General features: G+C 41.5%; 192 protein-coding genes, 3 tRNA genes and 1 riboswitch. Of the genes, 93 read left to right on the top strand and 102 right to left on the bottom strand.

Features of this window, described 5'->3' with window-relative positions; genetic code table 11:
* The 4 genes from I5349_RS13355 to I5349_RS13340 form a co-directional block, all read left to right on the top strand.
* Window positions 1-4,362: FG-GAP-like repeat-containing protein (locus I5349_RS13355; protein ID WP_226391283.1), on the top strand; the 4,362-nt coding region annotated here is incomplete at its 5' end.
* Between the two features lie 186 nt (window positions 4,363-4,548).
* Entirely contained in the window at window positions 4,549-10,350 is a 5,802-nt protein-coding gene (locus I5349_RS13350; RefSeq protein WP_226391282.1) for an MBG domain-containing protein, read from the top strand.
* Between the two features lie 20 nt (window positions 10,351-10,370).
* Window positions 10,371-11,381 carry a PorP/SprF family type IX secretion system membrane protein gene (locus I5349_RS13345; RefSeq protein WP_226391281.1) on the top strand — a complete coding sequence of 337 codons (1,011 nt, stop codon included), beginning with the start codon at window positions 10,371-10,373 and terminating at the stop codon, window positions 11,379-11,381.
* 20 nt (window positions 11,382-11,401) lie between these two features.
* A complete protein-coding gene (locus I5349_RS13340; protein ID WP_226391280.1) occupies window positions 11,402-12,658 on the top strand; it encodes an OmpA family protein in 1,257 nt (418 codons plus the stop codon).
* 29 nt (window positions 12,659-12,687) lie between these two features.
* Here the strand turns inward: I5349_RS13340 and I5349_RS13335 are convergent, their stop codons facing one another.
* Window positions 12,688-13,149: a CHY zinc finger protein gene (locus tag I5349_RS13335; RefSeq protein ID WP_226391279.1), complete on the bottom strand. Its 462-nt coding sequence runs from the start codon at window positions 13,147-13,149 to the stop codon at window positions 12,688-12,690.
* 268 nt (window positions 13,150-13,417) lie between these two features.
* Here I5349_RS13335 and I5349_RS13330 point away from each other — a divergent pair, with 268 nt between their 5' ends.
* The 5 genes from I5349_RS13330 (at window position 13,418) to I5349_RS13310 (ending at window position 21,275) form a co-directional block, all read left to right on the top strand.
* Window positions 13,418-14,209: an alpha/beta fold hydrolase gene (locus I5349_RS13330; protein WP_226391278.1), complete on the top strand. Its 792-nt coding sequence runs from the start codon at window positions 13,418-13,420 to the stop codon at window positions 14,207-14,209.
* 30 nt (window positions 14,210-14,239) lie between these two features.
* Entirely contained in the window at window positions 14,240-15,328 is a 1,089-nt protein-coding gene (locus I5349_RS13325; RefSeq protein ID WP_226391277.1) for an efflux RND transporter periplasmic adaptor subunit, read from the top strand.
* A 15-nt stretch (window positions 15,329-15,343) separates the two neighbouring features.
* Window positions 15,344-18,406, top strand: a complete 3,063-nt coding sequence (locus tag I5349_RS13320; protein ID WP_226391276.1) for an efflux RND transporter permease subunit — start codon at window positions 15,344-15,346, stop codon at window positions 18,404-18,406.
* On the top strand, window positions 18,406-19,725 hold the full coding sequence (locus I5349_RS13315; RefSeq protein ID WP_226391275.1) for a TolC family protein: 1,320 nt from the start codon (window positions 18,406-18,408) through the stop codon (window positions 19,723-19,725). Before I5349_RS13320 ends, I5349_RS13315 begins: the two co-directional genes overlap by 1 nt.
* 137 nt (window positions 19,726-19,862) lie before the next feature.
* Complete coding sequence (locus I5349_RS13310; RefSeq protein WP_226391274.1) at window positions 19,863-21,275, top strand: MltF family protein; 1,413 nt, start codon at window positions 19,863-19,865, stop codon at window positions 21,273-21,275.
* Here I5349_RS13310 and crtD read toward each other — a convergent pair.
* The 7 genes from crtD to I5349_RS13275 all read right to left on the bottom strand — a co-directional run bounded on the left by crtD (window position 21,264) and on the right by I5349_RS13275 (window position 30,276).
* A complete protein-coding gene (crtD, locus tag I5349_RS13305; protein WP_226391273.1) occupies window positions 21,264-22,739 on the bottom strand; it encodes a 1-hydroxycarotenoid 3,4-desaturase CrtD in 1,476 nt (491 codons plus the stop codon). The genes I5349_RS13310 and crtD overlap by 12 nt on opposite strands.
* Window positions 22,740-22,809: 70 nt before the next feature.
* The gene (locus I5349_RS13300; protein ID WP_226391272.1) at window positions 22,810-24,141 is read right to left on the bottom strand and encodes a neutral/alkaline non-lysosomal ceramidase N-terminal domain-containing protein; all 1,332 of its coding nucleotides are present in this window, start codon (window positions 24,139-24,141) and stop codon (window positions 22,810-22,812) included.
* A 6-nt stretch (window positions 24,142-24,147) separates the two neighbouring features.
* Window positions 24,148-25,311, bottom strand: a complete 1,164-nt coding sequence (locus I5349_RS13295) for an AIR synthase related protein (RefSeq protein WP_226391271.1) — start codon at window positions 25,309-25,311, stop codon at window positions 24,148-24,150.
* A 134-nt stretch (window positions 25,312-25,445) separates the two neighbouring features.
* Complete coding sequence (locus I5349_RS13290; RefSeq protein WP_226391270.1) at window positions 25,446-27,449, bottom strand: CHU_0125 family OmpA-like outer membrane integrity protein; 2,004 nt, start codon at window positions 27,447-27,449, stop codon at window positions 25,446-25,448.
* Between the two features lie 39 nt (window positions 27,450-27,488).
* Window positions 27,489-27,983, bottom strand: a complete 495-nt coding sequence (locus tag I5349_RS13285; RefSeq protein ID WP_226391269.1) for a hypothetical protein — start codon at window positions 27,981-27,983, stop codon at window positions 27,489-27,491.
* Window positions 27,984-28,125: 142 nt separating this feature from the next.
* On the bottom strand, window positions 28,126-28,920 hold the full coding sequence (locus I5349_RS13280; protein ID WP_226391268.1) for a (Fe-S)-binding protein: 795 nt from the start codon (window positions 28,918-28,920) through the stop codon (window positions 28,126-28,128).
* A 21-nt stretch (window positions 28,921-28,941) separates the two neighbouring features.
* Window positions 28,942-30,276, bottom strand: coding sequence for a 4Fe-4S dicluster domain-containing protein (locus I5349_RS13275; protein WP_226391267.1), 1,335 nt, complete (start codon window positions 30,274-30,276; stop codon window positions 28,942-28,944).
* 111 nt (window positions 30,277-30,387) lie between these two features.
* Here I5349_RS13275 and I5349_RS13270 point away from each other — a divergent pair.
* From I5349_RS13270 to I5349_RS13245, 6 genes are all read left to right on the top strand, one after another.
* Window positions 30,388-30,460: transfer RNA gene (locus tag I5349_RS13270), tRNA-Phe, on the top strand.
* Window positions 30,461-30,696: 236 nt separating this feature from the next.
* Window positions 30,697-31,200 (top strand): GFO_1088 family ECF-type sigma factor, encoded by a 504-nt coding sequence (locus I5349_RS13265; protein ID WP_226391266.1) that lies wholly within the window; start codon window positions 30,697-30,699, stop codon window positions 31,198-31,200.
* On the top strand, window positions 31,193-31,645 hold the full coding sequence (locus tag I5349_RS13260; RefSeq protein ID WP_226391265.1) for a PG0215 family putative anti-sigma factor: 453 nt from the start codon (window positions 31,193-31,195) through the stop codon (window positions 31,643-31,645). Before I5349_RS13265 ends, I5349_RS13260 begins: the two co-directional genes overlap by 8 nt.
* Window positions 31,642-32,139: a DUF4252 domain-containing protein gene (locus I5349_RS13255; protein WP_226391264.1), complete on the top strand. Its 498-nt coding sequence runs from the start codon at window positions 31,642-31,644 to the stop codon at window positions 32,137-32,139. The genes I5349_RS13260 and I5349_RS13255 overlap by 4 nt, the downstream gene beginning before the upstream one ends.
* Window positions 32,140-32,173: 34 nt before the next feature.
* Window positions 32,174-32,674: a DUF4252 domain-containing protein gene (locus I5349_RS13250; protein WP_226391263.1), complete on the top strand. Its 501-nt coding sequence runs from the start codon at window positions 32,174-32,176 to the stop codon at window positions 32,672-32,674.
* Window positions 32,675-32,782: 108 nt separating this feature from the next.
* On the top strand, window positions 32,783-33,913 hold the full coding sequence (locus tag I5349_RS13245; protein ID WP_226391262.1) for a hypothetical protein: 1,131 nt from the start codon (window positions 32,783-32,785) through the stop codon (window positions 33,911-33,913).
* A gap of 39 nt (window positions 33,914-33,952) precedes the next feature.
* On the opposite strand, the gene I5349_RS13240 is transcribed toward I5349_RS13245, so the two are convergent.
* The 4 genes from I5349_RS13240 to I5349_RS13225 form a co-directional block, all read right to left on the bottom strand.
* Entirely contained in the window at window positions 33,953-35,470 is a 1,518-nt protein-coding gene (locus I5349_RS13240) for a pseudouridine synthase (protein WP_226391261.1), read from the bottom strand.
* Window positions 35,471-35,607: 137 nt separating this feature from the next.
* Window positions 35,608-36,168 (bottom strand): SMC-Scp complex subunit ScpB, encoded by a 561-nt coding sequence (gene scpB / locus I5349_RS13235; RefSeq protein ID WP_226391260.1) that lies wholly within the window; start codon window positions 36,166-36,168, stop codon window positions 35,608-35,610.
* Between the two features lies 1 nt (window position 36,169).
* The gene (locus I5349_RS13230; protein WP_226391259.1) at window positions 36,170-36,556 is read right to left on the bottom strand and encodes a TraR/DksA family transcriptional regulator; all 387 of its coding nucleotides are present in this window, start codon (window positions 36,554-36,556) and stop codon (window positions 36,170-36,172) included.
* 288 nt (window positions 36,557-36,844) lie between these two features.
* Window positions 36,845-42,643, bottom strand: coding sequence for a lamin tail domain-containing protein (locus I5349_RS13225; protein WP_226391258.1), 5,799 nt, complete (start codon window positions 42,641-42,643; stop codon window positions 36,845-36,847).
* A 96-nt stretch (window positions 42,644-42,739) separates the two neighbouring features.
* Here I5349_RS13225 and I5349_RS13220 point away from each other — a divergent pair, with 96 nt between their 5' ends.
* Together I5349_RS13220 and I5349_RS13215 are read left to right on the top strand one after the other, a co-directional pair.
* Window positions 42,740-43,729, top strand: coding sequence for an aspartate-semialdehyde dehydrogenase (locus tag I5349_RS13220; RefSeq protein WP_226391257.1), 990 nt, complete (start codon window positions 42,740-42,742; stop codon window positions 43,727-43,729).
* Between the two features lie 67 nt (window positions 43,730-43,796).
* Window positions 43,797-44,978 carry a class I SAM-dependent methyltransferase gene (locus I5349_RS13215; protein ID WP_226391256.1) on the top strand — a complete coding sequence of 394 codons (1,182 nt, stop codon included), beginning with the start codon at window positions 43,797-43,799 and terminating at the stop codon, window positions 44,976-44,978.
* Between the two features lie 216 nt (window positions 44,979-45,194).
* On the opposite strand, the gene infB is transcribed toward I5349_RS13215, so the two are convergent.
* Genes infB through rimP form a run of 3 tightly spaced genes read right to left on the bottom strand, consistent with a single transcriptional unit; the run spans window position 45,195 to window position 49,884 of the window.
* Entirely contained in the window at window positions 45,195-48,113 is a 2,919-nt protein-coding gene (infB, locus tag I5349_RS13210; RefSeq protein WP_226391255.1) for a translation initiation factor IF-2, read from the bottom strand.
* A gap of 50 nt (window positions 48,114-48,163) precedes the next feature.
* On the bottom strand, window positions 48,164-49,405 hold the full coding sequence (gene nusA / locus I5349_RS13205; RefSeq protein WP_226391254.1) for a transcription termination factor NusA: 1,242 nt from the start codon (window positions 49,403-49,405) through the stop codon (window positions 48,164-48,166).
* 5 nt (window positions 49,406-49,410) lie between these two features.
* The gene (gene rimP, locus I5349_RS13200) at window positions 49,411-49,884 is read right to left on the bottom strand and encodes a ribosome maturation factor RimP (RefSeq protein ID WP_226391253.1); all 474 of its coding nucleotides are present in this window, start codon (window positions 49,882-49,884) and stop codon (window positions 49,411-49,413) included.
* A 197-nt stretch (window positions 49,885-50,081) separates the two neighbouring features.
* Between rimP and cysS the strand changes: the two genes are divergently transcribed.
* The 4 genes from cysS (at window position 50,082) to I5349_RS13180 (ending at window position 55,775) form a co-directional block, all read left to right on the top strand.
* Window positions 50,082-51,572 (top strand): cysteine--tRNA ligase, encoded by a 1,491-nt coding sequence (cysS, locus tag I5349_RS13195; protein ID WP_226391252.1) that lies wholly within the window; start codon window positions 50,082-50,084, stop codon window positions 51,570-51,572.
* A gap of 28 nt (window positions 51,573-51,600) precedes the next feature.
* Window positions 51,601-52,557 carry a M28 family peptidase gene (locus I5349_RS13190; RefSeq protein WP_226391251.1) on the top strand — a complete coding sequence of 319 codons (957 nt, stop codon included), beginning with the start codon at window positions 51,601-51,603 and terminating at the stop codon, window positions 52,555-52,557.
* Between the two features lie 92 nt (window positions 52,558-52,649).
* Window positions 52,650-52,746: riboswitch (TPP riboswitch) on the top strand.
* A gap of 59 nt (window positions 52,747-52,805) precedes the next feature.
* Window positions 52,806-55,181 carry a TonB-dependent receptor gene (locus I5349_RS13185; protein WP_226391250.1) on the top strand — a complete coding sequence of 792 codons (2,376 nt, stop codon included), beginning with the start codon at window positions 52,806-52,808 and terminating at the stop codon, window positions 55,179-55,181.
* Between the two features lie 126 nt (window positions 55,182-55,307).
* Window positions 55,308-55,775: a YdeI/OmpD-associated family protein gene (locus I5349_RS13180; protein WP_226391249.1), complete on the top strand. Its 468-nt coding sequence runs from the start codon at window positions 55,308-55,310 to the stop codon at window positions 55,773-55,775.
* Here the strand turns inward: I5349_RS13180 and I5349_RS13175 are convergent.
* Complete coding sequence (locus tag I5349_RS13175) at window positions 55,772-56,830, bottom strand: lysylphosphatidylglycerol synthase transmembrane domain-containing protein (RefSeq protein ID WP_226391248.1); 1,059 nt, start codon at window positions 56,828-56,830, stop codon at window positions 55,772-55,774. The genes I5349_RS13180 and I5349_RS13175 overlap by 4 nt on opposite strands.
* On the bottom strand, window positions 56,827-57,582 hold the full coding sequence (locus tag I5349_RS13170; protein ID WP_226391247.1) for a segregation and condensation protein A: 756 nt from the start codon (window positions 57,580-57,582) through the stop codon (window positions 56,827-56,829). Before I5349_RS13170 ends, I5349_RS13175 begins: the two co-directional genes overlap by 4 nt.
* A gap of 175 nt (window positions 57,583-57,757) precedes the next feature.
* Here I5349_RS13170 and dxs point away from each other — a divergent pair, with 175 nt between their 5' ends.
* Window positions 57,758-59,677, top strand: coding sequence for a 1-deoxy-D-xylulose-5-phosphate synthase (gene dxs, locus I5349_RS13165; protein WP_226391246.1), 1,920 nt, complete (start codon window positions 57,758-57,760; stop codon window positions 59,675-59,677).
* Window positions 59,678-59,685: 8 nt separating this feature from the next.
* Window positions 59,686-60,456 carry an alpha/beta fold hydrolase gene (locus I5349_RS13160; protein ID WP_226391245.1) on the top strand — a complete coding sequence of 257 codons (771 nt, stop codon included), beginning with the start codon at window positions 59,686-59,688 and terminating at the stop codon, window positions 60,454-60,456.
* Here the strand turns inward: I5349_RS13160 and trxA are convergent.
* Window positions 60,446-60,754, bottom strand: a complete 309-nt coding sequence (trxA, locus tag I5349_RS13155) for a thioredoxin (RefSeq protein WP_226391244.1) — start codon at window positions 60,752-60,754, stop codon at window positions 60,446-60,448. The genes I5349_RS13160 and trxA overlap by 11 nt on opposite strands.
* Before the next feature lie 93 nt (window positions 60,755-60,847).
* Here trxA and I5349_RS13150 point away from each other — a divergent pair, with 93 nt between their 5' ends.
* Complete coding sequence (locus I5349_RS13150) at window positions 60,848-63,034, top strand: S9 family peptidase (protein ID WP_226391243.1); 2,187 nt, start codon at window positions 60,848-60,850, stop codon at window positions 63,032-63,034.
* 37 nt (window positions 63,035-63,071) lie between these two features.
* Here the strand turns inward: I5349_RS13150 and galE are convergent, their stop codons facing one another.
* Window positions 63,072-64,091 (bottom strand): UDP-glucose 4-epimerase GalE, encoded by a 1,020-nt coding sequence (gene galE / locus I5349_RS13145; protein WP_226391242.1) that lies wholly within the window; start codon window positions 64,089-64,091, stop codon window positions 63,072-63,074.
* 286 nt (window positions 64,092-64,377) lie between these two features.
* Between galE and I5349_RS13140 the strand changes: the two genes are divergently transcribed.
* The 4 genes from I5349_RS13140 (at window position 64,378) to hpf (ending at window position 67,098) form a co-directional block, all read left to right on the top strand.
* Window positions 64,378-65,517, top strand: a complete 1,140-nt coding sequence (locus tag I5349_RS13140; RefSeq protein ID WP_226391241.1) for an acyl-CoA dehydrogenase family protein — start codon at window positions 64,378-64,380, stop codon at window positions 65,515-65,517.
* A gap of 112 nt (window positions 65,518-65,629) precedes the next feature.
* Window positions 65,630-65,824 (top strand): 30S ribosomal protein S21, encoded by a 195-nt coding sequence (gene rpsU / locus I5349_RS13135; protein WP_226391240.1) that lies wholly within the window; start codon window positions 65,630-65,632, stop codon window positions 65,822-65,824.
* Between the two features lie 56 nt (window positions 65,825-65,880).
* Complete coding sequence (locus I5349_RS13130; protein ID WP_226391239.1) at window positions 65,881-66,765, top strand: tyrosine-type recombinase/integrase; 885 nt, start codon at window positions 65,881-65,883, stop codon at window positions 66,763-66,765.
* Between the two features lie 30 nt (window positions 66,766-66,795).
* Window positions 66,796-67,098, top strand: a complete 303-nt coding sequence (gene hpf, locus I5349_RS13125) for a ribosome hibernation-promoting factor, HPF/YfiA family (protein ID WP_226391238.1) — start codon at window positions 66,796-66,798, stop codon at window positions 67,096-67,098.
* 100 nt (window positions 67,099-67,198) lie between these two features.
* Here hpf and metK read toward each other — a convergent pair whose 3' ends face one another.
* The 4 genes from metK to I5349_RS13105 all read right to left on the bottom strand — a co-directional run bounded on the left by metK (window position 67,199) and on the right by I5349_RS13105 (window position 70,736).
* Window positions 67,199-68,452, bottom strand: coding sequence for a methionine adenosyltransferase (gene metK, locus I5349_RS13120; RefSeq protein ID WP_226391237.1), 1,254 nt, complete (start codon window positions 68,450-68,452; stop codon window positions 67,199-67,201).
* A gap of 98 nt (window positions 68,453-68,550) precedes the next feature.
* Entirely contained in the window at window positions 68,551-69,255 is a 705-nt protein-coding gene (locus tag I5349_RS13115; protein ID WP_226391236.1) for an SAM-dependent methyltransferase, read from the bottom strand.
* A gap of 1 nt (window position 69,256) precedes the next feature.
* Window positions 69,257-70,021, bottom strand: a complete 765-nt coding sequence (locus I5349_RS13110; protein WP_226391235.1) for an alpha/beta fold hydrolase — start codon at window positions 70,019-70,021, stop codon at window positions 69,257-69,259.
* Entirely contained in the window at window positions 70,011-70,736 is a 726-nt protein-coding gene (locus I5349_RS13105) for a pyridoxine 5'-phosphate synthase (protein ID WP_226391234.1), read from the bottom strand. The genes I5349_RS13110 and I5349_RS13105 overlap by 11 nt, the downstream gene beginning before the upstream one ends.
* Window positions 70,737-70,850: 114 nt before the next feature.
* Here I5349_RS13105 and I5349_RS13100 point away from each other — a divergent pair, with 114 nt between their 5' ends.
* The 12 genes from I5349_RS13100 (at window position 70,851) to I5349_RS13045 (ending at window position 81,110) form a co-directional block, all read left to right on the top strand.
* A complete protein-coding gene (locus tag I5349_RS13100; protein ID WP_226391233.1) occupies window positions 70,851-71,300 on the top strand; it encodes a GatB/YqeY domain-containing protein in 450 nt (149 codons plus the stop codon).
* Between the two features lie 7 nt (window positions 71,301-71,307).
* Window positions 71,308-71,835 (top strand): CvpA family protein, encoded by a 528-nt coding sequence (locus tag I5349_RS13095; protein ID WP_226391232.1) that lies wholly within the window; start codon window positions 71,308-71,310, stop codon window positions 71,833-71,835.
* Window position 71,836: 1 nt separating this feature from the next.
* Window positions 71,837-72,427 carry an anthranilate synthase component II gene (locus I5349_RS13090; protein ID WP_226391231.1) on the top strand — a complete coding sequence of 197 codons (591 nt, stop codon included), beginning with the start codon at window positions 71,837-71,839 and terminating at the stop codon, window positions 72,425-72,427.
* A 12-nt stretch (window positions 72,428-72,439) separates the two neighbouring features.
* Window positions 72,440-73,204 (top strand): alpha/beta fold hydrolase, encoded by a 765-nt coding sequence (locus I5349_RS13085; RefSeq protein ID WP_226391230.1) that lies wholly within the window; start codon window positions 72,440-72,442, stop codon window positions 73,202-73,204.
* A gap of 1 nt (window position 73,205) precedes the next feature.
* A complete protein-coding gene (locus tag I5349_RS13080) occupies window positions 73,206-73,871 on the top strand; it encodes a CBS domain-containing protein (RefSeq protein WP_226391229.1) in 666 nt (221 codons plus the stop codon).
* A gap of 23 nt (window positions 73,872-73,894) precedes the next feature.
* Window positions 73,895-74,773, top strand: coding sequence for an NAD kinase (locus I5349_RS13075; RefSeq protein ID WP_226391228.1), 879 nt, complete (start codon window positions 73,895-73,897; stop codon window positions 74,771-74,773).
* 85 nt (window positions 74,774-74,858) lie between these two features.
* The gene (porG, locus tag I5349_RS13070) at window positions 74,859-75,560 is read left to right on the top strand and encodes a type IX secretion system protein PorG (protein WP_226391227.1); all 702 of its coding nucleotides are present in this window, start codon (window positions 74,859-74,861) and stop codon (window positions 75,558-75,560) included.
* A 69-nt stretch (window positions 75,561-75,629) separates the two neighbouring features.
* Window positions 75,630-76,367: an undecaprenyl pyrophosphate synthase gene (uppS, locus tag I5349_RS13065; RefSeq protein WP_226391226.1), complete on the top strand. Its 738-nt coding sequence runs from the start codon at window positions 75,630-75,632 to the stop codon at window positions 76,365-76,367.
* Between the two features lie 8 nt (window positions 76,368-76,375).
* Complete coding sequence (locus tag I5349_RS13060) at window positions 76,376-79,027, top strand: BamA/OMP85 family outer membrane protein (RefSeq protein ID WP_226391225.1); 2,652 nt, start codon at window positions 76,376-76,378, stop codon at window positions 79,025-79,027.
* On the top strand, window positions 79,027-79,551 hold the full coding sequence (locus I5349_RS13055) for an OmpH/Skp family outer membrane protein (protein WP_226391224.1): 525 nt from the start codon (window positions 79,027-79,029) through the stop codon (window positions 79,549-79,551). The genes I5349_RS13060 and I5349_RS13055 overlap by 1 nt, the downstream gene beginning before the upstream one ends.
* Before the next feature lie 25 nt (window positions 79,552-79,576).
* The gene (locus I5349_RS13050) at window positions 79,577-80,137 is read left to right on the top strand and encodes an OmpH/Skp family outer membrane protein (RefSeq protein WP_226391223.1); all 561 of its coding nucleotides are present in this window, start codon (window positions 79,577-79,579) and stop codon (window positions 80,135-80,137) included.
* Window positions 80,138-80,213: 76 nt separating this feature from the next.
* A complete protein-coding gene (locus I5349_RS13045; RefSeq protein ID WP_226391222.1) occupies window positions 80,214-81,110 on the top strand; it encodes a S66 peptidase family protein in 897 nt (298 codons plus the stop codon).
* Here the strand turns inward: I5349_RS13045 and chrA are convergent.
* A complete protein-coding gene (gene chrA, locus I5349_RS13040) occupies window positions 81,094-82,281 on the bottom strand; it encodes a chromate efflux transporter (RefSeq protein WP_226391288.1) in 1,188 nt (395 codons plus the stop codon). The two genes, I5349_RS13045 and chrA, sit on opposite strands and share 17 nt — an antisense overlap.
* A gap of 6 nt (window positions 82,282-82,287) precedes the next feature.
* A complete protein-coding gene (locus I5349_RS13035) occupies window positions 82,288-83,268 on the bottom strand; it encodes an isopenicillin N synthase family dioxygenase (protein ID WP_226391221.1) in 981 nt (326 codons plus the stop codon).
* A gap of 92 nt (window positions 83,269-83,360) precedes the next feature.
* Between I5349_RS13035 and I5349_RS13030 the strand changes: the two genes are divergently transcribed.
* The 4 genes from I5349_RS13030 to I5349_RS13015 all read left to right on the top strand — a co-directional run bounded on the left by I5349_RS13030 (window position 83,361) and on the right by I5349_RS13015 (window position 87,548).
* Window positions 83,361-84,110 (top strand): hypothetical protein, encoded by a 750-nt coding sequence (locus I5349_RS13030; RefSeq protein WP_226391220.1) that lies wholly within the window; start codon window positions 83,361-83,363, stop codon window positions 84,108-84,110.
* A 112-nt stretch (window positions 84,111-84,222) separates the two neighbouring features.
* Window positions 84,223-85,383, top strand: coding sequence for a DUF4221 family protein (locus tag I5349_RS13025; protein WP_226391219.1), 1,161 nt, complete (start codon window positions 84,223-84,225; stop codon window positions 85,381-85,383).
* Window positions 85,384-85,405: 22 nt separating this feature from the next.
* Window positions 85,406-86,488 carry a BF3164 family lipoprotein gene (locus I5349_RS13020; protein ID WP_226391218.1) on the top strand — a complete coding sequence of 361 codons (1,083 nt, stop codon included), beginning with the start codon at window positions 85,406-85,408 and terminating at the stop codon, window positions 86,486-86,488.
* Window positions 86,475-87,548 carry a BF3164 family lipoprotein gene (locus tag I5349_RS13015; RefSeq protein ID WP_226391217.1) on the top strand — a complete coding sequence of 358 codons (1,074 nt, stop codon included), beginning with the start codon at window positions 86,475-86,477 and terminating at the stop codon, window positions 87,546-87,548. Before I5349_RS13020 ends, I5349_RS13015 begins: the two co-directional genes overlap by 14 nt.
* Window positions 87,549-87,583: 35 nt before the next feature.
* On the opposite strand, the gene I5349_RS13010 is transcribed toward I5349_RS13015, so the two are convergent.
* The 5 genes from I5349_RS13010 to I5349_RS12990 form a co-directional block, all read right to left on the bottom strand.
* Window positions 87,584-88,735 carry a DUF4221 family protein gene (locus I5349_RS13010; RefSeq protein ID WP_226391216.1) on the bottom strand — a complete coding sequence of 384 codons (1,152 nt, stop codon included), beginning with the start codon at window positions 88,733-88,735 and terminating at the stop codon, window positions 87,584-87,586.
* Between the two features lie 74 nt (window positions 88,736-88,809).
* A complete protein-coding gene (gene recO / locus I5349_RS13005; protein WP_226391215.1) occupies window positions 88,810-89,493 on the bottom strand; it encodes a DNA repair protein RecO in 684 nt (227 codons plus the stop codon).
* Between the two features lies 1 nt (window position 89,494).
* Window positions 89,495-91,633: a type IX secretion system anionic LPS delivery protein PorZ gene (porZ, locus tag I5349_RS13000; protein ID WP_226391214.1), complete on the bottom strand. Its 2,139-nt coding sequence runs from the start codon at window positions 91,631-91,633 to the stop codon at window positions 89,495-89,497.
* Complete coding sequence (locus I5349_RS12995; protein ID WP_226391213.1) at window positions 91,617-92,204, bottom strand: thymidine kinase; 588 nt, start codon at window positions 92,202-92,204, stop codon at window positions 91,617-91,619. Before I5349_RS12995 ends, porZ begins: the two co-directional genes overlap by 17 nt.
* 3 nt (window positions 92,205-92,207) lie before the next feature.
* Entirely contained in the window at window positions 92,208-92,534 is a 327-nt protein-coding gene (locus tag I5349_RS12990) for a 2Fe-2S iron-sulfur cluster-binding protein (protein ID WP_226391212.1), read from the bottom strand.
* Window positions 92,535-92,568: 34 nt separating this feature from the next.
* Here I5349_RS12990 and I5349_RS12985 point away from each other — a divergent pair, with 34 nt between their 5' ends.
* Complete coding sequence (locus I5349_RS12985) at window positions 92,569-93,669, top strand: DUF8457 domain-containing protein (RefSeq protein WP_226391211.1); 1,101 nt, start codon at window positions 92,569-92,571, stop codon at window positions 93,667-93,669.
* Here I5349_RS12985 and rodA read toward each other — a convergent pair.
* From rodA to I5349_RS12915, 14 genes are all read right to left on the bottom strand, one after another.
* On the bottom strand, window positions 93,666-94,943 hold the full coding sequence (gene rodA, locus I5349_RS12980) for a rod shape-determining protein RodA (protein ID WP_226391210.1): 1,278 nt from the start codon (window positions 94,941-94,943) through the stop codon (window positions 93,666-93,668). The genes I5349_RS12985 and rodA overlap by 4 nt on opposite strands.
* Window positions 94,944-96,740, bottom strand: coding sequence for a penicillin-binding transpeptidase domain-containing protein (locus tag I5349_RS12975; protein ID WP_226391209.1), 1,797 nt, complete (start codon window positions 96,738-96,740; stop codon window positions 94,944-94,946).
* Complete coding sequence (locus I5349_RS12970; RefSeq protein WP_226391208.1) at window positions 96,737-97,258, bottom strand: rod shape-determining protein MreD; 522 nt, start codon at window positions 97,256-97,258, stop codon at window positions 96,737-96,739. Before I5349_RS12970 ends, I5349_RS12975 begins: the two co-directional genes overlap by 4 nt.
* Window positions 97,248-98,102: a rod shape-determining protein MreC gene (gene mreC / locus I5349_RS12965; protein WP_226391207.1), complete on the bottom strand. Its 855-nt coding sequence runs from the start codon at window positions 98,100-98,102 to the stop codon at window positions 97,248-97,250. Before mreC ends, I5349_RS12970 begins: the two co-directional genes overlap by 11 nt.
* Before the next feature lie 5 nt (window positions 98,103-98,107).
* On the bottom strand, window positions 98,108-99,136 hold the full coding sequence (locus I5349_RS12960) for a rod shape-determining protein (RefSeq protein WP_226391206.1): 1,029 nt from the start codon (window positions 99,134-99,136) through the stop codon (window positions 98,108-98,110).
* 94 nt (window positions 99,137-99,230) lie between these two features.
* Window positions 99,231-100,757: a bifunctional phosphoribosylaminoimidazolecarboxamide formyltransferase/IMP cyclohydrolase gene (gene purH / locus I5349_RS12955; protein WP_226391205.1), complete on the bottom strand. Its 1,527-nt coding sequence runs from the start codon at window positions 100,755-100,757 to the stop codon at window positions 99,231-99,233.
* Between the two features lie 44 nt (window positions 100,758-100,801).
* Window positions 100,802-101,362, bottom strand: a complete 561-nt coding sequence (purN, locus tag I5349_RS12950; RefSeq protein ID WP_226391204.1) for a phosphoribosylglycinamide formyltransferase — start codon at window positions 101,360-101,362, stop codon at window positions 100,802-100,804.
* A 9-nt stretch (window positions 101,363-101,371) separates the two neighbouring features.
* The gene (locus tag I5349_RS12945; protein ID WP_226391203.1) at window positions 101,372-102,244 is read right to left on the bottom strand and encodes a geranylgeranylglycerol-phosphate geranylgeranyltransferase; all 873 of its coding nucleotides are present in this window, start codon (window positions 102,242-102,244) and stop codon (window positions 101,372-101,374) included.
* Window positions 102,245-102,299: 55 nt separating this feature from the next.
* Window positions 102,300-103,076, bottom strand: a complete 777-nt coding sequence (locus I5349_RS12940; protein WP_226391202.1) for a Rossmann-like and DUF2520 domain-containing protein — start codon at window positions 103,074-103,076, stop codon at window positions 102,300-102,302.
* A 95-nt stretch (window positions 103,077-103,171) separates the two neighbouring features.
* Window positions 103,172-105,709, bottom strand: a complete 2,538-nt coding sequence (gene ccsA, locus I5349_RS12935; protein ID WP_226391201.1) for a cytochrome c biogenesis protein CcsA — start codon at window positions 105,707-105,709, stop codon at window positions 103,172-103,174.
* A gap of 47 nt (window positions 105,710-105,756) precedes the next feature.
* Window positions 105,757-106,161 (bottom strand): cytochrome c maturation protein CcmE domain-containing protein, encoded by a 405-nt coding sequence (locus I5349_RS12930; protein ID WP_226391200.1) that lies wholly within the window; start codon window positions 106,159-106,161, stop codon window positions 105,757-105,759.
* 6 nt (window positions 106,162-106,167) lie between these two features.
* Window positions 106,168-106,407: a CcmD family protein gene (locus tag I5349_RS12925; protein ID WP_226391199.1), complete on the bottom strand. Its 240-nt coding sequence runs from the start codon at window positions 106,405-106,407 to the stop codon at window positions 106,168-106,170.
* A 16-nt stretch (window positions 106,408-106,423) separates the two neighbouring features.
* On the bottom strand, window positions 106,424-107,095 hold the full coding sequence (gene ccsA, locus I5349_RS12920) for a cytochrome c biogenesis protein CcsA (RefSeq protein ID WP_226391198.1): 672 nt from the start codon (window positions 107,093-107,095) through the stop codon (window positions 106,424-106,426).
* Between the two features lie 46 nt (window positions 107,096-107,141).
* Window positions 107,142-107,798, bottom strand: coding sequence for a heme exporter protein CcmB (locus I5349_RS12915; RefSeq protein WP_438865900.1), 657 nt, complete (start codon window positions 107,796-107,798; stop codon window positions 107,142-107,144).
* Between the two features lie 100 nt (window positions 107,799-107,898).
* On the opposite strand from I5349_RS12915, the gene I5349_RS12910 reads away from it, so the two are divergent.
* Entirely contained in the window at window positions 107,899-108,921 is a 1,023-nt protein-coding gene (locus I5349_RS12910) for an NAD-dependent epimerase (protein ID WP_226391197.1), read from the top strand.
* A gap of 20 nt (window positions 108,922-108,941) precedes the next feature.
* Here the strand turns inward: I5349_RS12910 and I5349_RS12905 are convergent, their stop codons facing one another.
* Window positions 108,942-111,818: a triple tyrosine motif-containing protein gene (locus I5349_RS12905; RefSeq protein ID WP_226391196.1), complete on the bottom strand. Its 2,877-nt coding sequence runs from the start codon at window positions 111,816-111,818 to the stop codon at window positions 108,942-108,944.
* 255 nt (window positions 111,819-112,073) lie between these two features.
* On the opposite strand from I5349_RS12905, the gene I5349_RS12900 reads away from it, so the two are divergent.
* From I5349_RS12900 to I5349_RS12875, 6 genes are all read left to right on the top strand, one after another.
* Window positions 112,074-115,163 (top strand): SusC/RagA family TonB-linked outer membrane protein, encoded by a 3,090-nt coding sequence (locus tag I5349_RS12900; RefSeq protein WP_226391195.1) that lies wholly within the window; start codon window positions 112,074-112,076, stop codon window positions 115,161-115,163.
* Between the two features lie 11 nt (window positions 115,164-115,174).
* Window positions 115,175-116,758 carry a RagB/SusD family nutrient uptake outer membrane protein gene (locus tag I5349_RS12895; RefSeq protein WP_226391194.1) on the top strand — a complete coding sequence of 528 codons (1,584 nt, stop codon included), beginning with the start codon at window positions 115,175-115,177 and terminating at the stop codon, window positions 116,756-116,758.
* Between the two features lie 22 nt (window positions 116,759-116,780).
* The gene (locus I5349_RS12890) at window positions 116,781-118,193 is read left to right on the top strand and encodes a PKD domain-containing protein (protein ID WP_226391193.1); all 1,413 of its coding nucleotides are present in this window, start codon (window positions 116,781-116,783) and stop codon (window positions 118,191-118,193) included.
* 73 nt (window positions 118,194-118,266) lie between these two features.
* Window positions 118,267-120,357, top strand: coding sequence for a family 16 glycosylhydrolase (locus I5349_RS12885; protein WP_226391192.1), 2,091 nt, complete (start codon window positions 118,267-118,269; stop codon window positions 120,355-120,357).
* Window positions 120,358-120,370: 13 nt separating this feature from the next.
* Window positions 120,371-122,635 (top strand): beta-glucosidase BglX, encoded by a 2,265-nt coding sequence (gene bglX, locus I5349_RS12880; protein ID WP_226391191.1) that lies wholly within the window; start codon window positions 120,371-120,373, stop codon window positions 122,633-122,635.
* Window positions 122,636-122,639: 4 nt separating this feature from the next.
* Window positions 122,640-123,476, top strand: coding sequence for a glycoside hydrolase family 16 protein (locus I5349_RS12875; RefSeq protein ID WP_226391190.1), 837 nt, complete (start codon window positions 122,640-122,642; stop codon window positions 123,474-123,476).
* Window positions 123,477-123,544: 68 nt separating this feature from the next.
* On the opposite strand, the gene I5349_RS12870 is transcribed toward I5349_RS12875, so the two are convergent.
* Both I5349_RS12870 and serS read right to left on the bottom strand, forming a co-directional pair.
* Complete coding sequence (locus tag I5349_RS12870; protein ID WP_226391189.1) at window positions 123,545-123,982, bottom strand: nuclear transport factor 2 family protein; 438 nt, start codon at window positions 123,980-123,982, stop codon at window positions 123,545-123,547.
* A gap of 272 nt (window positions 123,983-124,254) precedes the next feature.
* Complete coding sequence (gene serS, locus I5349_RS12865) at window positions 124,255-125,529, bottom strand: serine--tRNA ligase (protein WP_226391188.1); 1,275 nt, start codon at window positions 125,527-125,529, stop codon at window positions 124,255-124,257.
* Window positions 125,530-125,793: 264 nt separating this feature from the next.
* Here serS and rho point away from each other — a divergent pair, with 264 nt between their 5' ends.
* On the top strand, window positions 125,794-127,515 hold the full coding sequence (gene rho / locus I5349_RS12860; protein ID WP_226391187.1) for a transcription termination factor Rho: 1,722 nt from the start codon (window positions 125,794-125,796) through the stop codon (window positions 127,513-127,515).
* A 67-nt stretch (window positions 127,516-127,582) separates the two neighbouring features.
* On the opposite strand, the gene I5349_RS12855 is transcribed toward rho, so the two are convergent.
* Window positions 127,583-127,795, bottom strand: coding sequence for a hypothetical protein (locus I5349_RS12855; RefSeq protein ID WP_226391186.1), 213 nt, complete (start codon window positions 127,793-127,795; stop codon window positions 127,583-127,585).
* A gap of 351 nt (window positions 127,796-128,146) precedes the next feature.
* Here I5349_RS12855 and I5349_RS12850 point away from each other — a divergent pair, with 351 nt between their 5' ends.
* Window positions 128,147-132,475 (top strand): T9SS type A sorting domain-containing protein, encoded by a 4,329-nt coding sequence (locus I5349_RS12850; RefSeq protein WP_226391185.1) that lies wholly within the window; start codon window positions 128,147-128,149, stop codon window positions 132,473-132,475.
* 533 nt (window positions 132,476-133,008) lie between these two features.
* Here the strand turns inward: I5349_RS12850 and I5349_RS12845 are convergent.
* The 3 genes from I5349_RS12845 to I5349_RS12835 form a co-directional block, all read right to left on the bottom strand.
* Window positions 133,009-133,401, bottom strand: coding sequence for a helix-turn-helix domain-containing protein (locus I5349_RS12845; RefSeq protein WP_226391184.1), 393 nt, complete (start codon window positions 133,399-133,401; stop codon window positions 133,009-133,011).
* A 22-nt stretch (window positions 133,402-133,423) separates the two neighbouring features.
* Window positions 133,424-133,729, bottom strand: a complete 306-nt coding sequence (locus I5349_RS12840; RefSeq protein ID WP_226391183.1) for a type II toxin-antitoxin system HigB family toxin — start codon at window positions 133,727-133,729, stop codon at window positions 133,424-133,426.
* A gap of 231 nt (window positions 133,730-133,960) precedes the next feature.
* A tRNA-Met gene (locus tag I5349_RS12835) sits at window positions 133,961-134,033 on the bottom strand.
* A 120-nt stretch (window positions 134,034-134,153) separates the two neighbouring features.
* Between I5349_RS12835 and era the strand changes: the two genes are divergently transcribed.
* The 4 genes from era (at window position 134,154) to I5349_RS12815 (ending at window position 137,341) form a co-directional block, all read left to right on the top strand.
* Window positions 134,154-135,047, top strand: coding sequence for a GTPase Era (gene era, locus I5349_RS12830; protein ID WP_226391182.1), 894 nt, complete (start codon window positions 134,154-134,156; stop codon window positions 135,045-135,047).
* 11 nt (window positions 135,048-135,058) lie between these two features.
* Window positions 135,059-136,366, top strand: a complete 1,308-nt coding sequence (der, locus tag I5349_RS12825) for a ribosome biogenesis GTPase Der (protein WP_226391181.1) — start codon at window positions 135,059-135,061, stop codon at window positions 136,364-136,366.
* A gap of 70 nt (window positions 136,367-136,436) precedes the next feature.
* Window positions 136,437-136,637: a hypothetical protein gene (locus I5349_RS12820; protein WP_226391180.1), complete on the top strand. Its 201-nt coding sequence runs from the start codon at window positions 136,437-136,439 to the stop codon at window positions 136,635-136,637.
* Between the two features lie 83 nt (window positions 136,638-136,720).
* Entirely contained in the window at window positions 136,721-137,341 is a 621-nt protein-coding gene (locus tag I5349_RS12815) for a SprT-like domain-containing protein (RefSeq protein ID WP_226391179.1), read from the top strand.
* Here the strand turns inward: I5349_RS12815 and murQ are convergent.
* From murQ to I5349_RS12750, 13 genes are all read right to left on the bottom strand, one after another.
* Window positions 137,328-138,137: an N-acetylmuramic acid 6-phosphate etherase gene (gene murQ / locus I5349_RS12810; protein WP_226391178.1), complete on the bottom strand. Its 810-nt coding sequence runs from the start codon at window positions 138,135-138,137 to the stop codon at window positions 137,328-137,330. The two genes, I5349_RS12815 and murQ, sit on opposite strands and share 14 nt — an antisense overlap.
* Window positions 138,134-138,982 carry an N-acetylglucosamine kinase gene (locus tag I5349_RS12805; protein ID WP_226391177.1) on the bottom strand — a complete coding sequence of 283 codons (849 nt, stop codon included), beginning with the start codon at window positions 138,980-138,982 and terminating at the stop codon, window positions 138,134-138,136. The genes murQ and I5349_RS12805 overlap by 4 nt, the downstream gene beginning before the upstream one ends.
* Entirely contained in the window at window positions 138,979-139,215 is a 237-nt protein-coding gene (locus tag I5349_RS12800; RefSeq protein WP_226391176.1) for a cytochrome b5 domain-containing protein, read from the bottom strand. The genes I5349_RS12805 and I5349_RS12800 overlap by 4 nt, the downstream gene beginning before the upstream one ends.
* Complete coding sequence (locus I5349_RS12795) at window positions 139,215-140,369, bottom strand: formimidoylglutamase (RefSeq protein WP_226391175.1); 1,155 nt, start codon at window positions 140,367-140,369, stop codon at window positions 139,215-139,217. The genes I5349_RS12800 and I5349_RS12795 overlap by 1 nt, the downstream gene beginning before the upstream one ends.
* A gap of 105 nt (window positions 140,370-140,474) precedes the next feature.
* Window positions 140,475-141,776, bottom strand: a complete 1,302-nt coding sequence (gene nqrF / locus I5349_RS12790) for an NADH:ubiquinone reductase (Na(+)-transporting) subunit F (RefSeq protein WP_226391174.1) — start codon at window positions 141,774-141,776, stop codon at window positions 140,475-140,477.
* 182 nt (window positions 141,777-141,958) lie between these two features.
* Window positions 141,959-142,801, bottom strand: a complete 843-nt coding sequence (accD, locus tag I5349_RS12785) for an acetyl-CoA carboxylase, carboxyltransferase subunit beta (RefSeq protein ID WP_226391173.1) — start codon at window positions 142,799-142,801, stop codon at window positions 141,959-141,961.
* 179 nt (window positions 142,802-142,980) lie between these two features.
* Window positions 142,981-143,226, bottom strand: a complete 246-nt coding sequence (locus tag I5349_RS12780) for a DUF4834 family protein (RefSeq protein WP_226391172.1) — start codon at window positions 143,224-143,226, stop codon at window positions 142,981-142,983.
* A 15-nt stretch (window positions 143,227-143,241) separates the two neighbouring features.
* Window positions 143,242-146,061 carry a carbamoyl-phosphate synthase large subunit gene (carB, locus tag I5349_RS12775; RefSeq protein WP_226391171.1) on the bottom strand — a complete coding sequence of 940 codons (2,820 nt, stop codon included), beginning with the start codon at window positions 146,059-146,061 and terminating at the stop codon, window positions 143,242-143,244.
* A gap of 156 nt (window positions 146,062-146,217) precedes the next feature.
* On the bottom strand, window positions 146,218-146,685 hold the full coding sequence (locus I5349_RS12770; RefSeq protein WP_226391170.1) for a hypothetical protein: 468 nt from the start codon (window positions 146,683-146,685) through the stop codon (window positions 146,218-146,220).
* 78 nt (window positions 146,686-146,763) lie between these two features.
* The gene (locus I5349_RS12765) at window positions 146,764-147,114 is read right to left on the bottom strand and encodes a hypothetical protein (RefSeq protein WP_226391169.1); all 351 of its coding nucleotides are present in this window, start codon (window positions 147,112-147,114) and stop codon (window positions 146,764-146,766) included.
* A gap of 62 nt (window positions 147,115-147,176) precedes the next feature.
* On the bottom strand, window positions 147,177-147,518 hold the full coding sequence (ytxJ, locus tag I5349_RS12760; RefSeq protein WP_226391168.1) for a bacillithiol system redox-active protein YtxJ: 342 nt from the start codon (window positions 147,516-147,518) through the stop codon (window positions 147,177-147,179).
* A gap of 45 nt (window positions 147,519-147,563) precedes the next feature.
* The gene (locus I5349_RS12755) at window positions 147,564-148,241 is read right to left on the bottom strand and encodes a hypothetical protein (RefSeq protein WP_226391167.1); all 678 of its coding nucleotides are present in this window, start codon (window positions 148,239-148,241) and stop codon (window positions 147,564-147,566) included.
* 77 nt (window positions 148,242-148,318) lie between these two features.
* The gene (locus I5349_RS12750; protein ID WP_226391166.1) at window positions 148,319-149,416 is read right to left on the bottom strand and encodes a hypothetical protein; all 1,098 of its coding nucleotides are present in this window, start codon (window positions 149,414-149,416) and stop codon (window positions 148,319-148,321) included.
* 190 nt (window positions 149,417-149,606) lie between these two features.
* On the opposite strand from I5349_RS12750, the gene I5349_RS12745 reads away from it, so the two are divergent.
* Window positions 149,607-150,710: a hypothetical protein gene (locus I5349_RS12745; RefSeq protein ID WP_226391165.1), complete on the top strand. Its 1,104-nt coding sequence runs from the start codon at window positions 149,607-149,609 to the stop codon at window positions 150,708-150,710.
* Between the two features lie 9 nt (window positions 150,711-150,719).
* Here the strand turns inward: I5349_RS12745 and I5349_RS12740 are convergent, their stop codons facing one another.
* The 6 genes from I5349_RS12740 to I5349_RS12715 all read right to left on the bottom strand — a co-directional run bounded on the left by I5349_RS12740 (window position 150,720) and on the right by I5349_RS12715 (window position 153,934).
* Window positions 150,720-151,901: a hypothetical protein gene (locus tag I5349_RS12740; protein WP_226391164.1), complete on the bottom strand. Its 1,182-nt coding sequence runs from the start codon at window positions 151,899-151,901 to the stop codon at window positions 150,720-150,722.
* Between the two features lie 56 nt (window positions 151,902-151,957).
* The gene (gene ftsY / locus I5349_RS12735) at window positions 151,958-152,917 is read right to left on the bottom strand and encodes a signal recognition particle-docking protein FtsY (protein WP_226391163.1); all 960 of its coding nucleotides are present in this window, start codon (window positions 152,915-152,917) and stop codon (window positions 151,958-151,960) included.
* 87 nt (window positions 152,918-153,004) lie between these two features.
* Window positions 153,005-153,160, bottom strand: coding sequence for a DUF4295 domain-containing protein (locus tag I5349_RS12730; protein ID WP_226391162.1), 156 nt, complete (start codon window positions 153,158-153,160; stop codon window positions 153,005-153,007).
* A 42-nt stretch (window positions 153,161-153,202) separates the two neighbouring features.
* A complete protein-coding gene (rpmG, locus tag I5349_RS12725) occupies window positions 153,203-153,385 on the bottom strand; it encodes a 50S ribosomal protein L33 (RefSeq protein ID WP_226391161.1) in 183 nt (60 codons plus the stop codon).
* A 30-nt stretch (window positions 153,386-153,415) separates the two neighbouring features.
* The gene (rpmB, locus tag I5349_RS12720) at window positions 153,416-153,655 is read right to left on the bottom strand and encodes a 50S ribosomal protein L28 (RefSeq protein ID WP_226391160.1); all 240 of its coding nucleotides are present in this window, start codon (window positions 153,653-153,655) and stop codon (window positions 153,416-153,418) included.
* Between the two features lie 93 nt (window positions 153,656-153,748).
* On the bottom strand, window positions 153,749-153,934 hold the full coding sequence (locus tag I5349_RS12715) for a C1orf53 family protein (protein WP_226391159.1): 186 nt from the start codon (window positions 153,932-153,934) through the stop codon (window positions 153,749-153,751).
* Between the two features lie 100 nt (window positions 153,935-154,034).
* Here I5349_RS12715 and rocD point away from each other — a divergent pair, with 100 nt between their 5' ends.
* The 6 genes from rocD to hemB all read left to right on the top strand — a co-directional run bounded on the left by rocD (window position 154,035) and on the right by hemB (window position 160,397).
* The gene (gene rocD / locus I5349_RS12710; protein WP_317194252.1) at window positions 154,035-155,309 is read left to right on the top strand and encodes an ornithine--oxo-acid transaminase; all 1,275 of its coding nucleotides are present in this window, start codon (window positions 154,035-154,037) and stop codon (window positions 155,307-155,309) included.
* Between the two features lie 302 nt (window positions 155,310-155,611).
* A complete protein-coding gene (locus tag I5349_RS12705) occupies window positions 155,612-156,802 on the top strand; it encodes a porin (RefSeq protein ID WP_226391158.1) in 1,191 nt (396 codons plus the stop codon).
* A 534-nt stretch (window positions 156,803-157,336) separates the two neighbouring features.
* Window positions 157,337-158,029, top strand: coding sequence for an ABC transporter ATP-binding protein (locus tag I5349_RS12700; RefSeq protein ID WP_226391157.1), 693 nt, complete (start codon window positions 157,337-157,339; stop codon window positions 158,027-158,029).
* A gap of 5 nt (window positions 158,030-158,034) precedes the next feature.
* The gene (locus I5349_RS12695) at window positions 158,035-158,787 is read left to right on the top strand and encodes a hypothetical protein (protein ID WP_226391156.1); all 753 of its coding nucleotides are present in this window, start codon (window positions 158,035-158,037) and stop codon (window positions 158,785-158,787) included.
* 1 nt (window position 158,788) lies between these two features.
* Window positions 158,789-159,328, top strand: a complete 540-nt coding sequence (locus I5349_RS12690) for a TlpA family protein disulfide reductase (RefSeq protein WP_226391155.1) — start codon at window positions 158,789-158,791, stop codon at window positions 159,326-159,328.
* A gap of 91 nt (window positions 159,329-159,419) precedes the next feature.
* Window positions 159,420-160,397, top strand: a complete 978-nt coding sequence (gene hemB, locus I5349_RS12685) for a porphobilinogen synthase (RefSeq protein WP_226391154.1) — start codon at window positions 159,420-159,422, stop codon at window positions 160,395-160,397.
* 58 nt (window positions 160,398-160,455) lie between these two features.
* On the opposite strand, the gene I5349_RS12680 is transcribed toward hemB, so the two are convergent.
* Together I5349_RS12680 and dnaK are read right to left on the bottom strand one after the other, a co-directional pair.
* Window positions 160,456-160,830 (bottom strand): co-chaperone GroES, encoded by a 375-nt coding sequence (locus I5349_RS12680; RefSeq protein WP_226391285.1) that lies wholly within the window; start codon window positions 160,828-160,830, stop codon window positions 160,456-160,458.
* A gap of 66 nt (window positions 160,831-160,896) precedes the next feature.
* On the bottom strand, window positions 160,897-162,819 hold the full coding sequence (gene dnaK, locus I5349_RS12675; RefSeq protein ID WP_226391153.1) for a molecular chaperone DnaK: 1,923 nt from the start codon (window positions 162,817-162,819) through the stop codon (window positions 160,897-160,899).
* A 214-nt stretch (window positions 162,820-163,033) separates the two neighbouring features.
* Between dnaK and I5349_RS12670 the strand changes: the two genes are divergently transcribed.
* The 3 genes from I5349_RS12670 to I5349_RS12660 are packed head-to-tail and all read left to right on the top strand — an operon-like array spanning window position 163,034 to window position 165,216.
* Window positions 163,034-163,834: an MOSC domain-containing protein gene (locus I5349_RS12670; RefSeq protein WP_226391152.1), complete on the top strand. Its 801-nt coding sequence runs from the start codon at window positions 163,034-163,036 to the stop codon at window positions 163,832-163,834.
* Entirely contained in the window at window positions 163,827-164,765 is a 939-nt protein-coding gene (locus I5349_RS12665) for a hypothetical protein (protein ID WP_226391151.1), read from the top strand. The genes I5349_RS12670 and I5349_RS12665 overlap by 8 nt, the downstream gene beginning before the upstream one ends.
* Window positions 164,755-165,216, top strand: coding sequence for a nucleoside-triphosphatase (locus I5349_RS12660; RefSeq protein ID WP_226391150.1), 462 nt, complete (start codon window positions 164,755-164,757; stop codon window positions 165,214-165,216). The genes I5349_RS12665 and I5349_RS12660 overlap by 11 nt, the downstream gene beginning before the upstream one ends.
* A gap of 35 nt (window positions 165,217-165,251) precedes the next feature.
* Here the strand turns inward: I5349_RS12660 and hemE are convergent, their stop codons facing one another.
* The gene (gene hemE / locus I5349_RS12655) at window positions 165,252-166,292 is read right to left on the bottom strand and encodes a uroporphyrinogen decarboxylase (protein ID WP_226391149.1); all 1,041 of its coding nucleotides are present in this window, start codon (window positions 166,290-166,292) and stop codon (window positions 165,252-165,254) included.
* A gap of 134 nt (window positions 166,293-166,426) precedes the next feature.
* On the opposite strand from hemE, the gene sdaAA reads away from it, so the two are divergent.
* Window positions 166,427-167,335 carry an L-serine ammonia-lyase, iron-sulfur-dependent, subunit alpha gene (gene sdaAA, locus I5349_RS12650; RefSeq protein WP_226391148.1) on the top strand — a complete coding sequence of 303 codons (909 nt, stop codon included), beginning with the start codon at window positions 166,427-166,429 and terminating at the stop codon, window positions 167,333-167,335.
* Here sdaAA and I5349_RS12645 read toward each other — a convergent pair.
* The 3 genes from I5349_RS12645 to upp are packed head-to-tail and all read right to left on the bottom strand — an operon-like array spanning window position 167,332 to window position 169,402.
* Window positions 167,332-167,802, bottom strand: coding sequence for a hypothetical protein (locus I5349_RS12645; protein ID WP_226391147.1), 471 nt, complete (start codon window positions 167,800-167,802; stop codon window positions 167,332-167,334). The genes sdaAA and I5349_RS12645 overlap by 4 nt on opposite strands.
* Before the next feature lie 4 nt (window positions 167,803-167,806).
* A complete protein-coding gene (locus I5349_RS12640; RefSeq protein WP_226391146.1) occupies window positions 167,807-168,748 on the bottom strand; it encodes a calcium/sodium antiporter in 942 nt (313 codons plus the stop codon).
* 6 nt (window positions 168,749-168,754) lie between these two features.
* On the bottom strand, window positions 168,755-169,402 hold the full coding sequence (gene upp, locus I5349_RS12635; RefSeq protein ID WP_226391145.1) for a uracil phosphoribosyltransferase: 648 nt from the start codon (window positions 169,400-169,402) through the stop codon (window positions 168,755-168,757).
* Window positions 169,403-169,560: 158 nt separating this feature from the next.
* Here upp and I5349_RS12630 point away from each other — a divergent pair, with 158 nt between their 5' ends.
* The 10 genes from I5349_RS12630 (at window position 169,561) to I5349_RS12585 (ending at window position 178,409) form a co-directional block, all read left to right on the top strand.
* Window positions 169,561-169,851 carry a hypothetical protein gene (locus tag I5349_RS12630; RefSeq protein WP_226391144.1) on the top strand — a complete coding sequence of 97 codons (291 nt, stop codon included), beginning with the start codon at window positions 169,561-169,563 and terminating at the stop codon, window positions 169,849-169,851.
* Between the two features lie 166 nt (window positions 169,852-170,017).
* Window positions 170,018-170,953 (top strand): M20/M25/M40 family metallo-hydrolase, encoded by a 936-nt coding sequence (locus tag I5349_RS12625; protein WP_226391143.1) that lies wholly within the window; start codon window positions 170,018-170,020, stop codon window positions 170,951-170,953.
* Window positions 170,954-171,034: 81 nt separating this feature from the next.
* Complete coding sequence (gene hpt, locus I5349_RS12620) at window positions 171,035-171,562, top strand: hypoxanthine phosphoribosyltransferase (protein ID WP_226391142.1); 528 nt, start codon at window positions 171,035-171,037, stop codon at window positions 171,560-171,562.
* A gap of 63 nt (window positions 171,563-171,625) precedes the next feature.
* On the top strand, window positions 171,626-172,198 hold the full coding sequence (locus I5349_RS12615; protein WP_226391141.1) for an adenylate kinase: 573 nt from the start codon (window positions 171,626-171,628) through the stop codon (window positions 172,196-172,198).
* 98 nt (window positions 172,199-172,296) lie between these two features.
* Window positions 172,297-173,289, top strand: a complete 993-nt coding sequence (gene obgE / locus I5349_RS12610) for a GTPase ObgE (protein WP_226391140.1) — start codon at window positions 172,297-172,299, stop codon at window positions 173,287-173,289.
* Between the two features lie 78 nt (window positions 173,290-173,367).
* Entirely contained in the window at window positions 173,368-173,940 is a 573-nt protein-coding gene (locus I5349_RS12605; RefSeq protein ID WP_226391139.1) for a nucleotide exchange factor GrpE, read from the top strand.
* Between the two features lie 2 nt (window positions 173,941-173,942).
* Window positions 173,943-175,067, top strand: a complete 1,125-nt coding sequence (gene dnaJ / locus I5349_RS12600) for a molecular chaperone DnaJ (protein WP_226391138.1) — start codon at window positions 173,943-173,945, stop codon at window positions 175,065-175,067.
* Between the two features lie 163 nt (window positions 175,068-175,230).
* Complete coding sequence (locus I5349_RS12595) at window positions 175,231-176,121, top strand: toast rack family protein (RefSeq protein ID WP_226391137.1); 891 nt, start codon at window positions 175,231-175,233, stop codon at window positions 176,119-176,121.
* A 60-nt stretch (window positions 176,122-176,181) separates the two neighbouring features.
* A complete protein-coding gene (locus I5349_RS12590; RefSeq protein WP_226391136.1) occupies window positions 176,182-177,096 on the top strand; it encodes an ABC transporter ATP-binding protein in 915 nt (304 codons plus the stop codon).
* Window positions 177,093-178,409, top strand: coding sequence for an ABC transporter permease (locus I5349_RS12585; RefSeq protein WP_226391135.1), 1,317 nt, complete (start codon window positions 177,093-177,095; stop codon window positions 178,407-178,409). The genes I5349_RS12590 and I5349_RS12585 overlap by 4 nt, the downstream gene beginning before the upstream one ends.
* A gap of 58 nt (window positions 178,410-178,467) precedes the next feature.
* On the opposite strand, the gene I5349_RS12580 is transcribed toward I5349_RS12585, so the two are convergent.
* From I5349_RS12580 to I5349_RS12535, 10 genes are all read right to left on the bottom strand, one after another.
* On the bottom strand, window positions 178,468-178,860 hold the full coding sequence (locus I5349_RS12580; protein ID WP_226391134.1) for a group III truncated hemoglobin: 393 nt from the start codon (window positions 178,858-178,860) through the stop codon (window positions 178,468-178,470).
* Window positions 178,860-179,282, bottom strand: coding sequence for a cytochrome C (locus I5349_RS12575; RefSeq protein WP_226391133.1), 423 nt, complete (start codon window positions 179,280-179,282; stop codon window positions 178,860-178,862). The genes I5349_RS12580 and I5349_RS12575 overlap by 1 nt, the downstream gene beginning before the upstream one ends.
* 6 nt (window positions 179,283-179,288) lie before the next feature.
* Complete coding sequence (locus I5349_RS12570) at window positions 179,289-179,576, bottom strand: hypothetical protein (RefSeq protein WP_226391132.1); 288 nt, start codon at window positions 179,574-179,576, stop codon at window positions 179,289-179,291.
* 4 nt (window positions 179,577-179,580) lie between these two features.
* Window positions 179,581-180,588, bottom strand: coding sequence for a cbb3-type cytochrome c oxidase subunit II (locus tag I5349_RS12565; RefSeq protein WP_226391131.1), 1,008 nt, complete (start codon window positions 180,586-180,588; stop codon window positions 179,581-179,583).
* Between the two features lie 11 nt (window positions 180,589-180,599).
* Window positions 180,600-182,441, bottom strand: a complete 1,842-nt coding sequence (locus I5349_RS12560; protein ID WP_226391130.1) for a cbb3-type cytochrome c oxidase subunit I — start codon at window positions 182,439-182,441, stop codon at window positions 180,600-180,602.
* A complete protein-coding gene (locus I5349_RS12555; RefSeq protein ID WP_226391129.1) occupies window positions 182,438-182,872 on the bottom strand; it encodes an RrF2 family transcriptional regulator in 435 nt (144 codons plus the stop codon). Before I5349_RS12555 ends, I5349_RS12560 begins: the two co-directional genes overlap by 4 nt.
* A gap of 127 nt (window positions 182,873-182,999) precedes the next feature.
* On the bottom strand, window positions 183,000-183,401 hold the full coding sequence (gene uraH, locus I5349_RS12550) for a hydroxyisourate hydrolase (RefSeq protein ID WP_226391128.1): 402 nt from the start codon (window positions 183,399-183,401) through the stop codon (window positions 183,000-183,002).
* A gap of 124 nt (window positions 183,402-183,525) precedes the next feature.
* Window positions 183,526-184,149, bottom strand: coding sequence for a hypothetical protein (locus I5349_RS12545; protein ID WP_226391127.1), 624 nt, complete (start codon window positions 184,147-184,149; stop codon window positions 183,526-183,528).
* A gap of 49 nt (window positions 184,150-184,198) precedes the next feature.
* The gene (locus I5349_RS12540; RefSeq protein WP_226391126.1) at window positions 184,199-184,660 is read right to left on the bottom strand and encodes a copper resistance protein NlpE; all 462 of its coding nucleotides are present in this window, start codon (window positions 184,658-184,660) and stop codon (window positions 184,199-184,201) included.
* A gap of 181 nt (window positions 184,661-184,841) precedes the next feature.
* Window positions 184,842-185,318, bottom strand: coding sequence for a Dps family protein (locus I5349_RS12535; RefSeq protein ID WP_226391125.1), 477 nt, complete (start codon window positions 185,316-185,318; stop codon window positions 184,842-184,844).
* A gap of 201 nt (window positions 185,319-185,519) precedes the next feature.
* On the opposite strand from I5349_RS12535, the gene I5349_RS12530 reads away from it, so the two are divergent.
* The 3 genes from I5349_RS12530 to atpC all read left to right on the top strand — a co-directional run bounded on the left by I5349_RS12530 (window position 185,520) and on the right by atpC (window position 188,651).
* On the top strand, window positions 185,520-186,734 hold the full coding sequence (locus tag I5349_RS12530; protein ID WP_226391124.1) for a sensor histidine kinase: 1,215 nt from the start codon (window positions 185,520-185,522) through the stop codon (window positions 186,732-186,734).
* Window positions 186,735-186,849: 115 nt separating this feature from the next.
* Window positions 186,850-188,355: a F0F1 ATP synthase subunit beta gene (atpD, locus tag I5349_RS12525; RefSeq protein ID WP_226391123.1), complete on the top strand. Its 1,506-nt coding sequence runs from the start codon at window positions 186,850-186,852 to the stop codon at window positions 188,353-188,355.
* A gap of 50 nt (window positions 188,356-188,405) precedes the next feature.
* Window positions 188,406-188,651, top strand: coding sequence for an ATP synthase F1 subunit epsilon (atpC, locus tag I5349_RS12520; RefSeq protein WP_226391122.1), 246 nt, complete (start codon window positions 188,406-188,408; stop codon window positions 188,649-188,651).
* Between the two features lie 76 nt (window positions 188,652-188,727).
* Here the strand turns inward: atpC and I5349_RS12515 are convergent, their stop codons facing one another.
* The 4 genes from I5349_RS12515 to I5349_RS12500 all read right to left on the bottom strand — a co-directional run bounded on the left by I5349_RS12515 (window position 188,728) and on the right by I5349_RS12500 (window position 192,605).
* Window positions 188,728-189,225, bottom strand: coding sequence for a SixA phosphatase family protein (locus I5349_RS12515; protein WP_226391121.1), 498 nt, complete (start codon window positions 189,223-189,225; stop codon window positions 188,728-188,730).
* A 28-nt stretch (window positions 189,226-189,253) separates the two neighbouring features.
* Window positions 189,254-190,132 carry a TraB/GumN family protein gene (locus I5349_RS12510; protein WP_226391120.1) on the bottom strand — a complete coding sequence of 293 codons (879 nt, stop codon included), beginning with the start codon at window positions 190,130-190,132 and terminating at the stop codon, window positions 189,254-189,256.
* Between the two features lie 4 nt (window positions 190,133-190,136).
* Complete coding sequence (locus I5349_RS12505; RefSeq protein ID WP_226391119.1) at window positions 190,137-190,862, bottom strand: RluA family pseudouridine synthase; 726 nt, start codon at window positions 190,860-190,862, stop codon at window positions 190,137-190,139.
* A gap of 162 nt (window positions 190,863-191,024) precedes the next feature.
* The gene (locus tag I5349_RS12500) at window positions 191,025-192,605 is read right to left on the bottom strand and encodes a peptide chain release factor 3 (protein WP_226391118.1); all 1,581 of its coding nucleotides are present in this window, start codon (window positions 192,603-192,605) and stop codon (window positions 191,025-191,027) included.
* A 232-nt stretch (window positions 192,606-192,837) separates the two neighbouring features.
* Between I5349_RS12500 and I5349_RS12495 the strand changes: the two genes are divergently transcribed.
* Window positions 192,838-193,914, top strand: coding sequence for a hypothetical protein (locus I5349_RS12495; RefSeq protein WP_226391117.1), 1,077 nt, complete (start codon window positions 192,838-192,840; stop codon window positions 193,912-193,914).
* A gap of 17 nt (window positions 193,915-193,931) precedes the next feature.
* Here I5349_RS12495 and I5349_RS12490 read toward each other — a convergent pair whose 3' ends face one another.
* On the bottom strand, window positions 193,932-195,638 hold the full coding sequence (locus I5349_RS12490) for a GAF domain-containing hybrid sensor histidine kinase/response regulator (protein WP_226391116.1): 1,707 nt from the start codon (window positions 195,636-195,638) through the stop codon (window positions 193,932-193,934).
* Window positions 195,639-195,713: 75 nt separating this feature from the next.
* Window positions 195,714-196,208, bottom strand: coding sequence for a C40 family peptidase (locus I5349_RS12485; protein ID WP_226391115.1), 495 nt, complete (start codon window positions 196,206-196,208; stop codon window positions 195,714-195,716).
* A 156-nt stretch (window positions 196,209-196,364) separates the two neighbouring features.
* Between I5349_RS12485 and I5349_RS12480 the strand changes: the two genes are divergently transcribed.
* Genes I5349_RS12480 through I5349_RS12470 form a run of 3 tightly spaced genes read left to right on the top strand, consistent with a single transcriptional unit; the run spans window position 196,365 to window position 199,892 of the window.
* Window positions 196,365-197,345, top strand: a complete 981-nt coding sequence (locus I5349_RS12480) for an ROK family protein (RefSeq protein WP_226391114.1) — start codon at window positions 196,365-196,367, stop codon at window positions 197,343-197,345.
* Between the two features lie 4 nt (window positions 197,346-197,349).
* Window positions 197,350-198,771: an FAD-binding oxidoreductase gene (locus I5349_RS12475; protein ID WP_226391113.1), complete on the top strand. Its 1,422-nt coding sequence runs from the start codon at window positions 197,350-197,352 to the stop codon at window positions 198,769-198,771.
* Window positions 198,772-198,788: 17 nt separating this feature from the next.
* Window positions 198,789-199,892, top strand: coding sequence for a trans-sulfuration enzyme family protein (locus tag I5349_RS12470; RefSeq protein WP_226391284.1), 1,104 nt, complete (start codon window positions 198,789-198,791; stop codon window positions 199,890-199,892).
* 4 nt (window positions 199,893-199,896) lie between these two features.
* Here I5349_RS12470 and pbpC read toward each other — a convergent pair whose 3' ends face one another.
* From pbpC to I5349_RS12445, 5 genes are all read right to left on the bottom strand, one after another.
* Window positions 199,897-202,221, bottom strand: coding sequence for a penicillin-binding protein 1C (gene pbpC, locus I5349_RS12465; RefSeq protein ID WP_226391112.1), 2,325 nt, complete (start codon window positions 202,219-202,221; stop codon window positions 199,897-199,899).
* Window positions 202,202-207,649 carry an alpha-2-macroglobulin family protein gene (locus I5349_RS12460; protein WP_226391111.1) on the bottom strand — a complete coding sequence of 1,816 codons (5,448 nt, stop codon included), beginning with the start codon at window positions 207,647-207,649 and terminating at the stop codon, window positions 202,202-202,204. Before I5349_RS12460 ends, pbpC begins: the two co-directional genes overlap by 20 nt.
* 103 nt (window positions 207,650-207,752) lie before the next feature.
* Window positions 207,753-208,853: a PAS domain-containing sensor histidine kinase gene (locus I5349_RS12455; protein WP_226391110.1), complete on the bottom strand. Its 1,101-nt coding sequence runs from the start codon at window positions 208,851-208,853 to the stop codon at window positions 207,753-207,755.
* A 78-nt stretch (window positions 208,854-208,931) separates the two neighbouring features.
* A complete protein-coding gene (locus I5349_RS12450; RefSeq protein ID WP_226391109.1) occupies window positions 208,932-211,958 on the bottom strand; it encodes an AAA family ATPase in 3,027 nt (1,008 codons plus the stop codon).
* Window positions 211,955-213,178 carry a metallophosphoesterase family protein gene (locus I5349_RS12445; RefSeq protein ID WP_226391108.1) on the bottom strand — a complete coding sequence of 408 codons (1,224 nt, stop codon included), beginning with the start codon at window positions 213,176-213,178 and terminating at the stop codon, window positions 211,955-211,957. Before I5349_RS12445 ends, I5349_RS12450 begins: the two co-directional genes overlap by 4 nt.
* A gap of 99 nt (window positions 213,179-213,277) precedes the next feature.
* Here I5349_RS12445 and I5349_RS12440 point away from each other — a divergent pair, with 99 nt between their 5' ends.
* The gene (locus I5349_RS12440; RefSeq protein ID WP_226391107.1) at window positions 213,278-213,742 is read left to right on the top strand and encodes a septal ring lytic transglycosylase RlpA family protein; all 465 of its coding nucleotides are present in this window, start codon (window positions 213,278-213,280) and stop codon (window positions 213,740-213,742) included.
* 57 nt (window positions 213,743-213,799) lie between these two features.
* On the opposite strand, the gene I5349_RS12435 is transcribed toward I5349_RS12440, so the two are convergent.
* Window positions 213,800-214,960 (bottom strand): homogentisate 1,2-dioxygenase, encoded by a 1,161-nt coding sequence (locus tag I5349_RS12435; protein WP_226391106.1) that lies wholly within the window; start codon window positions 214,958-214,960, stop codon window positions 213,800-213,802.
* Between the two features lie 116 nt (window positions 214,961-215,076).
* Window positions 215,077-216,702 carry a S41 family peptidase gene (locus tag I5349_RS12430; RefSeq protein ID WP_226391105.1) on the bottom strand — a complete coding sequence of 542 codons (1,626 nt, stop codon included), beginning with the start codon at window positions 216,700-216,702 and terminating at the stop codon, window positions 215,077-215,079.
* A gap of 167 nt (window positions 216,703-216,869) precedes the next feature.
* Between I5349_RS12430 and I5349_RS12425 the strand changes: the two genes are divergently transcribed.
* From I5349_RS12425 to I5349_RS12410, 4 genes are read left to right on the top strand one after another with little or no spacing between them, the layout of a single operon-like run.
* Entirely contained in the window at window positions 216,870-217,628 is a 759-nt protein-coding gene (locus I5349_RS12425) for an iron-sulfur cluster repair di-iron protein (protein WP_226391104.1), read from the top strand.
* Complete coding sequence (ruvX, locus tag I5349_RS12420) at window positions 217,628-218,044, top strand: Holliday junction resolvase RuvX (protein ID WP_226391103.1); 417 nt, start codon at window positions 217,628-217,630, stop codon at window positions 218,042-218,044. Before I5349_RS12425 ends, ruvX begins: the two co-directional genes overlap by 1 nt.
* Window positions 218,041-218,592, top strand: a complete 552-nt coding sequence (gene def / locus I5349_RS12415; RefSeq protein WP_226391102.1) for a peptide deformylase — start codon at window positions 218,041-218,043, stop codon at window positions 218,590-218,592. The genes ruvX and def overlap by 4 nt, the downstream gene beginning before the upstream one ends.
* The gene (locus I5349_RS12410) at window positions 218,589-219,386 is read left to right on the top strand and encodes an amidohydrolase (protein ID WP_226391101.1); all 798 of its coding nucleotides are present in this window, start codon (window positions 218,589-218,591) and stop codon (window positions 219,384-219,386) included. The genes def and I5349_RS12410 overlap by 4 nt, the downstream gene beginning before the upstream one ends.
* Before the next feature lie 102 nt (window positions 219,387-219,488).
* Here the strand turns inward: I5349_RS12410 and I5349_RS12405 are convergent, their stop codons facing one another.
* Complete coding sequence (locus I5349_RS12405; protein WP_226391100.1) at window positions 219,489-221,660, bottom strand: FG-GAP-like repeat-containing protein; 2,172 nt, start codon at window positions 221,658-221,660, stop codon at window positions 219,489-219,491.
* A gap of 75 nt (window positions 221,661-221,735) precedes the next feature.
* Here I5349_RS12405 and I5349_RS12400 point away from each other — a divergent pair, with 75 nt between their 5' ends.
* A complete protein-coding gene (locus I5349_RS12400; protein WP_226391099.1) occupies window positions 221,736-223,019 on the top strand; it encodes a UDP-N-acetylmuramoyl-tripeptide--D-alanyl-D-alanine ligase in 1,284 nt (427 codons plus the stop codon).
* Window positions 223,020-223,057: 38 nt separating this feature from the next.
* Window positions 223,058-223,750, top strand: coding sequence for a DUF2461 domain-containing protein (locus I5349_RS12395; RefSeq protein WP_226391098.1), 693 nt, complete (start codon window positions 223,058-223,060; stop codon window positions 223,748-223,750).
* Here I5349_RS12395 and I5349_RS12390 read toward each other — a convergent pair.
* Complete coding sequence (locus I5349_RS12390; RefSeq protein ID WP_226391097.1) at window positions 223,736-224,569, bottom strand: Cof-type HAD-IIB family hydrolase; 834 nt, start codon at window positions 224,567-224,569, stop codon at window positions 223,736-223,738. The genes I5349_RS12395 and I5349_RS12390 overlap by 15 nt on opposite strands.
* 89 nt (window positions 224,570-224,658) lie before the next feature.
* Window positions 224,659-224,733: transfer RNA gene (locus I5349_RS12385), tRNA-Val, on the bottom strand.
* Window positions 224,734-224,848 lie beyond the last annotated feature (115 nt).

Below are 224,848 nucleotides of genomic sequence, written 5' to 3'. Positions count from 1 at the left end.
GCTGCAAGTGGACGAATCAGTCGGGTTTATCGCAATAATGGAGACAATACCTTTGAAGACATTAACGCAGGTTTAGAGGGGGTATATTATGGTTCTGCAGCTTGGGGCGATTATGATGGTGATGGTGATTTGGATATTTTATTAACAGGTTTTAATGCAAGTCTTCAGTTAATCAGTCGGGTTTATCGCAATAATGGAGACGACACTTTTACAGCTATCAATGCAGGTTTAGAAGGTGTAGGGTATAGTTCTGTAGCCTGGGGAGATTATGATGGGGATGGTGATTTAGATATTTTATTGACGGGTTCTAGTGCAAGTGATCAAATCAGTAGGATTTATCGTAATAATGGGGATGATACCTTTACAGCTATCAATGCAGGTTTAGAAGAGGTAGGTTTTAGTTCAGTAGCTTGGGGAGATTATGATGGAGATGGTGATTTGGATATTTTATTAACAGGTCGAAATGCAAGTGGTCAAAGAGTAAGTAGGATTTATCGAAATAATTTGTCAGAGAATGGGACTACTTATGAAGTACCTATTGCTCCAACTAATCTAAGCAGTAGTATAGATACCGTAAATAGACAAGTGACCTTGACTTGGGATGCGGCTACGGATAATAGTACCCCTAGCGCATCACTGAGCTATAATGTGTATATCAGAGAACAAGGAGCCACTGACTACATCACTAGTCCACAAGCTCTAGAGGCAGATGGATGGAGACTCTTGCCGGCCTTAGGCAATGCCCAGTTAGGGACTAGCTATACTTGGAACTTTGCAGACAGTCTAGCTGGAAAGACTTTTGAATGGAAGGTACAGGCGATAGATCATGGCTATTTAGGCGGGGCTTTTTCTGCCACAGAAAGTTTTATTCCTTCACTTCCAAGTTTTGAAGAAATCCCTACAGTTTTAGAGGGGGTAGATTATAGCTCAGTGTCATGGGGAGATTATGATGGAGATGGTGATTTGGACATTTTATTAACAGGTTCTAGTTCAAGCGGACTAATCAGTCGGGTTTATCGCAATAATGGGGACGACACTTTTACAGCTATCAATGCAGGTTTAGAAGGGGTAATTGTTAGTTCTGCAGCCTGGGGAGATTATGATGGAGATGGTGATTTGGACATTTTAATAACAGGTCGAAATGCAAGTGGTCAACCAATCAGTAAGGTTTATCGCAATAATGGGGACGATACTTTTACAGCTATCAACGCAGGCTTAGAAGGGTTATGGTATGCCTCAGTAGCTTGGGGGGATTATGATGGGGATGGCGATTTGGATATTTTATTAACAGGTCGAAATGCAAGTAATCAGAGAATAAGTCGGGTTTATCGCAATAATGGGGATGAAACTTTTACAGCTATTGACGCAGGTTTAGAGGGGGTAGATTTTGGTTCAGTAGCTTGGGGAGATTATGATGGAGATGGTGATTTGGACATTTTAATAACAGGTCGAAATGCAAGTGGTCAACCAATCAGTAAGGTTTATCGCAATAATGGGGACGACACTTTTACAGCTATCAATGCAGGTTTAGAAGGGGTATATGTTAGTTCTGCAGCCTGGGGAGATTATGATGGGGATGGCGATTTGGATATTTTATTAACTGGTCAAGATGCGAGTAATCAGCCAATCAGTAGGGTTTATCGCAATAATGGGGACGATACTTTTACAGCTATCAACGCAGGCTTAGAAGGGGTATGGTATGCCTCAGTAGCTTGGGGGGATTATGATGGGGATGGCGATTTGGATATTTTATTAACAGGTCTAACTGCAAGTAATCTGCGAATCAGCAGGGTTTACCGAAATAATGGGAATGAAACTTTTACAGCTATTGACGCAGGTTTAGAGGGGGTAGATTTTGGCTCAGTAGCCTGGGGCGATTATGATGGGGATGGGGATTTGGACATTTTATTGACAGGTCGAAAAGCAGGTGGTCAAGGAATCAGTAAGATTTATCGTAATAATTCTGTAGAAAACGGGACTACTTATGCAGCACCAAGTGCCCCAACAAATCTAGCAACTACAATAGATGCCATAAATAAACAAGTGACCTTGAGCTGGGATGCGGCTACGGATAATAGTACCCCTAGTACTTCTCTCAGCTACAATGTATATGTTAGAGAGCAAGGAGCTACGGACTATAGGACTAGTCCACAAGCTCTAGAGGCAGATGGTTGGAGACTCTTGCCAGCTATGGGTAATGCCCAGTTAGGAACCAGCTATACTTGGAACTTTGCAGACAGTCTAGCTGGAAAAACTTTCGAGTGGAGGGTACAAGCGATAGACAATGGCTATTTAGGTGGAGCTTTCAGTACTGAAACTAGTTTCGAGATATTACCTCCAAAGCTTACGCTATCAGGAACATTTGAAATAGCGGATAAAGTCTATGATGGAGATGCTACAGCAGTTGTTTCAAGCAATGCTTTGACATTGGATGGTATCTTATTAGGAGCCGAAGATGTGACCATTGAAAGTATTGAATTTAGTTTTGCTGATAAGCAAGCAGGCGCAGACAAGGAAGTTAGCATCACGAATATCACGCTAGGAGGTACAGATGCTGGCATCTATATGCTAGACCTATCTGGAGCACCTACGGCTACAGCGGATATCACGCCAGCTGAACTTGTACTTACAGGCCTAGCTGCTGAGGACAAGGTATATGATGGTACAACGGTGGCTACCTTGACAGGCACGCCTTCTATCACACCATTAGGATCAGATGTAGTGACTGTTTCAGGCACAGCAGAAGGGAATTTTGCCCAAGCCAATGTAGGAACAGCTATCCCAGTATCAGTATCAGGCTTAAGTTTATCAGGGGCAGACCAAGGAAACTACACCTTAGTATTGTCTAATCTGTCAGCAGATATCACGCCAGCCACGCTAACAATCACAGTAGATGCTGGACAAGAAAAAGTCTTTGGGACAACAGATCCTATATTCACTTATGTGGCTACAGGTTTTGCTACGGGAGATGATGTCAGCTTACTGTCAGGTACATTAGCAAGAGCAGCAGGAGAAGATGTCGGAACCTATGCAATTACTCAAGGAAGTCTAGCAGCTAATGCCAATTACAGCATTGACTTTACAGGTGCTGATTTTACGATCACGCCAGCTACGATCACAGGAATCTCCTTTGCCGATGCAAGCTTCACCTACGATGGCACGGAGAAAAGCTTAGCGATCACAGGTGCGCTACCAACAGGTACAACAGTTAGCTATGCTAATAATGGTAGAACGGATGCAGGTACGCAGGAAGTGACGGCTACGATCACGGGGGCTAATTATACGACTCTGGTCTTGACAGCGGATCTGACGATTACGCCAGCTACGATCACAGGCATCACTTTCGAAGACGCGAGCTTCACTTACGATGGTACGGAGAAAAGCTTAGCGATCACAGGTGCGCTACCAACAGGCACTTCGGTCAGCTATGCTAATAATGGTAGAACGGATGTGGGTACTCAGGAAGTGACTGCCACGATCACTGGGTCTAATTATACTACTTTGGTACTAACAGCTGACCTAATGATCACGCCAGCGACTCCTACTCTAACATGGGAAGATATTACCGCCACCTTTGGAGCAGCAGACTTTAGTTTGACCCCACCTAGCTCAACGAGTACGGGAGCCTTTACTTACAGCATTGCCGATACACAAGTAGCGATAGTAACTGGAAATACTATAAGCTTAAGAGGATTGGGTACTACGACTATCACAGCAAGTCAAGCCGCTACGACAAACTATACAGCAGGTACGGTAAGCATCACACTGACAGTGATCAATGCTGGCCCAACGGCTATCAGTATCAGCAGAACAGTCTTTGCGGCCAATCAAGATCCGAATACGCCTGTAGCTACCTTGAGTACGACTGATGCAGATGATACGCAGCACACCTACTTCCTAGTGATGGGAGCCGGTGATACAGACAATGAGTTCTTCAATATCATTGATAATGGGCTTTACTTAAACACGGCTCAACTACAAGCACTGGCAGGAAAGAGCTCAGTAAACATCAGGATAAGATCCGTTGACCCAGCGGGTAACTTCTTCGAGCAGACATTTACCCTGACTAGAGAAGCACCATCAGTTGAGGAGGTCTTTGTGCCGAATACGATCACCCCAGATGGAGATGGTAAAAACGATGCTTGGATCATCCCAGACTTGATACACTTACCTGATGTGCGCATCATAGTAGTGGACAGAGATGGTCGTACCATCTTTGAGACCAGAGACCCAAGCAAAGCATGGGATGGTCTGAAAGACATGCAAGGAGCAAGCGTCAACAAGGGCGTGTACTACTACATCATTGAGATCATGGAGAATGGTCGCAAGCGCGTACTGAATGGGAATGTATTAGTCTTATGAGAATTACAATAGGCAATAGATAAGATTTAACCACTTAAATACTAGAAAAATTATGTGTCATATATTTTGTAATTTAATTTAACTAAAATGTAACTTGCTGAAAATAGGGAATTTTGAGGGAAATTGTATTTGGTGATGAGCCAAATAATACCAACAAGGTATACTTATATCACCAAATCATCTTTTATGAACAAATTTTTACTACGTTGCCTAGCTGTGCTGGGCTTACTAACCTTTGGTTTCACAATTCAAGGGAATGCACAGGTTACTGTGATTGATTTTGAAAATCCACCAGCTATTGGTGCAATAAAGTCCATCTCTTATGAAGGTTTTACTTTTGCTTCAAATTTGAATCCAGCTAGTCCATATAATATAGGCTTTACTAGTGGTGCTGGGTCAGGAGGTTCAGTGGCTCTGATCGATGGTAATTTGGATCTAGGAGCACTTACAAGGTGGACTATTACTAGAGATGGAGGATCAGAGTTTCAGTTTAGAGAGATATGGATATTTAATAGAGATCCAGGGGGACTAAATACCTCTACATCAGGTACAATCAGAGGATACAAAAATGGAAATCCTATTGGGGATCCAAAAACAATTGTTTTCAATGGAGTGCAATCATTTGCGAGTGATCCCGATTTTTATGATGTGGATGAAATTAGAATAGAGGCTGCTGATTTTTATGTAGCCATAGATGATTTCACCTATGGTACTGCGATTACAGGGCCGATGAATAGTGCACCTACAGTAGCCAATCCCATTCCAAATCAAAACGGTACAGAGGACATAGCATTCAATTTCCAATTTGCGCTTAATACCTTTGCGGATGTGGATGCAGGTACGACTTTAACCTATACGGCTCAATTGTCAGGAGGTACGCCACTGCCTGCATGGTTGTCATTCAATGCTGCTACGAGGACTTTTAGTGGCACACCTTTAAATGCTAATGTAGGGACATATAGTATCACCGTTATAGCAAATGATGGCAATGGAGGTACAGTAACAGATAATTTTTCCCTGACAGTAGCTAACGTAAATGATGCTCCAACAGTAGCCAATCCAATTCCAAATCAAAATGCAACAGAGGACATAGCATTCTTTTTCCAATTTGCACTTAACACTTTTGCGGATGCTGATGCAGGTACGGCCTTAACTTATACTGCTCAATTGTCAGGTGGTACGCCACTTCCTACTTGGTTGTCATTTAATGGCGCAACTAGGACGTTTAGTGGCACACCTTTGAATGCGAATGTTGGAACATTAAGCATTGATGTAATAGCCAACGATGGAAGTGGCGGGACAGTTACGGATACATTTACACTCACTGTTGCAGGATTCAATGATCCTCCAAGTATTAGCGGACCCTCATCTATAAGTGTCTTTGAAGATGAACCTGGGGGATTAACAGGGATTTCTTTTAGTGATGTAGATGCTGGATCAAATGCCGTGACCGTAACTTTTAATGTATCTAGTGGTACACTGTCTGCCACCAGTGGAGGTGGTGTGACAGTAGGAGGTACCTCAAGTTCAAGAATACTAACAGGTGCTATCAACGATATCAATACATTCATTTCAGCAGGTAACTTGACTTTTACCACAGCATTGAACTCAACCTCCGATGTGACCTTGGCTATCAACATCAATGATAATGGGAATACAGGAGGTGGGGGAGCATTGGCTGATGCAGCAAGTGTAAATATCAATGTCACTGCAGTCAATGATGCGCCAGTTAATACGGTTCCTGGTGCTCAAGAAATTGATCAAAATACATCCCTTATTTTTTCAAGTGCCAATAGTAACTTGATCAGCGTAAGCGATGTGGATGCCGGTGGAGCAGTCATAGAAGTATCCTTGTCAGCTACTAATGGTTTGTTAGAGCTTTCAGGTATCGCAGGTCTCACATTCACCACTGGAACAGGAGTAAATAATTCATCCATGGTTTTCCAAGGTACAATCGCAGCTATTAATAGCGCATTGAATGGATTGATCTTCACTCCAAACACTGGCTACAATGGTGCGGCAAGCATTTCAATAACCACAAATGATCGAGGATTCTCTGGTTCAGGGGGAGCTCTTACGGATTCGGATACATTTACGATTACTGTGAACGAAGTCCTTAGTATTTTGACCATTACCCCAACAGCTAATCAACAAAAAGTATTTGGTGCTGTAGATCCAGCCTCATTCACCTATACAGTAAGTGGTTTTAATCTTGGGGATGATGATTCTATCTTGACCGGAGCCCTTTCTAGAGCCCCTGGAGAGAATGTAGGGACTTATGCCTTTAATTTGGGTAATTTAAGTGCTGGACCAGATTATAATTTTGTTCTAAATCCAGCAGTCTTTACGATTACTCCTGCGACCATCACTGGGATTACTTTCGAAGATGCCAGCTTTGACTTTGATGGAACAGCTAAATCCTTGACTATCACAGGTACGCTTCCAGCAGGTGTATCAGCTAGCTATTCAAATAACACACGAAGTAGTGCGGGTACTCAGGAAGCGACTGCTGTAGTATCAGGAGCTAATTACACGACCTTGATTTTGACTGCGGAGCTGACTATTTTACCAGTAGCATGTACTACAGTAGCTAATTTCACCATAAGCCCTTCTAGTGCTTGCTCCAGCCCGGCTACAGTATTCTTTACCGACAGTTCTACAGATGCGGACACTTGGCTCTGGGAATTTGGAAATGGAGCAACAAGTACTGCTGAAAACCCTATCTATTCCTACACTTCTTTTGGGGAGTTCACAGTTCGCCTGACCGCAAGTAATTCAGTTACTGGATGTTCTTCAGTCATAGAAAAAGTATTCTCAAATCAACTTATTTCTGCTGACTTTGATTCAAACGGGTCATTTGGGTGTGGGCCACTAACGGTGGAATTTGAGGATATGTCTGACGGGGCTACTAGTTGGACTTGGGATTTTGGAGATGGCACCACATCTACTGAACAGAACCCTACGCATACCTATCAGTCTCCTGGAACGTTTACTGTTTCACTCAGCATAAATTCTGGAACTAGTTGTACGGATACAAAGACTTCTTCGAATTTAATTCAGGTGATCGGTCCAGATGTAGATTTCACTCAGGATGTTACCGAAGGATGTGGGCCTCTTTCAGTATCATTTACAAATAGTTCTAGCTCAGGGTCTCCGATAATTAGTTACTTATGGAATTTTGGAGATGGGACAAGTTCAACCCAACTTAATCCAACACATGAGTATACAAGTGCTGGACTTTATACGGTTTCGCTTACTGTGCGGGATTTGGATGGCTGTAGTAGAACCTTGACCAGAACCAATCTCATTGAGGTTAATATACTGGAAGTTGATCTTGTTTCTACTAATGTAACTTGCAACGGTGGGTCTGATGGCTCAATTGATGTAACTCCAAGTGAAGGTCTAGCTCCTTTTACTTATGAATGGGATCATGGGCCATCTTCTGCTATGGTGAATGGGCTTTCTGCTGGGAACTATTCAGTGAAAATTACAGATGCAGATGGCTGTTCCATTACCAAGTCAATTGATATAACTGAACCATTACCAATACAGCTTACTACTTCCACTCCATCTTCTATCAGTTTTTCAAATGCTGTGTTGGGAGGGGAATTACTGAATGCCTTGGATTGTGCACAAGAATCAGGAATTGTTTATTCCACTACTGCTAACCCAGATATTTCAGATGCTAAGGTAGTAATGACTTTAGCGGGTAACTCATTTTCCGAGCTAGTCACAGGATTGGATTTAAATACAACTTATTATGTAAAAGCATACAGTACCAATCAAAATGGTATTACTACATACGGAGATGAAGTGATTTTTACTACGGCTAAAAAGACCTTAACCATCACTGCCGATGCAGACCAAAATAAAGTGTATGGTGATGCCGATCCTATCTTCACTTATACGGCTACTGGTTTTGAAGGAGGAGATGATGAAAGCATCCTTACAGGAGCCTTAACTAGAGTGGCAGGAGAAGATGTCGGAACCTATACAATCAATTTGGGGACTTTGGATGCTGGGCCAAATTACATGATAGACTTTATAAGTGCTGATTTTACGATCACCCCAGCCACGCTAACAGTCACCGTAGATCCTAACCAAGAAAAAGTCTTTGGTACAACGGACCCTGTGTTCACTTATACTGCTACTGGTTTTGCTACGGGAGATGATGTTAGCTTACTGTCAGGTACATTAGCTAGAGTAGCAGGAGAAGATGTAGGTACTTATGTGATCAATCAAGGTAGTTTAGTAGCTAATGCCAATTACAGCATTGACTTTACAGGTGCTGACTTTACGATCACGCCAGCTACGATCACAGGAATCACCTTTGAGGCTGCCAGCTTTACTTATGATGGCTCAGAAAAATCCCTAGCGATCACAGGTACATTGCCAACAGGTACAACAGTTAGCTATACCAATAATGGTAGAACAGATGTAGGGACACAAGAGGTGACGGCTACGATCACGGGGGCTAATTATACGACTCTGGTCTTGACAGCTGATCTGACGATCACGCCAGCTACGATCACAGGGGTAACCTTCGAAGACGCCAGCTTTACTTATGATGGCTCAGAAAAATCCCTAGCGATCACGGGTACATTGCCAACAGGTACAACAGTGAGCTATACCAATAATGGTAGAACGGATATCGGTACGCAAGAGGTAACCGCTACGATCACAGGGGCTAACTACACGACCCTAGTCTTGACAGCGGATCTGACGATTACGCCAGCTACGATCACAGGGATCACTTTCGAAGATGGCATCTTCACTTATGATGGCACGGAAAAATCCCTAGAGATCACAGGTACATTGCCAACAGGTACAACAGTTAGCTATGCTAATAATGGTAGAACGGATATCGGTACGCAAGAGGTAACTGCTACTATCACGGGGTCTAACTATACAACGCTAGTCTTGACAGCAGACCTAGAGATCACGCCAGCTACGATCACAGGAATCACCTTTGATGATGTGAGCTTCACTTATGATGGTACGGAGAAAAGCTTAGCGATCACAGGTGCGCTACCAACAGGCACTTCGGTCAGCTATACTAACAATAGCAGAACAGATGTCGGTACACAAGAGGTAACTGCTACTATCACTGGGTCTAACTATACAACGCTAGTCTTAACAGCAGATCTAGAGATCACCCAAGCGACTCCTACCTTATCTTGGGAAGATATTACCGCCACCTTTGGAGCAGCAGACTTAAGTTTGACTGCACCTAGCTCAACGAGTACGGGAGCCTTTACTTACAACATTGCCGATACACAAGTAGCGGTACTTACGGGAGATGTCTTAAGCTTAAGAGGATTGGGTACTACGACTATCACAGCAAGTCAAGCCGCTACGACTAACTATACAGCAGGTACGGTAAGCATCACGCTGACAGTGATCAATGCTGGTCCAACGGCTATCAGTATCAGCAGAACAGTCTTTGCGGCCAATCAAGATCCGAATACGCCTGTAGCTACTTTGAGTACGACTGATGCAGATGATACGCAACATACCTATTTCTTAGTGATGGGAGCCGGTGATACAGACAATGAGTTCTTCAATATCATAGATAATGGGCTTTACTTAAACACTGCCCAACTACAAGCACTGGCAGGAAAGAGCTCAGTAAACATCAGGATAAGATCAGTTGACCCAGCGGGTAATTTCTTGGAGCAGGCATTTACCCTGACTAGAGAAGAACCATCAGTCGAAGAGATCTTTGTGCCGAATACGATCACCCCAGATGGAGATGGTAAAAACGATGCTTGGATCATCCCAGACTTGATACACTTACCTGATGTGCGCATCATAGTAGTGGACAGAGATGGTCGTACCATCTTTGAGACCAGAGACCCAAGCAAAGCATGGGATGGTCTGAAAGACATGCAAGGAGCAAGCGTCAACAGGGGTGTGTACTACTACATCATTGAGATCATGGAGAATGGTCGCAAGCGTGTGCTGAATGGGAATGTATTGATACTATAACCACTGACTAAATAATTACAATGAAAACATATAAAAACATCATCAAAGGAGGGCTCTTGGTAGCCTTCCTAACCATGAGCTGGCTAGGCGCAGAAGCCCAGACGCTCAAGCAGACAGGGAATTTTAGCTTGTTCCAGCAGTACTTCAACCCTGGCCTGACGGGCTATGAGGGAAGTATGGGCAAACTCTTCTATCGCAACCAATGGGGAGGCTTCGATGGGGCACCTGAAACCCTGTTTGCCAGTATAGAGCTAGACTTGGCTGACTTTAGTCGATGGAAGACGGAAGAAACAGTGGTTTCTACTCAAGAGATCAACTATGTCGCTCCAGGGGCTAAGAATGCCTTTGGCTTCCTAATCTACCATGATACCAATGGGCCTTTTACAGAAACACAACTTCACTTGAGCTATGGCAGCAGGGTACAGTTGACCGCTAAGACTCAACTCAGACTAGGGGCAGCTGTCACCTATAACCAACACCGCCTAGACGGAAGTCAAATTCGCTTTTTGAATGACCAAGACCAAGTGATCGATAGTTACTTTGGTCGCTTTGCTAATCAGAACAGACTAGACTTCAATGCAGGCTTGATGCTGACCAGTGACAACTACTACTTAGGCTATGCATTACAGGACTTGGCGCAAGGTAAGATCAATGGAGGAGACAACTTCTTGAATGAAGACTTTGCTATGCAGCACATTCTCCAAGGAGGCTATAGGAGAGCGCTTACAGATCAGTTTGGTTTGGTATTTAATGGGATTTATCGCTATGATGAGCGCTTGGGACAGAATGCAGAAGGACAGATCAAGGGCGTATTCATGAATACAGCATGGCTTGGAGCAGGCTACAGATGGGACTTGGCATACACGATGACAGTAGGCTTTAGACTAGGTCAGATGCGCTTGGGCTATAGCTATGAGATCCCTACAGGAGATGCTCAGCAGTTTGGTAGCAATACCAGTGAGTTCATCATGACCATGAACCTGCACAAGGTGAAGTATCCAAAATACCTCAAGCAAGTATTGATGTGGTAATAGCCCAAAAAGAGACGAAGATGAAACAACTATACAAGTACAAGCGACATACGACAGGTTACCTATTGACAGCATTGTTCCTGCTGTTACAATACACCGCCCAAGGGCAATCAAGTGTCAAAGTCCTACAGATTTTTGAAGACCAAGAGGAGATGTTGAGCCCAGAGCTGTTGGGAGACAACTACCTACTGTATGCCCACAAGCAAGATAGTAGGCCCTTCCAAGTGATAGGAGTAAAATACATCGAGAAGCAAAATACGCCACTAGATCTAACAACAATTAACGATGGCTATATCAATGATGTGATAGGTGTATCTGAGGATAGGAAAACCCTTTACACTTATCATAAAACAAGTAAGAGAAGTCATGAGATCCGAATCTATGAATTGACAGCAGAAGGGCAACAACTCAAGTTAGTAGAGACAAGGAAGCTACCAAAGCTTAATGTTCGCTCCACGAGTGGCGAGTACTATTTATCCCCAGATAGAGAGACCCTCTTGCTAGCAGCAGAGTTAAGACCAACGGTAGGCAGAGATGATATCTACAGCATGCAGTATAACAAGGAAGAGAAAACTTGGTCAAAGCCCATTAACTTAGGGGAGCAGATCAATAGCAAGTATAGAGAGTTTGGGATGTATGTGAAAGGAGATACGCTCTTCTACACGAGTGATAGGACAGGCAATCTAAAGATTTACTACAGTACGAGATCAGGAGACAGCGAATGGTCAGCTAGTCAGCTTTATGATTTGAGTGATATGACTGCTAAGAAAGAAACGGTTTATTATTACAGACCATTTGGAGAGGTTTGGGCAGTGAGTGCTCCAGCCAATGAGGATCAACTATCGGTCATGACAGTTTATGCAAAAGCTACTCCACAGACCTTGGCCAAGCAAGAAGAAACACCAGCACCTCCTAAACCACAACAAGCATCAACAGAAAAAGCTACTCCTGTAGAGACTGTTCAAATGCCAACAAGGGAGATGATTTTCACGACTTATTATGACAGAGATCAGTACTTCAAGGCTAAGGAAGAAGTCACCGAACTCATAGAAATGCTCAGAAGCAAGCCAAGTAGCCAATTAGAGATCATCGGCTATGCAGATGCTGTTGGTACAGACGAAGTCAATGAAAGAGTCAAAAGATTAAGAGCGGAACACATAGCCAACTTGATCAAACTAGCGGGTTTAGAAGGGATCACTTTTGAGATCAAGCTAGCCCCAGCGACAACAAGTACTAGTCAAGCCTACCGTAAAGTGGAAGTCTTTGTGGTGAAGTGATTGAGGCAAAAAAGAGTGATGAATATTCATCACTCTTTTTTCTTCTCATCCGTCTCAAAATACAGATGATAATGCTTGCTACAGCCAGGGTTGAAGGCTGATTGGCAGTTCGGGCAGGTATTATTAGAAGCCATATAGTCTTTGATGCTGAGTTCTGTACCACAAACACCGCATAGGATGGCCTTTTGATCAAATTCCTTTTTCGGCCATACTTGGTGCTTGTGATCAGCTTCCTCTTCATGACAGGAGAAGCATGGGTAATACTTCTCACAGCACTTAAACTTGATCGCAATAATGTCTAGATCAGAGTGCCAATGTACACAGCGGGTCTGATTGTCCACTGACTGCCCAAATACGGATACCCCTTTGATTTCTACGATTTTGAAAGGCCCAGCTTTTTGTTGTGCCATAGCATGTCCTGAATAGATGTAAAGGGTACTGATGAGTAGTAGGGTAAATAATCTATTATAGTATGATTTGATAGATGACATAGGTTGATTGTGCTAATTCTGATGTCAAATTAAGCCATTATTTTTTGAAATGTTTTACAGCTACCTTTGCAAACTAGATTTTTAATGAATTATCAAGGGATGCAGAACTTATCAGAGGGCTTACTTGTTGCCGTTTTCATTCAAACCACTCATCTCTATACCCTACCATTGATAAAATCTAGATTTTCTCCCCTATCCCAATGTATTAATTTTCGAATTGGCAACATTAAAACTCCTTGGGAGTTAAGTCTATCGGGAGTTTAAATTTATGCTGTACTACAACCAATATGTCATTAGCCCATCACATGAATGGGTCATCTTTGTCCACGGAGCGGGAGGTAGTTCTGCTATTTGGTTTAAGCAGATCAGGGCTTTTAAGCCGCATTTTAATATCCTTCTCCTAGACTTAAGAGGGCACGGCAAATCAAAAGGAATTGTCAAGGACTTCATGAATAAGGACTACACTTTCGAAGCAGTTTCGAGAGATATCCTAGAGGTGATGGATCACTTGCAGATCAAAAGTGCACACTTCATGGGTGTTTCCCTAGGGACGATCATCATCAGAAATCTAGGAGAGCTAGCCCCTGATCGCGTAGATTCCTTGATCATGGCGGGTGCGATCACAAGACTCAATATCCGCTCTAGGTTCTTTGTAGGAGTAGGCAACATGTTTAAGCGGGTGATGCCTTATATGTGGTTGTACAAACTGTTTGCTTGGATCATCATGCCGAGAAAAAGGCATGCAGAGTCCAGAAACTTATTTGTCAGAGAGGCGAAGAGGTTGTATCAAAAAGAGTTTTTGAAGTGGTTTAAACTCACCGCAGAGGTCAATCCACTTTTGAGATATTTTAATGAGAAGGAAATCAAAATACCGATCTTATATGTGATGGGAGAGGAAGATCATATGTTTTTAGGACCAGTCAGACAGATGGCATCAAAGCATAAAAATGCAATACTGAAAGTGATCGACAAATGCGGGCATGTCTGCAATGTGGAACAGCCTGAAGTATTTAATCAGTTGGCACTATCTTTTTTACAAGAGCAAAGAAAAGCATCATAAGCAAATTAATATATTTTATCAGATCAATCGATGAATAAGCAAACGAAGGGATTATTAATCGGGGCCATAGTATTGGTCATTTTAGCCATTATCATACTTCCCAAGTTGGGGATTTTTGAAGAAAAGGCAGATGGTCCAAAGCCTCAAGCGGGCAATGCTGTCACAGGACCAGAAGTTATCCCTGTACAAACAGTGGTTTTGAAGAAAAAGGAATTGGCCAATACTATCAATGTGACGGGTAATATCCTCGCCAATGAGGTGGTTAATTTACAGCCAGAGATAGCAGGCAAGATTACTAGGATTACTTTCAAAGAAGGAGAGAAGGTCAAGAAAGGTCAACCACTAGTTTATCTCAATGATGAAGAGCAGCGTGCACAGTTGGAGCGATTGACTTACAGCCAAAAACTTTTTGAAATTAGCGAAGAGAGACAGCGCAAACTCTTAGAAAGAGAAGCGATCAGCCAAGCTGAGTATGATCAAGCGCTGACAGAGCTCAATACCAACCTCTCGGATATCAAAGTGGTAGAGGCGCAGATCAATAAATCTATTATCAAAGCACCGTTTGATGGGGTCATCGGTTTGAGACAAGTCAGTGAGGGTAGCTTCATCTCTACGGCAGATAACATTGCTACGATCGTGAGCATAGATCCTGTTAAGATTGAGTTTTCTATACCAGAGCGCTATGCAGGCATCGTCAGAGTAGGCAATAAAATAGCTTTTACCAATGATGCGATCGATGGAGAAGCGACAGGAGAGGTATATGCGATAGAGCCTAATATCAATGTCTCTACTAGAACCTTGACCATGAGAGCGCTCAGCCCAAATAGAAATGGGGCACTACTTCCAGGGATGTTTGTCAACATCAAGTTGATCTTAGATGTAGAGCAAAACACGATCACGATTCCTACTCAGTCGCTTATCCCAGAGTTGGGAGGATTTAAAGTTTTTGTCGTGAAAGATGGTAAGGCTAAAGAACAACAGGTGAAAATTGGTTTGAGAACTGCACAAGAAATCCAAATCACTGAAGGATTGAGTGCAGGAGACACCGTATTGACTACGGGTATATTAGCAGTGAAGACAGGCAGTCCAGTGAAGATCGTGGACGTGCAAGAACAATAATCTAGCAAATACCAAATGGCAAGTTTATCAGAAATAAGTATCAGCAGACCAGTACTCGCGATGGTGATGTCCATCACGATTATCATCTTTGGTGTGCTAGGGATCAGCTTCTTAGGTGTCAGAGAATATCCAAGTGTAGACCCCCCTGTGATCAATGTCAGCACTTCTTATGCAGGTGCTAATGCAGATGTCATAGAATCTCAAATCACTGAAGTACTCGAAGAGTCTATCAATGGTATCGCTGGTATCAAGACCCTAACATCTACCAGTTCTGATGGTAGAAGTAGCATTACAGTAGAGTTTGAGTTGGGAGCAGACCTCGAGACCGCGGCCAATGACGTGCGGGATAAAGTGTCCAGAGCGGTTAGAAGTTTGCCAGACGATGCTGAGCCTCCAACAGTGTCCAAGCAAGATGCCGATTCTCAGCCGATCGTTTTTCTTAGTGTGCAAAGTAATGAACGCTCACTGCTAGAAATGTCTGAGATAGCAGAAAACGTTTTCAAAGAAAGATTGCAGACCATTCCAGGTGTCAGTGAGATTAGGATTTGGGGTGACAAAGAATACGCCATGCGTATGCGCATGGATCCTTACAAAATGGCATCCTTCGGGGTGACTCCGATCGATGTATTTGATAGGGTAAATAACAATAACGTAGAGCTGCCATCTGGTAAGCTACAAGGAAACACTATTGAAATGTCTGTGCGTACAAGAGGCTTGCTCAACACGCCAGATGACTTTAACCAATTGATCATCAAAGAAGATGGTGATAATATCGTTCGCTTCCAAGATATCGGTTATGCTGAGCTAGCGGCACTCAATGAGCGCTCAGTACTCAAGAGAGATGGTATTCCGATGGTTGGGGTGGTTGTAACCCCACTGCCAGGATCTAATAATATTGAGATTGCTGATGAGTTTTATAAGCGAGTAGAACAAATCAAAAAAGACCTTCCAGATGACATCAAAATAGGCGTGGGTTTTGACAATACGGAATATATCAGAAGATCCATCGCAGAGGTACAAGAGACCATCATCACGGCTTTTATACTCGTGGTGTTGATTATCTTCCTTTTCTTAAGAGACTGGAGAACGACTTTCATTCCTGTATTGACTATTCCGATTTCCTTGATTGGGGTATTCTTCATCATGTATGTGATGGACTTCTCGATTAACGTGTTGACACTTCTTGGTATCGTACTGTCTATTGGATTGGTGGTAGATGATGCCATCGTGGTCCTAGAAAACATCTACACGAGGATAGAAAAGGGCGAGAAACCGATGGAAGCTGCCATTGCAGGTTCTAGAGAGATTTTCTTTGCGGTAATTGCCACTACAGTAGCCTTGGCTGCGGTATTTATGCCAGTGATATTCTTACAAGGTCTCACAGGTAGACTCTTTAGAGAGTTTGGTATCGTAGTAGCAGGTGCGGTGATCATCTCTTCTTTTGTAGCCTTGACGATGACACCTATGCTCAGCTCACGTTTGCTCAAAAGACGTGAGAAGCCCAACTGGATTTATCAAAAGACAGAACCTTTCTTTGTGTGGCTCAATGACCTTTATGCAAAGTCATTAGCGGGTTTCATGAAAGTGAGGTGGCTATCATTTGTTTTCTTGCTTGCAATGGCTGGAGCTGTTTATGTGCTTTTCCAAAACATCCCATCTGAACTTGCTCCTACTGAAGATAGAGGAGAGATTCGTATCAACATGGTAGGCCCTGAAGGAGCGACATTTGACTACATGGAGAAGTACATCACTAATGTAGAAAATGACATCAAATCAGAAATAGATACAGCTTATATAGAGGGTACGATTGCAGTAGTGTCTCCAGGTTTTGGCTCTAACAGTACCAATTCTGGTTTTGTGCGACTGATCTTAGTGGATGCGGTCAATCGTGATAAGTCACAAGACGAAATTTATCAGCAACTATCAGGTATCCTAAAAAGAAATACTGGTGCGAGGGCTTTTGCTTCTCAGCCGCAGTCTATTGGTGATAGAAGAGGTGGTTTGCCGGTGCAGTTTGTGATTCAAGCCAATACCATCGAACAACTAAAAGGAAAACTGCCAGAGTTCTTAGAAAAAGTAGGGGAAAGCAATGTATTCAACTTCTCGGATATCAACTTGAAGTTTACCAAGCCTGAAGTAGCCATAGACATCGATCGAGAGAAAGCTAGAAAACTAGGCGTATCGATCCAACAAATAGCTAGAACGCTTCAGTTGTCATATGCCGAACAGCGCTTTGATTATTTCTATAGAAATGGCAAGCAATATCAGGTAATTGGTGAGGTGAAGTTGGAGAACAGAAATCAGCCACTAGACTTGCGTGCCTTGTACGTAAGGTCTGATAGTGGAGAGTTGATCCAACTTGATAACTTGATCAGAATCACAGAGCAAAGCACACCACCGCAGCTCTATAGATATAATAGATACATCAGTGCTACGGTATCTGCTGGTCTCAATCCTGGCTTTACCATTGGTGACGGAATTGAGGAGATGGACAGGATAGCGGATGAAGTGTTGGATGAGACTTTCTCGACAGACTTGACGGGAGCTTCATTAGAATTTGCAGACTCTTCCTCTAGCTTGATTTTCGCATTTATCTTTGCATTGGTCTTGATTTACTTAGTCTTAGCAGCTCAATTTGAGAGCTTTATAGACCCGCTGATCATTATGCTCACTGTACCTTTGGCATTAGCTGGGGCTTTAGGAACCTTGTATTTCTTTGGACAAACGCTCAATATTTTCAGCCAGATTGGTATCATCATGTTGATCGGATTGGTGACTAAAAACGGTATCCTTATAGTCGAGTTTGCCAACCAAAGAAAAGCGCAGGGCTTGAATATCTATGACTCCATAGTAGGAGCTTCAGAGGCACGTTTTAGACCGATTTTGATGACGAGTTTATCAACGGTGCTAGGGATTCTTCCTATCGCACTCGCACTAGGCGCGGGATCAGAGTCTAGGGTGCCTATGGGAATCGTAGTGGTAGGGGGTATGATCTTCGCTACTATCTTGACGCTTTTCGTGATACCGGCCATTTATTCATATTTAACTTCTAAAAAAGGAAGATTAGCCAGAGTCTAATGAGAAAATATATCCTAGCAATTGGGCTACTTGTCAGTCCATTTTTCGGTCAAGCACAAGAATCTACACCACTTACTTTTCAAGAGGTTATAGCGCTTGGTTTGGAAAATAATTACCAAATCAAGATTGCTCAAAATAATGAGCGTATAGCAGAAAACTCCTATAAGATAGGTTGGTCGGCAGTGATGCCCATACTTGATGCGACAGCTGCTAAAAGCTACTCTCAGGAGGATGTAGAGCAGGTCTTCCGTGATGGTGGAACAAACGTCAGAGATGATGCACGCTCTGATAATGGAAGTGTAGCTTTACAGGCGAATTATGTCTTGAGTCCTTCTTCTATTTTCACTATCCAAAGGTTAGGAAAACTTGCAGAAGTAAGTCAGTATGATGCAGAAGTGATTTTAGAAAATACCATCGCAGCGATCTCTACAGCTTATTATAGACTTGTACTAGAGCAGCAGCGGTATGCCACTTTTGAAAATACGCTAGACCTATCTCAACAGCGCTTAGACATTTCCAAAGATCAATTTGAGCTTGGAAGGGCAAGTAAGGCAGAGTATCTGGCAGCTCAGGTAGATTACAGTGCGGACTATACGGCTTTGGTCAATCAAGAGCGCGTCATAGAGGAAGCAAGGATTGCACTCAATCAGCTATTAGCTCAGCCTATCACTACCAAAATCGAGATCAATGATACCATCTTGGTTGATAAGTCTTTGGATATTGAAACTATCTTAAATGCGTCCAATGCAAGTAATCCACAGCTACTATCTGCACAGCGATTGGTCAATGTGTCTCATCTTCAGATGAGAGAACTACAAGCGCAGAGATTACCTCAGATCACGTTGAACGGATCTTATACACGTACAAGATTTAATTCCCAAGCAGGTTTCCTTTTGAATAACCAATCAAGGGGTTTTGACTATGGTGCGACTGTCAGACTCAATCTCTTCAGCGGATTTGCGCTGAATAGGCAAATTCAAAATGCCAATATCCAGCAAATCAATGAGGAGACAAGATTTAGCGAATTGAAACTCCAACTAGAGTCTGATATCAATAGAGCCTATGTCGCTTATCAAAATAGTATTAGAATTCTCGATATAGAAGAACGTAACTATGAGGTCGCTATGGAGAATGCAGATATTGCTTTTGAGCGCTTCAAGCAGGGCTATACCAGTGCGCTAGAATTTAGAGAAGCTCAGCAAAATGCCTTATTAGCAGAGTCTAGACTGATCGATGCGGCCTTTTCTATCAAAGAAGCGGAGATAGAGCTCACACGACTTGGTGGCTTGGTACTTGAGTCTATGGAGGCAGCACAATAAATTTTTGATACCTATTAAAACAGCTCCTTGATACTTCAGGGAGCTGTTTTTGCTTTTTTGAAGCCAAGCCTTCTCTAAGCTATAGTTTGAATTCTTAGACAAATTATTTAATTTGAGTCAGGCTATAATCTGCAAACATGGGTCGATATCTCAGGATATTTTTTACGAGTGCCATCATAAGTGTCCTGCTGATAGCATGTACGAGGGAGGAGCTTAGAGAAGCTACTAGCCAACCTTTTTGGCATAATCCAGTGGAGTATGATTGGGATAGGATCAAGCAACGCGGTACGCTCAATGTCATTGTAGACAATTCATCCACGAGTTATTTCATCTATAGAGGTAGATTGATGGGCTTCGAATATGAGCTCCTCAGAGACTTTGCTACGGCTAGAGGGGTGCGTTTAAATATGATAGTGAATGCTGATATCAACGAGGCTTTTGAAATGTTAAATAAAGGAGATGCAGACCTTTTGGCACTCAACTTAGAAGTCACCGAAAAGCGCAAGAAATATGCGGAATTCACTATTCCACACAATCAGTTAGGAACGGTTTTGGTTCAAAGAAAATCAAATCAACCGATCAGAAAACTTGAGCAGCTGAGTGGTAAGACAGTCCATGTGAGAAAGTCTTCTACTTTTAAGACTAAGATGGAGTTGGTGTCATTTCAGCTGGCTGGGAAACTTCAAATAGTCGAAGATGAGAGCTATGTCGATGGAGAAAAACTCATAGAGGCAGTCTCCAAAGGTGATATCAACTATACGATCGTAGATGAAGACATGGGGATGGTCAATTCCACTTATTTTGAAAATATAGATGTGGACTTTAAGGTATCCGATCCTGTAGACATCGCTTGGGCAGTTCGTAGAAATGCGCCTGATTTCTTAGCCGAATTAAATACTTGGCTAGAGAAAGTGAAAAAATCAGCTAAATATCGTATCCTTTTCGAAAAGTACTTTAAAAACCCTAGAGCCTCTTATTTCAGAGGGACTAGTCCTTATTCTTCTGTTTCTGGCAATAGGATTTCGGCTTATGATGAGATCATCAAGTACCATGCAGATGAGTTGGGCTGGGACTGGCGTATGCTGGCAGCACTCATCTACAAGGAGTCACACTTCGATGTAGAAGCAGAGTCATGGGCAGGAGCTCGTGGACTCATGCAACTGATGCCAGCTACCATGGAGCACTATGGGGTGTCAGACCCTATCAACCCACGAGAAAGTATAGCGGGAGGTGTTCGCTATCTTAAATACCTAGATCGCTACTGGACGAGTAGAGTTCCTGCAGCTTCAGAGCGTGTGAAGTTTATCCTAGCATCATATAATGTAGGCCAAGGACACGTAGATGATGCAGTGAGACTGGCGATCAAGTATCGCAAAGATCCGAGTGACTGGAATGATGTAGCCTATTATCTAGAACGCAAGTCACAGCCGCTTTACTACCGAGATGAGGTCGTGCGTTTTGGTTATTGTAGGGGTTCAGAACCAGTCAACTACGTGAGAGATATCCTCCGCTTTTACAATGGCTATAAGCTACTTATTCTAGCTTATTGATGGGATATAGTCAGCCATGATCTTGGCTGAAAGTAGCGAAAGTGGTATGCCTCCTCCTGGATGTACACTTCCTCCACAGAAATACAGGTTTTCGAAGGATTTAGGCGCATTAGCATGTCTGAGAAATGCCGCAAAGCGATTGTTCGAGCTATTGCCATACAGTGCACCCTGCGCGCTAGAAGTCTTCAGTTCGATGGTTCGAGGCTCTAAGATTTCTTCAACTACGATCAGTTTTTCAATGTCTTCCCCTAATATTCGAGAGAGTTTTGAGAGAATATTCTTTTTAGCCTCACTGATGAGTCGGTCCCAATCCTGACCGGAGTTATTGGGTACATTGATCATTGTAAACCAATTCATACAGCCTTCAGGTGCATCATCAGGCTTTTCTACTGAGGTGATATTCACATAGACTGTAGGATCATGATAAATGGTCTTTTTGTCAAAAATGTGCGAAAACTCCGCCTCATAGTTGTCTGAAAAGAAGATATTATGGAGTTCCAATTGATCAAATACTTTTTGAATCCCCCAGTAAAAGATCAAAGCAGAGCTGGACTTAGGTTGATTGAGCAGTTTTTTAGGAGCTACATCTGCTGGGAGTAAGTATTTATAAGTATTGACCATGTCCATATTAGTCACGACCAGGTCTGCATAGATTTCTTCCTCAGCTACTTTGATTCCTTTGGCTACTTTTCCTTCCAATAGTATTTGATCGACCTTTTGTCCAAAGTGAAAAGACGCTCCTTGTCTCTTCGCTAATTGGTAGAGACTCATGGTGATATCATACATCCCTTTTTTGGGGAAAAAGGCCCCGATATTAAATTCCAAATGAGGAATGATATTGAGTGTGGCAGGCGTCTCATAAGGATTGGACCCATTGTAGGTAGCATATCTATTGAATAGCTGAACGAGTTTTGGATGGTTAAATAAGCGCTCATTAGCCTTGTTCATCGTAGTGGTCAAACCTAACCCTGGAAGTTTGAGATAGGCTTTTCTAGCATCTTTCCCTATCCATGTTTGTAACTCATGGAGCGATTTGTGCATAAAGAGTGGTGCTAAAGTATCATACAGTTTCGCAGATTGTGCGAGTGCTCTTTGGACGTTTGCTTTAGGCTCTTTCAGTTGTTCCGCCACTTGAGTAGCAAAGGTCTCTTGGTCAGAAGAAGCAGAGATCACTGTGCCATCTTCCCAGAAATATTTGCAAGCAATGTCGAGCTGTTTGTAGGCAAAATGATCTTGGATATTTTCCCCACATAGCGCAAAGAGTTCTGCGACTTGCTCTGGTAAAGTAAAAAGTGAAGGGCCAGCATCAAATCTAAAACCCTCTTTGGTGATTTCGGAAAGCTTTCCGCCAGGGTATGTATTGGCCTCATAGACTGAGACCTGATAGCCTTTGTGAGAAAGTCTAATAGCTGCTGCTATACCTGCAATGCCACTGCCGATGATGATTGCTTTTGATGAGGACATGTATGCGCTAAGGTATGAATGAATCAGTTTTTATAAGTCTAAAAAGGGCTAAAATGTTACTCGCTATATCTTATTTCTTGATCAATGCTTCAAGCATTTCCTGAAAGTAAGCACCGTTGTATGGGCCAAACCAATTCATGTCTCTCACCTCTGCTTTGGTGAGCGAGTCATAATACTTGTCTGGGGTAATATAGCCGATATAGCCTCCATTAAAAGTAGTGATCACAAGTTGCTTATCAACCTGATCGGCTAGGCTATCTAGAGAGGCATAGAAGACACCCGAGAGTTCTCCCGAAGAGCCGATTAACTGTAGGCTACCGATCTGAAGGATGTCAAAATGAGCATTCGTTGCTCCAAACAGGTTGTCAAACAACCAAGGTCTCAGTCTCCAGTTTTCTGCAATGCGATAATGAGCTTCTCTCAAATCAATAGGGAGTCTTTGATAAGCCAAGCCTTTAGTTTCGATTTTTTGAAATGAGCTTGTGTCAGATAGGAGGGTATTTGCTAGATCTTCTGCATAAGTTAGGACATCACTGGCTTGATCGCCAGGAGGTAGCGGTTTATGACTACCGACAGTTCCTGCTGCATAGAATACTCGATCTGCTAGTCCTTCCTTTTCTAGTTTCCTACTCATCAAACCTGTATAGTCAGCGGATAAGCCCATGAATTTACTCGATAGACATGTCGCATGAGCAGTATAGGTCATGAAGACTAATTGCTCATTGCGCGTATTTTCAAACTTGATCTGTCTGATATAGGGATCTATAGGGTCTGTCGGGACTAGTCTATTAGCGACATACTGTGGGGCTGCAGTCTTTCGGAAAGATACATTGACAGTGTTTAAGTGCTCATATGCTTTTTGGATGCCCTGAATGCTTTGAGAGGTGATCAAGTTGACAATCGCTTCATCATAACCACCAAAGGCTATTTTACCCATCAAACCAGGCATATATCCTCCTAAACCACTGTGTGTATGACTCGCATTGAAGTAGACCCCATCAATCTCTGGAAACCTTTCATAAATGGCTTTTTCGACTGTTTCGGCTAAATAGGGATGCACGATCAACAGGTCATATCCTAGAATGACCACTTGCTCTCGGGCGCTAGATAGTAAAAGTGTTCGGATAAAGCTGCTATCTGCAACAAACTCATAGTCTCCTCTCGGGCTGTAGCCTACTAAGGGAGCAGGTTCATCAGGTGTCATATTGGTCAGAGACCAACCAGCTTGTAGAACACTATCTGCTGGATCTAGTGATAAGGACAGCGCATCTATGCGCGCCATGGTATTTTGATAATAGGCAGTTTCTTGATAGGGCTGTCTATCTACTCGTGTGATCAAGACCACCGCGAGTATCAAGAGTATCGCTAAAAAATAAGCGAGTATTTTACCTATTTTTTTCAAATTGATTTAGTAGATAAATGTACCATTCATCGTTTCCAAGGTAACTTTTTTCCCCTCAAACTGCTCTACTCGACCGATGATCTGAGCAGGGATACCAAAGCTCTCAGAGATGGCAATGACTTCTTGTGCATGCTCTGGAGATAAATAGATTTCAAGCCTATGACCCATGTTGAAGACTTTGTACATTTCCTTCCAGTCCGTTTGGCTCACTTCCTGTATAGTTCTGAAAAGTGGAGGAATTTCAAACATATTATCTTTGATGATGTGCAGGTCATCGATGAAGTGAAGTACTTTCGTCTGAGCACCACCGCTACAATGTACCATGCCGTGGATGTGTGCTCGCATTTGTTTGAAGACTTCTACCATCACAGGAGCATAAGTTCTGGTGGGAGAAAGTACCAACTTACCCATATCCACTGGGACATCTGCTAGCTGGTCTGTTAGTTGATATTTTCCACTATAGATCAACTCTCTAGGGACGGAAGGATCAAAGCTCTCAGGATATTTTTCAGCTAAGCTATGGTGAAAGACATCGTGTCTGGCAGAAGTTAGCCCATTACTTCCCATGCCACCATTGTAGCTATCTTCATACTTGGCTTGACCATAAGAGACTAAGCCTACAATCACATCACCAGGCTGGATGCGATCGTTAGAAATAACCTCATTTCGCTTCATCCGAGCAGTTACTGTACTATCCACGACTACTGTACGCACGAGATCACCTAGATCTGCAGTCTCTCCACCTGTGAGGGTAACATTCACTCCATGGTCTCTGAGCATTTGCAGCACTTCTTCTGTGCCATTGATGAGTGCTGAGATCACCTCTCCAGGGATCAAATTCTTATTACGCCCGATAGTTGAAGAAACTAAAATATTATCAATCGCACCTACACAGAGGAGATCATCTGTATTCATGATGATGGCATCCTGTGCGATGCCTTTCCATACTGATAGGTCACCTGTTTCTTTCCAATACATGTATGCAAGAGAAGATTTAGTACCTGCACCATCCGCATGCATGATATTGCAGTAGGTGTCATCTCCACCGAGGTAGTCAGGGACGATTTTACAAAAAGCCTGAGGAAAAAGTCCTTTATCTAAGTTGCTAATGGCTCGATGAACGTCTTCTTTGGAAGCGGAAACTCCGCGCTGCATGTATCTATCAGTCATGTAATGCTATGCTTGTGATCTAAGATGCAGTAAAGTTAAGGATTTGTGTTTGGGAAAGAGAGAAAAAATGAAATATGCTGTCATACTTAGGTTATGATGTTATTAAAAAAGGCCAGCATTCGCTGGCCTTTTTATCATTGTTCGGAAGTATTTTCTTCTACTTCTGTTTCCTCTTCAGGGTTTTCTTGGATTTCCGTGACTTTAAACTCTGTTCTTCTGTTTTCTTGATGCTGTTCTTCAGTACAGTTTACTCCATTGCCACAGTCATTGACTAATCGTGTTTCTCCATAGCCTCGGGCAGTCAATCTATCAGCAGAGATACCTTTGGAAATGATGTAGTCTACGGCTGACTGTGCTCTTCTTTGAGAAAGGGCTAAGTTGTAAGCGTCATTTCCTCTAGAGTCTGTATGCGAGCTAAGCTCAATGCGAATGTCAGGATTATCCACAAGCACTTGTACAAGTTTGTCAAGCTCTAGTGCTGCATCAGGTCTGATGTCTGACTTATCCAGATCATAGTAGATGTTTTCTAGGACGATCGCTTTTTCCAACACTATTTTATCCAAGACTAATTTGGTGTCAAAAGTGACAGTTGTGACTTCTTGTACAAGCGTATCTTTATTCACTGTCTTACCCACTGTGCTATAGCTTGACCGGGCAGTGAAGTAGTTAGATTTTTCACCAATTAGGATATAGTTTTTCTCTGTACTCACATCAAATCTAAATCTACCAGAAGAGGTGGTATTGACTTCTGCTAGGGTATTTTCACCATCGATGAGTCTTACTTTTGTATTCGGCAAAAGCTCCTCTGAGCCATCATCCAATATATCTACAGCTGTACCAGTTAGTATGTAGTTTACTTTTTTGAGGGATGGGCTATTATCTACAAATGCATAGATATCATCATCTCCTTTGCCACCTTCTCTATTGGAAGCAAAGTAGGCTTCAAATGGATACCTAGTGTAACTGATGCCGAAATCATCTGCAGGAGAGTTGATTCCTTTACCCATGTTAGAGATGGTCGTGACGCCATCCTTACGCTCTGCCACGAAGATATCAAGCTGACCAAATCCAGGATGGCCATCTGAAGCAAAGTAGAGCTTGTTGTCATCAGAGATGTAAGGGAACATTTCATTTCCAGGAGTATTGATGTCTCCGCCCATGTTGCGGACATTGCCCCAGCGACCTCTCTCATCCAGTGTAGCAGAGTATAAATCGAGTCCACCATAGCCCCCAGGTCTATTGGATGAAAAGTAAATTGTTGTCCCAGCGCGATTAAAGGATGGATTGCTATCCCAAGAGAGTGGGTCATTGATTGGGAGAAATTCTGGCTCTGACCAAACACCTCCTTGGTTTCTACTTTGATATAGATTGACTTCCTTAGTATCTTCAGGATCACCAGAGTTGCCTCTAGCGAATATCATGAAGTTGCCATCACTAGAGATAGCGATGCTGCCAACATTTACATTCTCCTTATTGATAAAATCAGGGAGTGCGACTATATTCTGACCATCTGGGAAGAGTCCGTTGGCCCTTGTTTTATAGAGTTGGGTAAAAGGCTCACCAATGGCTTGATAAATGCCAGTATTACCTCTAGAGGAGGTGAAATAAAGCTCTCCTTTGAAAAAAAATGGGGCATAATCTATAGTCTCAGTATTGAGTACGTCTAGATTTCTGATTTCGATATATTGACCGATATCTGGAAGGCTATCCATCGCTTCGATGTTGGCCACTTCTAATCTGGCTCTATTGGCTAAAGGATCTCCTTCTTCAGCGAAGTCTGCATAGTCTTTAAACTCCTTAGCGGCTTCCTCATACTCACCTTGGGCTTTGAGAGCTAGCGCATAGTAGTAACCTACAGCAGGATCTGCGTAGTTTTGCTCAAAGGCCGTGCGATAGTAGTCGGCACTTTTTGCAGCTCGATTAGTTAGTCTATAAGCTTCGCCTATTTTGAAGTTTGCTTCAGCATTGTAAGGATCTTTTTCAAGGATCGTTTCATAATATGCGATGGCCAACTGATAGTCACCATTGTCAAAAGCCTCTGGGCTTGGCTTAGTGGCTGCTTTTTTGCTCGAAGAGGCACATCCTAAGACGAAGCAAAGGGTGAGCAACAGCATGATGTTAGAAACGAATGGTCTCATAGGGGACTTGTTGATCTATCAATTTATCTAAAAATACACTTATATAACGTGTTTCGTCTCAAAATGTCTACTCAACCAGCTTTCTTTTGCTTTGATCAATCCTTTTTCAGCTAATTCAGCCTTCGTTTTCACCATAGGATTGAGTAGCAAAGTATCAGGTTGAACGTCTTGTACTTGGATGAGATGCTTAAATGATAGTAGGGGGTAGCGGTGAACTTGACCAGCTATATAGACACCAGCTTGTGATCGATCTAATAAGCTAAGGCCAAACTTGTTTTCTAGCTCCCTGATTTGTGCTACCGAGCTATCTATGGAACAGCCGCTTGGTAAATGGGCTTCATCTGCTGCCAATACAATGAGTTGGTCATGTAAGATGGTAAAAGAAGTCTGTAGGGGAGCGCCATGTGAGTTCCACTTTTCACAAAAGGCACGTAAGATATTTGTTATCTCTTCTTGATGCTCGCTTACAGGACGATCTGCTAGATATGTCCAGACGGTGGCTTGATCACTCAGTTGTTCGTAAGGAATATACATATTCAAAAGTAAGATTTTAAACCGAAAGATGCTTTGCTCGAAAGACTAATTATCTAACGGTTTCTAAGGGTCAAATGGTTTGCTGATATCAAAAAGTCTTCAAAAAAGAACGGGTAATCAATATGACTACCCGTTTTGATGATTATAAGCCTTCTGATTTGGCGATCAGTTCTGCTAGATCCATGACCTTGACATCATGTTCTCTATTTTTATTTTTGACCCCATCAGACATCATGGTCATACAGAAGGGGCATGCCACTGCGATGGTATCGGCACCTGTGGCTAGTGCTTCCTCAGCACGCTCTATGTTGATATCTTTCTTGCCATTTTCAGGTTCTTTGAACATCTGTGCACCTCCTGCACCACAGCAGAGACCCTTGGTTTTGCAGCGCTTCATCTCGACTAGCTCAGCATCGAGTGCTTGGAGTACTTCTCTTGGGGCTTCATAGATATTATTAGCTCTGCCTAGGTAGCAGCTATCATGATAAGTGATTTTCTTGCCTTTAAACTCTCCTCCACCTTTGAGCACTACCTTGCCTTCATTGATGAGCTGTTGTAAGAAGGTAGAATGGTGGATCACCTCATAGTTTCCACCCAAAGCTGGATATTCATTTTTGATGGTATTGAAGCAGTGTGGACAGGCAGTGACGATCTTTTTGATTTCGTAGCCATTGAGTACTTGGATATTGGATACGGCTTGCATTTGAAAAAGGAACTCATTGCCAGCTCTACGGGCAGGATCTCCAGTACAAGCTTCTTCTGTACCCAACACAGCGAAGCTCACACCTACCTTGTTGAGGATTTTGACAAATGCTTCAGTAACTGCCTTATAACGATCATCAAATGACCCAGCACAACCTACCCAAAAGAGTACTTCTGGTGATTGGCCGTTGGCGGCCATTTCGGCCATAGTAGGTACTTTATATGTATTTGACATGATGCTAAATTTTGAAAATGACTATTTGATTTCTTCTTGCTTGATTTTCTCTGCCCAGTTGAATCGATCAGAAGGGGCAAATTTCCAAGGGGAAAAACTCGTTTCCATGTTTTGGAACATAGAATTCCACTGTGCTGGAGCAGCAGACTCTTCCATAGAGACATAGCGTCTCATCTGTAGGATGATGGCAAGTGGATCTATATTGACTGGACAGGCTTCTACGCAAGCATTGCAGCTAGTACAAGCGTTGATCTCTTCTTTGGTGATATAATCTCCAAGTAGTGATTTGCCATCTTCTAAGCCTGGGCCACCACTGGCGATGCTTTTCGCTACTTCTTCTGCGCGATCTCTAGTATCCATCATAATTTTACGAGGAGAGAGTTTCTTACCTGTGATATTAGCAGGACATTCTGCGGTACATCTCCCACACTCGGTGCAGGAAAATGCATTCATGATGTTGATCCAGCTGAGGTCGTTGACATCTTTAGCCCCAAATCTACCGATCTCTGCAGGGGGATTGGCTGCAGCATCCGTTTGTATGCCCAGCATCATATTTACCTCATTCGTTACTTCAGGCATGTTTTGTATTTCTCCCTTAGGCTTAAGGTTTGAATACCAAGTGTTAGGGAAAGCCAAAAAGATGTGGAGGTGCTTAGAGTAAGTCACATAAACGGCAAAAGCTAAAATTCCGACTATGTGGAACCACCAAGCAAAACGTTCGATGAATACTAGTGTGCCATTTGACATGCCCTCAAAAAGTGGCATCAGCATGCTGCTAAAAAAGAGTGATCCTAATTGTATGTAGTGCTCATCTCCTCTGGCCGCTAGGATTTGATCTGTAGCATTCATGGTCAGGATAGCAAACATCAAGATGATTTCTATCACTAGGATTAAGTTAGCGTCAAGTGCTGGCCAGCCTTTCATCTCTGGCTTAGTAAATCGCTCTACTTTCATGACATTTCTTCTGATCAAGAAAGCCACACAAGAAAAGAGTACTGCAAAGGCTAAGAATTCGAAGATATTCATGGCTACTGTGTAGAAGTCACCGAGCAGCGGAGCAAATATTCTATGCGTGCCAAAGACACCATCTATGACAAACTCTAGCACTTCAAGATTGATCACCAAGAAGCCTACATATATCAAAAGGTGGAGAAATGCGGGAATGAGTCTTTTGAACATCTTCTGTTGTCCGAAAGCCACTAGCAGCATGGTCTTCCATCTTTCAGAAGGTTGATCATTTCTTTCTACGGACTTGCCGAGCATGATACTTCTTCTCAGGTGGCCTATCCTTTTGCTGAGTAGAAAGCCTGCCACTGCAAAAACCGCTAAAAAAGCTATTTGTGGTAATAAGCTCATAGTTAAATATTTAAGTTAAAGAGGGTATACTGTTCTGTATTTGTTGTCGAAAATTTAGTCAAAAGTTTTGGATGAAAGACATTATTCCCTACTTTTGTGCCACTCAATCGCGGTGATGTAGCTCAGTTGGTAGAGCATCGGACTGAAAATCCGTGAGTCGGTGGTTCGAATCCACTCATCACCACAAGCCTCGGGAAATACTCTCGGGGCTTTTTTTATTTTTAGTGATTGTGACCATTCTGCTCATTTGCTTTCTCTCTTTTTCCTTTGATGCAAAATAATAAACAGTCGGCATGCATACTATTTTTTAAAGCAATTTAAAACCGTTCTACATAGTCAGGATGGCGTTTTTGTGGCTGTTTCAAAAATTTATTTTTTTAACTGTAACTTTCTAGTACATCTGCTGTCTTCCACACGAATATGAGTCAATTTTTTGAAACGTCCATTTTGCCCTTGAGGAATAAGCTCTATCGCTTTGCTAGTCATTGGCTTCGAGACGGAGAGCAGGCCAAAGACTTGGTGCAAGATGCCCTACTCAAAGCCTGGAATAAGCGCGCGCAATTGGATCAAATAGATAATCATGATGCATGGATGATGCGCATGGTCAAAAATATGGCGATTGACTCTTTGAGAAAAGATCAAAAGCGTCCCCAAGTGTCTGTGGATGTTATAGAGCATTTGACTGCTGCTGAGGTTGACAGAGATGAGGACGTATTTCAAGCACAGTTACAGTTAGCCAAACAGATACTAGGTGATCTTCCAGACAAGCAGCGAGCCATCATGCAGCTCAGAGAAGTGGAAGGCTATAGTTATCAGCAAATCGCTGAAGTACTCGAGATTAGTCTAGAGCAAGTGAAAGTAAATGTCTTTAGGGCAAGACAAAAGATGAGAGAACAAGTGCAAAAAAAGTATAAAGATGTCTAAGGAGAGAATTGAAGAACTGATAGATAAATACTGGGCAGCCGAGAGTAGCTTAGAAGAAGAGCAGGAGCTGAGATTTTGGCTGGCACAAGACACTTCTTCTAATTACAGGGAGCTGAAAGATCTTTTGGGAGGGTTTGAAGCACTAGCTCAAGAGCAGATGCCAGCTACTTCACTACTCTTTGCAACTCGCCAAAAGCCTCAGCGAAGTCCTAAATACTGGATGAGTGTAGCAGCTTCATTTTTAATTTTGATCGCCTCAGGCGTAGGTGCATGGCAGTATCAGCGATACATGCAAGTCAAGCAGGCAGAAGCAGATCAAGCTTATAATGATATGATCAAAGTCCTCTCTATCATGGGAGAGAAGCTGAATAAAGGAAAAAAGGAAATGGCTGAACTGGCTAAGTTTAGTCAAACACAAAAAATACTAAACGAGAAAGAGCAATGAAAAAGCTATCAATTATACTACTATTCATCATGAGCAGTCTGGCGGTTCAGGCGCAGGATGATTTTATCTCCAAGCACTTCCCGACTTTGATGGAGAATGAGAAGTTTACCAAAGTGTACTTCAGCGCCAAGATGTTTAGCATGATGGCCAACTTCACCAGCGCACAGGAGGCGGAGGATTTTACAGCCATACTGCCTAGACTGACTGGTTTGCGACTGGTCTCTTCGGAAAATATCGATGGCAAACCATACTATGACAAAGCACTCTCAGTCCTCAAGCGTGAAAAGTATGAAGTGCTCATGGAAGTATCTGAGGAAGGAGCCATGACGAAGTTCATGATGAAAGAAGGTTCAGGTGGCAGGATATCGGAATTTGTGATGTTAAGTATCGATGCACAAAACATCACGCTGATCTCTCTCACGGGAAATATGACCATGAAAGACATCAATATGATTTCTGAGAGTAGTGTGATGGAGGGTTTGTACAAAAAGTAATTGAATGTATTTTTAAACTATAATAATGAAGCAAATGAAAAAATTAGGAGTATTAATGGGGATCATGCTTATGACATATGGTGCGATAGCGCAGTCAAAGAGCGTAGCGGGTTTATTTGAAAAATATAGATCTGATGAGAATGCCTTTCATTTAGAGCTAGGGGGATCATTTTTGAATATGCTCAATGGTATGAATGCCAATGTAGATGAAGACTTAGCTATCTTGGCCAAGACAGTAGAGAAGATTAGCTTTATCAAATTGCCAGAAGGAAGCTTCAATAAGGCAAACTTCGAGACGTTGCGTAAGGGCATCAAGCGAGAGTCTATGGAGCTCATGATGGAAGTGAATGATGAGGGGACTAACGTAGAAATCTTCACCAAAGGAACAGACAAAATCATCAAAGAAATGATCTTCCTTTTGAATGACGGTGAGAGCTACTCAGTCCTAAGTATCAGAGGAGAAATCGATGTAGACAAAGCTGGTAAATTGCAGTCAAACCTCAGCGGATTAAATCTCGGCAAAGGAAAGAAGTAAGATTAATTTGTCATTTTTTGTTAGGAGAAGGAAGCTATTTAGCTTCCTTTTTTTATATTTAAAATAAAAACTATTTAAAATATCCTCTTTCAATAAAACCACCACATGATGAAAAAACTCATTTTTGCATGTCTCATTTCAATGTTGGCATTTGCCTGTCAGAACTCAAGTGATGAAAAAAGTAATACTGATGGCGCATTTGACCCTCAGCTAGTACTTACAGATTCTGTACAAATAGACTATTTAGGTTCATTAAGAATCATGGATATACATCCAGAGTCGGGAAATATTTTACTTTATGATACTGAGAGAAGAAGTTTTGTTTTGGTCAATCAGTCAGGGGATATTTTGAAAGAGCGCACTTTTCAAAATGATGAAAGAGATAGCTTTGGTACTTATTTGTATGCTGCTAATTTTTATAAAAATGATATAATGGTTACTTCTTATCTAGGGCTGATACTTTATGACCAAGAGCTGAATCTTAAAGAAAAGAAGGTGTTTGACAGGTCTATTGTGGGCACGCAACTTGGTGGAGCTGGCTCCCCTTCAGTTTATGGTTCTTACTTTTTCAATACCAGTGTGGAGAGCGAAAGGAGGAGCGAAGTTTATAGTAAGGAGAACTTTTTGGTTGAAGAAAAAATCCTTCATTTGCTAGATTTAGATAAAATGGAAACTATAGCAAATACCACTATTCCTCAGAACACATACATGGCGCAGCTTAAGGGTAAATTTGAATACATGTCGCCTTCACATTTATTTGATGGAGATCAATTGTACGTTTTATTTCCTCATAGTCCTGAGATCTACACCTATGATTTATCTAGGGGGATGACACTGATAGACACAGTATCTTTTCCCCCTTTGGAAAAATACGTGCCAATACAAAAGCCAAAACCAGATAATTTTGGAACTTACTATGCTGATTTAGCAGCCTCTAAGTTTACAGGTTTGGCTAGAAGTAATGATCATTGGGTGGCGATCTACATAGGGGCTATACCACAAGCAGATGTTGATGGACTACCTCGAAACATCATCGATGATCGTTTTTGGGCATTATACTTAGAGTATAAGAAAACTTACGCAGCTATCATAAGTGATGCAGGTGCTGTCAAGGAAATCACCGCGCCATTTGAAGTTGTCAGGAACAAGCTTTACTTAAACACTAAACTTGAGGATGTTGATAAAGAAGAAGTCGAAAGCGACTTTGTGACTTTTTACTTCTATGAGGTAGCTGGATAAAAGAAAAATCCCATCTCGAGTTTTGAGATGAGATTTATTTTACTTGAAATATTTTAGTCTGATGACTTCTTTTTCAGTGAGGTATCTCCAGTGTCCTCTAGTGAGGTCTTTTTTGGTCAGTCCCGCAAACATAACTCTGTCCAGCGCGACTACATCGTAGCCGAAGTGCTCAAATATCCTACGGACGATTCTATTTCTACCAATATGGATTTCTATGCCTAGGATTTTTTTGTCTAGTGACAAAATCTCCAGTGCATCTACCCTAGCTTCTCCATCTTCTAGCGTGATGCCTTCTAGGATAGCCTCATAGTCTGCTTTTGTGATCGGCTTATCTAGCGTGACTTGATAGATTTTATTTGATTCGTTAGATGGATGCGCCAGCTTTTCAGCAAGCTCTCCATCATTGGTAAATAGGAGCAGTCCTGTTGTATTTCTATCTAATCTGCCTACTGGGTAGATACGCTCTTCACATGCATTAGCTACTAGCTGCATCACCGTTTTACGGTTTTGTGGATCATCCGTTGTAGTGATGAAGTCTTTTGGCTTATTGAGCAGCACATAGATAAACTTCTCTGGTTTGATGACCTTACCGTTGAACTTTATCATATCCGTTTTCAGCACTTTCATACCTAGTTCCGTGACTACTTTGCCATTGACAGTGATTTCCCCATTGAGGATTAGCTTATCCGCTTCTCTTCTAGAGCAAATGCCCGAATTGGAAATAAATCTATTCAATCTAAGCTCTTCACTTTCATCTACTGCTTTCGCTTTGGCGGGCTTTCTGATCTTGCTATAGTCAGGCATTTCTTGCTCTGGCTTAGCTGCTACGAAGCTTCTCCCTTTCTTTTTACCAAACCTATTATCCTCTTCATAAGGTTTATAGGCTGTTTTGGCAAATTTAGATGGACGCTCCTCTTTGGCATCAAATCTTCTTTTCTGTCCTGGAGCTGCTGCATTGTTTTCTTTCAGCTGCTTTTGCCAAGCTTTCTTGTCCTCTTTGTCTACTCCTGAGCGGGCAGAACTGTTGTCAAATCGCTTGTTATATGGCTTATCAGACCTAAATTCATCTCTATTATCGAAGTCTCTTTTTGGCCCTGATTTTCTGAAGGAATCATTAGCCTGATTGCCAAATCTTCCTTTATCCGAAAAGTCTCTTCCAGCAGGTTTGCCAAAAGGCTTTCTCTCTCCATCCCTGTTGTAAGGGGTAGATTGGCTTCTATTATCGTCAAATTTTTTGAATCTGTTTTCACCAGCACCTCTGCTTGGCTGAGAAGATGACTTACCAAATCTCTCTGATTTGTCAAAGCTCCTTTTGTTGTCTCTACTGAAACGAGGTGTATCTCCGCTATTGGTTTTTTCACCTCTTGGAGCGAATGAGTCTTTACTGTTTTTGTTTGAAAATTTCCCGTTGTTAAACGGTCGATTGCTTGAAGGTCTTTCTGGATTGTTGCTTGCGCTAGGTCTTCCGCTTGGGCTAAATCTCTTGTTGTTACTGTCTTTGCCCTTGTAGTTGCTTTCGCTTTCGGGCTTCTTTTTTCCGTATCTACTATTTTTCATAAGTATCCAGCATCACTGCTGTAATTAAGTGTATGTGCTTTCAACACGTGCTATGGTACACGCGTTCAAAAGGCCTGCAAAATTAATGAATAAAAATCGAAATCTAGTGCTTTGCTAAATAATTAAAAATGAGGGAATTACTCCTTTTCTTCACCTATCTGATTGATCTCTTCGGTAAAGTCCTTTGGAACAGGCAAATCTCTAAGACTATTGATGCCAAAGTACTCCATGAATTTAGGGCTAGTACCGTAAAGTAAAGGTCTTCCCACACTTTCGGCTTTCCCTTGGATGGTTAGCAGTTCCTTTTCCAGTAGCTTTTGGATAGAGTAGTCACAGCTGACTCCTCTGATCTGTTCCACTTCTGATTTGGTGATGGGCTGTTTGTAGGCGATGATAGAAAGCGTCTCAAGAGCTGCGGTTGACAATCTTTTTTTTGATTGCTGCTTGAGTAGGATGCTTATGGACGCTTGATAGGCGGGTTTGGTCAAAAACTGATAGCCACCACCGAGATGCTCTAGCGCGAAGGCAAATTCTTCACTTGCATATCTCTTTTGGAGTGCTTGGATAGCTTCTTCTATATCGCTAGAGGGCACTTCTGCTTCAAACATCTCACTCAAACAGCCCTGAATCTCTGTAATAGAGATCGGAGCTGTAGAGCAAAATATCAAGGCTTCAATATGGTTACTAAGAAAATTCAAACTATTGGTTTTTAGCAAGTTTCGCTTCTATAGAATGCATGGTGTGAGGTACTGCTCTTAGTCTCTCTTTTGGGATCAACTTACCAGTATCTACGCATACGCCATAAGTACCATTTTTAATTCTGATCAAGGCGTTTTCTAGGTTAGTGAGGAATTTCTGCTGTCTAGCGGCTAGTTGGCTGAGGTTCTCTTTTTCGCTGGTATCAGCACCATCTTCTAGCAGTTTGCTAGTACTTGCTGTGTTGTCTGTTCCAGTATCATTCTTTCTACTGAGTGATTCCTTGAGTTGTGATAGCTCGTCTTTAGCCACTTTGATTTTTTCGAGGATAAGCTGCTCAAACTCTTGCAACTCTTCTGCGGAATACCGGGTTCTTTCTTCTTGACTCATACAATTAATACATTTTAAAATATGCTTAAAAGCATATACGGAAAACGAAACTGGAAAATTTCCCCTAAAATAGGAGTAGTCTATCAAAAACAAAAATCAGTTTGCTCTTTCTTAAACGATTTATTGGAGAGGAATAGTTTAGGTAAAATTTTTACAAAGGCTTTTTATTTTTTGAAAGCACTTAATGTGGTCATTATTATGTTTAACCCACTATTTATATGGCAAGATTTGTCAAGAGGATTTGTGTGAATAAATCATTAAGAGATCGTGAATATCTCTTATCTATGATTATCGCAATCGAGAAGCGACTACTACTGTCTTTTTGATTTGTCGTGTACTGCCATCACTTGGATTGAATACTTCCACATAGACGATGTAGTACCCTGCTTTTGCTTTGCGGCCACTGTCATCTGTGCCATCCCAAGTGAAAAACCCTCTCAGGCTCATCAATTCATTTCGTGCGATGGTTTTGACAAGTGCGCCAGAAGGGCTGTAAACAGAGACTGAACCAATATTTCCTGTGTTCGTGAAGTTATAGTTGATAGAAGTGAAGTTTTGTGTGCCAGGATCATCTGGTGCAAATACTTTAGGCTCTATGCTGAGTAGTGCCTCTAGACTATTTTCAGGCCTTGCTTGCGAGTTAGCATAACCTGGAGTAGCAAAATTCTCCGAGCTACCAGCTGACTTCCAGATTTGAGGGTCGTTTTCATCACTAGTAAAACTTATACGCTCTAGCGATACACCTCTCACATCTTGTAGCAGTGGAGAATGCATATCAGCAGCATAGTCCAATCTTTGTTGCTGCTCACCTTGAGGATCCAAAAGTATCACTGAGCCACCACCGATTGGGTAGCTTGGCAAACTAGGAATGGTAATGAAATTCTCCTCTTCGCCTTTTGGATAGCGTGATTTGAGAATAGTGGCATCAGTCGTAATTGCCAAATACTGGCCTGGAGCAATGATAAGCGAGTTTTGGCTAATGTTTCTCAAATTCCCAATCTCTTCACCTGCTAGATTTGCTAGTTGCCAGTTTTGAAGGTTGATAAATTTATCGGAGGTATTGTAAAGCTCAACGAATTTGACACCACCAGGACCAGCATTGAAGAGTACTTCGCTGAGTAGGATGTCACCGAGCTCAGCTTGATCTGGGAGTATGAAGGATTGTTGTCTGAAGCTATCTTGAATCAAATTACCACTACAGTCTGCTAGGGCATTTACTGTCAGCGTATAGTTTTCATTAACTAGTAATGGTTCAGACAGAAAAATCACAAATTCTTGAGCTCGTTGGTCTGTAGCTTGAATGCTTTGAACGGATATGCTTGGACTGAATTGATAATTGGCGAATGAACTGGCGCTTTGAGACATTTTTTCATTATAGATCACCAATAGTTGAGTAGGGGAGATGACTTCTACCGCTTCCAGTCTTGGGCCTGTGAGATCAGGCGTATCATCAAAGACGCTATTGATTTTGCCAGGAGTTCCACCATTGCTATCAGTAGAGGCGATCCAGTTGCTTTGATCACCACATCGAGTAAAAGGATTGATGAGTTCTAAACTATAGCCTGAGCCAGCTTTGGGAGTACTTTGATAGGTGCTTTGATTATAGTAGACGCTATCGATCAAGTCATTTTGCAAATTATATAAATACACTTCATCCTCATTATTTCTGAGTGTAGGCCATGAGCTCAAGCCCAACACATCACCATAGTTACGTAAGGCATTTGCACCACTATTGGGAGCGAGGATCACATAGGCATCTGGCGCTAGATCAAAGGCAGGCAAAAGTGTAGAAGTGGAGGCATTGGCTAGTCTATAGCCTCCAAGCTTGATCGTTTGGCTACTAGTATTATAAAGCTCCACATATTCAGTATTGGGGAGATTTCGCTCAGGCCTTGGAGCAGCCATGAGTTCATTGATCACGATATCCTTATACTTGGCGATATAGGGTGCCTCAAAGTTAAATGTAAACACTTGAGAGACTATTCTATTGCCCACTAAGTCTGCCACCCGAGTGACAGTTAGCGTATGTGTATTGCCATCAGTCAGTGCTTCAGCGAAAGTTAGCAGTACTTCATTTTCTGCTGATAGTATGACTTGTTGTGGATTTAGCAGATCATCGAGTAAATAATGGTTAGTAGCTAGCGCAGCATTTCTATCCAGGGCTTCATTGAAGTGTAGAAGGAGTTGATTATCCGCTGGAAAGGTGATGGCATCTAATATCGGAGGGCTGAGGTCATAGGTAAAGAAAGCGAACCCTCTAGGAAGTAATGCTCCGTTTTGTGTCCTCAAAGTATCACTTCGCAACGTATAGGTCAGCCCCTCTGTGAAGGCTTGATCAAAAGAGATTTGTACAATATTTTGCTGATTGGTAGGATAGACGATACTAATTGGCTCAGGAAATTCTTCCACCTGTAGTCGACCAGTCAAAGTTGTACGAGCATCTGCTAGCGCCTCTCTAAAGGTGATATTTAAAGTCCGCCCATTTTCTACTGTCACAGATTGAATAGCTGATTGGTAAATAAAAGGCTGTGTAAATGAATAAAGCTCCTCAGAACCTGCGGCTCTTATTTCTTGTATCTGTAGGGTGTTTGAAATTGAATCAAATGCTTCGCTAAAAGTTAAGAGAATTGTATGCGGATTGACTAGATCAGCACTTTCAGCGGTAGCTTCATTATTGTTGAATTTAGATAGGATCGTAGCATCTATGGGATTGATATTTTTTGAATAACCTACTAGGAGTTCTCTGTCAGATAGTGGAGTGATACTTCCTATCCTCAATTGTTGCGTATCCAGTGAAACAATAATGGTGTCTGAATTGACATTTCCTTTAAGGTCGCTGAGATAAAAAATCTCTAGCTTAATTGCTTCTCCCTCTGGTATCATTTCCTCATAAGTGAGTGTCAGGACATCTTGTGTTGTAGCGTGTAAGGTGGACTTTGGAAAGATGGATTCCATCAATCTGAAATTGCTCTCTAAAGATGATAGACTGTCTATAGGCTCTGAAAATATTAATTCAAGACTGAAAGGACTGAGATAGCGTAAGTCTTGCAAAAATGGCGCTTGTTGATCATAGACAAAGTCGGTGTTGATTGTACGCTCCATGATATTCCCCGAAAGGTCAGAGACATTGATCACTCCTAATCTGTATGTGACTTCAGGAGTTAGCGGAGTACTGAGTTGCAGGTTTACAACACTTTTGTCGGCTTTTTGAATGGCTTGGATAGGGTTACCTATACCATTATTGATTGTGTAGTTGTTGACTGCTTCGGCTCTCTCCGCATTGACAGGTTCACTAAAGATGACTTCTATAGTTTCTGCATCTATGGCAGTCACAGCATTGATCGATGGTGCTCTGGTATCATAGCTAAAAGGATATGCAGGCGTTTGTAACAGTATTTGCGATTGGCTAAAGGTCGAATCTACTCGAAGAAGTAAATTGCTGTTTTGGGAGAAGCTTTGCTCAAAGGTCAGTAAATATTGGTCATAGTTCGAACCCACATTGCTGACAGCTATTGGTGATTGAGATCCTAGACTGTACTGGCTATTTTGCTCAGATCGAGCACTAGTTGCTTCTTTAAATCTTACGGTCAGCTGATTTGAGGTAGTCACCCACACACTGTCTATGGCAGACTCGTAAAGAAATTCCCTTCTCAGTGTATCAAAAATCACGTTGTTTTGAAGGTCGGAAAGCCCATTGATCGAAAGTGTATATGCACTATCGAGCACAAGAAGATTTGCTAGTTGTAGAGATATAGTTTGTGGTGAACTGATCTCGGCTTCGGCAGCAGCTTCGGCATTGACCCGATAGTTAAGTCGGTTAGTAGCAGAGCTACTCAAAAGCACTTCATCAAAGGAGAGAAGTAGGCGATTGTTTTCTAAATACCTAATATCAATCAGCTGTGGAGGACTGGTATCATATAGAAAATCAAAAGTTTCTGTCAGGACATTTCCTTGACAGTCAGTAGCGCCCGTGATTTCTATCAGATAGTGCTCTCCATCTAGCATGTTTTGGGTGAGTTGGAGTATTATGATGGTTTGACTTACACTATCCAGCTGAGCCGCTTGACTAGCTACTTGGTAGCTGGCAGCTTGTAGCGAGTTGAGATCCATGGGTTCAGAAAAAGTAATCTTCAAGCCCTGATCAGTATCAGCAAGTACAGAAGAGATGGTAGGGGCAGTGAGATTTGGCGAATCATCAAACACACTGTTGATTTGTCCAGGTGTTGCGCCCTCGGCTGCTTCAGAAGCGCGCCAATTGGTCACAGTGCTACAGATTAGTGTTGGATTGATACGCTCTATGGACCAACCGCCATTACTTTTTTCAGCATCTTGATACCATGAAGTATCATAAGTGATAGACTCCAATCTTTCGCCTACATCTGTATCGAGTGTGATAGTACCAGCAGTATTGGTCAGTGCAGCAAATGTAGGAACGACAGCCACAGCGCCAAACACTTCAAATACCTCTCTTTTACTTTCTGCTACTATGATGACATAGCTTTTAGCTGGCATGAGAAAGTCTTCGATCTCACGACCATTGAGTAAAAATCCACCGATATTGATATTTTGCTCACTGTGATTGTACAATTCTACGAACTCATCATTGGCTGCAGTTGGAAGCACAGGATTTGGCGGGATCAGCCCTTTTGGATTTGGATCTGGTAAAAATTCACTGATCATCAAATCCTGTGAGGAAACATTCTGTACAAAGCTGAAGTCGATAGATGTATCTGTTGGTATGGGATTTTCATATACTCCCGAAACGGCATTGATGGTCAGTTGATAGTCGTTATTTCTTAATGGTTTGGCTAGTTGGAGAATTACTCTATTTGGAGTGTCAGTTGACCAGCTTATTGCGGATGGATTTCCAATTGTTTGATTGATGAAAAAATGAGTCAAATTGGTGGCTGTGCTTTCCTCCAGTGCTTGATCGAAAGTCACACTGACTTCAGTATGACTAAGTGTTTGTGCGCTGACGACAGCAAGAGGATCTACATAAAATAGCTCAAAGTTATTGACAGAGGTAAGTTGGGTGTAACCTCCAAAATTTTCGATATTACTAACTATCAGTGTATAGTTGACATAAGAGTCAAATTCCTGCAAAAAGGTCAAAGTAGCTTGATTTCCACTAACCGTAACACTGTTTGGATTTCCAACTTCATCTACTTGATAGTTTGTGTTGTCGCTACCTGAGATGGGATCGATCTCTTGGTTGAAAGTAATTTCAATGGTTGTTTTGTCAACTTGCTCTACATTTTCTATGAGGAGTTCTTGCAGTTCAAAAGATCCATTCAGCATTGATGTAAGGATTTCTCCATCTTGCGCTTCTATGTCACTAATGCTCAGGTCGTATGTTTGAAATGCAAATCCTGAGGTCTGTAGGATTACTGAGTCTGGTCGATCGACAAACCAAGTGGCAAGGTCACAAGATACTCCGTCAGTAAAGGTATAGTTAGCTGGATTACTAGCACTGGTTTCTGTTATTGCTTTATTGAAAACTACAGCTAGAGAGTTTTCAGATAGTACCTGAATCTTAGTGATCGCGAGTGGCTCAAAGGCATCATCTATCGTGAAGTCATCCATGAAGAATCTCGCTGCTGAACCCGTTCCATCACCATATTCTATCAGGAGAGAAATCATCACATCAGGAGATCCCATGGCTTCTGGAGGCAGGTTGATTTCATATTGGGAATAGGGGGTGTTAGCATTTGGAAAAACAGTAGCATCTCCTATCAACTGATTAGATACTTCAACTCCATCTACCCAAATAGAAGCAGTGACGATGACTCCTCGGGTAGAGGTTGCTGTTCCGTTTTGATTGGTTTTGGCCCAAAAAGTAACTCTAGGAATCACTAAGCTGCTGAGATCAGTAGAGATTTGGATGTTTGCATTAAATGTTCCAATGGTTTGAGCAGCTAGGGCGGCACTTCCTTCTCGACCTTCATTAGCCGCTCGGAAGATTCTATTGCTTGTACCTACAGTATTTCCCCACCAGCTCGGGAGGAAGTTGATGCTATCACCAGTGATGAAAGTATCTTCAAAAGTTTGGGTATAAGGGTAGCTATTTATTTGAGCGAAGGAAGTCAAATAATTAAAAAATAAAAGAAAGTAAATGAACGATTTACAAGCTTTCATCATTTTAAAAATGCTGAAAAAGTACGTATTTAGCAAAAAAATTTAAAAATGAAATTAGCAGTAGTAGGGGCTACCGGACTAGTAGGTGGCGAGATTTTAAAAGTTTTGGCAGAGCGAAACTTCAAATTTGACGAGTTGCTATTGGTGGCATCTGAGCGTTCTGCTGGTAAAAAGATGACTTTCAATGGCCAAGAATATACCGTGATTAGCATGGCAGATGCAGTGAATCAAAAGCCTGATATCGCTATTTTTTCAGCTGGTGGTGGTACTTCACTGGAGTGGGCTCCTAAGTTTGCTGAAGTAGGTACTATCGTAGTGGATAACTCATCTGCATGGCGAATGGATCCTAGTAAGAAACTAGTAGTGCCGGAGATCAATGCTAAGTCTCTTCGTATAGACGACCGTATCATTGCTAACCCAAACTGCTCTACCATACAAATGGTGCTTGTATTAGCTCCACTACATGCCAAGTATCAAATCAAGCGTGTGGTTGTATCTACCTACCAGTCGGTGACAGGTACGGGTAAGGCAGCAGTAGACCAGATGATGGATGAGCGCGCTGGTATCGATGGCCCAAAGGTTTATCCACACAAAATCGACCTCAATGTACTGCCTCACATTGATGTTTTCATGGACAACGGCTACACCAAAGAAGAGATGAAAATGGTCAATGAGACTAAAAAAATACTTGGTGATGATAGTGTAAAGGTGACGGCTACTACGGTGAGAATCCCTACGATGGGTGGACACTCTGAGTCGGTAAATATAGAGTTTGCAAAGGAGTTTGATCTAGAGGAGGTAAAGCAAATTCTAGCAAATACACCTGGAGTAGTGCTTCAGGATGATCCTAAAAACAATGTCTATCCAATGCCTCTGACAGCGCATGGTAAAGATGAAGTTTTCGTTGGACGTATCAGAAGAGATGAAACTCAAGAGAGGTCTATCAATATGTGGATCGTAGCGGATAACTTGAGAAAAGGAGCAGCTACTAATGCTGTCCAGATCGCAGAATACTTAGTAGAGCATAGTCTCGTATAAAATATATTTATCAATACGTATCCCACTTGGTCGGAAGGCTGAGTGGGATTTTTTATATCTTGCCCGTATGAAATCAAGCTGGATAGCAGAATTTTTCGACTTTGTGCAAGCGCATTTGAAAGAGGATCCTCATAAGCTCATTTTGCAGGGAAAGAAGTATCCCAATATAGACCTCAAAGAAGCTGTAGTACAGATCACAGGTCGCAAAAAGGGTGGTGTGAAACTTCCAGAATGGACTGCTAATCCGATGGTGATATTTCCTCCAGCGATCTCCTTAGAGCAGTGCTCTTCGCAGCAGACTGCGGAATATAAAGCGGCTATTTGTTCTTATGAGAGTGTTTTAGACTTGACAGGAGGCTTTGGTATTGATACTTTCTATTTTTCGAAAAAGGCATCTAAAGCAACTTATGTAGAGCGGCAAGAAGTCTTGGTGGAGATCGCTAAGCATAATTTCGAAGCATTAGGAGCGAGCCATATAGAGGTGATCCATGGAGAGAGTGAGGCGATATTGGCTAATCTGCCTGTGTATGATTTGCTCTATATCGATCCAGCGCGTAGAGATGATATCAATAGGAAGCTGTATAAATTGGAAGATTGTAGTCCTAATGTGGTAGCGCTTTTGCCTAGGATGAAAGAAAAGGCCAAACAGATCTTGATCAAGGCTTCCCCCATGACTGATTTGCAGCAAGCTTTGGTAGAGTTAGGACAAGTGACCAAGGTCTTTGTATTGGCGGTGCAAAATGACTGCAAAGAACTGCTCTTTTTGATTGATCAAAAAACTAATAACAACCCTAGCATCACTACTATAAATTTTACTAAGGAGGAAGCTCAAGAGTTTACTTTTTCTCTTGCGGATGAGAGTGAAGCTGAAGTGGGGTATTCATTTCCAAAAAAATACCTATATGAACCCAATGTAGCGGTGCTCAAGGCGGGAGCTTTTAGAATGTTATGTCAAAAATTTGGCTTGGCAAAGCTCCACCAAAACAGTCATCTTTATACGTCAGATGAACTAAATAAGAATTTTCCTGGAAGGCTTTTTAAGGTAAAAGAGATTTTAAAGGCTAATAAAAAGATATTTAAACAGTATTACCCTGATGGGAAAGTAAATGTAATCATGCGTAACTATCCAGTAAAAGCCAATCAGTTTAAAACGCAGTACAGATTACAAGATGGAGGAGAAACTTATTTGATAGGAACTACTTTACAAGATGGACGGGCTACTTTATTAGCTTGTGAGCGCTTGAAGTAGCCAGTATAGCCCCACGAAAATAATCAGTAGTATACTGTAGAGCTTGATGACCAAAAGTCGGTTGGCTCGCTGCCAAAACCACAAGACTCGCCATGGATGTATCAAACCAACAAGTAGACTGATCAAGCAAAAAGCACAAAGGCCAAGTAAGATATAAGAAATAGCCGCCAACATATTGGGTATAAAAAAAGAGGAGCACTAGGCTCCTCTTTTTGATTATTTAAGTTTTCTTTTCACCTCTTTGAGTTCGAAGCCTTCTATGATATCGCCTACGTTGATGTCGTTGTAGCCTTTGATACTTAGACCACACTCATAGCCGTATTTCACTTCAGATACATCATCTTTGAATCGCTTCAACTGATCAATATCACCTTCAAACTTCACGATACCATCTCTGACAAGTCTGATCTTGTTGTTACGCTTCACATAACCTTCCGTCACATAACATCCAGCCACAGTACCGACTTTAGAGATTTTGAATACTTCTCTTACTTCGATATTACCAGTGATCACTTCTTCGATCTCAGGCTCTAGCATACCCTCTATGGCATCTTTGATTTGGTTAATCGCATCGTAGATGATAGAGTAATGTCTGATCTCAATTTCTTCTTGTTCAGCAAGTTTCTTAGCAGAGCCAGAAGGTCTTACTTGGAATCCAAGGATGATCGCATCAGAAGCAGAAGCCAAGAGTACATCAGATTCAGAAATCTGACCCACTCCTTTATGGATGATTTGGACTTGTACTTCTTCGGTAGAAAGCTTCAGCAATGAGTCAGAAAGTGCTTCCACTGATCCATCCACGTCACCCTTGATGATGATATTGAGTTCCTTGAATGTACCGATAGCTAATCTTCTACCGATCTCATCCAGTGTGATATGCTTCTTAGTTCTTAAGCTTTGCTCTCTGAGGATCTGCTCACGTTTGTTGGCTATTTCTCTAGCCTCTCTTTCGTTATCATAAATCTTAAAGGTATCACCTGCTTGAGGTGCGCCATCAAGACCTAACATCAATACTGGTGTCGATGGGCCTGCTACTTTGAGCTTATGTCCAAGGTGGTTAAACATCGCCTTGACACGTCCATAGTGTGAACCTGCGAGTACGACATCACCGACTTGCATCTTACCTGACTGTACCATCACTGTAGTGACATATCCTCTACCTTTGTCAAGAGAGGCTTCTATCACAGTACCGATAGCATTTTTGTTAGGGTTTGCTTTCAGTTCTAAAAGCTCAGCTTCTAGGAGTACTTTCTCTAGTAGCTCATCGATACCCTTACCTGTTTTAGCAGAGATCTCCTGACACTGATATTTACCACCCCAGTCTTCCACTAGCATGTTCATATTAGCGAGTTCCTCTCTGATCTTATCAGGATTGGCATTTGGTCTATCCACTTTATTGAGTGCAAACACAATTGGTACACCAGCCACTTGTGCGTGATTGATGGCCTCTTTCGTTTGCGGCATGACACTGTCATCGGCAGCAATCACAATGATTACTACGTCTGTGATCTTAGCACCCCTTGCTCTCATGGCAGTGAAGGCCTCGTGACCAGGTGTATCGAGGAAGGCAATCTTGTGACCATCATTAGTAGTCACATCATAGGCACCGATGTGCTGTGTGATACCTCCAGCCTCACCCGCTGTTACTTTTGATTTTCTGATGTAGTCAAGAAGGGAAGTTTTACCATGATCTACGTGACCCATGATCGTGACGATAGGGGCTCTATCTTCTAGATCTTCAGCTGCTTCTTCTTCTACTAGTGCAGTATCTTCGTCCTCATCTACTTTAGTGAAGTCCACTTCAAAGCCAAATTCATCAGCAATGATCGTGATGGCTTCTGCATCTAGGCGTTGGTTGATAGAAACGAACATTCCTAAGCTAAGACAAGTAGAGATCACCTCATTGACAGACACATCCATCAAAGAAGCCAAATCACTTGCGGAGATAAATTCCGTAACTTTTAAGATTTTGCTTTCTGCTGCTTCATTATCAAGTAATTCTTGTCTTCTGTCAGCGCGCTTCTCCTTCTTATATTTTGCACGTCCTTTAGTAGATCCGCTTGGCTTGTTACCACTGAGTCTAGCTAAAGTCGCTTTGATTTGATCTTGGATTTCTTTATCAGTAGGCTCGGCTTTTTCTATTCTTCCTTTACCTTTTTGATTAGCGTTATTTCCAGGACCTTTTTTGAATCGATCGTTTCCTCCTCCAGCAGGTCTATTTGGACCTCCAGCATTTGGTGCTCCAGGAGCTCCTGGATTTACCTTTTGACCTCTACGATCATTATTTTCAATACGTTTTCTAGGTCTTTTCTTTTTATCTCTGCCTGATTTGTCATCAGATGAAGCCACAGGGCTACCTTTTTTCTTTGAGCGATCAGCAGGGAGTTCGATTTTACCCAAAACCGTTAGACCTTTGAGCGCATCAGCTTTCGCTTCGATCACATTATTTTGATCCTCAGCGGGCTCTGCTTTTTTGATGGGAGCTTTTTCTTGTGGCTTTTTAGGGCTTTCTGGAGCTTTCGTCTGAGGAGTAGCAGGCTTAGGGGTCTCTGCTTTAGGTGTTTCTTTAGGCTTCTCGACTGGTGCTTTCGCTGGCTCTTCCTCTTTTTTAGCAATAGGAGTAGTAGGTTGAGCTGGCTTTTCAGGAGCTTTTGGTGCCTCAGGGGCTGGTTTTTCAGCCTCTTTTTCTTTGGATACCGTTGATTTAGGCTGATCGAGATCGATTTTACCTACGACTTTGATACCTTGTAGCTTAGGTGCTTCAGAAGTGATAGCATTATCCTCAGCGGCTTTAGCAGTAGGAGCAGGAGCTGGACTAGGCTTCTCTTCTTTAGGGGCTTCTACTTTTGGAGGCTCAGGTTTTTTCTCTTCCTCTTGCTCCATAGCAGTTTCCGCCTTGATGCTAAGGTTTTCATTGTGCTTCTTGCCGATAGACAGACTATTAGCCTCTTCTTTTTCCATAGCAGACGCCTTAAACTCCTTGGCCAATAAATTGAACTGGTCATTATCGATTTTGGAGTTTGGATTGCTGTCTACCTGAAAGCCTTTTTTAGCCAAAAAGTCTGTGATGGTCGTCATCCCCACATTGAGTTTTCGTGCCGCTTGGCTTAATCTTATCATTTTATCTTCTGACATACTCAAATTTAATCCTATTGCTTCTTTTTTAGGGTTGAATGCGATGCTTCTTATTCAAATTCCTGTTTTAATATGCTGAAGAGATCGTCAATTGTAGCCTCTTCAAGTTCTGTTCTTCTCAGTAGGTCTTCTTTAGAGAGGGCCAATACGCTCTTGGCAGTATCTAGACCTATTCTCTTCAACTCGGAGATTACCCACTCATCAATTTCGTCTGTAAATTCGTTTAGATCCACATCATCCTCTTCGATATCGGTGATTTCTCTAAATACATCTATCTCATATCCGACTAGTCTACTAGCCAATTTGATATTGTATCCACCTTTACCGATAGCCAATGATACCTGATCAGGCTTCAAATATACAGAAACTCTGCCACCTTCTTCATTTAGCGCAATGCTTGATATTTTAGCAGGGCTCAGGGCTCTTTGGATATAAAGCTCTAGGTTTTCTGTAAAATTTATGACATCGATGTTTTCGTTTTGTAGCTCTCTGACGATACTGTGGATACGAGATCCCTTCATACCGACACAAGCACCTACTGGATCGATACGATCATCATAAGATTCTACAGCTACTTTGGCTCTTTCTCCTGGCTCTCTGACGATCTTCTTGATAGTAATCAAACCATCATAGATCTCAGGTACTTCATTTTCAAATAGTCTTTCCAAGAATATAGGAGATGTTCTAGACAAGATGATCTTAGGATTGCCATTCACGATTTCAGCCTTGTGAATGATCGCACGGCAAGAATCACCTTTTCTAAACCTATCCTTAGGAATTTGCTCTCCTTTAGGAAGGATGAGCTCATTGCCATCTGCATCCAGTAGCAACACCTCTCTACCCAATATCTGATACACCTCAGCGGAGATGATCTCTCCTACGAGTTCACTGTATTTTTGGAAAAGTAGTTCTTTTTCTAAATCCTTGATCTTTTGGATCAAGGTCTGTCTAGCCATCTGTACCGCTCTACGGCCAAAGTCTTCAAGGAAGATTTGTTCAGAGACTTCTTCACCGATCTCAAAGTCAGGCTCGATCTGCTTAGCTTCTGTCAAGCTGATCTTGTCATAGTCCCAGATATCTTCTGAGTCGTCATCTACTACCTCTCTGTATCTCCAGATTTCTAGGTCACCGTTGTCGGCATTGATGATCACATCGAAGTTTTCATCAGTCTCATATTTCTTGCGAATCATCGCTTTGAATACGTCCTCTAAGATGCGGATCATCGTTGGGCGATCTACATTCTTTGTTCTTGCAAAATCTGCAAATGATTCAATTAAAACTTTAGCATCCATCTTTATTACTTAAAAGAAACTAATACATTGGTTTTTTTAATATTTTCATAAGTGACCGCAGTCTCCAATATCTCGGGCTTTTTGTGGCCTTTGATCTTTTTGACTTCTTTGATCACTACTTGTGTGTCATCTACCGTCAACAGATGACCTTTTACTTCCTTGCCATCTTGTAAGAGGATCTTGACCTCTCTGCCGATGTTTTTTCGATACTGGCGTACTGACTGTAAAGGAAAGTCAATTCCAGGTGAAGAAACTTCTAAAATGTAGGCTTCTGGCATCAAATCTTGCTCTTCGATAAGCTGACCTAGTTGGCGGCTCACTTCTCCACAGACATCGATGTCTATGCCTTCATCTCCGTCTAGTAGCACGACTAGCTTGCCCCTGCTTCCTGCACTTGTAGCTTGTATGTCCACCAGAAAGTACTTTTCCTGATCGATCATGTTGTTGACCAGCTCTTTAATTTTTGCTTTGAGCTCCATCTTCAATTTTTTTTGTATAAACAAAGAGGGGACAAGTAGTCCCCTCCGGTGTTTGCTTCGTTTACGTCACAAAGATATATAAAATAATTTGAACTAAAAAAGTGTCCTCACGTTGTAAAAAAGTTTTTAATCAGAATCTAAAAGCGATCTTCCTTTGAGAGCTCACGGATTGCCAAAGCTTTTCTTAAATTTGTAGCATGCAAACTGAACTACGACTTTATAATACCCTTAGCAGAACTAAAGAGAAATTTGAACCCATAGCTGCTCCCCATGTCGGGATGTATGTCTGCGGACCTACTGTCTATGGAGATGCTCACTTAGGGCATGCACGTCCAGCGGTAGCTTTTGATGTGATTGTTCGCTATTTAAGTCACTTAGGTTATAAAGTACGTTATGTGCGCAATATCACTGATGTAGGACACCTCGTGGGTGATGCAGATGAAGGTGAAGACAAGATCGCTAAAAAGGCCAAACTTGAGCAGCTAGAGCCAATGGAGATCGCTCAGCACTACACGGACTCTTACCATAGAGACATGGACTTGCTCAATATCAAAAAGCCAAGTATAGAACCACGAGCTACAGGTCATATCCCAGAACAGATTGCGATGATCCAAGAGATATTTGATGCGGGATATGCGTATGAAGTAAATGGCTCTGTTTATTTTGATGTGCTCAAATACAATACAGATAAACCTTATGGCATCCTATCTGGTCGAAAAGTCGAAGATTTGATGTCTGGTACAAGAGACCTAGATGGCCAAGGAGAAAAGAGAAATTCGCTTGACTTTGCCCTTTGGAAAAAGGCAGCTCCTGAGCACCTCATGAAGTGGGATTCCCCTTGGAGTATAGGCTTTCCAGGATGGCATTTGGAGTGCTCTGCTATGAGTGCCAAATACCTCGGTAAGCGATTTGATATCCATGGTGGTGGGATGGATTTGCTATTTCCACACCATGAGTGTGAGATCGCGCAGTCCAATGCTTGCAATCATGCTGACCCAGCTAAATATTGGCTACACAATAACCTGATCACGATCAATGGCCAAAAAATGGGTAAATCGCTAGGTAATTTCATTACCCTACAGGAGCTTTTTCAAGGGAAGCATGAGCTACTAGAGCAGCCTTACAGCCCGATGACGATTCGTTATTTTATGTTGACTGCTCACTACAGAAGTACACTAGACTTTTCTAATGAAGCACTTAAAGCTGCACAAAAGGGCTACAAAAAGGTAATCAATGGACTCAAAGTGGCTAAGAAACTCAAATATGTGGCAGATGAAAGTATCACGCCTGATGAGCAAGCACAGCAGCAGGTCAAGCAGCTCTGCGACAATGCTTATCGTGCGATGAATGATGATTTCAATTCAGCACTAGCAATAGGACATCTTTTTAATATCCTGAAAAAAATCAATTCTATTCATACTGGCCAGCTGTCAATGGCACAGTTAGGAAAAGAAGTTTTTCAACAGATGATTGATACTTATGTAACTTTTGTAGAGGATATATTTGGCCTCAAGGAAGAACAATCTGTACTCGCTGGAGATGTGATCGATATACTGCTTCAGTTATACACTCAGGCCAAAGAAGCTAAAAACTATGATCAAGTAGATATGATCCGTGCCCAATTAAAAGCACAAGGCGTAGTGGTCAAAGATATGAAACATACCATCGAATGGGCTTATGAAGAATAGTCAAATAATCATTGCCGCATGCTTATCAATGTTGATTTTTTCATGTGGAGAAAATAAAGAAAAGACACAAGCACCACCAGTGGCGGAAGTGGTAGTCAACACACCTAAGTTTGAGGCGGATTCTGCCTATGCCTTTATTGCTAAGCAAGTGGCCTTTGGACCAAGAGTGCCTAATACTGCACCTCATCGAGCTACTGGGGAGTGGTTGGTAGATAAGCTAGAAAGCTACGGGGCTACCGTCATAGAGCAGAAGTTCGCGGCTGATGCATACACTGGAGAGACACTTCAACTGACCAATATCATTGGAAGCTTTTTTCCACAAGCAAAAAAACGAATCATACTAGCTGCCCACTGGGATACGAGACATATCGCAGACAAGGAAGAGGACCCTACTAAGAAAAAACAACCTATAGATGGTGCTAATGATGGAGCGAGCGGAGTGGCTGTGATCTTAGAGATTGTCAGACTGATGGCGGCAGATCCTAATAGACCAGATATCGGAATAGATGTGATCTTTTTTGACGGGGAAGACTATGGTGCACCTGAAGATGAGATAGTGACTGGTGACGCGAGTCAGATTTGGTGGTGCTTAGGCTCTCAGTATTGGAGTAAAAACTTGCATCAAGCTGGCTATAGTGCCTATTATGGTATCTTGCTAGATATGGTCGGAGGAAAAGATGCTAGATTCTATCAAGACGAAATTTCCGTATACTTTGCGAGAAATATCGTAAATAAAGTCTGGAAAAATGCTGCAAGCCTTGGTTACGGCTACACTTTCCCCATGGAGCGAAGTGCGGAGATCATCGATGACCATGTATTTGTCAACAGAGATGCAGGTATCCCAATGATTGATATCATAGATTTTAGCTTGCAGGACGGTTTCCCTGATCACCATCATAAGCTGAGCGATAACTTAGAAGCAATTGACAAAACAGTCTTGAGACAAGTGGGTGAGACAGTGCTTAGAACACTTTATCAAGAATAGGTATTTTAAAATTCAATAGAGAGACTTCTTCAAATCGAGGAAGTCTTTTTTGTTTTCGTTTTTTATTCTGCACATTCCTACTACTTTTGCGCTATCATAATTAGGGGTGCCTGAATACTACGGGCTGAGATCATACCCATTGGACCTGATCCAGGTAATGCTGGCGAAGGGAAATGAGTGGTAAAACAAGGAAAGAGGGGCTAACCCCTGTAGTCCCTCGATGTTAGACCAATTAAATTTATTTACCAATGAAACATTCATTGTTGACGCTGGCTTTATGGCTAGTGACAGTTTGTGCCATGGCACAAATCAAAGTATCGGGTCGTGTCATAGATGCGCAGACCCTGGAACCTCTCTATGGTGCTAATGTCATCTTAGAGCAAACTAACAAAGGTGCTACCACAAGTTTGGAGGGTGCTTTTGAATTGAACAATCTGAGATCAGGTACTTACCAGCTCAGAATTACCTATGTAGGATATGAGACCTACCGCCAATCACTGACGCTTACAGAAAGTACTGAGCTCAGTATCTCGCTAGAGCGTTCTAGCTTGCTCACAGAGGAGTTTATCGTGACAGCTACTCGCGCCAATGAAAACACGCCTACGACTTACACCAATGTCAAGCGTGAAGACATCCAAAAGATCAATCTAGGACAAGATTTACCTATTTTGCTCAATCAAACACCCTCTGTCGTGACCAATTCAGATGCGGGTGCAGGAGTAGGCTACACTGGTATTCGTATCAGGGGTAGCGATCAGACGCGTATCAATGTCACCATCAATGGTATTCCTGTCAATGACGCAGAGTCACATGGAGTCTTTTGGGTCAATATGCCTGATTTTGCCTCCTCAGTAGACAATATCCAAATCCAGCGTGGTGTAGGGACTTCTACCAATGGTGCGGCAGCTTTTGGTGCGAGTATCAATGTGCAGACCAATACGCTAAGAGAGGAACCATATGCAGAGTTTAACAACTCCTTCGGATCATTCAATACTTGGAAGCATACGGTCAGTGCAGGTACTGGTCTCCTCAATGATCGTTTTGTAGTAGATGCTCGATTGTCTCAGATTACTTCTGATGGATTCATTGACAGAGCATTTTCAGACTTATCTTCTTACTTTCTGTCTGGAGCCTACTATGGCGACAAGCACATCATCAAGCTGAATATCTTCTCTGGAAGAGAGCAAACCTACCAAGCTTGGAATGGTGTGCCAGAAAGCCTGCTACGTACCAATAGGACATTCAATGCTTACACGTATGAAAATGAAACGGATAACTATCAGCAAGATAATTACCAGTTGATCTACACAGGAACGCTCAGCCCAACCATCAAGGCTAACTTAGCACTGCATTATACTTATGGTAGAGGCTATTACGAACAGTTTAGAACAGATGACGACTTCGCTGATTATAACCTACCCAATGTAGTGATCGGTGGGGAGACTATTACTAGCACTGACTTGATCCGTAGAAGATGGCTAGACAATGACTTCTATGGCGCAGTGTACTCTCTCAACTACCTATCAACAGATGAAAAAGTTGACATTACGCTAGGTGGTGGAGCTAATCGCTATGATGGAGATCACTTTGGAGAAGTGATCTGGGCGAGGTTTGCTAGCACAAGTGATATCCGCTACCGCTACTATGACAACAATGCAGTGAAGGATGATGTCAACTTCTTTTTGAAAGCTAATTATCAATTGACTCCGAAGCTCAATGTCTTTGGGGATATGCAGGTTAGGATGATCGACTATCGATTCCTTGGTTTTGATAATAACCTGAGCAATGTAACCCAAGACGCCAATTATACCTTTTACAATCCAAAATTTGGTGCAACCTATGCGCTAGGTGCACAGCAGTCTATCTATGCTTCATATGCTATATCTAATAGAGAGCCAGTGCGAGATGACTTCACAGAGTCTAGTCCAGACAGCCGACCGCTGCCTGAGCGTCTTCGCAATTTGGAAGTAGGCTATAGACAAAATGGAGAGCGCTATAATCTAGAGGTAGCATATTATCTGATGGACTACCAAAATCAGCTGATCCTCACAGGTCAGATCAATGATGTAGGAGCCTACACACGTCAAAATGTCGACAATAGTTATCGTACAGGGATAGAGTTAGTGGGAGGATACCGCTTTAGTGATCGCCTTCAGTGGACAGGTAATGTCACCTATTCTCAAAACATGATCCGCAATTTTGTGGCATTTTATGATGACTTCGATACTGGAGAACAATTCACTGAAGCTTTTGATGGAGAGACGCCTATCGCTTTTTCTCCTGACTGGGTGGCAGGAAGTACTTTCAGCTTTAAACCGTACACTGGTTTCACAGCAGACTTATTGACCAAGTATGTGAGTGAACAGTACTTGGATAATACAGGTAATAGCAATCGTCAGCTGGATGCTTTTTTGACAAATGACTTACGTTTGAATTACCAGTTCAAAGCCAAGTTTGCTAAAGAAATCAGTTTGACACTGTTGGTTAATAATATGTTTGATGTAAAGTATGAACCCAATGGTTATACGTTTAGCTATGTAGCTGGTGGAGAGTTTATCACTGAAAATTTCTACTATCCAATGGCGGGTAGAAACTTCCTCTTAGGACTAAATGTGAGGTTTTAAAATAGCCAATTTGTGGAAAAACTAAAAGCCGAGGTATATCATATCTCGGCTTTTCATATGTAAACAATTCTAGTCTTATTGTGGTCTTTAGTCAAGGTTTTTGAAATAAGCTTTGACCTAATTTGTATGGAGGCATACCATGGTAAACAAGTGATTTCTCAGAAGGGAGGTTACTATATTTTAAAGGTAGCAGCAGAAGCTGTGGCGCGTTTTGCTAAAGGTGCTAAAACCCGTTTCATTTGTTCTATCGATGATGTGTTGACACTAAGTTGTGGTCTCAATCATTTTGGAGATGGTGATTTTTACATCATGATCTCTGCTAAATATCTTTCTAGGCTTGGTAAAAATGTAGGGGATGAAGTCATGTATACGCTAGCAGAACATCCTAATCCCCTTGGTGTGGATATGCCAGAAGTCCTAGAAGCAGTACTTGCTCAAGACGAAGTACTTCACGCACGATTTGAGTCAATGACTGATGGTCGAAAGCGCAGTATCATCTTTGCTGTCAGCAAGCTCAAAGATATAGATAAACAAATCTCAAGAGCCAGAGAACTTATCCTATACTATGAGAGGCATAGGGGAAAACGTGATTAGTTTCCTAGTCGCTTTTTGAAATATACATGACGAATCCATCTAGGAAGAAATATCGCTCCAAGGATCAAGTATGGATAATAAGTCAACATGCGCCATAGGATACTAGTGACGAAAGTGTAGTCTCCCAAAAATTCCCTAAAGAACTGTGCATAAAAGAACTCAGCCGTACCTGAACTGCCTGGAGTCGGAGAGAGCATCATCACTATCCACATGATGATCTGTCTAGAGAAAATCAGTAGATGCTCTTGCACATCTAGTAATGTAAATGATCCGATCAAGAAATTGAGCATCAGGTAGCGTGCGCTCCAAATGAAAATCGTAGCAAGAATCACTTTCATCCACCATCCGAAGGGTTTTACCTTGAGTGTCTTGGATGAGGCGATGATTTCATCTCCATATTCTACCATGTTGTGGCGCCACTTGAGGAGGAATTTGATCGAAAAAAGCTTGATCAAGAACCACTTGAACACTCTCGGTCTGTAGAAAAGTGCTAAGGACATCACTAATGAGTAGGCTGTGAAGAGTGAATAGCTCACCCAAAAGAAGTACTGCAAACTATTCCCTAATTCTAGTCTGAGGCTATTGCTGTCTGGGAAGATATCCCCTAATGTGAAAAGCATCACCAACGGTGCAAAAACTACAAAGAATAAGTTATCAAGGATAGCAGTCACCATGACAAACGCAAGTGACTTGCCGACACTGATCCCTTCTTTATTTAGTATAAAGATCGCTACAGCAGACCCACCAACAACTGATGGCGTGACGGCTGAGGCAAACTCCCACATGATGATCACATAGATGGAGCGTGTCCAAGTGAGTTGTTGATCAGTGACAGTTCGTATTCGGTAAACATATCCAGCGTCCCTTGCCAATATCACTAAAATAGCTAATCCAAAGATGAGGATATTGCCATCAAATACCATTTTGAGGTTTTCCACTGTGATATTGGGATCGCTATAAAACATGTAGAAGACGATCCCCAAGCCAATCAAGACAGGGATCCAAACCTTGTTAGGATTGAGGGTTTTGAAAACTTTCTTGTTGTCGATTTTCATAGCGCAGGGGCAGGTACTTCAGCGATTTTTTCTATCCAAAAATTATTGAAACCTTCGCCAAGATGAAGAGTCACTAGGGATAGTTGCAGGAGTTCCAGAATGGCCAAAAATGAATAGATCACAAAGATTTTCTCTGTTTTATAAGAAATCAAATCGGTAAAAGGAATTTTTTCTTTTTGAGATAAAAGATCCATGACGAGCGTTTTTTGCTGCTCGATAGTGTAGGGATATTGCACGACTGTGTGTGTAGTGTCATCTTGTCTAGCCGCAAACTTCTGCATCATCTTTTGGTACACTTTGAGCAATTTATAGAGGTCTAAGTCTTGTAACTCATCTTCTACATCATGAGTTGCCGCTAGATACTTAAGTTCTTTAGAAATATTCCCTCTGACTTCCTTCGTCAAGCGCTCCTCTTCGAGTTTAGCTAGTTCGCTGAGGACCGATTTGTATTTTTTATATTCGAGCAAATGCCTGATGAGCTCATCTCTTGGGTCTATCTCCTCACCGTCTTCATTTAGTTTGGGTCTAGGAAGCAGCATTTTGGCTTTGATACGCATCAGTGTGGCTGCCACCAAGATAAATTCAGAAGCTACTTCGATTTCTAATTTTTCGAGATGATGCAAATAGTCCAAGAAGTCATTGGTAATCTGAGAGATAGGAATATCATATATATCCAGTTCATCCCTTTCGATAAAGAAAAGTAGCAGGTCAAAGGGACCCTCAAACAGTGGTATTTTTACCTCAAAACTCAAATCTTTCTATTGCTTATGCTTAACTTTGCTGGCTCAGTTCAAAGATATTACTTTCTCGCTAATTATTGAGGGAGCTGTCAAAAAAGGACTATATTTAACAGCTAATACAAGACGTTTCTTAAGGTCATAAACAATTAATCTGAAGAGAGGTTTAATATTTTCAAACGAATAAAGGATGCAGATTAAACCCGGAGAATTACTCGCCAACATCAATAGTCCAGAAGATCTCAAAAAACTGGATAGAAGTCAACTAGTACAAGTTTGTGATGAATTGAGGCAATACATCATCGATGTCGTATCGGTTTATGGTGGCCATTTTGGGGCGAGTTTGGGAGTGGTAGAACTTACTGTAGCACTTCACTATATTTTCAATACCCCAGAGGATCAGCTCGTTTGGGACGTAGGTCATCAAGCGTACGGTCATAAGATTTTGACTGGCAGGCGTGATGTTTTTCATACCAATAGGATGTACAAAGGGATCTCAGGATTTCCAAAGAGGAAAGAGAGTATTTATGATACTTTTGGTGTAGGACACTCATCTACTTCTATCTCAGCTGCGCTGGGTATGGCTGTAGCTTCTAAGTACAAGGGTGAAAAGCAAAAACAACACATCGCGGTGATCGGTGATGGTGCCATGACTGGTGGGATGGCTTTCGAAGCGATGAACCATGCAGGCGTATCAGACTCTAACCTGATCATCATCTTGAACGATAACTGTATGTCTATAGATCCCAATGTAGGCGCACTCAAAGAATATCTTACAGACATCACTACTTCGCATACTTACAATAAAGCAAAGGACGAGGTTTGGAACATCTTGGGTAAACTCTCCAAATTTGGAACAAGTGCTCAAGAGATTATCTCTAAAGTAGAAGGAGCGATCAAATCTGCGATGCTGAAAAACAGCAACTTATTCGAATCTCTCAACCTTCGTTACTTTGGGCCAGTGGATGGGCATGATGTCAATCATTTAGCCCATGTGTTAGAAGACCTTAAAGATATCCCAGGACCTAAGATCCTTCACTGTGTGACGGTAAAAGGAAAAGGATATGCTTTGGCCGAAAAAGACCAAACTAAATGGCATGCGCCAGGGCTTTTTGATAAAGTCACAGGAGAGATATACAAGAAAACATATAATACGCCACAGCCACCTAAATACCAAGATGTCTTTGGTCACACTCTAGTAGAGTTGGCTGCAGAGAATGACCGTATCATGGGTGTGACACCTGCCATGCCTTCAGGCTCTTCACTCAATATCATGATGAAAGAAATGCCTGACAGAGCATTTGACGTGGGCATAGCGGAGCAGCATGCAGTGACTTTCTCTGCCGGTTTGGCTACTCAAGGGTTATTACCATTTTGTAATATCTACAGCACATTCATGCAGCGAGCTTTTGACCAAGTAGTACATGACGTGGCTATTCAAAACTTACCAGTTGTGCTTTGTTTGGATAGAGCGGGATTTGCTGGAGCTGATGGCCCTACACACCATGGAGCATACGATATAGCTTATTTCAGATGTATCCCTAATATGACCATCTCTGCTCCTATGAATGAGGAGGAGCTCAGAAACTTGATGTATACTTCCCAGCTGGATGATAATGCCAATGGTGGTTTTGTGATCAGGTACCCTAGAGGAAATGGAGTCATGCCAGAGTGGAAAACTCCTATGAGAGCAATTCCTGTAGGCCAAGGACGTATCATCAAAGAGGGAGAAGATGTGGCTATCTTGACGATTGGTCATATAGGAAACTATGCAGTAGAGGCTTGTACTTCTTTAGTCAAGGAAGGATTGAACCCGGCTCATTATGATATGCGATTTGTCAAGCCACTAGATAGTGCTCTGCTTCATGAAGTATTCAAGAAATTCAAGAAGGTAGTGACTGTGGAGGATGGCTGTCTCATGGGTGGATTTGGTAGTGCTGTCATCGAATGGATGGCTGATCATGGCTACTCTGCTGAAGTAAAGCGACTAGGTATCCCAGATGAGGTCATTGAACATGGTGAGCAGATCGAGCTGCATAGAGAGTGCGGATTTGATCCAGAGAGTATTGCAGCTACTGTGAAGCAAATGGCTGAAGCCGTCAAAGCATAAAAAAATACATGATTGCATATAATGACAATGGCTATGGACAAGCAGTAATTTTGCTTCATGGCTTTTGTGAAACGAAAGAAATGTGGAGAGCTTTTGAAAAGGAGCTCTCTACTCATTATAGGGTATTGAGTCCTGATCTGCCAGGTTTTGGGGAGTCGCGATGGTTGGAAGATGACTTGAGTTTGCCTGAGGTAGCTCGCTTGCTGACTGATTGGATGGAAGAACTATCTCTAAAGACGCCTATCATCATTGGACACTCACTTGGAGGCTATGTGGCGCTGGAGATAGCTAGATTGAGCCCTGATCTTGGAGGCATTGGCTTATTTCACTCTACGGCATATCCCGATGATGAAGAAAAACGTGGTGTCAGAGATCGTACCATAGTATTTGTTCAAAAACATGGTGTAACCAAGTTTGTAGATAGTTTTGTGCCACAACTTTTCCCAGAAGAAAGAAGAGAAGAACTTTCTGAAAAGATCTCAGCCCTACTAGAAATAGCTAGAACTACACCTCAAGAGACCCTGCTCGCATATACCAAGGCGATGAAAAAAAGGGAATCCAGCATAGAGGTACTCAAAGCGCTCACTTGTCCTAAATTGATGATCGCTGGTACGCTAGATACTTCAGTCAAAATCGATGATGCTAGAAAACAAGCTGAAGTTTGTAAAATAGATCACTTCCACGAACTGTCAGATACAGGCCACATGGGGATGTTTGAGCGAGATGCAGAGACTTTAGCGATCGTGTCGGACTTTTTAGCAGCAGTGACTAAAAGTTAAAACCTTTGAGTTGATTTAGGATACTATCCTTAGTCAAAGTGCCAGTTTTTCTCCAGAGTTGTTTTCCTTTTTTGAAAAGAATAAAAGTAGGTACAGAAGTGATGCTATACGCTTGCACGGCATGTGGCGTTTTGTCTACATTGACCTTGATCAACTTTACTTGACCTCCTAGCTCTTGTACTACCTGTTGGATGATAGGAGACATGCTTTTACATGGCTTACACCAGTCAGCATAGAAATCTACTAATACAGGCATGGGTTCTGCCGCTATCTGATCTTTAAAACTCTTTTTTGCCATCTCAATTGTCTTATGTTACCGCTGTCTAAAAATAAGGACTAGTACTATACATTTTCATTATATTTAAAGTTCGAACAAAAACAGCAAAACTATATGATAAATTCTAAAAAGCTTTGGTTCATCGTGGGCCTCATGCTCTTTACGCAGCTTCTTCCTGCACAACAAAAGAAGGCAGTCACTCTGGAGGATGTCTTCAAAAAGGGCTCTTTCAATCAGCGTTCTGTCTATGGGATCAACTGGATGAAAGACGGCCAGTTTTATAGCTCACAAGTCACAGATCCTGTAAGTAGAAGACCTCAAGTGGTCAAGATCAACATCGCTACTGGTGAGACAGTAGAGACTTTGATCGATGGTGCTAAGATTGGCCTGTCCTTTAGAGGATATACTTTTAATGCAGATGAAAGCAAAGCACTGCTCACTGCTGAGACTGAAAGTATCTATCGCAGATCATCTAAGAGTGTATACTATGTCTATGACCTTAAGACACAGTCACTCAAGCAACTCATGGATGGCGAAAAGATCTCTTATGCGACTTTTTCTCCAGACAATTCTAAGTTAGCATTTACGAAAGATAACGATCTATACTATATAGACCTCAATACTGATAAAGTTACGCAAGTAACCACAGATGGTGAGTGGAACAACATCATCAATGGCTCTGCTGACTGGGTTTATGAGGAGGAATTTAGCATGGCTCAAGCATTTGCTTGGTCACCAGATGGTCAGAAATTGGCCTTCATGAGATTTGATGAATCTGAGGTGAAGGAGTACAATATGCAGCTCTGGGGTGAACTCTATCCTGAAGATTACAAATTCAAATATCCTAAAGCAGGTGAGAAAAATGCTGATATAGAGATCAGAGTACATCACCTCAATGATGGTAAGACTGTGACGCTAGATGCTGGAGCAGAAAAAGATATCTACCTGCCTAGAATGTACTGGACTGGAGATAGTAATACACTTTCTTTTATCAGACTAAACAGATTCCAGAACCAGCTGGATATCCTACATGCAGATGTTCGCACAGGTCAAAGCAAAGTGATCCTATCGGAGAAAAGTAAAACGTATGTTGACCTTAACTATAATGATGAGCTGGTTTACCTAAGCGACAATAAAACCTTCATTCGTACTTCTGAGCAAGATGGCTTCAAGCATATCTATCACCACAATATGGACGGCTCGTTGATCAGACAGATCACTAAGGGTGACTGGGAAGTCAATAATATCGTCAGTATAGATGAACAAAAGAAACAGATATACTTTATTTCAACAGAAGGTTCTCCACTAGAGCGTAATCTTTATGTGATAGACTTTGCCGGAAAGAAAAAGACAGTGCTCACACCTGCCAAAGGGACGCACCGAGCTAATATGAGTCCTGATCATAAGTTTTTCATAGACTACTACTCTACGGCCAACACGCCTCAGGTCATCACATTATATGATGCAAAAGGCAAAGTGAGAAAGGTTTTAGAGGACAATCAAGCCTTGGTAGAAAACTTAAAGGGTTTTGCCCTATCTCAAAAGGAATTCTTTGACTTTAAAACGGTAGACGGTACTTCGCTCAATGGCTATCTGATCAAGCCTGCTGATTTTGATCCCAATAAAAAATACCCAGTGCTAATGTACGTGTATGGAGGTCCTGGATCTCAAAATGTCACCAATGCATGGGGTGGCACGAGGGACTTTTGGCATCATCATTTAGCTTCTCTAGGCTATATCGTAGCCTGTGTAGACAATAGAGGTACAGGAGCTAGAGGTAGAGATTTCAAGCATGTGACCTATGGTACATTGGGCAAGTATGAAGTAGAAGATCAGATTGCTGGTGCAAAGTTTTTAGCAGGCCAGTCTTATGTTGATGCTGCTAGAATTGGTATCTGGGGCTGGAGCTATGGAGGCTATATGTCCTCACTTTCTCTCTTCATCGGCAATGACGTATTCAAATCAGCTATAGCAGTGGCACCAGTGACTTCGTGGAGGTACTATGACTCTATCTACACAGAGCGCTATCTCATGACTCCTCAGGCCAATGCTTCTGGTTATGATGCATACAATCCTATCACACACGCAGCTAAGATGAAGGGCAATCTCTTGCTGATTCACGGTACGGGTGATGACAATGTACACTTCCAAAATGCCGTAGAACTGGTAGACGCACTGATCGATGCAGATAAGCAATTTGAGAGCTTCTACTATCCAAATAGAAACCACGGAATATCTGGAGGCAATACTTCATGGCATCTTTATCAAATGATGACAGACTTTATCAAGCGTAAGCTTTAAAAAGCAAATCCCCTTGGAATGTTCCAAGGGGATTTTTTTATTGACTTAATTTCTGCTGCCAATTCCAAGCATCTCTTAAAGATTCAAACAAAGAACGCGTAGCTTTCCACCCTAGCAGTTTGGTAGACTTAGTCACATCTGCATAGGTCTGTTCGACATCTCCAGGTCTACGGGGTCCTAGTTCATAGTTAAGTTTCACACCACTAGCTTCTTCAAAAGTTTGGATCACTTCCAGTACAGAGTTAGGTTTGCCAGTGCCGACATTGAAGTATTCTATGAGACTAGATTGGTTTTGCTTTTCTAAAAACTCAAAAGCCTTCACATGTGCATCAGCTAAGTCCATCACATGGATATAGTCCCTTAGACAAGTTCCATCTGGTGTATCATAGTCGTTGCCGAAGACAGTGATTTTTTCTCTGATACCTGCAGCAGCTTGCGTCACAAATGGCACTAGGTTATTAGGTACTCCTATAGGTAGCTCTCCGATATGGGCAGAAGGGTGTGCACCGATAGGGTTGAAGTACCTCAGTGCGATAGCTTTGATTGGGTATTTGGCAGTTACTGCATCTTCTAGGATTTCTTCACAGACGGCTTTGGTATTGCCGTAGGGAGAGGTAGCTTGCTTTTTAGGTGTAGCCTCCGTCACTGGCAGTTCATCGGGCTGCCCATATACGGTGCAGCTTGATGAAAATACCAAGTGAGGGCACTGGTGTTTCTCCATGGTTTGTAGTAAGACCAATAAGGAGTTGATATTATTCGCATAGTACTGGATAGGCTTTTGGACAGATTCACCCACGGCTTTAGAAGCTGCAAAGTGTATCACACCTGCTATTTTGCCTTCTTTAGCAAATACTTGATCCATGAAGGCAGCATCATTACAGTCTCCTTGGTAAAGCGTAGGAGATTTCTGTAGGATGGCTTTGATACCATCTATAGCGGACTTATCAGCATTAGAGAAGTTATCCACTATCACTGGTTCAAAGCCTGCTTCGTGCAGAGCTACGACTGTATGAGATCCGATATATCCTGCGCCTCCTGTGACTAATATTTTTTGCATGTGATTTAGGTAAAGGTTTAAAATTAAATTCTGTCTAACATCTCATTGACTACCAAGTATTTGTTGGATAAGAGCGTCTTCCAAATACTAGAAAGCTATCTTTTCTTAGTAACCGTATTTTGTGGTAGACTTGGAGAAAAAAAATTCTGTTATCTTGCATCCACACATCCAAATTTAAGGTTTTTTATAAAGCTCAGCCGCTTTTTTTATTTTTTTGCCTTAAACCTATCTTGAGGATGTCTGTTTAGTAATTGAGAATAAAGTAAACCCAAATAATAGTCGATTTATGAATTTTGAATTGAACGAAAACCAAAGGATGATCCAGCAGATGGTGAGAGACTTTGGTGCTAAAGAGATTACTCCTTTTCGCAAAGAATGGGATGACAATCAAGAATTTCCTATCCAACTTTTTAAGAAACTTGGTGAGCTAGGACTCATGGGTGTTTTGGTGCCAACTGAGTATGGTGGTTCTGGTTTTGGATATTTTGAGTACGTCACAGCTATAGCTGAGTTGGCTAAGCTAGATCCAGCGATTAGCTTGAGTATGGCTGCCCACAACTCACTTTGCACAGGTCATATCATGATGTTTGGCAGTGAAGAGCAAAAACAACAATACCTTCCTAAATTAGCTACTGCTGACTGGATCGGTGCATGGGGTCTGACCGAGCCTAACACTGGCTCTGACGCAGGAAATATGCGTACTGTAGCTGTCAAAGATGGTGATTACTATGTCATCAATGGTGCTAAAAACTTCATTACGCATGGTAAATCAGGTAATGTCGCGGTAGTCATTGTCAGAACAGGTGAAGTAGGAGATTCACATGGCATGACCGCCTTCATCATTGAAAAAGGCACTCCAGGATTTAGTGCTGGTCGCAAAGAAGATAAGCTTGGTATGAGAGCTTCTGAGACTACGGAGTTGATCTTTGAAGACTGCCGTGTACACAAAAGCCAAATGTTAGGAGCCGAAGGAGAAGGTTTCATACAAGCGATGAAGATCCTAGACGGTGGTCGTATTTCTATTGCTGCACTTAGCTTGGGTATTGCAGAGGGCGCACTTGAGGCATCTATCGCATATTCTAAGGAGAGACATCAGTTCAACCAACCGATTTCTAAGTTTCAAGCGATCTCTTTCAAACTAGCAGAGATGGCTACTAAAGTGGAAGCTGCTAAGCTACTTACTTTCCAAGCTGCAGACCTTAAAAACAGAGGGCAGAAAATGACTTCTGAAGGCGCTATGGCTAAGTATTTTGCATCAGAAGTTTCTGTAGAAGTATCTACAGAGGCTATCCAAATATTTGGAGGCTATGGCTACACCAAAGATTATCCAGTAGAGAAATTCTACAGAGACTCTAAGCTCTGCACTATCGGTGAGGGTACTTCTGAGATTCAAAAGCTTGTAATCTCTAGAGGTTTGCTCAAGTAATCACCAAGCATTAAATTCACGAATGCCTTTCTTTTGGAGAGGCATTTGTATTTTAATATAGAGTATTCTATATTTGCAGTCTGAAAAAACGAAAGGGGGTGGTAATTAGATTATGATCGTAGTAAACGTAAAAGAGAACGAATCAATCGAGAAAGCGCTGAAGCGTTTCAAGAAGAAGTTTGACAGAACAGGTGTTATCAGAAAGCTTCGCAGCAGACAGCACTTTACTAAGCCTTCCGTACTAAAGAGAGAAGAGAAAATCAAAGCTGCATACAAGCAGAGAATGTTCGCTAGCGAAAACTATTAATTAGTTTTTTCTAAGCTATAAAATGAGCATATTGTCAGAGGATATCCCGAGACAATATGCTTTTTCGTTTTATACGATACTTGACTTATGAGAAGCGTGCTTCACGCCATACCATACTGGCTTATCAGCAGGACTTAGAGAGCTTTCAGACTTTTTGCGAAAAGTCATTTGAGTTGACAGCGCTAGAGCAAGCGAGTCATGCAGAGATCAGAGCTTGGATCATTCAGCTAGTGGAGGAGAAGAACTCTGCCAGTACAGTCAATCGTAAAATATCTTCCTTACGCGCCTTTTATAAATTTTTAGTCAAAAACGAGCTGATCGAACTAGACCCAATGGTCAAGATCAGACTCCTCAAGACACCCAAAAGACTTCCTGAATTTGTCCAAGAACAAGAGATGGACCATGTGCTTGAGGAAAGCCTTTTTCCACAGACATTTGAGGGGCAGCGAGACCTGCTTATCCTCAAAATGCTCTACTATACAGGCATGCGTCTATCCGAACTTGTAGGGCTCAAAACTTCCGACATCGATCTGTATAAGTCAGAGGTGAAAGTTTTGGGAAAAAGGAATAAACAGAGGATTATTCCGATTTTGACAGATCTAAAAAACAATATACAAGTGTATCAAAAAGAAAAGGAGAAATCCTTTTCAAATCTAGACGAAATTCCCTACTTTTTCGTTACTAATAAGGGAGAGCAAGTCTATCCAATGCTGGTGTACCGGACAGTCAAAATGTACCTTGATCTTTATGCGCAAACACACAAAAGAAGCCCGCACGTACTAAGGCATACTTTTGCTACTCACCTGCTCAACAAGGGAGCAGATCTAAATGCCGTCAAAGATCTACTGGGACATGCTAACTTGGCCGCGACACAAGTTTATACACACAATACGCTAGATAAACTTAAGGCAGTATTTGATCAAGCTCACCCGAAAGCGTAAATTAATTATTAACCCTAAATTTTTACCGTTATGAAATTACAGATGCATTCCATCCACTTTGATGCAGACGCCAAGCTCATCAATTTCATTCAGAAAAAAACTGATAAACTGGAAACGTTCTACGACCGCATCATAGACGGGGAAGTATTCATGCGATTGGATAAAGATGAATCAAATGAGAATAAAGTCATAGAAATCAAACTCAATGTGCCCGGGAAACAACTCTTTGCAAAAGAGCAAGCTGGATCCTTTGAAGCTGCTGCGGATATGACAGTAGAGGCACTCAGAAGACAGCTGAAAAAGCACAAAGAAAAAGTCACTGCAAAGCAATGAACCCAAGATAATAAAGGCCCTTTTCGGAGGGCTTTTTCTTTGAAGGACATAAAAAAACCACATCAGCTGATGTGGTTTTATCTTTATATCTATTGGATAATTATAGTCCAAAGCTCGATTTTACTCGATCTACATAGTCTAGTTTTTCCCAAGTGAATAGCTCAACATCAAGTTTAAGCTCTATTCCTTCAGGTGATCTGAAGACTTTAGTGATGACTTCATTTTTGCGACCCATGTGTCCATAGGCAGCAGTTTCTTGATAGATTGGATTTCTGAGTTTTAGACGCTGCTCGATCGCATAAGGTCTCATATCAAAGATCTCTTCTACCTTTTTAGCGATTTCGCCATCTGTCATATTTACCTTGGCCGTGCCATAAGTGTTGACATAGATACCCATAGGCTTCGCTACACCGATCGCATACGAAACTTGAACTAAGATCTCATCTGCTACACCAGCAGCGACTAGGTTTTTAGCAATGTGTCTAGTAGCATAGGCTGCAGAGCGGTCTACTTTAGATGGGTCTTTGCCTGAAAAAGCACCTCCACCGTGAGCGCCTTTTCCACCATAAGTGTCTACGATGATCTTACGACCAGTAAGTCCAGTATCACCATGTGGTCCACCGATGACAAACTTTCCAGTAGGGTTGATATGATAAGTGATCTTATCTGTGAAGAGTTTTTGGATCTCTGGTTTGAGCTTAGCTTTAAGCCTAGGGATCAAGATATTGATGATGTCAGACTTGATTTTGGCGAGCATGTTAGCTTCTGTATCAAAGTCATCGTGCTGTGTAGATACTACGATAGCATCGATTCGCTGAGGGACATTGTCATCAGAGTATTCTATCGTCACTTGTGACTTAGCATCTGGGCGCAGATAAGTGATATCTTTATTTTCTCTTCTGAGGGCAGCGAGCTCAATGAGGATTTTGTGAGAAAGATCAAGTGCCAGTGGCATATAGTCTTCTGTCTCTTTGGTAGCATAGCCAAACATCATACCTTGGTCGCCAGCACCTTGTTCCTCAGGGCTAGATCTATCTACTCCTTGGTTGATATCTGGAGACTGCTCATGGATCGCAGAAAGTACACCACATGAGTTACCATCAAACATATACTCACTCTTGGTATATCCGATTTTATTGATAACCTCTCTAGCGATTTTTTGTACGTCTAGGTAGGTGTCAGACTTCACTTCTCCAGCTAGAAACACTTGACCTGTAGTCACAAGTGTCTCACATGCAACCTTAGATTTAGGGTCAAAGGCTAAGAAATTATCAATCAAAGCATCTGAGATTTGATCCGAAATTTTATCAGGATGTCCTTCAGACACTGATTCTGATGTAAACAAATATGGCATTGCTCTTTATTTATGTTCGAATTTGAAAAGCCAAAGTTAAGGCTTGTGCGTGATTTACAAAAATCTTACAGATAATCCCTTGATTTTTTACTGAGAGGTCAATACAGTAAAAATACGGTGGGGACTTTATGCAAGTCTGGCTTAGCTTTTCGCCAGTCTTTGATAGATTTAGTTTGGATCATTTCATCTGCTCCTGTGATGTTTTTGGCGATACAAAGTAGTGTATCTGGCTGACAATGCTGGAGAATATCTTCTAACAAATGATTGTTTCTAAATGGTGTCTCCATGAAAAGTTGCGTCTGCTTTTTCTGTGCATGTCGCTCCATCTGCTTGATGAAGTCGATGCGCTCCTTTTTTTGAATAGGGATATAGCCGTGAAAAGTGAAAGATTGTCCATTGAAACCCGAAGCCATCAGTGCTAAAAGAAAAGAAGATGGCCCAACCAACGGACACACTTTAATGCCTTTTTGATGCGCAAAAGCTACTGCTAAAGCCCCAGGATCGGCTACTCCTGGACAGCCAGCTTCGGAGATCACTCCTATTGGTTGACCTTGAAGTGCTGGACCCATAAGTTTAGCAACCTCTGCGGGAGTCGTTTTTTTATCAAGTATTTCAAAGTGGAGTTCATCGATCACTACACCTGTCTTGAGTGAACCTATGTAGCGTCTGGCAGTTCGAAGGTTTTCTACTAAGTAGTATTTTGTTTCTTTGATGACTGCGCGAACTTGTTCATTGATGACTTGGTCAGCTGTGTCTTCGGCTAGATTGCTGGGGATAAGGTATAAAATTCCCGTTTGACTCATACTATGATTTTAAGAATTCTTTAAAAATGCTCGTGAAGACTTCTGGCTGCTCAGCGTGAAGCCAATGCCCAGCATCTTTGATAGTGACTAGGGTGCTATTGGTGAAGATCTCTTTGATCTCAGCGCTATCATCTTCATTGATGTAATCTGAGTTGGCTCCTCTGACAAATAGTGTTGATTTATCAAACTGAGCACCTTCTGGTAGGGCTTCCCCGACATTTTCTATTTGCTTAGTGATCACAGGCAAGTTGATCTTCCACTCAAATCCTCCTCCACTGGCTCTTCCAAGACTCTTTAGGAGAAATTGTCGCGTACCCATGTCTTTCACATATTCACCTAAAATGTCTTCAGCTTCTTTGCGACTTTTCAGAGAGTCAATTGGAATTGCATTGAGACCTTTTAAAATGGTGTGATGATGGATAGGATAGTAGCGAGGTGCTATGTCTGCTACCATGAGCTTAGAAACTAACTCTGGGTATTGTGTAGCAAAAAACATAGCAACTTTGCCACCCATGGAGTGACCAAGTATCACTGGGTTTTTTAGCTGATGTTCTTCGATGAAATCTTTGAGATCTTTGGCCATGACTTCATAGTTCCATTCCTCACTCTTGGGAGAATCTCCATGATTGCGCAAGTCTAGTAAATAAAGCTCATAGTCAGCTTCTAATTCACGAGCGATGGTTAGCCAGTTGTCAGCCGAGCCGAAAAGTCCATGCATGATGATCACTGGTTCGCCACTCCCTATTTTTCTATAATTAAGCTTCATGGTCTATGAGTTGTCTTTTGTAGAGTTGTACAGTATTTTCTAAGCCAAGATAGAGTGCATCACAGATGAGGGCATGCCCTATCGATACTTCATCCAGTTGGGGGATGGACTGCTTTAGGTATTTGAGGTTGTGTAGGTCTAGATCATGTCCGGCATTGATGCCAAGACCTAATTCATGTGCTAGTTTAGCAGCAGTCACAAAAGGTGCTACAGCTTTGGCTTTATCAGTATGATATTGGCTAGCATAAGGCTCTGTATAGAGTTCAATGCGGTCAGTGCCGATTTTTTTAGCAGCTTCTATAAGCTTTAGATCAGTTCCTATAAAAATAGAAGTCCGCACACCATAACTCTTGAGTTCTGCGATGATATCTATCAGTTCTGCTTGATGCTTGATCGTATCCCAGCCAGCATTAGAAGTCAGTACGTGTGGGGGGTCTGGGACGAGTGTGGCTTGTGCAGGCTTGGCAAGACGAACCATTTCCATATAGCGTGCATCTGGATAGCCTTCTATGTTGAAGTCCGTTTGCACGACATCTTTTAGCGCCATCACATCACTATATCTGATGTGTCGTTCATCTGGTCTAGGATGTACTGTGATGCCTTCTCCTCCAAATTTTTCTATATCTAGCGCCACTTTGACTACATCAGGATTATTGTGTCCGCGGGCATTTCTGATGGTGGCGATTTTATTGATGTTTACACTAAGCTTTGTCATATAGTTATAATGGATTGCAAGTCGTGTAAGTTTACCCCTCTCGCAATAATTTTATCTTTCTGTAGATTATCCTAATTTTGTGCTAAGTTAGTAATTAAAGTAAAGAATAGAGAAATGGCTTTAAAGCAAGAAATAGAAAGCGGTATCAAACAAGCGATGCTCGCTAAAGATAAAACAAGGCTGACAGCACTTAGGGCTATCAAATCATTGATCCTTCTAGAGGAGACAAAGACGAGCGCAGGGTCATCACTCACAGCAGATGAAGAGATGAAGCTACTGGTGAAGGCTGCCAAGCAAAGAAAAGATTCTGCGGATATCTATAACCAACAAGGTAGAAAAGATCTCGCTGAAGTAGAGGAGGCAGAGCTTGCGATTATCGAGGAGTTTTTACCAAAGCAGTTGACAGAGGATGAATTGAAAGCAGCCATCAGTCAAATCATCTCTAATACTGGAGCTACCTCAGCCAAAGATATGGGTAAAGTCATGGGTGTAGCGACCAAGGAACTCGCTGGTAAAGCGGACGGTAAAGCCATCTCTGCTATGGTCAAGTCTTTACTTAACTAAATCAAATTTGAAGCTGGTAGATTTTTTTGTTTTAGTAGTCTTAGCGATCGGTGCTTACAGCGGTTTTCGTAAAGGACTTTTGATAGAGATCATTTCTATACTGGCTTTGCTTTTAGCGATCATAGGAGCTTTTAAACTGATGGATTGGCTCGTAGCGCTGATCATGCCTCATGCAGCATCTATCAGTTATCTAGTTCCAGTGATCGCTTTCTTATTACTATTCATTGGGATCATTCTGATAGTTAGAGGAGTGGGAGTACTTTTGAAAAAGCTCTTAGACTTAACGTTTTTTGGCTTGTTTGATAATATATTCGGAGCGCTGCTTGGTATCATCAAATGGACTTTTGGAGTGAGCTTACTGCTATGGGTAGCGAGTGCCATGAACTTTGAGATTCCTAAAGAGCACACAGAGGAGGCTGTCATATATCCTTACCTAGAAAGCTTAGCACCAAATACGGTGAATCTGATTAATGAATATCTACCGGTCATTCAAGATACTTTTGACTCTCTAAAAGCACTTCAAGACTTGCTCTAAGATGATCCTTCTGATAGACAATTATGATTCTTTCACTTACAACTTGGTGGATTACTTCCAGCAGTTGGGTGTACAGATGGTCGTCAAGAGAAATGACTTGCCCATAGAAGCTTACACAGATCAGTCTTATGAAGGCCTAGTTTTGTCACCAGGTCCAGAGACTCCTCAGAAGGCAGGCAGGCTTATGGAAATATTGGGACACTATGTGGGGCAAGTTCCAATCTTAGGTATTTGTCTGGGTCACCAAGCGATAGGAGAATACTTCGGAGCTTCACTAGTCAAAGCCCTCAAGCCCATGCATGGCAAAATATCTACTATCAAAGTAAGTGACCCTAGCATTTTTGGAAGTGTCGTGTCATTGCAAGTGGTAAGATATCACTCTTTAGTTTTGCAAAATCTACCAGAGATACTAGAGGTGACAGGATTGACCAAAGAAAATGAGATCATGTCTATCAAACATAAGTATCTGCCTATTTGGGGGTTACAGTATCACCCAGAGGCACATTTGACAGAATATGGTTTGAAAATATTAGATAATTGGCTTAGATTTAATAATATTGCTAGTCAGGAAAAACTCGGCATACCTAATTAATCAATCAAACAGATGTCTTTACAGATAAAAGAAGCAAACGGATTTAAATACATAGACGAGGGTCAAGGAGATATACTCATGCTATTGCATGGGCTTTTTGGCGCTTTGAGTAACTGGGAGGGAGTGGTTAATCATTTTTCCCAAAATTACCGTGTGATGATTCCCATGTTGCCTATCTATGAAATGCCTATCAGAGAAGCTGGATTGGATGGATTAGTAGATCACTTGAGAAGCTTCATCGAATATAAGCAAATAGACCAAGACCTCACTTTGATTGGAAATTCATTAGGAGGACATGTCGGGTTGATTTATACTTTGAAATACCCTGAAAATATCAAAAGACTCGTGCTGACAGGAAGTTCTGGCCTCTTTGAAAATGGGATGGGTGGATCTTTTCCTAAAAGAGGAAACTATCAGTATATCAAAGAACGTGTGGAATATACCTTCTATGATCCGAAAGTGGCGACTAAAGAACTGGTAGATGAGGTGTTTGAGACAACTAACTCTATTCCAAAGTGTATGCGTATAGTTGCGATCGCTAAGTCTGCTCAGAGACACAATATGGCTTCTGAGATTCCTGCTATCAAGATTCCTGTTCTACTCGTATGGGGGCTCAATGATACGATCACTCCTCCGATGGTAGGCCATGAGTTTAATAGACTACTCAGTAACTCGACTTTGAAATTTATAGATAAGTGCTCTCACGCACCGATGATGGAACATCCTGATCAATTTAATGTTATATTAGAAAATTGGTTAAAAGAAACACCGCTCTAGCATGATCGCCATAGACTTGATCAATAAGATGATTCCCCCACTGAAGTTTTCAGACAAAGCGTCTATGGCACTTTCGTGGATGGAAGAGTTGCGGGTCAGTCATTTGCCAGTCGTTCATGATTTGCACCTACAAGGTTTCATTTCAGAAGAGATGATCTTTGATGCTAATATGGCGGATAAAGAGATCGGTACTTTTCAGCTTATCGGTAAGGAATGTTTTGTCAGCCCTGACAAGCATATCTATGATGTCATCAGGGCTGGCTATCAGCACAAGATCAGTATGGTGGCTGTGGAGGATCAGTTTCATAAGTTCCTCGGGGTGATCACTATGGAAGATACAGTGACGGCCTTTGCGCAGTCTATCTCTATACAGTCTCAGGGGGGCATTATGGTCTTGTCCATGTATCTGTCTGATTATTCCCTTCATGAGATATCGCGCCTCATTGAGTTAGAAAATGCTAAAATTCTCAGTAGTTTTATCTCTAGTGATCCACTAGATGCCGAGAAGATCAAGTTGACACTCAAGATCAATAAATTAGAACTAAAGCATATCAAAGCCACTTTGGAGCGTTTTGGCTACAAAGTCATCAGTCAATTTGAGGAAGAAAGCCCCATCACTAATGAGCAAGATCGCCTCAATCTGCTCATGAAGTACCTCAACATGTAGGATAAGATCCTTATATTTAGCGCATGAAAATCGCCATTCACGGTAAAAATCTCACTCCAGATGTAGTTGATTGCATAGATACGCTCTTTGCTACCCTACATCAGTATGGTACTGAGATTTATATTTCAAGGACTTACTATAAAAACATCACCGAGCATCATCATGTCAATACTGGTAAAGTAGAGCTTTTCAAAAGAGGGGATGATTTGCGTGAAATTGATTTCTTCTTTTCACTAGGAGGTGATGGTACTTTGCTGGAGTCTGTTACGTATGTGGGTCGGAGTGAGGTGCCTATCGTAGGGATCAATACAGGGAGATTGGGTTTTCTAGCTACTTCCTCTAAGGAAAATATCAAAAAAGTCATTGAGGGGATATACAATGACTACTTCACGATAGAGAATAGATCACTGGTCACCTTAGATACAGACAAGCCTCTCTTCGAAGGACTTAATTTTGCGCTAAACGAGTTTACCATCCTCAAAAAGGATAGCTCTTCGATGATTGTGGTGCATACTTTTATCAACGGGGAATATCTAAATAGCTACTGGTCTGATGGCCTCATCATCGCTACACCTACAGGATCTACTGGGTATTCTCTCAGCTGTGGAGGGCCTCTCATTTTGCCTCAAGCAAATAACTTTGTGATCACTCCTGTCTCTCCACACAATCTCAATGTCCGTCCGATGGTCGTGCCTGACTCTAGTGTGATAAGTTTCGAAATAGAGGGTAGGAGCAAAAGTTTTTTGGTCTCACTCGATAGCCGCTCCAACTCGGTAGATGCGAGCATCCAGATGGCCGTCCGCAAAAGTAACTTCCATGCAAAGCTGGTAAAATTTCATGGGTATAACTTCCTAGATACACTGAGACAAAAGCTCAACTGGGGGCTAGATATGCGAAATTGAGGGTATTTAACATTATTTAACTTTTTCGATACTGACATAGATTTTTTATACGTTTTCTTATGTATAACTTGCAAACAAGGTTGAATTGGGCTATAAATTAATAACGCTATTTCTACTTATAATCAGTGGCTTAGGCCAAAGACTCGCTGCTCAGCAGACAGAGGTTGGTTTTGGTCTTGGAGCTGCTGCTTACAGTGGAGATATGCATCGATTTTATGATCCTCGTAAATCTTCTATAGCGGCTACTTTGCTCGGACGATACAACTTCAATAATACTTGGAGTGTCCGTGGACAAGCAGTTTTTGGAAGGTTTGGAGCTGATGATGCAGATGATCCACTGGATCCTCAGGCAGCAGCTCGGGGTAATTCATTTAGCGCCAATTTCTTAGAGGGATCTGTAGTTTTTGAGTATCATTTCTTGGATTATCGAGAGTGGAAAGCTAGGAAGCCATATTCCCCTTATTTATTTGGAGGCCTTGGAGGGGCATTTATCATTGGGAGCTATGAGGCTTCAGCTACTCCTCCTTCATTTTTCAACCCCGTCATTCCTTTTGGAGTGGGGATTAAATTCAAGCTTAATACAGCTTGGCAACTCGCAGTCGAAGTAGGGCCGCGCAAGACGTTCTCTGATTTACTGGATGGTATTTCTGAATCTACAGCTCCGAACAATAAGTTGGCTTTTGATTTTGGAAATGTATATGACAAAGATTGGTATTACTTCACTGGCATCACACTAAGCTATAGCTTCTATAAATCAGCTTGTCCAGTAGAGAAATTAACATGGTAAAGGGTGCAATTATTTAAAAAGAAGTAGCATTTTTGTAGCTTGCAGATTAGAAGCAGTTATACGCTGAGCATGAAAGAGTCAATTAACCTAGATACCCTACCACAACATATAGCAGTAATCATGGATGGCAATGGTCGATGGGCGGAGCAAAAGGGCGCTATGCGTGTTTTTGGCCACCGAAATGCGATCAAAGCTGTACGAGAAATCGCTGAAGGATGTGCTGAGCTAGGAGTGAAGTATTTGACTTTATATGCATTCTCTACTGAAAACTGGTCAAGACCAGCAGATGAGGTCAATGCACTCATGGAACTATTGGTCAATACCATAGCAGATGAGATCCCTACGCTACATAAAAACAACACGAGATTAGCAGCGATAGGAGATATAGATAGTTTACCCACTAAGTGTGCGCAGAAGTTGAGAGATGCCATCACAGAGACTGCCACCAATACTGGCTTGACCCTTTGTTTGGCACTTAGCTACAGTGGGAGATGGGAGCTTAAAGAAGCTATGAAAGCGATCGCAGACAAGGTCGCTCAGGGTGCGGTGAAAACCGAAGAAATATCATTAGAGTTAATTAGTGCGCATTTGCATACCAAAGATATGCCTGATCCAGAGTTACTGATCAGAACTAGTGGCGAGATGAGAATTAGTAATTTTCTCCTATGGCAGATGGCCTACACCGAACTGTTTTTTACAGAGGTGCTTTGGCCAGACTTCAGAAAGGAGCATTTATATGAAGCAATTGTTGATTTCCAAAAGCGAGAAAGAAGATTTGGAAAGACAAGTGCACAGTTAAAATCTTAGTTTATCAAATGAGAAGATATTTATTTATTGCGCTCCTATTGTTGACTTCTGTGCTGGCGGAGGCGCAAATCAGGTTTGGCTCTAGCCGTAACAATACGCAGACCAACAAAGAGTTGATCAAAATGGATCTCAATGATCCAAAGGAGTATGAAATCGTAGAGCTCACCACTACAGGTCTAGCTACTCTACAGGAAGATCCTATCTTATCCATCAGTGGACTCAAAGTAGGGGATAAAATCCGCCTCCCAGGTGGACAAGAGCCAGTACTCAAAAAACTCTGGAAGCAGGGCATCATTGGAGATGTACAGTTTGAAATCACTAAAGTAGAAGGCAATCAAATCTCCATCAACTTAGCCATCAAAGAGCGCCCTCGAATGAGTAAATTTGAGTTTAAAGGGGTGAATAGAACACAGCAAAGTGAGCTTACTGACAAAATCAATATTCGTGGTAAAGTACTCAGAGATGACGTGCTCAGTGCCTCAGAGCGAACAATCAAGACATATTTTGTAGACAAGGGATTTCTCAATACTGAAGTGAGAACCATCCAACAGCCAGATACCACATTGCCTAATAGTGTGAAGCTAATTTTTGAAGTAAATACTTTCTCTAAGGTAAAAATTGATGAAATCGTCATTGATGGCAATGAAGAGTTTAGCGATACTAAGCTCAAAAAGAAGCTCAAAAAGACCAACGAACATCCTAGAATAGCCATCGTCCGAGATGTGATCAATCGCATAGCAGATAAAAATGCGATGAATGTCAAAACTTATCTGGACTCTAGATATCCTGTGACAGATGATGATGTCAAGGAGTATGTCAATAAAAACTTCAAACTTAACTTTCTCAATGGCTCTAAATTTATCGCCAAAGAATACGAGGAAGATAAGAAATCCATGATCAGCTTTTACAACTCAAAGGGATTTAGAGATGCAGAGATTCTTTCTGACACGATCTATAAAGTTGGCAAAAGTGAAATAGGGATCAATATCAAACTCGAAGAGGGAAGAAAGTATTACTACAGAGATATCACATGGTCTGGTAACTATGTGTATACCAGTGAGCAACTCTCTAGAATGCTGGGTATTCAAAAAGGTGACCTCTACAATAGAGAAGAGCTAGACAAGCGACTCAATGCCTCTCCAAGAGAGGATGATTTGAGCTCACTCTATATGAATGACGGCTACTTGTACTTCCAAAATGAGCCAGTAGAAGTGAGAGTAGAGGGTGACTCTATCGATATGGAGATCAGAATCCAAGAAGGACCTCAGTTTACGATCAACCGCATCATCCTCAAAGGAAATGAGCGTACAAGTGATCACGTAGTCTTGAGAGAGTTGAAGATCTTGCCAGGTCAGAAGTTTGATAGAAGCTTGCTTATCAGAACTATTAGAGAGCTTTCCGCACTGGGCTACTTTGATCCAGAGCAGATAGAACCAAGACCAATACCTAAAAATGACGGAACGGTAGATATAGAATTTAACTTAGTAGAAAGGCCAAGTGATTCGATCGAGCTCTCAGGAGGTTGGGGTGGATTCTTCGGCTTCGTGGGGACTGTTGGATTGGTTTTCAACAACTTCAGTATTAAAAACATCAAAGATTTCTCTAAGTGGAAGCCGCTTCCAGTGGGTGATGGTCAAAAATTATCTCTCAGAGTACAAGCTAATGGTAGAAGATTCCAAAACTATTCGATCTCTTTCCAAGAGCCTTGGTTGGGGGGTACTAAGCCGATTTCTTTCTCGGTAGCTTTCAATCACTCAGTACAAAGAGGTATAGACTTTTTCTCTAATCAAGAGTTTGGTTACTTCAAAATCACTGGTGGTGAGATAGGCTTAGGTAAGCGATTGAAGTGGCCTGATGATTTCTTTATGATCAGAAGCAGTATCGGTTTCAATAACTATGATTTTGAAAACTACGGTACTTCTCTAGGTCTTGGATATCCTACAGGTAACTCTAAGGCTTTCACACTCAATACTACACTTTCTAGAATATCAATCAGTGATCAGATGTACCCTAGATATGGTTCTCAGATCACTTTGAGTGCTACGGCTACCCCACCATTTAATCAGTGGAGAGATGTCGATCTTGAGACAGATACTGATCAAGAGATCTTCAAATGGCTAGAATATCATAAGTGGATGTTTGACGCATCATTCTTTTTACCTCTTGATAACAAAGGAAAACTAGTCATGAATACAAGAGCACACATGGGATTCCTAGGGTCTTATGGTGGTGCAGATATCATTCCTCTTGAGCGATTTGTGCTAGGTGGTGATGGTATGATGATGAACAACTTTGTGCTAGGTCAAGAGATCATTGGTTTGAGAGGATATGAAAATCAATCAATCACTCCTCAGACAGCAAATAGAAGAGGTGGTGTAGTGTACAATAAATATGTCATGGAAATGAGATACCTCGTATCACCAAATCCATCTGCTACTATTTACGTACACACTTTCTTAGAAGCAGGTAATAACTTTGGTTCTTACAGAGAGTTCAATCCATTTAACCTTAAGCGCTCAGCGGGTATTGGAGCGAGGATCTTCATGCCAGCCTTTGGATTACTAGGTGTTGACTGGGGTTATGGATTTGACACTGCTCCAGGTACTAATCAGCGTAGTGGTGCACAGTTCCACTTTACGATCGGTCAACAGTTGAGATAATGAAAAAGCTGCTTATCATATCGGTTTTATTGATGGGCATCATCAGTCAGCAGGCTAAAGCACAGAAAATAGGCTATGCTGACTCAGAATATATATTAAGTAAAATGCCCGAATACAAGGGTTTTCAGGAGGAATTAGCGAAGCTAACAGCCAATTGGAAAAAAGAGGTACAAAGTTTGTTTACTGATGTCGAACGCATGTATGATGCGCTCAAAGCAGAAGAAGCGCTGCTGACAAGGGAAATGTACGATGAGCGTTCTGCTGCCATCAAGAAGAAAGAAGCGGAAGCAGTAGCCTATCAGGATAAGATCTTCGGGACAGACGGTCTCTATTTTCTTAAACAGAAAGAGCTCATGCAGCCAATTCTTGCCAAGCTTGGTGAGGCGATCGACAGGGTAAGCAAAAAACAGCGATTAGGGATGTTAGTTGATAAAGCTGGATTACCTTTGCTTTGGACAGATCCTCGACACGACTATTCGGACTTTGTACTCGAGGAACTAGGTATAGAAACAATTGAAAATTAAAAACTGAACTAAATATTGATTTAAGATGAAAACCAGAACGATTCTTTTTGCACTAGCTTTACTTTTCAGCGGATTTGTTGCTCAAGCACAGTCTCCTGTTAAAATTGGATATGCAGATATTGATTATTTGATGTCTTTGTTGCCAGAAATGAAACAAGTAGAGTCTGAATTGCAAGATTATCAAACGATGTTAGGCAATCAGCTAAACGCTAAGGGTCAGGACTTCGAAAGAAAAGTGCAGACTTTCCAGCAAAATGCTCAGTCAATGACGGAAGAGGCTAGAAACCAGCAGCAAGCTGATCTTCAAAGACAACAGCAAGAGCTTGAGAAGTTTCAAAGTGACTCTCAAATTTCATACAGAAGAAAGGTAGAGGAAGTGCTTTCTCCACTACAAGAGAAAGTATTCAATGCGATCAATGCTGTAGCTGAAGAGAACGGATACTCTCATATCTTCGCTGCTACTGCTAACCAAGCGCCTATCTTGCTTTATACTAAAGACGAAGATCCATTCATGGATTTAGTGATGAAAAAGCTTGGCGTAACTGCTCCAGCTGGACAGATGCCAACTCCTGGTCAAGGAAACTAATATGTAAAGCTTATAAATTTTAAAAACCGATCTGAGAGGGTCGGTTTTTTTATGGCATTTATTTTAACTTGTGTCAATGATCAGACCTCAAAAATTAGCTTTAGGAGATAATGTAGCCATCGTAGCTACAGGAAAGCGTGTAGATAAGGATAAAATACAGGCTGCGAAACTGATGCTCGAATCATGGGGACTCAAAGTGTCGCTTGGAGAACATCTCTTCATGTCAGAGGCTTATCTAGCAGCTAGCGATGCACAGCGCTTGTCTGATCTACAGCAAGCACTAGATGATCCTTCGATCAAAGCTATCTTTTTAGCGAGAGGAGGCTATGGTACTACGAGGATCCTCGATCTAGTTGACTTCACGACTTTTTGTAGATCACCTAAGTGGCTGATAGGTTTTAGTGACATCACCGCACTCCTGACGCACATAGCTCATCTTGGCATTCAAAGTATTCATGGACCTATGCCACAGCTTTTTGATGGACATACAGACCATATCGATTTGGAGCGGCTTAGAGATTTGCTATTTGCCTTTTCTAGCAAAGCGATCTATGGCACACAAAATCCACATCAAGTAGCTGGCGAAGTATCAGCTCCTATCATAGGAGGTAATTTATCCATGTTAGTTCACCTCATTGGGACTTCTTCTATCACTCGTTTTGATGACAAGATACTGGTCTTAGAAGAGTGTAATGAAGCTTATTATCAAATAGATCGTATGCTAGTGCAGCTCAAGAGAGCAGGTTATTTAGCTAAAATCAAAGGGGTTGCTATTGGTGACTTTAGTGGGCTGACAGGTGATGATTTTGATTATACATTAGAAGAGATTTTTAAGATGCACCTAGGCGAACATGTCCCTATGGGGTTCGGCTTTGGTTTTGGTCATTTGTCTTCCAATGCACCACTAGTGATAGGGGCAAACTATCGGCTTTGCATCTCAGAGAATGAGGTAAGTCTTAGCTTGGAAGGATAAAACCAGCTGCTAGACCTACTATGATTACTAGTGGCGCTGGAATTTTAGTGAATGCTAATAAAAAATAGGTGATTAGAATGATCAAAAGATTGATCAGGTTGGCTTCTATCGGGTCAAACATGATGATAGCAGCTGCCACTACCATCCCACAGCTGACAGCATTGATTCCTTCGAGAGAGGCACGTACTACTCGGTACCTTTTAAGTCCATCCCAAAATCTAATCACAAAAAATATCAGAAATGTGCCTGGTAAAAATATGCCTGCTGCAGCCACAAGTGAGCCAGTAATCTGACCCATCAGTCCATATTCTCTCAAGGATAAAGCTCCTATATAAGAACTGAAACTGAAAGTAGGACCCGGTAAGCTCTGCATCAGGGCATATCCTGAAAGGAACTCTTCTGAGCTCAAGTAGCTTTTGAACTCTACAAATTCTGTATAGAGATAGGGAATCAACACTTGCCCACCCCCAAAGATCAAGCTGCCGTTTCGGTAGAAATTTTCAAAGAGTAAAATAGGTCTATACTGCGTATAAGCACCGATGATAGCAGCTCCAGCAAGTACTCCTCCCCAGAGTAAGAAATTAGCCCATTTGATTTGTATTGGCTTAGGCGTTTCATCTTTAGGGTGCTTTTTATATTTCAGAGCGGTAGCGAGTCCTCCTGCAATCAATAGGATGGGAAAAATATAGGGAGTATTGTAGTTGACAGTAATGATCGTGGCTAGCGCCATGAGTACTACTCCTTCTACATTTTCTATCACTGTGATAATAATACGGTGTGCTGCAAAAATCACAAAGCCTACAGCCATCGGCTGGATGAAGCGTGTAAAGGCCAAAGAAGCTTCCTTGTCTTGTAGGCTGGAAATGAAGATAGCTGCTAGTGTGATGAGTATAGTGGCAGGCAGTATCCATACAATTAAAGCTAAATAGGCGAGGTAAGCCCCGCCTATTTTAAAGCCAATTGCTGAGATAATCTGAGTAGAGGTAGGACCTGGTAAGATCTGACAAAGTGCATTGAGCTCGAGTAGATCTTTTTCATTCAGGTAATTTCTCTTTTTGACCATGCGCTCCATTGTCATGGCAAAAAAAGCCTGTGGTCCACCAAATGCAGTCAGGGAAAGAAGTAGAACGTCTCTTAGAAAAAGGTAATATCTAATCTTCTTTACCAAAATATGCTTTTATTTTCTTAGACCCAATTCTCTCAATCTTTCTTCTAGGAATTCACCAGCCGTAGCATCTGTATATTTCTTTGGATTTTCAGCATCGATACATGAAGGCAAGCATGTCAAGTCCATATCAGACCTAGGATGCATGAAGAATGGAATCGAATATCGAGAAGTATGCATCAACTCTCTTGGAGGGTTGACCACGCGGTGAATAGTCGATTTTAACTTATCATTGGTCAATCTAGCGAGCATGTCACCGACATTGACTACGAGTTGCTCGGGTAGAGCTGTGATTGGAATCCACTTACCGTCTCTTCTGAGTACTTGAAGTCCATCAGCACTTGCTCCCATGAGTAGTGTGATCAAGTTGATGTCACCATGCTCTGCTGCACGTACGGCATCAGCAGGGATGCTATCTGGATCCTCGATCGGGAAGTAGTGAATAGATCTTAGGATTGAGTTACCATGCTCTACTTTCTTTTCAAAGTAGTCTTCTGGAAGCTCGAGATAGAGTGCTATCGCACGAAGCATATTTTTACCAGCTTTCTCGATAGTTTGATAAGCCTCTTTAGAGATCTCTTCAAACTCCGCTGGATAAGCTGGCCATACGTTTTCTGGATATTCTGCTTTGATCGGATCGCTGTCAGGGATAGTCTCTAGGAGTTGTCCTACGTGATAAAATTCCTTCAAGTCACCGGTATTTCTACCTTTTGCATGTTCTTTGCCTTTGCCAGTATAGCCTCTTTGGAAGCCGATCTCAGGTTTTTCATGCTTGGCTTTTTCTTCTTCAGGTTGTGAGAAATACTTCTTGATAGCCGCATATAGCCTGTCTTGTAGCTCAGCTGATAGGCCATGGTTTTTGATGGCCACAAAGCCAATATTATTGTAAGCTGCCCCTAAGTCTGCTACAAACTTTTTCTTCTTTGCGGGGTCTCCGCTCATGAAATCCGCCAAATCTAATGACGGCACTTCATCGTATAATATATCACTCATTGCGCTTGATTTTTAGTTTGATAAAGCCTGCAAATTTAAGCTGAATTTACAATATACTAAATATCTTTGGAGCAAATAAAGCATCTCCTCAAATGAAGAAAGTATTCATCCTCGTTTTGCTCATTTTTGTGGCTTTGATCGTCTATCAATATAGGACTCAAAGCGTAGACACGATGGGCGTGAAGGAGTCCAAGGCAGATACTCTTGAGGAACTATCGCTGACCTTGTCCCCTGTAGAGCAAGTCATGGACTATCCAGATGCGATGCTAGAGCTCTATCAGCCAAGCGATGGACAGTCACTCAATAAGGGTAAGGTTGATTTTACCTTTAATGTCAAAAACTTCATCTTTGGTGCGCAGCAAGCGAATGGTCTGAAAATCTCTCTTAACGGTCAAGCACCTAAACTATATCGCAATACTGAAGTACAGTTATCCTTATCAGAGGGTCAGTATACGCTCTTTGCCTATCTCACTGATCAAAATGGCATAGGGCTCAAGGAGTATGGCAATTACCTCGCTAGAGACTTTGCTGTAGGAGTCCCTGCTCAGCCTTTATCCACTCCCATATTGATCATCAACTTGCCAGAGGATGGTGCGGTGATCTCTCCTAATCAGTCTTTTATCATAGATGCCTATACAGCTAGGGATGAACTCGCTAGTGGTGATGCGCTACTAGAAGTGCAGATAGGTTCTCAACGTCTAGTAATGAATGGTCACGCACCCTATCAATTGGACGGCTTGCCAGTAGGAGAGTATGAGATTAGCTTTCGCTTACTCAATACGCGTCAGGAACCGATAGCGGGCGATTATACTGCTACTAAGAGAAGAATCTCTATTCGATAGTACTGTTTCCCTCCTTATTTTTTATCGAAAAATCACCATTTTAGGGTATTTTATTTTAAAATTATTTCCTTTAGCTTAGCCTTTATTAAGGGTTTTATATAAATAAAATACGATGATTTTTTCACAAAAAGGACTTAAATGTTCCATTAATTGGTCTTATAGAGGCTTTTTACTGTTTAGTCTTGTGATCTTTATCTCTTGTAATAGCGAGCCGAAAGTGGTCACACTTGCCCCAATCAATGAGATCTATCAAGGTACTTTTGACCTGCATCTGGATGAGCGGACTTCTCAGGAATCATTTTTCCTGCAAGCTGTAGGTGAGGATACGGTGATCTTACTTAATCGTGCAGAAGGAAATTTGGTGCTATTTGATGCGCAAGGACAGGTGATATCCAAGTACTACTATGCTTCGGATGGTCCAAATCGTGTCAATGTCAATGGTTTTCAATATTGCCATCCTGATACTATCGTGACTACAGATTTTTATCAAAATATCTCTCTTGTAGATACTGCGGGTAAGCTAAAAGGTAAGTGGAAATCATTTGATCTAGATAAATTTGAACTAGAAGTTGACCCGTCACCAACATCTACAAATAGTTCCCCTTTTTTTAAAAGAGGTGACAAGGTGTATTTTAACAATGCAATCTTTAGCGATAAGATTTATTCACTTTTTGCAGAGCTAGATCTCCGAGATGGGACGATCAACTATCTAGACATCAAATTTCCTGAAATTTATCAATCTGGTTTTTGGGTTTCAAACTCCTTTCAATTTGTATCTTCTACATATCTGCCAAAGGAGGATGAGCTTATTGTTAATTTTCCAAACCTATCTAGTCTCTATCGGTATCGCTTTGCTGATGGAAGCTTGACTGAAATTCCTCTGGCTCATAGTCAACTGATAAATGAAATCACTGCGCTATTTCCTGATAAGGAATCTGCTAGAAATGCGAGCCCAGAAGCACTTGCTAAAAGAGAGCTGTCCAAAGACTTTTATCATAGTCTCTATTTAGACCGTGAAAATGAGGTTTACTATAGGCTAGTGGGCATAGGCAAGCCGGAGAGTGTCTATGATGCACAAAGCCCAGAAGAGCAACCGCTAAGGGAGTATGCGCTGATGGTGTATGATCAGGAATTCCAACTACAAGGAGAGTACACAATCGATGCAGGCGTCTATAATATGCTAAAAGTATTTATCAGCCCTAAAGGGCTTCATCTGATGCGCCTAGATAGCGAGGAGGATAAAATGAGTTTTGATGTATTTAGCTTCAAATAACCGACACCTAACCACCTAGATAATGAGACATCATTTATTAATAATTGGCCTATTGGCATTGTTTGTTTTTTCTTGTAATCAACCAGAAGTTGCTTTAGAAAAGCAAATAGAAACAATTAAGGTTTCTCTCAAGGGGAATCAATTCTTAACTGATGAACTATTTTCCACAAATTTTGACCGCGTAGATAGTTTACTTTTTGTGAGTTTAGACGATCAGAAAGCAGCTTTTCATATCTATAATATCAATGATGATTTTTCCTTTGTCAAGGCTTTTGCTTATAAGGGTGAAGGACCTGGAGAGTTTAGAACTGCGGCTATCAGTGACATAGAACAAGTAAACGATGATTATCACGTCAGTATTTTTGATAGAGCAAAATACAGACTAACAGTATATTCTTTGAAAGATATCTTGAATGAGGAAAAGAGCTTGCCAATCTATTCCTTTAGAATGCATCCAAAGCATGGGTTGAGTGCGGCTTTGGTGAAGACAGGCAATACTACTTATGTAGGGACACCGGGCTTGGATGTGATGAATCGAGGGAGGCTTCACTTTTATGATACGCTGACACAGGAGTCTACTAAAAACGAGTTGATTCCCAAGGATCAGCGTTTTGATCAGCTTTCTGATTATCCAAAGTATAATCTATATTTTTCAAGAATCGCCAAACATCCCACTAAAGAGTTGATTGCTTCGGTAATGAGGGGTTTTGATCGTTTAGATATTTATGATTTTGAAGGCAATCTAGTTCATGAGGTCAAATCTCCAAACTATGAGCGGGAGTATGAACTGTCACTCATTGGGGATAAGGCTACTGAGAAGAAGTTTTATATGGGTGTCAGAGGTTCTGAGAAATATATATACGCTATTTATTATGATCAGCTGGATAAAGACTACTCCAGAGATCTCATCCCTACTCAGATCAAAATCTTTTCTTGGGAGGGACAAGAACTAGCCAATATCGAAGTTCCAGAATACCTTATGTCCTTTGAAGTAGATGAGGAGCGTGGGAGGCTGTATGGGGTAGCTTACTTTGAAGAAAAGACAATGACTTATGACATCTCTAATATCTTAAACCAACTCAATCAAACTTATGAAAGTAATTAATTCTATTGCCTGTATTTTATTTGTTCTATTTATCTCATCGTGTACTTCCGAGAATTCGGTCAAAGAGGAAAAGGAAGTGCTCAAAGTATCTTTAGAGGGAAAAGTGATTTTACCAGAAGAGATCAAGGGTCGTGTCATGACTCGAGTCGATAATCTACTTTTCTTTTATCAAACTGGAGGAGAAGGCGATGTTTTCAAAATTTACGATCTAGACAACAACTACAAACTAGTTGGAGCTTATGGAACGTTTGGCGATGGACCAGAGGAGTATTTAGCACCTAGAATAACAGATAAAGAAAAGGTGGGCAATGATTATATTTTGACTATTTATGATAGATTCAAAAACAAGGTTTCTGCTGTGTCTCTCAATGCCATCATTAATAACTCCGAAGATAAAGCAGTTGATAGATTCTCGATTGATCCTAAGCACAGCATGAATCAAGATTTTCTTAAAATAGACGAGCAAACTTATGTAGCCACTCCTGGAATGGAAGCAACTAATAGAGGCAGGATACATATTTATGATGAATCAACTCAAGAGTTTAGTCACAACGACATGATTCCCAAGGTAGCAGTTTATGATAATATGGAAAGCTATGAGAAATATGCGCTTTACATGACTAAGCTGGCCAAACACCCTAGCAAGGATAAAATCGTATCCATCATGTTTAGTTTTGATCGCCTAGATTTTTATAATTCAAAAGGAGAGCATTTGCAAGAAGTATTGGGACCAGAATATGAAAGTGAATTTGCAAGAGTAAATATGGACGGAAACTCAGATAATGCTAAGTTTTTCTATCAGGACGTAAGTGTTAGTGAAAATCTAATTTATACACTTTATTTGAACGAGACACTAGAGACTTATATCACTCAGGATATTTCAGATGTTGGTATTAAAATCTATGATTGGGATGGAGATCAGTTGGCTGAAATTAGTATTCCAAACTTTTTAACATCTATAGAAATCGATGAGGTGAGAGGGAAGCTTTATGGAATAGCTCCTAGTGAGGAGAAGATACTTGAATACGACATCTCTGAAGTTTTAAAGCAAATCAAATAAGTTGGAAAAGCCGCTGAATCACAGCGGCTTTTATTTTACAATTCCTCCAAAGCTATTTTTTCAAACTGCATGGTATCTTCCTCATTGACAGGATTGTCCATGTGATTGATAGAGAGGTAGAGGCCTTCTTTGGTGATGAAAAGATTACTCGTTAGGTATTTTCCTGCTTCAAAGCGTTTTTCACTTATCAGTTTTAATGTTTTGTCAAAAACTTGAATGACAAAGGGTCCTGGTGCTTCTCTTAATGCCCTAAGATCTTGTTCACTGGTCACTTGAGCTTCAGGATAGCCGATTCTGTAATAAACTTGTCTGTAGGTATCATAGAGTAAGCTTTCATACCTAGCGCCTCCCAACATGTAAGTTATGATTTCATTTCGCTCAGGAGCAGTAGAGAGTGAGGGCATGGTCTCATCCATAAGGTTGCTTTTGACGGATATTTCTCTCATGTTGCCAGCGTCATCAGCTTGATAGAGGTTGTGACTACCCGTGATCGAATAAGTGATTTGCTCTTTTGCAAAGACGATGCTTGTTTCAAAGAATTTGAGTCCACTCTCCAGATAGCCTGCTGGATATTTGACATTTAGTGGATTGACCTTAGCAGTTTTCAGATCTATCTCTAATCCTATGGCTGCTTGGGACAGCTTTTCTTCTGTCATGTTTAGGTAGTTGCCTGGTAGGTGTGTCTTGACACGCAGCTTTCCATCTATTAAAAGTGGAGGGCTCAGATAGTAGCTGTTGTGTACAAATGCAGTGGCATATCCATCGGGCTGTGTGTATTTGATCACTTGTTTCACTTTTCCAGAAGTATCTGTCAAGACTATCTGAGGTAGGACTTGAGAGAATAAAAAGATACTATCCAAGTTGTGAAAATATACTCCTAGAATATCTCCCACTCCATCTGGTCCTTCCATCTCAAACTTTATCTTTTTGATGAGTTGACTTTCTTCTAGGTCATAGAGCTGGAGTGAGTTATTTCTCATATTGACATTGAGCAAGTAATGCTCATAAGTGGTAAGCCCCATGCTGACATTTGGAGTAGTCTCATCTACAGGTAGCTTGATGAATTCTCCACTGGCTACTAACTCGTAATTTTTTCTTTCCTCTTTAGATTCTTGACAAGAGGCTATCAGGGACGTCACTGCTAGGAGGTAAATAGCTCGTTGGTACATGGCGTGTAGATTTATCATAAGAGAAAGTTTGGTTAACTAAAAATAAAGTTATTTGATAAATATAAAAAATAAATGGTAAATGACCTTTTTCCTCAACTAATTTCTCTCAATATAGCCAAGGACTTGATGTCTGTGAGGTAATCAAGGTGCAGCTTATAAAAGGCAAGTAAGTGATCCAATAGGTCTCTTTTGGTTTGGATAGGGACTTTTTCATACTGTCCATCAGATTTTAGTAATTGATTGAGCAGGGCTTTTTCTGCTTTGGCAAAGTCACCATAGTTGATTTGTGGGAAGAGCTGCTCGTAGACCTCTTCGGCATCTTCTGGTGCAAAGCCTAAGTATCCGCTAAAGAGTAGTAGAAACTTGATCGGAAAGCTACCTAGTGGACTGTTGGACTCATCTAGCCATCGGATGATATTTTCGAGAAAGTCAAAAAGGGCTTCATTTTCATAGCCATCTTGGAGGCATTTGTCTATGATCTCTGCCAAAAACATGGCTACTCCGGACTTTTGAAAATCAAAAGGAATCTGTTTGAATGGAAAGCTACACTTGATCTCAGAGATGCGGTTGAGGCCTTGACTATCTTTGTTGTATACCACCAAGTCTGTGAGGGTGAGTGGCTGAAAAAGTGCCATTTTCGGTTTGGACTTGGCACTTCGGACACCATTGATGATATAGCTGCGGTAGCCCAGCTCACGGGTAAAGATCCTACAAATGATCGAAGTTTCTCGGTATTTAAGATAGTTGAGTACGATACCGGTGGTCTTGACTAGCATCTTAGCGGATGATTATTTTACCTACATTTTTCTCTACTCCGAGCACATCGCTCAAGAAGACCAAGTACACACCAGTACTGACGCGCTGCCCTCTATAGTCCAGTTGATCCCAGAGAATGCTTCCACCTAGACTGTTGAGTTCTCTGACTAGTCTGCCAGAGGCCGTAGTGATTTTGATAAGGGCGTTTTCAGTAGTTTGTGTGATATTGATTGGCTGTCCAGGGGTAGCAGGATTAGGAAAAATTTTGATATCGGTTTGACTGTCCGAAGGCTCTGTAGCTTGCCCTCTGTACGAAACTAGCCCTTGAGGCGTCAGTATGAACAGCTCGCCTGTTGTTGGCTGCAGGCTGAGGTCTAGGATCTCATTACTAGGCAGTGGGCTGTTGCTTGTTGTAAATTGCGAGATCAGTTCACTGCCATTATTTGCAAATAACCAAAGGCCATTTTGGGCTGTTCCTACCCATATCTGGTCGGCAGGATCTATTAGTAAAGAGGTAATGTTTTCCTCTTGAAATAATATTCTGCCATCGAAAATTGGACGAATGATTTCTAAGCTTCGGTTGGTCTGAATGTCCACAGCAAAAGGTAAAATATACAAACCCCTATCGGTACCGATCCATAAGTTTTGTTGTGAATCTTGATCAAGTGCTTGTATGCGGTTGCTAGTAAGGATGGTATTTTGTGTACTAAGTCTTCTAAAGACCGATGGACTTTCTCTCCATATATAGAGACCACTTTCAGTACCTAGCCAGTAGTCATTAGCTATGCTGGCAGTCATGTCTAATGGACGAAGTGCTGTACCACCTAAGGGTGCTCGCCAGCCAGTTTCGGCATTTAGAATATGTAGCCCAAGCGGTGTGTTGTTTTGGTATAAGACCAGTTCGCCATTGGCATTGGTGAGGATTTGAGAAAAAAGCAAGCCGTCCGCAGTAGCAGAAAAGCTTACTTCAGGGGTATTTTGGTCAATGAGCAGGGTGCTAGCTCCTGAAGAGGCGATGATGCCTTGACTTGGCGTGATGAAATAGGTGGTCTGACCATTAGCTATATAGGCTACATCATTTAAAATAAACTCACTGACATCATTAGTCCATCTTCCTTCGGAGAATCGACTTATGCGATCACTGCCCAAAGCATAGGTTGTTCCATTAGCAAAGCGAACGCGATTAGGTATTCGCTCAGGACCATTAGGTCGTTTAGCAATTTTTTGATCGTTTTGGAGGACTGTTAACCCTAGGATAGCATCTGCTTGATAGATAGTACTATTAGTAGTCAAAAAGTCTCGAAGATCAGCATCGTCACTGATCAATGAAAACTCTCCTGATTGTGTGACGTTAAACTGACCCCAGTCTGTAAAGACGAGACCATTCTCATCCAGTTTTTTGATTTGATAAATCACATCAGTAGGTAGACTAATTGCCTCAAAGCTCATCTCCGACCATAGGTAAAGCGTTCCTTGAACATCGCTAATGAGTACGTGCTCCTCATCTATCACTTGGATGTCGGCTGCAGCTAGACCAGACGGAAGTTCGTTCCTTTGCCATATAGCAAAATCACGCAGGTTGTCATTTAGATCACCTATCAGTAATCCTTCTGGACTTGCCAGATAGAGTTTTGTGCCATGAAGTGAAAGTCCTGATATGGGGAGATTTTCACCTGTGTTGCTGAGTTGTCGATAGCTATCTGAGATGATTTTTTCTTGTAGGTCGAGTAAGATCACGCCTAGGTCTGTTGCAACATAGGCTATTTGCCCAGAGACTTCTATGTCTCGGATGAATTTACTTTCAGCAGTATTGAGTTGGGCTAGTGTACTGATCCTTGTGACGCGATCATTGACTAGATCGATCGTCCCACTTGGGTAGCCTACGATCAGTTGTGTGTCATTGGCAGCGATTGCAGAGGCATTGTTGGCACTAAGGTCATTGAGTTTGGAGAGTGATTTGACTTGCTGCTCTGCTAGTGAGTAGCTGATGATGCCCTGTCTCGTGAGACAATAGATATGAGTAGCTGTTTGGGCTAAAGAGAGTCCCTCAGTCTGTACCAAATGATAGCGCCAACTGCCAGTAGGGATCTCTGTCTGCGCCTGCGATGATACCGCAATCACACAGAGCAATAGGCCAATCAAGCTAAGCTTTATCTTCATAAAAACATTTGCGGCAGCGAGCTTCATAGGCGTTTTTTTCTCCCAAGACTACTTTTTGTTTAGAATCACTCAGCCTAAAAGAATAAGAGGCCAAATCACCACACTTCATGCAGATAGCATGCACCTTGGTCACGTATTCAGCTACAGCCATCAGTTGTGGCATCGGCTCAAAAGGCTTCCCAGCAAAATCCATATCCAAACCTGCTAGGATGACACGTTTGCCAGCATTAGCTAGTTTGACAACCACTTCTACTATTTGTGTATCAAAAAACTGGGCTTCATCTATACCGACCACATCACAGTTACCAGCTCTCAGGAGGATATCCTCTGCAAATTGAACAGGAGTAGAGCGGATGGCATTTTCATTATGAGAGACTACATCAAACTCATGATAGCGTGTGTCGAGAGCAGGTTTGAAGATTTCTACTTTCTGTTTGGCGAGGATAGCGCGATTCAGTCTGCGGATGAGCTCTTCTGTTTTTCCTGAAAACATGGACCCACAGATGATCTCTATACAGCCGGCTTTACCTGATCCTGGTTTATTTTTCCCCAAATATGACTCTATAAACATGCGCTATTCACTATAATCCATGTGTGGAAACTTATTTTTTTCAGCTACTCGAATGACTAATTCACCTTTTAGTAGCGTGCTTTGGCAGCTAAGGCGCTCATTGTCTGCTAACCGATGTAGGTCTCTATAGTTTTGCTCGCGATCAGTGAGAGGATTTAAATTTTCCATGCCCTCTATTACGATCATTTTGCAAGAAGTGCAGCGGCCTTTTTTGCCACAGGCATGCATCCAGTCAATTTGATTTTCATGGATGATGTCCAAAACTTTTTTATCATGACGCTTTGTGGCAACACGTTTGTTATACAGGTTTTGTATGACTATTTTAGGCATCGATCTCGCTTTTGCAAATTAATCAAATATAGAAATGGGCAGCAAATTAAATCTAACCTACCTCAAACAATATAGTGACACATATACGCACCAAGTTGTTGGGCGATTTTTTCAAAATAAAGCGCAAGCTACAGGGCAAGAGCTACTTCAATTGACACCACATCGGCAAGTTAACCTTTTTGTGCTCAAGGACATTTTTGAGCGATGGAAAAAAGAAATAGAAAAGCTAAAAAGTCCCTATTTTGACTACCAAGCACTAGAAGTGAAGCAGGCTATTCAAGAGACAATGAATGTGCTTTCTCGACATATCTCGGTCAAAGCCGATTATTTAGAGCCATTGATGATAGAAGCGGTACAAGATATGGTATCGCTTTATATGGAGCCACGGGTATATTTTGAGCGCTATTTTAATACTGTTGAGCATACCAAAGTATCACTGAAGACGCTCAAAGAGATTAAGAAGTATTTTGTTTATCACTCGAATTTGGTGGATCAGTTAATCTCTCAAATGGAAGATTCTGGCAAATCTGAGCTTTCTAGCGATCAGGTATTGAAGCAGATTGCTCAATTTGATTTTGATCAACTGGATTATCATAAACTAGCGGATGAACTAGCGAAAGTGATCCCGATAGATCTAGGTGCTTTAGGAGTAAAGGAATCTGAGGAGGGTGAACAGGCTTCAGCTTCTGAAAGTACTTCTTTCTTTGATACTGTAGAAGATTCACAGCAAGAAACTATCGAAAGAGCTGAAGTGAAAACTGAAGCCAAACAGACAGAAGAGGTCGTGTCAAATGCTCCTGAAAAGGAAGTGCCATCACAAAGTCAAAAGAAAGCTGGAGTACTTGATGCTAAATATTTTCAACAGTTTTTTGCAAGTGATGCTACACGATTTGGACAAACCAAACTGGATAAAATCACTGGAAATATCAATCTCAATCAAAGGTTCATGTTCATCAATGCACTTTTCAAAAATAATGAAGAAGCCTTCAAATCTGCCATCAAGGGTTTGGATGAAGCAAATTCTTTTGATCAAGCGATCTCTATACTCAATGCAGAATATGCAAATACATGGGATCCAGATTCAGAGGAGGTAGAAGAGTTATTGGCTTTGGTCTATCGCAGGTTTAGGGCTTAGCCACTCATCCTTCCGAGCACTTGGATGCGGTGTGCATCTAGCTTGAGAAAGATGAATAGCATGATCGTAAATGACCATAAGGAAGAACCTCCGTAACTAAAGAAAGGCAATGGAATTCCTATCGTAGGGAATAAGCCAATGGTCATAGCTATATTGATCGCGAAGTGGAAAAATAGGATAGACACTACGCCATATCCATAGACACGAGCGAATCTGGAGCGTTGCCTTTCTGCTAGATAGAGTAATCTGCCAAGCAAAAGGACAAAAAGGCTAATGACTACAAAGCTCCCAAACCAGCCAAACTCTTCGCCCAGTGTACAAAAGATGAAGTCTGTCACCTGCTCAGGTACAAAGTCATATTTCGTTTGCGTACCTTCTAAATAGCCTTTGCCAGTCAGCCCGCCTGAGCCTATGGCGATTTTGGATTGCGTGACATTCCAGCCCACACCGAGCGGATCGATGTTAGGATTGAATAGCACCTTGATTCTATTCTGCTGATGTGGTGGAAGCTTCTCGACTACTTGATCTACGGAGTAACTGATCCCCATGGTAAATACTGTCAGAAAGCTGATAAAAAGGATACGTTTAGTTTTCTTTTTACCCAAAAGAATAATCAATAAGCCTACAGCAGCGATACTGATCAAGACGGCTAGGCTGTTTTCAACTGCAATGGTTAAGATGAAAACAAAAACTGCTGCGATACCAATGATGTAATAGTTCTGAGGCAAACCCTCTCTGTAAAGCATAATGAAAAATGAACTGTACACCATGGCTGTACCTGTATCAGGTTGCAGTAAGATCAATAGCACTGGCAACATAATCAGCCCGACTGTTTGTACTTGATATTTGAATTCTGAGAGTTTGACATTAGGTCTCTCCATGAACTTAGCGAGTGCTAGGGCTGTGGCAAATTTGGCAAATTCTGCGGGTTGTAGCCTAAAGGCACCGATTTCAAACCAAGCTCTTTGTCCATTGATTTCTTTTCCTAAGAATGGTGTCAAGACTAAGAGGATGATGAAAATTCCATAAAAAATCAAACTAAAACTTTCGAAAAATCGAAAGTCTACAATCATAATCAGGAGAATGAGTACGACAGCTGTAGCAATCCAGACCAGTTGAATCCCAGAGTTGATCGATAGGTCAAAGATGCTTTTGGGTACTTGCTCATCATAGACAGCAGCGTAGATGTTGAGCCAGCCCAAAAATACAAGCACAGCATAAAGCAGTACACTGGCCCAGTCTAGTTTCCCGATATGGATGTCTTGCTGTCTCACTTAGTAGATAAATTCTCCTTTTAATACATATTCCTCCAAGGCAGGTCTTGTGATCTGCCCTTTGAGGTATTTCTCAATCATCAAACTTGCAGTAGAAGCCGCTGCACGACCACCCCAGCCCGCATTTTCAACATACACTGCTATGGCGATTTTAGGATCTTCTGCTGGCGCAAAGGCTATGAAAACAGAGTGGTCCACCCCTGGATTTTCTGCTGTTCCAGTCTTACCCGCCATCACGATATCTTTCATGACGGCTCTAGCAGCGGTACCAGATACCGCTTTGATCATCGCCTCATGCACGATATCAAAGTGTTTGGCATCTATACCGCTTTCGTTTCGCACTTTGAAGCGCTGATCTATATCATCATCGCCAGTGATGCTTTTGACTAGGTGAGGAGTGTAATAATAGCCTTTATTAGCTACCAATGCCGCTAAATTAGCCATCTGAAGTGGTGTGACGAGCATCTCACCCTGTCCAATACTGAGGGAATAGATGGTACGATAACGCCAGCGACCCGCACCATAGATTTTGTCATAGTAGTTGCTGCCGGGGATTTGGCCACCTCTTTCATTGAATAAATCAACTCCTAATGGCTGACCCAATCCAAATTTGAGAACTTGTTCTTTCCACTTATCCAGTCCAAGTTTTGAGTCAGTGAAGTCGTTTGGAGAAAGTTCCTGATTGATGATGCGCTTATAGGCTTGATGAAAATAAGGATTACAGCTGTAGCGAATCGCTCCTTCTAGATTGACTGGATTGGGATGTACGTGGCAGTTGACTAGTGATTTGTTACATGGGAAAATGGTATTTTCATTGAAAACGCCTTCCTGCATTCCTATGAGTGACTGCACGATCTTAAAGATAGACCCTGGAGGATACATAGCCATGATTGGCCTTACGAAAAGTGGCTTTGTAGTATCTGCATTGAGTTTGGCGTACTGCTCACTAAACTGTGCGCCTGTGAGCAGATTAGGATCATATGATGGGGCAGAGATCATGGCTAGAATTTCTCCGCTGCTAGGCTCTATGGCTACTACACTGCCCACCTTGCCATTCATGAGAAACTCACCATACTTCTGCAAGTCTCGATCTATCGTAGAGATGATGTTATTGCCAGGGATAGATAGCGTATCAAACTCACCATTTTTATAGCTTCCTTTTTCTACCCCGCGGACATTGACGAGCCGATATTTGGCACCTCTAGTTCCTCTCAGAGTCTGCTCATAATAGGCTTCCATACCACCGATACCAATATAATCACCCGACTTATAATATTTGGTAGTATCGATTTCTAAGCGCCTCTTACTGATCTCACCGATATAGCCGAGTGCATTGGCCATGATGGGCTCAGGATAAGCGCGGACAGACCTAGACACGATAAAAAAACCTCTAAAATCAATTAGATAATCTTGAATTTTAGCAAAATCAGCATTAGAAATTTGCTTAATAAATACCGAGGGTTTTACCTGAGAGTATTTGCGAGCAACCTCATATTTCTCTATAAGCTCCTCTTTGGTCAGCTTAAATAAGTTGCAGAAAAGAGTGGTGTCTTTGATCTGAACATTGCGAGGAATGACCATCAAATCAAAGACTGGGTCATTGTATACTAGCAATTTATCATGACGATCATAGATCAAGCCTCTATACGGATAGTCCACTAGTCGCTGCACAGCATTGTTGTCAGCGGCTCGCTTAAACTCTTCATTGACTACTTGGATGAAAAAAAGTCTTACTAATAAGACCAAGCCAACCAATACGATGAAGATGAGGATGATATTTTTTCGATTGTCATTCATAGCGTTCTTCGCTTGCTATAGAAAAGCCCTTGCATGATTATTAGTGCGATCAATGTTAAGATAGCAGAGCTGAAAGCTTTGAGCAAAATAAAACCGAAAATATTTAGCGATATGGACTCTATGTAGAAGAAAGCCAAGTGATGTATAAATAATAATGGAAAGGCATAAGAGGCAAACCAGCTTACACTTAAGTTTTGAGTACTAGGGGTGATATCAGCATCATAACCACCTGTAGGAGTCACCACTCTGAGCCATTGGAAACGAAGATAAGCCATCAATACAAACGCAGCTGTATGAATGCCGATGCTATCATAAAAGATATCCAGTATTAGTCCTAAGAGAAATGCCATAACCAATGCAAACACAGGCTTCACTTGAATAGGAAGTAACAAAATAATCCCTGTATATAAAAAGCAGAATGCTACTCCGAACAAGGCGAGATTCTTAAAGAAAATCACCTGTACGATCATCATTAGGATGATACTCACGCTGCTTTTGATGAGTTGATTACTGTTCATTGATTACTCCTGATACTTGTTGCAGAGAATCGATCTCTGGCAGATTTTTATTTTTTACTAAGTAGACATAAGATAGACTACTGAAATTAGTCAATAGATTGATCTTGATGTCATAAAAGGTGGCTTCTGTGCCTCTCTCTACTGATTTGACCACTCCGATCTTGAGACCTTCGGGATAGACAGAGTTGTATCCAGATGTGACTACAGTATCACCTACTGTGACAGTGACGTGTCTAGGCACATAGAGTAGGCTCGCCTCGTCAGGATTGACGCCATCCCAGCGTGTCGTGCCAAATACATTACTAGATTGCAAAACGGATGATACCAGTGACTCAGTGTGTAGGATAGAGATGACTGTAGAAAATTTATCAGAGACATCCTTGACCCTGCCTACAATACCCTGCTCATTGAATACTCCCATGCCTGTTTCTATGCCAGCATTTTTTCCCTTATTGAGCGTGAGGATATTTTGAGCTCTTCGTACGGAATTATTGATGACTTTAGCCGAGAGAAACTCATAATTGGCAAGTGTCATACTATCTATCAGCATCAATTCTGGTCTAAGACTATCTGTATTGACAAATAGTCGCTCGTAATCTTCCAGTTTATTGAGGAGCGCTGCATTTTGATTGGCCAGATCACTATTTACTTGATTGAGTGAAAAGTACTCTCGAATAGAGGATCTTGTTTCAAAGATATTGCCCGCTATGCGGTTAGATGAATTGAAAAAGAGCGCACCTTGTGTTCCATTATTGGAGACTATGAGCCATACAGCGATGGCCTCCAATAGTAAAAACAAGAAGAACGCTCTAAATCTAAAGAGGAATTCAAATATCCTTTGCATTCAAATCAGGTCATCAATACAGTTCTGAAAGCGTCTAAGTTTTTAAGAGCCGTACCCGTACCTCGCACTACAGCTCTCAATGGATCTTCTGCAATGTGGATAGGGAGTTTGGTCTTCTGGTGTAGTCTTTTGTCTAATCCTTTGAGCAATGCACCACCACCTGTGAGGTGAATACCATTGTCATAGATGTCAGCAGAAAGCTCAGGTGGCGCAATCTCTAGTGCCTTGAGTACTGCTTCTTCTATTTTAGATACAGACTTGTCTAGTGCAAAAGCGATCTCTGAGTAAGAAACTTTGATGACTTTAGGAATACCTGTCATCAAGTCACGGCCTCTGATCTCATAGTCTTCTGGAGCATCATCCAGTTCTGTTAGTGCAGATCCTATGGCGATTTTAACTTTTTCAGCAGAGCGCTCTCCGATAAGCAGGTTGTGCTGACGTCTCATGTAGTCGAGGATATCCTTGGTAAATGTATCACCGGCCACTCTGATAGATTGATCACAGACGATACCAGATAGGGCAATTACTGCGATCTCAGTAGTGCCACCTCCGATATCTACGATCATAGACCCCATAGGCTTTTCTATATCTATACCGATACCGATCGCTGCTGCAATAGGCTCATGAATCATGTAGACTTCTTTAGCACCTGCGTGCTCAGCAGAGTCACGTACCGCTCTTTTTTCTACTTCAGTGATACCAGAAGGAATACAGATTACCATCCTGTGAGAGCTAGGGAAAAAGCTTCTTTTATTGACAGTGATCATTTTGATCATGCCTCTGATCATCATCTCTGCGGCATGAAAATCTGCGATCACCCCATCTTTCAAAGGTCTGATCGTACGGATATTTTCGTGAGTTTTTTCGTGCATGTTCATAGCCTCACGGCCTACGGCTAGCACTTTGTTAGTAGTCTTATCTATCGCTATAATGGATGGCTCGTCTACCACTATTTTGTCCTTGTGGATGATGAGTGTATTGGCCGTACCAAGGTCTATGGCAATATCACTTGAGAAAAAGTCAAAGAATCCCATGCTTTATGTTGCTTGATTAAAATTCAAAATGTGTCTTGAGAATCACCTTAAATATATAACAAGTTCTGTTAAATATTCTGGTTTTCAGTTCATATTAATGTTTAAAATGTCTAACTCCTGTAAATACCATAGCTAAGCCATTTTGGTCACAGTAGTCGATAGAATCTTGATCTTTGATAGAGCCTCCAGGCTGTACGACCGCGGAGATTCCTGCTTGATGAGCGATCTCTACACAGTCAGGAAATGGGAAGAAAGCATCCGAAGCCATTACGGTACCTTTGAGATCAAAACCAAAAGACTGTGCTTTTTCAATAGCCTGCCTCAAGGCATCTACCCTAGATGTTTGTCCTACTCCACTAGCAAATAGTTGCTGGTTATTTGATAGGACTATGGTGTTTGACTTAGTGTGTTTGCAAACTTTAAGTGCAAAGGCCAAAGCATCTTTCTCTGATTCAGATGGAGCTTTTTTAGTGACTGTTTTGAAGTCAGATACACCTTCTGTAGCGAGGTCTCTATCTTGGATGATGACTCCATTGAGTAGCGTTTTATGCTGCACTTTTGTCTCCAAGTCCTTTTTCTGAACGAGTAATACCCTGTTTTTCTTGCTTTGAAGAAGCGATAAGGCGTCCGCATCATAAGAAGGGGCAATCAATACTTCAAAGAATAACTTATTTAATTCCTCAGCAGCAGCAAGGTCTATGGCTTGATTGCTAATCAGCACACCTCCAAAAGCAGAAACAGTATCCGCAGCAAAAGCTGCTAAATAAGCTTCTTTCACAGAATTTGCCACCGCTACACCACAGGCATTTGTGTGTTTGAGGATAGCAAAGGCTGTTTGTCCTTTAAACTCTTCTATCAAAGCAACAGCCGCATCGATATCTACTAGGTTATTGTAAGATAGTTCCTTACCGTTCAGTTGCTCAAACATAGCGTCCAAATCTCCAAAAAACTGACCTTTTTGGTGAGGGTTTTCTCCATATCTGAGGCTTCTTGATTTACGCTCACTTTGTTTGAAAACAGGGATTTCTTCTGTTTGATTGAAGTAATTGAATATCTGTGTATCGTAGTGAGAGCTGACATCAAATGCCTTTGCAGCAAAATGTCTTCTATCAGCTAAAGTGCTTCCGCCATTGTTTTCGATGAGCACTTTTTCTAAAGTCTCATACTGCTCTCTGCTCGCTACGATTAGTACATCTTGGAAGTTTTTAGCGGCAGCTCTTATCAATGAGATACCTCCGATGTCGATTTTCTCAATGATATCTTGCTCAGCTGCACCAGAAGCCACCGTTTCTTCAAAAGGATATAAATCTACGATCACTAAGTCTATAGCTGGTATTTCAAATTCTGCTGCTTGCTTGACATCTGCCTCTAGGCCACGTCTATGCAAAATACCTCCAAAAACTTTAGGATGAAGTGTTTTTACTCTGCCACCGAAGATAGATGGATAGCTTGTCAAGTCTTCCACAGCGATCACTTCAGCACCCTGCTCTTCTATAAAAGTCTGAGTGCCACCCGTTGAGTAGATTTTTACTCCATGCTGTTTGAGCAATTGAATGATAGGTTCTAGGCGATCTTTGTAATAGACTGATATTAAGGCTGATTGTATTTTTTTAACTGACATGAGGCTTGTGAAATTTATGAAGGTGCAAAGGTATATATTTTGGACTATTTAAGCAGGTCTTCAATGATTTTTGGGAAATATTTATGCTCTAGTTCAAGTACTTTTTGTGCGATCATCTCAGGGCTATCTGTAGGCTCTAGTTGTACTGCTGCTTGAAAAAGTATCTTCCCTTCATCAAAGTGCTCATTGACAAGGTGTATGGTGATACCAGACTCAGATTCACTTGCAGCTTTGACAGCTTCATGGACATGATGACCGTACATGCCTTTCCCCCCATATTTGGGCAAAAGTGCTGGATGAATGTTGACGATTTGCTGTGGGTAGGCATGGATAAGATCTTCTGGGATTTTCAAGAGAAACCCTGCTAATACGATCAGATCTATGTCATGCTTTTTGGCAAGTTGAGTGAGTTGTCCATCGGCCATTTCAGACTTGCTAAAAACAATGACAGGGACATCAAATCTAGCAGCTCTTTGGATGACACCAGCCTTAGGATTATTGGTGCCGATCAAGGCTATTTTACCAACTTTAGATTGTTGGAAATGCTTCATGATTTGTTCGGCATTGCTACCACTTCCAGAAGCTAGGATCATTATTTTTTTCATAGATATCATTTATAAAAATACCATGCTGATAATGCCTACAAGCATGAGCCATTTGCAGTATCTGCTAAGGTGTGTAAAATCTCTTTTTTTGTCCGATCTACTGAGTTTGTAAAGGAACCAGACAAAGGGCACTCCTAATAGACCAAAGTAACTCATCAGGTAGACATTGCTAGTGCTGATCGTGACGATGATCAGTGTCAATACAAAGCCGAAACTCAGCCAATAGATAATATTTTTGGTTTTGCGGATTCCATATTTGATTGGAAGCGTCAAGCAGCCATGTCGCATATCGCCTCTCATGTCTTCGATGTCTTTGATGATTTCTCTGATGAGGGTAATAAACAAAGCGAAGATGGCATAGGTAAGCACTAGTCGCTCACCGCTTTCATAATACAAATCTACTAGTAGGATGGCTAAGCTAGTCAATAATCCTACTGCTAAATTTCCTACAAAGGGAAGTCTTTTAAGCTGATTGGAGTAAAGCCATAGCAGGAAGGAGGCACCTAAGCAGATGAGGCCTATCTGATAGCTAACGAGTAGACCAAGGAGCACACCGATGATATTGAGTATGGTGTGGATCACCATCACGACTCTGCGCTTAAGTAGCTTGCCTACGACTACTTTATCAGGTTTATTGATATAGTCTATCTTGATATCGTAGTAGTCATTGATGATGTAGCCTGAGGCCGTGAGGACGATGGTCGCTAGGCAAAGCAAAAATAGCTTGACATCAAGCAAGTAATCCCAATAGTCGGCACTGCCAATAAGAAAGATCGCTGTCATGTACTGAGCCAATGCTACGATTAGCAAGTTGCTGACTCTGGCCATGCGGATCAATCCAGTCAAGGAAAAGTTAGAAGGTACTTGCTTAGCCGATGTCATGGAGAGTATTTTGCTTGCTTAAAATTACACCGACTAGATGGAAATAACAATCTTCTCAGTAAGCGTCTAAGATGTCTTGAGAGATTTGTCTATAAATATTTGCGAGCGACTCATTGTATTGCAAAAACTGATAGTGTTTGTCCATCGTCTCTAGGTCGTTTCGTCTAGCAGGCCCAGTTTGTGCATTAGCTGCGCCCATTTCTAGACTTTTACTGATACTCTCGATAATCAGGGGCTTTAACATCTCGAAGTCGAGCCCTTGTCTTCGCATGATATCCTCCGCGATACGGATCATGTGATTGGTGAAGTTGCTAGCAAAAACTGCTGCTACGTGAAGCCCCTTTCTATCCTTTGTATTCACAAAGTAAACCTGCTGAGAAATTGACTTTGCGAGATCTTTGAGTTGTTTTTTGACTTGATCATCATCGGCTTCTAGTAGGATAGGGACATGGTCAAAACTCATCTCTCTAGCCTTACTAAAAGTCTGTAGAGGATAAAAAATGCCAGTGTAGCTAGCAGATGAATAGTCTAAAGCACTAAGTTCGGTACTACCTGAAGTATGGACTAGGATAGCTCCTTCTGGCAGGATGATACTATCAGCTATGGCTGAGATAGCACTATCAGAAACGGCTATGATAAATATCTCAGAATCACTTTCTGAAAAGTCTAGGTCACTTTTAACTTCCGCTTCATACAGTCGACCTACTAGTTGTTCAGCGTGCTTTGGGTTTTTGCTGTAGATTTCTCTTACAGTATGACCTGCCGCTTCTAGTGCGGGAGCCAAGTGCCAAGCAACATTGCCTGATCCGATGAGGGCTATTTGATAGTACAAGGGACGTGTTGATTTGTAAATTCTTTAGCTAAATCTAAGTAAATATGTCACCTAAACAAAAAGAGACTAGCGATTAAACTAGTCTCTTTTCAATTTTATTCCACTCCTTTATCTCGCATCTTGATGAACTCCGTGTACCTTCTATAAATAGCTAGTCCAAAGCCAAACATCAATACTAGCGTTCCAATCCAAAGGATATTGATATGTGGCTTCACGATGGCTTTCATGATCACGTAGTCTTTTTGCGTGGACTGTGTGTTAAATTCAAAACTATCCGATTCAGGGTTGATACCTGCCAAGGTGATTTTCAAGCCCAATTCATTGTCTGTATCAGTTACTCTGCCAACCATGCCATTTTTGATTGCATAGATAGGCTTGAGGTATTGCGTACTTTCTTTGCCTTCTATTTTGACATAAGCCATGAGCGCTACTTCTCCGTCTGCCAATGCTTCACCTTCTAAGGTGTCCATAGTCTCGACTTTTTCGAAAGTAGCCACATAGTCATTGAGGATGAATTGTTCGCCTATTTTGACTGTTTGTTTTTCTACGTCACTCCACTTACGCTGAGTGTCATCCACGATAGAGAATACATAGGTGTAGAGGTCATGATCCCAGTATTTTTCGATATCTGGCGAGGCTAATATCCCATCTCCCATTTGCTCGTTGATCTGGCCTCTAGGATAGAGGGTAAAAGCATCCTTGCCTCCTTTTTTGTAAGTCACTTCGTAAAAAGTATTCTCAGGCTGATAGATGTCTAATCGAGCACCTTTAGCCGCATATACTTTACCGTCTACAGTGATATCGGTCTCAGCGATTGCTACATAAGGGTCATCAGTGAAGATCATTTGTTGATAAGGAACATAGCCTGGGATGCCTTTGACTTCTTTGAGTCGTCCTTTATAGACCACCTCATAGTCATCCATTTTGATAGGGTCATCATAGAAAAGGAGCACGTGTTCTACATTGACCTCGTCTGGGAACTCTCTGTTGAAGATAAAACCAGATCTATTGATAGAAATGGTCTCTGAGTAGCCTGAAGAAAACATAGTACCGATGAGCATCAGACCCACACCGATGTGCGTAAAGGATCCAGCAGCTAGTTTGAAAGAGCTCTTTTTGAGGAGTCCTATTAGTATTTTCACATTGGCTGTGATCGTAAATAGTCCTGCTGCTAATGCTATGATATACTTGATGTCAAATACTTGGGCGAAAGTAACTACCAACGCTGTCAGCACCAGACTGACAATGTATGGCGTAAGTAGTTCACTTTTGAGCTTGGTTTCATCCATTTTTTGCCAAAAGAAAAACTGACCAACACCCGATAGAATGGCTACTGCTACAGCAAACCACAGTTGGAACTTAGAGTAAAAGGCTACTTGATCTGCTGGGGGAGCGATATTAGAGATGCCACCAAATGCCTCGATGATCGCACTGTAAACAGGGATAGAAGTAGGGATGATCACTTGAAATGCCATCAAAGTAAGTACTGTAGCGCCCAAGAAAATCCAAAACTCTCGCGAATACATCGAAACTTCACGCTCTGATGAAGGAATGTCCTTCCAAGCGCGAGCAGCTAAGATGATGGCTCCTAGTGTAAAGAATAATAAATAGACCAGAAGCTGACCAGAAAGGCCTAGGTCAGTAAATGAGTGAACGGAGGCATTGCCAAGGATACCGCTTCTAGTGAGGAAGGTGCTGTAAAGAATCAAGACATAAGCTGCTATGATCAAAACAAATGAGCTTTTGAGAGCAGTGTTACTCTTTTTGAAGGTAATCATCGTGTGAATACCTGCGACCAAGATCAGCCAAGGCACATACACGGCATTTTCTACTGGGTCCCAGTTCCAATATCCTCCAAAGTTCAGTGTCTCATAAGCCCAATATGCCCCCATGATGATCCCAGCACCCAATACTAGTGCTGCAAAGTGTGACCAAGGAAGTGCTGGTCTGATCCACTCCGTATATTTTTTGAGCCAGAGACCTGCTATCAAATAGGCAAATGGCACAAGTGTAGCTGCGAACCCTAAGAATAGAGTAGGAGGGTGGATGACCATCCAGTAGTTTTGAAGCAGTGGGTTGAGGCCTGTACCATCTTCAGGGACAAAATTGGGGTCTATCTGGAAGATCGGTGCGGAGATCACTTCTCTTGTCAGCATAAATGGTGAACTACCGATCTTGAAGTCACCAATGACAACACCTAGGATCATAGAAGCCAAGAATGCCTGAACCAAGGCAAAGACAGTCATCACAGGGCCTTCCCAAAACTTATTGGTATTGATGATGACTATACCTAGTAAAGCATGCCAAAGTATCCAGATAAGAAAGCTTCCTTCCTGACCTTCCCAAAAACAGGCTATGATATACTCTAGTGGAAGCACCTTGCTAGAGTGTGCCCAAGCGTAGTGGTACTCATAGTATTGATTGAGGATGATGTGGAAAAGCGCATAGACTACAGCTACCACAGAGAGTGCATGTGCATAGAAAGAGGCACGGGCAAACTTTCTCCAAGACTCTTTTTGATCTAATTGCTGCTCATTGGCCACTTTGAAGTATGCATAAGCTGCCAACAAAGAGGTGACGAATGAGACGATCACCATGAGGTGACCAAAATTGCCAATGAATGTATGAATCATAGCGATATAGTAAAAGAGCCTACTGAAAGGCTCTTTGAGGATAAGGATTATTTAATTTCTGTTTCTTGGTATTTTGAAGGACACTTCATCAAGATCTTGTCTGCGATGAAAGTCTCTTGATTGCGATATCCACCGATGACTACGACTTGCTCTGCCATCGTGAAGTCTGCTGGCACGGGCTCATTGTAGTAGACTCGCTGCTCTTTTTGATTTTCATCTACTAGGATAAATGAAAAAGAAAGATTGTCTTCACTTCTTTCTATCCCTCTTACTTGTCCTGCAGCATCTTTTGGGAGTTCTCCTACTACGTGTATTTTGGTAGTTTTCCCATTGTCAAACATCTCTTTAGCTTCACTGAAGTTGACATAAGAGCTAGCGTCACCCGCAGTAGAGATGATCACCATAATGGCTACAGCGATAACTACGATTCCAAATAGGTGTACTTTTTTCATGGTAGATTACTTAACTTCTTTTTCCAATTTACTCACTTTGCGATCTATGCTGATCGTATAGCCTATCAAGCCAAACATCACAGCTCCAATGATCGCAACCAATACGTAGATCTTTCCATCAGCACGCATCTTATCTGCCATCTCTACTTGTGTGTTTTGGTAGTCGGCATCAGTGACCTCGTATTTTTCTTGCGCAAAGGTAGTCATGGAAAGGCACAAGAACATGATAATTAATAACTTCTTCATTGTTTTTGGTTTAGCATTAAGCAAATTTTCTATCCTCCACTTTTCTCTGGACGACTCTAAGACGAATCTTCAATGTGCTCATCCACACTCCGAGAAGCGTCCACCCGATGATCGCAGGGTAGAAGACTAGCCTGAGCTTACTATCAAGGTCATAGGCATTGAAACCCGGATTTCCGCCATTGCCTGGGTGGAGGCTATCAGTTAGTCTAGGAAGGACAAAAAGCAAAGGGATCAATGCAGCAAAAGCAAATATGTTGTACACCGCACCAATACGAGCACGCTGCTGTCTGTCTTCCAGCGAATTTCTCAAGATGATGTACGCAAAGTACATTAGGATGCCTATAGCAGAAGCATTTTGCTTAGGATCTCCATTCCAGTAGTCACCCCAAGTGAATTTGGCCCAGATCATACCAGTAAAAATCCCTAGCATACCCATGACCAAGGCAGTATTGGTAAATTCTACCGCTATATCATCATGTTTGATATTGCCGCTTTTTAGATATTTGATAGAGTAGATAGCAGCGACTAACAGCAGCAAAATCATCGCAAACCACATAGTCACATGAAAATGCAGTGCTCTGATGGTTTCGTTGAGGATAGCGAGACGGGGTACGTCAAATAGCAAACCACCTATCAATGTGAAGATAAGCAGGGCTATTGTGAGTATTTTCCACCAGTGTTTGAGCATGCGTTTTTTATTTTATCAATAACTTATTTTTAAACTTCTAGGTTCGCTAACTTCTCCATAGATAAGGGAAAAGCATGAAGGAAACGACCGATACGATTGCGTTGATTGCAATGAGTGTAAGAAGCTTATCCATACTTAGATCCCTGTCGATACCGTCCATGGCATTTTTGGATACGCGAATCACCATCAAAAGGATGGGAATTATCACTGGAAAACTTAAAATAGCCATCAAAGTAGCATTATTGCCTGCTTTAGAAGCAATAGCAGAGACCATAGTGAGACAAGCCGAAAATCCTACAGCACCCAATAACATATTCACAATGAATAATCCTTGATCACCTACAGGATTTCCCAACACTAGACTGTATACAGTATAGCCTAAAGTGGCTAGGACTAGCATGAGTAGTGTATTATACAGCATCTTGGATAGGATGATCGCTTCAGGACTCGCCAAAGTGTAATAATAAAGTTGGCGACCACTACTCTCTTGAATGAAGCTCTTCGCTACGGCATTTACCGCTGAGAAGAGCATGATGATCCAGTAGAGTGCGTTCCAAGTGATCTCATCGATTGATTTGAAACTGAGATAGCTGATAAATACCGTACTGACTACATAAAGTAATATGCCATTGAGGGCATACTTTTGTCGCCATTCGAGTATGAGTTCTTTTTTGAAAAGTGCCGTGACTTCTTTGATCAGCATGGCGCAAATATACACATGAAAGCCATTGAGCAGACGGAAAATCATGAAATCCTGACGTAGATTTCTAAAAGCTTTTATCTTTGGCCAAAATCTTTGAAGTATGCAATCAAATAAAGTATTAGTCACAGGAGCGGCTGGGTTTGTAGGTTATTTTTTGAGTAAAAGACTTTGTGCAGAAGGCTTTGAAGTGACTGGGCTAGACAATCTCAATGACTACTATGAGGTTAGTCTCAAAGAAGCTAGGCTTAAAGAACTGCTTCCTTTGGCTAATTTCTCCTTTCATCAAGGAGATTTGACCGATGCTGTTTTTATCAATGAGCTATTTGAAAAGGGTAAGTTTGACTACATCATTCACCTAGCAGCGCAGGCAGGCGTACGTTATTCGATCGAAAATCCCAAAGCCTACATCGAAAGTAATATCAGCGGTTTTTTGAACGTGCTAGAGGCATGCCGAAAATATACTTGCAAACACCTGATTTATGCTTCTTCCAGCTCTGTCTATGGTGCCAATGTGAAGATGCCATTTGCAGTGCAAGATGCCGTAGATCATCCTGTCTCACTCTATGCAGCGACTAAAAAGTCAAACGAGTTGATGGCACATACTTACTCGCATCTCTATGGGATACCGACTACAGGCTTACGCTTCTTTACTGTTTACGGGCCTTATGGTAGGCCAGATATGGCTTATTTTTCCTTTACCAGAGATATTCTCAGTGGAAAGCCTATCAAAGTCTTCAACTTTGGTAAGATGAAGCGTGACTTTACTTATATAGATGATATCGTGGAGGGGATTTATCGCTTGATTCCTCACATACCTGCGGTTAATAGTACCCTATGGGATGCTAATACTCCTGATCCTTCGGCTAGTTTTGCTCCTTACAGAGTTTTTAATATAGGGAACAATGAGCCTGTTGAACTCAATCGCTTCATCGAAGTACTAGAAGAGCACTTAGGTAAAAAAGCTAAAAGGGAATTGCTCCCTATGCAAGATGGAGATGTCGTAGCTACTTATGCAGACATATCGCCACTGCAGCGAGAAGTAGGCTTTAAGCCAAGTACTAGTATAGAAAAGGGCCTAGCCGAATTTGTCAAATGGTACAGGTCTTATTATAAGGTGAAGTAAACACTTACTTTTTCTACAAATTAAAATCTGAGCATAAAGTCTGTCAGGTTATCATTTCTATCTAAGTCAAGCTTTTTGCGCAGCCTGTATCGGCTGATCTCTACACCACGCACAGAGATATTGAGCAAATGAGCGATCTCTTTGGTATTCAGATTGAGTCTGAGGTAGGCGCTTAGCTTGATCTCTTGAGGCGTGAGTTGCGGATATTTTTCCAGCAGTCTATGGGTGAAATCTCCGTGAACAGTATTGAAGTGTGTCTCGAATTGATTCCAATCTTTATCACTAGAGATATTTTGCTCCATTTCTTTGATCAGTCGCTTGAGTTCATCTTTTCCACTATAATTTCGTTTGACCATATCTTCAAGCCTTGATTTCACAGAGCTGAGGAGTTCATTTTTATTGATCAAGTGAATAGTGGAGGAGGTAAGCTCTTTGTTTTTATGCTCGATCTCTGACTGCAGTTTCTCATTACTTAGACGCATGATGGCTTCCTCACTTTTATTGGTGATTTGCTTGATCTCCGTATCTTTTTGATTCAATACACGCTCTTGTTTGAGCATGATCATTTTCTTCTCTTTATTGAATCGCTTGTCTAAATAAAAGTAGGCCATACCAAATAGGATAAGCCCTCCAACAGTGTAAAACAAATAAGCAAATTTGCTCCTGTAAAATGGTGGGCGTACTATGAATTCAAAGGAAGCAACATTGCTCAAAGTGCCATAGATGTTTTTAGACCGAACTTTGAATGTGTAGCTACCTTCTGGTAAGTTAGTGTATTCTTTTTCTGTTGTAGCAGTCCATTCTGACCAGTCTTTATCAAAGTTTTCTAAGATCCACTGGTACTGTGTAGCTTTTGGGTCCTCATAGAAAGTAGCTGAAAAACCAAATCTCAAAGAGTTTTCAGCATAGTGAAAATCAGCTGGTATCGGATCGACTTTACCATAGTACAGTATCGAGTCACCATTACTCGTATTGGTGATTCTCCTGATATGTGTTTGGAAGCTTTTCAGCTCCTTTTTCTTATCAGGGTCATAGTGAATAAAACCTTCTTTAGCACCAAAAAGGATGTTTTTAGGATCGATAATGGAGATATTAGCTAAGTCATCATTCAGGTACTTCTGTATCTTATTGAATATATCTGTAGTGAGCGTGGCTTGGCCAAAGTTGTCAAATCTCAAGACACCTATACGCTGATTACTCATGAAGTAAATATTCCCTAATACGTCTTCTTTGATCTTGATGATATTTTCTGAAGGTGAAAAAATCTTTGCATATCGCTCATCAAGTACAAATCGATCGGTTTTTGTATCATAGGTGTAGATGCCTGTTTCAGCTGGGAATAACAGCTCATTTCTGATTTTTTCCATACCGATGAGTAAGTCGCTAGGAAAGCCTTTTTCAGAGTTGTAAAAGTCTACTTTCTCTATTTGCTGGTAGTTGGGATCAAATTGTATTTTGTAGATACCTTTATATCCATGAGCCATCCATAGTTGGCCATTTTCATCAAACTCCAACACGCGCGAAGACTCATCAAATCCCTCAAAGTGATATCGATACTGCCACCTGCCATTGATTTTTTCCATCAGGCTGAGTCCTTGATAGGTGCCAAGGATAAGCTTTTCAGGATGTCCTGGCACTTGTGCAAATGTCCAAGCGCCTTGCACATCAGAGATGAGTTGTGCTTCTTTATTTTTGAGTATCATAGGCCCATTATGATGTCCTATGAGAAGGTCATTTTCGATCACCCCGAAGCTGTAGACTTGACCTAGTGTATTTTCGATACTAGAAATATTTTTTTCCTTCTTATTAAGTTGGTAAGCACCATTGTTAGTACCTAGAAAATAGCTGTCTGCTGTGGAAGAAGCTGCATATCCCGCACCTGGCAGTCCTAGTTTTTCATCGATTGTAGTGAATGGAGAATTGAGCTCTACCATGGATATGCCATTATTGAGACCAAGCCATAGATTTTCATATTTGTCTTGAAACATGCAAAGTACGGTGCGATCGATCAAGCCTTTCTCTTTAGAGATATGCTGAAGTATTTCTCCAGCTGCATTGATGATAAAAAGTCCATCGTTTTGGGTACCTACCGCGTATCTACCATCCTTGAGCAATAGTACATTATTGATGATGGATTTTTCTATCTGATCACCATTTTGCAAGTCAAAAGGTCTAAGCTTCAGTCCATCATATATATAGATGCCATCTCGATAAGTGAAAATCAGTATTTGACTTTTGTCATAGGGGACGATAGCTGAGATTTGTATCTGCTTGAAAAAGCTACCCTCTGGAAGTAATTCCAGCTTATCATTGCGGAGGATGCTTAAGCCCTTGCCTCTAACCAGAGAATATACTTGACGATTCACATAAAAGGAGTACTCTAGAGGATCCTCTGACGTGATTACTTGAAGTTGATGAGTTGCAGGAGTGTATTTGAAGATGTTTTTAAAGGTAAAAAAATACACATGCTGATCATGCTGGTAAATACGCCATACTTCATCAAAGTTTCGAAACCTTCGTTCTAAGCTATCTGCTATACTCGTGTAGTGAAGTTGCCCGCTACTATCTGCATCAAAAAAACCAAAATCACCTTGAGCACCTGCATATATTCTACCATCGCTAGTCGCCAATACTGATCGAACTTTGGTAGTATTTTTTAAGCGATGCACTTGCCAGCTACTGCCGTCATATTCTAGCACGCCAAAGTTATTTGCTACATAGATGATCTCATCACTGCTTTGTGTGATGTACCATGTCTGAATACCTCCACCAAAATCTTGTGTAGAGAAGTTGGTGATGAAGGGTGTCCCAGAAAGTGTGTATTGTGCAAACAGCTGATCTGCAAAACTTATACACATGAGTAGGACTATGAGTAGCCGATATATTTGGTATTTCATAAGCTAATTATATTGCTTTTACTGTGTTTTTGACAAAATCAATACATTTTGAGTGTGTGAAATAATATTTTTTTAAAAGTGCTTTAAATAAAGCAAATAAGCAATTTTTATACACAATTGATGTAGTATTGATGTAGTGTTTTTTGGCTCCTTGTTGAGGTTGTGATGTAGTGTAGAGTTTGTGATTGCTTGAGAGATATGGTTACTTGTGCAATCGATTTCAATACCAAAATGTATTTTTAACAATAGACCCCTATGAAAAAAATTTTACTGGTTCTGCTAGTTCACATTTGTGGGATAGCATACGCACAGCAAGTGACCGTCCAAGGTACGGTAACTGCCTCTCCCGGAGACGAACCGCTTCCGGGTGTCAACATCAGAGTGAAAGGAACTACAGAAGGTAGCATCACTGACTTAGATGGAAGATATACGATACAAGTGCCATCAAGTGAGGCAGTGTTAGTGTTCTCTTATCTTGGTTTTGTGACCCAAGAGTTTCGAGTAGGTTCGCAGACTACGATCAATGTATCTTTGAAGGAAGACATCAACTCCCTTAATGAAGTTGTGGTAGTCGGATATGGTACTCAAGTCAGAAGTGAGATTACTGGCGCCATCTCTTCTATCAAGCAAGAAGAGATCGTACAGACTCCAGTACTTCGTGTAGAGCAGGCACTTCAAGGAAGAGTAGCCGGTGTACAGGTGACCAATGTCTCTGGTCAGCCAGGTGATGCGCCTACAGTACGTATCAGAGGAGCAGGTACTACAGGTAGTGCAGAGCCTCTATACATAGTAGATGGTTTTCCTGTTGGAGGCATTGACTTCCTAAATCCTAACGACATCGAATCAATAGATGTCATGAAAGATGCAGCTTCTACTTCTATATATGGTGCTAGAGGTGCCAACGGTGTCGTACTCATCACTACTAAGTCAGGTAAGAAAGACGGAGAGATGAGAGTGACGTACGATGGCTACTACGGTGTACAGAATCCATGGAAGAAACTGGCAGTACTTAATGCTACTGAATACGCTATCATGATGAATGAAGGTGCGGCTAATGCTGGTCTTTCGATACCTTATGCAGATCCTGCCTCTTTCGGAGAGGGGACTGACTGGCAAGATGCGCTTTTCACAGAAAATGCCCCTATCACCAATCAACAAGTAACGATCACAGGCGGTACACAGAAAAGCAACTATGTGACTTCTGCATCATACTTCGGTCAAGAAGGGATTGTTGGTGGTGATAAGTCCAAGTTTGAGCGTATCACTTTTAGACTGAATACTAACAATCAAGTAAAAGACTACTTGAAAGTAGGAACAAACATCGCTTACACACATATCAAAAGAAGAGCGATCGATGCCAATCAAGAGTTTGGTGGACTTTTGAGCAATGCAATCAATATCGATCCGATCACACCAGTATTTGAGACAGATCCAGCTAGATTGGCTAACTACAATCCAAATGCAGTAAGAGATGCTAATGGCAATGTCTACGCGATCTCTCCTCGTATAGGTCAGGAGATTGTCAACCCATTGGCAAGACTTGAAGTACTCAATGGACGCGTGAAAGTAGATAAGTTTGTAGGAAATGGATTTTTAGAGCTCACTCCACTAGAAGGTTTGACTTTGAGATCGACTATCGGTGTTGATTTAGCTTTTGTTTCTAATGATAACTTCTCTCCAGTATTTTTCCTCAACGGTGCTCAAGCCAATAACAGATCACTAGTTTCCAAAGGAACAGATAGATTCTTTACTTGGCAGTCAGAGAATACGATTCAGTATGAAAGATCATTTGGTGATCATAATTTCAGACTACTCGGTGGTACCACTGCGATCAGAACGCAGTTTGAAAATGTAGGAGGTTCAAGACAAAACCTTTTGGTTAATGATCCAGCTTTTGCTTACATCAACTTGACAGACGATCTAGAGTCTGCTACAGTATTTGGTGGAGCTTATGCGGGCACGCTACTTTCATTCTTTGGTAGATTGAACTATGACTATCAAGGAAAATATCTGTTCTCAGCGGTATTTAGAAGAGATGGTTCTTCAAGATTTGGAAGTAACAATCCATACGCTTCATTCCCTTCATTCAGTGCGGGTTGGATCCTTAGTGAGGAAGATTTCTTAAAAGGAAACAGCACCATTAGCTTCATGAAACTTAGAGGTTCTTGGGGTCAAAATGGTAATGAAAATATTGGTGGACAGTATCCATGGGCGGCTTTGATCGGTATCGGTAGAGGTTATACTTTCATCGGTGAAGATGGTCAGCCTACATTTGTCAATGGATCAGCTCTTGGAACATTGCCAAATCCAAACATCAGATGGGAAACTTCTGAGCAGACAGATATCGGTTTAGAGATGGCTTTCCTGAATGACAGACTTTTCTTCTCAGCTGATTATTATGTCAAAAAGACCATCGGTCTACTAGTAGCTCCTCCAATCCCTGGTGTAGTAGGTTCCTCACCGCCATTTGTCAATGGTGGAGATGTACGCAACTCAGGTGTAGAGTTAGCGATCAACTATCAAGGCAAAGCTGGTGACCTAGGCTATAGTGTAGGTATCAATGGCGCTTACAATAAAAATGAGGTAACAGGTATCGAAAATGCAGAGCAGCGACTCATCGGTGGAAGCTTTGCCACTTATGGTACTGTTGCACTAGCGGAAGTAGGGTTTCCTATCGGATACTTCTGGGGCCTAGAAACTAACGGGATCTTCCAAAACCAAGAGCAGGTGGCCTCACACGCAGTCAATGGTCAGCCGATACAGCCAAATGCCGTACCAGGTGACGTGAGATTTGTCGATAGAAATGGTGACGGAGTCATCAACGATCAAGACCGTACGATCATCGGTAATCCTACGCCTAAGGTGACTTTAGGTTTCAACCTGTCAGCTAACTACAAAAACTTTGACTTTGGGGCCTTCTTTACAGGAGCCTTTGGACATCAGATCTTCAATGGTACAAGAAGACATGATCTTTCTTCTTCAAACATGCAAGCAAGATACCTCGACAGATGGACAGGAGAAGGTAGCACGAACGAGATGCCTAGATTTACTTTCAATGATACCAATGGCAATTACTCTAGAATCTCTGACTTGTACATCGAAGATGGAGATTTCGTCAGATTAAAGACTTTACAAATAGGTTATAATTTCACTCCAGCTGTATTGAGCAAATTGAAGCTCTATGGGATGAGATTATATGTGTCAGGGGACAATTTGCTGACTTTCACCAACTACTCAGGATTTGATCCAGAGATCGGTGCAAGAGGCTCATTGGATATTGGGGTTGATAGAGGGGTTTATCCACAAGCCAGAACATACAGAGTAGGTTTCAGTGTCACATTTTAATCATCAGTAAAATGAAAAATATATTTAAATACAAAAGTGTAAAGTGGTTCTTAGGGATTAACATGCTATTTGGCATGACTGCTTGTTCAGATTTCTTAGATGAGCCACCTTTAGATACTAGGGTCGATGCCAACTTCTTTCAGACACAGTCTGATTTTGAAGAGGCTTTGGTAGCCGTCTATGACGTGCTACAGTGGAATACAGTCGTAGGTTTTCATCCAACTCCGATGTTTATGGACATCGCTAGTGATGATGCTTATGCAGGTGGTGCGAGTAGAACTGACTCACCAAATATCATTGAAGTAGATCAGTTTAATATCCGTACAACCAATGGGGAGATATCAGGTCTATGGAGAAAGCACTACATCGGTATCAATAGAGCCAATGTGATTTTGGAGAAATTAGAAGGTGTAGAGTTAGATCCTGATTTTGAAGCAAGTGCTGCGGCTCAAGCGAAATTTTTGAGAGCACACTTTTACTTTGATTTGGTGAGAATATTTGAAAATGTGCCTTTGACTTTGACTCAACTAGTAAATCCAGATGAGTACAATCAGCCACAAGCTGCTGTTTCAGATATTTACAATCAAATCGCCTTAGACTTAGAAGAAGCTATCCCAGGTCTACCAGAAGCTACGATTGCTTCTACAGGTGGTCGTATCACTAAGTGGGCTGCTAAAGCTATGCTTGGAAGAGTTTTCTTATTCTATAATGGAGTATATGGCCAAGACCTTCAGGCTGGCAGTGTCACAGTGGACAGAGCAAGAGCACTTACTCACCTAGAGGATGTGATCACACAAAGTGGTGCTGATTTAGTATCAGACTATGCTTCTTTGTGGAGAAGTAATAATGAGCTTAGCGTAGAAGCCATTTGGGAGATCAACTATTCAAATGCGATTCCATGGTTTGACTGGGGCTATATCCAAGGAGGAGAAGGAAACATGCAAGCTCAGATGCAAGGTCCAAGAGTAGCAGATCCGGGAGTGGAAGACTATGAGGCAGGATGGAGTTTTGCACCAGTGACACAGAGTTTGTACGATGCATTTGAGGCAAATGATCCACGTAGAGCAGCCACTATCTTGGAGGAGTCTGAATTTAATGGGGATTTAACAATCGGTTATCAGCACACAGGCTATTTCAGTAAGAAATATACTACGGCCAAAGATTACAAGCCTACTAGTGGACAGCAGGAACATAACTGGGGTAACAACTACAGATCTATCCGATTTGCAGATGTACTCTTGATGGCAGCTGAGCTTCATGCGCAGACAGGTGCTGTAGGTGCAGCGCAACCATATCTAGATAGAGTAAGAGCTAGAGTAGGTCTTGCGCCTGTGCCAGCTAATATCGAGAATATCTGGAGAGAAAGAAGAGTAGAACTAGCCCTAGAAGGTCACAGATACTGGGATCTATTGAGACAAGGTCAAACAGCTACTGAGACAGCGATCAATGCCAGTGGTACCAGAGGTGATGGATACCAAGGAGATCAAGCTGATTTCAATACGGCCTACAGACCAGCTACTAGAGGGTTCTTCCCAATCCCACAAAACGAAATAGACTTGTCAAATGGTCTACTCGAGCAAAACGATGGTTATTAAATCATTTTAAATAGAGATTCAAATGAAAACATATTATAAAATAATATCAGCCATCCTACTAGTATCTATAGTATGGCTAGGATGTGAGCCGCTCGAAGAGTCAAAGCCTGACTTAGGAGAAGCTCCTACAGCTGCAGATGTGACTTTCACGGCTACACCTACAGCTGAAAATCCAAATATAGTTCGCTTCAATAATACTTCTCCAGGCTTTAAAGCACTTTGGAATTTTGGAAATGGTTCTACAGCGGAAGGCAACGAGGTATTTGGAGAGTTCCCTATTCAGGGTGAATATGAGATCACATTGACGATTTTCACTAGGGCAGGTAAAGCGACTAACTCTCAAACGATCAATATCGCTGAGACCAATGCGCTTATGCTAGATAGAGAAGATTATAATTTACTCACAGGTGGGGCAAATGCATTAGAAGGAAAAACATGGATAGTAGATAGCGGTGTAGCTGGCCACTTAGGTGTAGGTCCGATTGGGGGTACTTTTCCTGAGTTTTATCAGGCGGCCCCAAATGAAAAAGCAGGTGAAGGCTATTATGATGATGAGTTGACTTTCAAGCTTGATGGTTTTGGAGTTGATTATGCAAATCAAGGAAGCTCTTTTATCAACCAAGCGCATGTGAGCGATTTTGGAGGATCAGTAAATGGGGCAGACCAAACACTTCCTCACGATCCAGCTGCTGATATGACTTGGTCAATAGTCGATGAAGGTCCGCGTAAGTTTTTGATTTTATCTAATGGAGGCTTTATGAGCTACTATACTGGTGTATCTAGATTTGAGATTACCCTTTTGACAGAAGACGAAATGCACATCCGTCAGTTAGACTCTCGCAATGGAGAATTAGCTTGGTATCAGAAGTTTATCAGAAAAGGATTTGAAAGACCAGTACCAGAAGTACCATATCTAGCTGAAGATGTTTTCGACAATTTCGATGAAGAGGGAAATGTCACTTGGAGTGTAGATCAGATAGGTGCATTCAATCAAAGCTTTGATAATCCTGCTATGATCGCTACAAACCCAAGTGCTAAAGTGGCTAGATATGTCAAGACAACTGCTCCTTTTGACAATGTCTACATAGACCTACCATATAAGATGGATATTACAGAGCGCAATGTCTTTACGATGAAAGTTTTCATTCCTAGCTACAATGACTATGAGACAGCTGGTGGAGAAGTATGGAATCCAGACCCAAGATTGTTGAGACAAGTATCTCTCAAACTACAAAATGGAGACCTAGCAGCTGCTTTTGAAACGCAAGCAGAAGTGATCGTTCCCGTGACGCAGATGGACAACTGGGTGGAGGTTACTTTTGACTTCTCAGCTTTTGCAGACCGTACAGACTTCGATCGTATCGTATTGCAGATCGGTGGAGAAGGTCACTACAATCCAGGTATATTCTTCGTAGACGATTTTAGATTACAATAATTCAAACCTGTTAAATCTGAAGAAGTGATCCAGCTAGTCTGGGTCGCTTCTTTCATCAATTTGCACTAGTAGCATGAAAAAGCTTATTCCCTTCCTGTTCAGTATCTGTATGCTGTTCGTCTCTATAGCTACGATCGCACAAGAGCGATTTGATGAATTGATATGGAGTGACGAATTCAATACCACAGGAGCACCTAATCCTACCTTTTGGTCTTACGACCTCGGCACAGGTCAAGGTGGATGGGGAAATAATGAGGTTCAATCCTATACACAGAGTAATAGCAATATCAGACAAGAAAATGGTCTACTGATCATAGATGCTATCAAGTCTGGGAGTGCTTGGACTTCAGCTAGGATCAAAACACAAAACAAATTTAACTTTACTTATGGCAGGGTAGAATTTAGAGCCAAACTACCAACTGGTTCAGGCACATGGCCTGCACTTTGGCTGTTGGGAGAGTCTATCACTTCTAGAAGTTGGCCTGCTTGTGGAGAGATCGATGTGATGGAGTTTGTGGGGAAAAATCCAGATGAGGTGCATGCTTCATTGCACTCGCCATCTAGCTTTGGCAATACTCAAAACACACAAACTGTCCAGGTGCCTAATGCAAGCAATTCCTTTAAAGTATATGCTGTTGACTGGTCCCCTGAGTCGATTAAGTTTTATGTCGATGATTTGCTGTACTATACCTACAGTCCTTCCAACAAGAATGATTCAAACTGGCCTTTTAAAGATGATTTTTTCATTATCATCAATATGGCTATGGGAGGTAATTTCGGTAGTGATCCGCAGTATGAAACTAACGGTCAGCGCAATGGTATAGATCCAAATCTCACAAGAGCTACCTTTGAAGTGGACTATGTGAGAGTATATCAGACATTTGAAGAGCTTAATATCACCGCACCTAGATATGTGCAGCCTAATCAAGCTGGCATCACACTCAATGCAAACAATCTAACTGGTGCAGACTATGAATGGGAGGTGCCGGCTGGAGTGGATATTCTCTCAGGACAAGGTACTCCAAGCATCAATGTGGACTGGAATGATCAGTCAGGGAGTGTAGTGCTCAATATGACATATGAAGGCCAAGTTTACACAAAAACAGTTGATGTAAAGACGATTTTCAAGCCTACAGAGGAAGTCTACTCGGTAGATGGTTTTCAAACGAGTCAAAAAAACGTCTTTACGACAAACGGAGGCACATTTGATCTAGAATTAGAGGATGAGTCATTAAAAGTGACTTATGACATAACCAATCCAAGTGCATTACCTACACTTAGCTACACACCAGCTCAAGGCTTAAACTTGATCGATCATCCTATACTGGAAGCTTCTATTAGAACATTCAATAGAAGCCAGACTGTTAGCATGCGTATAGACCTAGAGGATGCGCAAGGTCGTGTCACTAGTGGCAATCAAGTCTTCACCTTGTTGCCTTTGATAGCTGATGGCGCATTTTATGATTACGCTTTTGATTTCAGTGGATTCAATGGCTCAGGTCAAGGACAGGTAGATTTAACTGCTATTGCTAAAATTAGAATTTTAATCAACTACGGAATCTTTGGATCTCCAGGAAGAGATTCTCTTTGGATAGATGAGCTTCGTGTGAGAAGAGAATTTTCAGGCTTGCCAAATCGACCATCAAATCTAAGCATAGCCAAAAATGGTAGTAATAACCAACTAACTTGGAGAGACCGCGCCACAGATGAGCAAGGATTTCAAGTATATAGAAGGGAGTCGGCTGGAGAGTGGGAGATGATAGCAGAACTACCCGCAGATAGGACTACCTATGAAGATGCTTCACCAGATCCTACCAAGGACTGGCTTTATAGATTGCAAGCATTCAATGCGCAAGGTCAGTCCCTTTTTAGCAATGAAGCCAGCGTGACAGAGGTAGTTACTTCCATAGAAGATGAAGCCATAGCCAGACAGTTTGCGATCTATCCAAACCCTTCATCAGGAGATTTCACTATTGATTTTCCAGCCATTTATGGTGTCCAAGAAATCAGGGTATTTGACCTCAATGGAAGGGAAGTCAGTACTAAAATCTCGACTGTTTCTCCTACTCAATTTACTGTAAGCGTAGAACAAAAATCAGGGCTTTATGCCTGTAGAATCGTAACCAATAGAGCGGTTATCATCAAAAAAATATTTATCAAATAGTACGATCTAAACCATGAATATAAAGTGTGTTTGTATAGCGTTAGTAGCGCTAACGGGGGGATTTTATGCCTGTGATTCAAAAAAAGAAACGGATGCTTTTGATCCTAAAGTGACAGAGCTACTGTCTCAGATGACACTGGAGGAGAAGGCTGGTCAACTCAATTTTGTGGTAGGAGACCTATTCACCACAGGCCCTGATGGGAAACCAAAAGCGCCTGACTATCTAGACGAAGCCATCAAAAAAGGTGAGGTGACAGGGATATTCAATATCTATGGAGCTGAATATACTCAAACATTACAAAAAAAGGCTGTAGAAGAGTCTAGATTGGGGATTCCGCTTTTGATCGGAGCAGATATCATTCATGGTCTGAAGACCATCATGCCTATTCCACTAGCGGAAGCCGCTAGCTGGGATTTAGAAGCCATAGAGCTAGGATCTAGAGTAGCTGCGAGGGAATCAGCAGCTGCAGGGATCAACTTGACTTTTGCCCCGATGGTGGATATCTCTAGAGATGCTCGATGGGGGAGAAATGCCGAAGGAGCTGGAGAAGACACTTACTTAGGTTCACTGATAGCAGCAGCTCGAGTACGAGGTTTTCAGGGATCAGACCTTTCACTGGCTAACACCATTGCGGCTTGTGTAAAGCACTTTGCTGCTTATGGAGCAGCTGAAGCAGGGAGAGACTACAACACAGTGGATATGTCTGACATAGCGTTAAGAGAAACTTATCTCCCTCCGTTTAAGGCAGCAATAGATGCTGGTGCAGCGAGTATCATGACAAGTTTTAATGAGCTCAATGGTGTACCAGCTTCTGGAAATGAGTATCTGTTACAAGATATCTTGAGAAAGGAATGGGGGTTTGAGGGCTTAGTCATCTCTGATTGGCAATCCATCTCTGAGATGATGTTTCATGGATATTCTAAAGACTCTATAGAAGCCACCATTCAAGGAATCAATGCGGGAACAGAGCTAGATATGATGGCAGATCTTTACTTATCATTTCTTCCTCAGCTAGTTCGTGAAGGCAAAGTGTCTGAAGCAGTTTTGGATCGTGCTGTCGGTCATATCCTCCAACTCAAAGTGGATCTAGGTCTTTTTGATAACCCTTATCTATACAGTGATCCTGCAGTGGAGGCAAAAGAAATTCGCTCTGCTGAAAACTTAGAAGCAGCATTTGAAATCGCTAGAAGATCTATTGTATTGTTGAAAAATGAAAAGCAAACGCTTCCAGTAAAGTCCACCGTAAAAAGAATTGCGGTCATCGGTCCGCTAGGAGATAATCAGGCAGACATGAATGGCACATGGTCATTTTTTGCAGAAGCACTGCACCCAATCTCATTTTTAGAGGGGATTAAGGCTTATGCAGGTCCAGGAGTTGAAGTGACCTATGCTCAAGGTTGCAACCTTTATGATAATAGTACGGAGCATTTTGCTGCGGCTAGAGCAGCCGCTCAAAGAGCTGATTTGGTGATTTTAGCTATCGGTGAGAGTGCCGTGATGAATGGTGAAGGGGCTTCTAGATCTGACATCACTTTGCCTGGAATCCAACAAGAATTGGTCAATCAAATAGCAGCTGTAGGAAAGCCTACTGTGGCCTTAGTGAGTAGTGGCAGAGCTTTAGCTTTGACAGAACTAGAAGCCAAAGTAGATGCTATCCTAGCGACTTGGACATTAGGTTCACAAGCAGGTAAGGCTGTAGCGAGTGTGCTTTTCGGTGAGTACAATCCTGCCGGTAAACTACCAGTGACATTTCCTCGCAGTGTAGGTCAAGTGCCGATTTATTACAACCATAAAAATACAGGTCGTCCTTTTGAGGGAGATTTTTCAAGTCAAAAGCTAGAAGATCGAGTATACAGATCTCGCTACAGAGATGTAGACAACTCGCCTTTGTATCCATTTGGCTATGGGTTGAGCTATACCACTTTTGAGTACAGCCAACCTGTTCTAAATCAAACTTCCCTAACGGATGACAGCCCAATTACAGTAACTGTCAAAGTAAGCAATACTGGAGATAGAGATGGAGAGGAGGTCGTACAGCTATATACCAGAGACTTAATTGGCAGCTTGACTAGGCCCGTAAAAGAATTGAAAGGCTTCCAAAAGATCCACCTGAAAGCAGGAGAAAGTCGTGATATCAGCTTTGAGCTAAAGGCAAGTGATCTGGCTTTTTGGCGAGCTGATGGGACTTACGGCTATGAGCCTGGTGATTTTAAACTCATGATTGGCGGTAATTCTAGAGATACCCAAGAGGCAGTATTTTCCATTCCTAACCCATAAAGCAATGAGAAATAAATTTTTGATACTAGGGATTGCAGGCCTATTGGCAGCTTGCCAAATCGAGACATCTCAGTTTGAGGCTGATGACAAGCTGCTTTGGTCTGATGAATTTGAGGTGGCAGGTATGCCAGATAGTACAAAGTGGGGATATCATACAGGAGGTCATGGATGGGGAAATAACGAACTCCAACATTACCTAGCTGCACGTCCTGAAAATGCCCGTGTGGAAGATGGTAAACTGATCATAGAAGCACATCGTGAAGATGTAGAGGATAAGGAATATAGCTCAGCGAGACTTATTTCTCAACCCTCTGGTAAGTGGCAGTATGCTTATGTGGAAGTGAAAGCAAAGCTTCCCAAAGGTAGAGGGACTTGGCCAGCGATATGGATGATGCCAGATGCCTCAACCTATGGTGGATGGCCCAAAAGCGGTGAAATAGACATCATGGAACATGTAGGCTATGATCCAGGAGTAATTCATGGTACTGTTCACACTGAAAGCTTCAATCACGTAGATGGCACACACCTATCAGCGCAAAAGACTATTACTGACTTTGATGAGGAATTTCATGTTTATGCGATCAATTGGACAGAAGAAGAGATGGAATTTTTTATCGATGGGGAAAAATACTTCTCTTTTGTAAATACAGGTAATGGAAGTGATGATTGGCCATTTGATCAGGACTTCTACCTTATACTCAATGTAGCTGTCGGTGGTAATTGGGCTGGAAAAGAAGGGGTAGATGAGTCCATTTGGCCTCAGAGAATGGAAGTAGATTATGTGAGAGTCTATGAACCTAGACCACTCACACCTACTAAAGCTGTAGAAGCAACCTTTTGATTTATATTGTTAATTTGGGTAAAGATGATGAAAAGACACGCTCATTGAGCGTGTTTTTTTGTGTCTTATTATTTGGAGAGTGGCTCTTCATACCAGGTTTTATGGACGATTTTCCACTCATCATTGATCTTGATTAGGGTCAAAAAGTCATAGTAAAAAATTTCTGGCCAGTAAAGCTCGGCTTCGACTACTGCGCTATATCCCTTGATTTGGATACTCACGATTTTGTTTTTGTAGTCCGTAGGGTTTCTCGGAGCTCCAGCGGAGACACCATTGACCCACTCGCTAAATGGCGTGATATTCAGAACAGTACCTCTATAGCCGATCAGCCTGGCCTCTGGCAAAAACGCTTTCTCTAACATAGCGCGATCTCTTTTGATCATGCCATCAAAGTAATTTTGGATAGTCTTTTGAACAGCAGCAAATTCATCAGTGGATTTAGATTGCGCTTGCAGAGTGATAGTAGCACTAAATAGCCATAAAAATAGGCATACAGAAAATTTCATAAGCTTAAACTTTTGATTTGGTCAAAAGTAAAGATAAGCAAAATCTTTTCTCTGCATGCCGAATTACCCTCTATCAAGGTAGATAGTTCAAAGTGTTTGCCAAATCAATTATTTGCTTGAAAATCAATAATTTAGATTGGTAGGTAATTATGGAATTGTACATTTCCGAGCAGCTCATTAATAAAAATGGACAATAATCTTATTAGAAAAAAATAAACGATAAATCCATTTCTCTCAAGAAATGGATTTATCGTTGTGTATTATAGTTACTACTAATCAATAATATCAAACCCAGTATAAGGAACCAACACTTTTGGTATGCGAATACCCTCAGCACTTTGATTATTTTCCAAGATAGCTGCTACGATTCTTGGTAGCGCTAGTGCACTACCATTGAGCGTATGGAGGAGTTGGGTCTTTTTGTCCTCTGCTTTATACCTAAGCTTCAGTCTATTCGCTTGATAAGTTTCAAAGTTACTCACAGAGCTGACTTCAAGCCATCTCTCTTGAGCGGCACTATATACCTCCATATCATATGTGAGTGATGATGTGAAGCCCATATCTCCTCCACAGAGTCTGAGTACTCTGTAGGGTAGTTCTAGTTTTTGTAGGAGTCCCTGTACATAAGCACTCATTTCCTCTAGTGCTTGGTACGAGTTTTCTGGATGCTGGATCTGTACGATCTCCACTTTGTCAAACTGATGCAATCTGTTCAAGCCCCTCACATGTGCGCCCCAGCTACCCGCCTCTCTTCTAAAGCAAGGAGTAAAGCCCACATTTTTGATAGGAAGTTCTTTTTCTTGCAAGATCACATCCCTGTAAAGATTCGTAATAGGAACTTCAGCGGTAGGGATGAGATACAGGTTGTCTGCTGTGGCATGATACATTTGTCCCTCTTTGTCTGGAAGTTGTCCTGTGCCATAGCCACTCTCCTCATTTACGAGGATAGGAGGCTGTACTTCCATATAGTCAGCTTGAAGTGCTTCATCCAAGAAAAAATTAATCAAGGCTCTTTGTAGTCTAGCACCTTTTCCTTTGTACACGGGGAAGCCAGCACCAGTGATCTTTGTTCCTAATTCAAAATCGATGATGTCATACTTTTTGATCAAATCCCAGTGTGGGACAGCTCCTTTATCTAAAGTTGGGATGGCGCCATTTTCCAAGACCACTTCATTATCTTCAGCAGACTTACCCGCAGGCACACTTTCATGAGGGATATTCGGTACGAGATAGAGTGCTCTAGTGAGTTGCTCTTCCAGACTATTGAGTTGTTCTCCTAGAGATTTGCTTGCTTCTTTGAGTTCAGCGGTCTTGCCTTTAATTTTTTCAGCGGCTTCTTTTTGACCAGACTTCATCAATGCACCAATTTCTTTGGCAAGCGCATTGCTTTCAGCCAATAGCTGATCCATCTGCTGCTGTGTCTCTCTGCGATTTTGGTCTAGCTGGAGGATTTCCTCGATACTAGCTTCAGCATGAGGAAAATTACGCTTAGCTAGTCCTTTGAGGATGCGTTCTTTTTCCTCTTTGATGATATTTACTTGTAGCATTTCTTCTCGATTTTGATTGCAAAATAAAGCCTTTTCACCTTAAAAAACGAGTAGCCATCCCTTTATTCTCTCAAATCACCTGCGCTCAGCGTATATTTTGGCCAAATATTTGGTAATTAGCTTTTACTCATTTAATATTGCAAAGACATCATTGAAGTATTTCATCCTAGACCTACTTCTGACACGATCAAAACGAGTCATTTTTACAAATCAACAAATCATTCTCAACATCATCATCTAAGGTATCGACCTTAACCCCTTCTTATGTATAATATCGAAGAACTAAACATCAGGCTCCTCTCTGAACTGAGAGAAATAGCTGAAGAGTTAGGTGTTAAAAACCAAAAAAAGCTAGGTAAGCAAGAACTTATTTATGCGATTTTAGACCAACAGGCTATCACTCCTGAAAAAGCCCTCCCTAAGAAAAAGCCTGTGAGTGCAGAAACTTCCTCTAGCGAATCATCCGCTGAAACTTCCACTCCAGCCAATACACCTAAAGCACCTGCATCACGTCAGGAAGCTGATAATGAAGACGGAAAGCCTAGAATGCGCAGAGTCAATGTCACGGAGGTAAGCGAGAAAGAAGAAAAAGCAGCTAATCCTCAAGCAGAAGAAAGCAGGCCTGAAAAAACGCCAATTCGCAAAAGAGAAAGGGTGGAAGAAGCTCCTAAAGCCGCACAACCTGAGCGTCAAAGACCAACACCGCCTGCTGAAAAAACTACAGAAAATAGAGAAATAGAACTTCCTAAGCGTAAGCCTGTCAGACCCGAAGGCAAAGATGGCAATCAGCTATCAGCAGAAGAAAGAGAGCAGCGCCCAGCACGTGAAGAAAGACCTCAAAAAAGAAATCATGCTGCCAATATCAAAGACTTCGATGGGATCATCGAAAATGGCGGGGTACTAGAAATCATGCAAGATGGCTACGGCTTCTTGAGATCTCCTGATTACAATTACCTAGCTTCTCCGGATGATATCTATGTATCGCCTTCACAGATCAAACTTTTTGGTTTGAAAACAGGTGATGCGATCATCGGACAGATCAGACCACCAAAAGAAGGGGAAAAATACTTCGCACTACTCAAAGTGACTACTGTAAACGGTAAAACTACAGAAGAGATCAGAGACCGTGTACCATTTGAGTACTTGACACCACTTTTTCCAGAAGAAAGACTCAACCTCTCTACCTCAAGTTCAAACTATTCTACTAGAATCTTAGACCTTTTTGCCCCGATCGGTAAAGGTCAACGAGGAATGATCGTAGCCCAGCCTAAAACGGGTAAGACAGTCCTATTGCAACAAATAGCCAATGCCATCACTGAAAATCACCCTGAGGTGCACTTGATCATCCTTTTGATCGATGAGCGTCCAGAGGAAGTGACAGACATGGCACGTAGCGTAAAGGCTGAAGTGATCTCTTCGACATTTGATGAGCAAGCAGACCGCCACGTGAAAGTCTCTTCTATGGTCTTGGAAAAAGCCAAGCGTATGGTAGAGTGTGGTCACGATGTAGTCATCCTACTAGACTCAATTACGAGACTAGCGAGAGCATACAATACCGTAGTACCTTCATCAGGAAAGATCCTCTCAGGAGGTGTGGATGCCAATGCACTGCACAAGCCTAAGCGTTTCTTTGGTGCAGCACGTAATGTTGAAAATGGAGGTTCACTCACGATCATAGCTACCGCCCTCATCGAGACAGGTTCTAAGATGGACGAAGTGATCTTTGAAGAATTCAAAGGTACAGGTAACATGGAACTTCAGTTGGATAGAAAACTCTCTAACAAGCGTATCTATCCTGCGATCGATGTGCCAGCTTCTGGTACGCGTAGAGAAGACCTACTCATGGACAAAGATGAACTGGGTAAAGTATGGATCTTGCGTAAGTTCATGGCAGACATGACGTCTAACGAAGCGATGGATTTCCTACTCAGCAAGATGAAAGGAACCAGAGACAATACAGAGTTTTTGATCAGCATGAACAACTAGTCAGAAATGCTACAGCATAAAAAAAGCACGAGAAATCGTGCTTTTTTGTTTATAGGGTTTGGAAAAATTAGTATCTCCGACTGTTTAATTTTTTAATTCTTTTTTCCGCTGTTTTATCAAGTTTTTCAGCGTTCCGAGACTCACTCATGGCGATGGCCATGGGGCTTTGACTGTTGGCATATCTTTTGTCCACGGCTACAAGCTCCTGATATTCCTTACTGCTTGCGCATGAGGTACTTAGTAGCGCGATGGCAAAGCATCCTAAAACGATCTTTTTCATAGCTATTTGGGATTGTTCAGCATCTGATAGTCAGCACTTATGCGTATATCAAATGCAGAAATATGTCTCTAATATAAATAAAAATACCCAGTATTTGGTATTTTGTTTAAAAACATAAAGTTTTAATGACGAATTGAACAACTTTTATCTGTATTTTTGCTAAGTTGTTTGAAGAAATTCAAGGGAATCAAATCACGTGTGTTAAAATAAATACAGTCAAATTTTGAAGATTTGGCCTATTCTTGCAAATGAAAGTTTTGTCAGTTGGTGAATTTCATTAGCTTTCGTACTTTAGTCTGCATTAAGGCCTTGAACATAAGGAATTAACCCCAGTCAAAAAGGGAAATATACATGGAAAAACTTTACAAAGGACTTTTACTCTTTTGCCTCACTTTTATCAGCTTAGGAGTATTCGCCCAAGGGCCAACGGTTACTGTATCGGGTCCAACTACCACTAACCAAAACTTCACGGCTACTTTCACTTTCAGTGAAATAGTCACTGGCTTTACAGAAGGCGACATCAGTGTAGTCAATGGTACTGTCGTATCAGGTACGCTTGCCACGAGTAATAGCATCACCTACACTGCGCAAATCAATCCCACAGGAGATCCCGTGCAGGTAAGCGTCCCTGCTGGCGTAGCACAAAACTCGGTACCTGAGACTAACCAAGCTTCTAATACACTCAGTGTCACTTATGATGCGCCTGTTGCACCTACGGAAGGCCCTGTTTTATCAGCTACGAATATTACTAATGGTTCGGTCAGAATAAACTTTGACTGGTCAGGGGCTAGTGATGTGGCGGATAATACTTTGATTTTGATTTCAAGTTTTCCTGGTGCGATTGAGATTTTCTACCCATCTTTTTCTAGTTTAGATGGTAGATTACCCGATTCACAAAGTAGATTTTTTGATCCTAATATGAATACATTTCATCTTTATAAAAATTATACTGATGAAGATATTGGAGCTGGGCATGTGGCTTATTTTGGTTCATCTTCTACTGGTTTTATTGATATATCTAATCTTGATCAGAACCAACAATACTTTGTTGTTGCTTATGCCTACAATGGGGGTGATGGCACAAGCCTTTATTTCACTGATTTTACACCAATAGATTTTACGACTGATGCGGGAGTTGAAATACCTATTTTAGATAATATTGGCTTAGTAAATGTAGATTCTGATGAGGTTACCGTAGATGTTAGTGTGTTTTCTAGTGAAGGAGAAGCTCTAAGCGAAAGAGGTACTGAATATTCTTTAGCGACTGACGCAGTAGGGAATGCTTTAGCAGAAGGAGGGACAGGGTTAGGGAATTTCTTTCAGACCAGAACAGGTTTGACGCCAGCCACTAGGTATTACATTAGAGGTTATGCCACTAATAGTGCTGGGACGGGTTACAGCCCAATCTTATCTTTTGTCACTTTAGAAGTAGAACCAGATGCGCATGTCATTGATTTGACAGCACTCAACCCTACGACTACGAGTATTGATTTAGAATTCAACTCTTCGGGAATCAACAATGTCAACGGGTATATCATCCTCTACAATACTACAGGAGGGGCATTAAGTGATTTACCGCAAGATGCAGTGTCTTATAATGCCAATGATGCCATAGGTGGCACGACTGTCGCTGGATTTGTTACGCATACTAATGGACTTGAAAATTTCAGTGTTACTGGTTTAGCTACTGGGGTGACCTACACTTTTTATGTAGTGCCTTACAGCCAAGATCCAGGAGAACCAGAGTCGATCAACTATTTCACAGACCCTGTTATCCCAAGTGTGACAGAAACCACTTTAAATCTAGCCCCTGAGCCAGACAATCATGTGATTGATTTGATAGCGACTGTGCCAGTTGCGCCAGATGGCTATACACAAATTGATTTAGAGTTCAATAGCACGGGCATCAATGATGTCACAGAATACATGGTGTTGTACAACACCTCTGGGAATGTCTTGACGGTTGAGCCTACTGATGGGATAGCCTATACTGTGGGTGCTACTATAGGAGATGCTACAGTAGCTGGTTTTGTGACGCATAACAATGGCATAGAAAACTTTTCAGTGACAGGTTTAGATCCAGGGACGCTGTACAATTTCTTCATTGTGCCTTTGAATACTTTAGGGACAGATGAGTCGATTAATTACAGAACGCTAGCGACTATCCCTACTGTAGCGGAAACAACACTTGATATTGCACCTGAGCCAGATGCAGATGTCACTGCTGTAGTGGCGACCACGGCAGCAAGCCCCAATAATTTTACGCAAATAGATATTACTTGGGATTATCTAGGTGACTTAGCCTTGGTGGAGGGATTTATTATCTTGAGAACCAATGGAACAGATGCACCTGATACACCTCCTGCAGATGGCGTAGCTTACAGTGCCAATGATGCATTGGGTAATGCCATTGTGCAGACGGTCATCACAGATGATTTGATCAGAGCTTATAGTGCTACTGGCTTGACACCTGATACGCAATACACTTTTACCATCTATCCATATAACGACAATGGTGGCTTTGCGATCTCGACTAATTACCGCATAGACAATCCAGGCTTTGATGAAGCGACCACAGATGCGATCAATTCTTATGTATGGAAAGGAACGGTTAGTAGCGATTGGACAAATGCTGATAACTGGGACCCTATAAGGACAACACCTTTACCAGATGATTTCTTAGTATTTGATAATTCGTCTACAGCTAAGACAGTCACTAATATTCCTACAGAAACAGTATCTGCCATCACAATGAGTGATAGCCATACCTTTAATGCTGGGACTTCAGGCAATGTCTTAACCATAGCAGGTTCTCCTGTTTTGGGGGATGATTTTATCCTGAATTCAGGAACGACTTTGACCGTCAGCAGTGCCAATGCACTAGATATCGTACTAGCCTCTGGCTCTATGCCTCAAGTGGCAGGAAATATTACTTTGACTGGAGGTACGCATCAATTTATCAATAACTCGGGCAACACCATTACTTTTGGATCAGGCCAGACCGTTACCATTGGTGCTGGCATGGGATCTGAATTTCCATTTGGTACAGCACCTAATAACGCCTTTGTCTTTGCTTCGGGGTCAATTTTCAATCAGAATGATGGGAATAGTCCATTTGGAGGACCAGGTATAGATGTAGTTGCTTTTCAAGAAGGTAGTAGTTATGTGAGGACAAGTGGAGGATCATTCAGTTTAGCAAATAGAACTTACGGCTTTGTAACTTTTTCAGGGACTTTAGCACTCACAAACGCCTCATCTGGTACTACAACGATATTAAACGACCTTGTTCTTAATACAAATGTTGGATTTAATGGTAATGCAGATATTAGCCTCTTAGGAAATTTAGTTGGCACCTCGGGTCAATTAAATATAACAAGTAACAACTTTAGATTTGAAGGTTCTTCTAATCAACAAATAGACAGGAATGTAACTGGTCAAAATACTGGTAGAATAACTGTAAATAATGCTGCTGGTGTTACATTAGGAATAAATGTTACCACAGTAACATTATTTACAATGACCCAAGGAGATATTAACCTCAATGGGTTTGCGATGACCTTGAGTACTGAAAATGCCTTGACCTATACTTCAGGTTTTATTTATGGAGGGAATTTGACCAGAAGACTTCCTGGGACTTATACGATTGGTTCTTATGATACAGGTTTATTTCCATTGGCCATGCCAAATAAGCCTGAAGAAAATGCCTTTATAAATGTGGTAAGAACTGGTGGATCTGCAGGAAACTTCACAGTAGCCTATGTACCGTCAGATGAGGGACAGACTACTTTGACTACCCCACTCAATGATGCAGGAGCAGATATTGTAGTGGCAGCGAATGGTTATTGGAATGTAATTACAGCACCAACTTCAGGTACCTATGACTATTACCTATCAGCTGAGATGTCCAATAATGTTGTGGATCCAGCGGATCTTAGACTAGTCAAAGGAACAGATCCAGCAGCACCGATCTTAGTAGGGACGCATCAGACAGCTTCTACGATCAATGGTGTTCTATACGCACAGCGCACTGCTATACCTAATGGAGATAGAACAGGACAGTTTAGACTAGCCAGTACCAGCTTAGATGCTGAGATAGACCTTCCTGTAGAGTTGCTCTTCATCGATGCACGCCTTGACGAGCGCAAGTCTGCTGTCGTGACATGGGCGACTATCTCTGAGATAGACAATGATTACTTTGAGGTGGAGCGTTCACTAGATGGCGCGAAAACTTTCAAAGCCATCGCACAAGTTAATGGTAACGGTACAGTCAATGAGCGCATAGATTACAGATACGTTGATTCAGATATTCCAACAGCCAATCAAGTGATCTATTACAGATTGCGTCAAGTGGACTTTGATGGGCAATTTGAATACAGCCCAGTAGTGGCACTACGTAGAGACTTTGGAAGTGAGTTTGACGGAGAGCGTTGGGCGATCTATCCAAACCCTACCAATGGCTCAGATCTGAAGGTAGTCTTGCTCAATGCAGACCTTAGTGGAGATGATTTCATCTTTAGATTGGTAGACATGACCGGTAAGTCACTTTACCAAAAGCAAGTTTCTGTAGAGCAGGCTAGCCAAGACCTACAGGGTGTAGTAAGCAACCTCAAGTCAGGTATTTACATCGTAGAGATCACCAATGGCAAACTCGTAGATCGCATTCGTATTATTAAGCAGTAATTGAATGATTTTTTAAATACAGTGCCCCACTTATGTGAAATAGGTGGGGCGCTTTTGTATATATCTAGATTAAGAGTTTTTTGATATAAACACATCCTGTTACCGAAATCCTTTTATTAGAATCAGAGATTAGAGAAAATCAACGATTAGAAAGGGTAAGGTTGAGAGAGGCTCAAAATTGAATTTTTTGAAGGATGAAAATGTATAGGAAGCTGAGCAAGTAGATACGCTCAAAAGACTCATTTATTAGATATTCTTTAAGATTTACTGTATTATACTAATATTTTATTTAATTTAAACTAGAGTCTTATTGGGGTTATCCCCTAGTTATCCTCTAGTCATCCCCTAGTTATCCTCTAGTTATCCTTTACTTTCCCCTAGTATGGGCTTTTTGTATTATTCTTGGATATGGTGATTTGAGAATCTCTTTATGAAATGGAAGTTCTTGATCATTAGTACTTAACTTAAAAAAGAAAAACCCTTTAGAATTTCTCCTAAAGAGTCTCTTGGTATTGAACGTATAGTCTATTTTACTACACCAACTGCTTCTCTTGTTGATCGGACAGCCTATAAGGTTGGATGAGGACTTCAACAGGTAATCCCAATAGTGTCGAAAGGTTTCTAATCATATCAATTGTTAAAGCTCTTTTCTTATTCAGAACGAGACTTACAGTGGTTTTACTACCTATGGCAGGGATGAGATCTTTGTCTTTAAGTCCTTTCCTCTCCATAGTTTCTTGGATAGCAGCTATCGGATCCGGCAGGGCAATAGGATAATGCTCCTTCTCATATTTGTCTATTAAAGTAACCAGCAACTCTGCTTCCATTCCCGCTGGGCTCTCTGAATCAGCTTCAAAAATGGCAGACAGCCTAGAAAGAGCCGCTTCATATTCTTTTTCTGTCGTTATAGTTTTATCCCACTTCATACGTACAATAGATTTTGTATTATTAAAATTGATTGACAGTATTTGCATCTACTTTATCATAGGTGGAGTGTGTGCCGATAAACTTGATGAACACCCATTGTCTCAAATAACTGATTTGCGCAATTAGCCGATACTTATTTCCTGAGATATTAAATACCACTCGATTATTCTTAATAGGATCTGCATCAGGAAAATCTTGCACCACATCCGAAGGCTTTTGCCAAGTGGCATGCCTCACCACTGCTAGCCAAGTCTCTATACTCGACTTGGCATCAGGATGCTTTTGATAGAAAGCTATCAGATTTTTAATGGCTATGATATTCTTCAAATCTTATCACTTCAAGAACGATTGAATTTACATAAAAGTTTTCAAAACGAAAACTTTTAGAAGTGCTTATCAATCAAGCAAAGCTTATTTTAATAATAATTGGATATAGAAAGGTCCTTTTTGATTTTAAAAAAAAGTAGAAGACTAAGCGATGAAGCCAAAATGTGATGGTACTTGAAGTGCCATTAAAAAAGAAAAACCCTTTAGAATTTCTCCTAAAGGGTCTCTTAGTAGCGGGAGCTGGACTCGAACCAGCGACCTTTGGGTTATGAGCCCAACGAGCTACCAACTGCTCCATCCCGCGATATATCTTGATAATTAATCTCTTATTTAATCAGGCGCTCCATCTGATTGCCCTTAATTGTGGTACAAAAGTAAAGAATAATCGCGAGAAATCAAGTACCTTTGTGAAAAAATTAAATAAATGAGCAATCTCACACACAAAGCAGGCTTCGTCAATATCATCGGTAAACCCAATGTGGGTAAGTCCACCCTGATGAATGTCCTTGTAGGTGAGCGACTTTCGATCATTACTTCTAAAGCCCAAACGACCCGACACAGGATCTTTGGGATTTTGAGTGGTGAGGATTTTCAGATCGTTTATTCTGATACGCCTGGACTCATAGAGAAGCCACAATACGAACTGCACAAGTCCATGATGGGTTTCATCAACTCATCACTCGAAGATGCAGACGTGATCCTCTTTGTGGCAGATCTCTATGATAAAGAGATGGAGCAAGAGATGATCGATCGCGTAGCAAAGGCAGAAGTGCCTGTGATCTTAATCATCAATAAGATAGACCTAGCCAAGTCCGAAGAGCAGATAGAAGAAGTGACTACTTACTGGCAAGAGCGACTGAAGCCACATGCTACTTTGAAGATTTCAGCCCTTGCTGGTACGCATACAGAAGCACTACTTCCGATGATTATGGACTTACTGCCAGAGCATCCTGCTTACTTTGACAAGGAGGAACTATCAGACCGTAATGAGCGTTTTTTCGCCTCGGAGATTATCAGAGAAAAGATTTTTACCAATTATAAAAAAGAAGTGCCCTACAGTACCGAAGTGGCTGTCACCTCATTCAAAGAAGAGGAGGACATCATCCGTATCCATGCGGAGATATTCGTAGAGCGCAAAAGTCAAAAGGGGATTTTAATAGGTGAAGGAGGTAAAGCGCTCAAGAAAGTTGGCATAGAAGCGCGCCAAGACCTAGAGAAGTTCTTTGGGAAGCATGTCTATCTAGAAACACACGTACGTGTGGAAGAAGGCTGGCGAACCAATCAATTAAAGCTGAAGCGATTTGGCTATCAACAATAAAAATAAGAGAAATGTCTAATATAGTAGCAATTGTAGGGAGACCTAATGTGGGGAAGTCCACCTTTTTTAATCGCCTCGTAGAAGAACGTAAGGCGATCATGGACAATGTCAGTGGTGTGACGCGTGATAGACACTACGGATATGGTGAGTGGATTGGAAAGCACTTTACCGTGATCGATACTGGAGGGTATGTGATCGGTTCTGAGGATATATTCGAAGCAGAGATCAGAAAGCAAGTCAAACTAGCCCTAGAAGAGGCTTCTGTCATCTTATTTATGGTGGATGCATTTACAGGTTTGACAGACTTGGATAAGGAATTTGCCATAGAGCTCAGAGCTTCAGAAAAACCCATCTTTGTCGTAGCCAATAAGGCAGATAATCAGGACAGACTTTTCATGGCCAATGAGTTCTACGAGTTGGGTATGGGAGAGGTATTTCCTATTGCAGCGATCAGTGGCTCAGGTACTGGTGAGCTCCTAGACAAAGTAGTCGCTTGCTTTCCTGATGACGGGGAAGAAAACCCTGAAATCGGTATTCCTAAGATCGCGATCCTTGGTCGTCCTAATGTAGGTAAATCTTCATTCCTCAATGTCCTGCTAGGCAAAGAACGTAGTATCGTAACTGATGAGGCCGGTACTACCCGTGATGCCATCAATACGCACTATAAGCTTTTTGGCAAGGATTTCATCATCACTGATACTGCTGGTATCCGTAAAAAATCCAAGGTTAAGGAAGACATTGAGTTTTATTCAGTGCTACGTTCTTTGCGCACACTGGAAGAATCTGATGTATGTATCGTCATGCTAGATGCGACCAAAGGGCTAGAATCTCAAGACCTTAACATTCTTTCTTTAGCTGTGAAAAATAAGAAAGGTGTCATGATCATGGTCAACAAATGGGATCTCGTAGAGAAAGAGACTATGACGATGAAGCGCTTTACAGACGATATCATGGAGCGGCTTGGAGAGATGAGCTACATACCTTTGATATTTACTTCTGTACTCACCAAGCAGCGTATCTTCCAAGCGATAGAGTTAGCCGTACAGATCTATGAAGACAAGACGCGCAAGATCGCAACTAGTCAGCTCAATGATATCATGCTCAAAGAAATTGAGAACTATCCGCCTCCAGCTTGGAAGGGGAAGTACATCAAAATCAAGTATGTGACGCAACTACCAACTCGAAATCCTACTTTTGCATTCTTCTGCAATTTGCCACAGTATATCAAGGTGCCTTACGAGAGATACTTAGAAAATAAGTTGCGTAAACACTTTGGATTCAGCGGAGTACCGATTAAAGTGATCTTTAAGAAAAAATAGATTTGATTAGTTGGAAAGTATTAAAAGCGTTGTACTTTTGTGTGCTTTAAAACAAAAACGACTAATTACTATGAAAAAAGTATTTGCAATGTTCGCTATCTGCGGAATGATGTTCGCAGCTGTAGCTTGTGGTAACAAGGCTGAATCTACTGAAGAGACAGTTGAAGAGACTATGGAACAAGTAGAAGAAACTACTGAAGAAGTAGTGGAAGAAGTTGAAGAATCAGTAGAAGAAGCTGCTGATACACTTTCTCAAGAAGGTGCTGAGTAATCAGACTCACAATTGAAAAAAATTAGGGTTTTGAGCATTCGAAACCCTTTTTTTATTGCCTAATTGTATGCAAATTTGATCTGATGAGTTCACTGCGCGTTTATCAAATCTTCAAACATCACGTACCTGAAAATGCCATTCACTATTGCTTAGATCTGTGGACAGCTACACCATTTTTTCTAAAGGTTTCTCCTGCACGTGCAACTAAGTTAGGTGATTTCAGGTACAGGAAAGGGGAGGAAATGCAAACCATCACTATCAATCATAACCTCAATCGTTACAGCTTTTTAGTAACTTATATCCACGAGGTTGCACATCTCAAAGCTTTCCAAGATCATGGTTTACGCATAGCACCTCATGGCCAAGAATGGAAGCAAACCTTTACTACTTTGATGCAGCCGCTGCTCAATGACCTAATATTTCCGCCAGATGTATTGACGGTACTATCTAGACACATGCGAGATCCCAAAGCTTCTTCACAGTCTGACCCTAGACTAGCGAAAGCTTTGAAAAAGTATGATGAAAATCCTCAAGAAGACGCACTTTTCTTGTCAGATATTCCAGTAGGAACTTCCTTTAAGTTTAGGGATCGTATCTTTGTCAAAGAAGGAAATAAACGTACAAGAGCGATATGTTTTGAGCCAGCGAGTGGAAAAAAGTATCTTATCCCTAAGATCGCTACGATAGCGCTTAGCGAGATTTAAAGTGATCAATAGCTGCGCGCACAGTATGATGCTCTTGGAGTAGCATTTGTGCGGTTTCTATAGAAACACCGGTTTCTTCTATGATCATATTGATTGCTCTTTGTACTAACTTTTCATTAGAGAGTTGCATATCTACCATTTTATTGCCTCTTACCCTACCTAGCCTGATCATAGTGGCGGTAGAGATCATATTAAGGACAAGCTTCTGAGCAGTGCCAGCTTTCATACGAGTGCTTCCTGTCACGAACTCAGGCCCTACAGGTACTTCTATAGCCTGATCGACACTGTCAGCCAACACACTCCCCAGATTGCAAGTGATACAAGCCGTGTAGATGCCTTGCGCTCTGGCAGCTTTTACACCACCGATCACATAGGGTGTTCTACCAGAGGCAGCGATCCCTATCACTATATCTTTGGTTGAGATTTTATGGTTTTGAAGGTCTTTCCAAGCTTGCTTTTCATCATCTTCAGCAAACTCGACTGCTTTGCGAATAGCTTGATCTCCGCCAGCTATGAGACCGATCACCCAGTCATGCGGTACACCAAAGGTTGGAGGGCACTCCGAAGCATCTACTATGCCGAGTCTACCGCTGGTCCCAGCACCTATATAAAAAAGTCTACCACCCTGCTGCATACGACTGACTATTTCCTCTACTACTTGAGTGATTTGTGGGATCGCTTTGGCCACCGCCTGAGGAACTGTCTGATCTTCTTGATTGATATTTTGCAATAGCTCAGACACTGACATCTGTTCTAAAGCATCATAATGCGAGTTGGATTCTGTAGTGCTTTTCATAGGATACTTTGATGATAGAGTGTAAGGCCTGCTATAGGGCTTTGGATGATATTTTGTAGTGAAAAGCCATGTTTGATGGCAACATTTCTCAAAAGATCACTAAAATGAAAGGCGATAGAGCCACTAAAGTGTACGGGGAGCTCCTCCCAACGAGGATATTTTTTTATTTGAGTCGCTACAAATGACTCAAAGGAGGCGGTAACGAGCTCATGCGTAAATGGGTGATTCCTAGTCAAAGATAGTATTTGCGTAAAGCTAGCGATATAGCTGGCTGGGGCTGGCTTTTTGTAGATATTTTCTAGCAGCTCACTCAGCTTGAGATCAAACTTGCTTTCAAATAAAGCGCGATAGTCTGTAGGCATTTCATCATAATAATAGGCTCTGATCAATCTAGCGCCCATGTCTCTGCCACTACCTTCATCACTGAGTACATAGCCTAAGGATGGCCGCTGCGCTTTGATATTTTGTCCATCATACAAGCAGCTATTACTACCAGTGCCTAGTATACAAGCGATTCCTGCTTGTGTACCGCAAAGTGCTCTAGCTGCGGCCAGCATATCATTTTCGATGATGATACGAGCTTGAGGAAAACTGGCTGCCAACACTTGATGCATCATCACTTGATTTTCATTACTCCCACACCCAGCACCATAGAAGTATAAAGTCTGCACAGCACCATGTTGGTTAAGCTGAGGTATTAACTCTTCAGAGATGATAATGCTCAAATCTTCAGTGGTATTTTGATAGGGATTCATGCCCTTAGTGGAAGCCTGACTGATTTTTCCATCTGAGGAGATCACTCTCCAATCTGTCTTAGTACCGCCACTGTCTGCTATTAGTATCATTTGATGAGTTTGCCTATGATATCAAATTTTTCAAAAACACGAATGGTATGTGGGGCATCTTTGAGCTCTTCTGTGAGATCTTGTCCAGCCCAGTGTTCATAGTGTTTGCCATTTTTCCAAAGTCTCGACTTGGTTACATCATAGATATTACCTTCCCAGGCTACCCAGATTTCTACCTTATCTTGTCCATTGCGTAGAGCAAGTTGCTGCTTGGTATACTGCTTGAGCTCCATCAGATCAGCTTGATTTGAGCATTTATCCAGCGTTCAGGAACTTCCCCCTGCAGTGCTTGCTCATAGTCCGTATAGCTACAAGGGAGAATGCTATTGCGTTCATACTTATCTGTGCCATTGATATGAGGAACTTCCATCCACCATTTGCCACTGATTTTACTCTTATAAAAAACCAAGTTGGCAGGTTCTGTATCAAGCGAGACGACATATTTAGTGTAGTCATTGCCTGTAAAGGCTAAAGAATCCTTTCTATGATAAAAGCCTTCGATGAAATACCAGATCATAGTAGCCATAACAGCAGCTGTTTTACCATGCTGATCGTCTAATGCGGGTTGATAGCCATAAAAACCTATAGAGCTTAGCTTATCATTGCTTCCAGCAAACCAAGCGATTTGGCAAGCCTCCTCACCAGTCAGTCCAAAAGGTTGCGCTTGTCTATTACCAGGTGCATCAGCTGATCTGATCGCAGTGATATCAAAGCTGAGCATATCCGCATTCCTGATCAAAGGCTCTGTTTCTTTAAGGTTATCCTTGATCTGACCTAAGCGATAGTGATCAAAGTATAGCTTTTCCAGCAAATTAATAACCTTTTTATCCACTAGGAAGCTCTGATAGGCCATGTGCGTGTAGTTGAATAAAAAGTTTGGCTGATGCATGAGTATCTGCTGAGTATGAGACTCGCTAGCTTTGTCAGATTCTTCCATGTCCAAGAAAGCATCTATTGACAGCACACTGATAAGTTTGCCTAAATTTTCATATGCAGTAAATTGACCCATATCTAGGTCATGTGTGCCTCCAATGAAGATCGGAAGGATTTTTTTCTCTAAGAGCGTGTGTCCGACTTCCTTGATACGGTTAATCGTTTCTTGATAGTCAATGCCATTTCTCAGGTTACCAAGATCTACTATTCGGTAGTTTTCACTCCCTTTTTTGAGGGCATAGAGCTTTTGACGGATGTGAAAAGGCGCTTTGGCAATCTGTTCATTTTCCATACTCCCTCTCCATTCTTGAAGTCCGATCAGGGCAATATCTACTTTGCTGAGATCAGGAAAATGCTCTTGATGGATGTGTATACTTTTGCAAAAAGAGTTGAGTGGGAAGCTAGTTTGTGCTAGCTCATCAGATATAGGATCAAAGAAAATAGAAAGCTCCATGTGTCAAAAATTTCAATCTAAATTAAGTAAAAAAAGGTAGCTGTGATAATACTGTAAAAGAAAAAGGCTCTGCAATCTGCAGAGCCTTTCGTATATCTTTGGGGATCAACCTCCGAAGTCATCAAATCTGATGTTCTCCTCTGGCACTCCCATATCATCTAGCATTTTCAATACCGCTGAGTTCATCAAAGGCGGTCCGCACAGGTAGAATTCTACCTCATCTGGCTCAGGGTGATTTTTCAGATAGTTTTCATACAATACTTGGTGAATGAATCCTACATAACCATCTCCTTCATCATCTAAGCTTTTCTTTACTTTCCAGTTATCCTCTGGAAGTGGCTCAGAAAGACCAATATTGAAAGTGAAGTTAGGAAACTCTTTTTCGATTTCTCTAAAGTGCTCTACATAGAAGAGCTCTTTCTTAGATCTACCACCGTACCAGTAAGATACTTTTCTATCTGACTTTTCAGTGTGGAATAAGTGGAAGATGTGTGATCTCAATGGTGCCATACCTGCACCACCACCGATGTACACCATCTCTCTTTGAGTAGGGTTGATGTGGAATTCTCCATAAGGTCCAGAGATCGTTACTTTATCACCTTTCTTTCTTGAGAACACATAAGAAGAACAAATACCTGGATTTACATCCATCCACTTGTTGGCTGCTCTATCCCAAGGCGGAGTAGCGATACGGATTGTCAACATCACGATATTACCTTCTGCAGGGTGATTGGCCATAGAGTAAGCTCTGAAGATCTCCTCGTCATTTTTCATGACTAGATCCCACAGACCAAACTTATCCCAGTCACTTTTATAGACATCCTGCGGGTGACCCAAATCTGGATGTGGTGTGATATCCATATCCTTGAAGTTCACCGTAATTTTAGGAACGTCTATTTGGATGTATCCGCCTGATTCGAAATCTAAATTTTCACCTTCAGGAAGTTTTACGACAAATTCTTTGATAAAAGTAGAAACGTTATAGTTTGAAACAACTTCACACTCCCATTTCTTGATTCCGAAGATTTCCTCAGGAATTCTGATTTTGAGATCGTTCTTAACTTTCACCTGACAAGCTAGACGGACATTACCCTGTTGCTCAGCTCTAGTCAAGTGGCCGATCTCCGTAGGTAACACATCTCCTGCGCCTTCTTCTACTACGCACTTACACATAGCGCAAGTACCTCCACCACCACAAGCTGATGGTAAGAAGATTTTTTGGCTACCTAATGTGTTAAGTAGAGTAGATCCAGCTGAAGCTGTCATTGGATTTTTCTCATCACCATTGACGTAGATCTTTACATCACCTGAGTTGACGAGTTTAGACTGCGCATACAAGAGTATGAGCACTAGTAGCAAAATTACCACGGTAAATGCCACTATGGAAGTGATAACAACTGAAGTCATTTAACTTTTATTGTTTGATTTTTAGAATTTGGATTTTCCCCTTCAGGGACTACAAATATATTATTTATATAATTAATAAGCCCAAGAATTGTTTATAAATTCTCTTGATAAAAAGGCTAATATTGAGGGTAGAGGGGCAGTTTGGAGTGAAATGAAAAAGTCGCCCGAAGACGACTTGAGAATTAGTTTTGTAGAAGTGTGAGCAGCGTAGAAAGTTTGGATTTCAACTGCCTTCTATCTACGATGAAGTCTAAGAAGCCATGATCCAATACAAACTCAGCAGACTGGAAGCCTTTAGGCAGATCTTTTCCTATCGTCTCTCTGATCACACGAGGACCAGCAAATCCAATCAGTGAACCAGGTTCTGCAATGTTGAAGTCACCAAGCATGGCATAAGAAGCCGTTACCCCACCCGTAGTAGGATCCGTCATCAATGAGATGTATGGGATACCTTCTTTGTCGAGGATAGCAAGCTTAGCAGAAGTCTTGGCCATTTGCATCAATGAAAACCCAGCTTCCATCATTCTAGCACCTCCTGATCGAGAGATCATGAGAAAAGGCATTTTGTTTTTGATAGAATGGTCTATGGCTCTAGCGATTTTTTCTCCTACCACAGAGCCCATAGAGCCTCCGATGAAATTGAAATCCATGCAGGACACTACGATATCGATTCCGTTCATCTTGCCATAGGCAGAACGTACAGCATCATTGAGTTCGGTTTTTTTGATAGTATCCTTGATTCTGGATGTATAACTTTTAGTATCCACAAAGCTAAGCGGATCTCCAGAGGTCATTTTGGCATCTAGTTCTGTGAACTTGTTGTTGTCAAATAATATCTGAAAATACTCTGCAGAACCGATTTTGACATGATAGTCATCCTCGGGACTGACATAAGCATTACTCTTCAGTTCTCTCGTATGGACTATTTTACCGGAGGGAGTTTTGTACCATAGACCATCAGGGGCATCTTTTTTCTCTTCTGTTGGGGTGCTGATCCCCTTTTCTTTCCGCTTAAACCAACTCATTTCGTACTGTTTATTTATTGAAAAGATGAATGTGCTTCACCATTCTAAAGCAAAGTATCTCCAAAGTTAATGGCTAAATCCTGATATCTAAAGAAATCTTTGCAAAAAGGAAAGAAAGCGACTTTCTAAGATGGAGGCAGGGATAATCAAAAAAGAGCAGCCATTTGGCTGCTCTTGACTTATTTCACTTCTTCATAAGGCACATATTCGCCTTCACGATCATTAAATTTTTTTCTACCCTTTTGCTGATTTGGCACATGATCTACTTTGATGCTTCCAGTAGGTCGCTGTTGGTACTGCTGTGCTTGCTGCTGCTGGGCACGCTCATACATCTGTCGCACTTTGGTGCGAAAGAAAAAGCGGAGTAGCGACATGAATAAATAGCTGATCCCTAAAGCTATGACTAGAAATTTTATTAAACCCATGCTGTTTGTTCATTTTTACCTACTCAAGTACAAGTTTCTCTCTGAGTAGATTTTCAAGAAATAATCATCCATGATGTCATCTATAAAATAGATTGACTCTCCAGTAGACTTCATTTCAGGTCCGAGTTCTTTATTGACATTCGGGAATTTATGAAAAGAGAATACTGGCACTTTGATCGCGTAGCCTTTTTTCACTGGATTGAAATTAAAGTCCGTCACCTTATTTTCCCCTAGCATGACCTTCACCGCATAATTAACATACGGCTCTTGGTAGGCTTTGCATATGAATGGAACGGTACGAGAGGCTCTTGGGTTCGCTTCGATGATATATACTTTATCATTTTTGATCGCAAACTGGATATTGATGAGACCAACCGTTCTCAAAGCAAGTGCAATCTTCTTAGTATAAGTCTCAATCTGTCTGATGACCAAATCTCCTAAGTTATAAGGAGGAAGCACTGCATAAGAGTCTCCTGAATGGATACCAGCTGGCTCAATGTGCTGCATGATGCCGATAATATAAACGTTTTCACCGTCACAGATCGCGTCTGCCTCAGCTTCTATAGCACCCTCCAAGAAGTGATCGAGGAGAATTTTATTGCCAGGAATATCCTTGAGGACATCCACTACGTGCTCTTCAAGCTCCTTTTCATTGATCACTATCTTCATACTCTGACCACCTAGTACATAAGATGGTCTTACAAGAAGTGGGAATCCTATGGTCTTGCACATTTCTAGTGCCTCATCTGTCGTCTCGATAGAGCCAAACTCTGGATAAGGAATGTCATTTTCCTTGAGCAAAGCAGAAAATCTACCTCTATCTTCCGCTAGATCTAGTGCCTCAAAGCTCGTTCCGATGATTTTGATGCCATACTTTTCTAGTTTTTCAGCTAGCTTCAAAGCTGTCTGACCACCTAGCTGTACAATGACTCCCTCTGGACGCTCATGTAAGATGATCTCATAGATATGCTCCCAAAATACAGGTTCGAAGTAAAGCTTATCTGCAATGTCGAAGTCTGTAGAAACAGTCTCTGGATTACAGTTGATCATGATGGTTTCATAGCCACATTCTTTGGCTGCTAAGATTCCATGCACACAGGAGTAGTCAAACTCGATGCCTTGACCGACTCTATTTGGTCCAGAGCCAAGTACGATAATCTTCTTTTTATCAGTGCGAATAGACTCGTTTTCATCCCCAAAAGAGGAGTAATAATAAGGGGTCTGCGCTTCAAACTCAGCGGCACAAGTATCTACCAACTTGTAGATACGCTTGATACCCATCTCTTCCCTGCGCTTATTGAAAACTTCGCTTTCCAGGCAGCCAAGCAAGTGTGCAATCTGACGATCGGCATAGCCTTTTTCTTTGGCTTTTTTCATCAGATCTGCTGGCATGGTATCCAAGTCATATTCGGCCATCTCCTCATCTAAGTGGACGAGTTCTTCTATTTGCTTGAGGAACCACTTATCAATCTTAGTTAGGTCCTGAATCGTTCGGAAAGAGATACCTAGTTTGAAGGCATCATAAATATGGAATAGTCTGTTCCAACTTGGGTTGGCTAGACTGTAAAGTATCTTATCCTGATCTTTGAGCTCTTTGCCATCTGCTCCAAGGCCATTTCTCTTGATCTCGAGTGACTGACAAGCTTTTTGAAGCGCTTCTTGGAAGTTTCGGCCGATGCCCATCACCTCACCTACTGACTTCATAGACAGTCCGAGTCTTCTATCAGAACCCTTGAATTTGTCAAAGTTCCATCTTGGGATCTTCACGATCACATAGTCTATCGCTGGCTCAAAGAAAGCAGAAGTAGTCTTGGTGATTTGGTTTTGGAGTTCATCTAGATTGTAGCCGATAGCAAGTTTAGCAGATACTTTGGCAATCGGATAGCCTGTTGCCTTAGAGGCTAGGGCAGAGGATCTCGACACGCGTGGGTTGATCTCGATGCCGATGATGGTTTCATTGTCAGGGCTTACTGAAAACTGCACATTGCAGCCTCCAGCGAAATTACCGATCCCTGCCATCATCTTGATCGCCAAGTTTCGCATACGCTGATAGACGGTGTCTGGGAGAGTCATGGCGGGTGCCACTGTGATAGAGTCGCCTGTATGCACACCCATTGGGTCAAAATTTTCGATCGAACAGATCACGATCATGTTGCCTTTAGTATCTCTAAGGATCTCTAGCTCATATTCTTTCCAACCTAAGATACTTTGCTCGATGAGTACCTCATGCGTAGGAGAGGCTTCTAGACCAGACTTCAGCGCTAGTTCAAAGTCCTCTGCCTTTTCTACAAATCCACCACCCGTACCACCAAGTGTATAAGATGGTCTGATCACAAGTGGAAAACCTATTCGCTGAGCGATTTCTTTACCTTGGAGAAAAGATGTAGCGGTCTCCCCGATACATACACTGACACCAAGTTCTTCCATCAGTGCCTTAAACTTCTCTCTATTTTCTGCGGTCTCGATAGCATCTATATCCACACCGATCATTCGTACGCCAAATTTATCCCAGACACCAGCATTGTGACAGTCGATAGCCAAGTTCAATGCCGTCTGCCCACCCATAGTCGGGAGTACGCAGTCGATGTCAGGATGGTCTTTGAGGATTTGGATGATGGATTTTTTTTCGAGGGGAAGGAGGTAAACGTTGTCTGCCATGACGGGATCTGTCATGATGGTCGCAGGATTGGAGTTGATCAAAGTGACGATGATACCTTCTTCTCTAAGTGATCGAGCGGCTTGCGACCCTGCGTAGTCAAATTCGCAGGCTTGACCGATGACGATAGGACCACTTCCGATGATGAGGACATGTTTGATGCTTTTGTCTTTAGGCATTAGTTGAGAGGTTAGAAAGGATGTGATACTTAAGGCTAAATTGGTGCAAAATTAGAAAAAAAATCCAAAGTAGCACGATGAACTCGGACATGCTTGGTCAAAAATGAAAGTAAAATCCCCACGACTCAGGTGGGGATTTGAAGCTACTGTTTTGATTTAAACTGCAGAAGCGATCTTTGACTGCCATTCCAGGGCTTTCTGAGCGAGTTGATAGCCGCTAAACATATCATCGGTCTCAATGTCATAAAAAACTATTTCAGCACTTGACTGAGATCCGTTTTTGATATGGATACTGACCTTTTCGTAAAGCGATTTGTCACGTGTAGATTTCGTTTCTTTCACTGAGATAGTGTCAGTTTTTCTAAAAGGGTAAACACTAGCTTTTGGTGTCTTATCATTGAGATCCTTGGTAATGATCGCCTTATTTTGAGTATCTATACCGATGAGTCTTGTTGTACTTAAGCTTTCGTAGCTATCGACTTCCAAGCCTGCTGATTTAGCTTCTTGGAGAAACTCATTGATGATTTTCTTTCTTTTGGCTTTTGATGAATAAATCAATAGCGCTATAGGTAAGCCAACTAAAAGTACAGATAGCAAACCGTAGTAAAGGGATGTTTGGTCCATTTTGAATGTTTTTTTAGTGTGTATAAATGTCTGTGGCTACACGCGGGTAGCCCTCGGCCTTAGCGGCAAAGAGACATTTCACCAAAAAACATGGAAGGGGAAAAGAAGGGATTTTTGAAAGCCTAAGTGATCAGCTGATGGCTGTGCTTCAGCTTTTATAGAAGTTGCTTGCCAGCCTTGATAAAGTGACGGCAAAATCCCAATCAGCTCGTAACTAGGAAAAGTTTTATGATTATCTGATGTAGCTTGATAGTTGGAGGGCTGATTGATTTGTAAAGTGACAGTTGAGATCAACTGATCATGCTCATAAGAGAAATGAGCAGCAGACTGAGGAGTTACTTCATTTGACCATAGATATGGCTGAGCCACTGACATCCATAGGAAGCCAAAGGCAAAAAGTAGAGCGCTTAGTCGTTTTGAGGTACTCATATCTGTGACAAACATAGCACAATTCTCACGCCATTTTCATATTCAAAATGGTAGCCGGTAATTTATTTTTTGGCTTGTGCCAAAATCTGCGAAAGGTTGATGCCCATGTGGCTAGCATCATAGACTACCTCACCGTTTTTGACCAAGATCGCTTGAGGTGACTCATGCGGCACGTGCAGCTTTTCAGCGATGAGATTGGAGATATCTCTATAGCTGATCAGGTCGAGGTAATATGGTTTGATGGCTGCTTCATAGTCATTTCGCCAATTGCGCTGAAGCCGATCAAGTGCCATGGAGCTGATAGAGCAGCGCGTACTGTGCTTAAAGATTAGCACAGGCTTTTCTTGACTTTCAGCGATGATTTGTGCCAATTGGCTATCGTTTGTGAGGTTTTCCCAGTTCATGATTGCGTATTTGCTGAGGTAACAGCGACTCAAAAATAATAGTTTCTAATCCAACAATACATGAAAACCGAGTGACAGCATATAGGTATCGACTTTACTTTGACGGGTATTGTACACATTGACATTATCCACTGGATCGAAAAAGGCATCACCTCTAAGTAGATAGTTGGTGCGCTGCGTATCGAATACGATCAAGCGAAGATCGATCAGCGCATCCAAATCTTTCAGCTCAAATTGTAGTCCACCGCCATAGGCTTTGTGAAAGCTCCAGTCTGAAACCTCAGTATAGTGATCTAGCGGTTCTTCAAACAAGCCAGGTCTGAGTGTAGATCGGGTATAAAAGTATTGATAACCGATCAGACCATCCAGATAGGGTTTGACAGGAAAGTCTATCTGTGGCTTGATACGCACGAGACCCGACATTTGTAGCACGTTATTATTACGTCTATTGCGGAGTCTGTCTCCATTGGCAAAAAGGTCTAGATCTCTAGTCAGCTTGGTACCATACATCTGATAGCCAAATTCCGCACCTACATGGATGGGAGTTTGAGGGATTTGATACAATCCATTGAGGTGAAATCCCCATAGCTTGAGGTCAGGCGCTTGATCTCTAAATTCCCCTTTAGTAAAACCAACAGTAGGGGAGAATGTCAAGCCACTTTGTGCATAAACCTCTCCAAAAAGTAACAGTAAAAAACTGCTCAGTATCACATATTTCTTCATAGATCCCTTAGATTAGTTTAAGTTTTTCTACGATGAGAAATAGATATTGGTTGCTTTTTGGAGAGGTATTACAGAGATTATTCTACTTCACGCAGTTCCAGTATATAGAAAGTATAGAAGTCCTCTTCTTCAAAGAAGTAATCATTTTTCTGACCAATAAATCGCTGATCACCGATAAGGCTTTTGAGTGATCTAACCTCTTTAGGAATGGACACTTTAGGAGCTAGCTGCTTTAGGTCTTTATCTAGAATCAATAAATAGTTGCGAAGGAAATTTTGATAAGACATCGGTTTCTCATTGACATTGTTGTCAAGAGAGACCTGTTCCGCAATACCTGAATTATACGAAAGATAGATATTGGTATCATCTACGAGTATTTCGTCTATAGTGCCAGGGCGGGTATTTTCATTAAAGTTATTGATATCCACAGCCTCAAAGTCTTCAAATTGAAAGCTCGCATGGCTTTCAAAAAGCACCGTATCATCCGTAATACTGTATCGATAAATGGCGGGTTCGTACCATGAACTTATGTAGAATTCATCCTTTAGGCGAGCTGATGCGACATCTCTCGCAAAATATTGCCGCATTTCATAAAGACTAGATACCTCAGGGAAGGGAATCACAGGAGTCACTTTACTGGTCTTCCAATTGATGAATTCAAAAATAGTAGGGTTACTTGATTTGGAGTCCCTACCTTCTAGTTTTACGATAGCATTTTCTGAAGTAGCATGGATGGTCTTATAAGGACCTGTACTACTTACACTTGGCTTATAGGGCAACTCAAATCTGCTAAGAACTTTTCCATCATTTGATAAGAAGAGAGGTTCTGTAAAAGTAGCCGTCATGAATAGGCTATCACTTCCCATGAATGTGGCATTGATAATATTACCCATCGCGTTGGGGCCATCTTTCTCAATGGGAAACTCATGTAAAACTTCCCCATCGAAATTAGCTATGATGATTCTCGGATCTTTAAATCTATTGGCCAACATCAATCTCTCGCCTTCGACATCTACATCAATCAGATAGTCTGTCCCGTAGCGATCCACACGTATAGAATCTACGATGACTAGCTCATATGCAATAGGTCCCTCTGGAGCAGATTCTTGGCAAGAGAATAAGCCCATTAAGGTGATGAGCGAGAGCGAAAGTAAAGAAGTGATTTTACGTGTCATGAGGTGAAAAATTTACGGCTTAAGTGAATATTCAAATGCTTTATCGTTGCTGACATATCAGGAACACCTGTTCAACATAATTAAAATGTGAAAATAAAAATAATAATTTTGATTAAAATTTAATAACTAATATATTAGTAGATAAATAATATTAACTATCTTTGATATAAATTAACTATATCAATTAGTAATGACTGCTCACAAGAAGTTTAAAATAGGACTCAGCATTTTTTGGCTAATCTGCGGGATCGCAAGCTGTAGTTCCTCTACAGACCAAGAATTCAAAATAGTGGAGGGAAGACTTCAGATGATAGACTCTGTAGTGATTCAGGACGAAAACTTTCAGTTTGGCTCTATTTATCACCCTAAAATTTTCAATGATACCATTTTAGGCTTCGCAGATGGGACTTTTACTGGGATTAGTCTTTTCAATGCCAGAACTGGTGCATACATCACCAATTTTGAGACAGACAGTATTGATTCTTATGTGATTCCATATCAAAATTACACGCAGTTTTCTATTGATAGAGATAGTGTTTTTATAATGAATAATATGAATAGTACCGTGTATGAATTTGATTTAAAAAAGAATTATATAAATAATATTGAACTTGATTTTAATAATATTAGATCAAGACCCTTCTTCATGGGAAATTTTGAAAGGAAGGGTAATAGGTTCTATGTTACGCCTTATTTTGATGGTGCAGGATTAAACGAGCTTTTTTTAAATGCACCTTCGGTAAGCGTTTTTGATCTTGAAGGAAATCATCTTTATGATTTTGGGAGATATCCTGAGGACTACCTTGAGGGGAAATTAGTACTCTCTAATTATGAGTCAAAGATCATAAAAGGGGATAAGATGTACATCATTAATGCTGCGGGGAAATTGGTATTAAAGGAGTATTCGCTGGATGGCAATTTGACTCAGTCATACAATTTACTTTCTGATCACTTTGATCCTACGATAGGTTTTTATACGGATGATCCATTTGAAGCCCCACTTACAGATCAAGTGAATGGTCTAGCTACAGATCAAAATGCTGATGATAAGACTTTCTACATTACCTACACTTCATTTGATACCAGAGACAGAGAATTTGGGCTAAAAACTTTTCGATGGATGTTGATGAAAGTAGATCTAGAAAATAAAAGTATCAAGGAATTTGAACTGGCGGATAATTGGTACATAGATGAACTTACTGAACTGGTGGCACAGGTTAAAAATGATACAGTATCTATTTTGATCAGAGAGCCAGATGAGAAGCTGTATCTGAAACGATTGATTTTTGATTGATCACCCCACTTATTCCCTCACCAACTTTATTTGATAATATGTATAAGATTCCTCTTCTACTTCGGGATTTGGTTTTTTGACCATCCAAATACTGCCATTTTTGTAGATAAACCCTTCACCAGATACAAAGTCAGGCACAGGGATTTCAGCTAGTTTTTCGCCTGTAGCCTTATCCGCGATGTAGAATTTATTAGGGTAGTCTATTTGTAATTGCTCATAGAAAGCCTCTCCAGCTTTTTCATCAGACTGATAAATGCGGTCAAGTTCTGCTTCTTTGTCTTTAGGAAGTCCTCCATAGTATAGCATGATCAAGTAGTCTCCTTGTACAGCGATACAGCGTGTACTAGGCGTACTACCACTAATCGTGACAGAGTTAGGTTCTATACTGCTGAGCTCAAGAGCTTCTATCGACTCAAAGCGCTCGTATGCCAATGGTTTTTGATATAGAAGGGTAGCGGTACTGTCATTTTCTAGTTGATAGGCATATAGTGTAGGGTCAGCTCCATGAGTGATATAGAGCTTATTTCCATCTGTCCCGAAGGTAGGTTCATAGTCGCTGACGATGTAGCCTTTGCCGTTGATGAATTGGCTACCCTCTTCAAATGGAATGATCGAATGTACTTTGCCAGAAGCATCATCAAAAATATCTATGGCCAACCTATTGGTATAAAATGCTGCTTCATTCCATGCGTATGGATTCTCTCTGAGTGATTTAGATAGGACTTTTTGCTGTCCATTGATCGTGACTACATGTGCTTGCTTACCTACTAGATACATGGCAGCCATCGGACCACCTTTGGTCATAGGGATTTTGCGGGTATTGAGTCCTTTACTATTGTAGAAGTGATATCCCTTACCGCCAATGGCCATTGCTGTGCGATTGTCATACAGTGATGGAGGCATCAGCAAAAAGCCGTAAGAGTCAGGCAGATCACCTGATTTCTTGATGCGGGCAATTTTTTCCCCTGACTTATTGATAAAGAGGATACTGTCTTTGCTAAAGTCAAAAACCAAAAAAGTACTGCCATCAGCACTTACATCTGACAGGATAGGGTTCCCCAAATGTTCATAGTAGACTGAATCGGTGATTTCCCAATGGAAATTAGCAGAAGTACTTGTTTGATTTTCTGTAGAAGTCCCACAGCTGATAAGTGCCAACCCGATAAAAAATAAAAGGCAGTAGTTCTTCATGGTAGTTTAAATAGTTTATAACCACCAAAGTAAAGAAATTTTAGCCAAGAAAAACCTTACTTATTCTTTTTGAAAAGGGAGTCCACAAATTCTGTCTTATTGAAGACTTGTAGATCATCGACTTTCTCGCCTACTCCGATGTATTTGACAGGGATTTTAAACTGATCTGAGATGCCTATCACCACACCACCTTTGGCAGTACCATCTAGCTTGGTGATAGCCAGAGCACTGACATCAGTAGCTTTAGTAAACTCCTGTGCTTGGATGAAGGCATTTTGACCTGTACTTCCGTCAAGCACAAGCAAGATCTCATGCGGTGCATCAGGGATGAATTTCTGCATCACACGCTTGATCTTGGTGAGTTCATTCATCAGGTTGACCTTAGTATGTAGTCTGCCAGCGGTATCGATGATCACAAGATCAGCATTGATCTCCATACCTTTTTTGACTGCATCAAAGGCTACAGAAGCAGGGTCTGTATTCATCCCGTGAGAGACTACTGGCACGCCTACACGATCACCCCATAGGATGAGTTGATCCACAGCTGCTGCACGGAAAGTATCCGCAGCACCTAGCACTACTGATTTTCCTTTCGCTTTAAATTGTGCGGCCAGCTTTCCAATAGTTGTCGTTTTTCCAACTCCATTGACACCTACGACCATGATGACATAGGGCTTTTTGCCTTCAGGCAAGATGAAGTCCTTGAGATCTTGTGAGTTGTTTTCTTCGAGTAGTCCTGCGATTTCTTCTCGGAGGATCTTATCTAGCTCAGCCGTACCTAGATACTTATCTCTAGCTACACGCGCTTCGATTCGTTGGATGATTTTGATCGTAGTGTTTACGCCTACATCAGAAGTGATGAGGATTTCTTCCAGCTCATCCAAGATGTCTTCATCTACAGTAGATTTACCTACTACAGCTTTGCCGAGTTTGGAAAAAAGACTCTCTTTGGTCTTTTCCAAGCCCTTGTCTAGACTTTCTTTTTTGTCTTTGGAGAAAAAATTAAACATACTCATATCGATCTAATCAGTATTGAATATAATAAAAAAGTCCTTCCAGAAAGTATCAGGAGGGACTTTAAATGATCTTAATATCGAAAGATATTAGCCTTTGTTGATCGTGTCTTGTACAAGATCTACAGGAACCATCTCCTCTTTGAATGAGTAAGCACCTGTTTTTGGTGATTTTACTGCTTTGATCACCTTAGCGAAGCTTTTTCCGCCTTCTTTTTTCAGGGTAGCAACTACTTTCTTAGCCATCTCTTATATTATTTTATGCTAAATCTTCGACTTAGCGAGTGATTACTTAATTTCTTTGTGAACAGTCACTTTCTTCATGATTGGATTGTATTTCTTCAACTCCAAACGCTCAGTAGTGTTTTTTCTGTTCTTAGTAGTGATGTAACGTGATGTACCAGGCAGACCGCTAGCCTTATGCTCGGTGCATTCCATGATTACCTGTACTCTATTGCCTTTCTTAGCCATCGCTCTGTATGTTTATTATTTTGTCAATGATTACAATAAGATGTTGCCATTAGCAACAGCCTTCTTCAACACAGCAGTGATGCCGTTTTTGTTGATCGTTCTAAGTGCCTTAGTAGAAACTTTCAATGTAATCCATGCATCTTCCTCAGGGATGTAGAAAGTTTTCTTGTGCAAGTTAGGGTAGAACTTTCTCTTTGTCTTGTTATTAGCATGAGAAACGTTATTTCCTACTCTTGGTCTTTTTCCTGTGATTTCACAAACTCTTGCCATGATGTTATATATTAAATGATCTAAGCCTTTTTGAATGAGTTTGCAAATATCGGAAGATTTTTCGTATTACCAAAAACCAAAGTAAAATTTACCTCACTTTTTAAGCTTTTGATTTTTAGTCGCTCCAGTAGGATAAGGGCAGTGTTTGCAGCCATTACCACAGCAGTAGCCTCGCCTCAAATGATACTGTGCTGTGAAGACCATCAGTCCAGATTCATTGAGGTAAAAATCCCCCTCCTGAAGTGTCATAGGCGCTGATGATTGCTTACGATTAGCCATTTATTGATGCTTTCACTTTAAATTTTGTACCTTTGTAAACAGCGACTAAGCGACAATCGTTGCTTTTTAGAAATACAAAACTAATAAAATTCGAATCATTATGATGGAAACGATAACATCCAGTAAACAAGCCATGGAGCTTGAAGATAAGTATGGTGCACATAACTATCATCCGCTTCCAGTAGTCCTTGCTAAAGGTGAGGGTGTTTACCTATGGGATGTCGAAGGAAAGAAGTATTATGATTTTCTATCAGCATACTCTGCTGTCAACCAAGGTCATTGTCACCCAAGAATATTGCAAACACTCACTGAGCAGGCCGCAACACTCACCCTGACTTCTCGTGCTTTTTATAATAATATACTCGGGCCATTTGAGAAGTATATCACGGAGTACTTTGGATTTGACAAAGTGCTACCGATGAACACAGGAGCCGAAGGAGTAGAGACAGCTATCAAAATCGCACGAAAGTGGGGCTATGAGAAAAAAGGCGTTGCAGAAAATGAAGCTAAGATCATCGTAGCAGAAAACAACTTCCATGGACGTACGACTACTGTCATCTCTTTTTCTAATGATGAAAATGCACGCAAAAACTTTGGTCCATATACGCCTGGCTTTATCAAAATAGCCTATGATGACGTAGAGGCACTTAAGACTGCGCTCAAGGATGAGAAAGTAGTGGCATTTTTAGTAGAGCCGATCCAAGGAGAAGCGGGTGTCTATACACCAGCAGATGACTACATCAGAGAAGCTGCTGCTGCATGCAAAGCGAGTAATGTGCTTTTCATAGCAGATGAAATTCAAACTGGTATTGCGAGAACAGGTTCACTCTTGGCAGTTTGTGGTAATTGTACTTGCCAAGGACACTGTGAGAAGCAATCAACTTATACACAGCCGGATCTTTTGATTTTGGGTAAAGCCATCTCAGGAGGTTTCTATCCAGTTTCTGCGGTTTTGGCAAATAATGACGTCATGAACGTGATCAAGCCAGGGCAGCATGGTTCTACTTTTGGAGGTAATCCACTAGGTGCTCAAGTGGCTATGACAGCACTCGAAGTAGTCAGAGATGAGAAGTTAGCTCAAAATGCTCGCAAACTCGGTAAACTTTTCAGAGAGCGCATGCAGCGACTTGCAGAGAAGTCTGATCTTGTCAAGCTTGTAAGAGGTAAAGGTCTCCTCAATGCCGTAGTGATCAATGACTCAGAAGATAGCTCTACCGCTTGGGACATCTGTGTAGCGCTCAAGGAAAATGGGCTTTTGGCTAAACCTACTCATGGTAATATCATCCGATTTGCACCTCCTTTGGTCATGACGGAAGAGCAGCTGCACGACTGCTGTGATATCATAGAGCGCACGATCACTAATTTCAAGAAGTAAAAGATTCTTCCTTCAAGGAAACTATATAAGGTACCAGATTTTCTGGTACCTTTTTTTTTATGTCATCAAAATATTCAACTTAACATTCGCTTAACAAGTCGATTCTTTTGATTCTAGGCGATTGTTGAGGTTTCTTAATGAAAAGTAAAATGCGAAGCGCACTCTCCTCCAAATATTATTCGTAACATTAACAATATGTTAATCAAGTATAATATTGAGATAACATTATTACCATAAATACCGCTTTTATTTGCGCTAGATTAATGTACGGGTCACCATTAATTCACATTAAAATCAAGCGCGTGAAAAAGTTACTACTTATCGTACTGTTTGGTACGATCTGCGGTCAGGTATTGGGTCAAAATGCCGAGCAGAATTCAGCCTTGGGATCGTCTGTCAAGACACCATGGTTTGAGTCTATCCAGTATCGAGGCTATGCACAGCTGCGATACAACAGATTGTTTGAAACAAATCCAGATCTCTCTTGCGATCAATGTGATCGCTCTTGGGGAGAAAATGGTGGATTTTTCTTTAGACGAATCCGAATGATTTTTTATGGAGACATACACCCGAGGGTTTACTTTTACATCCAGCCTGATTTTGCCTCAGGGGGGAATAATTTTGCCCAGATAAGAGATGCGTATTTTGATTTAGCCATAGATGCCAAGAAGCGTTTTAGAGTACGCATTGGTCAAAGTAAAGTGCCTTTTGGCTTTGAGAATTTGCAGTCGAGCCAAAACAGGATTCCACTCGATCGTAATGACGGGCTCAATAGTGCCGTAGCCAATGAGCGAGACATTGGATTGATGTTTTATTATGCGCCTGAGAAGATCAGAAGACGATTCAGTCAATTAGTCTCTTCAGGACTCAAAGGCTCAGGTGACTATGGAGTATTTGGATTAGGGATTTACAATGGACAGACTGCCAATCAGCCAGAGCGGAATAGCACTCCGCACATCGTGATGCGTGCTACTTATCCATTTGAACTACCATCTGGACAGATCATTGAGGGCTCGCTTCAGGGTTACACTGGAGAGTTTGTCATCAACCGCAATACCACAGATCCCCTTGCGCAGACAGAGTTTAGAGAGTACCGCTACGGAGCATCTTTTGTCCTATATCCGCAGCCTTTTGGTATCCAAGCGGAATACAACTTCGGTAGAGGTCCCGAGTTTGATACCGAGACGCTCAATGTAGAGGATAAACCGCTTCAGGGAGGCTACATTATGACCTCATATTATATCAAAAAGGGAGGAGACACCTTCATTCCATTTGCCAGATGGCACTACTATGCAGGGGGTAAAAAACACGAACTCGATGCGACCAAACACCGTGTCAATGAACAGGAGATAGGCGTGGAGTGGCAACCCCACAAGAACTTTGAATTAGTTGCGATGTACACTTTCTCTGACCGTACATTTGAAAACTCCCTCAACCTGGATAATCGTCAAAAAGGAAGCCTCTTAAGACTACAAGCGCAGGTTAATTTTTAATAAAGAAATCAAGGAAATTTTATAGCCCACGGTTTAAACCGTGGGCTATTTTTTTGCTGCGCCTCTCTGCAATCATTTTGATGATTTTTTTAAAAGTCAAAACCCATTTTATAAACCGTTATTGGTGCAGTTTTTGCTCCTTATTTTCACCGATCTTTGAGCTATTGGAATATCCTTTGTCTTTCAATTTAGCACCCGCTCAATAGGTGCTCGAAAGGCAATTTTTTGAAGAGAAACACCAATACAACACCAATGCAACACCAAGGATACCTTGAGTATTCCCCGTGTTAAAGGGCATACTAAGCCATGTCTTAGGGTAAGATGATTTAGCGCAACCCTGCTTTGTAGGTTAAGAGCCATTGATTGAAACCTAAAGCTGGTAGCATGCGACTATTTGAAGCATAGAATTTAAACTTCCTCTATTTTCCAACTCCCCTCAGTAGATTTTCAACCAAAGATTGATATATTAGCCTTGATAAGTTTAATCAAAAGCTTCGCTTAGCGTCAGCTCAATTTTTTAAATAACACACATACATGTCAACAATCATAGAAACTAAAAACCTCACCAAAAAATATGGCTCCTTTGTAGCTGTAGATGGCGTGAGTTTTCACCTAGAAAAAGGTCAAGTCCTAGGGGTGATCGGCCCCAATGGAAGTGGAAAAACTACCCTATTCAGCATGCTACTGGGTTTGAGGAAAAAGACCTCAGGGGAGATGCGAGTCTTTGATCAAGAAAACCTCGATGGCATCAGAAACAAGATGGGCATCATCATGGATCAGGGGGCTTTTTACAATGACTTCTCTGCACATAAGAACCTCACAATCTCAGCCATGACCAAGGGCGTAGACCTTAGTCGTGTCACCGAGTTGATCGATAAGGTAGACCTCAGACAGGCTGGCAAGCGTACTTTCAACAAGTTCTCCTACGGAATGCGTAAGCGACTTGAGATTGCAGATGCTTTGCTGACAGATCCAGAGCTGGTCATCATGGACGAACCAACCAATGGACTAGATCCTGATGGGATCAGATTTATCAGAGAATTGATTTTTCACCTGCAAGAACAGGGCAAGACCATCATGCTCTCAAGCCACTACTTAGACGAGATCGAGAAGGTCTGCACACATTTCTTGATGCTACGCAATGGCAAGGTAGTATTCTATGGCAGCAAAGAGGAGATCAAGGCACAGAACCTTGACTTGGAAAGCATTTTTTCAACCAAATTTTAAGTCGCATGAGCACTTTACAATTACTCAAAATCGAATGGTACAAACTTCAAAGACTAGAGGTTTACATCATATTAGCGCTTTATTTTCTTTTGATCACTGCAATAAGTTTCTTCTCTACAGTATTCCAAATAGATGCTGGTAGGTCTGCTGAGGCAGTCTTTACACCTGATTTTTTCTTACAAGTGTCTGCTTCAATAGGGACACTATTGATTGTTATCATGGTCATGCTCACCATTTCTCGTGAGCGCACCAATCAGTCTAATAGAAAGCGTCTGATCAATGGCTACACCCGAGATGATATATACACCGCACAGTTTATTCAAGTCAAACTAGTGTGGGGGTTGTTCTTAGTTACATGGCTGCTGACTGCTTTTTGTAGTGCCTTATTTGTAGGGTTAAACCCAATTAGCTTCTTTGGAGATTTTACCACTGGGCAGTTTTTGGGAGTAGTTTTTGGTTTTTTGGCCAAAGGGATCTTAGCGGCATTTTGGATTACATTGATGGGCAAAGTCATCTTAGGACTTGTCCTGTACTTTGCGTGGAGTGTGCTAGAAACTATCCTAGACTTGATCGCTAAAGTGAGTGCTACAGCTAGTGGAAATTCTAATAATATCAGTAACTTCTTGCCTACTACAGTGATCGATAACTTCATGACCAATACACCATTCATCAGTGATTGGGCTTATTTTACTTTCGGTATGACCATGCTGATCTTGCTATTTGTTCCATATATGAAAATCCAAAAAACAGACTATTAAGATGAAAAAGCCATATTTAATAATAGGCATTGGAGTCCTATTTTTCATAGCGATTGCCTATTGGAGTCAGTCAGTCATCAGCAAAGCAGAGCGTGAAAAATTAGCTGCTTTAGAAGGAGTCAATCACCATGAGGTGATCACTAGCTTGCTGCCAGATTCTTTACAGGCTTTCACACAAGGGCGATCTATGGTGGTCAATGCTTGGGCAACATGGTGTGGGCCATGCCTCATGGAGATCCCAGATCTCAATGAGATCGTAGCAGAGGCAGATCCTAGCAGATTTTTCTTTTTGGCTATCTCCAATGAAGAGCCAGCGGTATATGATAAGTTCTTGGAACAGAAGCCTGACTTTGTCTTTGATTATCAAAAGATATTTGGAGACATGGCCTTAGTGGAGTATATCATGAACCTAGACATCAAAGGAGGAGGTCAATCCATACCCATTCACATATTGATCACTCCTGATGGTAGGGTAGACCAAGTACTCATCGGTGCTTCGCCAGCAAATATCTCAAAAATCAAGGCCTTTGTCGGGGTTTGATCTGGAAAGGAGGGTTCAAACCTCCTTTTTGCTTTTCATGCAGTTCTTTTACAGGGCTTCCCTTATCTTTGTGCCATAAAATCCGATGATCATGATGCAATACAGCAGACCTAGAAGAAATAGAAAATCAGCCGCTATCAGAGACATGGTAGAGGAGACACGATTATCCACCAAGGACTTTATTTTTCCACTCTTTTTGATCGAAGGTACCAATCAGAAAGTAGAAGTAGCTTCTATGCCTGGTATTTACAGATACTCAGAAGATTTACTATTGAAAGAAATTGAGGACTGTCTCAAGCTCGGGATCAAAGCCTTTGATGTCTTCCCAGCCTATCCAGAAAGCAAGAAGGATAAATATGCGACAGAAAGTCATAATCCAGATACTTTTTATCTGAAGGCACTCAGGGCGATCAAGCAGCGATTTCCCGAAGTAGCCTTGATGACAGATGTGGCTATGGATCCATATAGCAGTGATGGACATGATGGACTTGTCCAAGATGGGCAAATACTCAATGATGAGACGCTAGAGATTCTAGGCAAAATGGCTTTGGCGCAAGCTAGAGCAGGAGCTGATATACTGGGACCTTCAGACATGATGGACGGTCGAGTGGGCTATATCCGAGAGGTGTTAGACCAAGAGGGATTTACCAATGTCTCTATCATGTCATATACTGCAAAGTATGCAAGTGCATTTTATGGGCCATTCAGAGATGCGTTAGATTCAGCCCCCAAGCATGGAGATAAAAAGACCTATCAGATGGATCCTGCCAATCAAAGAGAAGCACTCATCGAAGCAGAATTGGATACTATGGAGGGAGCAGATTTTCTGATGGTCAAGCCTGCCTTAGCTTATCTAGACATCATCAAAGTACTGAGAGATCATAGCCACTTACCCATAGCCGCTTATAATGTCAGTGGGGAGTATGCCATGATCAAGGCTTCTGCTCAGCGAGGCTGGCTAGATGGAGAGCGAGCGATGCTAGAGACACTTTTGAGTATCAAACGCGCAGGTGCCAATGTAATCTTGAGCTATTTTGCCAAGGAATATGCGCAACTGGTAAAAGGTTGATATCATTTATATAGACGAATAAAAAAGGGCTGTGATTTGATCATCACAGCCCTTTTGCTTATAAAGCTTCTTCTCTTTCAAGCATAAGAATGGAGTTTTGAGAGACAATGTAGTATTTCTCTCCCTGATACATCACTTCTGTCACGCCTGCTAGTAAGAAGATAGCCAAATCACCTTCTTTAGCTTGCAGTGGGATGTATTTTACATTTTCATCTTTTTCCTTCCAAGGTTCATCATCTTCCACAGCCATTGGAATAGGATAGCCTGGTCCTGCCTTAATGATGTAGCCTTGCTGGACTTTTTCTTTTTCCTGTACACCAGGCGGTAGATAGAGTCCACTGGTCGTTTTCTCAGAGGATTTTTTGATTTTGATCAACACGCGATCTCCTACAATGATGAGTTTTCTTAGTTTGTTTTCAGCCGTTAGTTCCATCACATTTTCTTTATGCATAAAAAAAGCGCGAGGAAGATCCCCGCGCTTGATATGGGGTTTTACCCATTATTTTTTAGAGTCATCTACTTCCTCAAACTCCACATCAGAGACATCATCTCCACTGTTGGCGTTTTGAGCGGATGCATTAGGATCTGCTCCTGGAGCGCCACCTTCAGCACCTTGTGTAGCGGCATACATCTCTTGTGCAGCACCTTCCCAAGCTTTATTGAGAGCTTCTGTAGCTGGCTCGATAGCGGCTAGGTCTTTTTTCTCAAATGCCTCTTTCAAGTTTTTGAGAGCACCTTCGATGTTGGATTTATTACCTGCAGAGAGCTTCTCACCGTACTCTTTCAGCTGCTTTTCTGTCTGGAAGATCATCGTATCAGCTGCATTGAGTTTTTCAACACGCTCTTTTTCTTCCTTATCAGAAGCGGCATTAGCTTCTGCTTCTTTCTTCATCTTTTCGATTTCTTCAGAAGATAGTCCTGAAGAAGCTTCGATTCTGATCTTTTGCTCTTTGCCTGTTCCTTTATCTTTAGCAGATACGTTGAGGATACCATTGGCATCGATGTCAAAAGTCACTTCGATCTGAGGCACACCTCTAGGGGCAGAAGGAATACCATCTAAGTGGAATCTACCGATGGTTCTATTATCCTTAGCCATAGGGCGCTCACCCTGAAGTACGTGGATTTCTACACTCGGCTGGTTGTCAGCAGCAGTAGAGAATACCTCCGACTTCTTAGAAGGGATCGTAGTGTTAGATTCAATCAGTTTGGTAAATACACCACCCATCGTCTCGATACCAAGTGCCAAAGGTGTTACGTCTAGCAAGAGTACGTCTTTGACTTCACCAGTCAATACACCACCTTGGATAGCAGCACCGATCGCTACAACCTCATCAGGGTTTACACCTTTTGAAGGCTTCTTACCAAAGAACTTCTCTACCTCTTCTTGGATCTTAGGGATTCTAGTAGATCCACCGACCAAGATAACTTCATCTATATCAGAAGCACTGTAGCCAGAATCCTTAAGCGCTTGCTTGCAAGGCTCTAGTGTTCTACGTACGAGGTCTTCTGATAGCTGCTCAAATTTAGCTCTGCTCAGATTTCTCACTAAGTGCTTAGGGCCAGACTGAGTAGCTGTGATGTATGGTAAGTTGATCTCTGTATTAGAAGAGCTAGAAAGCTCGATTTTAGCTTTCTCGGCAGCTTCTTTTAATCTCTGTAAGGCCATAGGATCTTGACGTAGATCTATAGACTCTTCTGATTTGAACTCCTCAGCTAGCCAGTTGATGATCACTTGGTCAAAGTCATCACCACCTAGGTGTACGTCACCATTCGTAGATTTTACCTCGAATACACCATCACCAAGTTCTAAGATAGACACGTCAAAAGTACCACCACCTAAGTCATAAACAGCGATTTTTTGATCTTTGTCTTTTTTATCCAAACCATAAGCCAAAGCTGCAGCCGTAGGCTCATTGATGATACGCTTTACTTCTAGACCTGCGATCTGACCAGCTTCTTTAGTGGCTTGACGCTCTGCATCATTGAAGTAAGCAGGTACAGTTACAACTGCTTCTGTTACTGATGTGCCTAGATAGTCTTCTGCCGTACTCTTCATTTTTTGAAGGATCATCGCAGAAAGTTCTTGTGGGGTATAAAGTCTGTCTCCAATTCTGACACGTACTGTGTCATTAGATCCAGCTTCTACTTTATAAGAAGCGTGTTTTTTCTCTTCTGAAATCTCAGAAAATTTCTTACCCATGAATCGCTTCACTGAGCTGATAGTGTTCTGAGGATTTGTGATTGCTTGACGCTTAGCAGGATCACCTACTTTGCGCTCTCCATTGCCATTATCTAAGAAGGCTACTATTGATGGTGTAGTTCTTCTTCCTTCACTGTTAGGAATGACTACCGGCTCGTTACCTTCCATTACGGCTACGCAAGAGTTAGTAGTTCCTAAGTCGATACCAATTATTTTTCCCATGATATATTTATTTTCTTATTGAATGTTGCTAATTGTAAACATCTCCAAATCAACAAGCGATGTGCCAATCACAGATATGCTCACTTTGATGACACTTTGGCAGAGTGAGTGTCAGCAAAGACATTTTCCGCTTTTTTATCTAGACAGAAAACAACAAATGTGTCAGCCCAATCAGGATAAAACTTAACTTAGCTACTCCAAATCATAGATACATATGCAACTGCAAGACATTTACATCTATCCCATCAAATCTCTCGGTGGTATCCGCCTCACGACAGCCAAAGTAGAAGTCAGAGGGCTTCAATATGACAGGCGATGGATGCTGGTAGATGAATCAGGGATGTTTCTTTCGCAGCGCACCATTCATCGCATGGCTTTGCTTCAAGTGAGCATAGAAGTAGATGGTTTGAGGGTTTTTCTCAAAGAGGATCAGTCGGTCAACTGCCTCGTACCCTTCGAACCGCAGCTAGAAGTCTACAAAGAGGTCACTATCTGGGAAGACACTGTCACAGGACAGCTAGTCAGTGCTCAGGTAGATGCTTGGTTTAGCAAAGTACTTGATATGCCCTGTCACTTGGTATACATGCCAGCAGAGACAGCTCGCAGACTAAAGCCTAAATATAGTGTCAATGATGAGACGGTTAGCTTTGCGGATGGGATGCCATACATGGTGATTGGTCAAGCGTCACTAGATGATCTCAATGCAAGGCTAGATAAGCCTGTTCCTATGGATCGATTTAGACCCAATTTTGTCTTCTCGGGTGGAGGAGCTTTCGCAGAAGATGAATGGCAAGTTGTCAAAATCGGTGCTGTAGAGTTTAAGGTCACTAAGCCTTGTGCTAGGTGCGTGATGACTACAGTAGATCAAGCCACTGCACAGACAAGTAAAGAACCTCTCAAAACTTTAGCGACTTACAGGACGGTCAATAATAATGTCATGTTTGGTCAAAACATGATCGCCCTCAATTTGGGAGAAGTACATGTAGGAGATCAAATTCAGCTAATTGATGCCTGATCAAAGTCCTGTTTTTTACAGAATCACTGCTTTATGGGTGATTTCAGAAACTTTTCTGGGAGGCTTTCTCCATGCATTGCGCATACCCATGACAGGCTTATTGCTGGCAGGGATGTCGGTTCTTTGTATGACGATGCTCTTTCATCACTTGCAACAGGCACGTTTGATTCTAAAAGCATTGTTTTTAGTATTGATTTTCAAAATGCTCCTAAGTCCTCATGCTCCTCTAGGAGCTTTTTTCTCGGTAGGGCTACAGGGAGTTCTCGGTTTTTTGCTTTTTTCTTTATTCAAGAATAATCCAATCGCAGCCTTCACTTTAGGACTTTTGGCATATTGGCAGTCTGCTTTTCAAAAGTTGATTAGTCTTTCGTTGCTTTTTGGAATGGAGTTTTGGCAGGCTTTGGATGATTTTTTAAGTTATGTTTCGCAACAGTTCGGGTGGCCCATTACTTCTCAAATTGCGATAATCACTTACTTAGGTATCTATACTGTAGGAGGTATTGTAGTGGGGGTATTGGCGATTAGACTGCCACAGCTCATCCAAGGTCAAAAGACGCCAAAGCACAAATTCTTTGAGGAAGAGTTGGCAAGGGAAAAGAAAGACAAGCAAAAGCCTCTAAGAATAGGGATGATCATTGGATTACCCATCATTACAGGACTACTTTATATCCAAGGCTATGATTCCATGGTGTTGAGAGCACTGACTATACTCTTGGTTTGGTTTGGGCTGATCGTTCCATTATTAAAGAAAAAGCTCTTTCACTATTTATCTAAACAGCAAAGTCAGCTTGCAAGAGAAATAGCGCAGGTGATGGACTTGCTACCAGAGTTTAGAGCTATCATAAAGCATGCTTGGAAACTAAGTTTGGACAAACCTGTTCTTTTACGAATTATCTACTTTATCAAATTTACCTTCATCTATGTCATCTAAAATATACCTCTTGGTCGGTCCTAAGCACTCAGGTAAAACGACTGCATTACAGACATGGTCAGAAAAGAAAATAGTCAGCGGTTTTTTAAGTCCTAAGGTCATGGGAGAACGATTTTTTCAATTACTCCCTAGTAGAAAGCTACTCACGATGGAGGCAGTTGCGGGAGAACCGAGCTTTGCAGTGGGGAAGTATTTGTTTTCCAAAGCTAACTTCCAAGAAGCCCAAGTGCATACCATAGAAAACATGCATACAGGCTGGATGATCATCGATGAGATCGGCCCATTAGAGCTTGGAGGTGAGGGGTTTGACGTTTTGCTCAAACTACTTTTAGGACATTATCAGGGAAACTTGATCATCGTACTTCGGGAAGAGCTTTTGGAAGAAGCCATTCAGCATTATCAGCTACAGGCTGCTAAAGTCATTCAAAAAGAAGATTTGGATAGTTTATAAACAAAAAAGCGATCATTTGATCGCTTTTTGTTTACTTATGCCCTGATTTTGGCACTATATTCTTTCACCGTTTCGATGAATACCTTTACCTTTTCAGGATTGATATCTGGATAGACTCCGTGTCCTAGATTAGCGATATGTCTGCTAGTGCCAAACTGATCTAGCATCCTACGAGTAGCTGCTTGAATCTCTTGTGTAGTACCATAAAGCGCTGCTGGATCTAAGTTTCCTTGAAGCGTTTTGTGGTCACCGATCATCTTCCTTGATTCTGCTATCCCCATGTTCCAGTCGAGCCCTATAGTCTCACAGTTAAGTTGTCCCATCTGCTCTCTGGCAAAGAAAGCACCCTTGGCAAATACCGTAACGGGCACTTCCGTGATGGCATCACAGATCTGTTGGATGTATCTGAGTGAATACTGTGTATAGTGATCTGGCGGCAATATCCCTGCCCAACTGTCAAATAGCTGTACCATATCTGCTCCAGCTTTGATCTGTGCTTTGAGATAACTGATGGTACTTTGTGTGATCATGTCTAGTAGTGTCTCTGCAAATACAGGATCAGTGTAAAGTAGCGCTCTAGCCTTTGAGAATGTCTTGCTACCCGAGCCCTCTACCATGTAAGAAAATATTGTCCATGGAGCACCCGCAAAGCCAATAAGTGGAACACGACCGTTAAGTTCTTTTTTTGTGATCTTGATTGCTTGGATCACATAGTCTAAGTCTGCTTCGCCATCTGCTACTTTGAGCTGTTTGAGATCAGCAAGAGTTGAAACTGTCTTAGGAAACCAAGGCCCTCTTTTTTCTACCATTTCATAAGGTAGATTCATCGCTTCAGGGATCACGAGTATGTCTGAAAAAATAATAGCTGCATCTACTCCTAGAAGATCCACTGGCTGTATGGTAACCTCAGCGGCTAGCTCGGGTGTTTTGGCAAGCTCAATAAAGCCACTCACACTTTCTCTGACTGCACGATATTCAGGTAGGATTCTGCCAGCTTGGCGCATCAGCCAAACAGGTGTTCGCTCTATTTTCTCGCCTCTAGCGGCTCTTAAGATCAGGTCGTTTTTCAATTCCATGGCGCAAAGATAATCCGAAAGATGGAATTTTACTTGGCTAATGAGCAAACTAAAGAAAGTTTGAATTATGAGAATAAACTGCCAACTTTACTTCTGATTGAGGCGTTAGTCTCTAAACCCAAGATAATGTAGCTATGAGCTTTTTATTCGACAATTTTAAAGGTTGGAAAGCCTATTGTGAAGCCAATAATTTAAAACTCTACGAGCCAGTGATGGCTTATGAGATTGCGCAAAAAGGTAGAACAGCCTCAGACATCTGGGCTGGACTGCTCAATGCCTATACTGTCATGAAAGAAGCAGTGGAAACTGGCCTGACAGAGGACATGACTTCTCGTTCTGGCATGATCAATAATGGCGCTAAGAAAGTTTATCAAAATAAATTATCCGTTTTATCTCCAGATTTTCAAAAACTCATAGCCCGAGCTTTAGCCGCTAAGGAAGTTAACTCCTGCATGGGACGTGTAGTAGCGGCACCTACAGCAGGTGCCTCTGGGATTTTGCCTGGGACGATGTACACATTGCAAGAAATCCACGGGCTTGATGACCAGTCAATCCTAGAAGGGCTCTTAGTAGGAGCAGGCATTGCACTCATCATAGAGCAAAGAGCCTCTCTAGCAGGTGCTGTGGGTGGCTGTCAGGCAGAGACAGGCAGTGCAGCAGCGATGGCTTCTGGAGCTATGGTTTACTGCCTCGGTGGAGATATCGATCAAGTGTTCAATGCTGTAGCGATCACGATTCAGTGTATGCTAGGACTCGTATGTGATCCTGTGGCAGGATTAGTGGAGGTGCCATGTGTCGTACGCAATGCCTCAGCTGCTGCCATAGCTAATAGTTCTGCGCAGATCGCACTCTCCAATGTCAGTGCCGTCATTCCTGTAGATGAGTGTATAGATGCGATGGGTGAAATAGGCTCAAGCATGGAGTCAAGATACAAAGAAACGGCTCTTGGCGGGTTGGCCGCTACACTGACAGGTCAGGATATTTCTAAGCGAGTTTTGATTCAAGACATTGAAATACTGCCTGATGAAGAGTCTTTTGACTAAGCTTGCGGGATAAATCTAGCGATCAGCGGAATCTCTAATATCTGCTCAATACTTAGGGTAAAAATCACAGACCAAATCACAGCACTAATGAACATGGTGCTGATGATTTGACGTTTTGGTACGCCAAAACTAGTCATGATCAAAGTGCCTCCGATGGGTGTGAAAAATAAGGGAGTTAAAGCTGCGACTCCGTTTACCCCATATTTTTTCCAGAAAGTCACTATTCTCCTATTCTTAGGACTAAAGCGTTTTTTAGAGTCCTGACTTTTAAACTTGCTCAAGATCCTTCTTTTAAAAAAATCACTTGCAAAGGACAAGGCGATCACAGTGGTCATCATTCCTGCTACAGTGATGCTCATAGTGCCGAAAATATTAAGTCCAGCCGCAAAGCCTAAAGCTGGACCTGCGATAAATTTGACTAAGCAAACAAGATAAATACCGAGGTATTTAAGGAGGATTTCCCACATATTTTTAGGCGATTACTACGAGATAAGTATATACGCTATAGATGATCAAAAGGATGGCACCTTCTATTCGGTTGATGTCTCTTTTGAGAAGCATCATCGGGAGTAGAATAGCTGTAATCCCTAGCATCCAGATCATATCATAACTGATAAATTGTGGAGAGATGTTGATTTCAGAGATCAATGAAGTGATTCCCAAAATCGACAGGATATTAAAAATATTAGAGCCTAGTAGATTGCCCACAGCAATATCTGTTTCTTTTTTGATCGCAGCGATGACTGAAGTCACAAGTTCTGGTAATGAAGTGCCCACAGCGATCACTGTAACTCCAATCACACGTTCACTGATACCCCATGTTTTAGCTAGTGTCACTGCACCACTGACAAACCAGTCTGAGCCAAAGTAAAGACCCGTAACGCCTAGTGCTATCCAAAGAATATCGAGTGCTATAGATTTGCTGACAGGCATTTCTTCGATTGTTTCTCCCTCAAGTGCTTTTGTAGCTTTTCTAGATTTGCGGATAGTCCAAGTGGTGTAGATGGTTAGTATAGATATAAATATAAGCCCTTCTATCAGTCCAATTTTGGTATTTAAAGCAAGTAAAAAGAGTAGCAAGGATGTGCCCATTGTCATCGGCCAGTCCACTTTGAGCGTACTAGGGGTGATCATGATCGGACTGATCACAGCGGTCAACCCAAGGACTAAACCTAGGTTGGCGATGTTAGATCCTACTACGTTGCCCATAGAGATATCTGGACTACCGCTGAGGGCGGCATTGACACTGACAAGTAGCTCTGGAGCGGATGTGCCAAAAGCTACAATAGTCAAACCTACTACCATAGGTGAGATTTTGACTCGCAGTGCTATAGAAGAAGCTCCTCTCACGAGCCCTTCTCCTCCGATGATCAATACGACTAGTCCTGCAATCAATAAAATGATTGGATTCATAAATTGTTAAAGTTTTGGGCCAAAAGCTAAGTCACCTGCATCTCCTAGTCCAGGAAGGATATATGAGTTTGGATCTAATTTTTCATCTAGCGCACCTAACCAAAAGTTGTGCGGGAAGTCTATATGTTCTTTTATATATGCGATCCCTTCTGGAGCAGCAATAGCCGCCACAACATGGATATGCTCTGGTCTGCCATGGCCAAGTAGTGAGTCCACTGTTTTGACAAATGATTTTCCTGTAGCGAGCATCGTGTCTACCAAGATGACAGTCCGACCATTGATGTCTGGTGCAGCCACATAGTCTAATGAGATGTTTACATCTTCACCGTAAGCATGATGCTTTCGATAAGCCCCAATAAAACCACTATCTGAATGATCAAAATAAGAAAGTACACCTTGATAAAACGGTACTGCTGCTCTCAATACGGATATGATCACTGGATGTTGCGGCAGTAATGGAATGACTGTTTTGCTGAGTGGAGTTTGAATCTCTTCTTTTTGGAAGTGCAAAGTCTTGGACAACTCATATGCTAGTAACTGCCCTAAGCGCTCTAGATTAGTTCGGAATCTCAACCGATCATTTTGAATGGCGGTGTTTCTTAGTTCAGCTAGGAAATGATTGGCGACTGATGGGTGATGATTGAGGACAAACATGTGGTAAATTTTACTTTCTGCAAAAGTACCAATTCCAACATGGAATTAAAATTTAAATTTTACATGATGACTTGCAATATATTAAATTAAAATGTTGTTAGTTGATAAATTAACAACTAGTTTTAAGATAAAATTTTTAAATCGAAAAAAATAAAGGCATGGACAAAAGATTAAAACAATTAATTCTGCTTTCTAAAACATCAGAATTTGTAGTAGAGAAAGGCAAAGATTCATTTGGTCCTGTAAAGGAAGGAGAGTCTGGTACTATCCGCAATGTAAATCAAATGGTTCTTGAAGAATTGTTTGGCTCTATCAAAGATGAGAATGAGAAAAAAGAACTGATAGATGGCCTGACTACAGTACTTAAGGCGGTCACAGACGGAAGAAGAAAAAGAAGAGGTAGAAGAAAAAAGTCTGAAATAGAAGCGGCTAAAGCTGCTGCGAAATAAGATTTTTAGCTTTCGATATTAGCCCAAGTACTCTCAAGCACTTGGGTTTTTTTATGCCATACATTTTTGATATATCGACATAGACTTTGATCTTTTTAGTAGTTTTGTGGTTGTATGAAAATCACATTAGTGATAGCATCATTTACCTTTTAAAGTTCCCAATTAAATGCCTAGAAATAGCCATAATCCCTATCAACTATTAGAAAAACTTTGTGCGATACACGCCCCATCTGGAGAAGAGTATGCTTTGACAGCTTTCATACTTGACTATATAAAAAAAGAAAGTAAGTCATGGAAAGTAAAGCCAGAGATCTATCATGGTGAAGGATTTCAGGACAATATTATACTCAAATTTGGAAAGCCACGAACAGCGATTTTTGCTCATTTGGATTCGATTGGTTTTACAGTTCGGTATGAAAATCAGCTGATTCCTATTGGAGGTCCTGAGGCTGAGGATGGCTATCGTTTAGTTGGAAAGGATGGTATGGGAGAGATAGTCTGTAGGATCAAATTGGATGAAGAAGGTCATATCTATCATGATTTTGCGCGACCTATACAGCGAGGGACGAGCTTGACATTTCAGCCTGATTTCAGAGAGACAGCAGAATATGTCCAGAGTCCATATATGGATAACAGACTCGGAGTGCTCAATGCGCTAGAGGTTGCCAAAGACTTAGAAGATGGTGTTATAGTTTTCAGTACTTGGGAAGAGCATGGAGGAGGGTCTGTGCCTTATCTTGCTAAGTTTATTCATGAAAAGTGGGGGATCACACAAGCTTTGATCTCAGACATCACATGGGTCACAGAAGGGGTGCAGCATGGACTAGGAGTAGCCATATCGATGCGTGATCGCAATATTCCGAGGAGGTCTTACGTCAATCGTATCATCGAAATCGCAGAAGAAGCCCAGATCCCTTATCAACTCGAAGTAGAAGGAGCTGGATCTAGTGATGGGAGAGAGCTTCAAGTCTCTCCTTATCCATTTGACTGGTGCTTCGTAGGTGCGCCCGAAGATCATGTGCATTCACCTAATGAGATCGTGCACAAGGCAGACTTTGAGAGTATGGTGGCGCTTTACACAGTATTGATAAAGCATTTATGAAAAAGGCATCTTGATAAAGAGATTAATGCCTATATTTGCAGACCCCTTTCGGGGTTTTTTATTTTCTACAGCAAGTAAAGCATGCAGATTAAGGATAAAGAGTTTGAAATTTACCTCACGAGTCAAGTGATTCAAGACAGAATCAAAGGCTTAGCTGATCAGATCAATATAGATTATCAGGGCAAAAGGCCACTTATGATCGCAGTCCTCAATGGCGCATTCATGTTTGCTGCTGACTTGATGAAGTCACTAAGTGGGGAGGTAGAGATCAGCTTTGTCAAGATTGCGTCTTACCAAGCGACTCAGAGTACAGGCAAGCTTGACCATCTCTTGGGGCTACAAGAGAATGTAAAAGATAGAGACATTATCCTCATAGAGGATATCGTAGATACAGGATTGACGATGAGTGAGTTGATTACAAATATTCTTGCTCAAAAACCTGCTTCTTTAGCTGTAGCTACTTTGCTATGGAAAAAAGAGGCGCTACAAAAGCCTATGAAACTTCAATATGTAGGGTTTGAAATCCCTAACAAGTTTGTTGTTGGATATGGCTTAGACTATGATGGATTAGGGAGAAACCTAGCCGATATTTATCAGTTAAAAGAATAAATTATTAAGTTCGTAGCTATTGTCTATGGACGTTTTAAATACATCAAGACCAAAGGATTCATTATGCTGAATATAGTTTTGTTTGGCCCTCCTGGAGCGGGCAAAGGAACCCAAAGTGAAAAGATTATAGCTAAATATAACCTGACACATATCTCTACTGGAGATCTTTTCAGAAAACACCTGAGTGAAGGAACTGACCTAGGTAAGCTAGCTCAGAAGTACATGGATGAGGGGAAGCTGGTGCCAGACGAAGTGGTGATCGGTATGGTCGATGAGAAAATCAATAGCACTACGGATACATCAGGTTTTATTTTAGATGGATTTCCTAGAACGGTACCACAAGCCCAAGCACTAGACAAGCTCATGGAGGCTAAAGGGCAACCAATCTCAGGAATGATAGCCCTTGAAGTGCCAGAGGATATCCTTAAAAGTAGGATCAAAGAAAGAGGAAAGACTTCTGGTAGAACGGACGATCAGGATGAAAATAAGATCAATACCCGTATCAAAGTTTACTTAGACGAGACATTGCCTGTAGCATCATATTACGAGAAGCAGGGTAAGCTTAGCAAAATAAATGGTGTAGGAGCCATCAATGAAATATTCGATCAGATCAGTTCAGTGATAGATAAATACTGATTCAGATAGATTTTGTCATTTAAAATTAGCTGAGTCCTAAGGGCTTGGCTAATTTATTTTAGGAGAAATCCTACCTTTGTACCTTAAATCAAGAAAAATTGGCTAGTTCAAATTTTATAGACTACATCAAGTTCTGCTCACGTTCAGGAGCAGGAGGTGCGGGATCTGCACACTTCAGAAGAGAGAAGCACGTACCCAAAGGAGGCCCAGATGGGGGTGACGGTGGTCGTGGTGGACATATCATTTTGAGAGGAAATGCGCAGTTTTGGACCCTACTTCACTTAAAATATAAGAAGCACGTCATCGCTGAAAATGGTGGAGGTGGTGAAGGTGGTCGCAGAACAGGAAGAGATGGTCAAGATATCATACTGGAGGTGCCTCTCGGCACAGTAGCCAAAGATGCCGAGACAGGAGAGGTGCGCTTTGAGATCACTATGGACGGAGAAGAGCGCGTCTTGACTCGTGGAGGAAGAGGGGGACTAGGTAATGATCACTTTAAGACAAGTACTAATCAAGCTCCGAGATATGCCCAACCTGGAGAAGATGGCATAGAAGAATGGATCATTTTGGAGTTGAAGCTTCTAGCAGATGTCGGTCTTGTAGGTTTTCCCAATGCAGGAAAATCCACCCTACTCTCAGTCATCTCAGCCGCCAAGCCGGAGATCGGTGATTATCCATTTACTACCCTAGTACCAAATCTGGGAGTGGTGCCTTACCGTGACGATAAGTCTTTCGTCATGGCTGATATTCCAGGGATCATAGAAGGCGCTGCTGAAGGTAAAGGACTAGGCATTCGTTTTTTGAGACACATAGAGCGAAATTCCATCCTATTATTTTTAGTGCCTGCAGATGCTGATAGTATCAAAGGACAGTACAATATCCTGCTCAACGAGCTTAAGAAATACAATCCAGAACTTTTGGATAAAAAACGGCTACTAGCAGTATCTAAGTGTGATATGATAGATGAGGAACTCAAAAGAGAAATGAAGGCAGATTGTCCCGAAGGTGTTCCTGTAGTATTTATGTCTAGCTTAGCTAATATGGGTTTGGATGAGCTCAAAGATATGATCTGGAGAGCGATCAACGAATAATCAAATGTCAATATGTCAGTTGGAGCTGCATGGCAAAATAATTGACATACTCACCATACACTAGAATAGATAAAGTATATGTCAAAAGATATGCAAGAAAAAGAGATCAAAGATGCGCTCAATCAAGATGCCGCTGAACAAGAAGAAGTATCCGAAGCAGTCAATCAAGAAGAGACAGCTGACAGTACTGAAGAATTGTCAGATGTAGCTCGTCTAGAGGCAGAACTTGCAGAGGCTAAAGATAAATACCTCAGATTATATTCTGAGTTTGATAATTACAGAAGAAGAACAGCTAAAGAGCGCTTGGAACTTATCAAAACAGCTTCAGAGGATGTGATTACTAAATTGATTCCAGTTTTGGATGATTTTGAGAGAGGCTTAGTAGCTGCAGAGAAGGCAGAGGATGTCAGTCAAGTCATCGCTGGGAATCAGCTGATTTTCCAGAAGTTTACTAAAATACTCGAAAATCAAGGGCTAAAGCCGATGGAAGATGCCAAAGGAAAAGACTTTGATGCCGAACTTCAAGAAGCGATCACACAGATTCCTGCGCCAGATGAATCACTCAAAGGTAAAGTGGTAGATGTGGTAGAAAAAGGCTACTATCTAGGAGATAAGGTAGTGCGATTTGCGAAAGTAGTGATAGGAGCATAGTCATGGCAAAAAGAGATTTTTACGAAATATTAGGCGTAGACAAGTCAGCTTCAGCAGATGAGATCAAGAAGGCTTATCGAAAACTAGCGATCAAATATCATCCAGATAAAAATCCGGATGACCCTAGTGCAGAGGATAAGTTCAAAGAAGCCGCTGAGGCTTATGAAGTGTTGAGCAATCCTGAGAAGAAAGAGAGATACGACCGATTTGGTCACCAAGGCCTAGGTGGCAATGGTGGTGGCTACGGAGGTGGCGGGATGAATATGGAAGATATCTTCTCTCAGTTTGGAGATATTTTCGGTGATGGCAATCCTTTCGAAAGCTTCTTTGGTGGAGGCGGTCGCTCTAGAAGCGGAGGTAGAAGAGTACGCAAGGGAACAAACCTACGCGTGAAACTAAAGCTAAACCTCCAAGAGATCGCTCACGGAGTAGAGAAGAAAATCAAGGTCAAAAGATTAGTAGCTGCTGATGGCGTTACTTTTAAGACTTGTACCTCATGTAATGGTACAGGTCAAGTACGTAAGGTAGTCAATACCATGCTAGGACAAATGGTCTCCACCAATGCTTGTCCAGTATGTCAAGGTTCTGGACAGGTAATTGATAAGCGACCAGCTGGTGTGGATAGCACAGGTCTACAGCAACAAGAAGAGGTGATCAGCATCAATATCCCTGCTGGTGTAGCAGATGGTATGCAGCTGTCCATGTCTGGCAAAGGAAACGAAGCGCCAGGTGGTGTAGCAGGAGACTTACTCATCGTGATCGAGGAGATAGCAGATGAAGTACTCCAAAGAGATGGTAATAATGTAGTGTATGACCTCTATATTAGCTTCATAGATGCAGCTCTAGGTGCTCAGATAGAAGTACCTACGATTGATGGTAAAGTGAAGATCAAGATAGATCCAGGTACGCAAAGTGGTAAAATCCTTAGACTCAAGGGTAAAGGCATCAAGGATCTCAACGGCTATGGCTATGGAGATGAATTGATCCATGTCAATATCTGGACACCTAAAAAATTATCTAAAGAAGAACAAGAAAAGCTTGAATCGATGAGAGGTTCTGAAAACTTTAATCCTGACATGAAACAAGCTGAAAAAGGTTTTTTTGATCGGATGAAAGATTTCTTTTAATTATATTTCTAAAGGAGGCTGATGGCCTCCTTTTTCATTTCATATCATTCCTACAGTTGCTTATTTAGATTGAATATAAAATCTGTTCTTTTCAAGTTAAACGTTGTACTTTTTTTATTTTTAAAAACAGAACCTTATTTTTAGAGCCTCGTAAAAGTGCAATATGCGTAACAGTATCATCGTATTTGTTTTGTCGCTATGTACAGGGCTTCAAGGGGTCATAGCACAGATTAATAAGCAATATATCATAGGAGAAAAGTCTGACTTTGGGATGGTTGACTTTAAATTCTCCTCATACAAGGGTTTTTCTGAGCTAAAGCGACAGTCTATAGATGCGGCTATAGAGATCAATTGTGATCTCAAAAAGGCGAATGTGATGCCCGACCTAAATCAAGTCGAAGAGGATAAAGTACTTTATGTGACTTTAGATCATAAAAATGTCTCTTCAGAAGGTATGGGCAAATCATTGTCTTATAGACTTTTTTCTTCTGATGATCAAGACGAGTATGAGAATAAATGGCAACTAGGACTCAATAGTAGTCATTTATACAATTTAGATTTAAACTTTGGTGTTGGACTTGCCAAGCTAGACCTCTCTCAGCTATCCATCAATCAGTGCAAAATCAAAACAGCAAGCTCTGATGTAGTGGTTAATTACTCCAAAAACATTCCTAACTCAGTTCACATGGATACCTTCATGGTGAATGTGAATATGGGTTCTCTTGAGCTTATTAATGCCAATATGACCAATGCCAGAGAGATGATACTCGATGTTAGCTGGGGTTCGATCCTAGTTTCTTTCACTGATAATATGGCTAACAAGTCTAATGTAGCAGCTAATATTGGGGCAGGATCTCTTGATATACAACTGCCTAGCGATGACAAGCCTTTTATCATTCATATCAAGAGTACGGCATTTTGCAGCACGAGTATACCTAAGACCCTGATGGCAATAGATAAAAACACCTATGTCAGTAGAGGGTATAAAAAAGATGCACCTAATCTCCTCACTTTTAATGTGGACGTATCGATGGGCAGTGTGACATTTCGATAATTTTTTCTAGATTTGATACACTTGTAATCAAATTTTTAAGTCCATAAACATTTTTCAGCTTTGAACATCTTAAACATTCAACAGGTCAGTAAGCGCTATGGTGATCACCAAGCACTTTCTGAGGTAAGTCTGAGCGTTGGATCTAATCAGATATTTGGTCTTCTAGGTCCAAATGGCGCTGGTAAAACCACACTGATCCGTATCATCAATCAAATCATCAACCCTGATAGTGGTCTCATAGAGATCAACGGAGAGAAGCTTCAGCCTAAGCATATCGAGCTTATTGGCTACCTACCTGAGGAGAGGGGACTCTATAAGAAGATGAAGGTTTTGGATCAATTGCTCTATTTGGCACAACTTAAAGGTCTTAAGTCTTCTGATGCTAAAGCTAAGATCAAGTACTGGCTGGAGCGATTTGATATCGTGTCTTGGAAAGATAAGAAGGTAGAAGATCTCTCTAAAGGGATGGCACAAAAGATTCAATTTGTAGCCACCGTGATGCACGATCCTAAATTAATTATCCTCGATGAGCCATTTTCAGGATTTGACCCAGTCAATGCAAACATCATCAAAGAAGAGATCTTTAGACTGAGAGATCAAGGTGCTACAATTATTTTCTCCACCCATAGAATGGAATCTGTCGAGCAGCTTTGTGATAGCATCGCCATGATCAATAAGTCTAAGGTAATCCTTAATGGTACAGTAAAAGAGATCAGAAATAGCTATAAGGCTAACCTGTATGAAGTGAAGCATAAAGGTAACCTGAGTACTTTAAGCAGTGATTTTTCCATAGTAGAAGCTGGGGATGGATTATCTGAAGAACTTTTGACCAGTTTGATCAAGGTTCCAGAAGGGACTAGTCCTAATACGCTGCTTCAAGCATTGCTACCATTGGTAGAGGTTCATGCCTTTGAAGAGAAAATCCCAAGTGTAAATGACATTTTTATTGCTAAAGTACAGGAGGTAGCCCCATGAATAAGATCTTACTAATCATCCAAAGAGAGTATGTATCACGTGTCAAAAAGAAGTCTTTCTTACTAGCTACATTACTCACGCCATTGATTTTCCCTGCATTAATGGGTGGCCTCATATATTTTGCTGTACAAGAACAAAAGAGTGCTGATCAAAAAATCATAGAAGTAATCGATGAAAATCAGCTGTTTCAATTTGAAGACTCTGAAACTTACCGGTATGTTGATACTGGACTGGGGCTAGAAGAAGCTAAGTCAAGTATGAAAGAGCGCAATGTCTATGGTCTGCTCTATATTCCTAAAGTAGATATCACTAATCCACAGGGAATTACTTTCTACAGTGCTGCTTCTTCTAGTATGAGCTTCATTAGTAGCTTAGAGTCTGGCCTGAAGCGTAAGATCGAAGATATTAGGCTTGAGCAGTCTGGGATCGATCTAGAGGCGCTCAAATCAGTAAAAACTGCTGTCTCTATTAAGTCTATTAGTCTCACGGAAGAGGGTGTGGAGAAAGCGTCTAGTGGTATGGTCAATTATGGTATTGGCTTCGTATCAGGGATTTTGATTTACATTTTTATCCTCATCTATGGCAATCAAGTCATGCAAGGAGTCATCGAGGAAAAGACTAGCCGTATCGTAGAGATCATCGTGTCTTCTGTGAAGCCTTTTCAACTAATGCTTGGAAAGATCACGGGAGTAGGTGCTGTTGGTCTGACGCAGTTTCTGATATGGGTCATATTGATCAATACACTTTCCATCGTGATCCTTGGTTATTTCGGGTTAGATGGATCATCAGCCGAGATGATGTCTGGTCAGGCTGGCGCTTCTTCTGAAGCAGTTCAGGCTTTGCAAAACTCTGATATGGGAGCTACGCTGGAGGCATTTTTCAATGTCAATTGGCTACAAATTGCCCTACTCTTTATTTTCTATTTCTTAGGAGGATTTCTTTTGTACGGAGCATTCTTTGCAGCTATCGGATCAGCCGTAGACTCGCCATCTGATGCACAGCAATTCATGTTTCCAGTCACGATACCGCTTTTAGTAGGGTATTTCGGACTGTTCTCCTTTGTGCTCAATGATCCAGATAGTACGATCAGCTTCTGGCTATCGATCATCCCACTGACATCACCGATAGTGATGATGGGAAGGGTAGGATTTGGCGTGCCGTTTTGGGAATTAGCGCTTTCTATGGGATTACTCATAGCAGGCTTCCTTGCGACTACGTGGCTAGCTGGCCGTATCTACAGAGTAGGTATCCTGATGCATGGCACCAAGGTCAACTATGCCGTGCTCTGGAAGTGGTTTAAAGTGAAAGTTTAATCAAACGATTATTTTATAAAAAAAGAGAAGGTGTCCTGAGGCACCTTCTCTTTTTGGTTTATAGGAGGGTGTTGGGGTTCGTTTTCATGTACTCTATCTTAGCATGAAAGACTTCAACCATTCGCTGACCTTGCAGGACAGCCTTGTCAGCATTTTCACCACTAAAATTTTCCCTAACGGTTGTTTCAAACAAAAGTATCCATCGATCAAAATGATCCCTAGAAACTGGAAGTTTAGCGTGTGGAGGAAAAGGGCTACCAAAATAAGTATGTTCTTCTAAAAGGATAGTTTGCCAAAATCGATACATTTTTTCTAGATGAACTGGCCACTGATCTTTGATCACATTTTGAAAGATATCTTTAAGTAGATCATCCTTTCTTACCTTGCTGTAAAAGCTATCAACAAGTAGTTTGATATCTTTTAAGTCTATTAGGTCCATCTCTACTTTCATTAGAAAAATGATTTGTAAAGATCCGGACTCCAGTACATGATAAAGTAAAATAAGGCAAAGCCAACAAAGGCTATGAGCAATGCCCAAACCCAAGAAGGTATACCTTTTGGGGTTTCTGATCCAGTGACTACAAACACGTCTTTTCTCTCACTTCCATAAGCATTGATCGTGATGGCAACTTGCTCGTTGACTATTTCATTTTCCTTAAGACCTACTACAGAGATGGAGGGCCCATTCCTCACTTCAAATGGAATAGACTTTACGCCTTCAATACCATCTGTGGATTTGGCTACTATTTTTAATAGGTGCTTTCCATCTGGGATTTTAGTAGAGTCAAATACGAATTTTACTGGTGGAGCAAACTCCGCAAATGGCTGAGGATCATCATCCAAAAATACTTTTACTATTCTTTGATCTTCCATAGCTTTTTATTTTTCCAGTACGATATGTTTGATGTGATCTTGCTGGTGTTCTTTAGGTTTTATCAAGTACTTGACACTCATAATCAGCGTGAAAGTTACAATGATGACAGCAGACCAAATGATGATATAATCTATGTCTCCCTGTGGCCCAGTTCCATGAGTAATGCCCTTGAGTACTTCGGGTTGCTTACTCTCGCATACTTCGCAGGCTAACAGCCTTGAAGTCGTGATCAGGAGTACTAGCAATGTCAACAGTGTGCTTTTTAGTAAAATAGCATTATTCTTTAATGACATGGCTTTATTGATTTAGCATCTTGATATAATCTCTGATTTTCTTCACTTCATCTTTAGTGACAGTTGGCGCACTATTGCCCCAGCTACTTCTTTCATGATTTGCGATAGCTGCTACTTCTTCATCAGTGAGCATCTCTGCAAAACCCGCCATGACACCATATTCTGCACGTGCATCATACCCTTGTAGGATGATTTTGATCAATGTTTCAGGATTTGAATCATTGACAATACTGCTACCAGCAAGCGGAGGAAATGCTCCTGATAAGCCTTGCCCATCTGCTTGGTGGCATGCGGCACATGTTTTCATATAAAGCTGCGCACCATCTACAAGATTACTTTCTTCGTCACTTTTAGTGACCTCTTTCTTTTTACTTGCGGGAATAAATTCATCTGCTTTCATATTGGCCGTGAGACTAGCTTGCTTTAATGATTGCAGGTAGGCTATCAAGTCTTTTGCTTTTTCAGAAGCGATTATTTTTTTGTCTTTATCCTTCAAAAACTTACTTGGTACAGGCACAACTAGGTCATTTTTTCGGATGTCTTTTTCAGATACTTCTTCGAACAGCCAAGGATAGCTAGGCATGATGGATTCTTTGACTACGATTCTCGGGTTGTAGAGGTGAAGTAAATGCCATTCTTCTCCAGGCTGTCTTTTGCCCACATTGGTCAGATCTGGTCCTGTACGCTCACTTCCTAGGATCGATGGAGATTGTCGCCAGACATCTTGTCTCATCTTACTATAGTAGTAGTCAGATGCCATGGAGGGACGATCTCCCCAAGTATTATCCATCTCTATGTTTCTGACCTGTTGGGTATGACAAGCGACACAGTTTTCAGCAGTGTAGACTTGTAGACCTCGAAGCTCTTGATCACTGAGTGCCTCCATATTAGGCAGTGGTTCTGTCTCTTGAAGCTGATAGGCGGGAATAACTGCTATGATGATACTTAGTACTAAAAATACAGTAAAAGCAGTCAAAACAAGTAATCGATGGTTTTTATGAAAATCTAACATGTGACCTAGATTTAAATATTTGAGTTTTGAAAGATCCTTTTCACTTGAGATGATTGTGGTTTGATATTTCGTGCCATCACGTAGAAGTTGTAAGCAAAAACTAGGTGTGATAAAAACATCAATGATCCACCAATAGCTCTCCATACCCAATAAGGCTGCATCAGTATCACAGACTCCATAAATGGTTCTCCCTCTATCCAACTAAGCCCACGAAGTGTACCGCCAGCCATCATTGAGATCATATAGGCAAAAAGCCCTACGAATGCCAGCCAAAAATGAACTCCAACAAATACTTGTCTGGGATTTTTTCCCGTAATCTTTGGTACTATTGCGTAGATACAGGCCCAAAGTACAAATGTGATGATGCCGTACATGGTCATGTGTGAATGCGCCACATTGAAATCAGTAAAGTGCCACACGAAATTCGTAAACCTAAAGGCTTGCAAACTTCCCTGTGTAGATCCGACAAAGTAGAAAACTACTCCTACTAAGAAGAAAGGGAGTACGTAACTTTTTGAAATATCGCTCCAGCTACCTTTCATTGTTAGTAGGAAGTTGGTTGTGCCCGCTATCACAGGGATAAACATCCCCGCACTAAATACAATCGATACCGTCTGCAGCCACCAAGGTAAAGGGCTAAATACAAAGTGATGCGTGCCAATCAAGGTATAGAAAAACATCTGTGTCCAAAAAGCTAAGACACCTAATGAGTAAGAATAAATGGGTTTATTTAGCGAAGAAGGTAAGTAATAGTAAATCAGTCCAAGTGTAAATGTCATAAACCACATCCCTACACCTTGGTGCATATAGTAGCCTTGGATGACGGTCTCGCCAAGTCCATCTTGGAATTGGGGAAGATAGCCGATCGTAGCTAGGACTATAGTCCACACGAGTCCCCCCAGAATATACCAGTTAGAGATGTATATCTCTGAAACCTTTCTAGTAGCAACTGTCTGGTAGAAGTTCATCAGAGTGAAAATCAGTCCTCCTGCAAAAAGCAGTGCTACTGGCCAGATATACTCTCTATATTCTCCTCCGCCATTGTTAATGCCAGACATCAAGAAAATATTACCGATGACTACTGAGAGATTGATCAGCCACCAGGCATACCAAGCCCAAGTATAGTTATAGATTTTCGTATTGGATGTACGAGAAATCACAAAGTACCCCAACCCTATCATCGCAAGAGATGCCCAGCCCCAAAAGACTGTATTGGTGTGTACAGGGCGCAGACGACCAAAAGATAGCCACGAGAAGCTATCCATCTCTGGCCATACAAATTTCATCCCGACATACTGCCCGATTAGTGTACCAAATGCTAGCCAAAAGACAGAAGCACCGATATACCAAAGAATGATTTTTTTGAGAGGAAGGGGTGTTTCTACGCTTAAGCTTGTATTCTTTTTTTCATCTACTAGCGGATTCTCAGGATCATGAGTCACTTTGATGATCATACCCTTACCGTCTTTGGCAACTATATGACCACCTAGTTCTTCACCACTCAATTTGAAATTAAGTGCTGCTTTTCTTTGTAGGAGGATTTGATCAATTTCCGAATCTTCTAGTTGTATAAGTTCTTCAGCAAAGGCTAATTTTTCGGTGGCGATCTTTTTCCTTTTGACGATATCTATATAGCTGCTCAGCCTAGTCGTCAGTATGAAAATAGCAATGATCAGAACAATCGCTATCAGCACTATAGTGCCAATGATGCCAGGACTCAGCATCCAGTTTTCAGTACTTGGATTAGGCGTCTGTTGGCTATATGCCAACTGGACAAAAGAAAGCAGGGCAGTAGTCAGCCAGATTCTTTTTCCGATAAAAAAGTCGTAAATGTATTCAAATTTTTTTTTCATCTCATCAGTACGGTTTTTCCAGATTTTAGACCCAGTGCTAGGTCATGTATTGTTGTGCTCGATAGCATGCTTTTTATTTCATTTCTTACTTTGACAAACTTATCGTGCATAGGACAAGGGCGTAGATGACTACATTCACTTAGGCCAAGACCACAGCCTGTAAAGAGCACATCGCCATCTATAGCATGTACTATTTCACTGATTGTTGTTTCTTTCATGCGATCCATCGTGATGTCAAAGCCTCCATAAGGTCCTGTATGGGAGTTAATGATTTTTTGCTTTGTGAGCACACCGAGCACCTTAGCTGTAAAGGCCTCAGGAGAGCCAGATTGCTCCACGATATCACCAATTTTTACTCTTTTGCCATCCATTGACTGAGTGGCTATGTATATGATGGCTTTTATGCCATGTTCAAAAGCTCTAGAAAACATGTCTTAATTCTTGAGTCAAATGTAAATACAAATTTCTTATTTACGATAAAAAAGTCGTAAATATTTTTTGTTCTTTTTACATAAAAAAAGTCACTGAATACTTTTCAGTGACTTTAGTCTGATTTGCTCAACTCCCTCTGTAAGTTGAGTAGCCGAATGGAGATAGTGTGATCGGTACATGATAGTGCTCATTGTCTTTCAACTCAAATACCACTTCTATAAAGGGATAGAAAGAGGAGAGGTCTTGTTTTTCAAAATATGGTTTGGTGTAGTAGGTGAGCTTATAGATGCCTAGGTGCTCTTTACCCTTATCCATTTTCAAAAAATCCTTGATGCGACCATCCTGATCTGTCACCTTCTCTTCAAGTACTTGCCAGCTGCCATTTTGATTTTGCTTTGAAAGGCTGATTTTTACCCCAGAGGCGGGCTTTCCTAGACTGATGTCGAGGATGTGACTAGATAGTTGATGTGTAGATACCTGCGCAAATGCTTTCACAACAAACAGACACATCACCAAAGTGGCGATCATTTTTTTGTAATCATCATGATAGGAGGATTGAGTTTGAATTTGTGGTGCTATATACTTTCAGTGCACTTTCTCCTCTTACGTTTATCTGTTCAGCAGGTTGAGTAGGATGATGATTAAATTCTTCTTAATTAAGTTCATATGAGGCTGATCTGATGATCATCCAAGTGCCATTTACCTTTTCTAGATAATTCAATGACCCTAATTTCTGTGTTTCATTAGATCCCTGTTGGTACCAATGCATTTCTACACCTACTAGTGCTTGTGTCTTGGTATCATTGAAACCGACTCTATTGAAAACATGATAGGCTATACCGCTCTGGGGATACTGCTTTTCGAACCTAGTCCAAGCATTTTCATTGGTTATGTTGTTGAAAAAATAGTTCATGCCTTCATTTGAGAGTAAATGAAGTTGTTTCATAGGGATCTGGATGGACTCGTCTAGATTGAAAGATTCTGCATTAGCAGCTGTATAGCTATCAAAAAGCCCCTCATCCATCTCGGAAAGCACCTCGAGATTAAAGAATAAAGCAAAGTTTTCTGCTACCGGAGTGAAGTCTGAAGTCCTTTGGCGAATGACAAGCTCAGAGGTGCTGTACCTAGATAAAATACTCGAGTATATAGCATACTCGTCTGCATCTAGCTGATCTGCTGTTTCTAGCTGAAAGTTAGGCATGATATCAGAGAAATCATCACACGCAAAGCAGAGCAATAGGCAGAGTGTTACTGATGTAAAAAATTGTCTTTTCATCATTTTAAAATTAAAAATGGGATTTAGAATTTAGATTGAAAAAGTTGGTTTACTCAATCTTGTTATTAGCTACTTTCTTCAATATATAATTATCAGCCAATTCACCTGTAATCACGTTTCCTTCCATATCTAGATGTCTTACTCGGTTTTCTTCTACTTTGTAGCGACCTGATATTGTATTTTGTGAGATTCCTTCAAGCTTTACCACATTGCCATCCCATGTAAAAGTGCCATTTAAAGTATCTAAGAGGCCGCTTTCTTTTCCAAGATACTCCGTGATCAATGAGTAATTACCATCTTGCTGAAGTGTTAGTTTTGTGAGGATACCTTCACAGTCAGCACAAGGCAGCGTGCCTTCGTAAGTTCCAGACCAATCTAGCGAATTCTGAGCAGTATGTTCTTCAACAAAAGTCTCTGATATAGTCTCTGTAGAGTTGTTAGGCTTTTGCTCACAAGATGAGAGCGCTAAACTAAAGAGGCCAACAATAGATAGGATGAACTTATTTTTCATAGCTGATAAAGTAAAGTAGGGTTAATCAAAAATCTAAGATAAGGAGGCTTTAGAAGATTTGAAATGAAAAGGTCATGGATCAAGTGATATATTCGTCTAAATGATACCTATTCCTTAAGATGCGTGCATAAAAAAAGAGCTTTCATATTAGAAAGCCCTTCAATTAATTTCAAATATTGAATTATTTCAAATAAGCAGAAAGCATCCAAACTGTTTTTTCATGTGCAGTAATATAATCACTGATCAATGTAATTGTACCTTCGTCTGCGACTTCACCCGCAGTTTCTAAAACTACTCTTTCTACATCGATGAGGGCAGTGAGATTGTCTCTAGTGATTTCCACCATTTTTTTTGAATCACTGATTACTTTAGCTTCTTCTATCTGAGAATTATCCAAAAACTCACTATAAGAGGAATAGGGTCTTGCTCCTAAAGTCAAAATACGCTCTGCGACTTCATCTATACCTGTTTGTGCAGTAGTGTACAATTCTTCAAATTTAGCATGTAGCTCGAAGAAGTTTGGGCCAGATACATTCCAGTGGAAGTTTCTCAAGTTTTGATAATAAATTTGATAATTTGCCAATAGGCTGTTAAGTTGCTCCACTAAGGCTTTAGTATCTTTTACTTTTAGTCCGATTTGATTCAATTTAGTACTCATTTGATCTTTTCTTTTAGGTTAAAAATAATCTTAAGCTGTCAGTTGGGACAGGATTGGTAAAATGCTGAAAGCTAAAATTTGAATTGCTTTCATTGAGCCAATCACATTAAAATAACACTCAAAAGGTCAATTTTGTTCATTTCAGGGGCTAATAGAATATATGTGTATGGAGTTTCGTTGTAAGGGGCGTTAGTATAGTTTATGAAGAGGAAGATAAAGGAATTTACCACTGTAGACCTGTATAAAAACCGCTCACTAGTGAGGTGGTCAATCATTTTGATTTCGGTCATCATTGGGGTAGGTTCTATATTTTACACGACCAATTTGGCGACAGAGCTCAAGGCTCGGGAGCAAGGTCTTATCAAGCTTTATGCTGATGCCCTTGAGTATGCGGTCAATAATAATGCGGATGAAAACCTATCTTTTAATTGGCAAATTATAGAGAATAATAATTCCATCCCAGTAATCGTCACAGATGGCTACAATGAGCCAATCAATCATAAAAACATTGACTTCAGAGAAGGAGCAGATGAAGAAGAACAGGCAAGGGTACTCAAGAAGGAGCTTGCACTCATGAAAGCAACTTATGATCCGATTCCTATTACATTGCTCAATACGGATGGCTCTATCTATGATGTCAACTTCATCTATTACAGAAACTCCTACTTGCTGACTTCACTAGAGTATTATCCCTACGTACAGTTGTCAGTGATTTTGATATTTGGCTTATTGGCTTTTTTAGCCTTCAATCACTCTAAGATCGCAGAACAAAATAGGGTCTGGGTTGGTCTAGCCAAAGAGACAGCACATCAGCTAGGTACACCGCTTTCGTCACTCATGGCATGGGTAGAGTATCTCAAAAATTCTCCAATGGCAGATGAAAACAAAGAGGTGATAGAGGAGCTAGGCAAGGATATATATAAATTGGAAATGATCACGGCTCGCTTTTCTAATATAGGCAGCATACCAGTCATCAAAGATGAAAATGTGATAGAAGCTATAGAGGAGACTGTCAACTACTTGCGTCCTAGGATTAGTCGCAAGGTAGAAATGCAAGTGCACTCAGATACTCGCGAGCTGACTGCCAAGATGAATAAGCCGCTTTTCGACTGGGTGATCGAAAACATCTGTAAGAACGCAGTAGATGCGATGAAAGGTGTAGGGAAGATAGACATCTACATTATCAAAGAAAGTGAGCAATTTGTGATCGTGGATGTGACTGACAACGGAAAGGGTATCGCCAAAAATAAACTCAAGCAAGTCTTCCAGCCAGGCTACACGACCAAGACAAGAGGCTGGGGACTAGGTCTCACGCTAGTCAAGCGAATCATAGAAAACTACCATAATGGACGAATATTTGTCAAATCTTCTGATCCAGGGGTAGCCACTACCTTCAGGATTATTTTGAGGGGCTGATTTTTTGACTTTCACCATATTAAATTTCGCAAGTTGCTTTGGTATTAAGCTTTATGTATTAATTTTGCAACTCGAAATGCAAGAACAAAAAACCCTATCACATTAATATATCAAAATGGCGAATACTGGTAAAATAACACAGGTAATCGGTCCGGTAGTGGACGTCAGCTTTGCTGCAGAAGGAGCTAAGTTGCCTAATATCCTAGATGCACTTGTCATCACTAAAGAAAACGGTCAGAGAATCGTCCTAGAAGTGCAGCAGCACTTAGGAGAAGATCGCGTCAGAACGATCTCTATGGACTCTACTGAAGGTTTGGTAAGAGGAATGGAAGCAGTAGATACTGCAGCGCCTATCCAAATGCCAATCGGAGATGATATCAAAGGTCGTCTATTCAATGTGGTAGGTGAAGCGATCGATGGTATCGCACAGCCTAAAGGAACAAAAGGTCTCTCTATCCATAGAGCAGCTCCTAAATTCGAAGACCTTTCTACTTCTCAAGAAGTACTTTATACAGGTATCAAAGTAATCGACTTGATCGAGCCATACTCTAAAGGTGGTAAAATCGGTCTTTTCGGTGGTGCTGGTGTAGGTAAGACAGTGTTGATTCAAGAGCTGATCAACAACATCGCTAAAGCATATTCAGGTCTTTCTGTATTCGCAGGTGTGGGTGAAAGAACGCGTGAGGGTAACGACCTTTTGAGAGAGATGATCGAAGCGGGTATCGTATCTTACGGTGAAGACTTCATGGAGTCTCTTGAGCACGGTGGATGGGATCTATCTAAAGTAGATACTGAGAAGCTTAAAGAGTCCAAAGCAACATTCGTGTTTGGTCAGATGAACGAACCTCCTGGTGCACGTGCTAGAGTAGCCCTTTCAGGATTGACGATTGCTGAATACTTCCGTGATGGAGAAGGTGACGGTCAAGGTAAAGATATCCTTTTCTTCATTGACAATATCTTCAGATTTACACAAGCAGGTTCTGAGGTATCAGCCCTACTAGGTCGTATGCCATCTGCGGTAGGTTACCAGCCAACATTAGCTTCTGAGATGGGTGCCATGCAAGAGCGTATCACATCTACTAAGAACGGTTCGATCACTTCAGTACAGGCCGTTTATGTACCTGCTGATGACTTGACTGACCCAGCTCCAGCGACTACTTTCGCTCACTTGGATGCTACCACAGTACTTTCTCGTAAGATCTCTGAGCTTGGTATCTATCCTGCGGTAGATCCGCTAGATTCTACTTCTAGAATCCTAGATCCAGCCATCTTAGGTGACGAGCACTACAATACAGCTCAAAGAGTAAAAGAGATTCTACAGAGATACAAAGAACTTCAAGATATCATCGCAATCCTTGGTATGGATGAATTGTCTGAAGAAGATAAATTGGTCGTACATAGAGCGAGAAGAGTTCAGAGATTCTTATCTCAGCCTTTCCACGTAGCAGAGCAGTTTACGGGTCTGAAGGGTGTCTTGGTTGATATCAAAGATACAATCAAAGGTTTCAACATGATCATGGACGGTGAGTTAGATCATTTACCTGAGGCGGCTTTCAACTTGGTAGGAAATATCGAGCAGGCCATCGAAAAAGGTGAAAAACTACTCGCTGACGCTAAGTAATCAATAAGCCCGTCAGACAAAGACGGGTTTAGTTTTAAATTGATCAAAATATGTATTTAGAAATCATCACACCTGAAAAGAAAGTATTTGAAGGAGAAGTCTCTGAAGCGAGCTTCCCAGGAGCAGCAGGAGCTTTTCAAGTACTAAAAGGTCACGCGCCTCTAGTATCTGCACTGGCCAATGGTCTAGTAGGTTTTTCTACTGCTCAAGGCAAGTCTCAGTTCATGATAGATGGTGGAGTGGTAGAAGTTTTAAATGATAAAATCATCGTCTTAGCAGAGAAAGTATTGAGCTAAGTAGATCATCACTATAATGAAAGAGGGCGATTCTGATTCAGAATCGCCCTCTTTCATTTTTTGGCAATGTGGTTTATTAAAATGGATATTGAAGTCTGAGTAAGCTCTTTTTGCCAGCTTCTACATCTAGATAGACCATGAAGATATTTTCATAGTCACTTTCATCCAATTCATCTAGTACTTTTTCGCCCATCATGAAGTTCACCAAATGATGGATTGTATTGCTATGACCGACCACCGTAATCACTTGATCTTGCTTTTCTTTAAGCATTTGCGCGAAGTTAGCTTGATCGGCAGGATTGTAGGTGTCTATTTTGATATCCTTCATCTTGGCTAGTGGACCTGCAGTCTGCATCGTGCGGAGATAGTCAGTACTGTAGATCGCATCTACGGGTTGATTTTTCAGGAAATTAGCCAATGCCACAGCACGCTTATGACCATCTACTGTAAGGTTAGGATTGGGAGTACCATCACTCTCTTTCTCTGCATGTCTGACAAAGATATAAGTGCTCTGAGCAGCTACCCATGTGCTACTCATTAAGCTGATCAGGGTAATAAAAAATAGTTTTTTCATAGCATTGATTTATAGTTAAAAATAAAGATTACTCCTGTTCTCTTAGGGGTGTTACGGTATAGCCCTTTGCTTTCAACAAGTTTAAGACACCTTCTTCGCCACCTAGGTGAGCTGCACCAAATGCAAAGAAAGTAGGGGTTTCTTTCATATGCTTGATCATGGGCGTTATCCAGTTTTTATTACGATTGGTGAGCATGATGTCTTCGAAGTCTTTATACTCTTCTGACTCTTTGATCATAGCAGCAGCCTTTTGGATGTCCTGTGATTTATACACTGCGAGTAAGGAGGCAAATTCCTTACGAGCTTGTTTCATATTAGCAACCATGTCAGCCAATGATTTGGCTTGATCCTTATAAGGGATCTTTTCAAAAATCGCTAGTTGATCTTCAATACGCTCTATACCTGCTATTGGAATTTCTAGTTCTTTGGCCTTGTCCATGAAGTATTGTTCGTAAGCTACAGGAGTACAGCCTACTAGTTTAGGATATAGCATGGCTGTCAGCATAAATGGTCTCAACATACCAATCTGATCTAAATTGAATCCGACCGAGTCTATAAAGTAGCGATTAGTCTTAGCAAACGTAGCAGAGTCTAGGAGCATTCTCATATTAGAGCCATCTGTCATGTAGGCATTTTGCATCATGACTGCTTGCGTATTTGGACTGGATAGATCTATCTCTAATACCAAGCGAGAGGTCTCCTCAAACTTCTCATCTACCAAGTCTTCTAGGTAAAAATCATCTTCGCAGATCACATGAATGGTGCCATAGATATAAGAAGGATACTTGAGGTCCTTGCCACTGATCTTCCAGAGAAGGCTCTTGCCATCTGAAGCTTCTTGAGCATGCAGTCCAAGCACAGAGAAAGTGAGGACAAGCGAGGCGATGAGTTGTTTGAAGTTTCGCATGTGATTAATATAGATTTTCGATGTCTTTATCTTTCAGGTTTAGCTCCTCTAGTACCAAAAACTGTTCCCAGAAATCATCCTTAGGTAGACCAGCTCTTAAGCTCATCTTTTCGTTTTTGATAGGATGTTCGAAATATAAGTTTTTTGCATGCAAGTTGATGCTACCATCAGGATTGGGTTTGGCATATCCATACTTGATATCGCCTCTGATCGGGCAACCCATATCGGCTAGTTGCACACGTATCTGATGCGGTCTGCCAGTCACAGGGCGTACTTCTAATAGCCAATGATCATTGAGTTTCCCCAGTGTTTTATAGCTAAGCTCTGCCTTTTGACTACCTTCTACTTCTTTGCGATAGGCGGTAGTCACATTGCGTTTTTCATCTTTGATGAGCCAGTTGACTAGTCTACCTGTCTCGAGCTTAGGTCTGTGACGTACGACAGCCCAGTACACTTTATGGATGTCTCTATTGCGAAATAACTTGGTCATGCGCTCTAGTCCTTTGGATGTTCTAGCAAACACTACTAAGCCACTCACAGGTCTATCTAGTCTATGAACAGGATGTAAAAATACATCTCCTGGTTTGTCATATTTTTCTTTGATGTACTCACGACAATAGTCTGTTAGTGTTTTGTCGCCTGTACTGTCACCTTGTACGAGAATTCCAGCATCCTTATCTACGATGAGCAAGTGGTTGTCTTCATACACTACGGTGTAAGGTAATTTCATTGTCAATTCATTAAGTTTAAATGCAAAGGTAAGCAATTTTCATGGGCTATATTTTGAGAATGATTGATGAGTTGATTAAATAGGAATTAAACAGTTATTAGATAAAAACAAAAAACCACTGTTGATCGATCAACAGTGGTTTTTTGTCTCAAATGCTTTCCTTTAAAACTCTGAGGTGAAGTGAAACTCGATCTCTGGGTAGTTGTCTTGCACCATCTGTAGCCAAGCCTTACTTTCAGCCATGAAGACGAGTTTACCATCTTTGTCCCTAGCGATGTGTCTATATTTAGAGCGGACAAACTCATCCAGCTGCTTTTTGTCCTTGCTCGCTATCCAGCAGGCTTTGTAAAAGTTCATAGGTGAGAATTCACAGCTTGCGTTGTACTCTGCTTTGAGTCTAAACTGGATCACTTCAAACTGTAGCACACCTACGGTACCGACTACTTTACGAGAGCCTACTTCAAAAGTGAATAGCTGCGCTACCCCTTCTTCCATGAGTTGGTTGAGGCCTTTTTCAAGTTGCTTAGTCTTCATCGCATCCTTGTTGATGACTTCCTTAAAGATCTCTGGAGAGAAGCTTGGGATGCCTTTGAAGGTGCCTTGTTCTCCTTCAGTAAGCGTGTCACCGATTTTTAGATTACCTGTATCATAGAGACCTACTATATCACCTGGAAACGCCTCATCTAAGATTTCCTTATCCTGCGCCATGAAGGCAGTGGCATTGCTGAAGCGGATCGGCTTGTTATTTCTGACATGTAGATAAGGCTTATTTCGCTCAAAAGTGCCCGAACATACACGGATAAAAGCAATCCTATTTCTGTGTTTTGGGTCCATATTGGCGTGGATCTTAAATACAAATCCACTGAATTTATCTTCTTCAGGCTTGACTTCACGCTCTTCCGTCTGACGGCTTTTCGGTTTTGGAGCTATACGTATAAAGGTGTCTAGCAATTCTCTCACGCCAAAGTTATTGACAGCAGAGCCAAAGAATACAGGAGCTACTTTACCTTCCAAATAGTCATTGACATCAAAGTCAGGATAGACGCCCTCTATCAGTTCAACATCTTCTCTTAGTTGATCAGCATAGGACTTACCTACTAACTGATCAAGTTTGGGATCATTGAGATCTTTGATCTGTATTTGCTCATCGAGCACTTGTCTTCGGCTAGCTTGGAAAAGAGTCAAACTTTTTTCGTAGAGATTATACACTCCTTTGAAAGTTTTACCCATAGATATGGGCCAAGAAAGTGGACGAACTTTGATATTGAGTTTTTCCTCTACTTCATCCAAAAGATCATAAGGATCCTGACCTTCACGGTCTAGCTTGTTGATAAAGCAGATCACTGGCGTATTGCGCATGCGGCAGACTTCCATGAGCTTCTCAGTTTGGATCTCCACGCCTTTCACACAGTCGATGACCATGATCACACTATCCACTGCGGTGAGGGTACGATAAGTATCCTCCGCGAAGTCTTGGTGACCAGGAGTATCTAGTAGATTGATTTTGATGTCCTTGTATTCAAATCCCATGACAGAAGTAGCCACAGAGATACCTCTCTGCTTCTCTATTTCCATCCAGTCGGACTTGGCATGTGTGTCTATTTTATTGGACTTGACCGCTCCAGCAGTTTTGATAGCACCCCCAAAGAGTAGGAGTTTTTCTGTCAAAGTAGTTTTGCCAGCATCAGGGTGGCTAATGATCCCAAACGTTCTGCGTTTCGCGATTTGTTCTTGTAAATTCATGCTATTTTATTTCGGAGCGCAAGTTACATAAATTGCCCGAAATAGCTTTTCTATTCATGGAATATGAGACTATAAGACTAAAAGGGCTTTCTGTTACGAATTTATTTAAGCAGCATTTCCAATTTCCATGATATACCATTAATAGTGTTTATATTATTTTCGTTTATAAAATAATAATTTTAACACTAATAATTTAGTTGATTTGATTCAAACTTCTTATCTTTAATTCATTATGAATGGAAGATATTTAATAGGAGTAATCTTAATCTTATGCTTAATATCCTGTGAAAGCAAAAGAGCAAATAATAAAGAAATTCTTTTGGTTGAGTCAGATACGACTATCCTTGATTTCGAAGAGTTAGTCTATTTTAATTCTCGTTTCAAACTGGAAGAGGGGAATCGATTATTAACTATTCAGAGGAGTTCTAGAATCTATCTTGTTGATTTTCATTCACTGAGTTTGTTTGAGAAAATTAATCTTAGAGAGCTTTATGAAGTGCTTCCTGAAGTAGAATTAGAAGGTGTTGCTGTTGATTCTAGCAATTTTGATTTGCACCTGTTTTACCCAAGAAAATCTAAAGTAGTTGTCTTAAACGCTGCAAGAAAAAAGGTAAAGGAGATAGATTTAATAGGCCTTGAGGAGATTGATCATGAGTTGTTTGCTTACAATGAATCTTTTCATTTCATGAAGGATCAAAATAAGTATATCACTGGTATTCGGAGTAATCTAGTAAATATTGATCCAACGAGATATTACGCATCTTCTGCTTTCGTAGGTATTTTTGACAGTGAAACTGGATTGCTTTTATCAACTCTGAGTGGATATCCAGAAGAAAGAAAAGAGAAGGTAGTTTCTACACTTGGTATGGGTACGCATCGCTTTAAGGTTTGGGAGGATAAAGTCTTTGTAAGACAGTCTCTAGGAAGTCCGTTGATAGAGGTGTTTGACATAGAAGGAAAGCCTTTGAAACAAAGCAGGCTTTTTAGTGATCATCTTGATTACACCTTAAGACCATATGGTGGAGGAAATATAGGGCAAAGTAGTATAGGAGATTCTTATATGTCGATCATTCCAATCAATGAAAATCTCATTGCATCAAATGCCATCATTTTTAGAGATGAGTCTAGAGATATCAAAAAAGATAGAGGTTTATTATTAATAGAGGATTTGAAAAATGAAATTATTTATAGTCATGATATAGCACCATTCCAGAAATTGATTCATGCAGATGATTCATATCTATATTTTATACGTGAGCATCCCAATAAAGATGAAGTGATATTAGTCAAAGTAAAATATGAACTATAACTAATCAAGCCGAACCTTCAACCCAAATACTTTCCTAGGACTTCATTGATATCACTTTTGGTGAAAGGCTTATTGATAAAGGCACTGACGCCTGCCTTTTTGCAGCGCAGCATGTGTTCTTCATCTATATGAGCGGAAATAGAAAAAATAGGTCGTTCATACTTCAGTTCTGTCCTGAGCTTTGCTGTTAAGTCTATGCCATTGATGATGGGCATGTTGGAGTCTAGGAGCATCGCATCAAAGGTATGATGCTGTGCAGCTTCCCAAGCTTTGCCGCCATCAGTCACTAAAGTCACTTCATAGCCTTCTTTTTCTAAAAGTCGCTTAGTAAATATCTGACTCAACTCATCGTCCTCAGCTAATAAGAGATGCATCTTTTTAGTAACTGGTTTTTTGGGAAGCTCAGCGGTTTGTTGACTTTTGCGAAAAGCACTTTCTGAACTAATAGCCACTGGGATGGTCAACCAAAACTGCGAGCCAGGTCCTCCAAAGGCTGGTGACTCATAGATTGGACTTTGCACGCTGATATGGCCGCCTAGTAGATTGGTCAACTTTTTAGCGATCGCAGTACCGAGACCAGTTCCGCCAAATTTTGATTGATCTTGTGCTTGTTTATATTTCTTGAAGATGATCTCTTGAAACTCAGGAGAGATGCCCATGCCAGTATCATTGACATAGAATTTGAGTAAAGCTTCTTTATCATTTTTCTCAAAAAGACTGACACCTACCGTCACACCACCTTCAGTTGTGAATTTCACAGCATTACTGATCAAGTTAGCTAAGACTTGCTTTAACCTTTGAGGGTCTGACACGATATATTCAGGAACATCTTCCTCAAACTGATACCTGATATAAATATTCTTTTCTTTAGCCCTTGGTTGAAAAAGTTTGACCACTTCCCCAACAGCCTGCTGCGTTGGAAATGGTTTCATTTTCACTTTAACTTCTCCAGCTTCTATCTTAGAGTAGTCTAAGATATCATTGAGGATACTCATGACCAAAGATTGAGACGCTAGCAGGTTATCGATTAGCTCTTTCTGAGATTTGTTGAGTGGTGTTTCAGAAAGCATACTAGTCAGTCCCATGATCCCATGTAAAGGAGTACGTATCTCATGACTCACTTGAGCAAAAAGGTCACGCCTATTTTGAGAAGCTAACTCGTTTTCTTTGAGTGCTTTCTTAAGATTCTTTTCTGCTTTATTTTTTTCCTTGATAGTATTGCGTAGCTCAGTCATGCTCTTACGCAGCTCTAGCTGTGTGATGACCTGATTAGCAAGTATTTTGAGGGATTCGATTTGATCTTTGTCTAGCTTGCGCGGGACAGTATCCATCACGCATAGCGTACCAAGTGTGACTCCTCTAGGGGTAGTCAAAGGATAGCCCGCATAAAATCTAATATATGGCTCACCTGTAACCAGTGGATTGTCATGAAATCTGATGTCCTGATGTGTATCAGGTACCTCTAAAAGATCTGTCATGACGAGCGCATGACTACAAAATGAAACATCTCTGGTGGTTTCAGCTTGTGGAACGCCTATTTTTGCCTTGAACCACTGACGACAGTCGTCTACTAATGAGATAAGTGCTATAGGAGTATCACAGGCTTTGCTGGCGAGTTTTACAATGTCATCAAATGCTGTTTCTGGACCCGTATCTAAGATATCATAGGATCTTAGTTCGGCCACGCGCTTATGCTCATTTCTAGGAAGCGGAGCTACTAGCATATTCTGATGATCTTTTCTGTGGAACTGGATGAAATTTCGAGAAAAGGAAGCAAATTATCTGTTAATGGTCAGAATTTATTTGATGATCCTTCTAGCGCGCACAAATTTGGGTCGCCAATAGTCGGACATAATATTATCTTCGATGACACCTAGACTCGTAGAGGCATGTATAAACCTTATATTTCCCCTGCTTCTTGCGTCAGTGACGATCCCAGCATGAGTGACTTGTCTCCTTCTTTTCCCTGTGGCAAAGAACACTAAATCACCCGTTTTAAGTTCTGCTATACTGACCTTTTTGCCGGATTTACTTTGTGCATCTGATGTGCGAGGAAGCTGGATACCAGCTCTACTGTAAGACTGTAGGATCAAGCCAGAACAGTCCATACCAGCACGAGTCGTACCCCCATAGCGATAGGGTGTTCCAGTAAAGGATTTGGCTGTGCTGATGACAGTAGCGACTTGTTCTTTGCGAACCTTGCGACCTCCAGCACAGGAGCTAAGCAGGAGACCTATCAAAAAAATAAGAATAACTCGGGTAATCGATATTGTTTTCAAAACACTGCTTTTCATAAATCACTTAAAAATATGGTATCCTATGCAAAAGCTCTAAGATTTATTGATTAAAATTAAAGTTTAATAGCTTCGAGGCATTTTACAGATAGCAATGCTGCTGAAAATGCTTCAAATGTAATTTCAAACCTATCAAGACTTATCAATTTCTTACCCATGAAGAAAATAGTACTAGGAGTAGATGTAGGAGGGACTAGTACCAAGCTAGGACTAGTAGATAGAGAAGGCAACTTGCTCGCTGAGTCTAAATTTATGTCTACCGAATACGAATTTATCGATGGATTTATAGAATCCTTTGAAAAACATGTCGATCAATTAGTGAAAAGTATAGGTCCTGACCATGAAATGATCGGGATTGGTATAGGAGCACCTAATGCGAACTTTTATAGGGGGACTATCGAGTACCCGCCTAATCTCAAGTGGCCTGGAATCACTCCCTTAGCCTCTATGGTCAAGCGTAAATTCAAGCTACCTACCTTGCTTACCAATGACGCCAATGCGGCTGCTTATGGTGAGATGATCTATGGCGGTGCTAAAGGAATGAAAGACTTTGTCGTTATTACATTAGGAACTGGTCTGGGAAGTGGAATAGTGTCTAATGGACAGCTGGTGTATGGATATGCTGGAAATGCAGGAGAGGTAGGGCATACGCTAGTCAATGTACATGGCAGACACTGCGGATGCGGAAAGCAGGGTTGTCTAGAGACTTATGTTTCCGCTACGGGGATTCGTAGGACAGTTTATAAACTACTTGCAGACTACACAGTAGATAGTAAGATGCGAGAGGTTTCATTTGAAGATTTATCTGCGGAGATGATCACAGATGCGGCTCATGCAGGTGATGAGATAGCGATCGCTGCATTTGAATATACAGCTCGTATCCTTGGGATGAAGCTTTCGGATGTAGTCGCCCATAGCGGCCCTGAAGCTATCTTCTTGTTTGGAGGGTTGACACATGCCAAAGACTTGCTTTTCATGCCAACGGCCAAGCATTTCAATAACAACCTGATGCCAATCTTCAAAGGAAAAGTGAAACTGATGCCATCAGAACTGAATAATAAAAATGCCGCCATCTTAGGTTCTGCTGCCATGATTTGGAAGCATTACGAAGATGGAGATTTATCAACATTATCATAATACAATGCCAGTATCATACACGACCGTAGGAGAAAATTTGCTGATGCAATTTCAGCAGATAGTAGGGAAAGCCAATATCATCGTAGATGAGGAGCATAAGTACCAATATTCACATGATGAGACGGAGGATTATTCTTTCATGCCTGATGTGGTGCTTAAGCCAGGTTCGGCTGAGGAGGTTTCAGCGATTCTCAAGCTTTGCAATGAACATGTCATCCCCGTCACTCCAAGAGGAGGTGGCACTGGACTAAGTGGAGGCGCGCTACCCGTACAAAAGGGAGTTGTGGTCTCCATGGAGCGATTTAATAGAATCCTTGAGATAGATGAACTCAACCTACAAGCTACAGTGGAGCCGGGTGTGATCACTCAGGTTTTCCAAGATACGGTAAAAGAAAAAGGACTTTTCTATCCACCAGATCCAAGTAGCAGAGGAAGTTGTTTTTTGGGAGGAAATCTAGGAGAAAATGCAGGCGGCCCTAAGGCTGTCAAATACGGTGTCACGAGAGACTATGTGCTCAATCTCCAGGTAGTATTGCCTACTGGAGAGATCATCTGGACGGCTGCCAATGTACTCAAAAACTCGACAGGATATAATCTCACCCAATTAATGATTGGCAGTGAAGGAACGCTTGGGATCATCACCAAGATTGTTTTCAAACTACGATCATACCCTACTCAAGATGTGACGCTTTTAGTGCCATTTAGTACTTCAGAAGAGGCTTGCAGAGCCATATCTGCTATCTACATGGCTGGAGTGACGCCTTCTGGGATGGAATTTATGGAGCGAGAGGCGATCATCAAAACTCAAGAATATCTCGCTACAGTGCTCAATAAAAAAGTTAACATAGATTTACCCGAAGGAATCAATGCACATTTGCTTATCGAGCTAGATGGCAATGACCAAGAGGTGCTCATGAAGGAAGCAGAAACCATCATGAATGTTTTGGAGCAATTCGAAACAGGAGAGGTACTTTTTGCAGATACTGTGGAGCAAAAGGAGGCGCTTTGGAGGATCAGAAGAAATGTTTCGCCAGCTGTCAACTATTACTCACTCACTAAATCAGAGGATGTGGTCGTACCAAGGGGTAATTTGCCAAAGCTCGTCACAGCAATCAAGTCTATAGGGAAACAGTATGGTTTTAACTCGGTAGTCTACGGACATGCAGGAGATGGCAATCTACACATCAACATCATGAAAGAGGCGCTTTCTGATGCTTACTGGCATAAGGAAGTCAATGAGGGTATAGGAGAGATATTCAAAGAAGTAGTCAGACTAGGCGGTACACTCTCAGGAGAGCATGGTATCGGCATAGCCAAAAGGCCCTATATGTCGCTCGCTGTTTCTGAGGTAAATCTTAGGCTTATGCGTGGCATCAAGGCGGCCTTTGACCCTAATGGCATATTGAATCCAGACAAGATATTTTAATTATGGAAAGAGAAGACATGAAGATAGAAACTATAGCCATACATGCAGGTAATCATCCAAATAGTGAAGGTAAACCAGCTATCCAACCTATCACCTTGTCTACTACTTTTGAGCATCATCCTGAGGAAGCATACATCTACACGAGAGCAGCTAATCCTAACAGGAAATCCCTAGAAAACGTACTGGCAAAGCTGGAAGGTGGAGCTGAAGCTGCTGCTTTTTCTTCCGGCAATGCGGCTGGTATGGCGGTTTTTCAGTCCCTACCAGTAGGTAGTCATGTGATAGCAGCTGATGATATGTATCATGGCTTAAGCAAGCAATTGAAAGAACTCTTCAAGGGGATTTTAGAGGTTACTTTCGTAGACTTATCTAATCCTGATAATTTTAAAAATGCTATTCAGCCTAATACCAAACTACTCTGGATAGAGACGCCTTCAAACCCTCTACTCAAAATATCCGACATCAAAGCACTTGTAGCGATCGCTAAGTCAAAAAACATCACAGTAGCTTGTGACAATACTTTTGCTACACCTATTTTCCAAAATCCTCTAAAGCTTGGAGCGGATCTCGTGATGCATTCTACCACTAAGTTTCTCGGTGGGCATAGCGATATTTTGGGAGGGGCACTCATCACCGCTAAGGTCGATGATATGTGGGAAAAGATCAGAAATGTCCAACACACAGGAGGGGCAGTTCCTTCACCGTTTGATTGTTACTTTTTGACGAGAAGCATCAAAACGCTTCCTTACAGAATGAAAGGACATCTCGCTAATACAACTGCTCTAGCAGCCTATTTGTCAAAGCACCCTCAAGTTGAAAAAGTTTACTATCCAGGACTACCATCACATGAGGGTCATCAGGTGGCCGCAAGTCAAATGAATGGATACGGAAGCATGCTATCCTTTTGTGTTAAAGGAGATGCGCAAACGGCTGAGAAAGTGATATCAAAGCTCAAGCTCTACACTAATGCCACGAGCCTTGGAGGTGTAGAAAGCCTGATAGAAAGGCGTGCTGCGGTAGAAGGGCCAGATACCCTCACGCCTCAAAACCTCATTCGTGTTTCTGTTGGTTTGGAGCATATAGATGACTTGATAGCTGATATGGACCAAGCCTTGAGTTAATTTTTCACTGTTTCAACTGTGCAAAAATACTCCTACTATCTTCGCTGCCATTTTCATCAATGACTTTAAGTTCGTTTTTTCCTTGCTGAAAAGTAACTGCGAGTTTATGTGTTCCTTGTGTATTCCCTATGTATTGTTCATTGAGGTACCAATAGATCTTAGAAGTATTGTCACGGTGCCCTACTTGACAGACTACTTGTTCTACTTGTCCATTATAGTCTCTTGGCAAAAAGAGCCTAGCTGAAGGGTTTGGATAAATGATCCGAATAGCATCATCAGACTGAAAGCTAGGGCAGCTAGGGTAGTGAGGTTTGATATCATCAATGTATTGTCCCTTTGATCGTAAATAAAAAGCAATATCAGGTGGATAGTAGGTCACTTTTTCTGAAACAGCCCCCAACTCAGACCAGCATTGAGAACAAGTTTGATATCGTCCATCTTCGGAAAAGTACCGTTTTTGATGGTAATCACATTTTCTCAGGGCCTTCATATTATAGGGAGCACTTACAGTGTCTACTGCCATGCATGCCTCTCCAGCGGCTAAGCCAGAAAGCTCACAAACTGCTTTTGGATGAAAATCAATGTCATTTATAGCAAACCAGCTACTCGTAGGATCTGTAGGAAAACTTTGTAAAAGATCAAATAGGATAGGTCCAGCAGAAGCTGCTCCGCTAAGATTTTTATTACTTTCTCCAGTGAAATTTCCCACCCAAACAGCTATGGTATATTGTGGATTTACACCTATAGCCCAAGCATCTTTATGACCATAGCTAGTGCCTGTTTTCCAAGCTATGGGTTGTTGCCTGCTATACTTTTGCCAATAGTACTCGCTTCCAGGTCGTGATACTTCTTTTAGCATATCAAGTGTTAGTAGCGTGGACGCTTTACTGATCAAGTTTTCACCTTCCTCTGTGATGTCTTCTTGGAGGATGTTGTTTGGAGTGAAGACACCACCATTGGCGAGACCTCTATAAAGCATGACCATATCCCACATGTTCACCTCAGCACCACCTAAGATCAAGGGCAATCCATAAGCATCTGCATCTCTAAAGAGTGTACTTACTCCAGCCATTTTTAGAAAAGCATAAAATTGATATACTCCATAGCTATTTAAAAGTCTAACTGCTGGGATATTGAGTGAGCTGATCAGAGCTTCTTTAGCAGTGACTACTCCCTGAAAATCTTCATTGGCATTGTTGGGGGAGAAGCCATCAAAATAGGTGGGCAAATCCCGAATAAGCGTATTTGGTAAAATTAAGCCTTCATCGATACTCAAGGCATATAAAAGGGGTTTGAGAATAGAACCACTAGATCTAGCAGCTTGCACACCATCCACTTGCCCCTGATGCGCTGCATCAAAGAAAGCTGGAGAACCTACATAAGCTTTGATAGCGCCAGTACGCGTATCTGCAACTAAAATAGACAGATTGTAGATTCCATAAGGAGCTAAGATTGATCGATGTTTTTCGGCTACATATTGACTGCTTTGCTGTAGCTGTTTATCGATGGTTGTTTGCAATATGTTAGAGTCTGGATATTGACTTTTTAGCCAGCGGCCAGCATGCGGTATGGTAGATTCAAAGGTTAAAAATTGCGTAGGAATAGGCTCTATTTTAGCCAAAATATAGGCTTGTTCATCGAGATGACCCGCTTCCTTTAGCTTTAGTAGTAAGCTATTTCTTTTATCTATCAAGGAGGTATTTCGCTGAGTGGGATAGATGAGACCTGGAGCATTGGGTAGTACAGCCAAAGTAGCCGCTTCGCTCCATGTCAGTTGTGCTGGATGCTTACCAAAAAACTTTAATGAGGCAGTATGATATCCGATGACATTACCACCAAATGGAGCATGATCAAGGTAAAGTTTGAGGATTTCTCCCTTACTGTATTGCCAGTCAATTTTTAGGGCGTCAAATAGCTCGGATATTTTATACCATAAGGTTCGTTTATGATCATGTCGCAATCTAGCTACCTGCATGGTAAGTGTACTCGCTCCGCTGACTACTTTTCCAGCCTGTATATTACTCTTAGCAGCACGTAAGATCGCAAGCAAGTCTATCCCGATGTGGCTATCAAATCGCTTATCTTCAAAAGTGAGAACTGCTTTTTTAAGTTTCTCTGGGATGACTTCTTCTTGCGGAGGAAAATGCCACTGCTCTTCAGGGTTGGTATACGCTTGCAATAGACTACCATCCTCAGCCAATATAATGGTAGAGTAGGTCGTATCAAAGAGTGGACTCCTTAGTGGAATACTAAGCCAAAGAAAAAATAGGAGTACGATCAGAAATACGACTCCTACTTTCTTTTGAAAATTATTTAAAGGCTTCAACACTTACTTTTTTACCTGCCTGAGTAGCTTTAAAATCATTATTATACATGGCTTCTACGAGGGTACCTGGCAACTGATATGAGCCAGGTGTCACGCAGTTGAGCTTGATCACAAAATCTAGTTTTTCCTTCCCCTTCAGGTCAAAGAACCACATGGCTCGATCATCTCTGAGATCTAGATAAGACTCTTTATTTAGTGTCCAATTATTGGTCCAGTCGGGTAGCAGTTCATTGTTTAGACGAAGATTTTCTATCTGCCATCCTGCTGGAAATATTTGTACGAGTGCTAGTTCTGAGACTTCTGATACAGGACTAATATTGCCTACAGTAAATCTACCAAAGAAGCTTTCACCTTGCTTGAGCCTATCAGGATTGATGAGGTTTCCATTTTCATCATACCACTTGACCTCTAGTGAGAGATTATTAGAAGTGGTTTTGCGTTGATCTGTCAGAGGTACTCCATTCCAAGACAGCGAGGCATAGATTTGATCTACATTGCTATCAGTTGAGAGCTCTATGCTGATGTTTTCACCAAAATTATTTCTAATAGGTAGCGAAAGTCGATTGTTAGTGTTGAAAGGAATTCGCTTTCCATTAGCTAAGACAACTGTTCCCTTGATCACCTTTCCTTGTGATAAGTTTAAGCCGATTTTTTCGAAGTATTTACCCAATGCCAATAGCATATAGCCACTGCTCTGGGTACTTAGATACTCTTTACCCGAGAGTTGAGTAGCCACTGATTTAGCTATTAACTCAGCGGTCTCCGTCTCACCCATCAGTGTAGCGCAGTATAGTATGATCGCATCATCTCTATATTTAGATCCAAATGTATAATCAAATGGGTCATAAGCCTGTGTGCTAGTACCACTGCTTTGTAGGATTTGATTTTTCACTTGATCTACTCCAGCTTGATGATAAGCCGCTGCAAGCATCCACTTTTGAGCATCAGTCATTTTAGACAATTCGTTTTCCATGAGAAGGTTCATTTCTCCTACAGGCGATTTATCATCTAAGCTCAATATGAAGGCACGATTGACTCGAGAAGATAGCTTACCAACATGATTTCGAGCGTCATTGCTGAGTGAATTGATTGCTCTCTGATACAAGAAGTCAGGTACAGCATAGCCTGCTTTTTTAGCTTCGATCAAGAAGTGAGTTGCGTAGTTAGTGCCCCATTCGCTACTTTCACGTTCACCAGGCCAGTAAGAAAATCCAGAACTAGAAGTAGTGAATTGTTGTAGCTTATTGATAGCCTCAGTGATATTACGGTCTATCTCAGTGCTTTCTGAAGCATCAAAATAGCCCATTTTTTTCAGGTAAAGCTGAGGGAAAACTGCTGAAACTGTCTGTTCAATACATCCATATGGATAGGATATGAGCCATTTGAGACGATGATCAAAATCCATATTAGGGAAGATATTGAGGTCTAGAGTTGCCATATTGGTGCCTTCAATTCCAATTTTAGGAACAGCCATAGTGAGGGTTTTTCCCTTGATCAATTGTTCTGTTTGCTTATCATAAACCCTACTTGCACTAGGGATCACAGAGATATTTGTTTCACTCGTGACTTTAAAGCTACCAGTGTTTCCTGTTAGCGTTACTTTGGCTTGTCCGACTGATTGGTTCACGCGTATCTTGAAGCTTGTATAGGCCTCCTCTTTGTCTCCAAAAGTTACAGATTGACTTTCACTGCCTATAAGCGTGAGTGGCCCATCCAACTTGATATTTAGCGTAGCATTTTTAATGGCGCTGTTCAATTTAAATAGAGACACTGGCAATGTGATCTCATCTCCTGGACTGAGTTGTCGAGGCAGGGTAGGTTGCAAGATCAAATCGGATTTTACTGGAACTGTTTTATCCGCATGTCCGTAGCTATTTCCTTGAGCACCGACCACCATGATGCGCACTGCACCATTGTAGTTTGGCATCTTAAACTTCACAGTGGCACGACCTCTCTCATCAGTCATCAGAGGGCCTTTAAACATGCTGACAGGCTGGAATCTGTCTTTGCCATCGATAGGATCAGTTTGTGACTCTCGATAGCTGAGAGCTTCTGCTCCGCCTATGGAGAAAGTTTGAAATACATCTCCTTTATTTGCGCTGATCACATGAGAGTAGACATCATAAGAATCCACGAAAAGCCCAATTTTCCTGAAAAAGTCATTCCAAGGATTCGGTGTTTGAAACTGAGTTAAGCTCAACAATCCCTCATCAACTACTGCGATACTAAACTGTGCTTGCTTTTGGTTAAGTGTATTGACTTTGATTTCAAACGCTTCATTAGGTAGCAGAGAAGGTTTTACGCCAATGTCAAATCCGATTTTTGTTGCAGGATCGATGACCGAGATTGGAAGTATGCCAAAGGTCCTGATTGGACGATCATTAGTCGTTTGATCATGTGGCTGAATGACCGATAGAGTGACATACACATTAGGCATCATATCTTGGGTGATTGGTAGCTCTAGCGTCAACTCTTCACTAGTCCCGCTAGGCTTTACCCACTGATGACTGAGCAGTTCATTTCCTTTTTCTACTGTCATTAGGATCGTTCCTTGCTGAGGATTTGGCAGCCTAATTTTAGCACGATCACCAGGCTGATAGCTTTCTTTATCAGACTTAAGTGCTAGAGTACCCTCATTGAGATCACCGCCTGGCACACTTCCATAGCGGTATGCACTGAAAAAGAGTGAAGCGATGTGCCCATTGCTATCAATGACCTCTATGAGGTATTCACCATTTTCAGAGGGATTGAAACTGATAAATGTGTTATTCTCTTTGGTGGTGACTTTACCTTCTATTTCTAAATAAGTTTGATTATCCTGTTTATACTTTAGCTGATAATTTCTTCTGTTATCGTACTGATACCACCAGTTTTTATCATTTCGGTAGATTTTGTAGGAAATGCTTTTGCCGATTTGTTTTTCTCCTTTAGTGTTGAGCAGGACAATTGGGAATCTGACTTCCTGTCCAGTAGCAAAATAGCCATAGCCGCTCGGGTCACTGACTCCCACATAGTTTGGATAGGGTTCTAGGTCTACTACATTCCAACCTTCATTTGGCTGCCCTCCTTTTTCGGTAATTTTAGCATTTACTTTTACCTTGAGCATGGAAGGGACATCTCCAAGGTTAGGAATGATCCAATTTCCTTTTAGCTGCCCTTTTTCATCTAGCGTGCCTTTGAGGATATTTTTAGTAAATGATTTAAAATCTACATCAGCTCGAGTGAATGTATAATTTCCATAATTAGCGAATGTTTTGAGTGCGGGGAGTACTTCCACATCCACAGTTGCCTGTAAGTTGGAAGCTGGAGCTCCGAAGAGGTATTTGACATCCAACAGATAATCGAGAGATTTATCAGTCCAGCTAAGTGTCCTCTTTTCTGGTTTGACGTTGACATTGAGTTTGTCAGCAACGACCGTCTCTATTTTAAGCTCCTGATAGAAATAAGAGCCGCCAGCATTGATATTTATATTGTAGTTTCCTGTAGGAGCCTTACTATCTGTAGCAAATGCAAATACATAAAAGCCATCTTGCGATTTGACCTTTGTTTGTTCAAAGACAGTGTTGTACTCGGGATCTCTGACCGTAATACTCACAGGATGATTTTGGGGGAAAGTCTTATCCTTATTTCTAGCGATGAAACCTACATGAACAGAATCTCCAGGTCTGTAAACACCCCTTTCAGTGTAAATGAATCCTCTTGTATTATTGCCATATTCTCGAAGACCACCTACATCAAAGCCTGAAGTGCTCCATTGCATATCGTCTTTCTTCAGAGCAGTGATCTGCGTCCCCTTTTTAGCGGTAGCATTATAGAAGTAGCGTGACCGTGTGAAAGTTGCGATACCTTGGGCATTGCTCACAGCACTGGTGATTTCTTCACCATCATAGTTGAGTAGCGACACCCTAGCGCCTGACAGGGGCTGTGCAGTGATCAAATCTGTGATAAAAAATACATGGTCATTGTTGCCAGACTTGAGTGTCATCCCTATGTCGCTGAGTAGGATAGGCTTGTAGATTTGTCCCTTTTCCTCCAAATAAGTGAGTTTATCTGAAGTGATAGGAACACTCACATCTTCGGGAGTGAATCTCAAGCTAATAAGGAAGATTCCATCTCCATAATTTGAAAATAAATCTGAAAGGTCTAGCTCATTTAGCATCCATTCATTTGCCTGGTTGTTGAGGTCTATACTTTGACTTTTGACCACGACTCCAACTGCATTGGTATAGCTATCATTAAAGCCTCTATTTCTATTTTTACTACTGGAGAGCTTTTCTGATTGCAGTATCCGCCCGAGTTTATTGGTATAGATTTTCTTCACTTCTAAGTGTACGCGCTTTAGATTAGTGGTATAAAACTGCACCTTTTTCTGATTTGAAGAAGGTAGTATGACACCATCCGAAGCAAACTCCAACTGTGGCTGTATGTCTGAGAAGCTGATTTCTTGTGTGATGACTTTGGTGGTTTTTGTGCCCCAGCGACTTCTGATACCTGCTTCCATTTTGATTTGGTACTTTTGTCCAAATTTAAAGTTGCCGTCTAGGATGACGGTATTGCCTAGTTTCTTGGCTTCAAATGTGGTTTTTGGAGTGACAGAGATGAGTCCCGTGATCTGCTGATCCATGTCGAGCTCATCTGAATATTGGATTCTCACTCTAGGGCTTTTGCCCTCTTCCTCTGCCTTGAGACTCACCATGCGCATTTCCGTCAGTGGAGGCAATTCGAAGTTTTCCTCGAAAACTTCCTCTAGCATTAATTGCTTAGAGGCTACTTTAAAGCTAAAATCTTGGATGCGTTCGGTACGATTGATCTCCTCGCTGATAAATTGGAAAGACTTGCTGTCTAAGACATTCCAATTCAGGTTTAAAGATTTATTTCCTGTGAGACTCACTGCAGCTTCGACATCTTCTACTTTGGTAGCTTCTGTAAAAGTCAGCGTACCTTGATAGACAAGGATTTTGGGGTCATTTCTATCCTTGAGCTTGAGCTCTGCATTAAAACTTGCGATATCTCTTCCCAGTACATTGAGAAAAAACTTTAGGTCCTCAAGTCCTTTTTCTTTAAAATCTGCAGACAGTTTTTGAAGCTGTAGTATGCCATTAAACTGCTCTCGCATAGGCAATTCCTCATCAGGTACAAACTGCAATACACTTTTACTTTTCCACAGAGCCTTACCTTTTAAGCTTGGGCTAAAATCAAATACATCTAAAGGAGAGCTTCCAACTTCTTCATCACTGATGATGTCATTGTTAAATATCACTTCGATAGTTTGATCAAAATGTACATCTCCATTGGTTACAAAACTGATTTCTTTGGCAAGCGCCTCTGAGTAAATGAGGTTTGATTCAGGTGATTCTGAGGAATTGCCGCAGCCTGTCCATATCAATGTAGCACCTATTAAAATGCAAAAAGTAGGTATTAGATTTCTCATAAAAGGATGTGTTGAAAATAATTAAATAGAAATCAAGATATTGATTTCATATATTTATTTCTATAATTTTTGATAATTAATATTGAAAAAAATACTAAAGAGCTCAAGAGAGCATATTTTTAAAAGAAATCGTAAACCTTGCTCCTTGATTTACTTGGCTTGTGACAACGATGCTGCCACCTAGATTTTTGACGTGGTTGTAGACCAGATAGAGTCCGATGCCTTTACTGTCTTGATGTTCATGAAATTTCTGATTGAAGCCAAAAATCTTGTCACCCACCTTTTCCATATCAAAACCAAGCCCCTCATCCTCAAAGATGAGTTGATGGATTCCTTGATCTATTTGTGATTTGATACGGATGACTGGATGTGCTTCTGGTCTCCGATATTTGATGGAATTGGTGATAAGATTGAGGAATATACTTTCCAAATACGCAGTGTTGAAAAATACCTCTGGCACTTCAGAAAAGTTGACATCAATCTCGGCTTGAGATTCTGTGATCAATGCCTTCAGTGAATGATGTATTCGCTTATATATCGTATCTAGTGAGATCCATTCGATAGGGACATTGTTGACACCCTTTTTGATGAAGCCGTCTAAGTGATGATTTAGCTTTACTTGGATATCTCTTGCGGCCTCTTGGATGAGTTGGAGGATTTCTACTGTTTCAGCATCTTTTATTTTGCTTAGGTCCATCATGTTAAAAATAGCATTGATATTGGCCAATGGAGATCTGATGTCGTGCGAAGTAGCGTAAGTCATCTGCTTTAGCGCTGAGTTGGTTTTAGACAGTTCAGTGAGGACACTATTTCTATCTTCATCCATCTTCTTTTTATGACTGATGTTTTTGGCTATGGCATAGACGAGTCCTTGCTCAGGCTTGGGCATAGATGTCCACGAGAGCCAGACCACCTCCCCTTGTTTGGTGATGTACCTATTTTCGAAGTGTAATAAAGGCCGACCTTGAATGATTGTATCTCTATACTGTGAAGTGATACCCCGATCATCGGGATGAATAAAGTGATTGATAGGTTGGGATTTCAATTCATCCAAACTGTAGCCCATGAGCTTGCAGTAAGCTGGATTGACTTTTTTAAAATATCCATCAAAACCTGCTATACATAGATAATCTAATGAGGATTCGAAAAAATAGGCGAGGTCATACTGCTCCTCATCTGTCATGGTTTCCCTTTGAGTTTTCATCCCTTTGCTACTGATTTTCAGTGAAATCGAAGGTAATTTAATTAAATGCGGAAGTTTTTCAAGGAGCTTTGTCCATCTTTATTCATAGCTCATCTTCACCTGACTTCCTTTTTCTTTGTCCAAAGTGATATTGGCATAGAGCGCAATCTCCTGCTGCAAATCTTCCACATGAGAGATGATGCCTACGATCCTGTTTTCCTTGCGCAGTGACTTGAGTGTCTCAAAAACGATATTTAGAGAATTTTTATCCAGTGAGCCAAAGCCTTCATCTAAGAAGAAAAAGCTTTGATTGGATTGATTGAGAGACTTTACTTTTTCTGCCAGTGCTAGTGCCAGACAGAGTGCTGCTTGGAAGGTCTGACCGCCTGAGAGGGTTTTGAGCAGTCTGGTATTGCCGCCATTGAGATGATCTCTGACGATAAAGGTATTGTCTTCATTGAGCTCCAGACTCAAGCTATTCCTAGTAAGTGTCATGAAGCGAATATTGGCAGTCTGACAGAGTTCTTTGAGATAGATCGTAGAGATATAGTTGACAAATCCACTTCCCGTAAATAGCCTTCTAAGCTCATTGAGTAAGGATAATCGAAGGTCTAGACCTTCTTTTTTCTGAAGCAGTTTATCTTTTTCTTCTAGTTTTAACTGAACCTCTTTGATTTGCTTTTCTATCACTGCATGTTGTCTGGAGGCTTCATCTTTGATATGTGTAGCCTCTTTCAGTGCTTTTTCTAAAGTCTTATAAAGCGTAGGATCATATGATTGGAGTGCTTGATGTTGATTCAGCGTAGCTAGCCTAGCTGTCACGAAATCTTGACGCTTTCGGAATGACTCTATTTTTGCGGTCTCCTTAGCTACGTCTATGTTTTTAGAAAGTATATCATGTACTTCTGCTATAGATTTGAAGCGGGAAGACTGCATGGCTTCTGCTACGGCTGACTGTATATCTGCTAGCTTTTGGTCAAGAGTAGAGAGGCTTTTAGTGAGAAACTCCAGTTGCTGTTTGTCTCTTTGCAATTCCAGTTCGGTAGTTCTTTTTTCATTTTCAGCAGTAGTGAAAGTACTATCCAAGCCAGCGATTTTGATTTCACCTTTTTCGATTCTTTCTCTTAGTTTTTCAGGGGTATTCTCTTTGATCAAATTGACCTTAGCTGGATCGTTCAGCTGGCTGATCGTCTCCTTATACGCCTGCTCAAATTCCTTCCATTTTATCTGTAGTTGATTGCTGTTTTCTATGGCTTGTTGAGCTTCTTTTCTCAGTGTTTGTTCTTGAGCCCGCAGTTCTGAGATTTCTATTTTGAGTTTTTTGATGCGCTCTTGTTGATACTTAGCTTTTTCTAGCGCTACACTAGGATTGATGTCTTGAAGCTTTTCTTGGAGCTGCTTTAGTTCATTTTGGAGGTCTGTATTATCCTTTTCAAGTTGCTTGATTTGTCTCTCGCGCTCAGAGGCGGCAGATTTGAAGCTGTCGTAGGCTCTTTGAAGCTGAAGTAGCTGATCGAGCTTTTCTAACAGTGTGTTTTCACTGTTTTGAAGATTTTCTGTGTGTTTGTCCGACTCAGCTTTTAAGAGATCAGGATGATGTGTTGCGCCACAAATTGGACAAGGATCTCCTTCTTGCAGCTTTTCAGCATGCGTGAGAAGTGCTTGTTTGATCAACCATTTTTGGCCTTGCTCACGAATAGATTTCAAGTCACTTTGGGCTACATGCACACTTTCATCTATTGTGTCTAATGAAACCTGCAGCTTCAATGCTTGATCATCAAGGTTTCTTTTATCTACATCCAACCTCTCATTAATTTGCTTGATCTGCGCTACTTTTTGAGTGATTTCTTGTTGGAGTTTTTGAGCGGCTTTTTCTTGCTCAGAAGCTCTAGTGAGCATAGTCAAGTCGGGAAGTTCAGTCTCTAGTTTTTCTAAGGCGACTTCCTTTTCGGTGATCAGTTGTGAGATTTGCTCCGTTTTGGCTAAAGCATTTTTGGCCTTTTCAGATTCTGTCTTGGCGAGTATTTGGCTATCATCAACAGCCTTTTGAAGCGATTGGAGTTTCAAGACTGTTTTAAAGTCCCTAACCAGCTCTTTGAAATATGATTTTTTTGAAAGCTCTTCTTTGGCTTTTTCATAAGTTTCTGCTACTGATGCCAGCTTGGGGATCAATTTTTTCACATTACTATCATAGAGCGCCATTTCTTTGGAGGCTTTCTCTTTTTCAAGTGTAGTGTCTTCAAGTTGTCTGAGCTTTTCTTTGAAGTGGAGCTTTGCCTCTTGGTCAGCTTGTAGCAAATGGGATATTTCATCTATAGCAGGCTTTTCCTTTGAGAGCTGCTGCTGTTCTTCTTGAAGCTTCTGATATTCTTCATATAGAGAAGCTACTTGCTCGATTTCTTTGACGCGAAGGCTTGCTTCTTTTACTTTTTGCTCGAGTTGTTTGAGAGATTTCTTCTGCTCAGACTCCTCAGCTTGGAGTTGGGTAAGTACCTCTGTGGTATATGCTTCTAGCGTACTAAGCTGTCCTATCAGGATCTGTTGTTCTGCCAGAGTTTCATTGGTGAGTTTTTTATTTTGCTCGTATAAGTCAAATCGATGGAGGTGAAAAAGCTCTTTCATCATTTCCGACCGATCCTTGGGTGCTAGATCTATGAACTCTCGAAACTTCCCCTGAGGAATGATGATAGTTTGTTTAAAGTGCTCATAGCTCATGCCGATGATTTCTTCAGCGGTCTGTGAGATTGGTTGCCAATCGCCATTGACTTCCTGATAGAGCTGTCGCGTATCTGCCTTTACTTGATCGAAGTTTTTCTTGTTGCGCTTCGCTTTGACTAAGGCTCTGTAGCGGTGGTCATTGTTTGCTCCCGCGCTGAAGGTGAAATCTATGCTCATCTCATCAGACTGTAGATTGAGCATGTTGTAGTAGAGATTATCACCTCCTTTATTAAGTCGGTCGCTGCGACCATAGAGCGCAAAGATCATTGCCTCTAGGATAGAGGATTTCCCACTTCCTACTGCACCAAATATGCCAAATACACCCGATGAGATCAGTTTTTCAAAGTCTATGACTTGCTCTACTTTATAAGAGTAGATGCCTTTTATCTTTAGTAGCTGTGGAATCATGAGGCGTCTTTGGCTAGCACTTCATTGAGGATATTCATGAGGTCATCATGAGGTTCTTGACCATTTTGCTGCATATAGTATTTTTTAAAAAGCTCTCGTATATCTTGGCCTAGATCAGCAGCTTCAAGTCCTTTTTTAGCATTTGATTGATAGCTTTTCAGCTCAGGAATCAAGCTTACAATCCCTTGATGCATTTGGTAGAGTGCTTTGCGAGTTTGTGCAGATATGGCTTCATCAGTCACGAGCGTAAGTTCTACAAAGCTATCTTGATTACTTTCTAGCCAAATGAGTGCTTCTTCTGATGACTCGAATCGCTTTCTGACGAGGGCTTTACCTTGTTTCAAGGCAATTTTTTCAAGCAGGGCAGTTTCATGAGGAACCACTGAAACAATCACTACACATTTTTCTTGACCAGCTTCACTGAAGCTGTAGCATAGTGGAGAACTACTATAGACTACCGGACAAGGATCACGATCTATGACCTGATATCTGTGTAAGTGTCCGAGAGCTGCATATTGAGTTTTTTGAGGAATGAGATTACTAAATATAGCTTGCGCACCTCCTATGTGGAGGATGCTTCTTTCACTCTCTGGCTCTTCTTGGGGCTTTTCTCCTTCTTTCATGAAAAAAAGATGTCCCATAAATAGATTGACCTGATCATCTTGAAAGTATTTGTCAGCGAGCTTTTGCCACCTTTGACTGAGCTGTGTGCGTAACTCCGCTTCTCTATTTTCTTCTCCTAGAAATGTCTTTAAAAGTAACTCATTAGCATAGGGTGCCAGTATGAGATTGACAGGACTGCTTAATTGCGGCCCTTCTAAGCGGATGAATCCTGACTCGCTTGCCGTCACGGCTAGTCCATTATCCAAGCTAAAGGGGGTGATGGAGCTTTGTAAATTGCCATAAAAAATAATCCCCAACTCTCTCGCTAATGGATCTGGAGCTTCTATCCTGTCTGGTGAATCATGATTACCCGCTATCAACACCACGGGTCTTTGACCATCCTTACTCAGTTTTCTAAGTGTTTTATAAAGCAGTTCAGTCGCCTCAGTGGGAGGGTTAAATGTATCATAGATATCACCAGCGATAAGCACGAGGTCTACAGCTTGCTCATCCGCTATCTGGCAGATTTCCTCTAGCACGAGTCGCTGTTCGTCTAATCTGCTGTAGTCGTTGAGGCGTTTGCCGAGGTGCCAGTCTGCTGTATGCAATATCTTCATAGGAGGCTTTTGAGTTATTTAAAATTAGGTTTTAAAACTTTATAGACCAAGATGCTGCTAGAGAAGATTTGTGGAATAGATTTTGAAAAACGGAAGTTTATGATTTTGAGAGTTTTATTGATAAGTGTTTTTTGTCTAGGTGTCTTAGGAGTATCTGCCCAAGACATCCCATTAGTTGAGAAGGGAACAGCTAGTTTTTATGCCGAGCAATTTCATTTGAGAAAAACGGCCAGTGGAGAGATTTTTTATATGGATAGTCTCACAGCTGCGCATAAGACGCTTCCTCTAGGGTCATGGGTACTGGTCACTAATCTAAAAAACAATAAAAAGGTACTAGTCAAAGTTAACGACCGCCTGCCTAAAAATTCTAAAAGAGTCATAGATCTGGCAAAAGGAGCAGCTCGTAAGCTCGATATGATACAAGCTGGACTGGCTCCAGTTCGCATTGATTACCTTAGCGGTCAAGGGCTCACCGAGGACCAGATCAGACTGATGGCACCACTACTGGGTATCAGATATCACGTAGAGCCGATCAAAATTCAAAGAGAATCACCTTTTGAATGACATAAAAAAACAGGGCTATCAATCGATAGCTCTGTTTTTTGTATAGGCATATAAATACTACTCTGTCCAGCTCATCGGGTACTTATCATCCACAAAGGCTAAAGCATCTGTTGTAAGATGAAGTGGTCTAAAGGTATCTAGCATCACGGCAAGTTCTTCAGTTTCCTTGGCGCCAATGCTTTTCTCCACAGTGCCCGGGTGAGGGCCATGCGGTAGACCACCCATGTGTAGTGTGAATGAACCTCTATCTATCCCTTTTCTACTCATGAAATTACCCTCTACATAGTATAGCACTTCATCCGAATCTATATTCGAGTGATTGTATGGAGCAGGGATCGCCTGAGGGTGATAGTCAAATAGCCTAGGTACAAAAGAACAAATCACAAAACCCCAAGCTTGAAATGTCTGATGTACGGGAGGTGGCTGATGGATACGTCCAGTAATCGGCTCAAAGTCATGGATAGAGAGTGCATAAGGATACAAGAAACCATCCCATCCCACTAAATCCATCGGAGAGTGTGCGTATTCATATTGATGTAAGTAGCCTTGTTTTTTGATTTGCACGAGATAGCTGCCCTTAGCTTCTTCTCTAACAAGCTCACCAGGAGGCCTGATGTCTCGCTCACAATAAGGCGAGTGCTCTAGTAGCTGACCTAGTTCGTTTCTATAGCGCTTTACGGTCTCGATAGGGCCAAGCGACTCCATGATGAGTAATCTTAAAGGGCCTTCTTCCCATTCAAATCTGTAAATAGTCGTTCTTGGAATGACGATATAGTCCCCTTTTCTGACGCGTAGCTTACCAAACTGTGAATACATGTAGCCATTGCCATCGTGGACGAATACTACTTCGTCTCCATCAGCATTTTTATAATAGTAATCCATCTTGCGCTGCTTAGGGATGCAGATGGCCATGTTGACATCATTATTCATCAAGAGCACTCTTCTAGCCTCCAGATAGTCATCTCCAGTCGTCTCTAGTTTAGAGGTGTTTAGGTGGGTTTGCTTCAAGCCATAGTCCTTAGCGATCTCCCATTTGTAGGGTTTTGGCTCTCCTATAGACTTGACAGTATTAGGGTTGTGTATATGGTAGAGATTCGAGTAGATCCCAGAGAAACCATGAGAACTGACTAGTTCTTCTTTGTAAAGACTGCCATCTGGCTGTCTAAACTGTGTATGTCTTTTGGGAGGAATATCTCCTAGGCGATAGTAATAGGCCATAGTGATGACGTTTTTTTGAGTTTATTAACGCTTAAAATTAAGTAAAATACTAGGGATCAGAAAATGATTCTATCCCAAAACAAAACAGTCAGCCCTAGGGACTGACTGCCATGATTTTATCTTGATGCAAGCTCCTCTGCTTTGTCAAAAAGCTTTAGTGCTTCCACATACACTTCATTGACATCATTGATGACTTTGTAGAATCCACTATCATCAAATACTGTCCTAGCGATATTGGCTTTTACTAATATGCGTAAGAATTCTTTAGAGCGCGCATAGTCTTTTTCAGCAAACTCTATCTTATTGTTTTTGCCCGTATTGATGAGTTGCTGAAGCATATCATCAGTGACTTTATAGTTTCTATAAAACTCCTCAAAGCTCATTTGATCTAGTTTTTTCTCGTTTTTAGAAACATAAGAAGAAACAAACTCTCTCAGCGCGCCACTATTATTGAGTCTGTTGACATAGGCACTACCCATCGTAGTATCGATTGGGACAAAATAGTCAGGCATGATACCACCACCACCATAGACAGTTCTGCCTTTAGCAGTTTCGTATTTGAGGGAGTCGTTGAATTTGATGCTATCAGCACTGAAAAACTCTCCTTGCTCGAATCTATTGTAGTAATCTAGCGCATAATCCTCTCTGTCTTCATAAGGCTTTTGGATAGATCTGCCACTTGGTGTGTAGTATCGAGCGATTGTCAGTCTCAATTCAGAGCCATCTACCAGTTCGATAGGACGTTGGATGAGACCCTTACCAAAAGATCTTCTACCGACTACCAGTGCTCTGTCATTGTCCTGAAGCGCACCCGCTACGATCTCGGAGGCAGAAGCAGAACCTTCATTGATCAGGACGATCACAGAACCTCGCTCAAATCCTCCCGTACGCATCGCATATGCTTTGGCAGTATATCTTTTCTCTTTACTATCCTGAGAGACGATGAGTGAATTACCAGCGATGAATTCATCCGCCATATTGATAGCAGCCCCCATGTAACCCCCAGGATTACCCTGTAAGTCAAGGATCATTTTGGTCATGCCTTCGTTTTTGAGTCGGTTCATATTTTCTACAAACTCCTCGTAAGTATTAGCTCCGAAGTTAGATACTTTGATATAGCCGATCTCACTATCTACCATGTAGGCAGCAGTGACTGAATTTTGAGGGATTTTATCTCGGATGATGTCAAACTTGAGCAAGTCTTTTTCACCTTTTCTGTAAATACCAAGTTTTACTTGGCTTCCCTTAGGCCCTCTAAGTAGCGTAAAGACGTCATTATTGGTCAGGCCAGTACCTGCTATCGTATCTTCATCTACTGTGATGATCTTATCCCCAGCGATGATGCCAGCTTTCTCTGATGGCCCGCCATTGAGTGGTGCGACCACATATAGCGTGTCTCTGATGAGGGCAAACTCTACTCCGATTCCATCAAAGCCTCCTTCGAGTTGTGCTCTAGAGATTTCTACCTCTTTGGCAGGCAGATAGCTTGAGTGTGGGTCGAGTTTTTCTAACATGCTATTGATCCCGTGCTCCACGATCTCGTCTACATTGACAGAGTCTACATAGTCACGAGTGATGAAGGTGAGGACTTCTCTGATTTTGTTGAAGTTAGTGATCAGGTCATTCTCTTTAGCCGAACTAGGTTCTGCGAAGTTTGCTCCGATCAAAATACCCGCACAGATCGCTACAGCCAACAAAAAAGGCAGTCTGATCTGTGATTTGGTGTTTTTTTCTTCTTTCACAAGTAGTGTATTTTAAAATTAAAAGTTATTTTTAACCAAATGGTAATTCCAAATATACGGTATAACGATCTAAAATACCTTTTCGTTTTGATCAATAAATCATAGCTCATTCGAAAGGGCATTTGGAACTACGACTGGTTATTTTTTATTACTTTTGTATCAAGCATATGAAAAAATCGACCTTACAGCATCAAAAGATCACAGATATAGTTGGTGACAACTATGTATTTGCCTCTGTGCTGTACTATTTTGGCATTCGATTTTATGACTATTCTGAAGATACCCTCGCGGAGGTTTGCCAAAAAAACGGGCTCAAACCAGAGTATGTGATCAAAAAGCTGGAAGAATCAGTAGCGTATGATACAGATATCAAGCCAGAGGTATTCAATTATCCTATTGATTTATTGCTTGAATACTTGCGTCACGCACACTTTATATTCATCAAGCACAAGCTTCCTTTCATCGCTTCTTTGATAGAAGGAATCAAAGATTTTCCCGTTTCACACAAGGAGATCTTGGAGGATCTCAAAATGGTGTTCCCTCTTTTCGTGGAAGATTTTATCCATCATATCTATCAAGAAGAAGATACGCTCTTTCATCATATCGAAGTGATGCAAAAAGCAGTCAAGGGCTCTTATAAGCCGTCAGAACTTTATTATCAGTTAGAAAAGCATAGCATGCAGCGATTTGCGATGGAGCATGACGCGCATGACGATGAGATGGAAGGCATCCGAAAGATCACGCAAAACTATGATGACAAGGATGTTTCTCATATTGCAATTAAGGTTCTTTACGATGAGCTGAAGCGCCTAGAGAAAATCCTCCAAATACATGCAGGCATCGAAAATGAGATACTTTTTCCTAAAGCACTCATGCTAGAAAAAGAGGTCAAGCAACTCTTGGCTGAAAAATCAAAGTGGAATTAATGGGAAGAGTACTAGCCATAGACTATGGGTCTAAAAGGGTAGGAGTAGCTGTTACAGATCCACTTAAAATGATCGCTTCTCCTTTAGACACTATTGCAAACGACCAGATTTTCAAGTTTTTAGAAACTTATTGCCAAAAGGAATCTGTTGAAACATTGGTAGTAGGGATGCCTAAAAACCTCCAAAATGAAGACACTCAATCCACAGCGGGAGTGAGAGATTTTGTGGAGAAACTGAAAGTTAAATTCCCTCAGCTACCCGTTAAACTCATCGATGAGCGATTCACCTCCAAGATGGCACTTCAAGCCATGATAGCAGGAGGAAGTAAGAAAAAAGACCGCAAAGAAAAAGCGGGCAACATAGACAAAGTAAGTGCAACAATAATTTTACAGTCCTATCTGGACCAGATGATATGATTTATCCTATCGTAGCTTATGGGGATCCCATACTCAAAAAACTAGCAGTAGATATCGAAGAAGGCCATCCTGATCTCAAACCGCTCATAGCAGACATGTTTGAAACCATGGATCATGCCAATGGAGTAGGTCTAGCCGCTCCACAAATCAATAAAGGAATCAGACTTTTTGTGATAGATTCTACTCTCATGGAAGAAAAGCCTGAAGATGGTATCAGAAAGGCCTTCATTAACCCAGTGCTTCTGGATGAATATGGAGATGATTTTTCTTTTGAAGAAGGCTGTCTAAGCATACCAGATGTGAGGGCTGATATCATCCGTCCAGACAAACTTACGCTTCAGTACTATGATGAAAACTGGCAGCTGAAGGAGGAAGAGTTTAGTGAGATGACAGCGAGAGTGATTCAGCATGAGTATGATCACCTAGAGGGTATCTTGTTCATTGACTATCTCAATGGTCTCAAAAAGCGCATGATCAAGAGCAAACTGATGAATATCAGCAAAGGTAGAGTAGATACAGACTATCGCATGATTTATCCGCTTCGTTGATCAAAGAAGACCTTCATATCGCCCTAGTACAGATGGATGTCTATTGGCATGATCCAGTAGCTAATAGAGCACATGTAGAAGAGATACTTTCCTCACTGGCTGCTAAGACTGACCTGATCATTTTGCCAGAGATGTTTACTACGGGTTTCACCATGACACCCGAAAAGGTCGCTGAACCCATGGAGCTACACACTACCAAGTGGATGAGACAAATGGCGAGTAGACTTCAGTCAGTCATCACTGGAAGTGTAGTGATCAATGATCAAGGAAACTATTACAATCGCTTGATATGGGTCTATCCTGATGGTGCTTTAGGCTATTATGACAAGCGCCACTTGTTTCGAATGGCCAAAGAAGAAGAACACTATGCTGCTGGTCAAGAGCTGAAGACATTTGCCGTAAAAGGCTGGAATATACTCCCACAAGTTTGTTACGATTTACGTTTCCCTGTTTGGTCTCGCAATGTGCTCCAAGAGAGGAAGTTGCTTTATGACTTTGCCTTCTATGTAGCTTCATGGCCAGCTAAAAGAGTGCAGGCTTGGGACAAACTCTTGCCAGCGCGCGCCATTGAAAATCACGCTTATGTAGCAGGTGTCAATCGCATAGGAGTAGATGGCTTAGAGGTAGACTATAACGGTCACTCTGCTGTATATGATTGTAAAGGAGATCGCTTGACAGCCTTGAGTGAAGTGGCTGGTATTATAGAAGTTACGCTTTCAGCTAAAGCGCTAAATCACTACAGAGAGAAGTTTCCTGCTTGGATGGATGGGGACTCTTTTCGATTAGAAACTTAAAAAAAGCCTTGCAAGGCATCAAAATAGCTATTAATATGCGTCTTAAAGGATAAAGACATTTATCCAGACACCTATGAAATGGTCAGTTCTATGAGCTGACCATTACTTTTTTAGAAAAGTGTAGCGCACTTGAGGATCATCGATGGATTGTATGATATATGTTCCAGAAGGAATATTTGTCAAAGAGACCGTAGTGATTTCATTGGCGGTCAAAATAATTTTTTGTCCCACTCTTAGACCAATTTGATTATACATCTGTACACTGATCGATTGATTAGCGATGAGATTGATCTCTTCTGTTGCTGGATTAGGAAATCCACTCAATTGTATTGTAGGTAAATTATCCTGCCTTGCTTGGAGTATTCTGATGCCACCCTCTGAAGTACCGATCAATATGTCTTGGAGATCACTACCAAATAGCACTCCTGCACTTAGCCAGTTTTGATAGCCCAGTCGTGTAGCATGCTTCGTTTGTGTGATTTCATTTTGCACATAGAGGAGTTCTTTAGTCGGAGTTTTATTTAGGAAGTCTAAATACACTGTCAATCGACCACTATAGTCTGTAGTCAGTAGGTCTTCAGTGCCATCTTGATTGATATCAGCGATGGCTAGAGTGAGATTTCTTCGGGTTGGATTGTCTGATATACCCAAGTGATCACGCTGAGAAATTTCAAAGACTTCAGGCTTAGTCTGCATGTAAGTGATAAGCTCACCTGTCATACTGCCTACCAATAGGTCAGCTTTTTGATCCTTGTTTAAATCTTTAAAAATGAAATCGTCCTTAGCTCTGAGTGAGACAGTTAATGGCTTTCTATCTTTGATATCAAAATCATAAGTCCCCTTACCAGCTATCCAGTAAAACTTTTTCCTGTAAGGAAGTCCATCAGTATAACTTATGATCAAGTCAAGCTTGCCATCTCCATCAAGATCGGCTAGCTGAGGCTTCATGTCCTTCAGTTGGAGTTTACTGAGTTGCCACAGGTCATCTTGGATTAGGGTGAATGTGGGGGCTTTTTTACTACCAGTATTTTTGAAGTAATATACTTGACTGATAAGTTTTCCTTTTTTCAAAGTACCTCTAGAACTGAGCAGGAGATCAGTCAGACCATCCCGATCAAAGTCAATCAGCATAGGATAGGCATGTTCACCAAGATCTATCATTTCAGCTTGGAGAAAGCTTTTACTTTTAAGTGTCGGTTGATCCTTGCTATCTTTTGAAAAACTGTATTGCCATACTGACTGCTGAAAGTCTATCATATCAGAGACATTATCTGGGGCATTGGTGCTGACGATGAGTTGTGGAGTTCCACTGGCTGTATTTTCTAGCCAATAGGCAGCAGGAAATATGTGGAAGTTGGCAGGGTTATTAGTTGGGAATCGATTACTGAAAGACTCAAATTTCGCCTTTTCGGGAGTACCAGTATTAGGAAGGAAATAAAGCTCAGGACAAAGCTCATGACCGATAAGTAGATCTTTTAGACCATCTCCATTGAAGTCTCTCAATAGAATGCTTTTACCTCCTGCATGCTGTATGGCTTTTCTAGGCATACGACTGCTGAGTGCAGAGCCATCACATCGCTTGCCAAAGGAGAAGACATTGCAGTCACACTCTTCAAAGTCTCCCCAAGCCATGGATTTCTTTTCAAAAACCAGTTCAGAAAGACCATTATTTTGTTCCAAGCTAAGATTCTCATAATACTCTATAAATCCCCCAACAGCAAAATTATAAGCTAAAATATCCAAATCACCATCTCCATTGACATCCGTGATGGCAGGTATATCAGTGCCGTTTACTTGTACATTGATGCCTTCTTTGGTCTTGAGATAGGGGGATTTTAGTTGCCAGCGAGGAGTCTTTCCTTTACTCACTTGCTGATAGACTTTGATACCAAAAGAGGTAGAGGTGAAAAGGTCCTTTTTACCATCTCCATCATAATCGATCAAAATCATAAAATTGATCACATCAGCGGGGAAGAGCTGGGCATAATCTGGCGCGTATTGATAGGATTTATTGAGATTTAAGAAAGTTAATATGCGACCTGAGGACCTTTCAAATATTACCAAATCTTCCAGTTCATCTCCATTCAAGTCCATCGTGTTAAACTGAGGGGCATTGAGACCGCCAGCTAAGGCAAGAGGAAGTTCCTCTCCAGCTATCGACACAGGGAGTTGACTTACCCATTCATAGCTAGGTAGGTTTTGTCCTTTGATAGGAAATGTAAGTGTCAAAAGTGAGACAAGGATGAAAGAAAATATGAATTTTTGATCAGGCATATTTGATGATAAAACTAAGTAAAAGACCTCTTATTACTACCTATTCCACTTATATTTACTGATATTTTTAAACGCATGGAAAAACTATACGATCTCTTCCTCCGCTCTACAGGTGTCAACACAGACACGCGCAAAATCACTGAAGGCAACTTGTTTTTTGCTCTCAAAGGCCCCAATTTCAATGCAAACCAACTCGCAGAAGAAGCAATAGCAAAAGGTGCCATAGCCGCAGTCATAGATGATGCTAGTTTTCAGAAAGACGGGCGATACTTTTTGGTGGAGGATGTCCTGCAGTCACTTCAGGCGCTAGCTAGACACCATCGCAGGCAGTTTAATATCCCTATACTAGCACTGACAGGCTCAAATGGAAAAACCACTTCTAAGGAGCTCATCAATGCGGTGCTGTCCAAGAAGTATAAAACACTCGCTACTCAAGGAAATCTGAACAACCACATTGGCGTGCCTTTGACACTATTGCAGTTGAGAGAGGGAGTGGAGTTTGCTATCATAGAGATGGGTGCCAATAAGCAAGGCGATATCAAAGAGCTGGTAGAGATCGCAGAGCCAGATTTCGGGCTGATTACCAATGTTGGCAAAGCACATATCGAGGGATTTGGTAGTGAAGAGGGCGTGCGTAAAGGAAAAGGTGAAATGTATGATTATATCGCCAAGCATGGACAGAATATCTTCTTAAACACCACCAATCAGCATCTGGTCAAGATGGCGGCTGATCGAGGCTTTGAGATACCCATCACTTATCCTGCTGCGGATGATTTTGCACCATGTACTTATGTGGAGGCGGAGCCATATGTGAGCATTGAGTCTGCTGATGGTGAGGTAGTTCAGACAAATATGCTAGGAGGGTATAATTTCGAGAATATTGCTTTGGCACTCTGTATAGGTAAATACTTCGATGTGTTAGCATCAGATGCGCTAGCAGCTGTCAGGGATTATGTGCCAGCCAATATGAGGTCACAGCTGATTCAAAAGCGAACGAATACCATCATCCTAGATGCCTACAATGCCAACCCAACCTCCATGAAAGCAGCCATAGAAAACTTCGCAGCCATGAAAGTTAGTCCTAAGGTCATCATACTAGGTGATATGTATGAACTTGGCGAAACTGAAGTGGAGGAGCATTTGAAGATTGGTACGCTACTCAAGGACTCTGGGATAGACAAAATCATCCTCACTGGCGATAAAATCAAAGCGGCCATTCCCGAAATTCCAAGAGCACTTTATTTTCCTGATCCATTTTCTCTTCGAGTCTGGCTGGGAGACTCCAAGTGGGAAGGACAGCATATCCTGATCAAAGGTAGTCGCAGTATGGGCTTAGAGAAATTGGTAGATTTTATCTAATCGCTCAAACATTGTGATGAGTTTTTACTTTTTATTGCATGGCTAAAAATAACGCAAATGAGCTCTTAGACTTCCTGTCAAGTCTAGCTGAAAATAATAATAAGGAATGGATGGATGCCAATAGAAATTGGTACCTGTCAGTAAAAGAGGCTTTTCTAGAAGATGTTGCCTTTATGCTCAAGGAGGCTTCTATCCTTGATCCTGCGATCAGTTTGTTGACTCCTAAGGATTGCATTTTTAGGATGAATAGAGATGTGCGATTTAGCCCTAACAAGGCGCCTTATAAATCCAATATGTCAGCCTACTTTGCTGCAGGAGGTAAAAAATCCATGGGGCCAGGTTTTTATGTCCACATACAGCCAGGAGAGAGTTTCGTAGGAGGAGGTATCTATATGCCACCAGCGGATATCCTCAAGAAAATTCGCAAAGAGATCGACTACTCAGGAGCGCAACTAGAGCAGATTATTCAAGAGCCAGAGTTTACAAAGACTTTTGGAAGTATAGAGGGTGATCAATTGAAAAACTCGCCAAAGGATTATGCCACGGATCATCCGTATATAGAATTGCTTAAATATAAGAGCTTCGTAGCCTCTGCTCCACTATCAGACCAATCCATTCGCTCTGGTAAATATCTAGAACAATCAGTGGAGACTTTCCGAACCATGAAGCCCTTCTATGATTTCTTGAAAATGGCCGTAGAAGAAGTAGAGGATGGATCAGATCTGTTGTGATAAAATAAAGTTTTTGATAAAAAGAGCCACACCATCTTCTTTGCCTGCAGAAGTGACTTCATTGGCCACAGCTTTTACTTCTTCACGGGCATTGCCTACTGCTACGCCTATACCTACAGCTTGGAGCATGTCTATGTCATTGTAGTTATCACCGAAGGCAGCTACTTCCTGCATGTGGATATGAGGATACTTTTCCTTCAAGAGAATCTCTATTCCTGAGGCCTTGGAGATAGCTTTGGGAGCGATCTCGATATAGGTGTCTTTAGAGCGATAGAGGTGTAGCGCATTACCAAGTCTATTTTCAAGTGTTTGATAGAGCCAATCGATCTCCATTGCACCCCCCATGCACATGACCTTGTGTGTTCCCGTAGTAGCCGATCGCCATGATGATAAAGTTTCTGGTAAGCCGATAGCTGTTGGCTTTACTTTGGTGTTATTAATCTCTCTAGCTAGCCATACATCATCAGCAGTGGCGATCCATTCATCTTCGGCATAAAGGCTGATGTGAACATTGGTAGAAGCTGCTGCTTGGATGATCTCTGAGGTCAGAAGAGGAGAGATGCGCGTATCGCTCAGGATGGTATCTTGCCCTTGGGGAAAATCTAAGACTAGTCCACCATTGTAGCAAATCAGGGGGCTGTGCAAAATGCCTAGGTCTGCTTGCAAATGCATCATGGCAGAAGGCATGCGTGATGAAGTCAGGATAACTGGAAAATCCTTAGGAAGCTGTTTAAAAGTGGCTAAAGTTTGCTTGGAGAGCACCCTGTCAGCATTTAGGAGCGTACCGTCTATGTCAGTACAGATCGCTTTGATATTCATGTTGCAAATTAATCACCGCAAGTGAGATGATCGCAATGTAGATGAACTTTTAAACTAAGAAATGGATATGATAGAAAGGAGAGATGAAGTGGGAGTTGAGGGATTCGAACCCCCGACCCTCTGCTTGTAAGGCAGATGCTCTGAACCAGCTGAGCTAAACTCCCAAGAAAATAATTGCTGACCTCTGATAGGTAGCTATTGAAGATGAAGTGGGAGTTGAGGGATTCGAACCCCCGACCCTCTGCTTGTAAGGCAGATGCTCTGAACCAGCTGAGCTAA

It is taken from the genome of Penaeicola halotolerans (genome assembly GCF_016464625.1).
Lineage (GTDB): Bacteria > Bacteroidota > Bacteroidia > Cytophagales > Cyclobacteriaceae > Penaeicola > Penaeicola halotolerans.
The sequence above is the reverse complement of the archived record's forward strand: the minus strand, read 5'-3'. Positions and strand labels throughout refer to the sequence as shown.

Bases quoted from the DNA above. Each gene is read 5' to 3' on its own strand.
- I5349_RS13350 (WP_226391282.1), top strand. From the start codon at position 4,549: ATGAACAAATTTTTACTACGTTGCCTAGCTGTGCTGGGCTTACTAACC.
- I5349_RS13345 (WP_226391281.1), top strand. From the start codon at position 10,371: ATGAAAACATATAAAAACATCATCAAAGGAGGGCTCTTGGTAGCCTTC.
- I5349_RS13340 (WP_226391280.1), top strand. From the start codon at position 11,402: ATGAAACAACTATACAAGTACAAGCGACATACGACAGGTTACCTATTG.
- I5349_RS13335 (WP_226391279.1), bottom strand. From the start codon at position 13,149: ATGTCATCTATCAAATCATACTATAATAGATTATTTACCCTACTACTC.
- I5349_RS13330 (WP_226391278.1), top strand. From the start codon at position 13,418: ATGCTGTACTACAACCAATATGTCATTAGCCCATCACATGAATGGGTC.
- I5349_RS13325 (WP_226391277.1), top strand. From the start codon at position 14,240: ATGAATAAGCAAACGAAGGGATTATTAATCGGGGCCATAGTATTGGTC.
- I5349_RS13320 (WP_226391276.1), top strand. From the start codon at position 15,344: ATGGCAAGTTTATCAGAAATAAGTATCAGCAGACCAGTACTCGCGATG.
- I5349_RS13315 (WP_226391275.1), top strand. From the start codon at position 18,406: ATGAGAAAATATATCCTAGCAATTGGGCTACTTGTCAGTCCATTTTTC.
- I5349_RS13310 (WP_226391274.1), top strand. From the start codon at position 19,863: ATGGGTCGATATCTCAGGATATTTTTTACGAGTGCCATCATAAGTGTC.
- crtD (WP_226391273.1), bottom strand. From the start codon at position 22,739: ATGTCCTCATCAAAAGCAATCATCATCGGCAGTGGCATTGCAGGTATA.
- I5349_RS13295 (WP_226391271.1), bottom strand. From the start codon at position 25,311: ATGACTGATAGATACATGCAGCGCGGAGTTTCCGCTTCCAAAGAAGAC.
- I5349_RS13290 (WP_226391270.1), bottom strand. From the start codon at position 27,449: ATGAGACCATTCGTTTCTAACATCATGCTGTTGCTCACCCTTTGCTTC.
- I5349_RS13285 (WP_226391269.1), bottom strand. From the start codon at position 27,983: ATGTATATTCCTTACGAACAACTGAGTGATCAAGCCACCGTCTGGACA.
- I5349_RS13280 (WP_226391268.1), bottom strand. From the start codon at position 28,920: ATGTCAAATACATATAAAGTACCTACTATGGCCGAAATGGCCGCCAAC.
- I5349_RS13275 (WP_226391267.1), bottom strand. From the start codon at position 30,276: ATGAGCTTATTACCACAAATAGCTTTTTTAGCGGTTTTTGCAGTGGCA.
- I5349_RS13265 (WP_226391266.1), top strand. From the start codon at position 30,697: ATGAGTCAATTTTTTGAAACGTCCATTTTGCCCTTGAGGAATAAGCTC.
- I5349_RS13260 (WP_226391265.1), top strand. From the start codon at position 31,193: ATGTCTAAGGAGAGAATTGAAGAACTGATAGATAAATACTGGGCAGCC.
- I5349_RS13255 (WP_226391264.1), top strand. From the start codon at position 31,642: ATGAAAAAGCTATCAATTATACTACTATTCATCATGAGCAGTCTGGCG.
- I5349_RS13250 (WP_226391263.1), top strand. From the start codon at position 32,174: ATGAAAAAATTAGGAGTATTAATGGGGATCATGCTTATGACATATGGT.
- I5349_RS13245 (WP_226391262.1), top strand. From the start codon at position 32,783: ATGAAAAAACTCATTTTTGCATGTCTCATTTCAATGTTGGCATTTGCC.
- I5349_RS13240 (WP_226391261.1), bottom strand. From the start codon at position 35,470: ATGAAAAATAGTAGATACGGAAAAAAGAAGCCCGAAAGCGAAAGCAAC.
- I5349_RS13230 (WP_226391259.1), bottom strand. From the start codon at position 36,556: ATGAGTCAAGAAGAAAGAACCCGGTATTCCGCAGAAGAGTTGCAAGAG.
- I5349_RS13220 (WP_226391257.1), top strand. From the start codon at position 42,740: ATGAAATTAGCAGTAGTAGGGGCTACCGGACTAGTAGGTGGCGAGATT.
- I5349_RS13215 (WP_226391256.1), top strand. From the start codon at position 43,797: ATGAAATCAAGCTGGATAGCAGAATTTTTCGACTTTGTGCAAGCGCAT.
- infB (WP_226391255.1), bottom strand. From the start codon at position 48,113: ATGTCAGAAGATAAAATGATAAGATTAAGCCAAGCGGCACGAAAACTC.
- nusA (WP_226391254.1), bottom strand. From the start codon at position 49,405: ATGGATGCTAAAGTTTTAATTGAATCATTTGCAGATTTTGCAAGAACA.
- rimP (WP_226391253.1), bottom strand. From the start codon at position 49,884: ATGGAGCTCAAAGCAAAAATTAAAGAGCTGGTCAACAACATGATCGAT.
- cysS (WP_226391252.1), top strand. From the start codon at position 50,082: ATGCAAACTGAACTACGACTTTATAATACCCTTAGCAGAACTAAAGAG.
- I5349_RS13190 (WP_226391251.1), top strand. From the start codon at position 51,601: ATGTTGATTTTTTCATGTGGAGAAAATAAAGAAAAGACACAAGCACCA.
- I5349_RS13185 (WP_226391250.1), top strand. From the start codon at position 52,806: ATGAAACATTCATTGTTGACGCTGGCTTTATGGCTAGTGACAGTTTGT.
- I5349_RS13180 (WP_226391249.1), top strand. From the start codon at position 55,308: ATGGAGGCATACCATGGTAAACAAGTGATTTCTCAGAAGGGAGGTTAC.
- I5349_RS13175 (WP_226391248.1), bottom strand. From the start codon at position 56,830: ATGAAAATCGACAACAAGAAAGTTTTCAAAACCCTCAATCCTAACAAG.
- dxs (WP_226391246.1), top strand. From the start codon at position 57,758: ATGCAGATTAAACCCGGAGAATTACTCGCCAACATCAATAGTCCAGAA.
- I5349_RS13160 (WP_226391245.1), top strand. From the start codon at position 59,686: ATGATTGCATATAATGACAATGGCTATGGACAAGCAGTAATTTTGCTT.
- trxA (WP_226391244.1), bottom strand. From the start codon at position 60,754: ATGGCAAAAAAGAGTTTTAAAGATCAGATAGCGGCAGAACCCATGCCT.
- I5349_RS13150 (WP_226391243.1), top strand. From the start codon at position 60,848: ATGATAAATTCTAAAAAGCTTTGGTTCATCGTGGGCCTCATGCTCTTT.
- galE (WP_226391242.1), bottom strand. From the start codon at position 64,091: ATGCAAAAAATATTAGTCACAGGAGGCGCAGGATATATCGGATCTCAT.
- I5349_RS13140 (WP_226391241.1), top strand. From the start codon at position 64,378: ATGAATTTTGAATTGAACGAAAACCAAAGGATGATCCAGCAGATGGTG.
- rpsU (WP_226391240.1), top strand. From the start codon at position 65,630: ATGATCGTAGTAAACGTAAAAGAGAACGAATCAATCGAGAAAGCGCTG.
- I5349_RS13130 (WP_226391239.1), top strand. From the start codon at position 65,881: ATGCTTTTTCGTTTTATACGATACTTGACTTATGAGAAGCGTGCTTCA.
- hpf (WP_226391238.1), top strand. From the start codon at position 66,796: ATGAAATTACAGATGCATTCCATCCACTTTGATGCAGACGCCAAGCTC.
- metK (WP_226391237.1), bottom strand. From the start codon at position 68,452: ATGCCATATTTGTTTACATCAGAATCAGTGTCTGAAGGACATCCTGAT.
- I5349_RS13115 (WP_226391236.1), bottom strand. From the start codon at position 69,255: ATGAGTCAAACGGGAATTTTATACCTTATCCCCAGCAATCTAGCCGAA.
- I5349_RS13110 (WP_226391235.1), bottom strand. From the start codon at position 70,021: ATGAAGCTTAATTATAGAAAAATAGGGAGTGGCGAACCAGTGATCATC.
- I5349_RS13105 (WP_226391234.1), bottom strand. From the start codon at position 70,736: ATGACAAAGCTTAGTGTAAACATCAATAAAATCGCCACCATCAGAAAT.
- I5349_RS13100 (WP_226391233.1), top strand. From the start codon at position 70,851: ATGGCTTTAAAGCAAGAAATAGAAAGCGGTATCAAACAAGCGATGCTC.
- I5349_RS13090 (WP_226391231.1), top strand. From the start codon at position 71,837: ATGATCCTTCTGATAGACAATTATGATTCTTTCACTTACAACTTGGTG.
- I5349_RS13085 (WP_226391230.1), top strand. From the start codon at position 72,440: ATGTCTTTACAGATAAAAGAAGCAAACGGATTTAAATACATAGACGAG.
- I5349_RS13080 (WP_226391229.1), top strand. From the start codon at position 73,206: ATGATCGCCATAGACTTGATCAATAAGATGATTCCCCCACTGAAGTTT.
- I5349_RS13075 (WP_226391228.1), top strand. From the start codon at position 73,895: ATGAAAATCGCCATTCACGGTAAAAATCTCACTCCAGATGTAGTTGAT.
- uppS (WP_226391226.1), top strand. From the start codon at position 75,630: ATGAAAGAGTCAATTAACCTAGATACCCTACCACAACATATAGCAGTA.
- I5349_RS13060 (WP_226391225.1), top strand. From the start codon at position 76,376: ATGAGAAGATATTTATTTATTGCGCTCCTATTGTTGACTTCTGTGCTG.
- I5349_RS13055 (WP_226391224.1), top strand. From the start codon at position 79,027: ATGAAAAAGCTGCTTATCATATCGGTTTTATTGATGGGCATCATCAGT.
- I5349_RS13050 (WP_226391223.1), top strand. From the start codon at position 79,577: ATGAAAACCAGAACGATTCTTTTTGCACTAGCTTTACTTTTCAGCGGA.
- I5349_RS13045 (WP_226391222.1), top strand. From the start codon at position 80,214: ATGATCAGACCTCAAAAATTAGCTTTAGGAGATAATGTAGCCATCGTA.
- I5349_RS13035 (WP_226391221.1), bottom strand. From the start codon at position 83,268: ATGAGTGATATATTATACGATGAAGTGCCGTCATTAGATTTGGCGGAT.
- I5349_RS13030 (WP_226391220.1), top strand. From the start codon at position 83,361: ATGAAGAAAGTATTCATCCTCGTTTTGCTCATTTTTGTGGCTTTGATC.
- I5349_RS13025 (WP_226391219.1), top strand. From the start codon at position 84,223: ATGATTTTTTCACAAAAAGGACTTAAATGTTCCATTAATTGGTCTTAT.
- I5349_RS13020 (WP_226391218.1), top strand. From the start codon at position 85,406: ATGAGACATCATTTATTAATAATTGGCCTATTGGCATTGTTTGTTTTT.
- I5349_RS13015 (WP_226391217.1), top strand. From the start codon at position 86,475: ATGAAAGTAATTAATTCTATTGCCTGTATTTTATTTGTTCTATTTATC.
- I5349_RS13010 (WP_226391216.1), bottom strand. From the start codon at position 88,735: ATGATAAATCTACACGCCATGTACCAACGAGCTATTTACCTCCTAGCA.
- recO (WP_226391215.1), bottom strand. From the start codon at position 89,493: ATGCTAGTCAAGACCACCGGTATCGTACTCAACTATCTTAAATACCGA.
- porZ (WP_226391214.1), bottom strand. From the start codon at position 91,633: ATGAAGATAAAGCTTAGCTTGATTGGCCTATTGCTCTGTGTGATTGCG.
- I5349_RS12995 (WP_226391213.1), bottom strand. From the start codon at position 92,204: ATGTTTATAGAGTCATATTTGGGGAAAAATAAACCAGGATCAGGTAAA.
- I5349_RS12990 (WP_226391212.1), bottom strand. From the start codon at position 92,534: ATGCCTAAAATAGTCATACAAAACCTGTATAACAAACGTGTTGCCACA.
- I5349_RS12985 (WP_226391211.1), top strand. From the start codon at position 92,569: ATGGGCAGCAAATTAAATCTAACCTACCTCAAACAATATAGTGACACA.
- I5349_RS12975 (WP_226391209.1), bottom strand. From the start codon at position 96,740: ATGAATGACAATCGAAAAAATATCATCCTCATCTTCATCGTATTGGTT.
- I5349_RS12970 (WP_226391208.1), bottom strand. From the start codon at position 97,258: ATGAACAGTAATCAACTCATCAAAAGCAGCGTGAGTATCATCCTAATG.
- mreC (WP_226391207.1), bottom strand. From the start codon at position 98,102: ATGCAAAGGATATTTGAATTCCTCTTTAGATTTAGAGCGTTCTTCTTG.
- I5349_RS12960 (WP_226391206.1), bottom strand. From the start codon at position 99,136: ATGGGATTCTTTGACTTTTTCTCAAGTGATATTGCCATAGACCTTGGT.
- purH (WP_226391205.1), bottom strand. From the start codon at position 100,757: ATGTCAGTTAAAAAAATACAATCAGCCTTAATATCAGTCTATTACAAA.
- purN (WP_226391204.1), bottom strand. From the start codon at position 101,362: ATGAAAAAAATAATGATCCTAGCTTCTGGAAGTGGTAGCAATGCCGAA.
- I5349_RS12945 (WP_226391203.1), bottom strand. From the start codon at position 102,244: ATGACATCGGCTAAGCAAGTACCTTCTAACTTTTCCTTGACTGGATTG.
- ccsA (WP_226391201.1), bottom strand. From the start codon at position 105,709: ATGATTCATACATTCATTGGCAATTTTGGTCACCTCATGGTGATCGTC.
- I5349_RS12930 (WP_226391200.1), bottom strand. From the start codon at position 106,161: ATGAAAAAAGTACACCTATTTGGAATCGTAGTTATCGCTGTAGCCATT.
- I5349_RS12925 (WP_226391199.1), bottom strand. From the start codon at position 106,407: ATGAAGAAGTTATTAATTATCATGTTCTTGTGCCTTTCCATGACTACC.
- ccsA (WP_226391198.1), bottom strand. From the start codon at position 107,095: ATGCTCAAACACTGGTGGAAAATACTCACAATAGCCCTGCTTATCTTC.
- I5349_RS12915 (WP_438865900.1), bottom strand. From the start codon at position 107,798: ATGCTGATCAAAGAAGTCACGGCACTTTTCAAAAAAGAACTCATACTC.
- I5349_RS12910 (WP_226391197.1), top strand. From the start codon at position 107,899: ATGCAATCAAATAAAGTATTAGTCACAGGAGCGGCTGGGTTTGTAGGT.
- I5349_RS12905 (WP_226391196.1), bottom strand. From the start codon at position 111,818: ATGAAATACCAAATATATCGGCTACTCATAGTCCTACTCATGTGTATA.
- I5349_RS12900 (WP_226391195.1), top strand. From the start codon at position 112,074: ATGAAAAAAATTTTACTGGTTCTGCTAGTTCACATTTGTGGGATAGCA.
- I5349_RS12895 (WP_226391194.1), top strand. From the start codon at position 115,175: ATGAAAAATATATTTAAATACAAAAGTGTAAAGTGGTTCTTAGGGATT.
- I5349_RS12890 (WP_226391193.1), top strand. From the start codon at position 116,781: ATGAAAACATATTATAAAATAATATCAGCCATCCTACTAGTATCTATA.
- I5349_RS12885 (WP_226391192.1), top strand. From the start codon at position 118,267: ATGAAAAAGCTTATTCCCTTCCTGTTCAGTATCTGTATGCTGTTCGTC.
- bglX (WP_226391191.1), top strand. From the start codon at position 120,371: ATGAATATAAAGTGTGTTTGTATAGCGTTAGTAGCGCTAACGGGGGGA.
- I5349_RS12875 (WP_226391190.1), top strand. From the start codon at position 122,640: ATGAGAAATAAATTTTTGATACTAGGGATTGCAGGCCTATTGGCAGCT.
- I5349_RS12870 (WP_226391189.1), bottom strand. From the start codon at position 123,982: ATGAAATTTTCTGTATGCCTATTTTTATGGCTATTTAGTGCTACTATC.
- serS (WP_226391188.1), bottom strand. From the start codon at position 125,529: ATGCTACAAGTAAATATCATCAAAGAGGAAAAAGAACGCATCCTCAAA.
- rho (WP_226391187.1), top strand. From the start codon at position 125,794: ATGTATAATATCGAAGAACTAAACATCAGGCTCCTCTCTGAACTGAGA.
- I5349_RS12855 (WP_226391186.1), bottom strand. From the start codon at position 127,795: ATGAAAAAGATCGTTTTAGGATGCTTTGCCATCGCGCTACTAAGTACC.
- I5349_RS12850 (WP_226391185.1), top strand. From the start codon at position 128,147: ATGGAAAAACTTTACAAAGGACTTTTACTCTTTTGCCTCACTTTTATC.
- I5349_RS12845 (WP_226391184.1), bottom strand. From the start codon at position 133,401: ATGAAGTGGGATAAAACTATAACGACAGAAAAAGAATATGAAGCGGCT.
- era (WP_226391182.1), top strand. From the start codon at position 134,154: ATGAGCAATCTCACACACAAAGCAGGCTTCGTCAATATCATCGGTAAA.
- der (WP_226391181.1), top strand. From the start codon at position 135,059: ATGTCTAATATAGTAGCAATTGTAGGGAGACCTAATGTGGGGAAGTCC.
- I5349_RS12820 (WP_226391180.1), top strand. From the start codon at position 136,437: ATGAAAAAAGTATTTGCAATGTTCGCTATCTGCGGAATGATGTTCGCA.
- I5349_RS12815 (WP_226391179.1), top strand. From the start codon at position 136,721: ATGAGTTCACTGCGCGTTTATCAAATCTTCAAACATCACGTACCTGAA.
- murQ (WP_226391178.1), bottom strand. From the start codon at position 138,137: ATGAAAAGCACTACAGAATCCAACTCGCATTATGATGCTTTAGAACAG.
- I5349_RS12805 (WP_226391177.1), bottom strand. From the start codon at position 138,982: ATGATACTAATAGCAGACAGTGGCGGTACTAAGACAGATTGGAGAGTG.
- I5349_RS12800 (WP_226391176.1), bottom strand. From the start codon at position 139,215: ATGGAGCTCAAGCAGTATACCAAGCAGCAACTTGCTCTACGCAATGGA.
- I5349_RS12795 (WP_226391175.1), bottom strand. From the start codon at position 140,369: ATGGAGCTTTCTATTTTCTTTGATCCTATATCTGATGAGCTAGCACAA.
- nqrF (WP_226391174.1), bottom strand. From the start codon at position 141,776: ATGACTTCAGTTGTTATCACTTCCATAGTGGCATTTACCGTGGTAATT.
- accD (WP_226391173.1), bottom strand. From the start codon at position 142,801: ATGAGTTGGTTTAAGCGGAAAGAAAAGGGGATCAGCACCCCAACAGAA.
- I5349_RS12780 (WP_226391172.1), bottom strand. From the start codon at position 143,226: ATGGGTTTAATAAAATTTCTAGTCATAGCTTTAGGGATCAGCTATTTA.
- carB (WP_226391171.1), bottom strand. From the start codon at position 146,061: ATGCCTAAAGACAAAAGCATCAAACATGTCCTCATCATCGGAAGTGGT.
- I5349_RS12770 (WP_226391170.1), bottom strand. From the start codon at position 146,685: ATGGACCAAACATCCCTTTACTACGGTTTGCTATCTGTACTTTTAGTT.
- I5349_RS12765 (WP_226391169.1), bottom strand. From the start codon at position 147,114: ATGAGTACCTCAAAACGACTAAGCGCTCTACTTTTTGCCTTTGGCTTC.
- ytxJ (WP_226391168.1), bottom strand. From the start codon at position 147,518: ATGAACTGGGAAAACCTCACAAACGATAGCCAATTGGCACAAATCATC.
- I5349_RS12755 (WP_226391167.1), bottom strand. From the start codon at position 148,241: ATGAAGAAATATGTGATACTGAGCAGTTTTTTACTGTTACTTTTTGGA.
- I5349_RS12750 (WP_226391166.1), bottom strand. From the start codon at position 149,416: ATGACACGTAAAATCACTTCTTTACTTTCGCTCTCGCTCATCACCTTA.
- I5349_RS12745 (WP_226391165.1), top strand. From the start codon at position 149,607: ATGACTGCTCACAAGAAGTTTAAAATAGGACTCAGCATTTTTTGGCTA.
- I5349_RS12740 (WP_226391164.1), bottom strand. From the start codon at position 151,901: ATGAAGAACTACTGCCTTTTATTTTTTATCGGGTTGGCACTTATCAGC.
- ftsY (WP_226391163.1), bottom strand. From the start codon at position 152,917: ATGAGTATGTTTAATTTTTTCTCCAAAGACAAAAAAGAAAGTCTAGAC.
- I5349_RS12730 (WP_226391162.1), bottom strand. From the start codon at position 153,160: ATGGCTAAGAAAGTAGTTGCTACCCTGAAAAAAGAAGGCGGAAAAAGC.
- rpmG (WP_226391161.1), bottom strand. From the start codon at position 153,385: ATGGCTAAGAAAGGCAATAGAGTACAGGTAATCATGGAATGCACCGAG.
- rpmB (WP_226391160.1), bottom strand. From the start codon at position 153,655: ATGGCAAGAGTTTGTGAAATCACAGGAAAAAGACCAAGAGTAGGAAAT.
- I5349_RS12715 (WP_226391159.1), bottom strand. From the start codon at position 153,934: ATGGCTAATCGTAAGCAATCATCAGCGCCTATGACACTTCAGGAGGGG.
- rocD (WP_317194252.1), top strand. From the start codon at position 154,035: ATGATGGAAACGATAACATCCAGTAAACAAGCCATGGAGCTTGAAGAT.
- I5349_RS12700 (WP_226391157.1), top strand. From the start codon at position 157,337: ATGTCAACAATCATAGAAACTAAAAACCTCACCAAAAAATATGGCTCC.
- I5349_RS12695 (WP_226391156.1), top strand. From the start codon at position 158,035: ATGAGCACTTTACAATTACTCAAAATCGAATGGTACAAACTTCAAAGA.
- I5349_RS12690 (WP_226391155.1), top strand. From the start codon at position 158,789: ATGAAAAAGCCATATTTAATAATAGGCATTGGAGTCCTATTTTTCATA.
- hemB (WP_226391154.1), top strand. From the start codon at position 159,420: ATGATGCAATACAGCAGACCTAGAAGAAATAGAAAATCAGCCGCTATC.
- I5349_RS12680 (WP_226391285.1), bottom strand. From the start codon at position 160,830: ATGGAACTAACGGCTGAAAACAAACTAAGAAAACTCATCATTGTAGGA.
- dnaK (WP_226391153.1), bottom strand. From the start codon at position 162,819: ATGGGAAAAATAATTGGTATCGACTTAGGAACTACTAACTCTTGCGTA.
- I5349_RS12670 (WP_226391152.1), top strand. From the start codon at position 163,034: ATGCAACTGCAAGACATTTACATCTATCCCATCAAATCTCTCGGTGGT.
- I5349_RS12665 (WP_226391151.1), top strand. From the start codon at position 163,827: ATGCCTGATCAAAGTCCTGTTTTTTACAGAATCACTGCTTTATGGGTG.
- I5349_RS12660 (WP_226391150.1), top strand. From the start codon at position 164,755: ATGTCATCTAAAATATACCTCTTGGTCGGTCCTAAGCACTCAGGTAAA.
- hemE (WP_226391149.1), bottom strand. From the start codon at position 166,292: ATGGAATTGAAAAACGACCTGATCTTAAGAGCCGCTAGAGGCGAGAAA.
- sdaAA (WP_226391148.1), top strand. From the start codon at position 166,427: ATGAGCTTTTTATTCGACAATTTTAAAGGTTGGAAAGCCTATTGTGAA.
- I5349_RS12645 (WP_226391147.1), bottom strand. From the start codon at position 167,802: ATGTGGGAAATCCTCCTTAAATACCTCGGTATTTATCTTGTTTGCTTA.
- I5349_RS12640 (WP_226391146.1), bottom strand. From the start codon at position 168,748: ATGAATCCAATCATTTTATTGATTGCAGGACTAGTCGTATTGATCATC.
- upp (WP_226391145.1), bottom strand. From the start codon at position 169,402: ATGTTTGTCCTCAATCATCACCCATCAGTCGCCAATCATTTCCTAGCT.
- I5349_RS12630 (WP_226391144.1), top strand. From the start codon at position 169,561: ATGGACAAAAGATTAAAACAATTAATTCTGCTTTCTAAAACATCAGAA.
- I5349_RS12625 (WP_226391143.1), top strand. From the start codon at position 170,018: ATGCCTAGAAATAGCCATAATCCCTATCAACTATTAGAAAAACTTTGT.
- hpt (WP_226391142.1), top strand. From the start codon at position 171,035: ATGCAGATTAAGGATAAAGAGTTTGAAATTTACCTCACGAGTCAAGTG.
- I5349_RS12615 (WP_226391141.1), top strand. From the start codon at position 171,626: ATGCTGAATATAGTTTTGTTTGGCCCTCCTGGAGCGGGCAAAGGAACC.
- I5349_RS12605 (WP_226391139.1), top strand. From the start codon at position 173,368: ATGTCAAAAGATATGCAAGAAAAAGAGATCAAAGATGCGCTCAATCAA.
- dnaJ (WP_226391138.1), top strand. From the start codon at position 173,943: ATGGCAAAAAGAGATTTTTACGAAATATTAGGCGTAGACAAGTCAGCT.
- I5349_RS12595 (WP_226391137.1), top strand. From the start codon at position 175,231: ATGCGTAACAGTATCATCGTATTTGTTTTGTCGCTATGTACAGGGCTT.
- I5349_RS12585 (WP_226391135.1), top strand. From the start codon at position 177,093: ATGAATAAGATCTTACTAATCATCCAAAGAGAGTATGTATCACGTGTC.
- I5349_RS12580 (WP_226391134.1), bottom strand. From the start codon at position 178,860: ATGAAAGTAGAGATGGACCTAATAGACTTAAAAGATATCAAACTACTT.
- I5349_RS12575 (WP_226391133.1), bottom strand. From the start codon at position 179,282: ATGGAAGATCAAAGAATAGTAAAAGTATTTTTGGATGATGATCCTCAG.
- I5349_RS12570 (WP_226391132.1), bottom strand. From the start codon at position 179,576: ATGTCATTAAAGAATAATGCTATTTTACTAAAAAGCACACTGTTGACA.
- I5349_RS12565 (WP_226391131.1), bottom strand. From the start codon at position 180,588: ATGTTAGATTTTCATAAAAACCATCGATTACTTGTTTTGACTGCTTTT.
- I5349_RS12560 (WP_226391130.1), bottom strand. From the start codon at position 182,441: ATGAAAAAAAAATTTGAATACATTTACGACTTTTTTATCGGAAAAAGA.
- I5349_RS12555 (WP_226391129.1), bottom strand. From the start codon at position 182,872: ATGTTTTCTAGAGCTTTTGAACATGGCATAAAAGCCATCATATACATA.
- uraH (WP_226391128.1), bottom strand. From the start codon at position 183,401: ATGATCGCCACTTTGGTGATGTGTCTGTTTGTTGTGAAAGCATTTGCG.
- I5349_RS12545 (WP_226391127.1), bottom strand. From the start codon at position 184,149: ATGAAAAGACAATTTTTTACATCAGTAACACTCTGCCTATTGCTCTGC.
- I5349_RS12540 (WP_226391126.1), bottom strand. From the start codon at position 184,660: ATGAAAAATAAGTTCATCCTATCTATTGTTGGCCTCTTTAGTTTAGCG.
- I5349_RS12535 (WP_226391125.1), bottom strand. From the start codon at position 185,318: ATGAGTACTAAATTGAATCAAATCGGACTAAAAGTAAAAGATACTAAA.
- I5349_RS12530 (WP_226391124.1), top strand. From the start codon at position 185,520: ATGAAGAGGAAGATAAAGGAATTTACCACTGTAGACCTGTATAAAAAC.
- atpD (WP_226391123.1), top strand. From the start codon at position 186,850: ATGGCGAATACTGGTAAAATAACACAGGTAATCGGTCCGGTAGTGGAC.
- atpC (WP_226391122.1), top strand. From the start codon at position 188,406: ATGTATTTAGAAATCATCACACCTGAAAAGAAAGTATTTGAAGGAGAA.
- I5349_RS12515 (WP_226391121.1), bottom strand. From the start codon at position 189,225: ATGAAAAAACTATTTTTTATTACCCTGATCAGCTTAATGAGTAGCACA.
- I5349_RS12510 (WP_226391120.1), bottom strand. From the start codon at position 190,132: ATGCGAAACTTCAAACAACTCATCGCCTCGCTTGTCCTCACTTTCTCT.
- I5349_RS12505 (WP_226391119.1), bottom strand. From the start codon at position 190,862: ATGAAATTACCTTACACCGTAGTGTATGAAGACAACCACTTGCTCATC.
- I5349_RS12500 (WP_226391118.1), bottom strand. From the start codon at position 192,605: ATGAATTTACAAGAACAAATCGCGAAACGCAGAACGTTTGGGATCATT.
- I5349_RS12495 (WP_226391117.1), top strand. From the start codon at position 192,838: ATGAATGGAAGATATTTAATAGGAGTAATCTTAATCTTATGCTTAATA.
- I5349_RS12490 (WP_226391116.1), bottom strand. From the start codon at position 195,638: ATGCTAGTAGCTCCGCTTCCTAGAAATGAGCATAAGCGCGTGGCCGAA.
- I5349_RS12485 (WP_226391115.1), bottom strand. From the start codon at position 196,208: ATGAAAAGCAGTGTTTTGAAAACAATATCGATTACCCGAGTTATTCTT.
- I5349_RS12480 (WP_226391114.1), top strand. From the start codon at position 196,365: ATGAAGAAAATAGTACTAGGAGTAGATGTAGGAGGGACTAGTACCAAG.
- I5349_RS12475 (WP_226391113.1), top strand. From the start codon at position 197,350: ATGCCAGTATCATACACGACCGTAGGAGAAAATTTGCTGATGCAATTT.
- I5349_RS12470 (WP_226391284.1), top strand. From the start codon at position 198,789: ATGAAGATAGAAACTATAGCCATACATGCAGGTAATCATCCAAATAGT.
- I5349_RS12460 (WP_226391111.1), bottom strand. From the start codon at position 207,649: ATGAGAAATCTAATACCTACTTTTTGCATTTTAATAGGTGCTACATTG.
- I5349_RS12455 (WP_226391110.1), bottom strand. From the start codon at position 208,853: ATGAAAACTCAAAGGGAAACCATGACAGATGAGGAGCAGTATGACCTC.
- I5349_RS12450 (WP_226391109.1), bottom strand. From the start codon at position 211,958: ATGATTCCACAGCTACTAAAGATAAAAGGCATCTACTCTTATAAAGTA.
- I5349_RS12445 (WP_226391108.1), bottom strand. From the start codon at position 213,178: ATGAAGATATTGCATACAGCAGACTGGCACCTCGGCAAACGCCTCAAC.
- I5349_RS12440 (WP_226391107.1), top strand. From the start codon at position 213,278: ATGATTTTGAGAGTTTTATTGATAAGTGTTTTTTGTCTAGGTGTCTTA.
- I5349_RS12435 (WP_226391106.1), bottom strand. From the start codon at position 214,960: ATGGCCTATTACTATCGCCTAGGAGATATTCCTCCCAAAAGACATACA.
- I5349_RS12425 (WP_226391104.1), top strand. From the start codon at position 216,870: ATGAAAAAATCGACCTTACAGCATCAAAAGATCACAGATATAGTTGGT.
- ruvX (WP_226391103.1), top strand. From the start codon at position 217,628: ATGGGAAGAGTACTAGCCATAGACTATGGGTCTAAAAGGGTAGGAGTA.
- def (WP_226391102.1), top strand. From the start codon at position 218,041: ATGATTTATCCTATCGTAGCTTATGGGGATCCCATACTCAAAAAACTA.
- I5349_RS12405 (WP_226391100.1), bottom strand. From the start codon at position 221,660: ATGCCTGATCAAAAATTCATATTTTCTTTCATCCTTGTCTCACTTTTG.
- I5349_RS12400 (WP_226391099.1), top strand. From the start codon at position 221,736: ATGGAAAAACTATACGATCTCTTCCTCCGCTCTACAGGTGTCAACACA.
- I5349_RS12395 (WP_226391098.1), top strand. From the start codon at position 223,058: ATGGCTAAAAATAACGCAAATGAGCTCTTAGACTTCCTGTCAAGTCTA.
- I5349_RS12390 (WP_226391097.1), bottom strand. From the start codon at position 224,569: ATGAATATCAAAGCGATCTGTACTGACATAGACGGTACGCTCCTAAAT.